The following is a 230,686-nucleotide window of genomic DNA, read 5'->3' as shown; positions in this document are numbered from 1 at the left end:
GAAGAAGCATTGGGTTATAACGCCATCGCGGCCGGTTTCCAGGGGCAGCGCCACTGGACGGATCAATACCCGAACGGTGATACCGCCGAAGCACTGTTGAACAGTTCATTTGACTGGAACGGGGTGCGTAAACCTATGGTTATCGCCACCGAAAATGACAGCCTAAATGGAGTGGCGATGCTGTTTGGTCATACCCTCACCGGCACCGCACAAATCTTTGCCGATGTGCGTACCTATTGGTCACCGGAAGCAGTATTGCGGGTAACAGGGCATCAACTTGAAGGAGCAGCCGAACACGGCATTATCCACTTGATTAACTCGGGTTCAGCCGCATTGGATGGCACTTGTTGCCAAAACGATACGCACGGTAAACCCACCATCAAACCGCACTGGCAAGTCAGCCAGCAAGAAGCCGATGCATGTTTGGCGGCGACTGAATGGTGCCCGGCTATCCATGAATACTTCCGTGGCGGTGGCTTCTCTTCACGCTTCCTGACTCGGGGTGGTGTGCCATTTACCATGAGCCGTATCAACCTGATTAAGGGAGTCGGGCCAGTATTGCAAATTGCTGAAGGCTGGAGTGTTGAGCTGCCAAAATCGGTGCATGACACTCTGGATAAACGCACCGATTCAAGCTGGCCAACAACCTGGTTTGCCCCACGCCTGACGGGCAAAGGGCCATTCAGTGATGTGTATTCGGTAATGGCGAACTGGGGGGCTAACCACGGCGTACTGACTATCGGCCATGTGGGTGCCGACTTGATTACATTAGCATCGATGCTGCGTATTCCGGTTTGCATGCATAACGTGGAAGAAGAAAGTGTTTACCGGCCAACGGCTTGGGGTGCACACGGTATGGATATTGAAGGACAGGATTACCGTGCTTGCCAGAATTACGGCCCATTATATAAAAAATAATACGGTGTTTGAGCAAGGCCGCAGGGAAGCGGCTCTTATCAGACGGCTAATAACATCAAACCAAGAGGAAAGCCCCTTGGTGCGAGTGACAGGAGCCTTTATGAAGCGCGATGTGGTCATCGTTTTAGATTGCGGCGCAACCAACATCCGGGCGATTGCAGTCAATCCTCAAGGTGTCGTGGTGGCCAAAGCCGTTCAGCCAAACCACAGCCAGCCCGATCCGGCTAATCCGCAATGGCAATTGTGGCCGCTGGATGACATTTTGCAGAGTTTTGCCCAGTGCTGTCGCCAACTATTGCCGCAGATCTCTCAATGCAAGATCCACGCGGTGACCGTAACCACCTTTGGCGTGGACGGCGCTTTAGTCGACGCTAGTGGCAACATGCTGTACCCGATTATCAGTTGGAAGTGCCCGCGCACAGTGGCGGTCATGGACGATATTACCCGCTATATGTCTGCCGAAAAACTACAGCAGATATCCGGCATTGGTCAGTTCAGCTTTAACACCTTATACAAGCTAATTTGGCTGCAAGAGAATCGGCCAGATTTAGTCAAGCAGGCCCACGCCTGGCTATTTATTTCATCATTGATTAACCAGCGCCTCACCGGGGAATTTACCACGGATCGCACGATGGCTGGCACCAGCCAGTTGTTAGATGTGAAACAAGAACAATTCAGTAGCGCTATTTTACAAAAGATAGGTATTCAGGCCGATTTATTCCCACCAATGGTCGCCGCAGGGGAAATTATCGGTCAGTTGTTACCGGGCATCGCCTCCGACCTGGGGTTACCGGCTGGTTTACCGGTGATTTCAGCCGGTCACGATACTCAATTCGCTTTATTTGGTTCAGGTGCAGATCTAGACCAACCGGTGCTGTCATCCGGCACTTGGGAAATTTTGATGGTGCGCACACCGAATGTGAATACCACCCTGCTGCCACAATTTGCCGGTTCGACCTGTGAGTTGGATAGTTGCCCGCGGTTATTTAACCCCGGTTTACAGTGGCTAGCCTCTGGCGTGTTGGAGTGGGTCCGCCAACTCTATTGGCACGACGATGCCTGTGCCAACGTTTACCAGCAGATGATTGCCGAAGCGGCCGCTATTGCACCAGGTGCTGAGGGCATGCGCATGGATTGTAACTTGCTGGGAAACTCGCATCATAACTTGTCCGGCGGCTGGCAAGGCGTTTCGCTGTCGAGCCGACGTGGGCACTTTTACCGATCTGCATTAGAAAGTCTTGCCTGGCAATTGAAAGATAACCTGGCAGTGCTGGAGAGGATTGGTGAATTTCGTACTCGGGAATTGCTGTTGGTCGGTGGTGGCAGCCGCAATGCACTGTGGAACCAGATCAAAGCCGACGTGCTAAATCTGCCCGTCAAAGTCATTGATGAGTCTGAAACAACCGTGCTGGGGGCTGCGCTATTTGCCTGGTACGCAACAGGTTATTACGCCAGTGCTGAAGAGGCTCGCGCACAGATCAATTATCACTATCAGTATTATCAGCCGGGGGAACAGCAGCCGCTTTATCAATCACTTACTGCGATCCCTGCCCCGATGGCTGCGACTATATCGCTAAAAGGAGAGTGTCATGCTTAAAACCATCTCGCCACTGTTGTCACCACAATTGCTAAAAACATTGGCAGAAATGGGCCACGGCGATGAAATAATTTTCTCTGATGCCCATTTCCCCGCCCATGCCATTGGTAAAAATGGTGGGCCGCAAGTGATTCATGCCGATGGGCTATCGGTCAGTGCCTTGCTGGAGGCCACCATCCCTTTATTCGAATTAGACAGTTACGCCCCACCGTTGGTGATGATGGCAGAAGTCGATGGCGATACGCTGGATGCTTCAGTTGAGAAACGCTATTTACACGCCCTCTTCGGTACAGAAAAAGCCCTGCCGGTAGAGCGCATTGACCGCTATGCCTTTTACCAACGCGCCGAACAAGCATTTGCGATCGTCATCACAGGAGAGACCGCCAAGTATGGCAATATTCTATTAAAGAAGGGGGTGACGCCTGTTTTTTAAATCGATGATCACGTAACCTCACGCCTTTAGCCATGTATTTAGTGCTGGTATTAATCTGGCATAAGATACATGGCATCGCTGATGGAGAAGATCATGAAAGCGTCCCGTCACCAGGAAATCCTGCAACATATCAAACAGCATGAAACGCTGACGACGGCAGACCTGGCTAACTTACTTGCGGTCAGTCAGGAAACTATTCGCCGCGACCTGAATGAACTCCAGGCGCAAGGATTGATCATCCGCCAGCACGGGCGAGCCAAAAGTATTAAACGCGCCACTAAAGACAGTGGTGACCCTTTCACCACCCGCCTGAAAAGTCATCTCTCCAGCAAAGCCAGCATTGCTGCACATGCTTTATCTCTGATTGATAGCGGAATGGTGATAGCACTGGATGCCAGTTCCACCTGCTGGTATTTAGCCAAAAAACTTCCGGATATTGATATCACGGTGTTTACCAACAGTGTGCGAATTTGTCAGGAATTGGCGAAACACCAAAATATCGAATTGATCAGTGCCGGGGGGCAGTTACAACGCAAATATGCCTGTTATGTGAATCCGGCTCTTTTTTCGTTACTGAAAACTATCGAAATTGACCTGTTTATCTTCTCATGTGAGGGCATTGATACTGACGGCATTATGTGGGATTCCAACCCATTTAATGCCGAATTCAAGACCATGCTCCTTAAGCGCGCTACACAATCCATTTTGCTGATCGATAAAAGTAAGATGTGCAGAACCGGCGAAGTGAAAATCGGCACACTTGATGATGTTGAACAGGTTATTTCCAATATAGATGCTGAATAACGCCCCAGTGGCGTAGCTGTTATTTACCACTGGGGGATGATTACTGGCCGTAATACGCTTTAGCGCCATGTTTACGCAGGTAATGCTTATCTAACAAGGTTTGCTGCATATCAACCACCGCCGGTTCAAGCTGGTGAGTGAAAAGATTCATATATGCAATTTCCTCCAACACTACTGCATTATGTACCGCGTTATCAGCATTGCTGCCCCAGGCAAACGGGCCATGACCATTAACCAACACAGCCGGTACCTGTGCTGAGCTCAGCGCCTGCTGGGCAAAGGTTTCGACAATGACATTGCCGGTTTCGTGCTCATAATCACCAGCAATCTCGGTATCCGTCATCAGACGAGTGCAAGGAATGGGGCCATAGAAATAGTCGGCATGGGTGGTACCTAATGCCGAAAGCGGCTTGCCGGCCTGCGCCCATATAGTGGCATGACGCGAATGGGTGTGAACAATGCCGCCAATCTCCGCAAACGCACGGTACAGCACCAGATGAGTATCAGTATCGGAAGACGGTTTTTTATTTCCCTCCACCACTTCACCGGTCACCAAATCCACCACCACCATGTCATTAACACTCATCACATCATATTCAACACCGGAAGGTTTAATTACCACCAGTCCGCGCTCGCGATCAATGCCACTGACATTCCCCCAGGTAAATGTCACGAGCTTATATTTTGGTAATGCTAAATTAGCTGCAAAAACCTGCTGCTTTAACTGCTCTAACATAATGCCACCTCATGAAATAGTATTCAGTACGGTAATTAACAATCAGAAGTGATATGCATAATGCCGTCAGATTAATTAATAACCGTTAATTAAAAATAGTGTTAATTCAACATCGGCGTTCAAAAGTCATTATTTACCGTAGGGTTTATAACGCCAAACAGAATACCCGGCGGCAAACTAACCTAACCCTATTTATGGCCAAATTAAAGAATGTAGGATATTGCATAATCATCAAACAGACGAAATCAATCACATTCGGGCATGTTCGGTCATTTATTTAATGCCCGAGTGTGTGCTTTCATTACCAACAATGACCATTCACAAAGCAAATAAGCCTTTTATATGAGATGTAAATCACACAATTCCATGTAATAAAAGCAATTACATAATTAAAAATATGACATTAGCCACACAAATTCAGGGAAAAATACGACTTAAAGCAATACATGAATTCAATCACTGTATAAACAGCAGATAAATACCAATATAACAGCATGAATGTGATGGGTGCTTTCGGGTATTAAGCGCTAAGACAACAGTTGAGGTAAACATGTTACAAGCCGAACGCTATAAAATCATTTGTAGCCATGTGCAGCAACAAGGCTCGGCGTTGGTAACTGAGTTATCTGTCTTATGCCAAGTCTCGCAAGAAACCATTCGTCGTGACCTGACTGTGTTGGAAAAAAAGCAAAAACTAATCCGTAGTTTTGGCGGTGCAGTGGCACTGGATGGTCCTGACCTGTCGGTCATTGATATTAAAGAGACCCACTACAGCCTTAATGCTATTGATAGAGCGGAGTCTTTCCGTAAGCGTACGGAAGAACACCCTGATATTAAAATGAAAATTGCTAAAGCGGCATTACAATTTATTCACCCAGGCGACTGTATTTTGTTGGATAACAGTAGCTCTTGCTGGTTTTTGGCGCGGCAGATACCGGATATTGAAATTACTGTTGTGACCAACTCAGTGAAGATTATCCAGGCACTGGCCTGCCGTGACAAAGTGCGCATTATTGGTATTGGTGGTGAATACTCAGCCCGCCACGATGATTTTCACGGCCCGGTGGCAGAAAATGCCATACGTAATTTCCAGATCAATACCTTTTTCTTCTCTTGCCAAGGAATTAATCAGGAAAGTGGTGTGCGCGACGGCAATGACATTAACGCGAAATTAAAACAAGTTATGTTACAAGTTTCGGGGCAAAAAATATTATTAGCGGACTCCAGTAAGTTTGATCAGTACGCATTTTGTAAAATATGTATGTTGGATGAAGTCGACATACTTATTACTAACAGATTAAGTTCACAAAATTATCGTAGCGACAATCCTAAATTAAATATTATTGAATCAGATAAGTAACAAAATTATTCATCGAATAATAGCGTCAACACCAGTGAAATAGTCACACAATAAGAATAAGCCAAGCTGCCTTATATCAATATAAGGTCGGATGTCTTGATGCTTACTAATGGTTCTTTCAGAGGATTTAATAATGAAAAAGTTAATCTTACCCTGCTTAATCACGACATTAATGGCTTCCCATGCAGCTTGGGCTGATGACAGTAAAACCCCACAAAAAGCCAATAAGCCGTTCACTATGGGCGTGGTGGTAAAAGTGGGGGGTATTCCTTGGTTCAATGTGATGGAACAAGGTATTAAAGAAGAAGGCCAGGCGCTGGGGGTTAATGCCTGGCAAGTGGGGCCAACCACTGCGGATCCTGCCGAGCAAGTCCGGGCAATTGAAGACTTAATTGCCAAGAAAGTCGATGTCATTGGTGTGGTACCTAATGATGCCAAGGTGCTGGAGCCGGTACTGAAACGGGCACAGGAAGCGGGCATTAAAGTCATTACCCATGAATCTCCGGGCCAAATCAATGCTGACTGGGATTTCGAATTGCTTGATACCCAAAGCATGGGTGCTAACCATATGAAAGATATGGCGCAATGCATGGGTGAAGAAGGTAAGTATGCCATGTTCGTCGGTAGTCTGACGGTGCCACTGGTCAATGAGTGGGCCGATGCTGCGATTGCTTATCAAAAAACACATTACCCAAAAATGGTTCTGGTTGAAGACCGTTTTGGCGTAGCTGAATCAGTAGATGACTCTATGCGTACCGCCAATGACTTGCTATCAAAACATAAAGATCTAAAAGGCATTATGTCATTCGGTTCACAAGGCCCGATTGGTGCAGGCCGCGCGATTGATAAACGCAAGAAAAACGACACCACCTGTGTCTTCGGAACATTTACACCGGGTCAGGGTATCAAGCTGTTAGAGAAAGGCGCTATTGACGGTGGCTATATTTCTAACCCAATGGTCGCCGGTAAGGTCTTCGTGCAAGTCGCCACTGCCATGATGAATGGCGAGCCAATCAAAGATGGTGTCAAGCTGGGCGATATGGGTGAAATCAAAACCAAGGGCAACACAATTCTCAGTGATAACCCAGAAAAACTGGATATTGAAAACACCAAACGCCTGGTCAAGCTCGGCTTATAAGTCACGTCCAAGTTAAAAAGTATCGCCGGGTATTTACCTGCCCGGCTCTTATTTCGGCCCCAATGTTGAGGCTGTTTTCCGGGGAACTGCACGATGACTTATATTTCTGATGTTGATAACGGAGTGCCGCTCATCACACTGAAAGAGCTATCAAAAAGCTTTGGTGGACATCAGGCACTTAAAAATATCACTCTGACGTTGAATAAAGGCGAAGTGCACTGTTTGGCCGGGGCCAATGGCTGCGGCAAAAGTACGCTGATAAAAACCATCAGTGGTGTATATGCCCCTGATGACGGCAGTGAAATTATTATCGATGATAAATCACACTCGCGTTTAACCCCTGACCGCGCCCGCGATTTAGGTGTACAGGTTATCTATCAGGATTTGTCGCTGTTCCCTAACCTGAGCGTGGCAGAAAATATTGCCTTCGAGTACAACTTGAAAGGCTACTTCGGTTGGTTCAGCAAAGCAAAAATCAAACAGAAAGCCTGCCAAATTTTACAAGAACTGGCCTTTACCATCGACCCGGATGCACTGGTACAGAACTTACCTATCGCACAACGCCAGCAAGTCGCCATTTGCCGCGCACTAGTGGCTGATGCCCGGCTGGTTATCATGGATGAACCGACGGCCTCTCTCACCCGAACTGAAGTCAATCAATTGCTGCGCACAGTAAATTATTTACGCGACAAAAATATCACCGTGGTGTTTGTTAGCCATCGGTTAGATGAAGTGAAAGAGATTTCAGACCGCATTACCGTGATTCGCGATGGTGAAAAAGTAGGAACCTGGCCAGCAAACGATCTTTCCGTTGGTAGGATTACCGAACTAATGACCGGGTTAACCATCACCCACGAACAGAAATTACCGAATGCCGAACAGGGCAAAGTGGTATTGCAACTGGAAAACCTCAGCCGCAAAGGGCAGTTTGAGAATATTTCTTTCCGCCTGCATCGCGGTGAAGTTTTAGGGCTGTGCGGTTTGCTGGGCTCCGGGAGAACAGAGTTGGCATTGAGCCTATTTGGTATCACCCATCCAGATAGCGGCCAGATTACTATTGATGGCAACCCGGTGCGCATCAAAGACAATACCCGCGCCATTGAGCTGGGGATTGGTTATGTCTCTGAAGACCGCCTGACACTGGGAGCGGTGCTACCTCAATCGGTCGCTGACAACATGATGCTGTCGATTTTGCAACGTATTCGCACTCCTATCTACCTGATTGATGAGGCTAAAAAAGCCGCATTGGTACAGGAATGGGTAAAAGATTTAGACATCAAAGTCACCAACCCTGATAACTCACTGTCGACATTATCCGGTGGTAATCAGCAAAAAGTGGTACTGGCGAAATGGATTCTGACCAAACCGAAAGTGTTGATTCTTGACTCCCCCACCGTTGGGGTCGATATCGGGGCGAAAGACAGTATTTACAAGCTAATTCATCGACTTTCCGGTGTCGGCATCTCGGTATTGCTTATCTCCGATGAAGTGCCGGAGGCCTATTACAACTGTGACCGCATCCTGCATATGAAGCAAGGGCGCATCGTCAATGAATTGATCCCGAATCAAATGACTGAACAACAGCTTGCGGAGGCCATCAATGCCTAATATCAGCAGACTTAAACCGCAATCCGTTGAAGGGTGGCTGGCCTGGGTTATCGTCATTATGCTGGCCCTGTTCTCCCTGCTCAGCAGTGAGTTTTTATCCATACAAAACCTGCTAGATCTGACAGAAAGCTATGCAGTAACCGGTGTCTTTGCCCTCGGGCTTTTCGTGGTGCTGGTGACCGGGGGCATTGATATTTCCTTTGCCGCCGTGGCCTCTGTAGTGCAATACGTGGTGGCATCTCTGCTGCTCAATGATGTCATTGCCAGCCCGCTATTATGCCTGGTTATCGCCATCTCCATTGGGGTATTACTCGGTTTCGTCAATGCGGTACTGATTTACTATCTGAATATCGTTTCCATCATTATCACCATCAGTATGCAATCGCTGCTGTTTGGCATGCTGATGTGGATAACCAACGGCCACAGTATTTATGACTTGCCGGACTGGTGGATAACCCAGCGCTCCATTCTGCCCTTTACCTTTAATGGTGAGAGCTATCAGATTGGCTTACCGCTAGTCGTCATGCTCGCCATCGCTCTGCTCACCTGGCTGTTATTGAATAAAACGCATATCGGCCGCCAATTGTATGCCGTTGGGGGCAGCCCTGAATCTGCGCGCCGCATTGGTATCCGCGTGTCGCTGCTTTACCTGTTCGCTTATGGCTATTTAGGGGCAACCGCAGCCATCGGCGGCATGTTGCAGACCTACCGCATGAGTGAAGTGGTGCCGAGTGCGCTAGTGGGCGGCGAATTGGATGTGTTGGCCGCAGCAGTGTTGGGCGGAGCCAGCTTATCCGGCGGGCGCGGCTCGGTGGTCGGCACACTGATGGGCGTCTTCCTGATTGGTATCTTGAAAAATGGCCTCAACCTGATCGGCGTTTCCAGCTACTTCGTCAACATTGTGATTGGCGTGGTGATCGTCGCCGCCATTTGCGTCACCCATTACAAAAAACGCAAAGAAACTGATGTTGGCTTTGTCTGACAGGGGCATTTATGAAAAAGAACACATTTTTCCATATCGACGGCACCATCTCTGGGTTATTGAGTATTTGTGCGCTGGCCACACTGGCTTTCAGTCTGGCGATGCCCGGCCGTTTCTTTACTGAAAATACCTTTTTGAGCATCGCCTTCCAATTGCCGGAGTTAGGGCTGCTGACCTTCGCCATGTTTGTGCCGATGCTCAGCGGCGGGCTGAATCTATCCATCATCGGTACAGCTAACCTCACCGGCCTGTTTATGGCCTGGCTGCTTATCCAATATGTTCCGGCCGATGCCAGCACGACCACACAACTGATGTGGCTGGTGATTGCCCTGCTGGGAGCCGCGGTGATTGCTGTTGTTATCGGAACATTGACCGGGCTGATGATTGCCCGCATCGGTGCGCATCCCATTCTGGTGACCTTAGGCAGCATGACCATAATTAGCGGCATCGGGGTTTATCTGACCAAAGGGGCTGCGCTCAGTGGTATGCCGCCGATTGTGCGCAGTATGGGGTCCGAAGTGGTGATGGGCATCCCTATCCCGATGATTATTTTCGTGGTCGCATCACTGGTGCTGGCACTGATATTAGGCAAAACACGGCTGGGTAAAACCATCTATATGTGTGGCAGCAATATCAACGCGACCTGGTTCAGCGGTATCCGCACTGACCGCGTGATGATTGCCATCTACTCTATATCCAGCCTGTTATGCGTATTAGCGGGCCTGATTATGATGTCGCGTTTTAACTCTGCACGCATGGGATATGGCGACTCTTATCTGTTACTGACCGTGTTGGCGATAGTGCTGGGTGGCACCAATCCATTTGGTGGTGTAGGGAAAGTCAGTCATGTGTTTTGTGCCCTGTTGGTGTTGCAGGTCATCGCCACCGGCCTAAGCCTGCTCGGTGTCAGCCTGCACTTCAATCTGGCAGTTTGGGGGATCACACTTATCTTCGCGTTGGCCTTTAAATTCTTCAAAGAGAAATGGAAAGCGAAGCGTGCCATGAAAAATAACCGATTGAAACATTTGACTGAAATGGCAACAGGGAGAGCTAAGTAATGCGAATTCACCCATTAGGAATATATGAAAAAGCGCTGCCTGCGGGCACCAGTTGGGTTGAAAAGCTGGCTGTAGCGAAATCCTGCGGTTTCGACTTTGTCGAGATGTCAGTTGATGAAAGTGACGAGCGCCTGGCACGGTTGAATTGGAGCCGCGAGGAGCGCATGGCGGTTATCACCGCTATCCAACAAACAGGGGTGAGAATTCCCACACTTTGCCTGTCTGCACATCGCCGCTATCCTTTTGGCAGTCGTGATACGGCTACCCGTGAGCAAGCACGCACTATCATGTTACAGGCCATCCGGTTAGCGCAAGATCTCGGTATCCGCACCATTCAACTGGCCGGTTATGATGTGTATTACGAACCACAAGACAGTGAAACCATTACCCGTTTTGAAGAGGGAATGGCATGGGCAGCGCAGCAGGCAGCAGCGGCACAAGTGATGTGCGCGGTGGAAATCATGGATACCCAGTTTATGAACTCCATCAGCAAGTGGAAAGCGCTCGACAGTAAAATTGGCTCACCGTGGTTTACGGTATATCCGGATATTGGCAACCTCACTGCGTGGGGGAATGAAGTTGATGCTGAACTGGCGAGTGGTATTGACCGCATTGCGGCCATTCACCTGAAAGATACTTTTGCCGTTACCGCAGATTGTCCGGGGCAATTTCGTGATGTGCCTTTCGGCGAAGGCTGTGTCGACTTTGTTAATCTGTTTAAAACCCTGCGGCGGTTGAACTATCGCGGCACTTTCTTGATTGAGATGTGGACAGAGAAATCAGCCGAACCTTTGCTGGAAATCATCCACGCCCGCCACTGGATTGAAGATAAAATGCGTTTGGCGGGTTGGAGTAACGATGCCTTACAGGGCGCGCGCTAAGGAGCCATCATGAGCCACTATTTTCTCGGCATTGACCTTGGCGGCACGGTGACCAAAGCCGGGGTTTACACCGCCGAAGGTCGCGAGATTGCTGTTACAGAGCAGGCTCTACCGGTGCTTAGCCCACAAGCGGGTTTTTGTGAGCGCGATATGGAGGCGCTGTGGGCGGCGACTTGTCAGGTCATCCACCAAACACTTAATGCGGCGCATGCCGCCGCTGGTGTCTCGCCTGAACACATTCGCGGCATCAGTTTCTCGGCTCACGGTAAAGGGTTATATCTGGTGGATAAACAGGGTCAGCCGGTGCGCCACGGCATTGTTTCCTCCGACTCTCGTGCGCAAGCCCTTGTTAGCCGCTGGCAAAAAGAAGGCAAAGCCCATCAGGCGTATGAACTTAGCCTGCAACAACTGTGGCCATCCCACCCGGCGGCTCTGCTGCGCTGGCTCAAAGAGAACGAAGCGGAAAATTACCACCGCAGCGGCTATGTGCTAATGGCGCATGACTGTATCCGTTATCGCCTGACAGGCGAGTTCACTACCGAAGAAACTAATATCTCTGGCAGCAATCTTTATAATCAGTACAGCGGTAACTTTGACCCACAACTGATGAAGATATTCGGTATTGAAGAAGTCGCTGAGAAAACGGCCCCTATTATTGGTTCAGCAGAATTAGCCGGTTATATCAGTCAACAAGCAGCACAGGCCAGCGGTTTAAAACGTGGCACGCCGGTATTCGGCGGCATGTTTGATGTGGTCGGCGCGGCCTTAACCTCCGGTTTGCATGACAGCCACCAGCTCAGTGCCGTGGCCGGAACCTGGTCAATTGCCACCCGAGTGTTCGAGGGTGTACAGCCCTCAGACTACCCCTATGTGTGGGGAAAATATTGCATCCCAGGCACCTATTTTGTTCACGAAGGCAGCCCTACCTCCGCCAGTAATCTGGCCTGGTTTGTGCAACAATTCTTGCCGAATTTACCCGATAGCTATCAAACACTTAATCAGTGGGCGGCACTCGGTTATGAAAAGTCGGAAGATATTCTCTTCTTCCCATGGCTATACGGCTCCAATCACAGTGCCAATCTCAGCGGCGGCCTGTTAGGACTCAGCGGACACCACACGACTCAGGATATTGTTTACGCGATTTATCAGGGAATTGTCTTTTCGCATCTGTTACATCAGGACAAAATTCTGGCGCTGGGCGATAACACTGACTGCATTCGTTTCACTGGCGGTCCAACGCATTCTGCCATCTGGATGCAAATATTTTGTGATGCCAGTAATTTGCCATTGGAAATTGTCGATATTCAGCAATCTGGCTGTCGGGCTGCGGCTCTGTGTGCTGCGGTAGGAAGTGGCTATTACAGCGGCTTTGAGCAAGCGATAGCCGCCAGCCCGCCCCCCATCACCCGCCTGCTGCCCAATGCGGAAAAGTACTCAATGTTAAGAGCGCGCTTTGAGAAGTTTAAGCACATCGCTGAGGCGCTGAGTAGCGTCATGTGATGGCGCGACGTGCAGAATTTAGCGATAAAAAGCCTGGTTATTGCAGTGTTATATACTGGCGGTCGGCCAGTGTCCCACCATCATCCTGCCGGTACCATCGATAAGTGCGGAAAATGAGATCCACCCTTTATAAAGAGGGTGGAGCCATCGCCTCGCACCGACAATCTATAGTAAAATTCTTGTTAAAGTCATACTAAAAAATATCGGCTTGGTTCTTCTATCGATTGCTAACGATTGTTTCTGTTATCGAACATTTTCGCTAACTGATGTTGAATGTGAGAAAAATATGTCAAACAAACCGTTCCACTATCAGGATCCCTTCCCGTTAAAGGAAGACGATACTGAGTATTACCTTGTCAGTAATAATCATGTTTCGGTCGCACAGTTTGAAGGTCACGACATTCTAAAAGTCGAACCTGAAGCCCTGACCCTCCTTGCCCAACATGCTTTCCACGATGCCTCATTCCTGCTCCGCCCCGCTCACCAAAAACAAGTTGCTGCCATTTTGGATGACCCGGAAGCCAGCGAAAATGATAAGTATGTTGCCCTGCAATTCCTACGCAATTCTGAAATCTCAGCCAAAGGGATTTTACCGACCTGTCAGGATACCGGCACCGCTATTATCGTGGGTAAAAAAGGCCAGCGTGTCTGGACTGGCGGCAATGATGCCGAAGCCCTGTCACGCGGTGTGTATAACACTTTCATTGAAGACAATCTGCGCTACTCACAAAACGCGGCGCTGGATATGTACCAAGAAGTGAATACCGGCACTAACCTGCCAGCGCAAATCGACCTGTACAGCACTGAGGGTGAAGATTATAAATTCTTATTCGTCACCAAAGGTGGCGGCTCAGCCAACAAAACCTATCTGTATCAAGAAACCAAGGCTCTGCTCTCTCCGGGTAAGCTGAAAGACTATCTGGTTGAGAAAATGCGTACCTTGGGGACAGCGGCCTGCCCGCCGTATCATATCGCCTTTGTTATTGGCGGCACCTCGGCTGAAAGCACGCTCAAAACCGTTAAGCTGGCCTCCACCAAGTATTACGATGGTCTGCCAACCGAAGGCAATGAGCACGGGCAAGCTTTCCGTGATATCCAACTGGAGCAAGAACTGCTGGAAGCTGCACAGGATTTAGGTCTGGGCGCGCAATTTGGCGGTAAATACTTTGCTCATGATGTGCGGGTGGTGCGTTTGCCGCGTCACGGAGCCTCCTGTCCTGTTGGCATGGGGGTTTCCTGCTCTGCTGACCGGAATATCAAAGGTAAAATTAACCGCAAAGGTATCTGGCTGGAGAAATTGGAGCAAAACCCAGGAAAATATATCCCTGAGCACCTGCGCCATAGCACCGAAGGCAAAGTGGTTAAAATCGATCTTAACCGCCCGATGGCCGATATCTTAAAAGAGCTGTCGCAGTATCCGGTATCAACCCGCCTGTCGCTGACCGGCACTATTATTGTTGGCCGTGATATTGCTCATGCCAAATTGAAAGAGCGGCTGGATAACGGCGAAGGTTTACCGCAGTACATTAAAGATCATCCGATCTACTACGCGGGGCCAGCGAAAACCCCGGAAGGTTATGCTTCTGGTTCACTTGGCCCCACCACCGCAGGGCGCATGGATTCCTATGTTGATCTGCTGCAATCCCACGGCGGCAGCATGATCATGTTGGCAAAAGGCAACCGCAGCCAGCAAGTCACCGATGCTTGCCACAAGCACGGCGGTTTCTATCTGGGCAGCATTGGCGGCCCCGCAGCCGTCCTGGCGCAAAACAGTATCAAGAGTTTGGAATGTGTGGAGTACCCTGAGCTGGGTATGGAAGCCATCTGGAAAATTGAAGTCGAAGATTTCCCAGCCTTTATTCTGGTAGATGATAAAGGCAACGATTTCTTCCAACAGATCCAAGCATCAAAATGTAACCGCTGCGGCTAATATCGCAATCCGACCTCGGTAATTTTGCCGAGGTCGGATCGATTACAGGTAACAGGTAAAAAGCAGATAAATATTTGAATATTTTTTAAGCACTCCACTGGTGCAATTTATTAACCTCCCCCCCTATTCCACACCCCCATCCTTGATAATTTCACCGCATTACGCTTCTTCACCCGCAGTTAGCGCTTGCGGATGAATGGGCCATTTTCGTGCAACCGAAAGCCCTGATTTAGTGCAACGAGTTTCAATTCTACTATTTGATTTTTATTGAAAATTCTTCGTTGACAATAACTCTAAATGCTTTTTATAGTGACCCTGACTTCTCCGCAAGAACGCCAACGTTGTCGGCTTGTGGTTATGGCAATAGAGCCCTCGCAATGTCATCTGACTTTGCCGGGCTTTTTTTTTGGCTTTTTTTCAGACTCACTTTTTTAACCAATGCCAGGGGTACTTATGTCAGGAATAAAATGGTCCAAAATTAAATGTCATCACACCACTCTCTCCATCGCGCTGGCCGCGGCATTTGCCATGACCTACTCAGGAATGACGATGGCGGCAGAAAAACCGGTAAAAATAGGTTTGTTGGAAGATGCATCCGGTAACTTTGCCTTACCGGTGATCCCCAAAATTCATGCCACAGAACTTGCTGTAGAAGAGATTAATGCCAAAGGCGGCATACTCGGACGCCCAATCGAGTTGGTCAAATACGATACGCAATCCGACAACACCCGCTTCCAACAAATGGCTCGTCGCTTAATTAAAAATGACAAAGTGGATGTGATCTTCGGGGCATTTTCCAGTGCCTCACGCGAAGCTATCCGCCCGATAATGGATCGCGAAAAACAGCTCTATTGGTATAACAATCAGTATGAAGGCGGCGTGTGTGACTCCAATGTTTTCGTCACCGGTGCAGTGCCTGAACAGCAGTTCTCAACCTTGATCCCGTGGATGATGGAGAAGTACGGCAAAAAAGTTTATACCATTGCCGCTGACTATAATTTCGGTCAAATCTCAGCCGAGTGGGTACGCAAAATTGTGGAAGAAAATGGCGGCACTATGGTCGGTGAGGAATTTATCCCGCTAAGTGTCTCGCAATTTGGCCAAACCATTCAAAATATCCAGAAAGCCAAACCTGATTTCGTCATGACTTTGTTGGTCGGAGCCAACCAATCCTCCTATTACGAGCAGCAAGCTGCGGCAAAACTGAATTTGCCAATGGGTAGCTCCGTTAACGTCGGCCAGGCTTATGAGCACAAGCGCTTTAAAGCTCCGGCGCTGAAAGATATGTATATCACCGCTAACTACATTGAAGAAGTAGATAGCCCTGCCAGTAATGATTTCAAACAGCGTTTCCACGCCAAATTCCCGAATGAGCCTTACATCAATCAGGAAGCGGCCAATGCCTATGACGCGGTTTATCTGTACAAAGCCGCGGTAGAAAAAGCGGGCAGCACCGATATGGATGCTGTGCGTAAATCACTGGAAAGCGGCGATATCTGCACTGACGGCCCTTCAGGGAAAGTCTGTATCGATCCGAAAAGCCATCATTTGAGTCATACCATCTATCTGGCTCATGTGAAGGACGACCACTCGATCGAGATCCCGAAAGTGTGGGCCGATATCAAACCGTATTGGTTGGGTGAAGCCGGTTGTAACTTACCGGTAAAACCGGACAACAGCCAATACACGCCATCATCTCCGCCGAAAAAGGCCTAAACCTAGCTAATGACAAAGCTAGATAGCTTGATGAGTGAAGGGTTGACCGCACCTCGGGGCGCTCCGGTGGCTTACGCCACTACGACCCCAACGGCACGTTTCCCCTTCATTTGACTTTGTCAGCAGTTTGAACGGGCTATTTTATAGGGAAGTCACCGCTTGAGCGGGCTTCCCTGTGTTATCCATTTTCAATTGTGTCAATCAGGACACCAGGGATTGCCAAACGATGTTAACGCTATCCTTTCTCTATTCGGTGATTTATCAGTTTGGCGATAACTTCGCCTATCTGGTGCTGGCAGCACTAGGGCTGGCGGTTATTTTTGGCATGATGGGGGTTATCAATCTGGCGCACGGCGAATTCATTATGTGTGGCGCTTATGTCACCATTTTAATGAATAAAGCTGGCCTGCCACTCCCCTTCGCCATGCTGGCCGGTAGCCTGGCGGCGGCATTCTTCGGCGGCGTCGTCGAGCGACTGATCGTCCGCCATCTCTATGGTCGCTTATATGATTCGGTGGTTGCGACCTGGGCTATCAGCTTGATTGTGCAACAAAGTATGTTGCTGATCGCTGGCCCGTCACTGGAAGGGCTGTCCACGCCCTTCGGCTCTTTCACCCTCGGCGAATACTCTTTTGCCACCTATCGTGCATTACTGCCCTTCTTCGCCATTGCCATCTTGATGGTGCTCTATTGGCTGTTTTTCCACACCAATTACGGCGTCTGCGCCAGAGCTACCATTCAAAATGCCCGCATGGCCTCCTGTTTGGGCTTGGAAACTGATCGTATTTATACCCTGACATTCGCGTTGGGTGCAGGACTGGCGGGATTAGCCGGGGCCATTTATGCCCCGACCCTAACCGCCGTTCCTACCATGGGCAGCAGTTTTATTGTTCAGGCTTTTGTTTCGGTGGTCGTTGGTGGCGCAAATGTCCTTGTTGGCACCATTCCTGCAGCGATTGCATTAGGCGCAATACAAACCGGGCTGAATTCCTGGTATGGGCAGTTGGCCGGGCAAATTGGCTTACTGGTCACCGCCGTATTGGTTATCCGTCTATTGCCAAACGGTGTTGGCAGTCTGTTTACCCGTAACCGCTAGGAGCTGCATGTGACAACGACTTCTCTTAATTTATCGGCGGCAAAACAGCGCACGCCATCGACGACTCGGCTGGCCGCATTGCTCATTCTGGTGGGCGCACTCGCGCTGCCATTGGTGGTCGATAGCGCGATGATCGGCGACTTTTCCTACTTCCTGCTGTGGACCTTCTGTGCCATCGGATTAGCAGCAATGTGGGGGCATGGTGGCATTTTATCTTTCGGGCAGACCGCGTTCTTTGGCCTTGCCGGTTATACCTACGGCGTGATGACGCTGAATTTCGGCGACGGGGTACTCTCCACCTGGTCGGGCTTGATTATGGCACTGCTGGTGGCGGCAGCTGTCGCGGCTGCGCTGGGTTATCTGATGTTTTACGGCGGAGTGACCGGCATTTTTATCGGCATTGTTACCTTGTCTTTCACTCTGGTATTGGAAACCTTTATGTCGCAGACCGCTGGCCCACAATGGGCAATCGGCAGCGCGCGACTGAATGGGTTTAATGGCATGTCAGGTATGCCACCGCTCTCCTTACCATGGTTCGGCGGCGAATTACTGACTCTGGAAGGTAATGCCTTTTATTACCTGATTATCCTGTTACTCGCGGGAGTTTACTGGGCTGTGCGGCGGCTATTGCGCTCAAATTTTGGCCTGACGCTGGCCTCTATTCGTGAGAATCCGCGTCGGGCAGAGATGCTCGGTATTGATATTCGCCGCTACCAATTGCTGGTGTTCGTGCTCGGCGGTGTGCTCTCCGGTTTGTCCGGTGCGCTGTATACCTTGTGGGGTTCATATATCACGCCGTCCTCCATGGGACTGACCGCCGCCGCCATGCCGGTTATCTGGGTGGCGACTGCCGGGCGTAAAAATATCTTTGGTACCCTGGTCATCACCGCCCTGCTGGTGTGGTTATCACAATGGTTGGCTATCTATGGCAGCGAATACGCCATGATCCTGCTCGGCGCTATTTTGTTGTTCGTGGTACTAGCCGCCCCGAATGGCTTATTGCCTTGGCTGGCAGAAAGAATCACTCGCTGGTCGAAAAAAGGGGAATCGCTATGAATCAGACAGCTCAAGATCTGATCCTCGAAACCCGTGGGCTGAGCAAGCGCTTTGGCGGTATTCAGGTTATCAATCAAGTTGATTTGCAAATCCGTCGCGGTGAAGTGCGTTGCGTCATTGGCCCGAACGGTGCGGGTAAAAGTACCTTTTTCAAATTACTGACTGGCGAACATACGCCAAGCGAGGGGGATATCCGCTTCTTCAATCGGCGGCTGAATACTTTAGCCCCCTTCCAACGTATCCGCATGGGCATGAGTATTAAGTTTCAGATTCCCGGCATTTTCCCTGAACTGACCGTCGAGCAGCATTTGCAGTTGTCACTCAGTCATTTACGCCCAGAGGTTAGCTCGCAAGCCGTCAGCGTCGATGAACTATTAGAGCGTTTTAAGCTCAGCGCCGAATATCACCAGTTGGCAGGAAACTTATCCCACGGCAAGAAACAGTGGCTGGAAATTGCTATGGCAGTGTCGCTACAACCCACGCTGTTAATGCTCGATGAACCGGTAGCAGGTTTATCTATCGATGAAACTTATCTCACCGGTGAGCTTATCAAGCAGATGCAAGCTGATGGTCTGACATTGATGGTGGTGGAACACGACATGACATTCGTGCGGCAAATTGCCTCGCAGGTCACTGTCCTCCACGGCGGGCAAGTTTTTGCCGACGGTAATGCCGCCGAGGTGCTGGCGCGTGAGGATGTAGCAGATATCTATTTGGGGAAAGCAGTATGAATAACGTGGTTTTACAAATAGCAGGGCTAACCGGGGGATATGGCGGTGGACAAGTGCTTAATGGCGTCACTCTGCAACTGCACGCGGCAGAAGTATTGGGGTTGATTGGCCGCAATGGGGTGGGGAAAACCACCTTAATGCGTACCTTGATTGGCGCAGTTCCGGCGAAACAAGGCCATATTTTGTTGGGCGAAATTGATATCACCCAAGCCTCCCCGCAGCGCCGCGCACGACTGGGGATTGGTTACGTCCCACAAGGACGAGAGGTATTCGCTGGCTTGACAGTGGCGGAGAACCTGCAAGTTGGGATGCAATTTGTTCGCGAACACCGGGAGTTTGCCAAAGACTTACTTGAACGGGTACTGGATTACTTCCCGATCTTGCGCCAAAGACTCAAACAAAAAGCCGGCACCATGAGTGGCGGCGAACAGCAACAGTTGGCTATCGCCAGAGCCTTGGTTGGCTCGCCAAAAGTATTACTACTGGATGAACCTTCTGAAGGTGTTCAACCCTCTATCGTCAATATTATTGCCGATACCTTGGTGCGTATTGCTCGCGAACTTCATGTCGCGGTGATTCTGGTTGAACAGGATATCGCCATGATCCAGCGGGCCGCACAACGTTGTGCGGTGATGGATAAAGGCCAGGTAGTGGAAACTCTTTCACAACAACAACTTTCTGATGATCTTTTAATGCGTCGCCATCTGGCTTTGTAACCGGGTGCCCTTATTACGTGGAGAATTGCTAATGAAATGGCTGGAAGAATCAATCATGGTCAAGCGTGGTGTCGGTGCAGGACGTAAACCGGTGACCCATCATTTGACAGAAGAGATGCAAAAAGAGTTTCACTACACCATTGGCCCCTACTCGACGCCAGTATTGACCATTGAACCGGGCGACCGGGTGATTGTGGATACACGAGATGCTTTTGAAGGCGCGATCAGCTCGGAGCAAGATATTCCGAGCCAACTGCTCAAAATGCCTTTTCTCAATCCACAGAATGGCCCGATCATGGTCAATGGTGCCGAGAAAGGCGATGTGATTGCGGTCTATATCGAGTCCATGTTGCCGCGTGGTGTGAATCCGCACGGTATTTGCGCCATGATCCCGCATTTTGGTGGGCTGACCGGCACAGATTTGACCGCCATGCTCAATGATCCGCTGCCAGAAAAAGTGCGCATGATTAAGCTCGATAGTGAAAAGGTCTACTGGAGCGAGCGCCATACCCTGCCCTATAAGCCACATATCGGCACCCTGAGTGTGTCGCCTGAAATTGACTCAATCAATTCTCTGACGCCGGATAATCACGGCGGGAATATGGATGTACCGGATATCGGGCCAGGCAGCATTACCTATCTGCCAGTTCGTGCCCCCGGCGGCCGGCTGTTTATTGGTGATGCTCATGCCTGCCAGGGGGATGGCGAGATTTGCGGTACCGCAGTGGAGTTTGCCTCAATCACCACCATCAAAGTGGATCTGATTAAAAACTGGCAACTCTCTTGGCCGCGCATGGAAAACGCAGAAACCATCATGAGTATCGGCAGTGCCCGCCCATTAGAAGATGCGACGCGTATTGCTTATCGTGACTTAATTTACTGGTTGGTGGCCGATTTTGGCTTTGAACAATGGGATGCCTACATGCTGCTGAGTCAATGCGGCAAAGTGCGGCTGGGTAATATGGTTGACCCAAAATACACCGTCGGCGCGATGCTGAATAAAGAACTGTTAGCGCAATAATCCCTTCCCCCGGTATACGCCTGGGGTTATGAGCATTCGCACAATCATCCTTTTAATAGTGTAAGCAGGTGCATATGGGTTCAGATACCCCGGTCAATATTGGCTTACTGTACTCCTTCAGCGGTGTAACAGCAGCTCAAGAACTGTCGCAATGGCGCGGGGCGACGCAAGCCATTGCTGAAATTAACCAAAACGGCGGCATCAACGGCAGGTTGTTGAATGCTATACATTTTGATCCACAATCTGATGATGCATTGTTCCGAACGCTGGCCGAGAAATTGATCGTCGAGCATGAGGTTAATGTGATTTTTGGCGGCTACACCTCCAGTAGTCGCAAAGCCATGTCACCGGTGGTAGAAAAATATCGGCGGTTGCTGTTCTATTCACAACTGTATGAAGGTTTTGAGTTTTCTGACAATATTTTCTATGGCGGAGCCGCTCCTAATCAGAACTGCGTGCAATTGGCAGACTATCTGACCGGCCAGTTTGGCGCGCGAGTCTATTTGATTGGTTCGCGCTATATCTATCCCTACGAATGTAACCGCAATATGCAGGAGTTGATTCTGCAACGCCATGATGGTGCAGTGATTGGCGAGCGCTATCTTGATCTGAATGCACCTTATGAGGCTTTCCTGCCCATTATTGAAGAGATAACCAAAAAACAGCCGGATTTCATCTTCAGTACCGTGGTCGGGCAGACTGTCCCTTTCTTGTATCAAGCTTATCAGGCCGCAGGGCTGGATCCGGGCCGTATGCCTATTGGCAGCCTGAATACATCAGAAACTGAGATTGCCATTATGGGGGCAGAAATGGCACAAGGTCATTTCAGCTCAGCCCCCTACTTCCAAAGCATCGACACCAAAGCCAATCAAGCGGCACTCAAACAATTTCATCAACAATTCGGGCGGGAACTCACCACCGACATGAATTGGGAAGCCACTTACAGCCAGGTACATCTGTTTGCCAAAGCGATGGCCGAGTGTGGCAGTGACCATATTTACCCGCTTTCTGCGGCACTGCGCGGCAGCCAATTCGATGCACCGCAAGGCCGCATTCGTATTGATCCACTGAATCAACATACCGGGCTGTATCCGCGAATTGGTATGGCAAATGAAAGTGGGCAATTTACTATCGTGCAGGAATCTCGCCGCATCGTCGAACCCGACCCCTATATGACTAACCAGATTCAGGGCGATTGGGTCACGAAGCTCACGACAGTGGGGTACCCACATGCGACCTAGTGACAACAGAATCAGTGCAACAGCCCTATTACTTAGCCGCGGGATCCGCTGTGTGGTGCTACATCCCGATGACGAAGATGGCGAAACACTCACCAATCATCTGCGCCGAATGGGGTTTAAGGTGCAGGCCTTCTGGCCGATCCCCGAGCAACTACCTGCCGATACTGACCTGATTTTCTATGCATTACAGTCAGATAAACCAGAGCCAGATGTGTCGTGGCTCGACCCTGGCAAACACGCTCTGATTGCGGTTATCGCCTATGAAAACCCGACGTTTATTGATCAAGCTCTCAACATGGGTGCTGGCACCACGATAACCACCCCGATTCGCGCCTCTGGTTTACTCTCGGCCATGGTATTTGCTTTACACCATGCTCAGCAGCAGCGGCAGATGAGTGATCGTATCGAGCGGCTGGAAAAAAAAGTGCTGGGCATCCGCCAGGTGAGTGAAGCCAAAGCTATCCTGATGCGAATGCACAGCATTGGTGAAGAACAGGCTTACGAGATCCTGCGCCATCAAGCTATGGACAAGCGCATCACTGTCGAAGAGATCTCATGTGCGCTGATTCAGGCTAATGATATTTTCTCCTGGACCACCCCAGGGGTAGCCAATAGCCGCAAGAACTGAGTATTAATCACCTGGAGTTCCCCGAACATAGTATTCATTATTTATGAGGATAATCATGTCGATAGCCCCTTATCTTGCCGCCGCTATTCAGTTTGAGCCCTTAATGTTTGCTAAAGAAGCGAATCTACGTCAGTTACTGGTATTGGTAGAACAAGCGGCACAGAAAGGTGCGCGTCTGATTACCACGCCAGAAATGGCAACCACTGGCTACTGTTGGTTTGACAGACAAGAAATTGCACCGATGGTCGAAACGGTTCCTGGTGAGAGCACCGCTCGCTTCACTGAATTAGCTCAGCGTTATCAGTGTTATATCGTATTAGGTATGCCCGAAGTGGACCCGCAAACAGCGCTGTATTACAACAGTGCGGTATTAATCGGGCCGCAGGGGGTAATTGGCTGTCATCGTAAAAGTCACCCTTATATTTCAGAACCCAAGTGGGCTGCGGCAGGGGATGTTGGGCATCAAGTATTTGATACCCCACTGGGGCGTATTGGCATGCTGGTGTGTATGGATATTCATTTCCCTGAGACCGCCCGTTTGTTAGCGCTGGATGGCGTTGACGTAATTTGTCATATCAGTAACTGGCTGGCGGAGCGCACTCCGGCCCCATACTGGATCAGCCGGGCAATGGAAAATGGCTGTTATTTACTGGAGAGCAACCGTTGGGGATTAGAGCGCGGTGTCCAATTTAGCGGTGGTAGTTGCATCATTGAGCCCGATGGCAACATCGCCGCGGTGCTCGATAACGGCGACGGGATTGCTTATGCCGAAATTGATATCAACCGCAGCCGTCAGCGCCGGGTGTTGGGCGAATTAGTGTTTGATCAACGCCGCCCTGACTATTATCACTCGCTATTAAGCGACAGTTTTTTGTGGAACCCACAGGATTTCTTTGGTCTTTATGGGCAACAACCTTTACCACCAGGTAAACAGAGCCGCATCACAGTGGCGCAGTTCTGCTCAACTGCACAGGTGGAGGATAATCTGGCGACGATAATCGCCATGACAGAGGAAGCTGTTTTACAACAAGGCAGTGAGCTTATTGTGTTCCCAGAGTTAGCCCTGACGGGTTATCTCGCAGGTGCGGCTCATGCTCAAACCAAAGATAGCCCCGCCGTGCAGGCTCTGGTCCGCCTCGCCATGACATTGCGGGTCTATCTGGTAGTGGGAATGGCGGAAAAACAACAGGATAAATATTACAACACGCAGATGCTATTTGGCCCGGAGGGGGTCATCGGCACTTACCGGCAAATACATCTTTCTCAGGCACAGCAACAATGGGCCAGCGCGGGAGAGCACTGGCGTGTATTTGATACGGTGCTCGGTAGAATCGGATTGTTGCTAGGTCATGATGCATTATTGCCCGAATCAGCACGCATTTTAGCCCTAATGGGATGCGATATTATCGCCTGTTCCGCCGCCCTGCCTGCCGGTTTTACCGCCGCGCATCAGGGCAGCACTGTGGTACAAAGTTACCCGATTCCGACCGGAGCCGACCCGTTGCACTGGCACTTATTCAGAACCCGCGCCGGGGAAAATAACCTTTATCTGGCCTTTGCCAATGCTATAGATGACAGCAACGAGCACGGAGGATATAGCGGCATATTCGGGCCGGAAACTTTTACTTTCCCACGCTATGAGCGGCTACTTTGGCAAGAAACACAAACAGTCACACAAACCATTGATACCCGCTCTCTCGCGGGCAGCCCTTATCCAACCAATGTGGTACGCCGTAAAGATTTGGTCGCCATGCGCCAACCCCATCACTACAAACCACTGCTGAAGTAAGCCCCTTCCCCTGACAACTCTCGGCTAAATATGGCCGGGAGTTGTTCAGTTGCACCGCCATTTTGCACATATGTGCAAAAGCCATCATGTCACGCAAAATAAAAATGTGATCAGAATCCAAAATTTGTCCGGAATAAAGTAGTCTAACACAAAAATCACTTTTCTATTTAATATATATAAATCAAACAATTAAAGATATTTGCACACTTGTGCGATATCAGAAATTAATTTCATCGATTGTATTAGGGAATTATTGTGCAATTTCAGAGAGGGGCGTTATTTTGTGCTTTTGACTTAAAAAATAGAAAGTGATTATATCAGGTCATAGATAACTTAATGACATTTGCACAAATGTGCAAGAGGCTGAAATGGAAAAGAGCGATGATCTACGCCTGATGGTGAAAATTGCACAAATGTATTACGAGCAAAATTTCACGCAAGCTGAGATAGCGCGGGCGCTGGGAATCTATCGCACCAGCATCAGCCGCATGCTTAAGAGAGTGCGCGAACAAGGCATTGTCACTATTTCAATCAACTACAACTATAACGAAAATTTGTTGTTGGAACAGCAGTTGAAATCGCGCTTTAAATTACGCGAGGCAATTGTCGTTTCGTCCGAGCAAGACCAATCACCAGAACAACAACTGATCCTGATGGCAAAACAGTGTAGCGCACTGCTAAACCGAATTATTGAAAATGGCGATATTCTGGGCTTCTCCTGGGGCAGTGCTATTGCCACACTGGTTGAGCAAATGGATACCTCGCCGGTATCGCGCCAATTAACTTGTATTCCAATGGTCGGTGGCCCTTCCGGTAAATTGGAAAGCCGCTTTCATGTGAATACGCTGGTCTACAGCGCCGCGATGAAATTAAAAGGTGAGTCATTGCTGATCGATTTTCCGGCGATTCTGGAAGAGAGTGTTATTCGCGATGGAATCGTGCAGTCTCAGCATTATCAGGCTATTGCAGATTATTGGCAGCGGCTGGATATCGCTATATTTGGTATTGGTTCACCTAATATTTCTGGCAATTCTACCTGGCGCGCCTTTTATGGCAGCGATGTAATTGATCACTTTAATGACCGACAGGTTGCCGGTGATATCTGCTCACGCTTTTATGATTTACAAGGTAATCCGGTAGAAACTTATATTTCGGATAAAACCATTACCATTCAATTAGACAAAATTAAAAAAGCGCGTTATTCCATTGGGATTGCGCACTCCCATGAAAAAATCAGCGGGATCATCGGCGCTATTAAAGGAAAATATATTAATAGTTTGGTAACCACCAAAGAAACTGCCGAGGAGATCCTGGCACTCACAGTATAAATTATAAATATGGGGAAGCATTTCCCCAAATAGCTCACCACAACATTATAAATGACGCGATTGCGTGTGTGGCTGAGTATTGTCCAAATTCAGGCTAACAGGAGGCATAATGGTTAACGTCATTTTTTGTGCTCACGGTGACTTAGCGGTTTCAATGCTCAATTCCGTCAATATGGTATATGGCGAAACACAGAATATTACCCCGCTGCTGTTTAACCGAGGTGAGAATGCCGAAAATTTAGTAAATAAAATGCAGGATGTCATGGCAAAGAATCAACATGACTCCTGGCTAATTGCCGTCGATTTGCAAGGTGGCAGCCCTTATAACGCCGCCGCGCGCCTGGCATTCAGTGATAGTCGTATTCAGGTCATCAGTGGATTATCTCTACCATTAGCACTAGAGATTGCCGATAACCAGCAAGTGATGGCGGCTGAAGAGCTGACAGACTATTTACTCGACATTGGCACACAGTGCGTGCAGTCATTCCGTCACCAACAAAATAACGAAGAAGAAGAGGCTGACTTTATATGAAAATCAATCTGGCAAGAATTGACGACCGGCTGATTCATGGTCAGGTCACCACGGTTTGGGCCAAAGAAGCTAAAGCTGGACGTATTATTATTTGTAGTGACGACGTTTATAACGATGAAATTCGGAAAACATTATTAAAACAGGCAGCACCGCCGGGAATAAAGGTGAATGTCGTTAATATTGAAAAGGCGGTAGCGGTTTATCACAACCCAAATTATATCAATGACACTGTATTTTATTTATTTACCAATCCAACAGATGTTTTACGATTGGTGGATCAGGGCGTAAAAATTGATGTTATTAACATTGGCGGCATGGCATTTAAACATGGGAAAACACAATTAACCAAAGCGGTATCAGTTGATCAAAATGACATTAACGCTTTTTATGCATTAGCAGAGCGCGGTGTTCATTTAGATTTACGGGTAGTCACTTCCGATCCTGATGTGGATGTGATTAAAAAATTACGCGAGCTGGAGTCTAAATAACGACGCTTCACTTGAAATATAAGTAATAACCCAGGTTTTATTAAACATTTAAATCCGATTACTTAACCTGGTCAATACAACTATTTAGTTATAACCCACGGCTATGTAGCCATGGGAGTGTATTGTCCAAAGGGGTCCACCATGGAAATAAGCTTACTACAAATAATCTTAATTTTTATTTTCTCATGCATTGCCGGTATCGGTAGCGTGTTGGATGAATTCCAAACTCACCGACCATTAATTGCCTGCACCATTACCGGACTGATTCTGGGTGATATGACCACCGGCGTTATCCTCGGCGGGACACTGGAGTTAATTGCCCTTGGTTGGATGAACGTCGGTGCTGCGCAATCCCCAGACTCCGCGCTCGCCAGTATTATCTCAACCATTCTGGTCATTGTCGGCCATCAGAATATTGCCACCGGGATCGCTATTGCCCTGCCGGTAGCCGCAGCAGGTCAGGTACTGACTGTCTTTGCCCGGACCATCACCGTGGCGTTCCAACACGCCGCCGATCGGGCTGCTGAAAAAGCCAATTTCGCTATGATTGATTTTATGCATGTGTCGGCATTGCTGGTTCAGGCCATGCGGGTCGCCATTCCGGTCTTAATCGTCTCTATCTTTGTGAGTGCCGATACCGTTAGCCATATGCTTAATGCAATTCCAACTGTAGTGACTCATGGGTTGCAAATTGCCGGCGGGTTTATCGTCGTCGTCGGTTACGCCATGGTGCTCAACATGATGGGTGTGAAATACCTTATGCCCTTCTTCTTCCTCGGTTTTATTGTCGGCGGTTACCTCGGATTCAGCCTGCTCGCGTTCGGCGGTATCGGTCTGATCATTGCCTTGCTGTATATCCAGTTAAACCCGCTTTATCAGAAACCGGCAGCGCCTGTAGCGCAAGCCAGCCAAGCCAAACTTGATGAATTAGAAGATTAGGAGACGCCGACATGACCACATTAAACAAACGATTAACCCGGTCTGATCTGTTTAAAATGTTTTTACGCAGCAACTTGCAACAGGCCTCTTTTAACTATGAACGTATTCATGGCTTGGGTTTCTGCTATGACATGGTACCCGCAATCAAGCGTTTGTATCCGCTAAAAGAAGACCAAATTGCCGCATTGAAACGCCACTTAGTGTTCTTCAACACCACACCGGCGGTCTGCGGGCCAGTGATCGGCGTCACCGCCGCCATGGAAGAAGCACGAGCCAATGGCGCTGACATTGATGAGGGTGCGATCAATAGCTTGAAAGTTGGGCTGATGGGGCCGCTGGCCGGGGTCGGTGACCCACTGATTTGGGGCACTTTACGCCCCATCACTGCCGCCTTGGGAGCCTCGCTGGCACTGAACGGCAATGTGCTAGGGCCAATTCTCTTCTTCTTGTCCTTCAACTCAGTGCGCCTGGCCCTGAAATGGTTCGGCCTGCAATACGGTTTTACCAAGGGTATCAACATTGTCAAAGACCTTGGCGGAAATGTACTGCAAAAACTGACCGAAGGTGCCTCGATTCTGGGCTTGTTTATTATGGGGGTATTGGTCACCAAATGGACCAGTATCAATGTGCCGCTGGTGATATCGAAAACACCGGGCCACGACGGCACAACAGTCACCATGACCGTACAAAATATTCTCGATCAGCTGTGCCCAGGTTTATTGGCACTGGGTCTTACTCTATTAATGATGCGTTTGCTCAAACGCAAAATTAACCCTATCTGGCTCATCTTCTCCCTGTTTGGCCTCGGAATTGTAGGCTCATGGCTTGGCATTCTTTCCTAATTAATGCCGGGGAGTTTTTTTATTCGACTTAAAGTTTTTTATTCGACTTGAAGTTTTATATTCGAAAAATAATTGAGGTGGTTCCACATGAAAACTAAAGCACTGCGTTTATATGGTAAAAATGACCTACGTCTGGAAAGCTTTGATTTACCAGAAATAGGCGACGATGAAATTCTGGCAACAGTGGTAACCGACAGTATTTGCCTCTCTTCGTGGAAAGAAGCCAATTTGGGCGCTGACCATAAAAAAGTACCGGATAATGTGGCAGAAAATCCCATTATTATTGGTCATGAATTTTGCGGTGATATTCTGCAAGTCGGTAAGAAATGGCAGCATAAATTCAAACCCGGCAGCCGTTATGTGATTCAGGCTAATTTGCAATTACCCGACCGCCCAGATTGCCCCGGATATTCTTTCCCCTATGTTGGAGGTGAGGCCACCCATGTGGTTATTCCCAATGAAGTGATGGAACAAGATTGCTTGCTGCCATATGAAGGTGAAAGTTATTTTGAGGGTTCATTGGTCGAGCCGCTTTCTTGTGTTATCGGTGCATTTAATGCCAATTACCATCTGGTTCCCGGCACTTATCAGCATAAAATGGGAATCAAGCCTGGTGGTAATGTGTTGATTCTTGGCGGTACCGGCCCGATGGGATTATTAGCCATTGATTACGCACTGCATGGGCCAATTAATCCGCAATTATTGGTTGTTACCGATCGCCACCAGCAAAAGCTGGATTATGCCGCCCGCTTGTATCCGAGTGAACCACAGACGCAAGTGCATTATCTCAATACTAAACAAACTGATGATCAGTTTGAACGTTTAATGGCCCTGACCGAGGGTAAAGGTTATGACGATATCTTTGTGTTCGTCCCTTCAGCTGAATTGGTCACATTAGCTTCAAGCCTATTAGCACCCGATGGCTGCTTTAATTTCTTTGCCGGCCCACAGGATAAGAATTTTATGGCATCGGTTAATTTCTACGACATCCATTATTCCTTTACCCATTATGTTGGTACCTCGGGTGGCAATACCGACGACATGAGAGAAGCAGTAAAGTTAATTGAAGCGAAGAAAGTGAATGCAGGGAAAGTGGTATCTCATATTCTTGGGCTAAATGACGCAGCAGAAACCACATTGAATTTACCGCAAATTATCGGAGGCAAGAAGTTGGTTTACACCGGCAAAAATATGCCGCTGACATCATTGAGTGAACTGATGAGCCACCAGCAAGATTCGCCGTTATTACAAGAACTACAGGCTATTTTGCGTAAAACTGACGGGTTGTGGTCAAAAGCAGCTGAAGATTTTGTTTTAGCTCACGCCCAAGAGATTTAACCTTCTGAGTGAGGGCGGGAAATATATCGCCGCCCTCAACTCACTCCCCCGGCAGATGTTTTGCCGTTGACTCATCCGTGGTCGCATCATTCTCGACTGCACTTAGTAGCACATCCAACAAGCCGGGGAATCGGGCATCAATATCATCACGTCGCAGTGATAACAAACTTTCACGCCCGCATGGTCGTTGCCATATAACACCACTTTCACGCAGTACTCGCCAATGATGGGTTAAGGTCGATTTAGATAGCCCGTGCACCAAAGTGCCACATGCATGTTCGCCCCCTGCTGCCAGTCTGCGTACCACAGCCAACCGCAGCGGATTACCTAAAGCCGTCAGCACATTTTCCAAACGTATCTGCTCACGCTCAGGGTGATTTGCAATCATAGTGTTCCTATTAATAAGTGACAGTCAGCAGGGAAATTCCCCACCAAACTACCGGGTTCGGCCAAATCAAACGGCCCTTAGCGGGCGGCAATATAGCCTATACTCCATTTTGACCCTACTAATAATTCTAGCGCAATGATGGAAGCATCCTCAGTCATCGCTCCTCGCTATTATTGCATATTTTCAGAACAAATAATTAAATTGTACGTGTATATTCGAACAATGGAACTATACTAGTGGCGATCACATGATCATTAGCAGCAATGCTGAACTTAAACCAACAACTTCCCGGTAGGGCATCAAACCGCCCACCCCGAAATTGCCATTATCATTTAAGGACTTAATATGGCACGTAAAACTCCTATCGAGCGCTATCGCAACATCGGTATCTCCGCCCACATCGACGCTGGTAAAACGACCACTACCGAGCGCATTTTGTTCTACACCGGCGTCAGTCATAAGCTGGGTGAAGTGCATGATGGTGGCGCGACAACTGACTGGATGGCGCAGGAGCAGGAACGTGGCATTACCATTACATCGGCTGCCGTGACCTGCTTTTGGAAAGGTATGGACAGAACCTTACCCGAGCACCGTATCAATATTATCGACACCCCTGGGCACGTGGATTTCACCATTGAGGTGGAACGTTCTATGCGGGTACTTGATGGTGCGGTCATGGTGTATGACGCGGTCGGTGGTGTGCAGCCACAATCCGAAACCGTCTGGCGGCAGGCCAATAAATACCGGGTTCCACGTCTGGCATTCGTTAATAAAATGGACCGCCCCGGCGCTGATTTTTTCCGCGTACGCCAGATGATGATTGATCGTCTGAAAGCTAATCCAGTGCCCATTGTGATTCCGATCGGCAGTGAAGAACACTTTACTGGTGTGGTGGATTTACGACTTATGCGCGCCATTATCTGGGATGAAGAGTCTCAAGGCATGACATTTAGCTATGAGCCAATTCCGGAAAACTTGCTGGCGACAGCCAATGAGTGGCGCGAGAGAATGGTCTCCGAGGCGGCTGAAGCCTCTGAAGCGCTGATGACAGAATATCTGGAAACCGGTGACCTTACGGTGGATGAAATCACCCAAGGTCTGCGTATTCGGACCATTGCCGGTGAAATCCAGCCCATGTTGTGCGGCAGCGCCTTTAAGAACAAAGGTGTGCAGCGCATGTTGGATGCGGTGGTTGAATTGATGCCATCACCCGTGGATATTCCGCCGGTCAGCGGCACCGATGAAGACGGAAATGAAGTCAGCCGTAAAGCCGATGATAACGAAAAATTCTCGGCGCTGGCGTTCAAATTAATGACTGACCCGTATGTCGGTCAGCTGACTTTCGTGCGCGTCTATTCCGGCGTGCTGAGCAAAGGTGACAGTGTTTACAACCCAATTCGCGGTAAGAAAGAGCGTATTGGCCGTATTGTTCAGATGCATGCCAATAATCGGATTGAAGTGGATGAAATCCGTGCTGGTGATATCGCGGCTTGTGTGGGGTTGAAGGATGTGACCACTGGGGAAACCCTGTGCGACCCGGATGCAGTGATTACGCTGGTGCGCATGGAATTCCCTGAACCGGTTATTTCACAAGCCATTGAGCCGAAGACCAAGGCGGATCAGGAGAAAATGGGTATCGCACTGCAACGGCTGGCATCAGAGGATCCGTCATTCCGTATCCGTACTGATGAAGAGTCTGGCCAGACTATTATCTCCGGTATGGGTGAGCTGCATCTGGAAATCATTGTTGACCGCATGAAACGTGAGTTCGGTGTGGAAGCCAATATCGGCAAACCGCAGGTGACTTACCGCGAAACAGTACGTAAGACAGTGACCGATGTAGACGGTAAATTTGTCCGTCAGTCTGGTGGTAAAGGGCAATATGGCCACGTGGTCTTTACCCTCGAACCCCAGGAGCCGGGTAGCGGTGTTGCTTTTGTCGATGCCACTAAAGGCGGTGTGGTGCCGCGTGAGTTTATCGGAGCGGTCGAAAAAGGTGTGATCGAAGCCACCAATACCGGGGTTTTGGCCGGTTATCCGGTGGTGGATGTGAAGGTCACTCTGACGTTCGGTTCCTATCACGAAGTCGATTCATCAGAATTGGCGTTTAAAATGGCCGCCATCTTCGGTTTCAAAGAAGCCGCCAAACTCGCCTCACCGGTAATTCTGGAGCCAGTGATGAGTGTCGAGGTCGAAACACCGGAAGAGTATGCCGGTAATGTAATGGGCGACCTTTCCTCTCGTCGTGGCCTGGTGCAAGGGATGGAAGAGATGATCGGTGGCGGGAAAATTATCCGTGCCGAAGTGCCGTTATCCGAAATGTTCGGCTACTCCACAGTATTGCGTTCCATGTCACAAGGTCGTGCGACTTATACCATGGAATTCAAGCATTACGCTGAAGCACCACGTAATGTTGCCGACGCAATTATTGCGGCGCGGGGTAATAGAAGCTAACTCACTGTAATAACAAAATGCCGCTGGTTAATATTAAGTGGCGGCGTTTTTATTATTCGACTTCTCTTATATAACGTTGCGCATAAAGTGATAACAACTGCGTTCCGTTCTTATCTTTGACAGCCATAAATTTTTCCGTTTCAGACGCTGATAAATGTTTCATTAATTCAACAGACGCAGCGAACGTGTTCATATTTCCATGCTTTAATATTAGAAAAAAATAGTGCTGCTCTGTCACACTATCTATATCCAACAGTTCTGCACGGTCATCATCAGTTATCAAATCGAGTAACTTGCCATATGCTGCTATGCTACGGACATTCCCCTCCTTAAGGGCGATAAACAGACCTGGAGCACCTTGGCTATTTGTTGTGTCTAATAGTGCCTTGCGCTGCTCCTCAGGCAATAATTTGATTAACTTTCCTAAAACAGCCACCATCAAAAACTGATCCTGTGTTAATGCAAAAAAAAGCGGAGGACCAAATAACGGATCACAGTATTTCAATAGATGATAAATATCGTCTGACGACATTAGAGGTTGAGATATCATTTCATTAATTCTCTTTTCTACCTCTATAAAATATCTATTCTGTAATAGCTTACATAACAGATAAGAAGAAAGGGATGGGGGCTCAGTCCCCTTTAACGGTGTCAACTTTCTTTCGTTATTTATTGTTCTTTCAGAAAGAATGCCAGGGTTTTCACACACATAGAGTTGCATTATTTTATAATCATCATTGTTATTATAATATATGTAATAATAACCTATATTAATATAACTTTCTAATGTATGGCTTTTTAATAAGGCTAAATCATCCACCTTACAACGTAAGGTATGGTCAGTGACATTGGGATCATAGAAATTTATTACATAGTACCTCTTGGAGGTCTCTTTAATATTCAGGCGCACAGCCATAACATGGTGATGAGTTGAAAGAAGTAATGCGCGGTGAGTCTCTCCATTACGTTCCATGACTTGAAAATTATCAATTAATGCAGAACCAAAATCATTATTATTAATTAGATAAACTGTTTGAGATTTAGAAAAAACATCATGAAAGTACCGTTCCGTATCCTTTGACACATGGCCACATATACTCTCTTCATTAGAGTAGTCTTTCATTTTGACTTTACCGCGCTCCTCATTACTAAGTACATCGAGAGCATATTGTGCTGCCAGGTGACGGCAAACAATCTTTGATGATTCAGAGTCTGGAAAGTCTAATTCACCATTATAATTCTCAATTAAATCATCAGGATGGCCAGTAATATAGGGTTCACTTTTAACCATCTGATTAACTTTATCCGCTGAATCAGTCTTTTGATAAACAGGAAACCCAAAGTCACCAATTTTCATTTTTCATCCATAACATTATTTAAAATAGCAGCATTAGACTCCACTTAATGCCAACATTAATAAATAAGGTAAAACACTGGGTTTAAAATAGATAAAATATCATAAATATAAAAACAGCCAGAAGGAAATGATCTGCTGACAGATTTTATATCAGCCAGATAGCAACCCAACATCTCCCTCGGCATAAAATCAGAAGGTCACCGGGGTATTCACCCACAGCACCTTCGCGACTGATTCACCAATATTGCGATAACCATGGGGCACATTACTGGGAAAATAAAAGGAATCACCCACGCTGAGGGTATAGGTTTCTTCACCCAAATACAGGGCAATTTCCCCTTCCAGCACGTATCCCATCTCCTCACCGTGGTGTTCTATCTGCCCATCACTGGCGACACCCGGCTCAATGATATGAATGTTTCCCTGCAACAACCCACCTTTGTGGTGATGCGTCAGATTTTCCAGCGCAATGCCACCTTTCTTATTACGGTGCACAAACCGTTTACGGATCCGCTGCTCCGGTTTCAACACCGGTGAGTCTGCCACCCAACTTTCGGCCATCAAATCCGAAATATTAGTTTCCAAAGCGCTGGCGAGCCGGTGCAACATAGCCAGCGAGGGCGACGCTACCTCATTTTCCAGTTTCGACAATAAACTCTCTGAGCATCCCACCTTGAGCGCTAGCTGCTTTAACGTGATGTCCTGCGCCACACGGGCATGACGTAAACGCATCCCTAAATCAGATAAAACAAAACCGCCGTTATCGCCGTTTTTTTTCATAAGTTGATGTCTGCTGCTCAAAGAAACTCAAACACCCGGCGTATCCTTGCCGGGCAACGTTATCAATACAGAACGCAATGCACCCTTATTCAGCGACGCTAAAATGCACATCCTGTGGGTTACAGCCATTGATTGGCACAATGTCTTGCGGGCAAGCAGACATCACAACAATGCATTCCAGCTCGGCACGAATCTCAACATAATCACCCGCTTTGCTCACCGTCGGTAACCAGGAAATGGTGTAATCCGGATTGACGGGCGTATTCATCCACAGGTTCAAGGGTTGTGGCACTTCGCGCGCGCGCAGCCCGATCGCATTCAACGCTAAACGCATATTATCGGCACAACTGTCGTGGTATTCAGTGATCCCCATGTTGCTATAGCGATAAAGGTCACAAGCCGCAATCAACGTGTCATGCACACCGGGTGAAGTATCAGTTAGCAATGTGCCGATGATACGGCGCTGATTGGTGACCAGTGCATCTCCCGGCTGAGGAATGATTTTATCAATAAATGCACGAGTGTGTTCCATTGATGAGAACTCACTCAGATCGGCGCTATTAAATAACCAGGTGTCACACACCTGACTGCCGGGAGTGTTGATAATGCGGATAACCTGCCCTTTTTTTAAGCGCACCGCCCGGCCACAGCGGGCAGGAACGGTATACACTTCGCCAATCACCGGCGTCCCATCAATAGAAATGGGCGAGGATAACGTGGCATTAGTGCCCAGCGCGCTACCGTTGTCTTTTTCACAGCAAGCAGGATAAGTGTGGGTGCTCATGGGTAACTCCTATGGGTTGATTTGCCAGTTCTGTCAGGCAACAGGCTAAAGCCTTCGCGCCGAGGTACAGATACTGAGGGTCTGTATATTCAGCCGGGTTATGACTGATGCCGTTATGGCTGGGAACGAAAAACATACTGGTCGGGCAATGACTGGCCAGATGCATCGCATCGTGAAATGCACCGGAAGTCAGCGTCGCGGTTTCTATCTCTAATGCCAGGGTGCAAGCATATTGTTGTGCCAATAGCTGTGTATTGAAGGCCACCGGTGCATGACTGAATACGCACTCGACTACCACGTTATCCGCAGCTATCTGCTGCATCCAATCATCGAACTGCGCTAATACCATAGGACTGGCATGGCGGAAATCGAGGGTGAAGGTGGCACGACCGGCAATGGTATTAATGGCATTTGGCTCAATCTCCCAGCGGCCAAAAGTCAGGCGTAATTCATCTGCTGGCAGTGCGGTGGCTCGTTGTTCCAACTGCTGAACTGTCTGGCGGGCCAGTGACATCGCATCCTGGCGATCCGCCATCGGCGTGGTGCCCGCATGGGCCGATTGCCCCAGACAGGTGACCTGATACCAACGCACGCCCTGGATACCTTGCACTAGTGCTAACGGCTGATTGGCTTGTTCCAGTACCGGCCCCTGCTCGATATGCAATTCGACAAAAGCCGCCAAGGGCAAGGTGGCACGACGTGGTAAATGTGGAAAACGCTGATGGCAGCGTGTCAGCGCCTGCACTAAGGTCTCGCCCTGTACATCCTGATTATTCAGATAATTGGTCAAACGCTGCGGTTGCACAAAGACACTCGACCCCATAGCTCCGGGAGAGAATCGGCTGCCCTCTTCGTTCATCCAAACCGCCACTTCAATCGGGCGCAAAGTAGTGACTCCGGCCTGCGCCAGAGCGCTCAAACACTCCATACCGGCAATGACGCCATAGCAACCATCAAGATTGCCGCCGCAAGGTTGAGTATCAATATGGCTGCCCGTCACTACCGGCGGTAAATCTTCACGGCCGGCGCGGCGAATAAACAGGTTTGCGCAGTCATCAGTCATCACTTCGCAGCCTAATGTATAGGCCCAGTCAATGAGCCATGCTCTGGCTTCTAATTCTTCAGCGGATAAAGCTTGTCGATTAACACCGCCGTTCTCCAACGCACCAAAGCGGGCCAGTTGCGCCAATTTACCCATTAAGCGCTGTTGGCTAATATGACCGGCAACCTGAACACCTGCGCGATTAAGCATGCCCGACCTCCGGTTCATCTAGTTGCAGTGGCCGTTTAAACCACGGTGCAAGAAATGATTTCAACCGGTCAGTCTGCGGTTGGCGGAATAAAGTCGCGGGCGCACCACTTTCAACAATTGAGCCGTCAGCCATAAACACCACGCGGGACGAAATTTTCGCAGCGAACGACATTTCATGTGTCACCATCACCATGGTCATGCCGTTGTTTGCCAGTGCCTTAATCACATCCAGCACCTCCTCCACCCGCTCTGGGTCAAGGGCGGAAGTCGGCTCATCAAGTAACAATAACTCCGGCTCCAGAGCCAATGCTCTGGCAATGCCCACCCGCTGCTGCTGCCCGCCGGATAATCGCGATGGGCGGGCTTGCGCCTTATCCGACATCCCGACCTGAGCCAATGCCGCGGCCGCTTTTTTGCGTGCTTCATCGCGTGACAGTTTTTTCCCCAGAATCAAGGGTGCACAAACATTTTCCAGCACCGTCATGTGCGGCCACAAATTGAATTGCTGGAATACCATTGCCAGTGGGCGGCGCACTTCAGCAATTAACGCCGCGCTATCACGGTGTTTTGCTTCACGCCCTGCACTGCTATAACCCAGTAATTGCCCTTTGATCAGGACTTCACCCTCGTCATAGGCTTCGAGGAAATTCATGCAACGTAACGCGGTGGTTTTCCCTGAACCAGAGGGGCCAATTAAGGTGACAATTTCACCGGCATTGACCGTCAAGTTAATTCCTGCCAACACCCGATTAGCCGCAAAGGATTTGCCTAGCTGGCGTAATTCAATAATGGGTTCGTGACTCGTCATATTATCCCTCTATGGCCTGACGACTGAGTAAGCGCACACCAACACTGACACCTTGTGCCAGCAGCCAATAACTGAGGATCAACAAGGTATAAGGCACAATATAGGTGTAGGTATTGGCGACTATCTGCCCAGTGGTCATGGTCAACTCCGGCACCGTGATAATCGATGCCACGGCGCTCTCTTTAATGGTCAAAATGAACTGATTACCCAGTAGCGGTAAACTAAAGCGCAAAGCTTGCGGCGTTTGGATATACCAAAAACTTTTCCACGCTGAAATATCATGTACTTGCGCAGCTTCCAGCTGCCCGTGTCCGATGCTTTTCCACGCGGTGCGGAAGATTTCGCCAAAATAAGCAGAGCTGTAAATGGCCAGCGATATCACCGTGGCCTCAACCGCACTTAGCGTCACGCCGATAGCGGGTAAACCGAAATAAAACACCGCTAGCTGCGCCAGATAAGGTGTGCCGCGAATCAGCCACACATAGGTGCGCCAGGGCCAGAACAACCAACGGCTATTACGGCACACCGCCTGCAAGATAAACCCGGCAAAAGCTCCAATGATCGCCGCACTCATGCTAATACCCAGCGTGACACCCAATGCGCGAGCAAAGTCCGGCAGATAAAGGAAGAAATCGTTCATCGGCTCTCCTTATGCCAGCGCCGTTCAACATAATTGCCTAACAGTGCCAGCAAGCTGGTCAGCACCAGATAAGACAACGCAATCGCGATATACACCTCTAATGGGCGGTAGGTCGCCGATGCCAACTGCTGCCCCACCCGCATCAAATCGGTGATGGCGATGACCGATACCACTGCCGAGGCCTTAATCACATCAATTAGCTCTGAAATCAGTGATGGCAAGGTCAGGCGCAACACTTGTGGAATTTGGATATGCCACAAGGTCTGGCGCGGGCTTAATCCGCACATTGCCGCGGCTTCTAACTGCCCCGGCGGGATAGCATTAAAACCACTGCGTAAGATTTGTGATTGATAGGCTGCGGTATTGAGTGTGAGTGCCAACACCGCAGCCAGATAACCGGGAACTGACAATCCCAACTCTCCCGGCAGGTAAAAACACAATAGAACCTGAGCCAGAACCGGCGTGCCGCGAAACAAACTGATATAGATACGGGCGAACCCTCTTCCCAATCGTGAGTGGCCGCTTTCCATCAGGTAAATCACCACACCGATAAAGAAACCGGCAACAATAGCCACGATGCACAGCGAGGCGGTGGTCACCGCGCCGTCTATCAACATCGGCAGCCACGACCTCAGTAATTGGAAAAATTCCCCCATCATCAGTCCTCTTACAAACTTGGTGCTGGCATCTGATCAGCCGGAACATCCATCACGAAGCCGAACCATTTCTGCTGTAATGCTTTCATGGTACCGTCGCGGTTAGCTTCACTAATGCCATCGCTGAACAGCTTCACCAAGGTTGCACTGTCATCACCTTTACGCCCAACCCAGCCAAAATAGGTGGTTGGCCCTAACATGGGTTTCAGGGTGGTAAAGACGCCCGGACGGGTTTTGATCAATGGGCCAAGGTTGGCGAGTGATTGAGCGACACCATCCAAGCGCTGGTTCGCAAGATCTGCATAGGCTTCGTCGAAAGAGACATACTGTTTAATTTCTTTGATGCCCGGCTTACCGCTGGCTTTCAGTTTTTTATCAAACTCTTGCAACACCTGGAGCTGACCCGAACCGGCTTGAGAGCCGACCACTTTGCCACTCAAGTCATCTAACGAATTGATAGAGCTATCGTTGTCACGCTTGAGTAGCGCTACAGTCGATTCGGCAATCGGCACAGTAAACGCGAAGTGATCCATGCGCTGTTTGTTCACCGTCACGGCGGTGACGACAAAATCGAATTTCTTGGCATCAAGGCCGGGCAAGATGCCCTGGAAAGGTAAATCAAGTTGCTTAACTTCGACACCCGGTAGGCTTTTCTGCAAAATATGGTTCATTAAATCAACGTCATACCCCACAATCTTGCCATTCTCTACCGACTCAAAAGGTGCATAACGCGCTTCAGTTGCAATGGTTATCGTCTTATCGGCTTTAATTTTGTCCAGCAAATCTGCGCTGTGAACCGCGCCAGAAAATACGCTGGCAGCACACAGCATTGCCCAGCACAGAGGTATCGCCTGTTTACGTCGTGTCATGATTGCCGCCCCATTTAAAGTAGTGTGAAGTGTATTCAAGTAACTTGAATGTAATGACATAAGCATGAACTGTGCCAGCGAGGGCCGAGGGAGAAAATAAGTGAAAGGATTTTTAGTAACTGACTGTAGTTAAATATCTATTTTTATTTAGTGCTGAATAACCAGCATGAGCAGGATAATGAAAGGATAGGAAAGTGATTGAGTCAGTGCAGGCTAAACGCACAGAAAAAGTGCAAATTTGCGCTTTTTCTGTGCAGGGTAAATATCAAATTTTGGCGGTTGCGAGGTATTTCTCCATCTCTTCAACCGGCACCATACCACCTCCTGTCGCCCAAACCAGATGGGTCGCATTACGCATTTTCTCGGCGCTAAAATGATGCTGATCTAAATAATCCGAACTGCTGCTAACCCGCGCCGGGCCTGGCATCCCCGCTAATGCCGACGGCTCCAGTCGAATACCTTCATACTGATTGAGCAAACCAAGCAGGTCATACATTTCAGCATCACTTAAGGTATAGAACCCATCCAGTAAATGCTCCATAGCCCGACCAACAAAGCCGGATGCCCGTCCGACGGCCAAACCATCTGCGGCAGTAATGTTATCAATACCGATGTCTTGCACAGCAATGCCATCATGCAAACCGGTATAAACCCCCAATAACATGCACGGCGAATGAGTTGGCTCGGCAAAAATACAATGCACATGGTCACCGAAGGCCAGTTTCAATCCGAACGCCACCCCACCAGGGCCTCCGCCCACACCACAGGGGAGATAAACGAATAACGGATGATTTTCATCTACCACTATCTGTTGCTCGGCGAACTGCTGTTTCAACCGGCCGCCCGCCACCGAATACCCTAAGAATAAGGTGGGTGAATTTTCATCATCGATAAAGAAGCAATTTGGATCAGACTCCGCCTGCTTGCGCCCCTGCGCCACCGCCACGCCGTAGTCCTGTGCATACTCAACCACATTGACGCCATGTTCGCGTAGTTTACGTTTTTTCCATTCACGGGCATCAGCGGACATATGCACACTGACACTGAACCCCAACTTGGCACTCATGATGCCAATTGACATTCCCAGATTGCCAGTTGACCCTACCGCAATGCGGTATTGACTGAAGAACTGGCGAAAATCATCGGAAAACAACTTGCTGTAATCATCGGTTTCTTGCAATAAACCGGCCTGTAGCGCCAGTTTTTCCGCATGGGTTAGTACTTCATAAATACCACCACGGGCTTTAATGGAGCCGGAAATAGGCAAGTGACTGTCTTTCTTTAACAATAAGCGACCCGTTATCTCCACCCCATAGCGCTGTTGCAAGGCATTCTGCATGGCAGGGATAGCCACAATGTCCGACTCGATAATACCCTTTGTTTTTTGTGTTTCAGGAAATGCCTGGCACAAATAAGGGGCAAAACGTTGCAACCGGGCCTCGGCATCGGCAACATCCTGCTGCGACAACCCGACATAAGGCAGCCCCTTTTCAAGGGTGGTCGCCTGCGGATTAAACCACGTCACCTCTTCCAGATTGATAAGATTTTTGACCAATGGATAGTCGGTAATTAATTTATCAATTTTAGTGCTGTTCATAGAATGTCTCTTTTCGATCATATGATGTAAGAAAGCAGGAAAGTGGTACCCAATGCAATCACCGACGCGATAAAGGTCGCGGTGGTGTAATATTTAAATGTCTCGCTTAGCGTCGCGCCGCAATATTGTTTTACTAACCAGAATAGCGAGTCAGTGACGATGGTGAAACCAATTGCGCCGGAGCCGATAGCCAGAGTAATAATCTCTGGGCTGACATTGGGGTACATCGGTAAAATTGGTGAAACAATGGCAGTTGCCCCCATCATCGCAACCGTCGCAGAACCCACCGCAGCATGCAGAATCAGTGCGACCAACCATGCCAATAGAATGGGGTGCATATCCAGATTTGATAAAATTACCGCCAACGAATCTGCCAACCCGCTGGCTTTTAATATTCCGTTAAATGCCCCACCAGCACCGATGATTAATAGAATATTGGCGATAGAAGAAAAGCTCTCTTCCGTTTTTGCCAACAGGGTACTCATACCCATATTTTGCCGAATGCCTAATGTGTAATAGGCAACAAACGCCGCAATAAACATGGCAGTAATTGGGTTGCCGATGAACTCTAATATTAAATAGAGCGTGGTGCCCTTTTCCATATTCAGCTCGGCAGCCGTTTTTGCTAACATCAAAATAATCGGCAGTAATACAGTAAATAAAGTAGCCCCCAAGGACGGTAATTCATCCTCATTACGGATTTTCACTTCGGAAAATGCTTGCGGCACTGCTTTAAATGGCAAGCGTTGACCCACAATGCGCAGGAACAGCGGCCCACCGATTAATGACGCGGCCAGCCCGACGACCAAGCCGTAAACAATTACTGTACCAATATCAGCCCCTAGGGCATTGGTAACATACATAGCTGCCGGATGTGGTGGCACGACACAATGCACCGCCATCAGCGCCGTACACAGCGGGATAGCCAACTTCAACAATGAGGTATTGGTTTTTTTGGCAATAGAAAATGCCAATGGAATCAATAAGACAACCCCAACTTCAACAAACAGGGTAATACCGCAGATTAACCCAACCAGCACCATAGTGACATCCGGTGATAGCCATCGACAGCGCTGCAAGGTGATACCGATGCGCTCAGCTGCACCGGATATTTCCATCATTTTCCCTAAGATGGTTCCCAGCCCAATCACTGCTGCCAGGAAACCCAATGTTCCGCCAATCCCTCCTTCAATGGAGTTCACCATCTCCAGTGGATTCATACCCATCAATAGCCCGACATAAAAACTGGCTAATAACAGGGCGAGGAAAGGATGTATTTTCAGTTTTACAATGGTGAAAATAATAATAATGATGCTCGTTAATAACGTCCCCACTACCCATATTTGTGAGTCCATAGCCAACCTCTTCTAATAATAAGTTCTGCCTCCATTGAATAAGAATTGGCCGGTACTGACAAATGATAAAAAACGCCTTTCAGATGAGCCAGATTGAATCAAAAATGCAATATCGGTCAAAGTTTCTCTATTAACCCTGGTTTGAATCATATTAGATAATCTTAAACATCTACTTTGTCGGTCATTGCGGTATGCTATCTGGATACAATAGATTGTCTGAGAGGCCGCTATGTACCCGGAAAAAAGCTATATCACCCGTAATAAGTTATTGAATGGCTATCAGCTATCTAAGCTCTATACGTTTGAAATTGCCGCGCGACATTGCTCGTTTGCGCTGGCCGCCGATGAGTTATCGATAAGCCCGAGCGCCGTCAGCCACCGGATTAATAGCCTTGAAGAGGAATTAGGTTTCAAGCTATTCCAGCGTTTTCACCGCAAAGTGGAACTGACCAGTGAGGGAGAAAGAGTATTTTGGGTACTAAAATCTTCTCTGGAATATCTGAATCAAGAAATTCTGGAAATAAAGAATCAGGAACTGTCTGGCACACTTACCGTTTATTCTCGCCCCTCCATTGCCCAATGCTGGCTGGTACCCAAACTGGCTGATTTCGCCCATCACTATCCCGCCATTAGTTTGAATATTTTGACCGGCAATGAAAATGTCAACTTTCAGGGCGGCGGCATTGATTTGGCTATTTATTTTGACGACAAAATACCGGAGAAATTGTCCTACCAACACTTGATGGATGAATCAATGGTGCCAGTATGCAGCCCGGAATATGCACAAAAACATCAGCTTAAGGGTAATCTGAACAATCTTAGGCAATGTACTTTGCTGCATGACCGACAAGCCTGGAGTTATGATTCCGATAGCAGTGAGTGGAACAGCTGGGGTCAACAAGCTGGTTTTGAGATAGATCCCATGCAGCGCAGTATGGGTTTTGACCGCTCAGACTTGGCAATTATTGCCGCCATGAATCATGTTGGTGTTGCCATGGGACGTAAAAAATTGGTGACTAAACGGCTGGAAAATGAAGAGCTAATTATGCCGTTCCCCGGCATGGAGGTGAAGTGTGAGCAACGCTATTACATCTCGACACTGTCCGACCGACAATGGCCGAAAATTAATGCCTTTGTTCGGTGGTTAAAAAAAATGGCAGAAGAGTCGTGATAATTGGGCGCGCCATAATAAACGCGCCTAGTCGCTTGATAAAACTCAACCGTCACTCAGCACAGCCCAGAGACAACCCCATTCAATGAATGGGGTATTGGCTGGATAAAAACCATAAATGTCAAAGCAACCTACCGCTTTAAAACACCGGGTCTGCGTAATATTGCTCTGACAGCCCCTTATTTCCACGATGCTCAAGCTGAGAATTTGAATCAGGCAGTTGAAATGATGTTGAAATATCAGGTGGGTACTAACCTGCTACCACAGGATATTAATTATATCGTCGCTTTCCTTGAAAGCCTGACCGGGGAATATATTCCACACCAATAACAAGAAGTTATATCTCAATATCCGCATAACTCACTCTCTGCGGATATTTTCCCTCACCAGCAGCTAAAATATTGCTTAGACGGTATGATTTTCGGAATATCCCCCTCTGCCTCCCGAATATTGATCTGGATCACTTTCACGCCTTTATGGGAAATTTCCCACAGAGATTGGGCTATGTCCTCATACTTTGCCATTCGTTAGTTTGTTACCATCCCTTCTCTGATTTAGGCCATATAAATTTATTAATTTGAATTAATCAATCAGTTCAAATAATCATAACCATATCAGTTATGAACTTCATTTATTAAATCAATAAGCACCTTAAACAATAACGTATCAAATGAGAATACGTAAATACCAATAAATTAATAAAACAACCAGGAAGCTTGTCGTAATGAATACCCATATAAAAAGAACCTATTTAAGCATTGCTATTTCATCTATTATTTATGCCTCAAGTTCTATGACTGTAAATGCAGCCCCCTGTGGCGATTATGTAGTCAGTGATATTTGCGAACAAACTAAATTCGGTGCGGGCGAATTTCACAGTATTTCGCTGGGAGACGGTGTAACAGCCGGCACTGCAGATAATCATTTTGTCTTTAATGGTGAAGGATATAAGTTATATTATCCTCACAATTATTTCGCTTCATCCGTTGCCTTGGGCACTATCCGTTATACCGAAGTCAATAACAGTACTTTTACTATCACTGGCACTCATTATCAAGGTGGCCCCACTTATGAAGGTCGGGCAGAAAATACCACATTGAATAATAGCCTGATGTGGGTCATGACATCGGCTGATCAGACAATAGCCAAAGGTAACTCAGCGGTGATTGTCTCTACTCAGTTTGCTATGGATGGCTCAACTTATACTGAGACTAAGGAAGATGGCAGTATCGAATTCAACCCTTATATTACTAATAGCCGCTATCAAGATACCTCCTATGAAATGCTATGGGGTATAAAGAGAGAAGATCGGAACTGGGATACCAAAGCCACATCATATGATTCTGAATTTGTGGATTCTAGCCGTCAAATTGTAGCTGCAAATGGTCATAGTGTTGGTGCGAAATTTTATGATAACGCCTACCAACGCATTGATGATTCTGGGCTTGCTAGCACTACAATACTTAACGGAACCTCATACCAAAATATATATGCGGGTGGTGAATCACAAGATACCACCTTATTTGATAGTGCTTATTCTTGGGTTCGGGCCGGAGGAAAATTAACCGGGCTGACACAAGTTAATAATGCTGCTGCTATTTATCTTGATACTAATGAGACTAATGGGGCATATGCTCAAAATGTAGTTCTTAACGGTGAAAATACCCGTTTAGTCGTACGATATAATGCCGCAAATAATGCCTCAGCAACTGTTGATGAATTGATTTTAAATGGAGGCGAGGTAGCCTTTCAGTCAGGTACTGGCAGTCATTATACCTCATTAAATATTGGTACACTTTCCGGTGCAGGTTCTTTCCTGTTCAACACCTCGATTGCCGAAGGCAAAGGCAACTTTGTCACTATCGCGAATGCCAGTGGTTCGCACAAAGTGATGGTAAATGACTCTGGCGCCGAAATAACCGCTCCGGGCGAGACGACCTTAGACCTTATCCACGATCTCAGTGGTCAAGCACAATTCTCACTGGCTTCATTCTCGGGAGCCAATATCACTGAAATTGACGGTGGTACATACGTTTACGGCTTGAAAAAGTGGGATAACTCGACACGAGCTGGGGGGAACTTGTGGTATTTGGGTAGTACTCTGGATGCAGGTCTTGCCCCTGGTCCAACCCCAGAAATAGAAATGAAAACAACACCATCTACAGATGCTGTATTAAGTATGGCCTCAGCTAACCAGTTTATTTTTGATGGTGAATTGCAAAATCTGCGTTTGCGCAAAGGTGATTTAAATAGCAGTAAAGGTGAAAACGCCAGTGTTTGGGGCCGCTATTTAACCAATAATACGCGTGTCAATGCTGCCCATGGTGCTGCATATCGTTTACAGCAAGATGGTTTTGAAATAGGCACAGATAAGGTATTTGGTTTATCTTCAGGCAAGTTAGTCTTGGGTGGTTTTACTTCTTATAGCAATAACAGTTTGAAGCATGCTCGTGGCGGGCACAGTAAGGTTGATAGTTATAGCCTGGGCGCTTACGGCAGTTATTTCGATAACAGCGGCTATTATATTGACACTGTCCTGAAGGCTAACCGCTTTAACAACTCACTGAATGCAAATATGACAAACGGCGGTTCAGCACAAAGCGATTACAATCAACATGCTGCAGGTGGTTCACTTGAGATAGGTTATCATTACAAACTGTCTGATAATTGGTTTGTTGAACCTTATGCTCGTGCCAGTTATTACACCGCACAAGCTAAAGATATTGCACTCAATAATGGTATGAAAGCGAGTATTGATGATAATCGTTCAGCAAAAAGCGAATTAGGGACTCACGTTGGAACGAAATTTGACCTGAAAAATGGTGCAATCATTCGTCCTTACGCCAAGGTCGCAATAGAACAAGAGTTTATGACATCCAACACGGTGACCATCAACCAAGAAAATGATTTTAATAATGATTTCTCTGGCAATACGGCTAAATACGGGCTGGGCATGGATGTTAGCCTGACTAAACAAACTTCGGTTTATGCTGAAGCCAATTATCGTAAAGGCACGCATATTGAGTCACCGGTGATGGCCAACATTGGTTTCCGGATTAATTTCTAAGTAGCAACTGTTGATTGCCAGCTTATCTGGGCTGGCAATCACGTATGGTTTTAATGGCATTACCATCCTTGGCAATTTTTATAACGGTATCACGCCGTCAACCCGCCATCTAACACCAAAGTCTGCCCGGTCATATAACGGCTGTCGTTACCTATCATAAAGGCACTAACGCGAGCGACTTCTTGCGCATTCCCTAAGCGGCGTAATGGTATCTGCTTACGTAATCCTTTTAAGGCATCAGCAGGCATGTCGCGGGTCATATCGCTGTCGATAACGCCAGGCAGCAGGCAGTTAACGCGAATATTAAAACGCCCCATCTCAAGCGCCAGCGAACGCCCCAGACCAATCAGCGCCGCTTTACTGGCACCATAGGCGCTCTGGCCGATATTGCCTTTAATCGCACTCACTGAAGACATCAGCAAGACTGCCCCCTCGCCCTGCATCATCATTTGCGGCAAGACATGCTTATTCCAGTAGAAAACCGCATTCAGATTGGTATCCAGCACACTGCGCCAGTTATCACCATTTTGCTGAATATGTAAACTATCGCCAGTAATGCCTGCATTATGAATTACCGCGCCGGGTGGGCCGTATTTTTCCAGCAATTGCGGTGCCAGCGTATCAACATCCGCTTCATTGCTACCATCACAGCGATAGCAGGTCACTTGACCGGGCAGCCCTTCACAGCTTGCAATGACATCGCGGCTCTGCTGTTCACCGTTGCGCCAGGTAAAAACAACATTCCACTCTTTGGCAAGCTCTTCGACCAATGCGCGGCCAATGCCACGGCTACCACCGGTAATTAACACCCATTGCCTGTTCATATTATTATTTCTTCTGCTCGGCCAACTTCTGGCAAAGCTCTCCTAACGTCATGTCCGGATTTTCCATAAACATCTCTGCGTTCAGCGTGGCACTGAATTCGCGCTTTGCCAGCACCATCAGTTCGACATAATCCAGACTGTCGAGTTTTAACTGGTACAGTGGCATCTCTGGTGACAGTGCTGACATTTCCAGGTCTTTGGCGTCACACAACATTTCACATACGGTGTCATAAACTTGTTGATACTTTTCCATGGTCTTATCCTTTTTAATGCGCGGCTAACGGCCACGTTTTCAATGTTACTGCTGTGGTAATTAATGGCCCTAAGTCGGAACGGGCCGCAATAGACGCGCGCAATACCCAGCCATCGGTAGGGTTTCCGACAATCAGTGTCGGTTCGATGGCGTAGTGCAGTGCACTGCGGACAAATACATTTGGATGATTGATGCGCAGCAAATCTGTACTGAAATGCACATCGTGGTGAGTCTGGATAACCGGCACCGACTTAAAAATATCAATCAAAGTTTCAGCTTCAATCCCCGGTAACACTTGTTTAGCCGTAGCCAGTGTTTGCGGCGCAACGACCAATAGCTTGAACAATAAGGCATCGAAAAAACTCCAACATTCAGCCGGTTGTGATGCATCACCCAGGAATTGCTGGCTGAACTGGAAAACGTCATCCGCAGATAAAGAAACCCATTCAGTGCCCGTTTGCACCAGTGCCGGCGCACTGCGCAGTTTGCCGGTAAAACAACTTTCACCGCTGCCAATATCCATCAGATTACCGCTCACCTGCCCTGCCACTTCGCTGAGTTGCAGTTGATACGAGGTATGACACTGTACCGGCTGACGTAAGCGGGCGTTAAAACGCAGGAATTCAACCTCCGGCAAAAGCGGTAATAACGCCGTACTGAGTTGATATTTGATATCCAGCATGGCGCGCATACCGTGAACAGTCAGTTGCTCCTGACCAAGATGACGTGCGTGTTGCAGGTCAAAATGGATGGGGTTGTAATCACCGGAAAATTCAGCCCAACGCTCGGCGTCGTTGAGGCTGTAGTGGTAGTTAAATGTCGAGTTCATACTTAATCCAACCCGATAACCAATGCGGCATTCGCACCACCAAAACCGAAGCTCAGGTTCAGCGTATTGCGCAAGGTTTTTGGCCGATGCCCTTCACTGATGTAATCAAGGTCACATTGCGGGTCAGCATTTTTCAGATTACAGGTCGCGGGCATCATCTGATGTTCCAGCGCTTGCAGGCAGATAATGGATTCAAAGCTACCCGCCGCGGCAATCAAATGCCCAGAATAGGATTTGGTACTCGACAGTGGTGTGGTATAGGCCGCTGCACCAAAGGCTTGCTTAATAGCTTGGGTTTCATTCAGATCGTTAAGCTGAGTCGAGGTGCCGTGTAAGTTGACATAATCAATCTCATCGGCGCTCAAACCCGCTTGTTGCAAGGCGTGCTTAATGGTTTTCACCCGCGCCACTTTGTCTTCTGCCGGGGCAGTGAAATCAAACGCATCAGAATAGTTACCGTAGCCTTTAATTTCGCCGAGAATGTTAGCACCACGGGCAATCGCGCCGTCACGCTCTTCCAGACACAGCACCGCCGCGCCTTCGGATAACACAAAACCGTTTCGGTCCAAACTGAATGGGCAACTGGCTTTGCTGGCATCTTCCTGTTCGCGCGCCAAAGCACCCAAAATATCGATATTCCATACTGCCGCATTACTGCGCAGAGACTCACCCGCCCCTGCCAGCATCATGACGGCTCGCCCGCTGCGGATAATCTCAAATGCATCACCAATGGCTATGGTGCCGGTGGCGCAGGCGGCAATCGGAGAGTTCTGATAACCGCGCAATCCCCAATACAAGCTACATGCTGCGGTACCCGCATTCGGCATCGATAAGAAACAGCCAAACGGGGTACCCAACCCGGTTTCCAGATAACCTTCATAGTTATCATGGGTTTCATCCTGCCCTGCCCAGCCGCTACCGATGATAGTGCCGCAATCGAGTAAATCGTAATAATCCGCGACAGATTTCTCAGCGAATGCCATCGTCATGGCCTCTCGTGCGGCGGCCAATGCCAGTCGGGCATAACGCGGCAGGCGACGACGTATTGCGGCAGGGACTGATTTCATATTAGGTTCGGCCTCCAGCAGACCAAAAAAGCGCGACTTGATCCCCTGCGCGGATTTATCGTAATAACGATAGCCCAATTTATAATCCATAATAGCTTCCCAGCTTTGCTGCGCAGTCATGCCCATCGGGGTCACACTACCGTACCCAGTGACAACCACCCGGCGCTGTTTAACTGTATTTGTCATGATTTAATTCCTTTACTGTCCCTGCTGTTATCAACACCACCACCTAACGCCAACCACAATTTCATGGTGGCATTCAGATAGTTATATTGAAGTTCGAGCAAACTGGTTTCACTGGTTAGCAGGGCATCCTGCGCATCCAGTAAGGTCTGAAATGAAACGGCACCTGCCTGGTATTGGCTATTAGTCAGCGTTAACCGCCGCTGACTCAGTTGTAGGTTCTGCCACTGATTCTGTTTTTGCTGCTGATAGCTCAGCCGTGCCGTCATGGCGTCATCGACATCTTTAAGAGCGCTATAAACCTTGCTGCGAAAATCCACAGCGGCCAATTTCACATCTAATTTTGACTGGTCAATGGTGAGTTGCACGGTGTTCCACTGTAAGAAAGGCAACGCACTGTTGGCACTGAGTGTCCGGCTCGGGTTGCTAAACCATTGTGAAAACACCGCACTACCGGCATCCAATGTCGCTCCCAGTGAAAGTGTCGGGTAGAAATTCAGTTGCGCTACATCGGAGCCAGCCAATGCCGCACGCAAGCGCCACTCGGCCGCCTGCACATCTGGCCGCTGAGCAATAACCTGTAGTGGCACACTGTTTGCTATCGCGACTTGTTGTTTTAAATCCAATGATTGGCGTTCGGCCTGGCGATAATCCGGGGCGCGGTTAAACAGTAGTGCCATGGCATTACGCGCAGCTTCCCGTTGTTGCTCAAGGCTTTGATATTGATTTTGCCTATCCAGCAGAGTTTGTTGCGCCTGCAATAACTCAATTTCACTGGCATCACCCGCCGCCAGCCGTGAACGCACAATGTTGAGCGTATCTTGCGAAATAGCTAACGCCGCCTGTTGGTAGCCCAACTGCTGATTGAACTTAGCAATCTGCCAATAGAGATCCGCGGTGGTGCCAATCAGTGACAGCGCCGTTTCCTGTCGGTCCTGCTCGGTGGCATTCGCCAGCCACGCAGATTGTTCACGGGCGCGGGCCAGTTTTCCCCACAAGTCCAGCTCGTAACTCAGCCCAAGCGAGGTGCTGTAGCTCTCGCGCGGCTGAGTATTTTCATTAAGCGATCGAGTGTTGCTGCCCGCGCCGGTCAAGGTGACGTTCGGTGTCATGTTGGTATTGGTCAGCCCTGCCGTCAGGCGTGCCTGTTGCAACTTAAGACCTGCGGCGGCCAAATCATTATTACTGACCAACATGCGACTGATGCTGTCCGACAGTTGAGGATCGTCAAAATTCTCCCACCAATGCACACTATGATGTAGGTAACCGCCCCCGGAATCTTTCACTCGCCACTCAGCGGGAACTGACAACATCGGTCGCTGATATTCGCTTTTCAGTAATGCGCCACAGCCCATAAGCAGTAGGCTTATCAGTAATATTGAAAGTTTAATCATCAATCTGGTCATTCTCGTGCCAATGCCTCAGTCGGATGCAAACGAGCGGCATTGCGCGCCGGGAAAAAGCCAAATCCCAACCCGATAAGCGCGGAGAAACTGCAAGCCAACACCAACGGCGGCCAGGTGAAAATCATAGTGAACTCTTGGGTAACCCACGAGAAGACCACCCCGGCCAGCGCCGAACCGACGATCCCAATCAGGCCGCCGAGGGTACAAATCACCACAGCTTCAATCAGGAACTGGGTCATGATGTCACTTGGACGAGCACCGACCGACAGACGAATACCGATCTCATGGGTGCGTTCAGTCACCGACACCAACATGATATTCATCACACCAACTCCGCCCACCAGCAGCGAAATAGCGGCAATCGAGGTGATCAGTAGTGTCATCGAGTCAGAGGTTTTTTGAATGGCCTTACTCATCTGGTCATTGCTCAGAATGAAAAAATCGCGCTGACCGTGGGCACTTTCCAGTAACTTCTCAACATCGCGCTGCACATTATTCAGGTTGTAACCTTCGCGCACCCGCACAGCTATTGACTCCAGCGGAATGTCACCTGAAATACGCTCGGTGAGTGAGGTATAAGGCATCCACGCGGCCAGTAACCCGCCAAAAGATGAGCCACCGCGCTTGGCGACACCGATCACGCGCAAGGGAATACCATCGAGCTGAACAATCTCGCCTAGTGGATTTTGCCCGGCAGCAAACAGCGTATCGCTAAGTTCGGGTTGCAGGATGACGACCGGCTCACGCGCATTGACGTGGCTATGGGTAAAACTATCACCCACAGAAAAATTCAGCCCTTTCACCTGAAAGAATCCGTTGCTAACGCCAGAAAGCGACACCATCACTTGTTTGTCGCCCCGCACCGCGGCGACCATTTTGCTCACCACTGGGGACAGGCTATCGACATAAGGTTGCTGGCTCAGTAGCTCAATATCGGCCTGCGAGAGCGCGCGCTCAAAATCCGGGCGCGGTTTATCCCAACCAAGCCCTGGGCGAATGTCCAGATTGCTGGTTCCCAATTGGCTAATTTCATTGAGAATTTCCTGACGAGCACCTTCGCCCACCGCCATAGAGGACACCACCGAGGAAATGCCGATAATGATGCCAAGCATTGATAAAAAGGCGCGAATTCGATGCCCTAACAGGGCGCGCCAGGCCATTTTTATCGCTTCTCTAACACTCAACCACCAGTGCGGCCGGCCGGTGGCAACCGGAGCAGGTAATGCAGCCTGAATCGCGCTGCTCTCTATTGCCTCATTAGTTCGATCGGCAATAATTTCTCCGTCGCTAATTTCGATAATGCGCTGCGCCTGATTGGCAATATTGCGGTCGTGGGTCACGATAATAATGGTGTGGCCGGACTGATGCAGACCATGCAAAATGCCCATCAGTTCCTGACCACTGCTGCGGTCGAGCGCACCAGTAGGTTCATCGGCCAAAATAATACCGGCACCATTCATCAAGGCCCGGGCAATGCTCACTCGCTGCTGCTGCCCACCTGACAATTGTGCCGGTTTGTGCAACAAATGCTGCCCCAGACCCAGACGACGCAACAGATACACCGCACGCTCATGGCGTTCAGTGGCGGTCATTGCGGTATAAAGCGCCGGGATAACTACATTCTCAGTCGCAGTTAAATACGTCATCAGGTGATAGCGCTGAAAAATAAAACCGATGTACTGGCTGCGTAATTGCGCCAATTGTTCACTGCTGGCCTGCCGTGTCGGGATATGATGAATCGACATCTCGCCCTGTGTGGGCTTATCCAAACAGCCGATGATATTCATTAGTGTCGATTTACCGGAGCCAGAAGCACCAATAATTGCCACCATTTCACCGCTGTGAATCGACAATGAAATATTCTTGAGCACCGCTACGGATTCTGCGCCAGAAGCAAAATGGCGATAGATCCCCTTGAGTTGAATCAATGGATTATCGTGTGCGCCAGTGGGGTGAACGGCATTAATGTTCATTGCTGGCTCCCGCTGGCGTTCCCAGCAACAGCACTTGGTCGCCCTGCGCCAGCCCTGCTTTCACCTCGGCATACTGCGCATTACGCAGGCCAACAGAAACCCAGCGCACTGACGTCTGTTTGCCATTGATAATCTGCACCCGATAGCGCTTATCGGGTTGTTGCTCACCCAACGCAGACAGTGGCACTCGCAACACATTTTTTGCCTGCGCGGTGATAATGAATACCTGCGCAGTCATTGATGTGCGTAATAGCCGCTCTTGGTTGGCAATGTTGAATATGCCGTTGTAATAAACCGCAGAAGGTTGCTGGCTGTTCGCTGAGCCAGAACTGTCTTCGCGCAAACTTTCAGCCGACGCTTCCTGAATAGCATCCATCCGGCTGTCATAGCGACGCTCGGGGTCAGCGACCACATAGAACCACAAGGGTTGTCCTACACTGACTTTGAGAATGTCGGTTTCTGAAATACGGGTGTGTACCGTCATGGTATCGACATTCGCCAGCACCAAAATGGTCGGTGCAGTTTGAGAGGAAACAATGGTTTGCCCCTCTTTAGTAACAATGCCCAGCACTTCACCGTCAATCGGCGCCATGATGCGGGTAAAGCCCAGATTGGCTTTTGCTGTTTCCATCGCCATTTGGCTTTGCACAATTTGCGCTTCATTTACATGTAATTGCGCTAGCTGGCTGTCATATTGCGCTTGTGCTTTTTCCAGCGCACTTTTCACGCCAGAACCTTCTTTTGCCAAGGTCTGTTGGCGGCGGAACTCGAGCAGATACTGGCGTAACAAGGCCTGACTGGCCTGCTTCTGCGCCTGCGCGCTCTGTAATTCAGCTTCCGATTTACGTAATTCGTTTTGCTGCAAAGTCGGATCTATCTCAGCCAACAATTGACCACGGGTCACGCGATCTCCCTGTTTGACATACAGTTTGGTTAGCTGCCCGTTCACCTGCGCGCCCACATTGACCTGCAATGAAGGTTTTAAACTGCCGGTTGCCATGACATTCCGTTCGATATCACCGCGCCCAATGGTTTCAGTTAACTGCGGCACATCCTGCTGACTATCCGAGATCGACAACGCAGTGACGCTGCTGATAATCAGCAACGAAACAATAAACAGCACCAGCATGAGCTGATGTTTCTTATTTTTCAGGTTGATACGCATCAGCTAACCGCCACTGGCGTCAGGCGACTTGAGGACACCGGTTGAGCATGGCGCACCAATTGGCCGTCGTTTAAGCGGAAAACACAGTCAAACATCGGTAACACACTTTCGCTGTGGGTCACGGTTATCAATGTTTTCTGATAGTCACGGCAGTGAGTGAGCAGAGTCTGCATCACCTGCTGAGCGGTTTCTTCGTCCAGGTTGGCCGTGGGTTCATCCAGGACCAATACCGGACAATCGCTGTACATAGCGCGAGCCAGTAATAACCGCTGACGTTGCCCCAATGAAAGCGCGGCGTGACTTTCGCGCACCAGCGCGTTGAGGCCACCGGGTAATTTTTCGATGACTTGCGTTAATTGCAGCCCTTGCAATGAGCGTTCGATACGTTGGTGCTTATCAGTATCCAAATGCCCATCAAACAAAGTGATGTTTTGTAATACCGACGCATTAAACAGAATGTCTTCCTGACTTTGCAGAAAGAACAGAGCATGTGCTTGTTGGAAATCAACAGTTTCGCCATCGACCAATACCTGCCCTTGCTGTGGTGGCATCAATCCTGCCATCACTTTTAGCAAAGTACTTTTCCCGGCACCGGACTCGCCGATAATTGCCACACTTTGCCCGCGCGTCAGGGACAGCGATAAATCACACAATACCGGCTGGCTGGCATCGTAGGCGAAGCGAATGTTCTGATAGACCAATTTCTGCGTAAATGTCGGTGGTGCGGTCGGAATGGATGAACGCTTTTCCGGAGGTGTAGACTGCCCGGCCGGAAACAGGTCGCGCGCGCGGATATCAATAACGTGCAACTGGTTTTTCTGCAAAATCGCATAGAAAATCTTGGTGATATAGGAGGTGAAAATCTCGCGCACAAAGCTATAGGCGAAGAACTCACCCAGACTCAGTGTTCCCTGCTTCAACAGCGGCAAAGCCAGCAGCATAAAGAACACCATTTCCAGGCTGCCAATCAGCTGATACAGGCTATTTTTAACCTGATCGTAGATTTTCTTCTGCTGCAACGTCGTGAATAACGATAGCGCCAGTCCAGCAAATACCCCCTGGCGCTGGCTGGATAAACCGGCCGATTTAATCGTGGAAAAACCCTGAATGGTTTCCAGAATAAAATCACTTTGCTCGGCACTTTTGACCTGCAACTGCTGGGTGTAGTAGCGGTCACGGTAGATAGCCCAAATACTGATAAGGCCCATCAACATGACACCAATCGCAGAGACCATCGCCAGTAGTGGACTCATGTAGCACATCACAGCCAGCGCGATGGCACCGATTATCCAATCGGTACGCAGACCGTTATCCAGCTCGATTTTTTGCGTTGCAGCCATCTGCCAGTTAGAGAACCGGCTAAAGATGTCACCCGGCGCTCGCTTATCAAAGAAGTTCAGCGAGTGACTGAGCAAGCGAGAGAAACCCGCGACACTGTTAAGCACCACAAAGTGTTTAATATAACGCTCGGTGATATATCGCACGCAAAAAGCGAGTGATGTAGAGACCACAAAAGCCAGCAGAAAATAGAAATAGGGAAAATCTTTATCGCCCGCAGAAGAGAACACATCATTGATGGCGCTGCTGACCATGGTCGGCATAATAAACAGTGTCAGCGAGATCAAAAACGCCAACGTCATCAGCCAATAGATACCGCGGACACTGGCGGTTTCTTTCAAACTCATGCAATCGAGCGCACTGAGTCGCTTGCTGTGTTCAATATTTTTCAGCGCGTCAGGTGAAGCGGGCGTTTCCGGGTCCAGTACCAGCGCATAACCACTGATTTCTGCTTTCAGTGCATCCAGCGGCAGTAACTGCTGCCCGATAGCCGGGTTCATGACACAGACATAGTTACCTTTACGATACGCCAGCAGCACATAATGGCTGGCACCATAATGCAAGATGGCTGGCAGCGGTAAGGCCGACAGCTCCTGATGCTCAAACACCACCGGATAAGCCGGTATTGCCAACTCAGATAAAATAGTACAAAGCGTGGCCAGTGATGTGCCATGCCCAGAGGCAGGATAACGCTCACGCAAGCTTTCCAGCGGCGCATTGATGCCTTGCGTCTGTGCCAGCATCGCAATACAGGCCAAACCACATTCATTGGTTTCGCTTTGAAATACTAGCGTTGGGATTATCTTTTCCATTTTCTACTATTCTTCGTCAGTGACATTATTCGTTTATAAAAAATAACGAATGTGAGTGCCATAACAGCCAATCTTGTGGATGCTGCGTCAAGGATGTTTCAATCAATTCAGGCAATTTATTTTTCACTTCCCGCGCGCTAAGCGCAGGATAGATATGTATTTTTATTTCGTTGTCGTAATACAGATAATAAAAAACCACCTGCGCTGACAATGCTCTGGCAAGGCGAACGATGCCGCTGTGTAAATTGGCTGGGCGGTTAAACAGTTGGCAGGCCATTTTTGCTGTTTCTGCTGGCTGATTATTAACGGTGTAGTCCGGCGTAATATCCGGAAAAATCATAATATTTCGCTTATGATCAGCCGCTTCCATGATGGCATCCATCAGGTTACCGGCAATGGCACGGCTATCAGCATGAATGGAACAATAGGAAATATTTACACCACCCATTTGCCGCGCCTGCTCTTCATAAGCCTCAGCGCTGGCAGAAACGACTACGGTCGCCTGACCCGGATAAACATTCGCACCCACCATGCCAGCCAGCACATCTGACACCATATGCAATGGTGCCAAAATAACCGGAGAACCGGCGTCATGCAGCGCACTAACCTGACCATCTAACTGTTGGGTACAGGCGGCTAACTGGGCTAAAACTTGCCGGTTTTGACCATAAGTTGCCGCCAATTCCAACACCTGACGGCGCTGTGCAGTACCCATAAAATCCTGTGCTGATGGGCTAGTTTGACCATTGAGCAAACAGTGGCTGTTGGCCGCCGCCACTCGCGCCAGATTCTTCTGACGCCGCGAAGCCAAACCGAAAGCCCGGCGCAAAGCACCGAGCATCAGCAAGAAACGATAATCACCGTGCCGTAACAGCCAGATAGCTACCTTGACCTGCCCGCGAGCAAATAAGCGCCCACTAAAAGCCAACTTATCGAGCTGATTTCGCCAGGCAAAATAACCCCATACGGCTAGCAGTCTCATTATTTCTCCAGCGCCTTATCGTGCTCGAGTAATGACAAGAGGTGATCCGAGAACGCTGGGAATTCCCTGTCCTGCAACGCTATCCATTTTTTGCCAACAATAAAGGTTGGAGTTGCATCTATCTTGTAATGCGCAGTCACTGCCGTCATATAGGAAATTAACGCTTTAACTTCAGCGGACTGGCTCACTTGCTGATATTTAGCCACATCAATGTCATTGGCTTTTAGCCAGGTTTCGAGTTGGCTGTTATCACTCAAGTCGATGTTGTCGTCGAGTACCGCTTTGTAAGCACTTTGACGATGTTGCGGCTCAATACCCATCACCGATAAGGAGGCAAAAATAGGCGCAAAACGCCCCAAGCCAGTGGTTTTATCACTGCTGATATGCAAGCGGATAAAACGAGTCCCTGCTGGCATGCGGTTTTCTAATTGGCTGACATTCTCTTCATTGATGGCGCAGTAGTGGCAGCCATAAGAGAAGATCTCAATAATGCTGTTATCGTCTTTGATTGGGCTGTTTTCAATGTCACTGCTGCTGACAGAGAATAAACTTTCTTGTGCATCCTGATTGAGGACGAAATAGTGGAAATAGGCCGTTGTTATCAATGAAGAAATAAGGATAACCAACAGTGTGTAGCCTATAAAGAATCCCTTACTCCTAAACATATTTTTTTCAGTAGACATCGTCAGTTTTATTCACAATCAGAGTTAAGGTAAGACATAAAAAATCAAACGATATTTATGCCCGTGAAATAATTTTATAATATTCAATTAATGCGAAAATTCTTGAATTTAAGCATCAGTGACACTTTTAAAAAATAAATCAGGCAAGTATAGAAATCCCTCCCGCACTTGCCTGGGATACGATTAAATATCGATAGAAATTAACGAATATTTAATTAACGACAGTTAGCAAGATTGCTAGGTGTAGAAGTTGAGCTTAATACTTTACCGTGTTTATCAGTACAAGTAGTGACTGCCATGCAAGTTGCAGTTGTACCGCTAGTCTGCCACTGGAAAGTATCTTTACACGTTTTACCTGTACCGCCAACGATTGTATTGGCAACTGCCATGCTCATTTTTTTCATGAGAAAATTCCTTAAAATAAAAATTTATAATCTATTTATTTAATAGACCATTGAAGTGCGCGTTTCACTTTCAGGCGAAAACCAAATACCCAATCAATCTAACGCAATAGCTTTATACTATATCAGTGCAATGTATTACAACCAAAAAAATAACATTTATTTTATTTTAAATAATATAGAAATAAATGTCATAGGAGCTCACTGCCATATATATGACAGTAAAACAACCCACTCATGAATATAAAAATAACGAATTATAAATGCTATTTCATACTCATAATAATCATGCACTCAGATAATGAATGCATGTAATTCTGCATTTAGAAATAGGACATAATAATAACTCCACTACCACTAAATGTTCCTGCGTCCGGCAAGGCGGGCGCATGAAGTGTTGACTCAATCGGGAAAGAAGTATTACCGATGTTTGCCGTTACCGTGACGCCATTGGCTAAGTCTTGCCCTGATACTTTTAATGTGGACGTCAGATTGCCATTTTGCCCCAGGTTAATACTTTTAGCCCCTACCAGGGTTAATTTCACAGATGTTCTGACAGTACAATTGAGCGTCAGCGGTTCACTTTTTATTGCACCATCAACACTTTGCTGATTAAGCGAACCGTAGTTGATATAAACATCACCGGTAATATCACAAGTTTCCGGGGTCGGAGGAACTGCACCACAATAGGAACCAGGTATCAGATTGCCGCTAAAGTTTAAATCGCCCGCCCCTTGCCAATATAGAATGCCAAAACAGGTATTTGACGAACTCAAGACCGGGGTCGTGGTGCTCCAACTTCCAGAAGCACCATTGCGACTAACAAACGCATCTCGCATGGTTTTCGCTGTTGCTCCTTGAGAAACAACCACTCGCGTTGATGCCGCACTCGGGTTAAGGCACCGCTCAGCTTCAAGACTGGAGTAGTGACAGATAGCCACAGAGCAAGATGAGGAGGTACAAAGTACGTTGGTCAGTTCCTCACTTGGCCAGGAGAATGTTCCGGTATATTGACCACCTATTCGCGTTTGGGTCGAAACCCAGGCACTGGCTTGGCTATAAAGCGGAAATAAGAACAGCACGCAAGCGATTAGCCAGCAATATTTATAACGAAATTGCATATTAGGCTGTGTCATTCGTTTAGGTTCCATTGTCTCTATCTGCATATCTGCACTTAAGCGGATGATAATAAGTTTCAGCGTTAACATATTTGTATTGAAATAAAATTAGTAAGATGTTCTCATTAATAATATTGCAGGTTAAATGTTGCGACTGCACTGAACTCACCGCGTTTAATGGTACGTTGAGTTATCGCATCCGGCTCCCCCCGAACATAAGCTTTCAAGGTAATAATATTATTACCTGTATCAAGTGCGATATCGTCACTCGATTGATTTAGATACAACGGTTTTCCTGCCAATGTTTCAAGACCAATAGCGATTCCCATATCACTACTGTCAACTGCCAACAATCCGGGTAAATTAACACTATCATTACCCGTAAAAATAATATTGGCAGTTGTACCTAAGCTGACATCACAATCGACCAAATGTATTTGAAACTGTTTTCCTAACGTTCGTTGATTCGAATATAAGTATTTATCAACGACAGTGCCAAAATTTAAACTAATAGCATCATCACCCGGACGAATCGTACAAGGCTCAGCAACTAATGCGCCATGAAAACGCATATTATCAGCGGCCAATACCGGCACAGCCCCAAAAACATTCAGAATAAGAATACTTAAAATAGTTTTTACGGCGCGCATCAGCAGATTTAAATTAGTCATCATTTGATCCTATTGATAATCCACTAATAATGTAGCAGTAGCCTCAAAGCTTCCTTCGCTTAATGTTGATCCAGTAGCCTTAACCGGCACAGCTTTAAGTTCCGGTGGGTTATTTTTGTCATAGGCCACACGGGTATTAAGCGCAAAAGGAATACCATTTTTCAATATGCGAATTCCCAGATGCTGAACATCGGTTTGTATCGCTGCGGGATCAAATGTTGTCACGGAAGCACTGACAATCGTGATACCTAATTCCAAGCTGCTACTGACTGTTTCGCATGTCACGCTATAAGGCACAGTCTGGGTATAATTGATGCCATCAATCTTGTTCACACCCAAATTTTCCCCGAAAGGTACATCTATCGTGCTGCCACCATTAATCACGCAGGGTGGAGGATTAATTAATGTGCCGGAGAACAGCATGTTGTCAGCATAGGCAAACGAGCTACCGAGAGCTAGCACCACCGCAACGACCCCACCGGATATCAATGCGTTAATTTTCATTACTGGTACTCCACAACCAGAGTCGCTGTGCCGGAAAAATAGCCCGTACTCAACGTTGCATTGGTTTGTTTGACCGGTACCGCCTGCAAGACAGGAACATTCGGATAGGTAAAATTGGATGCAGTATTCAGTGGAAATTCCTGCCCATTACGTATCAACTTGATCCCCAGAGCTGCATTACTCGTTTTCAGAACACGGGTATCAAAATTGGCTCCATTGCCCATGATGCTTAATTTCAATGCATTAGAGGCAGCCGAAGTACAGTTCAACGTATAATTCACCGGCTTCATATATTGAACACCATCAATATTTGAGGTCAGAACAGTATCGCCAAAATCAACATTGATCGTGTTGTTACTATTAATCACACAAGGTGGCGCGGCAAAAATAGTGACCGAGACATTGACCGTCGCAGTCTTATTCAATGCCCATGCCGGGCTACTTAATAATGTTACGATGGCTGTCACCCCAATCATGGCCAGCCGGGTCACTACTCCCCTACAATTAACAGCCATCGCATCTTCCTTTTTCGTCATTCAGCCAGACATCCGCCCAGTCTTATTCTTATGCGTCGTAGCGGAATACGCTGTTACTTGATACTTTCCACCACAGAACACGTGCTACCCGTACAGCCAAAGATCAGTTTTGGGCGACCACCGAAATCGTTGACATAAGTCAGCACTGGCTTGCTACCTAATGCCGCCGCACTCACATCCAACATGCCCTGCGCTTTTGGTGCAATCATCAGCGGCTTGAAACCTGCTGCCGTTTTGCCGGTTTTGCTCTCACTGGCATCGACCAGCGTGATGTAATACGGCGTCGGGTTATTAACCTGATAGCGATCACCCTGACGAGTCAGCTGTAACTTCTCCTGCCAAGGTGTCGACATATCAGCCTTTTGTGGCACGATGCCCGCAGGGCGGTAGAAAAGTTTGATGCGCGTTTGCAAAGCAATCTGCAAAGTATTGGGCTTGTCCGACCGTGGTGGGATTTCGCGCAGGTTAAAATAGAACAAGGTTTCCCGGTCTTGCGCCAACTGATTCACCGCAGGCAAACTTTGTATTTTTAACTGGCTCATCGCGCCCGGCTCTACCCGCTGAACCGGAGGAACGACCGTCAACGGTGAATTGATTTTGTTACCCTGCTCATCTTCAATCCATCCCTGCGCCAAATAAGGTAATTCCTTATTCTGGTTGCTGATGTTCAAGCTGATCGACTTATCGCCCCCATTAAGAATGGCCCGGGTTCTGTCCAGTGCAATCGCTGCTGTTGCTTGCTGAGTCATCAGTGCCGTCACCAAAATGGTGGTGATACGCAATTTGTTATTCAATTTCATTACTTTTTCTCTCAAATTAATGTTGTCAGAACCTGGCGGTAACTCACTTTTTCGCTTATCTGAACGGGCACTGACCCGCAGGTTTATGACAAAGTACCCGTCACGGTGAAAACAGGCAGATCGTAAAGACGCCGTCAACCCATCCCTAGGGGCTCGAGCCGCGCCGTCCCTGGCGCGGACGCTTTACTCTTCTACCTGTCCTTACCTTGCAAGATCGAGTCGTTGGGGTTTGTCAGCAGCCTGAGGTTCATTACTAAACCTTTCTACTGTGATATCTGAGGTTTATCCCCCGTGGCTATTGGCTGGCAAGGCAACAGTAGATTCGCCAGTATTGCTGGAGAAAGAGCCTTCGGTAAGGTGATGCTGCATTGCGCCTCACCATTCCAACGCACTGACATGGTTTCACCCGCTTTGATCCCACTGAGATAAGTGGAACCATCGTCGTTAACAATACCGGTCTCTTGCTGATTTTCATTTAATACGGTGGCCCCAAATGGCGGTGATGTGCCATCTGCCATACGTATCATCGCCATCGCCTTTTCGCCGGAAATCACATTAAAGCGGCGATAACCAATAGCACCTTCGGTCAGTGTGACCTGTGCTACGGTACCTCTGGCTTCAACATCGTCAGCCAGGTTATCGATATCAATACTGGCCCGATTGCGGTAATAGCTATTCACATCACCGACTACCGCTTTACCAAACTGATTGGTGCGTATTGATGAGCCATATCCCTGAACCGGAACGCCAGATACACCTTGGGTATCCAGTAACAATCGGGTGCCGCCGAGGGTATTCACCCGATGTAGAGCACCGCCTTCAGCTGTAATAGTTGCGCCGCCCTGAATACCTAAACCAACGGAAGAGTATTGCCCCTCCTGATAACTGGCATTGGCGTTAATATCCGCACTATTCCCGATGTGGTTGTAGTTACCACTAACTAACACGCCGCTACGTGCTACCCCGGTATTGATCTGGTAGTTGTTGTGAGCATCCAGACGATCGGTATAGCCCACTCGCTGACTATGTTCACTGCCACTTACCGTCGCGCTATAACTGATGGTTGCGCTGTTACCAAATGGCATCGACATGGACAAATACACGCCATCGTCATTACTTTCGTTATAGCGGTTACGGTAAGCAGAGAAGGTCAAACTGACATTTTTCACTTTACCGATATCAAAATAACGCGAGAGTGCCAGGTTATAGCGGTCATTCGCCGAGCGATCCCAATAGGTCTGATGGCTATAGTTCAGATACGCGCTCAGCCCCAAATCCTGAAATTGTTGGTTAAAGCTGATGGTGTACATCTCTTTATTGCCACCCACGTCATTGTTGCGATAACGCGCGTCGAGATATTCACTCATACTCATAAAATTACGTTCAGAGAAGCGATAGCCAGCAAACGTTACCTGACTGCCTGTTTCCTGAAAATTTTTCGAATAGTTGACTCGATAAGAGCCACCGCTCAAAGAGCCTTGCTCGGGTAAAGTTGCCCATGATTGGGTCATATCAACCGACACCGCACCAAATTCCATCAAGTCACGGCCAATCCCCATAGATGCCGCTTGATATTCGTTTTCACCACTCATCGCGCCACCAAACAGTGACCAACCACTGTTGATCCCCCAGGAGAATTCCCCGGTGCCAAACATTGGCCCTTCCGCCCGATGCCCGATATCCGAAGGCTTACCGGCAGCGATACGGTAACGCACCATTCCGGGGCGGGTCAGGTAAGGAATACTGGCGGTATTCACTTGAAATTGTTGAACTTGCCCGTCAAGTTCCTCTACCCGCACATCCAGCGTCCCAGAGACAAAACTGTTCAAGTTCTGAATACGAAAAGGGCCGGCAGCAACCAGCGTTTCACTCAACACACGCCCTTGCTGACTGACAACTACCCGCGCATTGGTACGAGCAACACCCGTAATTTCAGGGGCATAGCCACGTAAATTTGGCGGTAACATATTGTCATCCGTCGCCAGGCTAGCGCCGTTAAAGCGGAAGCTGTCAAAGATGGATGAATTCAGAAAATCTTCCCCTAACGTCAACTTTGCTCCCAGACTCGGGATAGCTCGATAAGCGTAATAACGGCTCCAATCCCATTGGCGCTCAGTCGATGAACCCGATGATTGGTCAACACGCATCTGCCAGTCAGCACGAAATCTCCAGGCACCCAGGTTAGCGCCGGTGGTCCCGTTGCCGCTTAACGTATTGTTATTGGTATTATTCGTTTCCTGGCGGTTCAATTGCCCTAACAAGTTGTAATCGAACAACACACCAGGAATACCCTCCTCCCAGCGAGAAGGCGGATCCCAATCCGGTTCGCTATATTCCAGCCAGGCTTGCGGCACACTCAAGTACAGCGATGACTTCGCCAAATCACCTTCCACGGTCAAGCCGGGTAAACTGCTAATATCCAGACACTCCCCATCACGCGACCAGGTCAGCTTTTTGAAGCTATCCTCTTTCAATGCCAACAACTCGATTAACTGGGGTGTTAAACACGCCTCGCTTTTTTTTGCATCTTTTTCTGAGACGTAAAACACAATCGGCTGTTCGCTAAGCTCCTGTTTGTTCATGCTAACCAACAAGTTATAATTCCCAGGCATGATGTAGCCGCGTTGGGAGAACTGGCTCAGGTCAAAATTAGCGCGATCCTTGGTATCCAATACATCGGTATTAAACTGAATGTCATCGCTGGCCAACACACCATAAGCATTGCCACTTAATGCAACTGCAATCAAAATTCGCAATAAATCACGACGGGCAAAACCGGAGGTGATGGAACGAGCGGATACCATGAGATATGTCACCTTACTCATTGAAATCAGTAATAATCCAATTTGAAACGAACGCTAGAATGATAAGTTCCAGCACGCAACGTCTTGCCATTGCCCACTAACCGCAGGGCATAATTGAGTTTCATCTCAGCAGGGATAATATTGATCTCCGGTGATACCACCCCGGGATTCGAAACATTGCCTTTATCATCAATGATTTGCATTGCCACTCCCTCGGCGTCACCATTAACCGCAAAATTATTACCGTCCGCAGCACCATCAAATGTCACAACAAAATGCTGCTGGTTCGACTTGTCTGGATCTGGGTGAACTATCGTGCAATCGAGCAAGCGGATCGCAAACGGGTGCTCATCCCCGACACCGTTCTGAACTAACTGACCGATAGGGAAAATCGCCATATCAATCGTCTGTTCCAGACTGCCGGGATCTATCGCACAAGCAGTATCAGTAATACTTCCTTCCATACTCACGCGGCCCCAATCTGTCTTCATGGGGTCTGCCATTACCGACAAACTCAGCAATGACGCCATCAGTAAGGAAGGAGGCACTATTAAAAAAAATGACCTGGACATAAATCACCTAGCTCATCCAATACGTCTCTTTTTCAAGAGAAAAAGACATGCGGATTTTCCGCATGTCCAATTAGAAAAGAGTGACTTATTGGTAAGCCAGGGTGAAGTCAGCAACACTTGAGAAGCTGCCTGGTTTGATAGCGTCAGATGCAGTGCTGCCCTGCAGGTAAGCAGAGAATGCCAAGGTGTTGTTACCAGTAACCAGAGTCTGCTGCTCAGTCGCAGTACCCAGAGTAATAACAGAACCAGTACCATCGACGATCGCAATACCAGCACCTTCAGCTACACCAGTGATACCCAGCAGGCCAGGTACTGCTGCTGATTCTGCACCGCCAAAGGTGGTGGTTACAGTTTTCAAAGTTGTGGTGTCACAGTTTTCCAATTTGATTTTGAAATCATGTGCCGATGATTTGCCGCCATTTTGCAGTGCCACGTTAGAGATCTGGCCCATTTCAACAGTCTGCGCATCTGAACCTGCTGCGATTGAGCAAGGTGCATCAATGATTGAACCATTAAAAGTCACAGTACCTTGGCCTTGATCAGCCGCGTTAGCCATAGAAGCAAAACCTAATACCAGACCAGCAGCCAAGATAGTTTTATTCAGTTTCATTACGTGATTCCTTTATACACAATTAAAATTTGCCCGCTGAATTACCTTAATAAAATCAAAGTAAATGCCGCATCGAAGTAGTTTTAAAAATATAAATCCATACGGTTTTTTATCGATTAAATACGAGAAAATAAACCGCCAACAGCCTAGAGCCATAAAGTTGAAATGGAGGAATTGAGAAATTCCTACATCTTAAGAAAGAATTTAAATAACGATAGAGCCCTTTTGTTCGATGCAGATAATACAAATATAACGTCATGGTTCATAGTCATTTAATTCAAAGCGTCAAAATTCAGAGTGTTTAACTTAATTGGCTAATTTAAAACAATAATATCGATAACTTTGATCGATAAACATTGCACCTTCGACATATAGCTCTAAAAAAAAGAACAAATCGACAGATTAGATCGCTAAAAGTCTATTTTTCAAAATTAATTATTGATTATTCCATAAGTCAAATTATAATCGAGATTAAATCCTTATAAGTCTAACGGTAAAAGCAGGAAAAGCTTAGCTATATTACATACAAACCTTGTCGCTTCTTTATTTAATTCAAATGTACGTGATATCTTATCACACAAAAATACAACATAACGTGCTGAATTTAATGAGTATTTATACTCTTGATAAAGTTGTCATTTGAAATATAAAGAAATGTCTTTATAAAGTTAAATAAAATAATTATTAGCCTAAGTATTTTCTTCTAATTGTTAAATTTATTCGCACTAATTTTGACGATGAGAATAAGAATTATAAAAGCCATATGAAATAAATAAGAAGATAGAATATCACTTGTATGAATAGTCTTTTTATTTGTAGGAAATTTCCAATTAATATGTAGGAAATATAAACACAGCAATAAGAATATTAGAAATTAAAAATAAGATACTCTTAAAACTTAAATCACATGAGGAATTAATCAATGAAACCTAAGGACCAACGTAAAGAAGAAGTTATGGGTATATTGGAAGAATACTGTCATGCTCTTAAAGAACAGTTCAGCGAATCTCCACCTCCTGTAATCAATTGGCCAAAAACAAGAGAACTTGCTGATAAAGCACAGCTGGATATTTACACTGCAAGGTTAGTATTAATGAAGTTGGTCGATGAAAATCGAGTAAAAATGTCAGAAACTAAAGTGATGAATTCATTACGCTGGTTTATTGCTTATCCAACTGAAAAATAAAGATAATCGCTCTTATTGAGTATTTATGACTCACGATACCGAATAGCCCGCTAACGATCGAGCCGGTATTGCCATGTCTAAAAAACAGCAACCAATTGAAAATAATGAAATTACTATCTTTACCATCCATAAAACCGACACTTTCAGTGCGCAAAGTTAACCTCATTGTTTTGCTGCTCATGGCCGTTACATTTATCTCCATGCTGCACTATGAGGTAAATCGAGGCGGCTCCGGACTACATCTTCCTCATAACATCATCATCTGGGCCATGATTGCGTTGCTGGTGATGACACTCTATTGGCTACAAAGTGAAGAACCCCATGTGGTGACCTCTCCGGGCAAGCTATGGCTACTGATTGGCGCACTGATGATAACGCTTCCTGGATTGTGGCCTGCATCATTACAACATGTCGGAGCCTGGTTGCCACGTGTACTCGGTTTGTGGGGCGGAATAATTCTGCTACTGGGGTTGTTTCGGCTGAAATTAAGCTCTACTACGCGGCAGGGCTGGCTGTTACTGATACTGTTGTCTGCTTGGGTGCAGGCCACGTTAGCATTACTGCAATGGTTTGTTTTTACGGCGGATAACTGGATGGAGTTTGATCCTGCCCAACGCCCTTATGGCATATTCCAGCAAGTCAATGTTCTGGCTAGCTATTTGGCAACCGGTTATGCCATCGCAGCCTATCTGTTTATGGTTTCAAGCTACCGTGTCATAAGAATCATAAGCACCCTTACGCTACTGGTTTTCCCCGGCATGTTATTGCTATTGCAATCAAGGATTGGCTGGGTCGGAGGAGTAACAACCTTATTATTGCTTTCTCTCTATTACTGGCGTCAGCGGAAAATGGCCTGGTTATGGCTATGCAGCCTGATCAGTCTCTTGGTCGCTGCTTATCTGCTGGAGCAGATGATCGGCGGCTCGCTGGTATCCAAAGAGGGGAGTAATAAAGAGCGCTGGTTAATACTCGAATACACCTGGCTCATGATACGACAACAGCCGTGGCAAGGCTGGGGTTATGGTAGCTTTGAGTCTGCTTTTGCCCAAAAGCTGATACAAAACATAGGCGTGCCTACCCCCTTTTCTTTTCCTTCTCATCCCCATAATGAAGTGCTTTATGGCTGGGCCGAGGGCGGCATTGTGGCACTGGTGGGGATGCTGGTATTAGCTATCGGATATATAAAACCGCTTTTGATTCAGCCCAAGGTTGTTTTCCCTCTCTGGGTGCTAACTTTACCGATAGCGTTGCATCTGATGACCGAACTCCCTCTTTATCAATCTGCCGCGCATTGGTTGGTGCTGATTTTATTGGGCCGATTGATGGTTCCAGAACATATATTGATATCAAGGCCGCTTCCCCCATCTCATTGGCGGCGCTGGCTGCATGGCATTGTTGTGCTATTAGCCTGTTGCACCTTGCTATTTATGATTACGGGCTTTAAAACTGGCCGAGTACTGACACTGAGTGAAAGAAGTGGTTTGGTTAACATGCAGCCATTAGACAACCTGGTAAATCCTTATATACAGTGGGAAAGATACCAATATATTCGACATATCAATCTGTTGCTGCAATTTAACCACAATCCCGATCCGGCATTACTGAGCCAGTTCAGAGTATGGGCTGAGCAATACATTCAATTGCACAATGATCCTAATGTTTATCAAAGCCTTATCATGATTACCCAGTATCAGAATGACCTGATACAAGCCAATCACCTGCGCCAGATAGCTCATACACTGTTCCCCGAAAACCTTGCATTCAGGTAGAACCAACCCCATCCGTAGAGAGATAGCTGTATGGCCCCTTTGTTCTGGGGCTAATCTGCCTTGTTTGCGAGTCGTCTCGAGTTTTAGCTATGTCAGTTTTCGGGCTGCTGGGCTAGTATATCGGCTGGAAAAAGGACTTAACTAGAAAACATAACCGCATGAATAATACTGATAAGCTAGATTCCCACACCCCAATGATGCAGCAGTATTGAAAAATATAACATATCCAACTGATTATATTGAAAATTAAAAATAGTCATATAAACATAGGTTACATATGGGCTACTTTTTGAGATATCAGGCAAGAAATTAAAAATTTATTATCACCATCATATTATTCACTTCTTAATAATTAGCATTGAAAGGTAATGTTTTTGGTTCTTTGTGCATGTCAATGGCTTGTCTTTGTGGCAGAATCATAAAGCTATGCAATCATTGCATTGTTATTAACACAGCATATTTTTATAAACTTTTAACACCTTACCTCAAAAAGGATAACAAAGTGGACAGAAGTGCAGTTGATACAATTCGTGGGTATTGTTATCAGGTTGATAAAACGATTATTGAGATTTTTTCGTTACCACAAATGGATGACTCGATTGATATAGAGTGCATTGAAGATATTGATGTCTACAACGATGGACATTTAACTGCAATACAATGCAAATATTATGAAAGTACAGATTATAACCACTCCGTTATATCTAAGCCCATAAGATTAATGTTGTCACATTTTAAGGACAATAAAGAAACAGGGGCGAATTATTATCTTTTTGGGCATTATAAATCCGGTCAAGAAAAGTTGACACTCCCATTAAAAGTCGAATTTTTCAAATCTAATTTCCTCACCTACACTGAAAAAAAAATCAAACATGAGTACCATACAGAAAATGGGCTTACCGAAGAGGATCTACAAGCCTTTTTGGATCGGTTAATTATAAATATCAATGCAAAATCATTTGCTGATCAAAAAAAACAAACCATACAAATAATAAAAAACCATTTTCAATGTGAAGATTATGAGGCAGAACATTATCTTTATTCTAATGCTTTCAGAAAAACATATGATATCTCTTGTAATAAAAAAGAAAGACGGATAAAAAAATCTGATTTTGTTGAAAGCATCAATAAATCAAAAGTCTTATTTAACATATGGTTTTACCAATATGAAGGAAGAAAAGAATATTTAAGAAAACTAAAAGAATCTTTCATACGCAGAAGTGTAAACACCTCTCCTTATGCTCGTTTTTTCATCTTGGAATTTCAAGACAAGACTGATATAAAAACAGTTAAAGACTGTATATATAAAATACAATTAAATTGGTCTAATTTATCTAAAAGAGCAGATCGACCATATTCTCCTTTTTTACTTGTTCATGGCATCAGCGAAGATAAGTTATACGAATTGAAGAATCAATTATTCAATGAAGATCTAATTTTCGCTGATGGATACCCTTTTAAAGGAAGTGTATTTACTCCAAAAATGTTAGTCGAAGGTTTTTCAAATAAAGAAATCCACTTCCAATTTATCAACGACATAGATGACTTCAATGAAATACTGAACAGTATTCATATAAGAAAAGAAGTTTACCAGTTCTATACGGAAAACTGCCTTGATATCCCATCCCACCTACCCCAGGTAAACATACAAGTTAAAGACTTTGCCGACATAAAGGAGATAGTGTAATGAGCAGGAATAATGATATTAATGCAGAAGTAGTATCAGTATCGCCAAATAAATTAAAAATTTCCGTAGACGATCTTGAAGAGTTTAAGATAGCAGAAGAAAAATTAGGTGTAGGATCTTATTTAAGGGTTTCAGATAATCAAGACGTTGCTCTTCTGGCGATCATAGATAATTTTTCTATTGAAGTTAAAGAAAGCCAAAAGCAGAAATACATGATAGAAGCAAGCCCAATAGGTCTTGTTAAAAATGGAAAATTCTATCGCGGTGGAGATTCACTTGCACTTCCTCCTAAAAGAGTGGAACCAGCGAAATTAGACGAAATAATATCCATATACTCAGATAGTATCGATATAAATGATCGCTTCACTTTTTCAAGCTTATCGCTTAACACCAAAGTATCCGTACCTGTGAATGGAAATAGATTTTTCAATAAACATATCGCTATCGTAGGTTCAACGGGTTCAGGTAAATCCCACACTGTTGCCAAAATACTTCAAAAAGCCGTAGATGAAAAGCAAGAAGGTTATAAAGGATTAAACAATTCTCATATAATTATTTTTGATATACATTCTGAATATGAAAATGCATTCCCTAATTCAAATGTATTAAATGTGGATACATTAACTCTTCCATATTGGCTATTAAATGGCGACGAGTTAGAAGAACTTTTTCTTGATACAGAAGCAAATGATCACAATCAGAGAAATGTGTTCCGTCAGGCAATAACATTAAATAAAAAGAGACATTTTCAAGGAGATCCAGCCACAAAGGAAATAATAAGCTTTCACTCGCCATATTATTTCGATATTAATGAAGTCATCAATTACATTAACAATAGAAATAATGAAAGAAAAAATAAAGATAATGAACATATTTGGTCAGATGAGGAAGGGGATTTTAAGTTTGACAATAAAAATGCGCATAGGTTATTCAAAGAGAATTTAACTCCTGATGGAAGTTCAGCCGGTGCATTAAATGGAAAACTTCTCAATTTTGTTGATCGATTACAAAGTAAAATATTCGATAAGAGATTAGATTTTATTCTGGGTGAAGGTAGCAAATCCGTAACATTTAAAGAAACATTAGAAACTTTAATAAGCTATGGAAAAGATAAATCAAACATTACAATACTTGATGTAAGCGGTGTTCCTTTTGAAGTACTTAGCATATGTGTATCATTGATATCTCGGTTAATTTTTGAATTTGGTTATCACTCAAAAAAAATCAAAAGAAAATTAAATGAGAACCAAGATATCCCAATTTTGATTGTTTACGAAGAAGCACATAAATATGCTCCTAAAAGTGATCTGAGCAAATACAGAACATCCAAAGAGGCAATTGAGAGGATTGCCAAAGAGGGAAGAAAATACGGTGTAACCCTTCTCCTTGCAAGTCAAAGACCTTCTGAAATCTCAGAAACAATATTTTCTCAGTGTAATACTTTTATTTCAATGCGGTTAACGAACCCAGACGATCAAAATTATGTTAAACGTTTACTGCCGGATACAGTAGGTGATATTACAAACCTCCTACCATCGCTTAAAGAAGGTGAGGCCTTAATCATGGGGGATTCAATATCAATACCTTCCATTGTAAAAATAGAAAAATGCACAATGCCGCCATCCTCAATTGACATCAAATACCTTGATGAATGGAGAAAAGAGTGGGTAGATTCAGAGTTTGATAAGATAATTGAACAATGGAGTAAAAGTTAATCTCATAAATGGATTCACTCTTATTCAAGAGTGAATCCATTGATATCATTTATATTAATGTTTCTTTATATAATTTAGTCTGTCATCAGTAATCAACGAACCGATAGATTCTCTTATATCGCCAATAGTTTTAAGAACCTCTTTTAAAATATCATCATACGAAATTATTATTTCCGGATTTGTTTTTACTATATATATTCCATCTATCATAAACTCGGAAAAATTAACACTACGGTTGTGTTTCATAAATTCAAAACCGAATATATTCGTTTCATTAAATAAAGGGATATCTTTATATGCAATGTTTTTGTTTTCTTTCATAAGAGATTCTGAATCTTTAAACACGGCAAGTTCTAATTGTAATATTTTCTTGAGTAGGCCATCGTTTAGATAGGGAACACTATCGAGTGTTAAATTAATATATAAACCTTCAAAGGGTCTTGGCGATATTATATCAGGAATGAAATTGTGTTTAATTAAATTATTTAATTCTTTTAATATAGCAGAACTATATGCTTGGTGGACCATCGCTGGATGGAGTCGTTGAGTATAACCCAAAAGAATATCGCAAATTGCATCAATATCGTCTTTTCTTTTTGATAGAATTGTATAATGTTTATCTTTGAAGTATGCTAAAAAAATCTCCCTCATCAGCTCAAGATTATATGGCATACCTTTTGGATTATCTTTATGCTCCTCTCTATACTTCTCTATTTTTACATTTAATTCATCCAATCTAAGCTCTTCAAATGTTTTGCTTTTCTTTCCATCCCCAGTTATTTTTTCTAAAAACGACATAGCCGATCTATCATATATTAGGCTAAATGTCTGACCATTTAGTTCATCTTGTCTAAAACCAACTTTTGTTAGTAATAAATTGAAGAAATAGTCTAAAACACTTGCATGAGCATTTAATATTGAACCAAGATTGTATTTAAGATACCGCGATACATTATCATTCGCATCTGATGAAAGATGCTTCCTACCTTTTGTTTTTTGACTTTCATCTACTATCAATTCATTTGCATATTCCTTTAAGTTATAAATCTGACTTTCAACACCCTGACAATAGCTATAAATACTTTCAATGTATTGTTCTTCAATCTTCATGTTTAATTTCCTTTTAAATAAATTTTACCGAAGAATAATCATTCTAATTAAATTTCAAGTGGTTATGCAAGTAGTTATGCAAGGTATGACTAAGAGAAGCTCCGCTTCTCTTGTCCCTTGTTTTTTCGCCCTTCGGTTGAAAAAAAGGAAGTCAAAGTCTCAACCATAATATTGACATAAACTGAATTTCTAATATAACTGTATTATAAGTGTCGCAAGGATTGCTCACTATGTAGCGAATACATACACATATGAAAAGGAGTTTCTATGAGTAATACAATAATCTTATCCTATACAAATAATTCCCAACTTATTTGTAATAATCAAACATTAAAGTCATCTAATGAATCATTACGAATACACTGTATGTCGTTCCTGCTATAAATGTTGAAGCCTGGAAATCATTGTCTGACATATCCCAGAAGCTAAACCGCCTTATAAGCCATCTTGATGCCAAAAGCAGTAATAGTGAGCTAACGAAAACAGAGATCTTCGCAGTAAAGAGACAGATTAATGAGCTTCGTTCGTGCCTGACAGCTTCTGAACCATCCGTCAGGTAAAATTCTCGCATGAAAGGGATGCAACGGATTAAAAGACACAAAAACTTTATCAATGTCGTGAAGTATGTGTTGAAGCCTGGTTCTCACCATAGTGAAGCTCCCATTGTGATAGGGGGCAACATGACAGGTGATTGTGTAAAGGAACTGATCTCAGAGTTCGACACAGTAAGTATGCTCAGAACCGACATAGAAAAACCCGCATGGCATAACTCCCTTAGACTTCCTAAAAATGACGAACTCACAAATGATCAATGGATAAAGATAGCCGACGATTACATGACTCAGTTAGGTTTTAGTGACACTCACCTTCGTTGTTATGTTCTTCATGATGATCCTGTTGGTCAACACATACATATAATTGCTAACCGAATAGACTCTGTCTCTGGGAAGATTAATTTAGGAAGACATGAAAGTTTGGTCAGTGGCCGGATCATTCAGAGACTTGAAATCAAATATGGGCTCACGATAACAAAGGCGGCAGATCCGAAAAAACCAGCAAGTTCTGTTAAAGGGAAGAAGCTCTCGCGGAACGAAACTATGTATGAGAAAAGAACTGGTGAAGTTTGCAATAAAAAAGAATTGCAAAATATTATTGATAAAAGTCTAACTGGAAAGCCTGAATTGAATACTTTTATCAAACGGCTCGAAGATAACCAAGTAGCCTGCAAAGCTAACAGAGCTTCGTCAGGAAAAATGAATGGATTCTCGTTTGAATACCAAAGCGTTGCATTCAAAGCCTCACAACTTGGGAAAAAGTATTCCTGGTCAAACTTGCAGAAGCTCCTCAACTACGAGCCTGAACGCGCAGAAGCTTTGCGAACTGACATATCTCCAATTTCACCAGCGAAGCAACAAGGAGAATCGCTAACTATTGCTGAGAAAATAGCTTCGCTTACTTCTGCTATTGCCCTAACTCCTATAGCTAAGGCTTCTCTTGCTCTCCCTGTTGCTCCTACACCTGCTTCGAAGACGGTAGTTAAAGAAGATAAGCGGCAGCAGATACTCAATGCCGTTTTCGATTTACAAAATAGCAAGAAAATCAGACAAGTAAGACCTCGTCGCTTCATGGTTTGGATAAAATCCATTAATGCATTGAAATTATTAGGTTTTTGTTTGTTGTATGCATTCCGAAAATTCAAAAGAGTGATGAACATCCAAGCCTTGCCACCCTTTTTACAAACCCAATCCCAGGCAAGCTTTAACCAACTGAAATAACGAAGAATTGCCATGCTTTAAAAGTAAGCATACTCGCTGGAAGGGATAATGCGTTGATTTCATGTGAAATTATCGATCGGTTTTACAGATCAATAAACATATCTTGATAGACTATACCTATTATAAGTGTGACATCGATCGGTACAAACGTTTTTACTTCAGGCCGGTAAACATCGAAGATTCATCGAGATACGCCTAAACGCAGTTAAAAATTGTCCATCTGGAAAATAAAATGAAAAAATATACATTTGTTGCAATCATACTTTCTACTTTCTTACTTGCTGGTTGTGATAGCGAGCCTTCAGAAAATGATATTTCGAATGCATTAAATAAATCGATAGAAAGTGGGAATTCTGCAATTCGAGCTATTAATCCAAATGCATCACAAGAAATGCTTAGGAAACTTAATTCTGTTAAGAAAATTGATTGTATAAAAAAATCTGACAAAACTTACAAGTGTAATGCAGAAGTAGCTATTAATAATGAAAATAGAACAACTTCAGTTACATTATTGAAAACCGAAGATGGCTGGAAAGCAATCGGCAACTAAATCGATGTTAGCCAAAAAGCTCCCTTCTGGGAGCTTTTTTTTCTAAATCATCACAACCTAACTCTCTTCCGTGTATCACTTTTATTTTTAATTCTATTAGTTATTTCACGCTTCTCATACTGAGCTTTTAACTCAACATAGACTTGATCTAATTTAATTTGATTACTTTCTATATAATCTACAAGTGCGCTAAATTGAACAAAAATCAACTCTTTGTTTTGTAAATTATTTATAAAGTTGCTTTTCATATATTTGAATGCGCTGCAAAACATTTGCATGATATTGTCAACGTTATTAGTTGAACAACAATATTTTGGGATTGGGCTAAAATATTTTATATGGTAGCCCACAAAGAGCAGGTATAGCTTGTATGTATATATTTCATCTTCTGGACTGTATGTATTAGTAATATATTTATCAATAAGTATGATAAATTGCTCTTCTTTCGATAGAGACTTTCTTCTGTTTTCTTTTTTCATATGGTTGCATCCTTGCAATCTATAATCGTCTTCCTGACGAACATATATATAGTTTTATCATATTATATAAATTAATCAAGCATTCCGTAAACATTTATTTACATCGTAATGTATTAATTCCATATTTAAGTTAGTTTTCGGTCAGTTCTTCTTCTATCTATTAGTGGTAACGGCTCATCTAAAATATGCTTAGTTATATTGTGTTTAAATGCATTATATTGCCACAATACAAATTGTTGTTTTAAGTTTCGATTTTCCACTTCAAGAAGTTGAAGCCTGGATTCCAGATGAAAAATTCTTTGAGAAGCAATAGACAGTGAAGAAGGCTTTTTGAAATTATTATGATTATCCTTAATACCATTCTTCTTACTTTTAAATGCCTCTTTTATCTCGCTATGATAAGACAAAGTTTGTCTACTCGGCCTATTACTAAGAAAGGTGGCACATTCTTCGCAAAGCTCTTCCCAGGTAATTTTCGGCTTACTCCAACCCAGCAACCTATTCATAATAAGAGTTTTTTCATTTTTAGTTAATTTTTTTGACATGAATAATTTCCTTTTTATTATTTAATAATTTTTCCGCATTATAGGTTCTTGATAAGTGTGAGTAACTTTTATTGGATAATCGAACGAATGATCCTTCAGGAACCTCCTTACTTTCTAATATACTAATTAACTCTTGCAATCGTTCCTTTATTTTTAAATGGAAGCTTAACCACCGATCTTTATCGATTTGACGATCATTTTCATTTGTATCTTTTCTTGTCGTTTCAATTAACTCATTAGTTTCTGACAATCGTTCTTTGAGTCTGGTTAAACTATCAAGCGAACCTTTAATGCAGATTTGCTCTGAACAATTTAAGCAATCTCTGAACTTTTCACATGGAGATATAGCGTAGTCATGAATGCAATATCCAAACTCTGTCTTATGAACAGCCCCATGACTAACAGATAAAAAGCTTTCTCTTGAAACAGGGTCACGGACTTTTATATTTTCACTAACTGTATAGTTAGTTGAGGAGCGCTTTAAAGATTCATATTTTTCGATTATCTCCTCTTCACTAACATGATTGTAAACCCTGTTTTGTTTTATGCTGGCTCTTCCTGACCATTTAGCTACTTCGTATTCAGTCATGCCCTTACGTTGAGCTATAGTATTTAATAGATGTCTTATTTGATGGGAGTGAAAGTGAAAGTTCTGTTTGTTCCCATTTTGATATTCGTGTCTTTCGAAAATATTTTTTCTTTTTTCTTGGTAATAAGTATCACTATAAAAAGAACTTGTATGAGGTGTATATAATTCTATTATGTTATCAGACTTATTTAAATGAAGGCTATCTTTAAAAAACAAAAAAAGTAAATCACTAAATCTGATATTTTTATTTTTGTTATACCATGGAAATCCCTCAGGAAGACGGCTTTGCAATTCCTGCCATAAAGTTCTCAATGAATATGTATTATCATGAGATTTGATAGATAAACGTTTTAGAAGCTTTATTCCTTCTTTTTCTGAAATTGATTCATTTAACAAAACCTCACAAACCTGAACAGTTGTTAGTAATTTACTCTCGGAATAGCGGCTAAATCTTGTCTGTTTATGGAACGCTTCAAAATTTAACTCCATAAGCTTTGCAAACATTCTGGGTTTATTAGTTAACCTTCTTACTCTATCAATTGCTTTTTGAGTGACAGGAGCCATGACACTCGGAATCCATTTTATATCTCCTCCGTAGCCTTTTCCTGCCCAAAAACGTAAGCCCCATTTTTCATTACCTTTCTGTGTTGTATTCGTGAATACACAGTCAATTGATAAAGATAGAACTTCTGAAATACGTGACGGTGCTGACATTAATAAAGCAACAACAGATGTTGTAAAAATATCTCGTTTATCTGTTAACTCCTGGCTGAAAATATCTGCGAAGATATATATAATTTCTTCATTTGGTATTTTTTTATTATGTTTTTCTTTATCTTCTAAAAAATAATCTTGCTTAAATCTGATAGGATTTTTCCATCCAGCTATATTTTTATAGGTTAGTTTATTTTTAAATAAAAATGAACATATACCTTTTAATTCCCGACCAATAACATAAGCATAATTATTACTATACCTATTTTTAATGAATGAAATAATTTCTTCAAGGATGCTATAATTGACAAAGCATATATTAGCACACCCATGTGTTTTAAGAAGTATATATTCAACGCACCTTAGAGTGGCGATTACTACCCCTAATCTATTTGATTCAAAAGAATATTCATGGGTAATATATGCTTTTGCAAAATCGATAAAATCCGAATTCATTTTTTCGTTATGAAAGTGTTCTTCACTTAATTTAGTAAATTTTATTTTTTGTTTTTTTATAACCCACACATCCGAACCCCAGGAATTATGCATATCATTTGTCGCCTTATCCTGCATATTACTAATGAATAAACTCATAGAGTTGGTAACGTTTCGGATCTGTATGTCTTTTATATTAATTACACTCATTACCACCTCCTGATTTTATTACATTGCACTTTTTAATAACTTCGTTTACAGCTACGATTGTTCGATCTAGCGCCGTTGTAACTTTTATATCCTCTGTAATATCCGAAATTCTTTTCCTTTCTTTTATAAGAAAGTCATATAGCTCATTATGAGGAGCCTCTATCCAAGGTTTGAAATATGGACATGTGTAGCAAGGAATTGGGACGGGAGCATTGCAATCGTTACAATTGGAGCAGTTACCTGAATCCTTACCTTTATGGTTTTTTATTTTAATACTCCCAGTATCCGAATTAACTAATTCCCCTTTGAAGGCTTTAGCATAGTTCAATATACTTCCAGCAACCATGTCGTCTATTTTGTCTGCATGTTCTGGTATATTTTTCACATAACAAGCTACAAACTTTGTCGAACGATGGTCTAATAATTCCGCTATAATACTCTCTCCATAGCCCTCTTGTGCAGCCCTTGTCCCTAACGAATATCTAAATCTTCTTGCATTGATAACTTTTGCGTATTCCAATGAGTCAATATTATTTGCGATTTTTTGTATTTTGCATGTAATCAAATTAGATTTGATATGAAAATAGTCAGTTTCTAATAATCTTGAAAAATCATTGTTATTTGTAATTACATTTAAAGCTTCAAGATCAATAAATAATGGTAGTTCTGCCAACTCATCATTAGTTAAATCTCGGCCCACTAAATTTTCTACAACATTAATATTCTCCTCACACAAAATAATGATCAAGTCATTAAGCTCTTCCGTTATTTTTAATTTTTTAAATTCAGATCGAAAGGCACCACTATGTTTTGCTCTTGGATATTTTAATGCTATTTCATTAGAATGAATATCGGAAAGGCTCAATATGTCTTTCAATTTTAAATGCGAGGTTTGTATTGGTCTACGCCCTGTGTATGAGGTTATCAATGCCATAACTAATTCGGAAATTTTAATAATTCCTTTTTCATATAATAAAATAGCGCCTTCGTTAAAATTTATTATGTCATTTTCTATCAATGGACCTTTTCTTAAATCCATCGTATTTACCATTTCCCCTATACGTCTTTTTTTTGTTTTACCCTCACACAAAACTTTAACCTGATAATCAGTTACGCCTGGATATTCTAAATAAAGCCATTTTTTAAAAAAAACTCTCATACTTTCAAGGTGATCTGATTTATTGTTTATTGCTTGCTTATGATAGTTTATTACAGAAAGATCTGTTATTAGACCATCTTTTGAGCTTTTCAAAAAATCATTAAAAGCCCAGAACATTTTCTTTGTATAAGAAGTAGACCTTGTTGTAGCAAAAAAACTTAATGTATTCAAAAAATAGTCATGGTGCGATGAATGTAATTTTTCAAGAATTAGACTTATATTCAATTTTACATTTTTATCTAAAACCCATGCAGGATCTGCTAATGAGAACTTATATCTGCTATTTGCTGTGATCAATTCATAATCTCTTCCTCTGCACTTTGTATTATTTATCATTTTCCACTCCTCTATTTCTACGACTTAATCTTTCTTGCAATCTTACTGAAGCATCATTAGCTTTCTCTTTTACAAATCTTTTATTATATTTTTCGGCTGTTCCAGAATTCGGTCTCCACCCCATTACTTTTTCCCTGATGACTCCCTGTTCTTTTTCACTCACATTAAGTGAATCCATTAAGCAAGAAAAGTTGTAATTCCAAGTGTGACGAAATTTATGACCTGTTAGACCTTTTAGTAAAAGATCACACTTACTGATTGTAGATAAAATTTTAAAATAACCAGATTTACTCAATGGCTCTCCCTGAAAGGGTCCAGATTTATATGTTATAAATAAGAAGTCAGATTTACCTTTTGCAAAGAGCTTTCTATCATAAATGATATAATCCATCAATTTAGATGATAATTCATTACTTAATGCTAATGCTCTGCCAAGGGTTTTAACCAGTGGCTGATTTAATCTCGGATCATTTACCTCGTCTGCTCGCCTTCGAATGTAAAGCATTTGTTCTTGAAAATTAATATCTTCAATTTTTATATTTAATAATTCACCACCTCTAATCCCCAATTCAGTTAGAACCATTATAATTATTGCATTTCTATTTCTTACAATAGATTCGAATGGATTATCGGGTGAATGAGGATCGATACTTTTCATTATTATATCTACTGCACTATCACTCAATGCTTTATCTCCATCTCCAGCGCACTCACTATCGTTATAGTAATTACAAATTGGCTTCCTTGCTTTTATAGTTTTAAGCATTTTAGACAGATGAGTTTTATACTTTGGAAAATCATATTGTAGAAGTTCTTCTGTTAACCATGAAAGATAAGCAGTAATATTATCTAACCTATTGCATAAAGTTCTTTTTGACACATAATCAGATTTATGTCGCATACCTTTTTTCAAATCAGAAGTCTTGGAAAGAAAAATAATCAAATGATCGATATCCCTTCCTGACAAATATTTTCCACTTAAAATATATTCTTCTATATCGATATTTTTCTTCTCCATGAATCTATAAAACAGAGAAAGATTAACTGCTTTTGATTCTATTGTAGCAATAGCATGTCCACTATTTCTAACTTGTGTCGTTAAGTATAAATTAGGATGAAAAAGTGGTATTCCTGTTTCTTTATTTATTATGACGCAATATCTTTCCCCTGAATCAAGAGGGAATTTATTGACTTTTATTTTACTCATATAGTCTCCTTTTTTGCATTTTTATTAGGTGTAACACTTATAATTATTTTGGCAATATTAATCTTGCACTTTTAGGATTTTTTATTGCATAACGACATGTTTAGGAAGGATATTTTTTGAGAATCTTGCGATTCCCCTGCAGGGGAATATATAATCCTTTCTGTTTACCTGAGAATAACTAACGCCTTCTTCATATCATATAACAAGCCAATGTGCGTAAAAAACGTAAAAAATCATGCAAAAAAAAGTTACTAAACTTCTTTATTTTTTGCATTTTGCCAAAGTAATTACTTTATATATATTCTATGTTTTTTCATAATTCAAATTTATTTTTAATGAGAGATACTTATTTTAAATGTTTATTTTTTTGATTGCTTTATTGCTATAAATTAAAACATGATACAATACATTGTTGCTTATAAATGTATTTGCTAAGGAAGGTTTATCATGAGGAAGATATTGAAATCATTTTTAATTGGATTATCAATTATCATCGGATCTGCTGGTTCTCTTTTCGGAATATATTCATATTTCTTTCCTAACCCACCGGATATGCACAGAAAAGACGATATAATTGGAACCTGGACAACAAATTATTCATATTCGTATGATAACAAAGGAATTGTTGTCTCTGTAAAGGACAAGACCTCTTATTTCTCAAATGGAAAATACAATGTTAGCGGAAAAATATCTTATAAAGCAGATAAAATCAACAACTCTGATATTTATGTTTCTTATTTAGTCAATGGCGCGGGGGAGTGGGAGATAAATAATAAAGAATTAGTTATCTCTTTAAACAATTTGAAATCAACTCCTGAGAAAATTATTTATAATGGAGAAAATATTGATCTTAAAAACCTCTCTCTATTAGAAAATATCACACATAAGAAATTCCCGGTAGTTGAAGACATGATGGCTAACGGTGCAAGTCAATCATATAGATTAATAATTGATGAGCATAATTACAAAACACTTGATGTGGTAAATCCATTTGGAAAAGATTTCAATATAGAGATGTATAGAGAAAAGTAAAAAATACATTTCTGATATACACGGCCAATGCAGAATTGGCCACGTTTATCTATTCATCAAAGACATCATTCAACGTATATCTTTCCTGTTCTGATTCCGAAGCACGAGCTATATTATCTAATGTTGACGTAAAGATTTCGTTCCAAATATTTCTTTCTTCTTTAATTTTCCACTTCTGAAACAGAGCATTTTCAATTGAAATCCATACCACGTCTGCGTTTGGCTCTAATAGGATTTTCTTGAAGTCATCATCAGAAATAATAAGAGCATGAGATATAATTAAGTTTATATCTTTTGAATTATTGGCAATCTTCCAGAAAGGTTGAGGTTCGCAGAAATCGATCAATGATTTGAAAGCTAACCCACGCACCTGAGCCGCGTGCATTGTGTTACTTACTTTGTGGTTATCTCGCCAGGAACGAAGATCCTTTAAAAGATAATTTACTCGCTGGTTCCTCGCTTTGCTGTCTTCCGATTGATATTGGATGTAAGACGGGCCATCACCATTCTGCCGATAACGGGCCAGAGTTTTAACACTGACACCGAGATAGAGAGCAGCTAAGTCAGCACTCAATGTTGAATCGTCAGGCATATCGCCGAATAGTTTCCAGACTTCTGAAAGGCTTCTCAGGGTTTCAACTGTTGACATACTTCCTCCACTCATTGAATTAGTTTTGAGTTACTTCCTCAATTACTAACAATTCATTCAAACACTCGTTTAATCTTTTAATACTTAGAAAATGTCCTGATACAAAGTTAGAAGCAAGCCAAAAGATTACATTCAAAAACTTAGGATTTGATGTGAATTCACATAGAATAAAAGCTAAAAATCTTGCTAAGTTTTCCTCACATGTTAATCCATTTTTTATTTTAATTATAGCACTACAACAAATATAAAATACTCTATCTATTTTTGCACCATATGAATTTTTAAAAGAAAAATCTATATCGCTAAATTTTGCATTGAATATTTGATTTATTGTATAGTTTTTTTGTAGATAACTTATAAATAACTGACTAATAAATGCATACAGATTAATTTTCTCATTGAATCGCCCTGAATATTGTTTAATTAACTCCCCTAAAAAAAATCCTGATTCGTCATTCTTAGAATATGCCAGATTATAAAAATCTTCTATTGATAGAGGGTAAGGATACATTCCTAAACTATGTAAAAATACTCCCTTTTCTCGGTCACGATAAGAAGTATGTTGGGCTGCTTCATTGATGTATTTATGAAAATCGATAACCTTCATATTTAAAGTTTTATTGAAAAAAATGCACGCTATCAAATCGGCAGTGAAATATTGTGTTTGGTTGGTAAAACTTGCATAAATATTTTTCAAATAATTATCGCCAACTATTCCACGCAACATATTTAGTTCATAAGGTAAATCCCCTATCTTGGGATAAATTATTCTTATTTGCTTTTGAATTTCATCAAGATTTTCAATAAACTCTCTGTGATAACTTTTAATAGTATCAGATGTATTGATATTAATATTACCTTTTTCATTAATGCCTATTGTTTTGTATTCATCCTCTTTTATCACTTCCAGCCACTGCTTGATTGCTTTTACATCCTCTTCTATTAATAAAAATTTAATATCTTTCTCAATGAAAAAACTCGCAAGTGAATTCATGCAAATGTAGCATATTGTAAATATATCCGTTGATACATTAGCTTCAATGTCTTCGCCTCCAGGTTCAAAATCTTTTATCTTAATTTTCATATCCGTAAGGCCGATCATTGCTGCTTTAACTGGTTCATTTTTAGCTATCATTTCCAGTTTAAAGTTTACAGGAAACTTCTCATTTATAAATATATCATTATTTTGTTCGACTTTAGGTAATATATCTTTTATGACATTTATCATTTCTTGTGGGTCTTCAGATAAAATTATAGACTGAAAAACATCCGACCCATCATTTGATTCATTTCTAATTTTGTGAGCTAACCGTAATACAGCCACATATGCAGGCATTCTCTCTTTTAAAATAAGCTTTTTCATCCCCAATTTATTTACTTCATCATATTTGCTATTTAACAATACTTTTGCGACAGGTGAATCACTACTTATAAAATAATTGCTATTTAGTGAAACACCAGTAACAATAAGCTTTGTTAACTCTTTGCCAGTATCATTATAGCGAACTCCACAAACCACACCATCTACATCTTCAGAAGGAACAAACTCTCGATTATGTTTTTTTGACATCATTATCTGTAAACAGATATGCGATACAAACATATAATTTTTTTCAGGGGATTCCAAAAAAAATTTGATAGCTAAATCATGTCCGAACCTTGTATATCCCAAAGATATCATTGTGTCGCTTAATCTAAGCAAACTATTTGTTGGCTCTGTGAAGTCTTTATAATTAATTTTGTTTACAACATTCCCTATTGCTTGAAAATTTTTCATTTTATTATAAACATTAAGTTTCAATCTAATGAAATCAAGATCTTTGCTATTGTTATTTTCCTCAACTATCAACATTGCCTTTTCCATATCATTGTGGGAAAAGTAAGTAAACAATGCCATTGTCTGTATTGATATAGGTTTATCTTTGTTATCAACAACATAATTAAGAGAACTAAATGCTTTATACAAGCCCGCTTCGAATAATCCCAAAAGGTATTGTTGAACAATCGGAGAACACCAATAGCTTTCCTTTCCGTCAATATACATTTTCAATATATTACATAACTGATTATTCCGCTCAACCTCTCTCAAATCCTCTGAAATATTGTATATGAAAGCTGAATTTATTGATTTGAAATCGATGCTGTCACAATCAATTATTTCTTCAACGATATCATCAATTATTTTGCTTTTTTTTCTGCTTATATCGTTCTGTTCGATATATAAATATAATTTTAACTTGCAGAAAAGCTCACTCAATCTTCCCGTATCGGTTTGTATTGAGCCACCTTTGTCGATCCATTCAATTAAAATGGTATCTTCTATTAATTCTCTTGCAAGGATAAAGTCTGATAAAGAAATTACATTATTAGATAGAATCCTTTTGGCTATATTATCCTTATAATCATTATCATTTCGACATTTTCTAATAATATTAACAGGATGACTTTCTTGCTCTTGATCATCAAGATACAGAACACGAAAATTATTTGCTATTTCATGATCTATCCTAACAACGGATTCTATATTTTTTATACAAATATCTCTCAGACGTACATCTGATTCTTTCGTGAACAAGTAGCAAGGAACAATTACATTAAAAAGTCTAAGATCAGTTCCTTCGCTATCATTATATAATTGGAGGGTTTCTTCTATTAATATGCAAATTTGATCTTTTTCTACTTGTGATATAAGCCAATAATCTTTACCAATTACACTCTCATTGATTAACATTCCTTTCGCAAATAAATGTATTACACTGGAATTATAACTTGGGAAATAGTCTACCAAAAATTTTGCGACCTCTAATGCAACCTCAAAGCATTTTACTCTGAACAAACCTGATATTAAACCAATCAATTCTTCTTCGGTAAAACTATGCTTACCTGCTGAGGCTCTTTCCAGCAATACATCCTTACTTAGTGTTAACTCAAGCAACAAAGCCCTGCTAAAAGGGCCTTTAACCTCCGTTGCATCATACCTCTTCATCATCCTGTCTTCACCAAACTTGTTAAATTCAAGCCTTAACAATAGAGATAGTGACAGATCTTTTATCATTTCGTTATTTGATGATAAAACTATATTATGAAGAATAGAAAAATCTGAATATGAATTCGGTTCTTCAACTAAATCGGCTTTTATTTTTAGCAATAAAAAAAGATCGTCAATTTCTTTAGTTTGGTTTTTGATAGATGAAATTAAATCAATTTTCTTTTTTGCATCAATTATTTTTCTATTTGAAATGTCACTTAATATTTCTTTAACAGGTTGTCTAAGATCTTCTGGCACTGTTGAATTAATGAAGTTATTATAATTCTCAATGAATAAATTTTTATCACGGGCGACATTGTCACCTTGTCCATTGTGTGTTTGGTTCAAACTTTTCATTATTCACTTTTTCCATTAATGATCTTATCTCTTCCAATATTATCGCCTGCTCCATTATGTGTCTGTTGTATTGAGACTATTGAGGTTTTAGGAATATTTGCAAGTGCATTCATCACTTCTGGGCTGGCTTTTAAATGCTTTTCAATAGCCTTTTCACTCATTTCATCATTTACTTTTAACTTCTCGATTTTTTCTGCCAAAAGTTCAGCATGTCCATCACTTGTGATGAATTCTGTTAGTCTCTTTTTAATATTATCTTTTGTGAAGGATATTCCAACCAACAGTAAGTCATAGATAGCTCTTGAAACTATTGCTGTGGTAATAGGTTCCATAAATTGGTCCTCGCTTTATTTGATTTATTCACTCGTTTAAGGGCGGATACTTACCCGAAGCAAGTAACGCATTGTATAATTTAGGAGCAGTCATCAGCATATGCAACTCAATCCTTTGTAATGCTTCAAAAATCCGCTCTTTGTCGGGTTCTGCATAGCGTTCAGTTGGATCGGTGCTATTTCGGTGATTTAGCAATCTTTTAACAACAGCGTATGAAGTGAGTTCCTCTGCAACTCGGCCAAAGGTTCTCCGCAGATCGTGCATTCCCAGCTTCATAATCCCCGCCTCTTGGCAGAGATTTTCCCGCAAACTTTTACTGTCTGAATAGTGTCCGACCTTACTCCTTGGTGAACGTGCAGGAAACACCCATTTTCGCTTGTCCAAGCGAGTTTCAGTATCAGCGACAATATCAAACCTATCTTCAAGGATACGCTTCACCCCATCACATATAGGAAGCTCGTGGTCGTTACGGTTTTTCGTGTCGTAATATCGAATTATTCTATTTTTCAGATCCACATAGCTGGTCGTTCTGGCTTCTTCATCTGTAAGAGCCTCTCTCCAACATAGTGAAGCCGTTTCTTCTTTTCTGGTTCCTGTCAGAACGGTCAACAGCAAATAATCACAACCGAGGCGGTTGAAACTTCGCTTGTTGTTTAATGCAATTAAAAACCGCCCAAGGGTATCTTTTGGTGACAAGGGGTTTCGAACACCTTTCGCACGATAGCTATCTTCCAGTTCAGATCGTGTCCTGAACTTCTTCTGCACCTTTAAAATCGAGAATGGATTGTATGATAACGAAGGTTGTCGTTGTTGTGTCTGTGCATTACCCGCTTCGATCTCGATTGCATGTTTAACCGCGACATTAGCCCAACGGAAAGTTTGTTCAGCGGCGGTTCTTGCTCTGCTGGCGATCTCGTCAAACTTACGAAGAATTTCATTACCTGTAAGATCTTTTATCCGAAGGTTTTGCCACTCATTCAAACGATTTTCAGCTTTGTCCAGGACATTGAGCGTGTTGGGTTTAGCTGGTTTCGTTCTGCCAAGTAAATGGTTCCGATATTGGGCAAAAGCTTCACTCATGGTAAGTTCAGCCAAATCGAGTTCCCGCTTAATCTTGTTGGGATTTCTCTTTGTTGCGATCATTGTCTGAACTAATTGTCGAGCTGCTTCCCTTGCCTCATCAATACTTGGAAAATCCGACACATTTCCAACCTTTACCTTCAAGACAGAACTTGGCTTCTTACCCGAACTGACGTTACGATCTGACGAAGATACTCTTCGCTGGATTAGATACGTTTTTTTAGTCACACTGATCTTCACTCCGAAACCGACTGGTGAATCACGGTGATCATCAAAAACTATGTAAGGTTTCTGCTGTGGGTTGGGTTCGAAAACAACTTTACCAGAGCTACTTAGCTCTGGCTTAACATTGACATTTAACTTGTTGATTATAAATGACTGACTGAGAGTTGTTTTCAAAGCATCACCACCATTTGTAGCCCAAGAATGATTAGAAGGTAACTTACCACGCCTGAGCTACAAGTGAGCTACAAATTAATGGGTTTACGTGAGTTTAAAGGGGTTTCACTTGGGGCCACATGAGCACTTGATCGAATATAAAAATGAGTAAAATCAAAATGAAAGAGTCTGCAAGCAAGGATCTATCAGACCACACGCCGATGATGCAGCAGTATCTTCGGCTCAAAGCCCAACATCCTGAAATACTCCTGTTTTATCGGATGGGAGATTTTTATGAGCTGTTCTACAGTGATGCCAAACGCGCGTCCCAGTTATTGGATATCTCACTGACAAAACGGGGGGCTTCCGCCGGTGAACCTATTCCTATGGCGGGTGTTCCCTATCATTCGATAGAAAACTATCTGGCAAAGCTGGTTCAATTGGGTGAGTCAGCGGCTATCTGTGAGCAAATCGGTGATCCGGCGACCAGCAAAGGGCCGGTTGAACGTAAAGTCGTGCGAATAGTCACCCCTGGTACCGTGAGTGACGAGGCCTTACTGCAAGAGCGCCAGGATAATCTTCTGGCCGCCATCTGGCAGGATGCGCGCGGATTTGGTTATGCGACGCTGGATATCAGTTCAGGCCGCTTTAGAGTTGCAGAACCCGCAGACCTTGAAACTATGGCTGCCGAGTTACAACGTACCCATCCCGCAGAGTTACTTTATCCAGAAAACTTCGAGCAAATGTCGTTGATCGAACATCGACATGGCTTACGCCGCCGCCCATTATGGGAGTTTGAGCTGGAAACAGCTAAACAGCAGTTAAACCTGCAATTTGGCACCCGCGATTTAATCGGTTTTGGTGTCGAACAAGCCCATCAGGCACTGCGGGCTGCGGGCTGCCTGCTGCAATATGTCAAAGATACCCAGCGCACCTCCCTGCCCCATATCCGTGGCTTGACCATGGAGCGTCAGCAAGATGGCATTGTTATGGATGCTGCGACCCGTCGTAATCTTGAACTGACGCAGAATTTATCGGGTGGAACGGAAAACACGCTGGCCGCGATCCTGGATTGCACGGTAACCGCTATGGGCAGCCGCATGTTGAAACGCTGGCTGCATATGCCAATCCGTGATACCAAAGTGTTGACTGATCGCCAGCAAGCTATTGGTGGTCTGCAAGATATTACCGCTGAACTGCAAACTCCACTGCGTCAGGTCGGGGATTTAGAACGTATTTTGGCACGACTGGCACTGCGAACTGCTCGCCCGAGAGATTTGGCAAGAATGCGGCATGCATTTCAGCAACTGCCTGAGATTCATCGTTTATTGCAGCCGGTGAATGTTCCCCATATCCAAAATTTACTGTCGCAAGTCGGCCAGTTTGATGAATTACAAGATTTACTGGAACGCGCAATTGTTGAAGCGCCGCCAGTATTGGTACGAGATGGTGGTGTCATCGCCCCTGGCTACAATGCCGAGTTAGACGAATGGCGGGCGCTGGCTGATGGTGCAACCGATTATCTTGACCGGTTGGAAATCCGTGAACGCGAAAAGCTGGGTCTGGATACCCTAAAAGTCGGTTTTAATGGTGTTCATGGCTATTACATTCAGGTTAGCCGTGGTCAGAGCCATCTGGTACCGATTCATTATGTTCGCAGACAAACGTTGAAGAATGCCGAGCGCTACATCATTCCAGAGCTGAAAGAGTATGAAGACAAAGTTCTGACCTCGAAAGGCAAGGCTTTGGCGATTGAAAAAGGCTTGTACGAAGAAATATTCGATCTGCTGTTGCCGCATCTACCTGAGTTACAAACCAGCGCCAATGCACTAGCCGAACTTGATGTTTTGGCGAATCTGGCCGAAAGAGCCGAAACACTCAACTACAACTGCCCTGTACTGAGTGATAAACCGGGGATCAAAATTACTGGCGGTCGTCATCCGGTAGTGGAGCAGGTGCTCAGTGAGCCTTTTATTTCTAACCCGCTGACACTCTCACCTCAACGGCGAATGCTGATCATTACTGGCCCGAATATGGGCGGTAAAAGTACCTATATGCGCCAAACCGCATTGATAGTCTTACTGGCACATATGGGCAGCTACGTTCCTGCGGACCAAGCCACTATTGGGCCAGTTGACCGCATCTTTACTCGAGTCGGTGCTGCTGACGACCTGGCATCCGGCCGCTCAACCTTTATGGTCGAAATGACAGAAACGGCCAATATTCTGCATAATGCCACCGAACAAAGTTTGGTATTAATGGATGAAATTGGTCGCGGCACATCAACCTATGATGGCTTGTCATTAGCTTGGGCCTGTGCTGAAAATCTGGCTAGCCGTATCAAAGCCATGACGCTATTTGCTACTCATTACTTTGAGCTAACGACCCTGCCGGAAAAAATGGAGGGGGTGGTCAATGTTCATCTTGATGCATTGGAACATGGCGAAACCATCGCCTTTATGCACAGTGTACAAGATGGTGCGGCGAGTAAAAGTTATGGTTTAGCTGTTGCAGCCTTGGCCGGTGTGCCACGGGATGTGATTAAACGCGCGCGGCAAAAACTGAAAGAGCTGGAATCGTTGTCGAACAATGCCGCGGCAAGCAAAATTGATGGTTCGCAACTCACGTTGCTAAATGAAGAAGTATCGCCAGCAGTGGAAGCCTTAGAGGCATTGGATCCCGACTCCCTATCACCACGTCAGGCGCTTGAGTGGATTTATCGCCTGAAAAACATGGTGTAACCCAGTTAACGGTTAATTGTCGCCATAAAAAAACGGTGAACATCAGTTCACCGTTTTCGTGTTTTCCAGACTGTTTGCGATAGTATCGCTATTCGCGGAACAATGCTTCGATGCTCAGGCCCTGCGCTTGTAGAATTTCCCGCAAACGACGTAACCCTTCAACCTGAATCTGGCGCACACGTTCACGTGTCAAACCAATTTCACGGCCAACATCTTCCAGTGTTGCAGCTTCATATCCTAACAGACCAAAACGACGGGCCAGAACTTCGCGCTGTTTTGCATTCAATTCGAACAGCCATTTAACGATACTTTGTTTCATATCGTCATCTTGCGTGGTGTCTTCTGGGCCATTTTCATTTTCGTCAGACAGAATATCTAACAAGGCTTTCTCTGAATCGCCGCCTAAAGGTGTATCAACAGAAGTGATACGTTCGTTAAGGCGCAACATACGACTCACATCATCAACTGGCTTGTCGAGTTGCTCTGCAATCTCTTCTGCGCTCGGTTCATGATCTAATTTATGAGAAAGTTCTCGCGCTGTACGCAAATAAACGTTTAATTCTTTAACGATATGGATAGGCAGACGGATGGTACGGGTTTGGTTCATTATTGCCCGTTCAATTGTCTGGCGTATCCACCATGTGGCATAAGTGGAGAAACGGAAACCGCGTTCTGGGTCAAACTTTTCCACTGCACGGATAAGACCGAGGTTACCCTCTTCAATCAAATCCAGCAGCGCTAAACCGCGATTACTGTAACGGCGAGCAATCTTCACTACCAACCGCAAGTTACTTTCGATCATACGCCGACGTGAAGGCACATCTCCGCGCAATGCACGCCGGGCAAAATAAACCTCTTCTTCTGCGGTCAACAACGGCGAATAACCAATCTCACCAAGATAGAGCTGTGTCGCATCCAGCACTCGCTGGGTAACACCTTGCGCCAACAGCTCATCTTCTGCTAACTCGCTTTCAGTAGGTTCATCTTCTACTAATGCTTTTTCATCGAAAATTTCAGTTTCCGTACTGTTTTCATCAAAATCAGCATCTTCATGCAACTCGTTAACTTTCAGCGTATTTTGGCTCATATGCTGCTCCTACCCGTGAATCCGGCGAGCAGAATACAGCGTATTCTGCCCAATCTATCGCTGCGGAAGGTAACGCAGCGGGTTTACGGATTTCCCCTTGTAACGAATTTCAAAGTGCAATCTTACTGAACTGGTTCCGGTGCTACCCATGGTTGCTATTTTTTGACCCGCCTTCACTTCTTCTTGTTCCCGGACCAGCATTGTATCGTTATGAGCGTAGGCGCTCAGGTAATCATCATTGTGTTTGATGATGATTAGATTACCGTAACCACGCAGTGCATTCCCGGCATACACAACTCGCCCATTTGCTGTAGCGAAAATTGGTTGCCCACGAGAACCGGCGATATCAATCCCTTTATTGCCCCCTTCGGAAGCAGAGAAACTATCGATCGTTTTACCTTCAGTTGGCCATTTCCAGTTACTGACTGGACCACCATTACTGGTAGGGTCACTGATAGGGCTGCCTGGTGCGGTAACAGGTGCGGTTGTAGCGACAACTGCTCCTGACGATGGCAACATTTTGCCAACATTCTGTTTACCCGAGTTTTCAGAATACGCGCTAGTTGATTGAGAATCAACCGTTGTAGTTGTGTTCTGAATATTTGCCGGCGGTTTCGTTAGTCCACCTGATGTGGCATCTGTCGCGGCTAACATTCCACCGCCAGAACCATTACCCAACTGGATAGATTGCCCCACATTGAGACTATAAGGTTCAGCAATATTGTTTTTTGCCGCCAGATCACGGAAGTCATTCCCCGTTATCCAGGCAATATAAAACAGTGTGTCACCACGTTTAACGGTATAGGTATTACCGCTGTAGCTTCCTTTGGGAATATTATCGTAACTACGGTTATAAACGATGCGTTCACCCGAGCTATTAGTGTCCGAGCCACTTAGCATGGTACCGGAACGATCACCACCGACACTGCTGATTGGCGCAGATGTTGTATTATCATTACTACAACCAACCAACCATAAACTCATAACCGTACATGCCGCTACCCGGCGTAATGTAATCATTGGGCTTCCCGTGCTCATGCTTCCCCCATGACAGCAATATTAAGCGATATATCCAATATAGATGCGCGCATGCTATCAATAGCGCCCCTGCCATACCATATAATTTATGTTACTGATTTTTGTCCAATCTTTAGCACAAAAAAACCACACTTCGACTTTAGTCGAAAATTAAGACTGAAATAATGGTTTTTTTTCAGGCCAACTCCCCTTTAACTAAAGGCACAAAACGCACCGCTTCTACTGTCTCGACCTTGAATTCATTGTTACGGCGCTGCACACACTTCAATGTTTGAGCCTGTTCTCCCACAGGCAGAACCAATATCCCGCCCTCATCCAATTGCTCTAATAAAGCATTAGGTATTTCTGGTGGGGCGGCGGTCACAATGATCGCATCAAATGGCCCGCGTGATGCCCAACCTAACCAGCCATCACCATGACGGGTAGAGACATTATGCAGATCCAGCTGTTTCAGACGACGTTTTGCCTGCCACTGTAACCCTTTGATTCGTTCAACTGAGCACACATGTTCGACTAAATGCGCCAAAATAGCGGTCTGATAACCCGATCCGGTGCCTATCTCTAATACGCGCGAAGTGGGTGTCAATTGCAACAACTCCGTCATGCGCGCCACCATATAAGGCTGAGAAATAGTTTGCCCAGAGCCTATAGGCAAGGCTGTGTTCTCATACGCTTTATGGGATAACGCCTCATCAACAAAACGCTCACGCGGCACCGCTTCGAGAGCTTGTAACAAGCGCTCGTCCTGAATACCTTGCTGACGTAACTGCATCAACAATGTTTGCATGCGTTTATTTACCATTCCCCGTCGACCTCATATTGGTTAATCAGCCATGCTGGCTAACCAGTTTTCAACCACGTCTTGAGCCCCATAGGCCGTTAAATCAACCTGCAACGGCGTGATAGACACATAACCCTGCTCAACAGCTGCAAAATCAGTATCCTCCGCAACATCAAACTTCTCCCCAGGAGGGCCAATCCAATAGAGATCTTGCCCACGCGGGTCTTGCTGACAAAATACCTGCTCTGCCGGATGACGGCTACCACAACGAGTCACCCGCATTCCTTTAATTTCAGATAAGGGCAAGTCAGGTACATTAATATTCAGTATCTTGCCAGTGCGCAACGGTTTATGTTGTAACGCACGCAATATACGGCAAGTGACCGCTGCCGCCGTCGCATAATGCTGATGCCCATTGAGTGAAACCGCTAAAGCAGGAAAACCCAAATGCCGCCCTTCCATCGCTGCGGCTACCGTACCTGAGTAGATAACATCGTCCCCCAGATTAGGACCAGCATTAATGCCAGAAACCACGATATCTGGCCGCGGGCGCATTAACGCATTGACCCCCAGATAGACGCAATCTGTTGGCGTACCTTGCTGTACTGCAATATCGCCATTCGATAAAGTGGTAATGCGCAAGGCGCTATCTAGCGTCAATGCATTGGAGGAGCCGCTGCGATTACGATCGGGTGCTACGATTTGTACCTGCGCGAACTCTCGCAATGCGGCAGCCAGCGTCTGTATGCCCGGCGCAGTAATACCATCATCGTTACTCAGCAATATCCGCAGCATCGGCATTATCCTGATTCATGATTTCGCGCACTACACTGGTAGCAAAACTACCGGCGGGTAACCAGAAGCTGAGTTCCAACGTAACTTCATCCCACCAGTTCCATGCCATATTCTGCGGTTTCAGCAAAATGGCCCGGCGTGCCCCTTCGACACGTTCGCGTTTAATCAGCGCCAGTAACTCGGTTTGATCCGCTAAACATGTCTGCTCGAAAGTTAATGCTGCGCCTTGAGTACCCAACTCACCATCACCGGGCAATGGCGCAGTAATATTCAGTTCGCCCGCATCGACTCGCTGCTGTAACAAGGCCAACTCATCAGCTGCGGCCACAAACCAACTGCCGCGCCCCGAGAGCTGTAATGCATCCCCTTCCAGCACCGTCGTCGCCTGCTGTTGAGCCAAACGCTCACTGCTAATCAGGTTGAACATGGCGCTACGGCTGGCGGATAAGTAAAAGCTGCGTTTACTGCGCTCTTTCACCCGAATTTCATTATTCGCCCACAAGCGAGCCTGCACCAGATTATTGCCACCACGGCCAAATCTCTGGCTACCAAAATAGTTAGGTACGCCATGCGCGGCTATCTGTTGCAAGCGTTGTTCTACGTCCTGATTATCTGTTATGTGGCGCAATACCAAGGTAAAAGCATTGCCCTTCAATGAACCAATACGTAACTTTCTTTTCTGCCGTACAGACTCCAGCACTTCACAACCTTCCAGCTCGAAAGTCGACAGGTCCGGCGCTTCTTTACCCGGCAAGTGCAGACAAAACCACTGCTCGGTAACAGCGTGACGATCTTTCAAGCCCGCATAGCTCACCAGCCGTGGGTGAATTTTGGCGAAACGCGCCAAATAATCAGCAACAAATTGGGTGTTACAGCCATTTTTGCGGATACGAACCAATAAATGCTCGCCTTCACCGTCCGGCTCAAAACCCAGATCTTCCACTACCACAAAATCTTCCGGGTCGGCTTTTAAAACGCCACTTGCCTTGGGCTTGCCGTGCAACCAGGTTAGATTGTCCATATCCATCAGTTATGCCTTAAGCCTGTTCAACTTTAATTAATAGCGCTACCGCTTCACACGCAATGCCTTCACCACGGCCGGTAAAACCGAGCTGTTCAGTGGTGGTCGCTTTTACGTTGATGTCATCCATATGACATTGTAGATCTTCTGCCAAGTGAACGCGCATTTGCGGGATATGCGGGGCCATTTTCGGTGCCTGCGCGATAATCGTAATATCCAGATTACCCAACCGGTAGCCTTTCGCCAGAATGCGGCGATATGCTTCACGTAATAAAGCGCGGCTATCGGCCCCTTTAAATGCAGGGTCAGTGTCAGGGAATAACTTACCGATATCACCTAGCGCCGCTGCACCCAATAATGCGTCGGTGGCGGCATGCAAGGCGACATCACCATCAGAATGTGCCAACAAGCCCTTTTCGTAAGGAATGCGCACCCCACCAATAATCAGCGGGCCACTGCCATTTTCGCCAAATTTATGAACATCGAAACCATGACCAATTCGCATTAATTGCACTCCAATCACTTTGGATATTGCCGTTGGGTTAAATAAAACTCTGCCAGCGCCAGATCCTCTGGGCGCGTCACCTTAATATTATCCGAACGCCCGGTAACCAATAGCGGATGATAGCCGCAATGTTCTAAAGCTGAAGCCTCATCGGTGACCACTGCGCCATCTTTTAAGGCGCGGGATAAGCACATTTTTAATAACTCAAGCGGGAAAAGTTGCGGTGTAAGGGCATGCCACAGCGCTTGACGATCAACAGTATGGGCAATGGCTTGAACCCCAGCCTCGCTCCGCTTCATGGTGTCACGAACCGGTGCTGCCAGAATGCCGCCGACCTTGCTGTGTTGTGTAATCGCTAATAGCTTTTCAAGATCGCCTTGATGCAAACAAGGGCGAGCCGCATCATGGACTAATACCCATTCTGCTTGCCCAGCCTGCTGCAAACCAGCCATGACAGAATCAGCTCGCGCATCACCGCCGTGAACCATGCTGATACGGGGATCATCGGCGATAGATAACTGAGAGAATTGCGTGTCCTGCGGGTGTATCACCACAATAATCCGCTGAATTCGTGGGTGGCCAAGCAAAGAACAAATAGCATGTTCAATGATGGTCTTGCCCCCCGCGATTAAATACTGTTTAGGGCAATCAGCCTGCATGCGGCTGCCAATGCCGGCCGCCGGTACTATCGCTATAATTTCAGGCGCTATAATTTCAGGCGCAATAACTTCGGGCGCAATAACTTCAGATGCGACAACTTCAGGAAGGGAAACTGCGAAATTACTCATTATTTATTGTTGTGCGTTATTTTGTGTCGAAGGGATACTCGCATTGCGTCTGGATTGGTCAGGAACCAGACGATAGAAACTTTCGCCGGGTTTAATCATACCCAGTTCGTTACGTGCGCGTTCTTCGATCGCCTCTTGACCACCATTTAAATCATCGATTTCAGCAAATAGCTGATCGTTTCGGGCTTTAAGTTTGCCGTTATTGACCTCTTGGAGCGCCACGTCATCCTTAACCCGAACAAAATCATGAACACCATTCTTGCCCAGCCACAATGAATACTGTAACCAGCCAAGTAAAATCAGCAATAGTAACGTAAGTTTTCCCATTCCCGCCCCCCGAAAAACGGCCTAATCATCCCACAACTTTTCATCGGACTCCACTGTGTGACAGAAATAGGCCACAAAGCGCAGATTAAAAGCCTAATCAAATAGGCTCAAAGGACGATTTTCGGCAAAAATACCACGTAAATCGACAAAATGTCATTAAATGCTAATTTTCAGTACACTTTCTCGCCGCTATTATCGATTAAGAAACTAGCAACGTCATCCAGAGATAAACACTGTAAAAATTGAATTTACCATTAGCTTGTGCCAGCCAATAGATTAAATATTCATATTTAATATCGCCATAAATAAATAACTCCTATCACAGTTGAGTTTACGTTTATAAAAGCTTATTTTTATGCACTCAAATTGCATAAATAAAAAATCAAGCTTTTACTTATTTCTAGCTTTTAACCGGGAGATTCACATGCTTAAACGTTTAATGTTAGTCGGGACTTGTCTGGCTGCCGTATTGTCTGCGGGCGCTGCGATTGCCGCCGAACCGACTTATGTGGTCGGTTCCGGTGGCACCTATCGCCCATTCGAGTATGAAAATAGCCAAAAACAACTGGAAGGTTTTGATATCGATATCATTAAAGCTATCGGCAAAGCAGAAGGTTTTCAGGTCAAATTGGTGAATACGCCGTGGGAAGGTATTTTTGCCACTTTAGGCTCAGGTGATCGCGATATCATTATTTCCGGTATTACCATTACCGACAAACGTAAGCAAATGGTTGATTTCTCTGACCCTTACTTCCCAGCAGAACAAACTATTGTTGTTCCTAAAGGCTCCAAAGTTGATTCTATTGCCGCATTGAAAAACCTGAATGTTGGCGTCGTGAATTCCAGCACCGGGGATATCGTGGTATCCGATGCTTTGGGAAAAAACAGCACAGCAATCAAGCGCTTTGATAATACTCCGCTGATGCTGCAAGAGTTATATGAAGACGGTATCGCCGCCGCAGTAGGTGATGTAGGCGTTGCCAAATTCTATCTGAAAACCCATCCGGAAAAAGCCTTTGAGCTGGTGGCTGATGATAAGTTTGAGCGCCAATATTTCGGCATCGCAGTGGCGAAAGGTAACGAAGAATTACGCAGCAAAATCAACAGTGGTCTGCAAAAAATCGTCGCTGACGGCACTTACGCCAAAATTTACGAAAAATGGTTTGATGCTCAGGTTCCAACCCTGCCAACAAAATAAATATCGTCTTATTTTAGCCACCGAGTAGCTGCGGTGGCACTTGTTTTACTTCATTGACCAGGTTGTTTGTCTTATGTCGGGATTTCGTTGGGAAATCATTCAGGAATACGCCCCACTGTTTATGGACGGCGCCTGGATGACAATAAAGTGCACCATTATTTGTGTCATTCTGGGAACCACCTGGGGGTTAACTCTTGGTCTGGGGCGGTTAGCACAGGCACCTCATGGTATCTGGAAGCCCATCCTGTATTACTTTGTTCAATGGCCAGTGCGTATCTATATCAGTGCCATTCGAGGAACCCCGCTCTTTGTGCAGATAATGGTGGTGCACTTTGCTCTGGTGCCACTGTTTATCAATCCACGGGATGGCATTCTGGTCACTAATGGCATTATGTCCTCTGATTTTGCCCGAATGCTGCGTTCTGATTACGGCGCATTTCTATCTTGTATCGTCGCTATCACATTAAATGCCGGAGCTTATGTTTCCGAGATTTTCCGTGCGGGGATTCAATCCATTGATCGCGGTCAAATGGAAGCTTCCCGCTCACTGGGGATGAGTTATGGCAAAACCATGCGCAAGGTTATCCTGCCGCAGGCTTTTCGCCGCATGTTACCGCCGCTCGGTAACAATGCTATCGCTATTGTAAAAGATTCATCGCTGGCATCCGCCATTGGACTGGCTGACTTAGCCTATGCCGCGCGTACCGTCTCCGGTGCCTATGCGACTTATTGGGAACCCTACCTGGTCATTTCCGTGGTGTATTGGGTTATCACATTCTTACTTTCGCTGTTAGTTCGGCATATGGAAACGAGGTTCGGTAAAAGTGATTCACGTACATAACCTGCAAAAACAATTTGGCGAAACCCATGTGCTGCGCGGTATTTCATGTGAAATCCAGCCAAAAGAAGTGGTTTGTATCATCGGCCCCTCTGGCTCAGGTAAAAGCACCTTTTTGCGCTGCATTAATGCACTGGAAACCTTATCGGGTGGCGAGATAACGGTGAATGGCTTTGAGATTCATAACCCAAAAACCGATCTCAACCGTATGCGCGAAAGTGTCGGCATGGTGTTCCAACGTTTCAATCTGTTCCCTCATATGACGGTGTTGGAAAACCTGATTATGGCACCCATGGATGTCAAAAAACTGCCACGCGTGCAGGCCATCGAACGGGCTGAATTGCTACTGCGTAAAGTGGGTTTGCTGGACAAAATTGATGCCTATCCCAGCAGCCTTTCAGGTGGGCAACAGCAACGCGTCGCTATCGCCAGAGCCTTGGCGATGGAACCTGAAATCATGCTATTTGATGAGCCAACCTCGGCACTCGATCCGGAACTGGTGGGCGAAGTGCTGGCAGTGATGAAAGCATTGGCTCTGGAGGGAATGACCATGGTGGTAGTCACGCATGAAATGGGCTTTGCCCGTGATGTCGCTGACCGGGTACTGTTTATTGATCAGGGCGTAATTCAGGAAGAAGGCAAACCAGAAGAGATCTTTACTGCACCAAGCAACCCGCGTACGCAGGCGTTTCTTAGCAAGGTGCTGTCGGCGCAAGGATAAACACTACCCGAACAAACTTGTCACAAATTGAAGCGGGCTGTCATAAAATCAAACCGGACAACCCGCCCCCCTCACCAGCCGGTGAGAAATGAAAACAGCATCCAGAATAAGCACACCACCGCAATACCAGCGCCACCTACAGTAATGAGCACATTACCGCGCGATAGCATACTCAGCGTAATCCCGATCAACACTGACACCGGCATCAAAGCTAAAAAGAACGGCCAAGTGTAGAGCAAAAAGAAGACGGTATTGGGGCCATAGACAAAGAAGGGGATCGCGAACGCCAGCCAATAGAAGACAAAGCCTGTAACGCCACCGAGAAAGGAGTAAGACGGCTCCTCCCGTTCCCGTTGTTCGTCGATAGTAATCTGGGTGATATTGAGCATAGAAATCCTGTGGGTACAGTTTACCGGCACGCTCTGAGGGCGTTTTGCCTATACATAAAATACCCAAGGTCATTGGCTCAAGAACGAAGGGTATATATCAGGATTTGATAATAGCTCGACCACGCAGCACGTCTAACAATTGTTCAATCAAATTTGTTACTAATTGTTCACCCTGCAAATGAATATCGGGATGCTCAGGAAATTCGTAAATAGAGTCAATGCCAGTGAAGTTTTTCAGCTCACCGGCACGGGCTTTTTTATACAATCCTTTCGGGTCACGGGCTTCGCAAATTGCCAACGGCGTATCCACAAACACTTCAATAAACTGGCCTGATGCCAGCATATCCCGCACCATATTTCGCTCTGCCCGATGCGGAGAGATAAACGCCGTTAACACCACCAGACCGGCATCCACCATCAATTTAGCCACTTCTCCAACCCGACGAATATTCTCGCGTCGGTCAGCATCAGAAAAGCCCAAATCACGGCATAAACCGTGGCGCACGTTGTCGCCATCAAGTAAGTAAGTACTGACACCGCGAGCAAACAGTGCCTGCTCCAGCGCACCGGCTACAGTAGATTTACCGGAGCCAGACAAGCCGGTAAACCACAGCACCACCCCCTGATGCCCATGCTGTTGCTCACGATCTTCTCGGGTCACCGCATGCGGATGCCAGACGACATTTTCGTCGGCTGGCGCGCCTTCCCGCTCATTGACACCCACATAATTAGTCTGATCGGCGTGCACGTTATTTCCCCCCTAACAGGTCACGCGCGCCCCAATGTGGGAAGTGGCGGCGGACCAGCGCGTTCAGCTCCAGTTCAAAGGCACTGAACTCAGTATTTTCCTGATAAACCGACTCTAGCGTTTCACGGATCAACCCAGCTCCCACCGTGACATTACTCAACCTGTCGATGAAGATCATACCGCCGGTATCGCGATTACGTTGATAGCTGTCCAACACCAGCGGCTCATCAAACGCCAGTTCAACCAAACCAATACCATTGAGTGGCAGGCTTTCAACTACCCGCTGGGTCAGCGAGTTGATTTCAACCTGATACTGAATATTTTCGACTCGTGCACGGGTCTTTTTCCCGGCGATTTTGATGTCATAACTTTGCCCGGCCACCAATGGCTGTTCCGCCATCCATACCACATCCACCAGCGCATTTTGCGCCGCTTTCAGGGTTTCACTGGCATCAACCAATAAATCACCACGGCTGATATCCACTTCATCGGTCAGCACCAGTGTGATAGCTTCACCGGGGCCAGCCTGAGTTAAGTCGCCATCAAAAGTGACAATGCGCGCAACAGTGGATTCCACTCCTGAGGGCAGTACTTTGATTTTTTGCCCAACCCGTACGATACCGGCAGATAAGGTGCCAGCATAACCGCGAAAATCCAGATTTGGCCGGTTAACATATTGCACCGGGAAGCGCAGCGGCTGCTGACGGCTGGCATTAACCACATCAACACTTTCCAGTACTTCAAGCAGTGTCGGGCCAGAATACCAATTCATCTTCTCACTGGGAGAGGCCACATTGTCGCCATCCAGCGCGGATAGCGGGACAAATTTAATATCCAGATCAGTGGGAAGTTGCTGGGCAAAACTCAGATAATCTTGTTTAAATTGCTCGAAAACACTTTCCTGATAATCGACCAAATCCATCTTATTCACGGCCACCACCAAGTGGCGGATACCCAGCAACGTGGCGATAAAGCTGTGACGGCGAGTTTGATCCAAAACCCCTTTGCGGGCATCGATCAGCAAAATGGCCAAATCACAGGTTGAAGCACCGGTCGCCATATTGCGCGTGTATTGCTCATGCCCTGGGGTATCGGCAATGATAAATTTGCGCTGTTCAGTCGAGAAGTAACGATAAGCGACATCAATAGTAATGCCCTGCTCACGCTCTGCCTGCAAACCATCCACCAGCAATGCCAGATCCAGTTTTTCGCCTTGAGTACCCATGCGCTTACTGTCTGTGTGCAGCGTAGTGAGCTGATCTTCGTAGATCTGGCGAGTATCATGCAATAAACGGCCAATTAGCGTACTTTTGCCATCATCCACACTGCCGCAGGTCAGAAAACGCAGCATGGTTTTATGTTGTTGCGCATGCAGATAGGCTTCCACCCCGCCTTCGTTAGCGATTTGCTGGGCGATGGAAGTGTTTTGTAAAATCATTGATTTACTTTCTATAATCGGCTGTTCTTCTGCCACTGATTGGCCTTGAAATTTGCTGTTCATTGGGCGCTCCTCAGAAATATCCCTGACGCTTTTTAAGCTCCATGGAGCCGGATTGATCGCGGTCGATCATACGACCCTGACGTTCGCTGGTGGTCGAGATAAGCATCTCTTCGATAATGGCAGGCAAGGTTTGCGCCTCGGACTCCACCGCACCGGTCAGTGGCCAGCAACCTAAAGTGCGGAAACGCACCATCTTCTGAGTAATCACTTCGCCCGGCTGCAAATCAATACGATCGTCGTCCACCATCAGCAACATCCCGTCGCGCTCCACCACTGGCCGTGGTTTCGCCAAATACAACGGCACAATGTCGATTTTTTCCAGGAAGATATATTGCCAGATATCCAGCTCAGTCCAGTTAGACAGCGGGAAAACGCGGATACTTTCACCTTTGTTAATCTGGCCGTTGTAGTTATGCCACAGCTCCGGGCGCTGGTTTTTCGGGTCCCAGCGATGGAAACGGTCACGGAACGAATAGATACGTTCTTTGGCACGAGATTTCTCTTCATCTCGCCGCGCTCCACCAAAAGCAGCATCAAAACCATATTTGTTCAGCGCTTGTTTAAGGCCTTCAGTTTTCATGATATCGGTGTGTTTGGCACTGCCGTGAACAAATGGGTTAATCCCCATCGCCACCCCTTCCGGATTGCGGTGCACCAGCAGCTCACAGCCAAACGCTTTGGCTGTGCGGTCGCGGAATTCATACATTTCACGGAATTTCCAGCCGGTGTCCACATGTAACAATGGGAATGGCAAGTTACCGGGGAAGAATGCCTTGCGCGCCAAATGCAGCATCACAGAAGAGTCTTTACCGATGGAATAGAGCATCACCGGGTTACCGAATTCGGCGGCCACTTCACGGATGATATGGATACTCTCCGCCTCCAATTGCCGCAAATGAGTGAGTCGTTTTTCGTCCATAACAGATCCTTTATGCCAAATTCACGACTGACGGGCTGATGGCCTGTTCAGTCTGAGGTTGTTGCCCAAACCAGGCAATTTGGTGATGTAAATCCACCACTTCGCCGATAACCAACAGTGCTGGTGTCGAGGCCTGATGTGCTAATAATTCCAACTCTGCCAATGTGCCCGTCAGGACTTGTTGATCAGCACGCGTGCCCCGACCAATCACCGCCACTGGTGTGGTGCTGGCCCGGCCGTGGGCGATTAATTGCTGGCTGATTTCAGCCGCTTTCACTGTGCCCATGTAAATCGCCAACGTCTGGCGGCCACGGGCGAGCGCCTGCCAATCCACATCATCACCATCAGCGCGGCAATGCCCGGTAATAAATGTCACGCTTTGTGCGTAGTCACGATGAGTCAGAGGAATACCCGCATAGGCTGTCGCCCCGCTAGCGGCTGTCACCCCGGGCACGATATGAAAGGGTATGCCCGCACGTGCCACAACTTGCAGCTCTTCACCACCACGACCAAAGATAAAAGGATCGCCCCCTTTTAGCCGAACCACTCGTTTGCCGCGCTGCGCTAAGGTGACTAATAATTGATTGGTTTCTTCTTGGGCAACCGAGTGCGCCCCCGCTCGCTTACCTACACAAATGCGTTGTGCATCACGGCGAACTAAATCCAGCACTTCTGGGCTAACTAAATGGTCATACAGCACCACATCAGCCTGCTGAATAACTTGCAGACCGCGTAAGGTCAGCAAACCGGGGTCACCGGGGCCAGCCCCCACCAAAGCGACTTCCCCCTGATTGCGGTTCTGCCCCTCCAATGATAATTGCAACTCTTCTTCAGCCTGCGCTAACTGACCACGGCTGATCAAGCTGGCAAAACGACCACTGAACGCATTCTCCCAGAAGCGGCGGCGCTCGCCCATTGAAGCTACGTGCTGTTTAACCCGACCACGCCAACGCCCGGCGACAGCGGCCATATCTCCCAAGCTGCTGGGTAACAAGGTTTCCAACTTCTCACGCAATATACGCGCCAGTACCGGCGCCTGGCCGGCAGAGGAAATCGCCACCACCAGCGGAGAACGATCGACAATCGACGGGAAGATAAATGAGCAACGGGGTTGATCATCAACCACGTTCGCCAGAAGATGCCGTTTATCTGCTGCCGCGAAAACTGCTGCATTCAGCGCAGTATCATTGGTAGCGGCAATCACCAAAAATACCTCATCCAACTGCTCGGGCAAGAAGTCTAATGCCAGCCAGTGAATGCGGCCGTCCTGATGAAGTTGCTCGAGTTCGGATGAGAGAGTCTGTGCCACTACCCGCACCTGTGCGCCCGTGCGGTGGAGTAAGTCAATTTTTCGCGCAGCAACTTCACCTCCACCAACGACCAGTACCGGGCGTTGTTTCAAGTCGGCAAAAAGAGGTAGATAGTCCACAGCATCCTTCAATTACATAATAAGCATATACGTAGGGTGACTATAGGGGGGGGTTATGGCCTTATGAAATGACTAAAAGTAATTACAAGTTCCATAATGATATATAGGCGTAATAGTAAGGTTCCCAGCGATATTACTCAGATTATCACTGCGAACAATTTTCTTATCTTCTGACATAAATATCTGCACTTTAGGAGCCATACGGATTGTCTATTACACACGACACTCCCATACTAATGACGTTATCTATGCCAACAGGTATAGCGCAGACTATAAACAAGGATATTTCGGTATGCTTTCCCGTCGTTGCCTAAAGTGGGCACTCTTTACGCTGAGTTTAACGACCGTCCTGCCACTTCAGGCAGCGACATCTCCCGCCACCGGTCAAATAGCTGAACAACAAGTTCGCCATATCAGTACCTACTTTCCTGGCCGCATGGCAGGCAGCCCTGCTGAATTACTGGCAGCTGAGTATATTAATCATCGTTTTCAGCAGATGGGCTATCAGAGTAATTTACGTGGCTTCAATACCCGTTATCTTTATACCAGTAAAAATGGCAAGCAAAGCTGGCGCAACGTCAGTGCCACCTCGGTCATTGCTGCCCGCAACGCATCAACCAATAAAGAAGATGATCAAAAGCAGATAGTCATCATGGCGCACTTTGATACTTACACCCCGCAAAGTGATAAAGATTTAGATAAAAATCTGGGCGGTCTGACCTTACAAGGTGTTGATGACAATGCCGCGGGGGTCGGAGTGATGCTGGAACTGGCGGAGCGCCTCAAAAAAGCGCCGTTGCGCTATGATGTGCGTTTTGTCGCGCTCAGTGCCGAGGAAATTGGCGCGCAAGGCACTGAAAATTATCTACAACGAATGAGTCCAGCAGAGAAAGCCAACACGTTGCTGGTGATCAATTTAGATAACCTGATCACTGGCGACCGCCTCTATTTTAATGCCAGTAACCAACCCTCGGCTCAGGCTGCCAGGGATCAGGCACTGACACTGGCGCGCCGCTATGGCATTACAGCTTCCACCGTAAAAGATAAAGTGACTTCGCCATGTCGGGTAGAGAAGGATGCTTTTGATTCTACAGGGATACCGGTGTTATTCGTCGAGGCCAGCAACTACACATTGGGCAATAAAGATGGCTGCCAACAACGAGCTATCAGTAAGCATTTCCCACAGGGAACCACTCGTCATCAAAGCCAACTGGATAACTTAAATTATCTGGATAAATTCTTACCGGGGCGAATCACCAAACGTACACACGATACCGTACAGATATTGCTGCCACTGATACAAGAGTTAGCTGCCGCTAAAAAATAGTTTCCACTATGCGAAACATCACGCAAAACAAGTAAAAAAACCAATTAATTCAAATCAAAGGCGATCAGTACGGTCGCCCTTTTCCGTGTTTTCAGCGTATAACTTTTGGTAGGTATGATACCTATAAATAATTGACTCAATCTTGTTGGTGGGTATGATACCCACCAGCGCTCACCAGGAGGTCACATGGAGAGTGGCGAATTAATAAAGCGATTGCAGGATGCGGGCTGGCAAATCAGAGGAGGTAAAAAAACCAATGGTGGGAGCCATATCACTCTGTGTAAATCAGGTATCCGTAAAATTATTACGCTCCCTCATCCACGCCAAGAGTTATCCAAAGGCATGCTGCGGCAAGCCCAGCAGATTTCCGAGATTAAATTGATTTAAGCAACGCGGTATACCCTAAATAGTTCAAGTTGCAACTCCCCAAGAGCTTACACAAGTAAGTAGCTGGGGCAGCCAACACAGATGCAGCTTGCTGTATAACGGGTATAAACAGCTTGGGGAGTTAACCATGATCTACCCTATTTTCATCTTCAGTACTGTAGAAGGATTCGACGGCTATTTTCCCGATATTGACGGCTGCTTCTTTGCGGGTAATACCTTTGCGGAGATTAGTCAGAATGCTGAAGAAGCCTTTGCCACTCATATTGAGGCGCTAATGAATGAAGGTTTTCCATTACCAACGCCCGCCAAAGATCCACAACGGTATATCAATGATCCGCGTTTAAAAGAGGATGGCGGCATTTTGGGGTTTGTCGAGATCGACCCGGCCAAGTATGAAAGTAAGGCAATAAAATTTAATCTGACGATGTCACAGAATCTACTCACTGCGATTGATAAGTTTATCGCCACCCACCGTGGTTATAAGAATCGTAGCCAGTTTCTGGCTGAGTTGGCACGTGAGCGAATAGCTCGTTAGTGGCCACTAAAAGAAAGGGCGCGATTAGCTCTCTCAGACTGCTGACAAACCCCAAAAACTCGATCTTGCAAGGTGAAGGCAGGTAGAAGAGTAAAGCGTCCGCGCCAAGGATGGCGCGGCTCGAGCCTCCAGGGATGGATTGACGGCGTCTTTACGATCTGCCTGTTTCACCGACACGGGCACTTTGTCATTAACCTCAAGGCGCAATTAGCGCCCTATTCTCAATCTGTCGCGATCAGCCTTCATGCAAACCGCATTCACGTTTTAGGCCGAAGAAACGCGTCTCTTCTTCACTCATACCCGGTTCCCATTTACGGGTGGTATGGGTATCACCGACCGAGAGATAACCCTGCTCCCACAGTGGATGGTAGCTCAAGCCATGTTGCGTCAAATACTGATAAACCTGACGGTTATCCCAATCAATGATAGGAAGCAACTTGAAGACCCCGCGTGCAATTGCCAAAACAGGTAGCTTTGCACGACTCCCCGATTGTTCACGACGCAGCCCCGCAAACCAGGTTTGAGCACCTAAGGTTTCCAGTGCGCGATTCATTGGCTCAACTTTATTCAAATCATTGTAGCGCTCAATCCCCTCAACACCCTGCTCCCACAGTTTGCCATAGCGGGCTTCTTGCCAGGCAGGGCTTTGCTGCGCGCGAAACACCTGCAAATTGAGCTGAAGTTTTTCGGTGAGAGAGTCAATAAACTGATAGGTCTCTGGGAATAGATAACCGGTATCAGTGAGAATCACCGGGATATCAGGCTGCTGGCGTGTCACCAGATGCAAGCAAACTGCGGCCTGAATACCAAAGCTGGAAGAGAGCACAAACTCACCGGGTAGATTTTCCAACGCCCAGCTGACGCGCTCCTGTGCGGTTAGATGCTCCAATTGTCCATTAACCAGCGCCAATGCCGCCGCTTGTTCCGCTTTCGGCAGCGCATTAAGTTCATTGAGATTAAATTGGCTCACACCGCCTCCTGAACATCATAAAAGTCGCGGGCTGAATCTATCACCGGAGCAATAACACCGACGCGAATAACAAAATCACCGAAACCTTCATCAGTATGACGTTCCTTCGCCCAGCGCCCGACCAATTGATCGGTAATGGCCAGAATTTCATCTTCGGTAATGTTTTCACGGTACATCCGCGGTATTCGTGTACCTTCGCGATTGCCGCCCAGATGCAGGTTATATCGGCCAACCGCTTTCCCCACCAGCCCCATTTCCGCCAATAAAGCACGGCCACAACCATTCGGGCAACCGGTGACTCGCATCACAATATGCTCATCAGGCAGACCATGCTGTTGCAAAATACCTTCAATACGGGTGACAAACTCCGGCAGGAAGCGTTCAGCCTCCGCCATCGCCAATGGGCAAGTTGGGAACGAAACACAAGCCATTGAATTTTCACGCTGCGGGCTGACACTGTCATCCATCAGACCATGTTCACGGGCCAATGCTTCAATGCGCGCTTTGTCTTTTTCCGGCACGCCAGCCACAATCAGGTTCTGGTTAGCGGTTAAACGGAAATCGCCCTGATGGATTTTGGCAATTTCCGCCACGCCGGTTTTCAGACTGCGGCCTGGGTAATCCAGCAAACGGCCATTTTCGATAAATAAGGTCAGATGCCACTTTTTATCAATGCCTTTCACCCAACCAATACGATCGCCACGACCAGTAAATTGATAAGGTTTGATGGCTCCGAAACTCACACCGGCGCGCTTTTCAACTTCGGCTTTAAACACATCAACACCGACGCGCTCTAGCGTATATTTGGTTTTAGCATTCTTACGGTCAGTACGGTTACCCCAATCGCGTTGGGTCGTCACCACCGCTTCAGCGATAGCTAAAGTGTGTTGTAGCGGGATATAGCCAAATTCACTGGCTTTACGTGGGTAAGTATTCTTATCACCGTGGGCAATAGATAACCCACCGCCTACCAGCACGTTAAAGCCGACTAACTTGCCTTTGTCCGCCACAGCGACAAAATTAAGGTCATTGGCATGGAGATCCACATCATTTTGCGGCGGAATAACTACCGTCGTTTTAAATTTGCGTGGCAAATAAGTAGCACCGAGGATCGGTTCTTCATCCGTGGTCGCGACTTTTTCTGCATCCAGCCAGATTTCAGCGTAAGCACGGGTGCGCGGCAGTAAATGTTCAGAAATCTTCTTCGCCCATTCATAAGCTTCCTGATGGAGCACTGATTCCACCGGATTCGAGGTGCAAAGCACGTTACGGTTAACATCGTTTGCCGTCGCCAATGCATCCAAACCTAATTGATTGAGCAACTGGTGAGCTGGTTTCACATTCCCTTTCAAAATGCCATGAAACTGGAATGTCTGGCGGTTAGTGATACGGATACTGCCGTATAAGGTGTTATCCGCAGCAAACTTATCAATACCCAACCACTGTTGCGGGGTGATGATTCCGCCGGGTAAACGGCAGCGCAACATCATGGCATGACGTGGTTCCAGCTTCTGTTCTGCGCGCTCGGCACGGATATCACGGTCATCTTGTTGATACATGCCGTGAAAGCGGATCAGCAAGAAGTTATCGCCGTTGAACCCACCGGTCAGCCCGTCATTCAAATCTTCTGCAATCGTCCCGCGTAGGAAGTTGCTTTGCGACTTCATGCGCTCGCCGTCAGAAAGTTTTCCCGTCACGACCAACGGCCCAGGGTGTTTTTCACTCATCAGTACACATCCCGCTGATAACGGCGCGCCAGGCGCAGCTCACTTAAATATTCATCAGCCTGCTCAGCATCCATCGCGCCGTGCAGAGCTACCACGTCCAGTAAAACCTGCTCAACGTCTTTCGCCATGCGATTAGCATCGCCACAGACGTAAATATGGGCACCTTGTTGGATCCAGTTCCACAGTTCTGCACCTTGTTCGCGCAGTTTGTCTTGTACATATATTTTATGGGCTTGATCGCGCGACCATGCCAGATCAATACGAGTCAGCAAGCCATCTTTGACATAGCGTTGCCATTCGACCTGATAGAGAAAATCTTCAGTAAAATGCGGATTGCCGAAAAGTAACCAGTTCTTGCCCGTAGCACCATCGGCTTCGCGCTGCTGCATAAACGCACGGAAGGGGGCAATACCGGTTCCTGGCCCGATCATTATGACTGGCGTTTCTGGGTTAGTGGGTAAACGGAAGTTATCGTTATGTTCGATAAAGATGCGAATATCACCATCCACTTCCAGCCGATCCGCCAGATAACCCGATGCACCACCTGTACGTGGCCGGCCATCAATGTCATAGCGCACCACACCGACGGTAATATGCACTTCACTCTCGGTTTCAGCCTGTGAGGAGGCGATAGAATAGAGGCGGGGTGTTAGTGGCCGTAACAGCGCAACAAGTTGATCGGCATTCAGGTCTGAAGGTGCCTGACGAACCATATCAACAATTGGGGTATTCTTCGCATAATGTTGCAGCGCTGGTTTATCCGCCAGCAAAGCAATCAATTTTTCATCACGGGAAAGTGCTGCATATTTATCGACGATCAGGGTGGTATTTTGTGTCAGTTCAAGCTGGCTACGCAGTGCTTGCGACAGCGATATATTCTGCCCATCAATACTGACCTGCTCATCGCCTTTAAGCCACAATAGCGCCAACAACTCTTCGACCAATGCCGGGTCATTATCAAACCAAATACCCAGAGCATCGCCCGGCTGATAGCGCAGCCCGGAGTCCCCTAAATCAATTTCAATATGGCGTACATCTTTCTCCGAGTTACGGCCCGTCACTTTTTGCTGCACAGATAACTGTGCGGTCAGTGGCGCAGCCTTGCTGTATGGGCTGGAGGTAATTTCATCAACCGCACCGCTTGGTGTTACTGCTACCGCAGCCGCTGATTGCGCGGGGACTCTTGCCTGCAATGCCGCTACAATCTGTTGACGCCACTGCTGTGCGGATTCTTGATATTCCACATCAGCATCGACTCTCTCCAATAACCGCTGTGCACCCAACTCAGCCAATTTGTTGTCGAAGTCTTTGCCTGCCTGACAAAAATGCTCGTATGAGGTATCGCCTAAACCAAATACCGCAAAGGCCATTTCTGGCAATTTCGGCGCTTTTTTAGAGAATAGGAACTTATGCAAGGCAACAGCCTCTTCGGCCGGCTCACCTTCACCTTGAGTGGAAGCCACAATCACCAGCAAGCGCTCTTGCGCGATCTGCTTAAACTTATAATCACCGGCGTTAACCAGATTGACGTTAAGTTTGGCAGCCAAAAGGTCATCGCGTAACTGTTCGGCCAAGCGGCGTGCATTACCGGTTTGAGAGGCAGAAATCAGGGTAATAGTTACCGCCGCAGGGGCCGCTACAGCAGGAGCAACAACCGCACCGGGTTGCTGATTAACCATGCCCCAAAAGTAGCCAGATAACCATGCCATTTGGGTTGGGGAAAACTCACCCACCGCCGCCTGCAAGCGGGCTAACTGCTCCGGCGATAGCGGAAGTAAAGAACTAGGAGGAACCTGAGTCGTCATTGCAGTACTAATTCCCTTAAGCTATAGCCAGTGTCAGCTGATATATTCAGCAAATAAATCTTGATGTTTGTAAGGTTAACCATCCCGATAATAACAATTAAAGAAGCAATAGAAATAATAAATAACCAAAACGACTAAGCGGTTTTTCAGGTAATAGATATGAGTTAAAGTGTTCAACTTATTAGGAAATTTGCGCCCACTGATATTGCGCCACAGATTGAGTTCGTCTGTATATAAATCAGTAGGCTACGCTATAGATAAGCACAACGCGTCAGGCTCGGGAGGCCACACCGCTAGCGCATTCATAGCCAGCATCGATGCTTTCCGGTACTATGCGGCGGTTTTTTGAGTCAATAAGGTCAGAATGATGAGCACCACCCTATTTAAAGATTTTCAGTTTGAAGCTGCCCACTTGTTGCCCCATGTACCAGAGGGCCACAAATGCGGTCGTTTGCACGGCCATTCATTTATGATCCGTATCGAGGTCACCGGTGAAGTTGATGCTCACTCCGGCTGGGTGATGGATTTTGCTGAACTCAAAGCTGCGTTTAAACCGATTTGGGAACGTTTGGATCATCACTATCTGAATGACATTCCCGGTCTGGAAAATCCGACCAGTGAAGTGCTGGCCAGCTGGATTTGGCAACAGCTTAAACCGCAATTACCAGAACTGAGCGCCGTCATGGTAAAAGAGACTTGTTCTGCGGGTTGTGTTTTTCGCGGCTAATAAATCGCGGCAAGTACAATTGATTCATCAGGGCGCTACCACGCCCTGCCTATCAAGCGATATTTAAATACTTATGTGTCTGCATCGACAGCCGCCAGTTCCTGGCAATACAGGTTTCGATACAAAGCTTGGTAGCCTCGTCTTTCTGGCTGATGGGCTGTAACGCAATAATCCGCTTTTTATCATCCGTCAGTGTTTCCAGCAGTTGCTCAAGTGCTTCGATATCCCGTAAACGCCCCACCGGATGCTTAATTTCATCTGCGCGCTGTAATGCCTGAGGCAACACTTTCAGTCCACCACGCATATTCACTTTTGGCGAAACTGTGACCCAAGTGGCGGCGGAACACTGCACTTCATGAGTGCCGCTGGTTTCAATCTGGCAACTGTAACCGGCCTGTTCCAACTGAGACGTTAAAGGGAACAAGTCGTAAATAGCGGGTTCACCGCCGGTTATGACCACATGGCGAGCGGTATATCCCTGCTGAGAGAAAATATCCAATAATTGCTGTGCACTGGCGGTTGCCCAGGCATCACTTTCCGCAGTTTTTACCATGATACGCTGCATATCGACTTCCCGATCGGCCTCTTTTTCCCAGGTATGTTTGGTATCGCACCAGCTACAACCGACTGGGCAGCCCTGCAAACGCACGAAAATCGCCGGTACGCCGGTGAAGTAACCCTCGCCCTGCAAGGTCTGGAACATTTCATTAATCGGGTACTGCATCAGTATCTCTATCGTCATTCAAACCAATGGGTGATTATCGCAGATTCCATAGCTGTGACCAAACGGGTAACACCGTCGCTACCCGTTTGTTTGTATCAGACAGTTACTCAATCACTCCACAAGCCATTCGTGCACCGCCACCGCCCAGAGGCATTGGATGGTCGGCATAATTATCCCCACCAGCATGGATCATCAAAGCATGCTGCTTCAGTTCAGAGAGTGATTTCAGCCGTGGAGCCAATACCTGATAAGTGGCAGTCCCATCGGCATTCACCACCAGTCCAGGTAGGTCGCCTAAATGCCCTTTATCATTGTACGGCCCGAGATGAGCAGCAGTTTTTTGTGGGTCAAAATGTCCGCCAGCAGTAAGTGCGGGCACGGCTTTACCGTCTTTCTGCCCCGGTGTACAACTTGGATTTTCATGCAGATGGAAACCATGAATACCCGCTACCAGCCCAGTCAGGTTCGGTGTGAACAATAAACCATAAGGTGTTTCGCTTACTGTCACGGTACCCAAAGCTTTACCATTGCCTTCCGGTAGCGCTTCATTCATGGTCACAGTAATATCCGCAGCCAGCGCGCTACCAGTCAAAAAGATCGCGGGTAAAAGTAGGTATTTCAGTTTCATCAGTTATCTTCCTTTATGCATTATTGTCGAGTCATTCGGGTACTCATTAATGATAACCGGTGATGAATTATCTGCACGGGTGTGGTACTTGGGATGTGAGTCAGATGAGGTCGCTCCTACGAGATTCAGATTAATCTCGCAGGAAACAAACAGTAATAATAGGTTAATTGGCGAAGAGTCAAACGGGCTTACGGGTATGCTACGGTATTTAAGTCTAGCTCACGGCTAACATATTACCGAGGCTTTCCAATGAATTAGAATACGGTGATGAGAAATTAGTGGTGACTAGCTCACGATTATCAAGAGTTGCGGAGATATTATCAGTTAAAGAATTGATGTCCGATTCACTGGTGTGTGAATTACGAGTGATAGCTTCCTTTAATAAAGGCTGACCAATATCCCCTCCCTGTTTATTGTCATCCATTTCATGATCACCTAGGGAGTCATATAACATATCAGTAAATTCATAAATACATATTTCCTCGTCATACAACATACTGAATAATTCCAATGTCTTTTTCTGCCCACCTTCATAATTTAGTGCAACGTAAATCTGTGCATAATTGATATTTTCGTTATAAGAAAAACCTAATAACTTTTTAGATGCGCCATTATCTTTCAAAACCATAAGCTTTGCTAAATTATAATCTAGTAAGTGGCTATAACTATAGTGACGATAAGACAAACAGAGTGAATCTATATATTCCGGTGCGTTTTTTTTTAAAAAATGAGTGTAAATCAGAGAATCGGCTTTCATCTGATATCTCAATACCAGAGATGTAATTAAGCCTTTCATGCACTTTATTTTCGAAATCACTTAAAAGATATTCTATTTTAAAGCTTTTACTTGTAAATAAAGTGCTAAAGAACCCTTCCATGGAACTATTATTATTTTTAGCGAATTTATTTATTTCAGAAAAACTGACCCCTTCGCGTTGTAAAATGACCAGTTTTGCCACAGTAGTAAAATCACCAACATCATGATTTAGCATTATATTTGCGATATTTTGGCTAACACCATATGCCTCTGCGACACTCTTGGCATTAACTTCTGACATTCCTTCCTCCACACTAAATTTTTCACTGATTTTTTTCTCCATCTCTTTTATCCTGATTAAAACCTCATCTGAAGCAGACTGTTTTACATATACTTGAGTAGGTGAGTTTTCCATATATATCCTTATAAGAGAAAAATAGATTAAATAGCCAGAATATTATTTACGCTAAATAATTATACATACTTTACATAATATCCCGTCTCAAATCATCTTTATAAATATTATTATTCTTCAAAGCCAAAATAAATCCGATTAAGGTGGTTTTTTCAATCAACTTTTACAGAAGAGTTTGTATCAGACAGTGACTCAATGACACCACAGGCCATTTGGATACCACTACCGCCAAATGGATCTGCCAAAGATGAGAGGATCTTGTTTATCAATACGCGATTAACTGGCAATCTCATTGGCCTGTATTGGCAACATCTAATGCCTGAATTAAATCGTTTAATAAATCATCCACATCCTCTAATCCAACCGATAGTCGAATCAACCCATCGCTAATTAAATGATGATGTCGCTCTTCAGGAGTATAAGAGGAATGGGTCATGCTGGCAGGATGCTGCGCTAATGTTTCACAGTCGCCCAAGCTGACTGCACGGTAAATGAGTTGCAACGCATTAAGAAAAGCGATCCCCGACGTCATACCGCCACGGAGTTCAAAAGCAATCATTCCACCAGGCCCCGTCATTTGCCGTTCAACCAGTTCGCGTTGGGAGAAGTCGGGTAGTCCGGGATAATAAATCTTCTCGATCTGTGGGTGCTGAGATAACTTTTCGGCGATAATCTGGGCACTGGCACAATGTCTTTCCATACGAACAGCCAATGTTTTCATGCCACGTAAAATCAGTGTCGCATCCTGCGCGGACAGCACCGCGCCATTCATATCTTTTAGCCCTACCAGCCGAATTTGGTCGGCCAGATTCTGGCGTGTCACGACCAAACCTGCCAATAAATCACCGTGTCCGCCAAGATATTTGGTGGCAGAGTGCACGACAATATCAGCCCCTAGTGCTAACGGCGTTTGCAGATAAGGTGTGCAGTAAGTGTTATCCACGATAAAGAGTGAGCCATTGGCACGGGTAATTTGGCTAAGTGCTGCAATATCGACAATACGCATATTCGGGTTAGCAGGAGTTTCGCAATACACCAATCTTGTCTGCTCTGAAATAGCCGCAGCCAGCTTACGTGAATCGGTTAAATCGACATGAGTAATTTTCACCCCAAATCGAGCCAGTCCATGATGAAAATAAGCATAAGTACAACCATAGATGGTTTGGTCGACAATAATTTCATCGCCCGGTTTCAGAAAGGTCCAACAACAGGCAGTAATTGCCCCCATACCGGATGAAAAGGCTACAGCGCCTTCTCCCCCTTCCAGAATGGCAATGCGACGCTCCAGTAAGTCTAGTGTTGGGTTACTGATTCTGGAGTAAAAATAACCTTTCTCCGTTCCGGCAAAACAAGCTCCACCGTATTCAGCGCTAGGGAACGTAAAAGTGGAACTCATATAAACCGGTGGAGATAATGCGCCTAAATGCTCTTGAGGGTCATAACCATAATGTATGGCTCGGGTAGAAAAAGACTTTGCTGATTGCATCGACATCAATATGCCCTCATTGGAATAGTTTTATAAACTCAAGATGGTGATATTTTTGTGGCATTAATTCTTTGGCCGATTATCTGTAACGTCCGTAATAACAAGGTAATTCCAACTAACGTATCGCGATCACGGAATAATGAGTATAAAGAACGGTAATTAACGCTCTCTTGATTAAGTCTTAGTTCAGTATTAGCTATTCTTAATGCATTACCACTTTCCCAACCAACAGCAACAACCCCTTCAAATACACCAGCAAGTTTCTCAACCAAAGCATTATCTGCAATATCAAACACATCAGATAATAATGACAACATATCTACCGCATTATTTAATCGTCCTCCGGCTAATAATGGCTGTAATTTATTGAGTAATTCAGTGAAATCAACTTCAGGAGTTATTGTTTTCTCAACGTGATTTTCATCAGATTGTTGTTCGCTCATTATTTACCCTTATTAAATCAAGCCACGAACAGTGGCCCAATATAAGCCGCGGTTAAAACCATTACGTAACATTCCTCCCACCTTAGTCGGTGGTGTTGGCATAACATCATTGCGGTAGTCGTACCACAATGGCATACCCGCATTCAGCCCCATTTGGGCCAGTGCTTGTACTTTTCCATCGTAATAACTGGTTGGATAGCCGATACGCAGTTCAGAGACGATATTGTCTGCAATAACAGGTGCTTGATTATGGCAAGAACCCCCTGCTTTGCTGATAGGTAAATCAACGGTATCACCAATGACATAGACCCCTGGCTGCCCATAGACTTGCAGAGTTTGATGGTCTGTCGGCAACCAGCCTTCTCCGTTATCCCACTCACTCAAACCGGTATTGCGCACAGCATCAACAGCTGTAATAGGAGGAGTGCTCATTAAGATATCAAAAGGTTGCGCATCTCCCTCAGCAGAATAGGCAATCTTTTTATCGGGATCGACTTTTTGTAGCGTAAAACCGCGTTGGTGCTTTATATCTTTAGCTGCGAAAATATTGGGTAAAACCTCACCTGTAGGCCGCTGTAAGAAAAGACAATTACGCAAAAGCTGAGAAACCGTAGGATAGGTATAGACTATCTCAATGGCATTACGCACCCCACGTCGGCGAAGATAGTCATCCAGCATCAGGGTAGTTTCAATTGGGGCAATACCACACTGATGGGGCACGTTGGGAGTTTGTGGGAAAGATACGGTGATAAAAATGCGACCTTTCTCTATTTTAGCTAATTTATCGGCCAATTGACGAGAAGCCGCATATTGATAAAAATGATCGCCAGCCTCCGCAAGACCTTCAATTCTATCAGGCCGAGGGACGCACCCTGTCGCAAACACTAAAAAATCATAGTTATATTTTTTCCCGCTGCGGCATGATATTTCTCTTTTAGAGAAATCGAAACCCTCTGCTTTATCAACAATGAAAGTGACTTCTGGCCGTAATAAACTCTGCTGTGCACGTTCCAACTCTTGCCTATAAAATAAGTTAAAAGCAATATACATAAAAGCAGGTTTATAATAGTGAACTGGTGAATCAGAAATAAGAATTAACTCCACTTTTCTTTCAAGAATATCTCGATGTAATTTTGAGGCTAATAAATTAGCGAGAATAGTTCCACCAGTACCGCCACCTAGAATCACAATTCTATTGAGCATGTAGTTTTCACCTCATTAGATGAAGATAAAAGCCTTCCATATTTATGGCGCCAGAATAAATTATAAAAAGCAATTAGATATATCAGAATAGATAAGGAGTTTTAATTTATAAAACCTATGAATTATTAATTGTAGTAATAAAAAATTAGACAGCAAACAATATTTCGTGATAACCATCACACCATTAAAATTAACACACAAGAAATATTTATATAACATGGCGAGATTATATAAATTTAAACTAGTTATAATTAATATGATGCTACTTTTCTGAACTTCTGATGTAAAAAAACCCGCCGAAGCGGGTTTTTCAATCAACTTTTACAGAAGATAAGGCGCAGTAATTACTGACCTTTGACTTCTTTCAGACCGTTGAATGGTGCGCGGTCGCCCAGCGCTTCCTCAATCCGAATAAGCTGGTTGTATTTAGCAACACGGTCAGAGCGGCTCATAGAACCGGTTTTGATCTGGCCTGCTGCAGTACCTACTGCCAGGTCGGCAATGGTAGCATCTTCGGTTTCGCCTGAACGGTGAGAGATAACCGCGGTGTAACCTGCATCTTTCGCCATCTTGATAGCAGCCAGAGTTTCGGTCAGAGAACCGATCTGGTTGAATTTAATCAGGATAGAGTTAGCAACACCTTTCTCGATACCTTCTTTCAGGATCTTGGTGTTGGTTACAAACAGGTCGTCACCAACCAACTGGATTTTGTCACCCAGAACTTCGGTCTGGTATTTGAAGCCAGCCCAGTCAGATTCGTCCAGACCGTCTTCGATAGAAACGATTGGGTACTGTTTGGTCAGGTCTTCCAGGAAGTGAGTGAACTCTTCAGAAGTGAAAGCTTTGTTGCCTTCGCCAGCCAGAACATATTTGCCATCTTTATAGAATTCAGATGCAGCACAGTCCATCGCCAGAGTCACGTCTTTGCCCAACTCGTAACCAGCCTGTTTTACCGCTTCAGCGATAACAGCCAGTGCTTCGGCGTTAGAACCCAGGTTTGGCGCGTAGCCACCTTCGTCGCCTACTGCAGTGCTCATACCTTTAGCTTTCAGAACTTTAGCCAAAGTATGGAACACTTCAGAACCGATGCGAACCGCTTCTTTCAGAGTTTTAGCGCCGACTGGCTGAATCATAAACTCTTGAATATCAACGTTGTTATCAGCATGCTCGCCGCCGTTGATGATGTTCATCATAGGCAGTGGCATAGAGAATTTGCCTGGGGTGCCATTCAGTTCAGCAATGTGCTCATACAAAGGCATGCCTTTAGATGCTGCTGCTGCTTTCGCTGCTGCCAGAGAAACAGCCAGGATGGCGTTAGCACCAAACTGGGATTTGTTCTCAGTACCGTCCAGATCGATCATGATTTTATCGATATTAGCCTGATCTTTGGCATCTTTACCGATAACTGCCTGAGCAATTGGGCCATTTACTGCTGCAACGGCTTTCAGAACGCCTTTGCCCAGGAAACGGGATTTGTCACCGTCACGCAGTTCCAGTGCTTCACGGGAACCAGTAGAAGCACCTGATGGTGCCGCAGCCAAACCAACAAAACCGCCTTCCAGATGAACTTCGGCTTCTACAGTTGGGTTACCACGGGAGTCGATGATTTCGCGACCGATGACTTTAACGATTTTGGACATTAGATTTTCCTCAGTACAAGTTAAACTAAAACTCCAGACAGAGGGGGCGACATCGCTGCCGCCCCTTCTACCAAATATTTTATTTCACCTGGCGCTTCTGATACTCACCAGCCGCTTTCACAAAGCCGGCAAACAACGGGTGACCATCACGTGGCGTCGAAGTAAATTCTGGATGGAACTGACAAGCTACAAACCACGGATGATTTGGCAACTCGATAATCTCCACCAGTTTGTTATCCGCAGAACGCCCTGCTACACGTAACCCGGCGGCTTCAATCTGCTTCAACAACATGTTGTTTACTTCATAGCGATGACGATGGCGCTCAACGATGGTCGGCTCGCCATACATCTGACGAACCAGGCTACCTTCAGTCAGGTGACATTGCTGCCCACCCACACGCATGGTACCGCCCAAATCGCTCTCTTCCGTGCGTACTTCAACGTTGCCGTCTTCATCACGCCATTCGGTGATTAATGCAACCACCGGATACTTACAGTCTGGCACAAATTCTGTGGAGTTCGCGTTTTCCATTCCCGCTACATTGCGGGCAAACTCCATCAGTGCAACCTGCATACCCAAGCAAATGCCCAGATAAGGAATATTGTGTTCACGGGCATAACGTGCCGCCAGAACTTTGCCTTCCACACCACGGTAGCCGAAGCCGCCTGGAATGAGGATAGCATCTAATCCTTTCAGCATTTCTTCGCCGCGCGTCTCAACATCCTGTGAATCAATCAGCTTGATATTCACCGTCAGGCGATTTTTCAGCCCACCGTGCTTCAAGGCTTCAATCACAGATTTATAGGCATCCGGCAATTCTACGTATTTGCCGATCATCCCAATGGTCACTTCGCCACCTGGATTCGACTCTTCGTATAATACCTGTTCCCATTCTGCGAGATTTGCTTCAGGACAAGTTAAGCTGAATCGTTTACAAATATAATCGTCAAGGCCCTGTGATTTCAATAGCCCTGGGATTTTATAAATAGAATCAACATCTTTTAGGGAGATAACTGCTTTTTCTGGCACATTGCAGAACAAGGCAATTTTAGCTCGTTCATTAGCAGGAACTGCGCGATCAGAACGGCAAATCAGCACATCTGGCTGAATACCGATAGAAAGCAGCTCTTTTACCGAATGTTGCGTTGGCTTAGTTTTCACTTCACCAGCCGCTGCCAGATAAGGAACCAATGTCAGGTGCATGTAAAGAGTATGCTCGCGGCCAACATCAACCGCCATCTGACGAATAGCTTCCAAGAATGGCAGGGATTCGATATCACCTACGGTGCCACCAATTTCAACCAATACCACATCGTGGCCTTCGCCGCCTTCGATGATACGTTCTTTGATTGCATTGGTGATATGAGGAATAACCTGGATAGTCGCACCCAGATAGTCGCCGCGACGCTCTTTGCGCAGAACTTCAGAATAGATACGGCCAGTAGTGAAGTTGTTACGGCGGGTCATTTTAGTGCGAATGAAGCGCTCGTAATGCCCTAAATCCAGATCGGTTTCAGCACCATCTTCGGTGACAAAAACTTCCCCGTGCTGTGTCGGGCTCATGGTGCCCGGATCCACGTTGATATACGGGTCCAGTTTCATGATGGTAACGTTGAGGCCACGGGCTTCAAGTATAGCCGCCAGAGAGGCTGCGGCAATGCCTTTACCCAGAGAGGATACGACCCCGCCGGTCACAAAAATATAATTAGTTGTCATGCTGAACCTGAGAGTTTAGGTTTAAAGACGATGGAAGAACCAAGACGGGAAAGTAGTATACCCGAACCTTGGTTTCGCTACAAACTATCTCCGCACCAGTGGCCGTTTTCGCCGTTTTTTCTGTGCGGAACATCGTCTTGCTATCCGTTATAATTCAATATATTAACGTAATTAAAATTCAACAACCATCCATCAAATGAATTAAAACACCTTACATTTCAGTTTCTTGCTTTTTAACTTGCTGCCAGGCAGATTCCATTTCATCCAGTGTCGCGCTCTCCATAGTCTTACCTGACGCCGTAACTATTTGTTCTACCTGACGAAAACGACGTTCAAACTTACGATTTGCCGCCTGTAAGGCATTTTCAGCTTTATGGCCTAAATGGCGAGATAAGTTGACGGTGGCAAACAGTAAATCGCCAATTTCCTCACCCAACTTCTCTTCATCCACCACTACCTGGCGAGCTTCAAACATCACTTCATCGATTTCTTCGTAGACTTTATCCAGCACCGGTCCCAGAGTGTCCCAATCAAAACCGACTGATGCGCAACGTTTCTGGATTTTATGCGCTTTCATCAGCGCGGGCAGCGCGTCAGGGATATCATCTAATGCCGAATATAAGGCCTTCTCCGCCCTTTCCTCGGCTTTACGCGACTCCCACCCTGCCAATGCAGTGTCACTGCTAATTATAGCGTCTGAAACGTTTTGCGGCGCATCAGGGAACACATGTGGATGCCGGCGTACCAACTTATCGCTGATGGCATGACAAACATCATCGAACGCAAATAGCCCTTGCTCCTGCCCCATCTGTGCATAAAACACCACCTGAAACAGCAAATCCCCCAATTCATCACGAAGATCGTCGAAATCCTTACGCTGAATCGCGTCAAGCACCTCATAGGTTTCTTCTAATGTATAAGGCGCAATAGTGTCGAAGGTCTGTTTACGATCCCACGGGCAACCATGCTCCGGATCACGCAAAGTACGCATAATATCCAGTAGACGTTGTAGTGCTAAAGCGGTGGTACCAGGGGAAGTCACTGATTGGGTCATCTGAATTTATTCACTTTTTTTAAAAAAATTTGAGGCGTAGCGAGCGCAGGCAGATTGATTGCGGCCAGCGCACAGCCCCCGGAATGTACACCTGATCTTATAAAAATCGGTACATGAGGAGGGCAAGCACTGCCCAATATCAATATGCCAAAGCGCAGTAGCCGTTTAGAGATAACTAATTGCCGTGTAGCCGACGGGCGTCAATAACATCCGGCAACTGATTCAGCTTGGCCAACACCCGGCCCAGCACCTGTAGATTGTAGATCTCGATATCCATATCGATGGTCGCCATCATCTTTTTGGTATCACTACGGCTGGCAACCCCCAGTACATTGACCTTTTCGTTCGCCAGAATGGTGGTGATATCGCGCAGTAAGCCGCTACGATCATTGGCGGTAACCCGCACCACCAGCGAATAGCCACTGGAATAGCTTTCGCCCCAGACCGCATCAACAATCCGCTCAGGTGCATGGGATTGCAATTCAGCTAGCTGCTCGCAATCAGCGCGGTGAATGGATATCCCCCGCCCTTGAGTGATAAAGCCAATAATTTCATCACCCGGAATAGGCTGGCAGCAGCGCGCAATATGGTGCATCAGGTTGCCAACACCTTCGACGACAATACGCCCACTGTCTTTGCTGGCATTACGTGGCGGTGCCTGATGTTTATTATTCAGATGGCGTAACGCCTCTAAATCCGCCTCTTCCGCCGTTGGCTTATTCAGTTTCCCTTGCAGGAAGTTGACCATCTGATTCAGCCGGATATCACCACCGCCAATAGCCGCCAACACTTCATCCATAGAATTCATGTTATAGCGTGGTACCAGCAGCTTCTCTGCCTCTTTCAGGCTGATATCCAGATGCTCCAGCTCGTCATCCAACATCTGCCGGCCAGCAAGAATATTCTTGTCTCTATCTTGTTTTCTAAACCAGTTATGAATCTTGGAACGACCACGGCTGGTGGTCACATAGCCGAGGTTCGGATTCAGCCAGTCACGACTCGGGTTAGGCTGTTTCTGGGTGATAATCTCAATCTGATCACCCATCTGTAACTGGTAAGTAAACGGCACAATTCGGCCACTGATTTTAGCCCCAATACAACGGTGGCCCACATCGCTATGAATATGGTAAGCGAAGTCCAGCGGTGTCGAACCTGCTGGCAAATCAATGACATCACCTTTCGGCGTAAACACATATACCCGATCGTCAAATACCTGACTACGCACTTCATCCAGCATTTCACCGGAATCCGCCATCTCTTCCTGCCACGCGATCAATTTACGCAACCAGGCAATGCGCCCTTCGTAACCGGAGCGACCGGCAGCCACCGCACCTTCTTTATACTTCCAGTGCGCAGCAACCCCCAGTTCAGCATCTTCATGCATCTGACGAGTACGGATTTGAATTTCGAGTGTTTTGCCGCGTGGCCCAAGCACTACCGTGTGGATCGACTGATAACCATTGGGTTTAGGGTTAGCAACGTAATCATCAAATTCATCAGGCAAATGGCGGAAATGGGTATGGACAATACCGAGTGCGGCATAGCAATCCTGTAAGCGCTCCACTACCACCCGTACGGCTCGCACATCAAACAGTTCATCGAAGGCCAGCGACTTCTTCTGCATTTTGCGCCAGATACTGTAGATATGCTTGGGGCGGCCATAAATGTCGGCTTTGATCCCTTCATCTGCCATAGCTTTGTGCAATGTGGCTACAAAATCATCAATGAATTGCTCACGATCGATACGACGCTCGTGGAGTAATTTGGCGATTTGCTTATATTCATCTGGATGCAAATAGCGGAAGCAGAAGTCTTCCAACTCCCACTTGATCTGGCCGATACCCAAACGGTTAGCCAGTGGTGCATAGATATTGGAACACTCTTTGGCCGCCAGCACGCGTTCGTCTTCCGGTGCATCCTTCACTTCGCGCAAATGAGCAATACGCTCTGCCAGTTTGATGACCACACAGCGGAAATCTTCCACCATCGCCAATAACATACGGCGCACGTTATCCACTTGCTCAGAGCTCATGGAGTCATTATGGGTCGCTTTCAACTGACGGATGGCATCCATATCGCGCACACCATGCACCAGATAAGTAATACCTTTACCGAATTGTTCGGTCAGCGTAGCTTCATCCACCACGTTGGCATCCACCAGCGGAAACAGTAGCGCCGCGCGCATACTGTCATTATCCATGCTAAGGGTGGAAAGAATTTCAACCATTTCAAGGCCGCGCCACAGCAACAATGAGGCATCGGGATGGTTTTGCGTCTGCTGCTCACAATACCGCCAGGTTTCGGCCAGGCGCTCACCTGACTGCGGATTAGGAAGCCCCAAACTGGCGATCCAATCGTCGAGAGCAAACTCGCCCGCTGGATTCAAATGTGCACTTCGTACCGCAACCATAACTTCTCCCTACTTTGCGACCCCTGGCTCCTGCATAAACAGCGCCATAGATTCAAGATGCCCGGTGTGGGGAAACATATCCAACATTCGCACCTGAGCAAGACGGTAACCGGCGGCTAACAACACCTGACTATCTCGTGCCAGCGTAGTGGGATTACACGAAACATACACCACCCGCTTTGGCGCCAGTTTAACTATATGTGACATGACCCCGGCAGCACCTGCGCGGGCGGGATCTAACAATACTTTATCGAACCCTTGTGTTGCCCACGGCTGACAACTTATGTCAGATTCCAGATTTTCATGGAAAAAAGATACATTGGGCAACGCGTTATTCAGAGCATTATACTGCCCATTCGCCACCAACGCCGCAACTCCTTCCACGCCAACCACTTCGCGAGCCAACTTTGCCAGCGGCAAGGTGAAATTGCCCATACCGCAGAATAGATCCAGCACCCGCTCATCAGGCTGCACATCCAGCCATGCTATAGCCTGAGCCACCATTTGCTGGTTGACCATATCATTGACTTGAATAAAATCGCGCGGATGAAACGCTAAGCGTAGACCCTCAATCTGGTAATAGGGTTCCTCACCAATGAGTTTTTCCACATTATCACTATCACCAGCCAGATAGACGGCGACCTGCTCTCGTTTGGCAAAGTCAATTAACGCCGCACGGTCTACCTCTTTAAGGGTATCAAGGTGGCGTAAAACCATCAACGGACCATTAGCGGCTAATACCAGCTCCACATGCCCAAGGCGGCGAACAGCCTGTAAGCCCGATAAACATTGATAAAGTGGTAATAACAAGCACTCCAACTCAGGTCGTAAAACCGGGCAGTGCTTGATGCAAACTAAATCATGAGACTCGGTTTGGCGAAACCCCATTTGCAATCGATGCTGCTTGGGATGATAGAGCAGCCCTAACCTCGCCCGCCGCCGATAGCCGTATTCCGGCCCGCAAATAACCGGGTCTAATTCAGGGCAAGCGCCAGCCTCTCGTATAATCAAACGCTGGAGTGAATCTGCTTTGCTCATTTGCTGTAGCTGACTATTGGCGTGTTGCTGCTGACAGCCTCCACAAATTCCGAAGTGAGGGCAAGCAGGAACGACCCTTTCGTTGCATCGGTTCAACAAACGTTTAAGCTTACCGCGACTATATTGGCGCTTTTGCTCGGTAAGCTCTATTTCAGCTTGCTCTCCTGGTAGAGCTCCAAGAATAAAGATAGCTTTGCCTTGGTGGTGCGCTACCCCTTGCCCAAAAGGGTCAAGCGAGTTTACGGTCACAGTTAGCGTTTGTTTGGTCGTCACACGTCGGTTTGGAGAGTAGAATTGCGCCATATTGATTGATCAAGCATCGGTTTCGTAAGCTGCTAATTCTCCCACATTGGAATACCATGACCAAATACAGTCTTCGCGCGCGCATGATGATTTTAATCCTGGCCCCCACGCTGCTTCTTGGGCTGTTACTCAGTACGACCTTTATGGTCAATCGTTACAATGAACTGCAAAAACAATTAGTTAACGCAGGTACAAATATTATAGAACCGCTGGCGGTTGCCAGTGAATACGGAATGACCTTTCGCAACCGCGATACTGTCCGTCAGTTAATTAATCTTCTTCACCGCCGCCATTCGAATATTGTTCGGTCAATATCTGTTTTTGACGCAGATAATAATCTTTTTGTCACATCTAACTATAATTACAATTCCTCACAATTAAGATTGCCGAAAGACGACGCTATTCCCAGTTCACTGATGCTTTCCTATCGTGGCGACTCTTTAATTCTGCGCATGCCTATTGTTTCAGAATCCAACCTATCCAGTGATCGGTCTTCTGATTCAGATATAACCAATCGGCCATTGGGCTATATCGCCATGGACTTGGATTTACAATCCGTACGCTTGCAGCAATATAAAGAAATCTTTATTTCGACTCTACTGCTGCTGTTCTGTATGTGTGTGGCTATCTTATTTGCTTATCGGCTGATGCGTGATGTCACTGGCCCCATCCGTAACATGGTGAACGCTGTTGACCGCATTCGCCGCGGGCAATTAGACAGCCGGGTGGAAGGGCATATGCTTGGCGAGTTGAATATTTTGAAAAACGGCATCAACTCGATGGCAATGTCACTGGCGGCCTATCACGAAGAGATGCAACAGAATATCGATCAAGCCACGTCAGACTTGCGTGAAACACTGGAGCAGATGGAAATCCAGAACGTGGAATTGGGGCTGGCGAAAAAACGTGCGCAAGAAGCCGCGCGAATTAAATCTGAATTTCTGGCTAATATGTCCCATGAGTTACGTACGCCACTCAATGGGGTGATTGGCTTTACCCGCCAGACACTGAAAACGTCACTGACCCCAACGCAAACTGACTATCTGCAAACTATCCAGCGATCAGCAAACAACCTGTTATGCATCATTAATGACGTGCTGGATTTCTCCAAGTTAGAAGCTGAAAAACTGATTCTCGAGCATATCCCGTTCTCACTACGCGGCGCGCTGGATGAGGTCATTATTCTGCTGGCACACACCGCTCATGAAAAAGGCCTGGAACTGACCCTGCATGTTAATAAAGATGTGCCGGAACAAGTGATTGGCGATGCCATGCGTTTGCAGCAAATAGTCACAAACTTGCTGGGTAATGCGATTAAATTCACCGAACAGGGCAATATCGATATTCTGGTGGCAGTACGAGCAATAGCCAGCCAGCAGGTGACGTTGGTGGTAGAAATTCACGATACCGGCATTGGTATTTCCGAATCTCAGCAAGCCCAACTGTTCCAGGCATTCCGTCAGGCCGATGCCAGTATTTCACGTCGGCACGGGGGTACCGGCCTTGGGCTAGTTATCACCGAAAGATTGGTGAAGGAAATGGGTGGTGATATCAGCTTCCACAGCCAGGTTGATCGGGGTTCGACTTTCAGGTTCCACCTGACATTGGATCTCAATGAAGCCATTCCCTCCCGCCGCCCAGATATGTCGCATCTGGAAGGGAAAACGCTGGCCTATATTGAACGTAATGCCGCGGCGGCAAGAGCAACATTAGATATTCTCAGCATCACTCCTTTACAGGTGACTCATAGCCTGACGTTGGCCCAGTTGCCGATACAACATTATGATTTCCTGCTCGTCGGGGTGCCTATCCCGTACCGCAATAATATGGCTGTTCATCAAGACAAGCTGATCGCAGCAATGAAAATTTCCGAACAAGTTATTTTGGCATTGCCGAGTCAATCACAGGTAGAAGCGGAGCAACTTAAACAGATCGGCGCTAAAGCATGCCTGGTTAAGCCTATATCCTCTAACCGGTTAATTCCTCTACTGTCTTATGAAAAGGCGCATAGTGAATTACCGGTGGTAGAGCAAGCACACAAGCAGCCCAAGCTGCCTTTCAAAGTAATGGCGGTTGATGACAACCCAGCTAACTTGAAATTAATGGGGACTTTGCTGGAAGAACAGGTGGAAGAAACGGTGTTATGTGACAGCGGAGCAAAAGCCATAGCTTATGCCCGTGAAAATACGCTAGATATCATTTTAATGGATATTCAAATGCCGGAAATTGACGGTATCCGCGCCAGTGAAGTGATCCATCAGATGTCACATCATCAGGACACTCCGATCATCGCAGTCACGGCTCACGCCGTTAGAGGGCAGCAGGAACAATTACTAAAATTGGGTATGGCGGATTATCTTGCGAAACCTATTGATGAAGCTCGGCTGATACAAGCACTTTCGCGCTATCTACCCGATGGTGTTCCACAGCCCCATGATGAACAGCCTCACGCTTTACAACAATCTCATGTTTTACAGCAATCCCACACCTTACAACAACCCCACTCCTTACAACTGGGCGAGAGTGAGGCTCATATTCAGTCAGTTCCGCAATCTGAATGTAAAGAGTCAATAGACTGGCCACTTGCGGTGAGGCAAGCAGCAAATAAAGAAGCGCTGGCTAAAGACCTTTTAACTATGTTGTTAGAGTTTACGCCACAAGTGGCACAGCGCGTGCAAGCGATTCTAGCCGGTAGCCATGACGATGATATTCTGAATCTGATTCACAAGTTTCATGGCAGTTGCGCATGTAGCGGTGTGCCGCGACTGCGGCAATTGTGCATGACGATTGAACAACAATTGCGCCAACAAACTGACGTACAAGACTTGCAACCTGAGTGGCTTGAGTTGTTAGATGAGATAGACAATGTCCGCTTTGCTGCACGGAATTATCTCGGCGCAGCCTAATACCGGCCGCCACAAAATCTAAATAGAAAGGGCACAACGATAAGCGGTTGTGCCCTTTGTAGCGGTAACTATACTTTTACTACATAAATACTTGTCACTGCATCAGTGGTGATTACTGCATCAGCAGATAGAGTGAAGTATCACCACGCTGAATGCTCAATGCCAATACCGATGGTTTGGTATCAAGGATTTTCCGCAGCTCACCCAGATTCTGAACTGGTTGCTGGTTGACACCCATGATGACATCGCCTTTTTTCAGGCCGATACGCGCAGCAGCAGTGCCGGGTTTCACACTATCAACTTTCACGCCTTTCTTACCATTCACATCAGAGTTGCTCAGCTCAGCCCCTTCAATACCAGTGTAGAGATTACCGGAATCAACTTGTGTTTGGCTGCTTTGCTCTAATGTCACTTCCACGTTGACAGGCTTACCGTCGCGCAACAGACCCAAGGTCATTTTGCTGCCCACAGGCAAAGTACCAATCTCTGCACGGAAGCCAGCGAAGCTATTGATGGCTTTGCCATTCATGCTGACAATCACATCACCCGCTTTAATCCCTGCTTTAGCAGCAGCAGATTTTGGCAGTACCTGACTGATGAAGGCCCCTTTCTGCGCATCAACCTTCATGGCTTTCGCCAGCTCAGAGTTCAGCTCTGTACCCATAATGCCCAGTTCACCGCGTTTCACCTGACCAAATTCAACCATCTGTGAGGTCAGGTTTTTCACCATGTTACTTGGGATAGCAAAACCGATACCGATGTTGCCGCCATCCGGTGCCAGGATAGCCGTGTTGATCCCGATCAGTTCACCGTTCAGATTGATCAATGCACCACCGGAGTTACCACGGTTAATTGCCGCGTCAGTCTGGATAAAGTTTTCGTAGTTTTCCACATTCAAACCACTGCGGCCCAACGCCGACACGATACCGGAAGTGACGGTTTCACCCAGGCCGTATGGGTTACCGATAGCTACGGTATAATCCCCAACGCGCAGTTGATCGGAGTCCGCAATTTTAATCGCAGTCAGATTTTTAGCGTCTTTCAGCTGCAATAGTGCAATATCAGTACGCGGATCTTTACCAATCACTTTTGCTTCATAACTACGGCCATCACTGAGCTTAACGTTGATTTTGGTTGCATTATCGACCACGTGGTTATTGGTAACGACATAGCCTTTAGCAGCATCAATAATTACACCAGAACCCAGTGCGCGGAAATCCTGCTTGCTGGGTGCTCCCCCCTTGCTACCTGGCCCACCCTGACACATTGGTGACCCTTGGAACGGAGAACCGTCCTGGCAGAATGGCGAATCATCACCAAAGAATTGCTGGAACTGTGGTGGTATGCCGCCGGCATTACTTACCTGAGCACTTCCCTCCACATTGATACTCACAACCGAAGGCATTACCTTCTCTAGCATTGGCGCCAGGCTAGGGAGCTGCTGGCTGCTGGAAGAGGCCGTTTCTGCCGCAACGACAGAAGAAACCGGCCCCATGGCTAAACCGATGCTCAATGCCAATGCACTTAACACTAAAGTTGTTTTTTTCATGTATTCTGGCTCTCGCTATACAATTAATAATGAGTCAATAAATGGTGTATAACAGACTTATCCCATAATAATTGGCCTTGCCGCAGGTGAAGCTGGTGAACCCGATAATCGAACTCAATTTAGTGAATCGGGTAAATGCAAACAGCCAACACCACGGCAATCTCAAGCAAGAAGGATATAGTCGTCTTGCATAGTAAGATTAAATATGGGGGATGAAGTTCAGAGAACCAATAATGAGAAAAGTAAAAAATATTGTCCGTCTTTACAAATCTATAGTTAATTAAACGGACATTTTAGTTTTCCTGCATACTATTCCGCAGCCATCAAACGCCGATATTCATCATAGGCATAAAGATCGGTCATGCCACTGATATAGTCTTGAATTAAACGCGCTCGGTAATAATATTCATATATCTCATGTTGTTCTGGCGATAAATGACGCAACCGCTCTGTTGACTCTGCATAAGCCAGGCGGTGTTTAGTCGACAACTTATGGAACAATCTCGTCTCAATGGGGTATTCCCGATGGCTGTCTTCAGCGACTAATTGCGTAAATGCCGTTTGCGGCATCGCTAATAGCGGGCTATAAATATCAAGCAAGCCACTAATAACTCTATATCCTTGCAATTCAAGCTGTTCCACTTCTGGATAATTAAATACGTGTTTCACTGCTACCTTTTTAAAAATTTGCAGTAATTTACATGCCGGACTGGAATCTTCTAATAAAGCCTGATTAAACGAACCAGAAAACACCGCGGGCAGATTCTCAATAAAACGCTGAGCAGCATGCGGAACTAATTTCCCGACAGTATTCACCCGTAAATACATAAAGAATTGGTCTTCCGAACTACGCCGACCTTGCCCTCGACCTAATTGACGAAATGCACCGCCAACTACTTTATCAAACAAATCACCATGAGTAGTCTCACCCCACTCTTGCACCATATGATCATAAAGTTGTTCAACACTGAAAATATTTTTTTCGACTGCGTCTTCTAAATCGGCAATGCAATAAGAGATATCATCCGCAGCTTCCATAATATAGGTCAACGGAAAACGATTAAACTCCCCCATATTAAGTTCACGACGTAAATCTTTAACATACTCTTCTTCAGCAAGATAAAAGCCTGGTTTCTTCATCAAATAGTTATGAGAAGTTGGAATATCGCCAGACCAATAAGCCGGTTTGGTATATTTAAGAATACAGCCAACCTGTGCATAAGTGAGGTTAAGCTTTAATAAGCTGTAAACCAAACGAATCGCTTGTGCATTACCTTCAAAATGGCTTAAATCCTGGCGAATTTTACTACGTAGAATATTGAGTTCAGTCTCCCCTTCCCGCAATTTTAATGTATTAACCAGGCATTGATCCTTGCCCCGCGGCTCTGCACCGCCACCATTAGGATCCATTTGTTTAGTAAACCAATTATTAATTGCTGATTCACCAAAATGCCCAAAAGGCGGGTTACCGATGTCATGCATCAGACACGCCATTTCTACAATACTTTCAAAAGGATCCAGCAGTTTATCCAGCCCATAGGCGCTGATTTTTTTATCTTGCTTAAAACGATTGAGGATCTCTTTGGCGATATAACGGCCAACTTGCTGAACTTCCAGCGAATGAGTCAAACGGCTACGGACAGCGGCATTACGCTCCAACGGGAAGACTTGTGTTTTTTGTTGTAAACGCCGGATAGCGGCAGAGTTTACAATTCGGCCGCGATCACTTTCAAATACCCGGGTAATATCATACTCATCTTCAGCCGAACTGGGTTTACCAAATGGCCGCTGAACACTAATTTTCTGTTTAAAGTCGATCCCGGACATATTACCCCCTGATCATTCATCTAAATACAGTGATACTCACTCTCAGCAGAAGATGCAATTGATTACGTGTGAACTTTGGCTGATTGCGTATGAACTGCGGCACATTACGCATTATCTTTGGTGAACTACCCGGCAATCTCACTTACCTGATAAACTGTGTATGGCTTATTACAGATTAATTAATCCTTTAAAATCGGTGGGTATCCATATGAAAGTAGGAATTATTGGCGCAATGGAAGAAGAAGTCACATTGCTACGTGACAAAATTGAAAATCGCCAAACCTTGTCTCGCGCGGGTTGTGAGATTTACACCGGCCAGCTCAATGGCGTTGATGTCGCCTTATTGAAATCCGGTATCGGTAAAGTGTCTGCCGCAATGGGCACCACTCTCTTGTTAGAACATTGCCAACCCGACATTGTTATCAATACCGGTTCTGCTGGTGGCCTGGCCTCTAGCCTGAAAGTCGGTGATATCGTGGTTTCTACCGAAGTTCGCTATCACGATGCTGATGTGACGGCTTTTGGTTACGAACCTGGCCAAATGGCCGGTTGCCCAGCAGCTTTCATTGCTGATCCAAAGTTGATTGAATTAGCTGAAAGTTGCATCAAACAATTGGATTTAAATGCAGTACGCGGCCTGATTTGCAGTGGCGATGCCTTTATCAATGGTGCAGCTCCTTTGACTCGCATTCGCGCCACCTTCCCGAGCGTTGCAGCAGTTGAAATGGAAGCAGCGGCTATCGGTCATGTTTGTTACCTATTCAAGACACCTTTTGTTGTCGTACGAGCTATTTCTGATGTTGCCGATCAAGAATCTCATTTAAGTTTTGATGAATTCCTGGTTGTCGCTGCTAAACAGTCGACGCTGATGATAGAAGCAATGTTAACGTCACTGGCTAAACGCAGTTAATGGTGCGGTTTAACATTATCTCCTTGCTACGAGCAACAATAATCCTGCCCCAAGCAGCGATGTTATTGTTGCTCGGCCTGTTTAACTCACCCGCTCTAGCGGCAGAGCGGATTATCAGTTTATCACCCAGTACTACAGAAATGGCCTATGCCGCTGGGCTTGGGGATAAACTGGTTGCCGTAAGTGCTTACTCTGACTACCCTGCAGCCGCTAAAAAACTAGAACATGTTGCTTCGTGGCAGGGGGTAAATGTCGAACGTATTCTGGCATTAAAGCCTGATTTGATCCTCGCCTGGCGTGGGGGGAACCCGCAACGTCCACTAGATCAATTAGCCTCTTTTGGTATTCCGATCTTCTATTCTGATCCCGTTAATATTGATCAGATAGCGGATGATCTGGATAGATTGGCCCAATACAGCCCATATCCAGAGCAAGCACATCAATCTGCGCAACAGCTACGCCAAGAAGTTCGCGAGTTACGTAGCCATAATACGCGCAGCCAACCATTACGCACGTTCCTGCAATTTGGTTCTCAGCCTCTGTTTACCAGTTCCGGACATACATTGCAGAGTGAGGTTATTTCCCTTTGTGGTGGTGAAAATATTTTTGCTGGCAGTCGCGTTCCCTGGCCACAGGTCAGCCGTGAACAAGTGATGATCCGCCAACCACAGGTGATCGTAGTCAGCGGTGATAAGTCTCAAGCAAATAACATCAGCGCTTTCTGGCAGCCCCAACTTACAGTACCAATAATAACTCTTAATGAGGACTGGTTTAATCGCGCTGGCCCACGTATTCTGCTGGCCGCTAAACAGCTGTGCCAACAAATGGCCAGCCTTCCATCCTCTGTGGCGGAGTCACATTAATGCTGGTTTATTGGCTGGATATTTTAGGTACTGCGGTATTTGCAATCTCTGGTGTATTGCTGGCGGGGAAGTTGCGTATGGACCCGTTTGGTGTACTGGTATTGGGTGTGGTGACAGCCGTTGGTGGTGGCACAATTCGCGATATGGCCTTAGCGAATGGCCCTGTATTTTGGGTGAAAGATCCCACGGATCTAGTTGTTGCGATGGTAACTTGTCTGGCAACTATTTTGCTGGTGCGGCAACCACGACGAACCCCAAAATGGATCCTGCCCGTACTGGATGCTATTGGTCTAGCGGTATTCGTGGGTATCGGGGTCAATAAAGCCTTTGCTGCTGGTGCCAGCCCGCTAGTAGCTATCTGTATGGGGGTGATAACCGGCGTCGGAGGTGGGATCATCCGTGATGTATTAGCCCGCGAGATCCCAATGATCCTGCGTACTGAAATCTATGCCACTGCCTGCATCATTGGTGGCATTGTGCATGCTACTGCGTTTTATACTTTTGGTATGCCACTGCAACAAGCAATGATGCTGGGCATGGTGATAACCCTTGGTATCCGGCTTGCCGCTATCCGCTGGCGCTTAAAACTACCCACATTTGAAATAGAGCAGTAGTCATAATTTTCAGTTTTTGATTGTCAGACGTAGGTTATATTTTATACAATATGCTTACTTGTAGGCTCTTACTGAGCCTACAAGTCCTGTAAATAAAGATGAAATACGTTTTTAGTGTGAGTTAAATCTTCAAGTTTTTAAATAATTAGCCGATATCTAGAGTTATCGCTACCGACTCCGGTAGCTGCAGTTAAAAATGTTGTTATAAATCATGAAATATTTTTTGTTGATGTTTTGGCTGGTCTTTCTTGCCAGTCCGTCGCTAGCCCAGGGGCTAAGCGGCACAATAAATTTACAACTGACTATAGTGCCATCTTGTCAGGTACAATCGCCAAATCAAAGCGAACACATAGTTAATGTCCCAAAAATAAATTATCCAGAAATACAGTGTCATAGAGGAAATGGATTGGTTACAGAACCTAAAATCAGCCATTCTTTTATTGCCTCAAATGGCCCGCATGTTAGCAAAACCCGTGCCGACCAGATGGCGCAATTGATTACTGTAGAATGGTAATATTCAGATATAAAAAAACCGCAGTTGTTAAAGCTGCGGTTTTTTTATCGAAAATCTAGCAGTGGTCTTATACCCTAACTCATTGCTGTTAAGGGTAAATTAGATGCTGAAAGAAGAACCGCATCCACAGGTACTCTTCGCATTCGGGTTAGTCACGATAAAGCGAGAGCCTTCTAAGCCTTCCGTGTAATCCACTGCACCACCAACCAGATATTGTAGGCTCATGGGATCAACGACCAACTCGACACCTTGCTTCTCAATGGTCATATCGCCATCATTGATCTGATCATCAAAAGTAAAGCCATACTGGAACCCGCTGCATCCTCCACCGGTAATGTAAACCCGCAGCTTCAGATTTGGATTTTCCTCATCAGAAATCAGCAGTTTCACTTTTTTTGCCGCTGCCTCGGTAAACTGCAGGGGCAGTACTGTTTCATCGCTCATACTTATCACTCCCAACCGGTGTTCGAGGTGCAGGTTACTACAATGGCAGCCTGATCTGTGTATTGATTATCTAATACCCGAGTAATTCATTCAAGTATTGTGGCTTAATGTTATATATTATCTACCTGTTTGAGTGCTACTTTCAACCGCTGCCTGTCGTTCTGCTGCCTGTGCTGCCTGCTCTTGTCTTTGTAATGTGCGGGCCAAAATAGCTGAATACAAGGGCTGCCCCCCCATAAACTGCGCTATTAAAGTCGCCCCCAGACAAGTCACAATCATTGGTAAAATGAGCTGATAATTATCGGTCATTTCCAGCACCAACACGATCCCAGTCAATGGCGCACGTACCGAGGCAGCAAACAACGCGCCCATACCAGCAATAGCAAAAGTACCGGCATCAATGCTGTACTGTGGGAAAAAGTGCGCGCAGGACAAACCAAAAGCAGTGCCCAGAATGGTTCCCAGAGCTAGCATCGGGGCGAATATCCCACCAGGGGCACCAGAACCAAAACACAGCAAAGTGGTAATCACTCTGGCAACAAAAATAAAGAGCAACATACCAATGCTGAAATTGCCGGCGACAGCAATAGGAATTAATGCAAAACCGCCGCCCACGGCCTCGCCATGAATCAATGCAAGTAAGCCACACATCCCGCCCAGCAGACCACCTATCAGTACCAACTTACGCCAGTCGCCGCCATGAAAACGCATAAACAGATCTTGTGTACGAAATATTAGCGCATTGAACATCACTCCCACTGCGCCAAAAATAATGCCTAGTAATAAATAGAGCCATAAGGTATTCAGAGGAACATCACTGAGTTTACCTACATCAATAATTGCACGCTCACCATTGAAATAGCGGTAAACGATTGTTGAAGTAATAACCCCCACAAAGACAGCTTTAATTGAAACTAAGCTATAGCGGAACTGCGAGCGCATCTCTTCGATAACAAATAAAATCCCAGCTAGCGGGGCATTAAAAGCAGCTGATAGCCCCGCAGCGGCACCGGTTGCTAATAATGAGTGACGCGCTTCAGCGCTGCGTAGGCGGAAGATATCGACAACCATTCGCCCACTGTTGCCCCCCATTTGTACCATTGGCCCCTCTCGGCCTAATACCATGCCAGCACCGAGCGTACCAAGCCCACCAATGAACTTGACCGGGATGACGCGCCACCAGCGAACGGGCCGCATCTCTTCCATTGCACCCTCTATTTCAGGTATTCCCGATCCTCCCGCCTCAGGAGCAAAACGGCGCACCAGAAAATAGCCCACCATAGCCAGCACTGCCGACATAATAAAAGCCAGCGGCCAAACTAAAATCGCACTATCAGCAACTTTAGCCAAGGTTGCCAATCTCTCTTGCTGGATCCAATCAACGCCACGATCGAATGCCACACCCAATAAACCAGTAACTGCTCCAACGACAGCAGCCATGATAAGAATGACCAAAGGTGTTGTGTCACGATTAACCAGTGCGTGAATAAAGCGACCACGCTTAACTTCAGAAATACTTTCAGCAGCTATATTTTGGGTTGAATCAGTCATAGTTTGTATGCTTGTCAGTTAAATAATAAGTAATACAAATCCGCTGTATGAGTCTAGCCTACACGCTGCTAGTGCGCCTGTTTAAACGCCGATGAAATGATCTTGCTCAGAAAAAGCTTTTTTCTTGAGTTTGCGGCACATCGCGCAAGCTATACGTAAAATATGCCCAATCATTTGATAACCGCTGCCAGTCCTTTAGAATAAGCCGCATTGTTATAACCAAGGCTAATACCAAGGTTAATGTCGCCAAATTCAGGAGCCAGTTTATGAGTAAGTCCGAAAGTCTGTATGCCCAGGCTAAACAGTTGATCCCAGGCGGGGTTAACTCTCCAGTGCGTGCATTCACTGGTGTCGGTGGAGTCCCATTATTCATCGAACGTGCCGATGGCGCTTATCTGTTTGATGTAGACGGTAAAGCCTATATTGATTATGTTGGTTCTTGGGGACCAATGGTCTTGGGGCACAATCATCCGGCAATTCGTCAGGCCGTGATTGAAGCCGTGGAGCGCGGCCTGAGCTTTGGTGCACCGACAGAGATGGAAGTGAAAATGGCCGAGTTGGTCACCAATTTAGTCCCAACTATGGACATGGTGCGAATGGTCAACTCAGGAACTGAAGCAACGATGAGTGCCATTCGTCTGGCCCGTGGCTTTACTGGCCGCGATAAAATCATCAAGTTTGAAGGCTGCTATCATGGCCATGCAGACTGTCTGCTGGTTAAAGCCGGCTCAGGTGCTCTGACACTGGGTCAACCTAACTCGCCCGGCGTACCTGCTGATTTTGCCAAACATACCCTGACTTGTACTTATAACGATTTAGCTTCTGTGCGTGAAGCCTTTGAGCAATACCCCCTCGATATCGCCTGTATTATTGTCGAGCCTGTCGCCGGTAACATGAACTGCGTGCCACCATTGCCAGAGTTCCTACCGGGTCTGCGCGCATTGTGTGACGAGTTTGGCGCACTGTTGATTATCGATGAAGTGATGACCGGTTTTCGTGTCGCATTAGCGGGTGCGCAGGATTACTACAATGTGATTCCTGACCTGACCTGTCTGGGTAAAATAATTGGTGGTGGTATGCCAGTGGGTGCCTTTGGTGGCCGTCGCGATGTGATGGATGCACTAGCACCAACTGGCCCGGTCTATCAAGCAGGAACCCTGTCTGGTAACCCAATAGCCATGGCTGCCGGTTTTGCCTGTCTGACTGAAGTTGCGCAGGTGGGTATTCATGAAACGCTGACTGAATTGACCGATTTACTGGCAGATGGTTTGCTACATGCAGCTAAAGAAGAAAATATCCCACTGGTGGTTAACCACGTTGGCGGTATGTTCGGCTTATTCTTTACTGATGCTCCAACAGTGACTTGCTATCAGGATGTGATGAATTGTGACGTAGAACGCTTTAAACGCTTCTTCCATTTGATGCTGGAAGAAGGTGTTTATTTGGCTCCTTCAGCCTTTGAAGCTGGCTTTATGTCAGTGGCGCACAGCAAAGAAGATATCCAGAAAACGGTTGATGCTGCTCGTCGGTGCTTTACACAGCTTTAATATCAATAAATTAGCCATCTCCCTATGCTGGGAGATGGTATTAATAAAATCTAGTTACCGCCCCTGTTTGCGCAATAAATAAACAAAATACGGTGCGCCAATAAATGTCGCCAATAAACCCGCTGGGATCTGATTCGGGAACAACAACATCCGGCCGCACCAATCAGCAAATACCATTAATAAACCACCTAAAATGGCCGCAATAAATAGCTGTGGAATGGCTCGACGAAAGCCCAACATGCGAGCCATATGAGGCGCCATCAGGCCGACAAAACTTAATGGCCCAACAGTTAGTGTGGCTGCCGCTGTCATAATGGCGGCCAATAACAAAATAGCTAACCGGCTAGGTGCCAGCGCTACGCCTAGAGCTCTTGCCGTGACACTCCCCAATGGCAAAATCATTAACCAACGGCGGCACAGCGGTGCTAATGCGATCAGAACCAGAGCAATAGCACCGGTACTGAGTGCTTGTGAACCATCAACAGCATAGGTAGAGCCTGAAATCCATGCCAGCAAGCCGCGCATTCGTGGATCACCACTGGCGAGTAACATGGTGATTACCGTGGTAAAAGCGGTGCTCAGTGCAATCCCGGCCAATAGCATTCTCCCGGTAGAAAAACCGCCCCGCCCTGCAACGATCAGAATCAATAATAAGGTCGCGGCCGCACCTAAACTACCTGCGGGTAGCAGCCATGCCAGTGCATTACCTGGCACGATAAACATCATTATCACCACACCAAAAGATGCGCCAGAGCTTATCCCCAGAACTTCGGGGCTGGCCATCGGATTACCTGTTAGTTTTTGAATTAATGTTCCCGCGACCGCCAGCATCATACCGGCGGCCAATGCCGCTAATACTCGTGGCCAGCGCCAGTGTAATAATGCCTGAATATCATCACCGCTAATCCAATTCCAACCGTAACTATCACGACCAAACATCAGTGCCACGGCTAATCCAGCGAGCAGGATGAGTAAACCACCGCTGATCCATAAACCCAAATGTTGCCGTTCAGCGGGAACGTTATCGCCAAAATCCATGCTGGGGGCCGTCGCGCTATGTAAGCGCGGCAACAGCCATAATAGTAGTGGTGCACCAATCAGCGCAGTCGCCGCCCCTGTGGGAATTTCTTGCCAAATCTGTGCCAACCAGATTAGCCCTTGATCCGTTACCCACAACAATAAAGCCCCCAATACAGGTGCCAAAATCAGGCGTTGCGATAAGCGGCGAGCACCGAGAATTTTTGCCAACAAAGGTGCAAACAGGCCAATAAAACCAATAACCCCAACAGCATTGACCAACATTGCACTAAACAGGATTGCCAATCCCAGCGCACACAGACGTGCTAATGACAACCCTAACCCAAGATTACGAGCGACACCATCATCCAGCCCGAGCAAGGTTAAAGGGCGAATCAATAAAGCAGCCAATACACCGGTTATCAGCAAGCGAGGCAGTAAAAACTGTACCGTGCTCCAATCTTGTTGATTCAGAGCACCGCTACTCCACAGGAACAAGCCTTGCAGTTGGTCATAATTAAATAGCGCCAGCAGATTACTGACCGCGCTACAGTAAAGACCGAGTACCAATCCCGCCAGTATCAGTGTGACGGGTGACATGCGTTTACCCCAAGCCACACCGAACACCAACACACCAATAAGGATGCCACCGGACATTGCTGCCAGTTGGCGGGTTAGTTCACCACCGGGTAGTATCCATAACGTCGCGATAGTCAGGCCAAGCTGGGCTCCCGCAGCCACGCCCAATGTAGCTGGTTCCGCCAGTGGGTTACGTAAGACTTGTTGGAACAAAACCCCTACCAGCCCCAATCCAGCACCAGTTAACAATGCCACCGTCAGCCGAGGCAGTTGGCTGTAATGGAATAACATTTGGCGCACGTCATCGCTGTCAGGCTGCCATAGTGCGGCCCCCCAGAGCGAGGCTGGTAATACCTGACTAAAATTGTATAACGTCAACACCACGGCAAAAATCAGCAGTAAGCTCAGTAAGCTCAGTAAGCCAGCCGGCAGAAACCAGCTTTTACGCAGAGTCTTGGCCATCATGAAGATTTACCCCATGCCGATTCTAATAACCGCACAAATCGCATGGCGGATAATGTCGCGCCATAGAACCATACCGCAGGCAGTATCTGTAATTGATTTTGACGCACAAATGACATGGATTGCCATAATGGTGTACGGGTAACCTGTTGTAGCATTTCACTATTACCATGAACAAAGCACATTGCTCGCCCTGGTTTTACTGTCGCTAAACGTTCGATTCCCACCACTGCACTGCCCCAGATATTAGTCTCACCCTGCCAGGCATTTTTAATATTCAATTCGTTTAATACATCCTGGAACAAGCTACCTTGGCCGATGACCAAGGCATGGCGAGTGTCCAACAGAGAAAACATCAGTAATGATGTGTTACGGCTAGCGGAAAAGCGTTGGCGGGCAGCTTGCATAAATTTATTAAAATCATCGAGATGTTGTTCGGCTGCAGCCTCTAATCCAAGACGCTGGCCTAGTGCGCGCAATGAATTTTTGCCGACAGCAAGGGGAGTACTACCCTGTTGGCTGAAAGCAAAACTCATTGAAGGGGCGATCGGAGCGAGTTTTTCCGGTGAAGGGCCGAAACCTTCAGACATCAGAATCAGTGACGGAGCCATTTGCTGTAGCAATTCCAGATTAGGTTCTGTGCGCTGGCCGACATCAATGACAGTTGCGGGTAATTCAGGTTCCTCAACCCATAAACGGTAATTATGGGTATCTGCCACACCATACGGCGTAACCCCCAAAGCCAGCAACAACTCAACAGGCAACCATTCCAGAGCAACCACCCTGCGGCTATCAATCTTAGGAGAATTTACCGCCCATCCGGGTAATGAATACAATAATGGCGATAAGGCCAGCGCAGTGAGCAATCTACGGCGGGTAAGGTCTGGCGGCGTCAGATGAGTGTGTTTGATGGGTAAATGCATTTTCATTAATACACGAAACTTACCGGCGCACCACCGGCCGGATGGGGCAATATTCCCATAGGAATACCGTAAATCTGTTCCAGAACAGCGCCTTGCATCAGGCTGTCAGCAGGGCCTTGCGCTATCATCTCACCACCACGTAGCGCTACCAAATGGTCGCAATAACGGGCCGCCATATTGATATCGTGTAATACCGCAATAACTGTCAGGCCACGCTCTCGACTAAGGCGCTGAATCAGCCCCAGCACCTCAACCTGATGTGCGATATCGAGTGCCGAGGTCGGCTCATCAAGCAGCAGACATCGGCTATTTTGCGCCACCATCATCGCCAGCCAGGCGCGTTGGCGTTCACCACCGGATAAGCTGTCGACCAACCGATTCGCCAGAGGTTTTAAATCCACCAGTGCAATCGCTTCTTCCACCTGTTCGCGGTCTTCCTGACGAAAACGCCCCAGCGCACCATGCCATGGATAACGGCCAATCGCGACCAACTCGCGCACTGTCATCCCTTCAGCTGCCGGTAATTGCTGCGGCAAATAAGCGACTTCGCGGGCAAAAGCCTTGTTGTCCCATAGCGATAATGGCACATCATTGAGCAACACCTTGCCACTGGAAGGCGGTTGATGGCGACCCAGCATTTTTAAAAGCGTCGATTTACCGGAACCATTATGACCAATCAGCCCGCAAACTTTCCCTTGCGGAAATGTCAGTGACAAAGGTTGCAATAAGGTTCGGCCAGGAACCGAAAAGCTCAGCTCGTGAAGTGAGAATACGCTGGATTGGCTTGCCTGTTGGTCCAAGATGGTGCCCTACAATTGAAAAAGTGAACGGGTATATACCCGTCATACTTCAAGCTGCATGTGCGTTGGCTGCTTTCGTTCATCCGAATCATTGACTGGTGTCAACTCACCGGAATTCACTCTATTGCTGCCTTCCTGCAACTCGAATTATTTAGGATATAATTATTATTGCAACCCGAACGTTATCGATAAATAACGAGAAGGTGAATCGAAACGATAATAATTATCAAAGCGAGTAGTTTATGCGTAACCGACGATGAACTGCAAGCGCAATGCCAGCCGATTGATCCGGATGAAATACAGAAGATAGGTGCGAAGAGTGAAAGTGAAGAGAAATGAACAATTGGCACGATAACAGTAACCGTGCCAATTGTTTGAGCTTTATTGGCCGAACATATCTTTGATCCAACCCGCGACACCATCGCCATCAGGTTTGGCTTGTGCCGCAGGCTGAGCAGCCTGGCACAAACCTTGTGGATTCTCTGTCCAGACTGGGATTGAGCGCATACCGCCGCCATCACCGCAGACAAAATTCCCCGCCGAATCAATATTCATCTGGCTAATCCCTTCCGGTGGCTGCAATACCAGCGGTAATGGAGTTTGATTCTCAAGATAGCGGCGATACAAGGTCAGTGCACCATTAGCACCGGTCAATTTGGCTGGGCCATTATTATCACGCCCCACCCAAGCAATCGCCACCTCTTTGCCATCAATACCCGCAAACCAGCTATCTCGCAGGTCGTTGGTGGTACCGGTTTTGGCCGCCAGATTGTATTTAGAGAATTTCACTGACAATGAACGAGATGTCCCACGGGCTACCCCTTGTTGCATCGCGTACAGAGTCAGATAAGCGGCCTGTGCCGGGACCATGCGTTCCGCTTGCGGGAAGCTCTGATACAACACAGTGCCATCTTCGGCGATGACCGAGCGCACGGCAGATAACGGCGCACGATTCCCGCCACTGGCGATAGTCTGATATTCCTGTGCGACTTCAACCGGCGTCAGGTCAATCGCCCCCAGCAACATCGCCGGAACTGGGTGAATAACGTCTTTCGGAATGCCCAAACGTTGCAGCATGGCACTTATCTGATCCAGCCCGACTGACATCCCCAGATTAACTGTCGGCACGTTTAGCGAGTTAGCTAAGGCATCGACCAACATCACCTGACCACGGAACTGGCGATCATAGTTTTTCGGTTGCCATGATGAACCGTTGGGTAATTTGATCGACAGCGGTTGGTCCGACAGCCAAGTATTCAGGCGATATTTATCCGGTTCACTCAACGCAGTCAGATAGGTCGGTGGCTTGGCGAGTGAACCCACCAAACGGCGGGCTTGCATCGCGCGGTTAAAGCCAGCAAATTGCGGCTGTGCGCCGCCCACCATGGCACGAACTTCACCACTGAAGCGGTCAACAATCACCATCGCCGCTTCCAAATCATCCAAATGACGGGCCGCTTTCAATGCCGGAATCCCATCTTCGATGGCTTTTTCTGCTGCATCCTGTGAAACCGGATCCAGCGTGGTGAAGATTTTCACACCGGACAAATCGTTGATCTTGTCGCCCAGTTTCTGCTGTAACTCCTGACGCACCATCTGCATAAAGGCCGGTTGAGGGGTAATTACTCCCCCTTTCGGCTGCACACCTAATGGACGGGCGCTAAGCATGGTGTACAACTCGGCATCAATCACCCCCTGGTTCTGTAACAAGCGCAGCACCAGATTACGGCGTTCGAGGGCCAGAGTCGGATTCCGCCACGGGTTATACAGCGATGCTCCTTTTACCATCCCCACCAGCATGGCTTGCTGATCGAGACTTAATTCATTCACTGGCCGACCAAAGTAATATAGGCTCGCCAAGGGGAAACCACGAATCTGATCACTGCCACTTTGGCCGAGATAGACTTCGTTCAGATACAGTTCCAGAATTCGGTCTTTGCTGTAACGGTAATCCACCAGCAATGCCATATAGGCTTCGTTGAGCTTACGCCACAGTGAGCGTTCATTGGTCAGGAACAGGTTTTTGACCAACTGCTGCGTTAACGTACTCCCCCCCTGAACGGCCTTACCAGCAGTCAGATTGGCAACCACCGCACGGCCAATGGAATATGGGCTAATACCATCATGCTCATAGAAATGGCGATCTTCTGTTGCCAGCAAGGTATCGACCAGTAAATCAGGGAAACCGGCACGTGGTACAAACAAGCGCTGCTCACCATTTGGCGATTGCAGCATGGTGATCAATTTAGGATCAAGGCGCAGGAAGCCGAAATCGCGCTGGTTATCCAGATTTTGGATCTGGGCCAATTGATCATTTTTAAACACCAAACGCGCACGAATTTGGCCCTCTTTCGCGTCTGGGAAATCAAACGGGCGGCGTAAGATATCAATACTGTCACCCTGCACGGTAAACTCGCCCGGGCGAGTCATTCGAGTGACCTGACGGTATTGCATCCCTTCCAGCAAATCGATCATCTCTTTTTTGCTGTAGGACATCCCTGGTTCAAGGCTCACCATGCGGCCATAGACGGCAGCAGGTAATTGCCAAACCTTGCCATCAATTCGACTGCGGATTTGCGAATCCAGGTAAACCCCATAGATTGCCAATACCACGGCACCTACCAGGAACAATTTGATAAATAACCCAAGCCAACGGCGTTTTTTGCGGGGTGGACGTGATGCTACCTTTCTTGGCATCGGTTCTTCCTCGTCATCATAGTCATCATCGTCGTGGTCTTCGTCATCCAGATACTCTTCTTCTTCGTATTCATCTTCATCACGCCGCCGGCGCAATGGCCGTTTCGGTGTGGCTTTGGGTTGGGCTTTCTTGCCCTTGCGCCCTATCGGCTCGCGGTCATCCCCAGACATGTCTTTCTCTCCACGCGCATTGGCGATTATTGCGGCTTAATGTGTTCCCCAATTCATCAGATAGAAAGGGGAAACATCTGAAATTATTAGCTCCAGGCCGAGTGTTCTCAGTTATCCTGATACTTCTTGGTTCTGCGTGTTGGCCGGGTATTCGCGGGATCATCCGGCCAGACATGTTTGGGATAGCGCCCTTTCATCTCTTTTTGTACCTCGCGATACGCTCCCTGCCAGAAAGCGGCCAGATCGCCAGTAATCTGTAATGGGCGATGCGCGGGTGAAAGTAACTCAAGCACTACGGCTACCCGCCCATTGGCAAGCATCGGGCTGTGCTGTTCACCAAAAACTTCCTGTAAACGCACTGCCAGTATCGGTGGCCGATCGACATAATAACGGATTGGCAGACGGCTACCGGTCGGCACAGTGTAATGAGTTGGCAGCTCAGTATCCAGCCGTTGACGTAACTGCCAGCTCAACAAACGAGTCAATGCTTCTGCGATATTCACCTGCCGCAGCCCGCGTAAATCCCGCACACCGGACAACGACGGCTGTAGCCACAGTTCAAGTTTGCCCAGTAAATTGTCATCATCTACCACCGGCCATTGCTCTTCGGGTAGCCAACGGCTGGCGCATTGTAAGCGGGTGCGTAGCTGTTCGGCATTTTCATCCCAATTGAGGATCTGTAACCCTTGCTCACGAACCCAGTTTAACAACGCGAATTGCAATGCTTCATCACTCGGCTTTGCTAAGGGTTGTGCTCGTAGGGTCAAGCGCCCAATTTGCCAGCGTCGCCAGGTGCGTAATGTCCCCTTATCTTCATCCCATTCGACCGCGGTTTGCTCTTCAACCAAATGAGGTAACTGTTTCGCCAGTTGTTCAACCTCAATGGGCAGCGCCAATAAAATGCGCGCATCCGGCCCGCTGTTGCTTTGCAATAAGCTGGCAGCCACCAACCAAGGCGCACGTGATAACGCCTCGTCTTGCGCCATAGCAGCGCCCATACCGTTAGCCAATAGATAGCGGCCATCTTGCCCACGTTGTTGCGCGATGCGATCCGGATAAGCCAGCGCCAACAACTGACCAGCCAGATCACTATCCACAACGCCTACCCGAGCATTAATTCTTTGTACCAATTGCTTCGCCCGCCGCTGCCAATACGGCTGTGGGCGGCTAAGCCAATCATGTAAATCAATTTGTCCGGAACGCGGAGGTTCTTCCAGAATAGCGGCCAACAGTGCCGCCGTGGCCAAGGCGTTTGGACTTTGCCCCGCGGCAAAACATAACATGGCGGCCAGCCGTGGTTCACACCCCAAGTTTGCCATACTGCGCCCGGTACCGGTAAGCTGCCCCTGAGAGTCGATAGCCCCCAAACGGCGCAGTAAATCTCGAGCAACGCCCAGTGCCGTTTGTGGGGGCAGATCCAGCCAACTGAGCTGTGCCGCGTCCTGGCATCCCCAATTCAGCAATTCCAGCCACAAACTGCATAAATCACTGTTAAGAATTTCTGGTTCGCTATATTCGGCCGCCCGCTCGCTCTGTTCTTTAGCAAACAGATGCCAACAAATCCCCGGTTCCAGTCGCCCGGCTCGCCCGGCGCGCTGTACCATTGAGGCCTGACTAACACGCTGAGTCACTAATCGGGTCAGGCCGTTTTTGACATCAAAGCGCGCAACCCGTTCCAACCCACTATCGACCACCAGCCGAATACCTTCAATCGTCAGGCTGGTTTCAGCAATATTGGTCGCCAGCACCACTTTTCGCCGCCCCACAGGAGCTGGTTGAATGGCTTTCTGCTGCTCAGTGAGTGGCAAAGCACCATACAGTGGGCAAAGGTCGGTGTCTGTGGCGACATCGCCTTGCAACCGTTCCATAACACGATGAATTTCGCCAACACCGGGTAAAAATAGCAGCAAAGAGCCAGATTGCTCGTTCAATAATCGTTTAACACGATTGGCAACCCCATCCTCCAGCCGTTCGTGGCTAGACAAGGGCTGATAGCTGCGCTCGACAGGAAAGCTGCGCCCCGCTGAAACAATCGCAGGGGCTGATGGCAGCAGTGTAGAAAGGCGTTGGTTATCCAGCGTTGCGGACATAATCAGCAGTTTGAGATCATCACGCAGCCCTTGCTGCACATCAAGCAATAGTGCCAGTGCCAGATCAGCCTGCAAACTGCGCTCATGAAACTCATCGAGGATAACCAAAGACACGCCGATCAACTCGGCGTCTTGCTGGAGCATGCGGGTCAAAATACCCTCGGTTACCACCTCAAGGCGGGTATTCGGCCCGCTTTTGCTTTCGGCTCGCATCCGATAGCCCACGGTCTGCCCCGGCTGTTCACCCAATTGCTGAGCCAAACGGTAAGCCACATTTTTCGCCGCCAGCCGTCGGGGCTCCAACATAATAATCCGACCTGGCAATCCGCTATATTTTAGAATTTGCAGCGGTAGCCACGTCGATTTACCGGCTCCGGTAGGAGCGTGGAGCAAAACTTGCGGTGAGGTTCGCAACGCAGACAAAATCTCACTGAGCACTTCACCTACCGGTAAAGCGCCCATCTGCGCATTATTTTCTCTCTGACTCACCACATTCTTCCCCATACTCTCTACTTTCATCGTCAGCCATTGTAACATCATGACCGTATAGCGTATTTAGCCGAGTGATTATGCCAACCTAATGATTAATGCTGTTGATAAAACTATCGTTAACAAACGTCTGTTCTTTGCCCTGGCACTGCCTGATGCCCTGCAACAGCGCATTGTACAATGGCGAGCAGATAACTTTCCGCCAGAAGCTGGCCGCCCTATTGCTGCAGCAAACCTCCACCTGACGCTGGCGTTTCTCGGCGAGGTCAGTCACGCCAAAGCACAGGTCTTACAGCAACAAGCCGGGCGCATAAATCAGTCAGGTTTTAATGTGACACTGGATGATATCGGCCATTGGCCCGGCTCCGGAGTGGTATGGCTCGGGTGTAAGAATCCACCACGTGGGTTGTTACAGTTGGCTCAATTGCTGCGCTCCCAAGCGGCACGCAGCGGTTGTTACCAAACACCGCTGCCATTTCATCCTCATGTCTCCTTATTCCGCGGCGCTATTCGACCCGTCGCCATACCGGCTAAAACCACCAACGAAAGCTTTCAGGCGGACCATTTTTCGTTATATGAGTCGGTATATGCGCGTGGCCGCACGCGTTATAACATGGTGCAAAGCTGGCCGCTGGCTGACAGTGAATAAAAGGAAATTGAATGCCACTTGACACAAAATTGTTATCTTTTAACCCACGGTTACAGCCCGCCACACTTATTAGGCGGTATAAACGCTTTTTAGCTGATATTGTGACGCCCGCTGGAGAAGTGCTGACCATTCATTGCGCTAATACTGGGGCAATGACGGGTTGTGCCACGCCAGGGGATACGGTCTGGTATTCGACTTCGGATAACCCAAAACGAAAGTATCCCCATAGTTGGGAATTAACCCAGACCCAAACCGGTGACTGGATTTGCGTAAATACATTACGTGCCAATGAGTTAGCAAGCTTAGCGATAGATAATAATCAGATAGTTGAATTATCTGGTTACACTTCTGTCAAAAGGGAGATTAAATATGGGGATGAGAACAGCCGTATAGACTTGTTATTGCAGGCAGAAAATAGGTCTAACTGCTATATTGAAGTCAAGTCGGTTACCTTATTACAGCAACAGTGTGGGTATTTTCCGGATGCCGTCACCCTGCGGGGTCAGAAGCATCTTAGGGAGTTACAAAGCATGGTTGCCAACGGTCACCGGGCGGTACTTTTTTTTGCCGTATTGCATACGGGTATCAGGCAAGTTGCCGCTGCCCGACACATTGACAATCGCTATGCAGAATTGCTGGCCCAGGCTCAGCAAGCAGGAGTGGAGGTTATTTGCTACGGTTTTCAACTATCGCCTGACGGTATTGCGCTGGATGCTCGCCTACCGTTATTACTGGACGAAACACCAAATTCATAACGCTGAATAAAGAAGCGATTATTGGATAAAGTTGCTCGCCAAATACGCCTTCCTTCACACCATTGTCAAGCAGGCGACAGGAATAATTGCCAACCTACCTTCCTTCTGTTATTTATAGCGGCCTGATTTTTCCCCGTATTGGGGATTTCGATAGTGCGTATGAATGTAGGAGAAGCATCATGCAAGAAGGGCAAAAACGTAAAACCTCGTCCTTGAGCATTCTCGCCATCGCTGGGGTAGAACCATACCAAGAGAAGCCAGGCGAAGAGTATATGAATGCCGCCCAATTGGCGCATTTCAAGCTTATTCTTGAAGCATGGCGCAACCAGCTCAGGGATGAAGTGGACCGTACTGTATCGCATATGCAAGACGAAGCTGCTAATTTCCCGGACCCGGTTGACCGCGCCGCGCAGGAAGAAGAGTTTAGTCTTGAGCTTCGTAACCGCGACCGCGAGCGTAAACTGATCAAAAAGATCGAGAAGACGCTGAAAAAAGTCGAGGATGACGATTTCGGTTTCTGCGAGTCTTGTGGCGTAGAAATCGGCATTCGCCGTCTGGAAGCACGGCCAACTGCAGATTTATGCATTGACTGTAAAACTCTGGCCGAAATCCGCGAAAAGCAGATGGCAGGCTAACACAGCAATAATATGTATATCCAAAGAAGTTGGTGCTGTAGGTAGCTAACAATCCTACAGCTTCAAGTACAAAGGATGTGACACGGTGCCAGAGCCACCTCCGGCACCGCATTTATCACGCTGGATCTCCCTTTCCCTTTTATGTCCGAAAATATCAATACTCGACAATCAGGCTATGTAGGGCGTTTTGCGCCGTCTCCCTCTGGTGATTTGCATTTCGGTTCGCTGATTGCAGCATTGGGCAGCTATCTGCAAGCTCGCGCTGAAGGTGGACGCTGGCTGGTTCGCATTGAAGATATTGATCCCCCCCGTGAAATCCCTGGTGCTGCAGCCCGTATTTTAGCGTCTCTTGACCACTACGGCCTGCATTGGGATGGCCCGGTTATCTACCAATCCCAGCGCCACGAAGCCTATCGCGCCACCTTAGACTGGCTAAAACAACAAGGGTTAAGTTATAACTGCACCTGTACCCGCAGCCGAATTCAGCAGATCGGTGGCTTATACGACGGCCATTGTCGCGATCGCCATTTACCCTCCGTGGGGGCGGCCATTCGTCTACGCCAGACTCATCCGGTTTATACCTTTTGTGATAAATTACTTGGCGAGCTACATGCTGTGCCCGCGCTAGCCGAAGAAGATTTTATTATTCGTCGTCGAGATGGCTTGTTTGCCTATAATCTGGCAGTAGTGGTTGATGATGCCTTTCAAGGTGTGACCGAAATTGTACGCGGAGCCGATTTAATCGAGCCAACCGTGCGCCAAATAGCGCTCTATCAGCAGTTACAACAGCCGGTACCCAGCTATTTGCACTTGCCACTGGCACTAAACCATGATGGTAATAAGCTCTCTAAGCAAAATCATGCGCCGCCACTGCCGAATGGCGATCCGCGCCCGATTTTGGTGGAAGCGCTGAAGTTTTTGCATCAACCACTACCTGAATGCTGGCAAGATCTTGATTTGCCGTTATTATTACGTTTTGCAGTCGAAAATTGGACATTGGCAGCTATCCCACTTCAAGGGGCGATAACCACCACTGAAAACACAACGGCATTCTCAAAGGAACCACGGTGAGCTATGATTAGCCGCTGTTTTTCTGTTGTTCTGTAATTTATTAGCCACTATCGAGGTGTACCATTTTTACCCGAGTAGCCAATTTCTGCCGTAAGGTACTGATTCGCGATGATAAATCAGCTCGCGATGACAAAGCTGTCCGTGAAGACACGGCCCGTGATAGCAGTGCCCGTAAAGATAAAGTGCCCGGTGAAGATAACGTGGCCCGCAAAGAGAAAAGGCCTGCCAGAACGAATACTGGCCGCAAGAATCATGCGGTGCCTGCTTCACAACAGCTTTCTTCACAACAGCGTTCTTCACAACAAAGTGCGATGACGATTATTCCACGAGATCAGCACAATATTTCCCGTAGAGATATCAGCGATAATGCGCTGAAGGTTCTCTATCGCCTGAATAAGTCAGGGTATGAAGCCTATTTGGTCGGCGGCGGTGTCCGTGACCTGTTACTGGGTAAAAAACCGAAAGATTTTGATATCACCACCAGTGCCACCCCAGAACAAGTCCGAAAGTTGTTCCGTAACTGCCGCCTGGTGGGTCGCCGCTTCCGTCTGGCCCATGTAATGTTCGGCCCGGAAATCATTGAAGTTGCGACTTTCCGTGGTCACCACGAACAGCAACAAACAGAAGACAGTGACAAAAATTCTTCTCAGCAGGCACAAAATGGCATGCTACTGCGTGACAACATATTTGGCACGATTGAAGATGATGCCCAACGCCGCGATTTCACCATTAATAGCCTCTATTACGGTATTTCTGATTTTGCACTGCGCGACTACACCGGCGGTTTGCGTGATCTGAAAGAGGGTATTATCCGTCTGATTGGTGATCCTGAAACCCGCTATCGTGAAGATCCGGTGCGGATGCTGCGCGCAGTTCGTTTTGCCGCCAAGCTGGATATGACGATCAGCCCGGAAACAGCAGAGCCAATCCCGCGTCTGGCCTCGCTACTGCATGAGATCCCACCCGCTCGTTTGTTTGAAGAATCACTCAAACTGCTGCAATCGGGCTACGGCTATAAAACCTATTTAAAACTGTGTGAATATCAGCTTTTCCAGCCGTTATTCCCGCTGATTGCCCGTAATTTTACCGAACATCATGATTCAGCGATGGAACGTATTTTGGTTCAAGTGCTGAAAAATACCGACCATCGTTTGCATAACGATAAGCGCGTCAATCCGGCATTCTTATTTGCCGCTATGCTTTGGTATCCGCTTATCGAACATGCGCAGAAGCTGACACAAGAAAGCGGCTTGGCCTATTACGATGCTTTCGCACTGGCAATGAATGATGTGCTGGATGAAGAGTGCCGTTCGCTGGCCATTCCAAAGCGTATTACTTCATTGGTGCGTGATATCTGGCTGCTGCAATTGCGGCTGTCGCGCCGTCAGGGTAAACGTGCGCACAAGCTGATGGAGCATCCAAAGTTCCGTGCGGCTTACGATTTACTCGTATTGCGGGCAGAAGTGGAAAACAACCATGAACTACTGCGCCTGGCGCAGTGGTGGGGAGAATTCCAGGAAGCAACGCCGCTGCAACAGAAGAATATGCTAAATACTTTAGGGGCTGATCCGGCACCGCGACGCTCTCGTCCTCGCCGCCCACGTAAGCCCGCACCACGTAAAGAAGGGGCATAATACGCACTATGATCCGGGTCTATATTGCGCTAGGCAGTAATCAGTCCATGCCACTGCAACAGGTCAAAACCGCACTGGAAGCGCTGGAGCATCTGCCGCGCACCCGGTTGGTGGCCTGTTCGCCGTTTTATCGCACTAAGCCGTTAGGGCCACAGGATCAGCCGGATTTCCTTAATGCGGTCGTGGCGTTAGATACCGCCCTTCCACCAGAACAACTGTTGGATAGCACCCAAGCCATTGAGCGCAATCAGGGGCGAGTAAGGAAAGAACAGCGTTGGGGGCCACGTACTCTGGATCTCGATATTATGCTGTATGGTAATCAGGTGATAAAAACCGATCGTCTGATCGTGCCACATTATGGCCTGAAAGAGCGGGAGTTCATGCTCTACCCCCTGGCTGATATCGCCCCTGACCTTATTTTCCCCGATGGCGAACCCCTGTCAGACCGCCTTAAACTCGTGGATAAAAATGGCCTGGTGCCTTGGTAACTGACCCAATCCAACACGCTATATACCTATCTGATATCCCACCATTTTAACCTACCGTCTCAGGAGAAAGAGTGATGAAAGCCACCACCATGAGCCACTTGCGCCAATGGAAACTCGAAAAGCGTAAGTTCGCCACACTGACTGCCTATGATGCCAGCTTTGCTCAGCTATTTGCCGAACAGGGAATTGAGGTTCTGCTGGTGGGTGATTCGCTCGGTATGACATTACAAGGCTTCGACTCTACCCTGCCGGTCACAACTGCAGATGTGGCTTATCATACCCGTGCCGTACGCCGTGGTGCGCCTCATTGCCTGTTATTGGCAGATATGCCGTTTATGAGTTACGCCACACCTGAGCAAACATTTGCCAATGCTGCCGAGTTGATGCGTGCCGGGGCCAATATGGTCAAATTGGAAGGGGGTAGCTGGTTGTGCGATACCGTTCGCATGCTGGCAGAACGCGCTGTTCCGGTATGTGGGCATTTGGGGTTAACACCACAATCAGTCAATATTTTCGGCGGTTACAAAGTACAGGGCCGCGAAGAAGTGGCGGCTAACCAGCTATTGAAAGATGCTCAAGCGCTTGAAAATGCTGGCGCACAATTATTGGTACTGGAATGTGTTCCGGTGGAACTGGCACAGCGCGTAACGGAAGCACTGGCTATCCCGGTGATTGGTATTGGCGCGGGGAATGTTACCGATGGGCAGATTCTGGTTATGCATGATGTGCTGGGTATTACCGGTGGTCATACACCTAAATTCAGCAAAAACTTCCTGGCGCAAAGTGCGGGCGATATTCGTGCTGCCATTAAGTTGTATATTCAAGAAGTTGAGAGCGGTGCTTATCCCGCTGAAGAGCATACTTTTCAATAAGTTTTTGTTGATAAATATTCAGGGGAATTAGGATGCTGATTATTGAAACTTTGCCACTGTTACGCCAGCAAATCCGCCGTTGGCGTCAAGAGGGTAAGCGAGTCGCACTGGTGCCTACTATGGGCAACCTGCACGAAGGGCATATGACATTGGTGGAAGATGCCAAAACTCGTGCCGATGTTGTTGTCGTGAGTATTTTTGTCAATCCGCTGCAATTCGAACGCCCAGATGATTTGGCCCGCTACCCACGTACTTTACAAGAAGATTGCGAGAAGCTAACCCGCCACGGCGTTGATTTAGTTTTTGCACCCGCAGCCGCTGATGTCTACCCGGCGGGTCTGGAAGCTCAGACTTATGTTGACGTCCCGGCCCTCTCGACCATTTTGGAAGGCGCCAGCCGCCCCGGCCATTTCCGTGGCGTATCGACTATCGTTAGCAAGTTGTTCAATCTGGTTCAGCCGGATGTAGCCTGTTTTGGTGAAAAAGATTACCAACAACTGGCGCTGATCCGCAAAATGGTGGCGGATATGGGCTATGACATCAATATTGTCGGTGTGCCCATTGTGCGAGCCAAAGATGGCCTGGCACTCAGCTCTCGTAATGGCTATTTGAGCGCTGAAGAACGTAAAATCGCGCCACAGCTTTATAAGATAATGCAGATGTTGGCTGAGAAACTCGCCTTGGGCGAACGGCAGATTGATGATTTACTGGCTGATACCGCAGAACAATTGCGTGATGCTGGCTTTACCCCAGATGAACTGTTTATCCGCGATGCTCAAACCTTGCAGCCACTGACGGTTGACAGCAAACAAGCGGTAATACTCATGGCCGCCTGGCTAGGTAAAGCACGCCTAATTGATAATCAACAGGTTGATTTGCATAGTTAATTTTAAAAAGCAGATTATGGCAAAACGAGCATATAAAGTCAGCCATAGACAAGCGATATAAAATCAGCAAAACTGAGCACTTCTCCCTAAATCGGTCGATTATGGGATAGGGTGCCAGACTTATTCTGGGCAATAACCGGGGTCAAAGGTAAGAGTTATGATACGCACTATGTTGCAAGGCAAACTGCACCGGGTGAAAGTCACTCAAGCTGATTTGCACTATGAAGGTTCCTGCGCTATTGATCAGGATTTTCTGGAAGCCGCTGGGATTTTGGAATACGAAGCCATTGATATTTATAACGTTGATAATGGTCAGCGTTTTTCGACTTATGCCATTGCCGCCGAACGCGGTTCGCGGATTATCTCTGTGAATGGTGCGGCCGCACGCTGTGCCTGTGTGGGTGATAAATTGATCATCTGTTCTTATGTCCAGATGTCTGATGCTGATGCCCGCCTGCACCACCCTAAAGTGGCGTATTTTGAAGGTGAAAATCAGTTGCAGCGCAAGGCTAAAGCCGTCCCCGTTCAGGTCGCTTAATTACCCTTTGTACTTGAAGCCGCACAATAAAAAAGGCGCTTAACCACAGCGCCTAAAACTGCTGACAAACCTTGATAACTCGATCTTGTAAGGTGAAGACAGGTAGAAGAGTAAAGCGTCCGCGCCAAGGATGGCGCGGCTCGAGCCATCAGGGACGCTTGTTTTAACAAAAGAAGTACGGCGTCTTTACGATCTACCTGTTTTCACCGCTGCGAGCACTTTGTCATTAAGCCCGCCTTTTTCATATCTTAACGTCACACTATGAAATAACTAATCCGACTCCATCACCGCAGGTGCGGGGGCAACCGGCTGGCCAGGTTCATTGGCAATACGCTCTGCCATAGTCGGAATTGAATCTGTACGCAAAATATAAAGCCGTTTGAGGGTATACGGATTATCACCGGGTTTAACCTTGCCCTGCATCGTCGTTACCGCCAAATGGAAACCGGCATTTTTAGCAGCATCAATCGCAGTTTGATTAAAGCCACCGAACGGATATGACAGGAAAACCACGTGCGGATTAAACTGCGATAATGCACGGCGAGAGTGCTCAAAATCAAAAACAATATTGTGATAAGAACGACTCAATAAGATTGGATTACGTTTAGTGTCCGTCCGGTGCAAAAAGTGTGTATGAGATTGAATATCAAATACATCCTGAATCTCTTTCAATTCAGAAATACTCATAAACTGTAATGAGTCAGGATTCCATTTCTGTGGGTGACGTTTTATACGTGATGAAATAATAAAAGCGGTAGCCCGGAAACCATTTTCTTTTAGAATCGGGTAAGCATAGCGATGGACTGATTTAAGGCCATCATCAAATGTCAGTACTACAACTTTCCCCGGCAGATTAATCTTGTTATTGAGATAACCTTCAAGCTGATAAAGAGAAATCGTGTCGTAGCCCGTCTGCTTGAGATAGGTCATCTGGTTACTAAACGCGGCATCAGAGGTTGTCGTCGAGGTATTGAGAAAACGTTTATTTTCCTCATTCTTCAACATATGGTGATAAGTCAGGATAGGAATGCCATTATCTATTTCAGCATCACTACTACTGACATAGCCCAAACGATCGCCAATATTAACCTGATACCAAGTATTACTTAGCTTGTCTTTTAACTTACCCACAATCGGGTAGCGCAAATTTTCTGCTAAGGTTGCAAATTGTTCGCTGTCTACATCTGCGACCAAATAAACTGGGGTCTCGCGTTTAATAATAATGTTTTGGTTTGGCAGAGGTTTATTCAAATCCCCCAATATATCGTTGTTTTTTCGCGCTTTATTGATATCACGTAAATCGTCTTTATCAATAAAGCCGATACCGTTACCAAATTTAAACTCATAGTATTCTGCCGCTGCGGGCAAAACCTGAATAAGTTGATCTTCTTTAACCTCACCGACAGGAATGACCTGTTCACCCACCAGCGAATATATTTCGCTGTCACGGTCTGTCACCATATATTTAGGGGTAAGCACTGCTTCGTCTGGCAGAAGATCTGCATGGGTTGCCGGCATCATTACCGACATGACAATACCGAGTAGCATCCCAATAGCTATTCTGTTTTTATGCCACATTATCGTTCTACTTATGCGCATTTGGCGCTGAATTAAAAAAGGGAAAATCTGGTGCGCCAGCATAGCACGAGACACTTGAAGTTGAGAAAGACGATATTAGACGGGAACATTATTTATTACGATTAAATTCCAGCATTAACAACAATTAACTAACTAATGATTTACGAGTGAACCTTAGAATGCGATCCAAAGTCACTGACGTTGCAGAGATACGCATAGCCAACACCGCTGCAACGTCTAGCCCGAAGAACATCCCCAAAATCATTGGTGTTACAGCAAGGCGGCAAGTCAACGCATCCCGATGAGCTTACATTAGTAAGTGATTCGGGTAAGTGGACGTAGCCAACACCGCTGTAGCGCCAAGGCCGCAGGGGATTAGGTGCGTAGGCCGCGACCACGCTCTATCAAATACCAAGCCCAAGCATAAAATACCGCGATAAACACCACTAATACACCGATGGTAAATACCAGTGGTACATCGGTAATTCCGAGGAATCCGTAACGGAAACCACTGATCATATACACGATAGGATTAAGTTTTGATACCGCTTGCCAGAACGGTGGCAGCAAGGCTAACGAGTAAAAGACCCCGCCCAGATACGTCAGAGGTGTTAACACAAAGGTCGGCACCAAACTGATATCATCAAATGTTTTGGCGAACACGGCATTCAACAACCCGCCAAGCGAAAACAGAATCGCCGTCAGCATTAATGTCAGTGCAATCATTGACCAGGAGTGGACATGCAGCGGCACAAAGAACAGCGAAACAATGGTCACCAGAATGCCGACACAGATCCCACGCGCGACCCCACCGCCAACATAACCCACAATCACGATATGGGTGGGAACCGGTGCGACCAGCAATTCTTCAATGCTGCGCTGGAATTTTGCGCCAAAAAATGAGGCTGCGACGTTAGCATAGGAGTTTGTTATCACCGCCATCATTATCAGGCCAGGAACAATAAACTGCATATAATCAAAGCCACCCATATCACCAATTCGGGAACCGATCAGGTTGCCGAAAATAACGAAATAGAGCGACATAGTAATCACCGGTGGCACCAGAGTTTGAATCCAGATGCGAGCAAAACGGGTGATCTCTTTGATCCAAATACTCTGTAGTGCTACCCAATACAGGCGGGTCATGCTTTTTCTCCCCCGTTGCCGTTAACCAAGGTGACAAATAGCTCTTCCAGACGGTTAGCCTTGTTACGCATACTTTGTACCTGTATTCCCTGAGCATTCAGTTGGCTGAACAGACCATTCAGGCCTTGTTCACGCTTAACATCAACTTCCAACGTTGAGGTATCTGTTAGACGATAACCATACCCTTCCAGCTTCGGCAGCGGGCTTTTAATCGCCAAATCAAAAATAAAAGTTTCTGATTCAAGTTTGCCAAGCAGCTGTTTCATAGTGGTATTTTCCACCAGCTCGCCATTCTGAATAATGCCGATATTACGGCACAGCATTTCAGCCTCTTCCAGATAGTGGGTCGTCAGAATGATGGTGGTTCCCTGCGCATTTAGCTCTTTGAGGAACCCCCACATGGAGCGACGCAACTCGATGTCTACCCCTGCGGTCGGTTCATCCAGAATCAGTAATTTTGGTTCATGCATCAGCGCACGAGCAATCATCAAACGGCGCTTCATCCCACCGGATAGACGAATAGCGCGCTCATCACGTTTACTCCATAAATCTAATTGGCTGAGATATTTTTCAGCTCGCTGCATGGCCTCTCGCCGCGTGACGCCGTAATAACCCGCCTGAGTAATCACAATCTGTAATACTGTTTCAAACGGGTTAAAGTTGAACTCTTGTGGTACCAGCCCGAGTTGGCGTTTGGCATTCACGATATCTTGGTCGATGTCGTAACCAAAGACCTTCACCTTGCCAGAGGTTTTATTCACCAATGAGCTGATAATGCCAATAGTGGTGGATTTACCCGCCCCATTAGGCCCAAGTAGTGCATAAAAATCGCCTGCCTCTACGTGCAGATCAATGCCACGCAGAGCCTGAACGCCACCTGCATAGGTTTTGGTCAGCTGCGTTATTTCCAGTGCATATGTCATAAGTAAAAAAGAACCTTATTCTATGAGTTCCCAGCGGTCACTGCATGTCCGTGACTTGCTTAACCCTCCCTGTCAGGGCAAGTTACGGGGGCAAAGGGAAGCAGTTAGATACAGAGAAGATGTTGCGTAGACAAAATTGTACCAACAACAAAGTCACTGTTCCGATTTTAAAATCGTGATCCTTGTCGTATATTATCCTATCGCAATCCGTTCATTACAGGCTATTTACATTAATGAAAGAAATAGAGAAGCTCCTCGCGAACAATGACGTCTGGTCTAAAGCCATTAGTAAAGACGATCCCGGTTTCTTTGAACACCTGGCAGAAGCCCAGAAACCTCGGTTTTTGTGGATTGGTTGTTCAGACAGCCGCGTTCCCGCAGAACAGTTAACCGGCCTGAAAGCTGGGGAATTGTTTGTTCACCGCAATGTTGCCAATTTGGTTATCCATACTGATCTGAACTGCCTATCAGTGGTGCAATATGCTATCGACGTTCTACAGGTCGAGCATATCATTATCTGTGGTCACCTTGGCTGTGGTGGTGTTGAAGCCGCAATGAAAAAAGATCTTGAATTAGGGCTTATCGACAACTGGTTACTGCACATTCGCGATCTTTGGTTTAAACACAGCACGCTGCTGGGTGAACTTCCTGCCGAAGAACGTAGTAATATGTTATGTAAAATCAATGTAGTAGAGCAAGTGTATAACTTGGGACATTCTACTATTGTTCGTTCCGCCTGGAAGCGTGGGCAGAAAGCCATGATTCACGGCTGGGTCTATGGTATTGAAGACGGCAAACTGACGGATTTAAATATCTCTAGCACCAGCCTCAGCGAACTGGAAATCAAGTACCGCGAAGCAATGGCTAAAATACTGCAACCAAACAGACAAAACTAATGAGTCGCTATGGGAGGGTGTTCAAATGCACCCTCTCCCATTAACTACGCGGCTCAATCAGCCTAAAATGCCCGCACGCAGTCGCCGATCACTCGTCAAACATGACAACTTTACCGACATAGGGTAAATGCCGATAGCGCTGAGCATAATCAATACCGTAACCCACCACGAACTCATCAGGAATAGTGAAGCCGACCCACTCAACAGGCACCTGTACTTCGCGGCGCTCGGGTTTATCCAGCAACGTACAGATAGCCAATGATTTCGGGCCACGCAGTTGCAGAATTTCACGCACTTTACTTAATGTGTTACCTGAGTCGATGATATCTTCAACAATCAGCACATCTTTACCGCGGATATCTTCATCTAAATCTTTGAGGATTTTCACATCGCGGGTGGTGCTCATGCCATTGCCATAGCTAGAAGCGGTCATAAAATCGACTTCATGGGAAACATCAATGGCGCGGCACAAATCAGCCATAAACATAAATGAGCCACGGAGCAACCCGACCAGCACCATTTCACTGCCACTGTCGCGGTAATGTTCGGATATTTGGCGGCCTAGTTCGGCAATTCGGGTTTTGACTTCCTGCTCGGAAATCATGACTTCTACAGTGTGTTTCACAGCCAACATACCTATTTAAATTTATTGATTTGATATCAATGAGTCACCGGTGCAGATAGCTTCACTGATACAGATTGATGCCCCTAGTTTAACACAATTCACAGGACATCCTGCCACTCTCCCCGCGGAGTGGCGGGGCGAAAGTATAACAAAGATAAACAGCTGGCGTATTGAGAGATATACTAGCGCCATAAATTTGGCTCAGGTATTTTCTCTGGATAGCCCCTCTACAAGGAATGTTTGAATGAATTATCAATCAACCAGCATCTGGCTTTATTCCGTCACTTTTACGGTAATCGCCGCCATCAGCTTGTTTGTCGCCTTTTTTGGCCTGAGCGCCCCGATCTTTTACTACCTTATTGTCGGTTTGGTCTTCAGTGTTTGGGTTTCATTACATTTGCACCGAATGGCAGAGAAAGGGGTGGTTTATCTGATGACAGAAAAGACACAATGGATGGTTTATGTCCGGGGGATCCCGGTGCAAGAAACGCGTACCTCCTTAAAAAACCCCTGTTTTCTCAGCATCGTGCATCTCATATCCTTCTTCCGCCGTTTTCTGGTCATCAAACTGTTGCTTCAAGCTGTAACCCTTTATTTAGCTCTAACACAAACCCTTGAACTGGCCCCCTCTGATACCCCGTATATGCTCTGGGTGATAGTGGGGTTAGCGATAGTGATTATCTGTTTTCTTATCAGCAAGATGTGGCTGACCGCCAAAAGTCTACTCGCTCTCCAACGTTCAGAATGGCTGATAGAAGAAATTCAGAGAGATAGCTTTAGCTATTATCAGGGATTTATCATTAAGAAAGATAAAAGCGGTCATCAGATACTCCAACCCGCCTTAACTGAACTGCTAGAAGTATAAAAGAGAGAATATCCCCGGCCAACTCACCGGGGAGTGACTTAAGCACTGACAGTAAAGCCCAGCATCATGCCGGTATCTTCATGTTCCAGCAGGTGACAGTGAGCCATATAAGGGTTGCTGGTTGGGGCCTGGTGATTAAAACGCACCAATATTTCACTGCGAGCGCCTTCCACTCGTACGGTGTCTTTCCAGCCACGGCGATGCTCCGCAGGTGGGTTGCCGTTTTCGCTCAGAATACGGAACTGCGTACCGTGGACATGGAATGGATGCAGCATCATGTCGCCTTCACCAGAAACCGTCCATTTCTCATATTTGCCCTGTTTGGCATCAAACGCCGCTTCGGTCATGGAAAAAGCTTTGCCATTGATCATATTGGCATGGCTGAAATCAAAAGCTGGAGCCGCGGTCATCGCTCCATGATTCATACCTTTCATATTGCCGTGGTCCATACCTGCCATCGCACCACTATCCATCCCCCCCATATTGCCGTGATCCATACTCATCCCTGCCATAGCTTGCATACCATAACGGCTCATCAACGCCTGCATGCCCAGCATATCCAGTTTAGGGTCCATCATCAGTTGGAACCAACGCTCTTGCAGCCCCGTGGCATCAGCAAGTGGCGGCACCACGACCAATGAATCCGGCAGCACTTTACTGCCTGCAACTAATGAAGGTTGGAGCCGTAATACCGGCAGTGGCTTATCAAATGGCGCTAATGTCATGCCCATCTGTTTTACCGGCAAAGTGACCAAATCAAGTGCCTTGCCATCTGAGGTATCCACCAACACCTCGAAACGCTCGCCCATCAGTATCGGCAATTCGCGCACCGCAACGGGTTCGGCCAAGAGACCACCGTCACTGCCAATCACATACATTGGGCGGCCATCGCTAAGAGCCAGATTCAGAGACCGCGCATTACATCCATTCAGCAGCCGTAAGCGCACCCAGCCGCGCGGGGTAATTTGCTGCGGATACTCGGCACCATTGGTGAACATTCGATCACCGAACCACCCCACCGCAGCCGTCATCACATCCAATTGATAGTCAATTTGACCATCTTTACCGAGTAATTTGTCCTGCAAAATAACCGGGATATCATCCACGCCCCACTGTTTCGGGAGCGGCAGTTTTTCGCTGTCACTATCATCTATCAGCACTAATCCCCCTAGCCCCATCGCGACCTGACGGCCGGTAATACCGTGAGTATGGGGATGGAACCAGCAGGTGGCGGCGGGTTGTTCTACTGTAAATGCCACCTGGCGTTTAGCCCCCGGCTGAATCAGAGCCTGTGGCCCACCATCGACGTCGCCGGGAATTTCCAGTCCGTGCCAGTGCACAGTTGTGGCTTCCGGTAAGGAGTTTGTGACATTAATCATGACTGGCTTACCGCGCTGCAAACGAATCGCTGGCCCTAATAAGTTGCCGTTATAGCCCCAGGTTTGAGTGGCGGCGGAGGGTAACCAGGCCATAGAGCCCGTTTGGATGTTCAGATTAATGTTGCCGCTGGCATCTGGTTGAAGTAATGGCGGGATGGGTAAAGGTGAAAAATCTGCGGCCAAAGCCGCGCGGCTCCATAAAGGCAGTGAAGTGGCGGCTCCAAGAGCTGCCGTTAACTTAATAAAATCACGGCGATGCATGGTCGTCTCCATTCTTGATTGTGGGTAAGTGATGGTGGGTAAGTGCCTACAGGGCACAAAAACAGCATTGTACGCCAGCATAAACCTTCCCCTTGAGGGAAGGTCAAGGAGTAATCAATCACTTTGTGAATCAATCCCCGTATATACCCACACGGGGAGCATAATAAAATTTACTCTGAACCATCACAGTGTGATAACGTCTGCTAACAATGAATAAGCCAGTCTCCGCTATGAAAAGAACAACATTAGTTATGCTGCTGCTCACTCTGTGCGGATTCTCATCTGCCAGTTCTGCATTAAGTGAATCTGAAGCAGAAGATCTTGCAGATCTGACTGCGGTATTCGTTTATCTGAAAAATGATTGTGGCTATAACGAATTACCCAATAATGAAATCAAACGGGCAATTGTCTATTTTGCTCAACAAAATCGCTGGGATCTGCGTAACTACAATAGCTTTAATATGAAAGCCTTGGGTGAAGAGAGCTATCGCGACCTGCGGGGCATTGCGATCCCGGTTCCTACCAAATGCAAATCTCTGGCTCGTGACTCTTTAAGTTTATTGGCCTACGCTAACTAGCGATCCCGCATTTACCCTTTCAGCCTAAAATTCAACCGTGCAACCTCAGCCAGAGTTGGCTATGATGTTGCCCCCATTTTTCATGGCTGTTACTGCGAAGGAGAAGCCCCGAACATGTCACAGAAAGAACTATGGTATGAAACATTACATGCCAACTTCGGCCAGTATTTTTCAGTAGAAAATGTACTGTACCGCGAGAAAACCGAGCACCAGGATTTGGTGATTTTTGAGAACCCTGTGCTGGGTCGGGTAATGGCGTTGGATGGCGTGGTGCAGACCACCGAACGCGATGAATTTATCTATCACGAAATGATGACGCACGTCCCTTTGTTGGCCCACGGTCAGGCAAAGAAAGTGCTTATCATCGGTGGCGGTGATGGCGCGATGCTACGCGAAGTTAGCCGTCACAAAAATATCGAACAGATTACCATGGTAGAAATTGACGCCGGTGTCGTCGAGTTCTGTCGCCAGTATCTGCCCAATCATAGCGCGGGAGCCTATGATGACCCCCGTTTCAAGCTGGTTATTGATGATGGCGTCAACTTTGTTAATCAAACCACTGAAAAGTTCGATGTCATTATCTCTGACTGTACTGACCCCATTGGGCCAGGGGAAAGCCTGTTCACATCGGCTTTCTATGAAGGATGTGCCCGTAGCTTGAATGAAGGCGGCATCTTTGTTGCACAAAACGGCGTGTGCTTCCTGCAACAAGATGAAGCGGTTGATAGCCATAATAAGCTTAGCCACTATTTTAAAGATGTCAGTTTTTATCAGGCAGCCATTCCGACATATTACGGCGGTATCATGACCTTCGCCTGGGCGACGCAAAATCCACAATTGCGCCAGTTGGATATCACCACGCTACAACAGCGTTTTGTCGAAGCGGGTCTGACCTGCCGCTACTATAACCCAGCCATTCATGTCGGCAGCTTTGCTTTGCCGCAGTATCTGCTGGATGCCTTAACGACCAAACGTTGATAATCCGTAAGGAGGTGAACTAAATTGTCCAAGCTTAAACTGCACGGCTTCAACAACCTGACTAAAAGCCTGAGTTTTTGTATTTACGATATTTGTTATGCCAAGACCGCAGACGACCGCGATGGCTATATCGCCTACATTGACGAACAGTATAATGCCAACCGCCTGACCGAGATCTTGACTGAAACCTGCTCGATCATTGGCGCGAATATTTTGAATATCGCCCGCCAGGATTATGATCCTCAGGGGGCAAGTGTCACGATTTTGGTCAGCGAAGAGCCGGTTGATCCACGCGATGTTGATACATCAGAGCACCCAGGCCCGCTGCCAAGTGCCGTTGTCGCCCATCTGGACAAGAGCCATATCTGCGTCCATACCTATCCGGAAAGCCACCCTGAAGGTGGATTATGTACTTTCCGTGCAGATATCGAAGTCTCGACCTGTGGCGTCATTTCACCGCTGAAAGCACTGAATTACCTTATCCACCAGTTGGAATCCGATATTGTCACCATGGATTATCGGGTGCGTGGTTTTACCCGTGATATCAACGGGGTAAAACATTTCATCGATCATAAAATCAACTCGATTCAGAACTTCATGTCTGACGATATGAAATCTCTGTATCACATGATGGATGTGAATGTTTATCAAGAAAATATCTTCCATACCAAGATGATGCTGAAAGATTTCGATTTGAAGCATTATCTGTTTAACGCCAAGCCAGAAGAGCTAAGCGCGGAAGAGAGAGAGCGTATTACCCACCTGCTGTATAAAGAAATGCAGGAAATCTACTATGGCCGCAATGTGCCAGAAGTGTGATGTTGTTTGGGTAATAACAAGTCAAAAATCCCGGTTTTCGCCGGGATTTTTGATTAAGGTAGTTGGGTAAGTAAGGCTTTAACTATCAGCCTTTGCAGCAGCTTCGTATCAATCTACCAATACCTGAACGGGTTTACCAATACGACTGAGCATATTAACTAGTGCATCGATGGTGAATTTGCTGGTTTTTTTGTTCACTACATCGGAAACTCGTGGCCGAGAAATATGCAACATAGTGGCTACATCTGCCTGCTTCATTTTTTGCTCAGTAATCCATACGGTAATCTCATCCATCAGCTTTTCCTTTATCGCTAATGTGTTTTCTATTTCACGCATGGAATCAGCATAAAGCACCGAGGCTTCTTTCTCGTCAAAGCCAAGGTCAGCAAAAATATTTGCTCCAGCCGGAGTGATATGGCGAGTTTTAGTATCAATTTGGGCGGTCATTTACTGTGCCTCCTTTGTTCAACTAGCACGCTATAGCGCACTTTAGCGATATCTTTATCGAGTTTACTCGTTTGCCGGGTCTTTTTCTGGAAGCTATGTAGAACATAGATAGCTTCATCGAACTTTGCCACGTACATCACGCGGTAGATTCCATTAGTATCACGCACCCGGATTTCATTTACGCCGGAACCTACATCAGAAAATGGTTTCCAGTCTTCTGGTTCAATACCATGTTGTATCTTATGAAGCTGATAACCGACATCTTTGCGCGCATCAGTAGGAAAGACCATCAAATCTTCAAACGAGGAACCCATCCAGATAATTCCCTTTTCCTCTCTTGCTGCTTTGTTTTGCATAGCACTTCCTTTTGCATAACACCTCCATTGCGTACAAAATTTTATACATAAAGCATGCGCAGTACAAGAAAGAATAGTGGATGAAGTTCTCAACCCGCGGTCAGTTTTTCTTGATCACTACGGTAAACACCGCACCAGCCACACCACCGAAAAATCGGATAATCTGAGCCTGATGTTCAGCTTTCTCCTGCCACGGCTGTGACCCGATGATATTCTCACCCATCACCATACCGGCCAGCTCACTGGGTTCAGGTGTTCACTTTTTAATGTGGGCAATATCAGACTAAAAAACCCGGTTTTTGACCGGGACTTTTGATTAAGGTTGTTGGTAAATAAGAGAGAAATATCAGCCTTTACAGCGACTAAGGGCTAATCGAAATGCAGCACCGATTTCACTTGGAGGGCTATTAACAGGTAGAATAACTTTATCTCTTCCGCCGCGCCCCGTTCCACCCCACGCCTCCAATTTTTCATGGCGCATGGGCGAGATAGTGATCACATCATTAAGACAATGAATAGAGCAGTTTTTCATATCCTTAAATAGTGCCCGCTTGGTTTTATAACCGTACCTCTCCATTAGCATCGCTATCCAGGCAGCATATTGCTCTTTGCCTTTCTCAAGATCAAAAAAATCAGCGGACTCTTCAAGTGATAATGTCCGGCTGTTTGATAACGCAATAAGCACAGCTTCACCGATAGTTTGATCATCTGCATCTGGTGGTAATAGATGGGGAGGGAAGAGTGGATCGCTCCCCACCATACCAAGGCCAGAATCAGTCTCAATACTCAAAAACTCATTGGTGCAATAGCAACTGACCCAATAATCCTGATTTTGGTTAAATTTCATCATTTCACCTGCGTTACCCTAACGTTTACCCGCTGACTTTTCCCATACTCGATTGCCCGATTTATCTCAGCCCACTGTACTTTGGTAGTATTGGCAGGCACGGCCAACTGGATTTCTTTGCTGGAAATCATTGAAGAATCGAGTTTCCGCTTTGAAAGACTATATTCCTGAAACTTCGCAACCGTATCTATATTCCCTTTCAGCGAATTGTAGATTTGCCTTGGGTTTGCCACTCTGGCGGCAGTGGTGGTATCCAGAGTTTTTACACTAATGGCCGTTCGGGAGATGCGATTATAGTAATCAAAGGTTTTAAAGTTTACCGGTAACCGTGAATTTTGCGGCAATTGAGTCCCGACATAATTTTCCCACGGCATTCCTTGCTGGCTAATACCTTGCCCCCATTTGATACCGGTTGTCGACTGATTTACCGTCGCAATCCTTGGCACCGCAAACTTCTCAACCTGCCTTGCTGCAAAGCGTGTGCTGCCTTTCACCAAGACGCCAGCACCTGTGACATAACCGCCATACTCAACCAGCAGCTTACCCGCTTCAACACCTGAATCATAGGCACCGCTGCGACCCGCTTGCTGGTAGTGTGCTTCCATTCTGTCAATACGGGCCAGCCAGTCTCGTTTGACACTTTGCGCCACCTTGCCCAATACATTATCGCCGTTTACCAGCTCTTTTAACGCCATAAAGGTTTGCTTAGGTTCTTTCAGCACGCCAAGCAGCCCTATCGCACTGTCATGCAAACCCTCCGGTACACCCGCAACAATACCTGCTGCAAAGGCTCCATCCTGAGTCGCACTGGTTAATCCCCAATGAACAAAAACGCTACCTTTATCTGCCAGCGTTTTGGCAGCAGCCATCTCTGTTTCCATTAACTTTTGTTGATGATGGCTGAGGTAATTATAACGAAATGCCGTTTCAGCAGCGCTGGCTCCGCTGTACGCGCCTTCTGCTTTGCCGGTAAATACCGCACCGGCCACACCACCGAAAAATCGGATAATCTGAGCCTGACGTTCAGCTTTCTCCTGCCATTGCTGTGACCCGATGATATTCTCACCCATCACCACACCGGCCAGCTCGGCGGCCAGTGCTCCGGCGGCGGCGCCTTTCGCAGTACCGCCACCAATTTCAGCCGCAACCCCAGCAACCAGCGCATGGCTTAAGGCTTTGCCCGACACGCCTAATACATCGCCATTATTGCCGATTAAATGAGCGCCCTCAGCATGCAACTGAGACCCCACACTGGTTAGTAATGCCGTGGCCAGATTATCTTTAAAGCTGCCACCATTGATGGCGGTGTTCAGGCTGGAACTGATAATCGACTGACCGGCCACCCGTTGGGCGACCTTGCTCCAGTCGCCATGACTAAGCTGCGGTAATCTGGCACTGGTCGTGCTCGCTGTTTTAGCACCTTTAGCCGCGCTATCGCCCCCGATCGCAGCATCGAACCCAGATAAAGCGCCCCCAATAGCCATGGAGGTCACCAGAGATTTGACCGACGATTTACTCCCCATGTCTTTGAAAGTTTTGGAGATATCGCCCTTGTTATTCATCAAAGACACCGCGGCCTGCGATGCCAGTGCCGACATTCCAGCAGAAACCGCACCACCAGCCACCCCACCACCGGCAGCCGCTCCGGCAGCGACCACCAGCCCCGACCCCGCCGTAGCAGCTGCTATTGCAATCGCTATCACGGCCGCCACTACAGGGTTCAGGTGCTCATTTTTGTGATCCCAATGGTGGTAGGCATCCATGACTTTTTGCCACTGCACATCATCGCGCAGATTTAAATCATTAAGCCATTCATTACCGGGGGTCTTGCTCAATGCAGTAATAGCACTGCGCAATGACTCACCATTCTTCACTTTTACATCAGCACGGATACCCTGCGCGGCATCAACAGTTAATTCACCGCCGGTGTGGATTGTGGGTAACACCCACTTTTCATCCAGATACCCCTTATCGGTATATTTGATATAGAAGCCTTTCGATAGCTCGGTTTTTTGTTGAAAAGTGATGTCTTTGACCGCTTCAAATATCACTTTGCCGTGGGTACTGGTCAGTTTGGCGTTCTGGCCGGCGGCAATTTTGCTGGCCTGATAGGTGCTGTCATCACGGCTGAGTAAACTGATATCACCCTCAGCGGTAAATTCAGTGACTTTGTTGGTGGCCACATGCTGCACATTGTGGTGTGATTTTTTGCGCCCCCACCACTTGCGGGTCTGCCAGTGCTGCTCCGAATGGCTGGTTTCCTCCATTGCTTGCGCGAACAGGTAGCCGCCTTTGGCGGCGATATCCATCACTTTTTTAACCATCAACTGGGTGGCCTGAAACAACATGCTGCCGTTTGAAATTAACGTCAGCGCACCGCCGCTGTTGAGTTGAGTGGATTGCTGGAGTTTTCTGTAGCTGGAATTATCGCCACCGCCGTAATGACTCTCATTCAATACCGATTCAAAGCGCATATCGCCGCCGGAAGTCAGTGTCATATCACCGCCAGCAGCGAGTTCTGCACCCTGGGTGATAAGCTGGTGATTGGCCACCGCATTCAGAGTGTTGCCGGCTTTGAGGCGAGTAGCGGCATGGCGGGTGTAGCGTGAGCGATCAGTCCAATCAGTACCAGTGTATGGCAGCGCCGCTAGCTGAATATGTTGCCCGGCTAATAAGGTAAGATTATTGTCCACATTAATATTACTGCCCCGGGTCAGAATATCGCGGCCCGCATTAATTAAGGCATTGCCTTTGGCATTTATCTGAACTGTATAATCAGGAGTTTCGGAGCGGGGAAATATATTAAAAAATACAGAACCTTGATGGTTGTTATTATAACGCCCCATAAGATCTGACCAGACAGTTCTATTATAAGGTTCCAGTTGAATATCACGGGCAGCGTGCAAGTTAATTTCTTGCCCAGCGTTTAGCTTAATCCCCTGTAACATCAGATTATTACCGGCATTCAGTGTGATATCGCCACTACTGGTTAATCGATTGGATAACGATAATAGTTGGTTAATCTGTTTCAGATACTTTTCTGGTTCTAAAAATCCATCGGTAATTAGGATTTCTTCGGGCTTGAGCACATGTGAAATATTAATATCATGTCCGGCGGACAAGCTAATGTTAGCTGCCGGATGGATAAGGGTATCGGTTAATTGAATATCTTTAGCGGCAATGGCAGTAAAATCGTGGCTGGCTTTAATGCGATTAAATACCTGCGCATCATCTGGCTGACGCGAAGACCTGTCAGGTGAATTTGTTTTAATATCCCCCTCTCGGCTCAGTAATAAAATGTTCCTCCCCAAAAACTCACTTGATGATGAGTTAATATCATTCAGTGCCGTCAGTGAAATATCCTGACCACGCAAACTGCTGTTGGCTAATGCAATGCGGTCTTCTGCAATAAAGGTAATATCGCCACTGGCCTGTATTAAATCACTGCTGGAAATAGTCTTACCATGCAGTAAAATATTATGCCCTTTTAATACCGGCGGTGTGAATTCGGATAATGATATAGGAGCAGTTTTATCTATCTCCGGCACCGGGCGCTGTAACTGAATCTTGTTGTTAAAGTCCAGTACGGCATTTCCGCCTGCCACGACTGTCGCTCTGTATTTTTCAGCCTCAGTTAACTGGTAATATAATCGTTCGTCATGAAAAACATAATAATCCGGCCACTGATAATCCACTCTATAATAACGAAATTCATCTTTCACCCATTTACTGGCGCTGCTGTTTAAAAAATCATTACCGGTCAGGAAAATATCTTTTGCTGCTCCTATATGACTACTTTTATTCTCTAACTGGCTGGCATTAATATACAGATTACTCCCTGAATGCAGGGTGGCAGCCGGTGATGGTGCATTCAGTTGCCAGATATTTTTTTCAGTGTTGACCCGCCAGACACCGCTTTGCCATTCACCGGTTTCGATAGCACCAAACCATTTTTCGGGCAGTGCTCGGGTGGGCCAATCGTATTCTAATGTGATAATAACTTTGCCCGGAGAATCGCTATCGTCATCGTAATCATTAAGCTGGCGCGAATCTGGCGTTAGTTTCTGCCACCCGGCAGTTACCATCGGGCGACTATTTTCCAGTTTTTCGGTACGAATAATTAAGTCACCACTTTTTGTTTTAATGGTGCCAGACTTATTTTCAACCAGAGTATTTTTATTCCCATCAGCATCTTTTTGTATCCACATATTATTAGCAATAATCTGTGCTTGCTGACCGCTATTACGCACTTGATCACTAAAAATACGCAGGTCACCCTCTGCTGTTACCTGCCCTAAGTTATTAAATTCAGTGTTTACCAATGTAATATCACGCCCGCTGAGCAATTTGTCGCCCTGGGCAAGGCTGGTCTTCTTGCTGGTAATATTCAGATTATTTTTCGCCGTAATATTACCTAAATTAAGATCACCGGCGACATCAAACCTAATATCACCTTGATGGCTGACGATATTTTTAGCATTAACAGTGTTCGCTTTTTCCGTTGATATTAATCGAATACTGTTAGCATACATACCGCCCAACTCTTTGGTATCTAATACTATTAAAGGTTTTGTCTCTTTTGATAATAGTGACTGAATATCACCGCTTTGATAGTTAACCTGATTGGTACCCAGTATCACGTCAAGCTGATTAGCACGGATTTCACCGTGAAGTTTTAACCCACCAGTGATGATTGCCGTATTATTCTGATTGAGGGCATTAACCCCCTTGCTCCCCACAACAATAGCGGTGTTTTTGGTAATATTTAGGCTATCCAGTTCACCCTGAGAATTGAATACCGGCCTACCGGTGGTTAAAGTGATGCCACTGGCATTACTAAAATTGCAGCCATTGCAGTACAAACCATTTGGGTTAGCAATAATCACATCTGCTTTCGGGCCGAAAACTTCCAGCGTGCCGGTCAGCTCGGAGTAATCGCGACCTATCACCTCATTAATGATTAATTTTGCACTATTACCTTCATAAAAATTACGGTTGGCAGCCAATTGCCCGACTAACGATGACTGGCCCGCCTCGGTGGAATTATTCAGCACCATACCGGGTGCGTCGACATTAAAACTTTTGAAGTGGTTATGGGAAATACCGGCTGGATTAGGTGCAAGGATATTAACGATCGGCGTTTGCCCACGGGCGGTAATCTGTAACATATTGATATTCAGTTTACCGTCAATTAACGTGTGCTTATTGGTGTTAATAAAACTACAGCCGTTACATTGCAACCCATTAGGATTGACAATAATCACTTCAGCTTTCTTACCAAAAACCTCCAGTTTCCCTGCCAATGTTGTGGAATCACTACTCTGAACCTCGTTAATGATTAATTTTGCACTGTTGCCATTTAAATTAGGATTGGCAGCTAACTGGCCCGCTAATACTGACTGCCCTGCCTCTGTTGCATTATTGAGCACTGCTCCAGTTGAATCGATATTGAAAGATTTATAGTAGTTATGAGAGATCCCAGATGGGTCCGGTGTAGCAATATTAACCACTGGCAGCTGTCTCTGCTGGGCAGCAATAGCCGGATGTAGAGGTTGTACTGCGGTAAGATAAATCAGAAGCCAACTGGCGATTCGCGTCCGTGTATTACTGAATTCTGCCATAACATCACCGTCCTGGTATGTGCACTGAAGAAGTCGCAGAGTGCTATCACCTCTGCCGGTTATCTTTTATTCCGTCAATCAAAGATACAACTCAGGAATAGCTCGTATTTTAACCAATTAAGGCGCGGATTTTTATCGTTGTTTGGCTGAGTTTATTTATTAATTTATTGTTTATTAAACTAAAACTTATTAGTAGATCATCAGAAAGCACTGATCTCGATGAAATAAAACAGTTCAGGATATATGGCGTAATTAAGCAATAATTGATCTTCCGCTATTCCCATCGCCCTGACCGGCAATGTATAAGAAGATCCTATTTTCTCCGTCTGATATCGCACAAGGATGATGCCCCTGTTATGAATCGCCTCCCGACCCTGTATGGCATTATTGCGATCCTGCTCTGGAGCATGAGTGTCGCCTTGACGCGTGGGTTATCTGAAACGTTAGGGCCATTTGGCGCGGGTGCAGCCATTTACACCGTCAGTGGTATCTTGGTGTGGCTGGTGGCGGGTAAACCGACCGTACGCGGTCAACATCCGGCTTATCTATACGGTTGTGGTTTGCTGTTTGTGGTGTATATGGTGGCTTTTGCCTTAGCCATCGGAATGGCGAATGATCGCCAGCAGACACTGGAGATAGGTCTGATCAATTACCTGTGGCCGAGCTTGACGCTGCTATTGGCGGTACCGTTACTTAAACTCTGTGCACGATGGTGGCTCTGGCCGGGCGCGGCTCTGGCCCTGTTTGGCGTGATTTGGGTGGTCAGTGGTGGGAATGGGCTGGATATCAAAGTGCTCAGTGCCAATGTTAGCAGTAACCCATTGGCTTATAGTCTGGCGCTAATTGCGGCCTTTACCTGGGCCGGTTACTCCAATCTGGTGCGGGTATACAGCCGAGAACCTGGGGCATTACCACTGTTTTTGCTCGCCTGTGCGCTATGCCTGTGGGTGATGTTCTTTATGCTGACACCCGGTAAGTTGCATTTCACCCAACGCGCCACTTTTGAACTGCTACTGATGGGGGCCAATACCGCGCTGGCCTATCTGTGCTGGGATATCGCCATGAAAAAAGGCAACGCCACACTGGTCGCTGCCCTCTCTTACTTCACACCGTTGTTATCAATACTGATTGCCAGTTTATGGCTCAATACTCCCCCCTCAGCCGCATTCTGGCCGGGTGTTGCTATGGTAGTGCTCGGCTCGTTGTTATGTTGGTCTGCCAGCCGCACACCCCTTCGAACTTGAAGCCGCAGGGTTGTTAGCTACGCTTGCTTACCCGAATTACTTACTTATGTAAGCTCATCGGGATGCGCTCACTTGCTGCCTACCTGCAACTCCACGTTCTTTGGGTCGGTATTTTATTTAGTCATGATGAAGTTACGGTAGCCTTGCAATACCAGCAGAAAGTCCTCTAAACCACACAGGCAGAGGCTTTCTTCGTCATAGTAATTCATGCCTTCTTCCATCTCATCGCCTTCAATATCTAATTGATTGGCGCGCACCATCACTTCTTCACCATCCAGCCACAAGGTATATTCATGACCATCCAGCTGCCACTGCCGTTCACTGCCTTTGACTTCAGCCGCTGCGGCTTCAATTTGATCGAGTTTGGCTAAATCGCCTTTAATTTCTTCATTGAGCCAGTGGCCGATCACTTCATGTCCCATGGAGAATCTGACCAGTACTTGCCCGGTTAAATCACGCAAGAATTCATAGTCCATAGCACGTCCTCCTGATGCCCTTCTAATTATTGTAACCGTATTTAGTTATCTCACTTGGCGCAAGCTCGCAAAGCCAGTAAATAGCGGCAATATTTCACTTCGATGCGATGTTTAAAATAGAAACGGGAGGCCATAGGCCTCCCGTGAGTGCTGGAATATAGCGGTTTACACGGCGGTTTGGAAGATCACACCATCTGCTTTATCCGTATATTGGCTCAACTGATCAAAATTCAGATAGCGGTAAGTATCTGCTGCGGTCTTATCAACCTGAGCCATATAAGTTTGATATTCATCAGGAGTTGGCAGACGTCCAAGCAGTGATGCAATCGCTGCCAGTTCAGCCGAAGCCAGATAAACATTCGCCCCATTCCCCAAGCGGTTCGGGAAGTTACGAGTCGAAGTAGAAACAACCGTCGCCCCATCTGCTACACGTGCCTGGTTACCCATACACAGCGAGCAGCCTGGGATCTCAACACGGGCACCACTCTTACCAAAGACACTGTAGTAGCCCTCTTCGGTCAGTTGCGCGGCATCCATTTTGGTCGGCGGCGCGACCCACAGGCGGGTTGGCAACTGACCTTTGTGTTGATCCAGTAGTTTACCGGCCGCACGGAAGTGGCCGATGTTGGTCATGCAGGAACCGATAAATACTTCATCGATTTTGCTATTAGCAACATCAGACAGCAAACGCGCATCATCCGGATCGTTAGGCGCACAGAGAATCGGCTGGGTTATTTCCGCCAGATCGATTTCGATCACCGCAGCGTATTCCGCATCCGCATCACCTTCCAGCAGATTCGGGTTAGCCAACCAGCTTTCCATACCATTGACACGGCGCTCCAGTGTACGACGGTCACCGTAACCTTCGGCTATCATCCACTTCAACAACACAATGTTGGATTGCAGATATTCAATGATCGGCGCTTTATCCAGTTTGATGGTACAACCGGCAGCAGAACGTTCTGCGGAGGCATCGGCCAGCTCAAATGCCTGTTCAACTTTCAGCTCTGGTAAGCCTTCAATTTCCAGAATTCGACCAGAGAAGATGTTCTTCTTGCCTTGTTTCTCAACTGTCAGCAGACCTTCCTGAATCGCGTAGTAAGGGATAGCATGCACCAGATCACGCAGGGTGATACCCGGCTGCATTTTACCTTTAAAGCGCACCAACACCGATTCAGGCATGTCCAGAGGCATTACGCCTGTTGCTGCCGCAAAGGCCACCAGACCAGAACCCGCAGGGAAGGAAATGCCGATAGGGAAACGGGTGTGAGAGTCACCACCAGTACCGACAGTGTCCGGTAACAACATACGGTTGAGCCATGAGTGGATGATGCCATCACCTGGGCGCAGTGACACACCGCCACGGTTCATAATAAAGTCAGGTAATGTGTGATGAGTGGTCACGTCTACAGGCTTCGGATAGGCCGCAGTATGACAGAATGACTGCATCACCAGATCAGCTGAGAAACCCAGACACGCCAAGTCTTTCAGCTCATCACGGGTCATTGGACCGGTGGTATCTTGTGAACCGACCGAGGTCATTTTAGGTTCGCAATATTCACCCGGACGCACACCTGCAACGCCACAGGCACGACCCACCATTTTCTGCGCTAGCGAGAAACCTTTGTTACTCTTAGCAACCGGCTTCGCCACACGGAAGACTTCGCTAACTGGCAGGCCCAGAGATTCGCGCGCTTTGGTGGTCAAACCGCGGCCGACGATCAATGGGATACGGCCACCGGCGCGCACTTCATCCAACAACACGTCAGTTTTCAGTTCGAAAGTGGCTAAAATCGCGCCAGTATCATGGTGACGCACTTCGCCCAGATACGGGAAGATATCAATTACATCGCCCATATTCAGGTTGCTGACATCTACTTCGATTGGCAATGCACCCGCATCTTCCATAGTGTTAAAGAAGATTGGCGCAATTTTGCTGCCCAGCACCACACCACCGCCGCGCTTATTCGGCACGTAAGGGATGTCGTCACCCATAAACCACAGCACCGAGTTGGTGGCTGATTTACGAGAAGAACCGGTTCCGACCACATCGCCAACGTAGGCCAATGGGAAACCTTTTTTATTCAGCTCTTCAATCTGTTTGATTGGGCCAACACTGCCCGGTTGATCCGGATGAATGCCTTCACGGGCATTTTTCAGCATCGCCAGCGCATGCAGTGGGATATCAGGGCGCGACCAGGCATCTTGAGCCGGAGACAAGTCATCGGTATTGGTTTCACCGGTGACTTTGAATACGGTTACCGTGATTTTCTCAGCCAAAGGTGGGCGGGAGAGATACCATTCGGCATCAGCCCAGGATTGCATAATTTTCTTGGCGTGAGGATTACCTGCTTTGGCTTTTTCTTCTACATCGTAGAAGTTATCAAACATCAGCAAGGTGTGAGATAAAGCTTTGCCCGCAATCGGAGCCAGCTTTTCATTATCTAACGCATCAATCAACGGATGAATATTATAGCCGCCCTGCATGGTACCAAGCAGTTCAATTGCTTTCTCAGGGGTAATCAGTGGGGAGTGGGCTTCACCTTTGGCTATGGCCGCCAGAAAACCGGCTTTAACATAAGCTGCTTCATCAACACCGGGGGGAACACGGTTAATCAGCAGATCTAACAGGAATTCATCTTCGCCCGCAGGCGGATTTTTTAATGATTCAACCAGCGCTGCCATTTGTGATGCATCTAATGGCTTGGGGACGATACCCTCAGCGGCACGCTCGGCCACGTGCTTACGGTATTCTTCTAGCACGACTCTCTCCTCGCTTTAATTATCATTTATACCCAACATCTTTCAAACCGCAGATGTGTTGGCTGCTCTCACTCACCCGAATCACTTACCCATGTAAGCTCATCGGGACTCTCTCGTTTGCCGCCTTCCTGCACTTTGAAATCTATTGGATATATTTTCTTGGCTTATCTGTAGTCACCAGCCATCATCAATGATGCACCAGGTGTAAGGTAAGATGCCCAGTTTCGCTCAGCCAGCATACCAGTATTTGAACTCAGTGTTAATTCGTTCACATAAAAGCAACATTAAATTTTTGCTGAATCGTTGAGCGCAGTGTAATCACCTAAACTATTGATAACCGCTCTCAGTTAGCCCCTTGCAAGAGGGCTAATATCCGCAAAACCTCCCCGCATAATAACCATACATTAGGAATGGATACCATCTCTCGGTGAAAATCTCGTGCTGTTGATGGGGCTTTTAGAACGCGGAATGAGGAGGGGAAAATATTGTGGCGATAAATGCAGCAGAAACAGCCGATAATGACTGTTTCTGCTGTAACAAAATAATTTTAGAATTGAGTATTCAAGCTAACAAAATATGTCCGCCCCGGCTCATTATAGGTTGCTGCACCGGCACCGGCGATATTCGCTACGTTCTGGGCATTCCCTTCACGGAACTGGCGTTTATCGAACAAGTTTTCAATACCGGTGGTCACACTGACATTTTTTGTCACTGTGTAGCTGGCGCTCAGACCAAAGATGGCATATGGACTAACTTCATTGCGCGCCGTACCGGTGACTGGCAGACCCTGATAGTCATATTTCTTCGGTTTCTGACGCCCATACCATGTCACGGTAGACAGTAAGGACAAATCATCCGTAGCCTGCCAATTCACTGAGCTGTTCAGGGTAAACTCCGGTGTGATAGATAAGTAATCGCCGGTAGATTTGTTCTTCGACTCCAGCATGTAGGTCAGGTTGCTGCTCCATTGCACCGTGTCAGTGAATGGTACCGTCAGGTTACCTTCCAGCCCTTCAACCAAGGCTTTCGGCACATTTTCCCACTTGAAAATATCGGAATTAGCATAAGTTCCGGTGCCACCACTGGCGGTCCCCAGAGAGACTAAACCTGGCTCAATCTTATTACGGTAATCGTTACGGAAATAAGTGATACCCGCAATAATGCCATCATCATGGAATTCGAAACCAATCTCTTTGTTAACGCTGGTTTCTGCTGATAAATCGTCATTACCCATCAAGTAACAGCTACCGCCGCCGCCATAGCAACCCTGACCACGGCTATACAGCAGATAATTGGGGTTGGTTTGATAGAGGTTTGGCGCTTTATAGGCGCGGGCAATCCCCATTTTCATGGTGAAGTAATCGCCCAGTTCCTGTGACAGGTTTAACCCCGGACTCCAGTTGCTCCCTGCGGTGCTGTGATGGTCAAAACGCAGCGCTGGGGTCAGCATTGTGGTATCTGTCAGCTCGATATTATCTTCAACAAACACCGACGCTATCTGTGCTGAAGTGCGCGTATTTCGGCCTGTTCCCGTTAAACCACTGACACTGCCACCCTCAGTTGTCGTCTGGGTGTTGGAAGTCGGGTCATTCATTTTCTGGTCATTCCATTCCGCACCAACAGTGAGCACTTGATTAACCCCTAACTCAAATGGCAGGTTAACCTCGGAATGGGCCAGATAGTTGTCCAGCTTGATTGTACTGAAATAATTATTTGAGAAGATACCCTCAGTCCCCCCTGCCAGCCCCTCATTAATACGTGAGTTGCGGGTATTTTCATACTGTACATAGGAGGTGGTACTGACGCCGTTATCCCAAAAACCACGGTGCGTTAATGAGAAATTATCGCGATACATCACGTTGGTTTCGGCGCCATATAGGCTGCGCACAATGGCATTGCTGTTGGTGTTTTGTGTATCACCAGCATAAATATTCCCCTGACGGCTATAGCCCGCCTCGAACTCCAGGGATTGGCCCTGCGCAAACTCCCAACGCAGTAACCCGTTGATATCTTTATTACGAACCCCTTCACGCCCAGCAGGCAATGTGCCAGCCTGATTACCGGTTCGGGCAGATTCATGGCCTTGGTTAATATCCCAATCATCAGCATCAGTTTTATTGTATCCACCGTATAAGCGGAAACTGACGGTATCACTGAGTGGCCCCAACAGGCTGAAGTCAGTACGACGGGTCGCGCCTTCTTCGCTATGCTGCGGCAGATTCATGTAAGCATTCCAACTGCCATGCAGTTCTTTGTCCGGCTGTTTGGTGATGATATTCACCACGCCACCTGCAGCACCATTACCGTAGCGCGCTGCGGCAGGCCCGCGTAACACTTCGATTTTCTCAACCATATTCGCCGGTACCCAGTTGGTATCACCACGGGTATCGCGCTCACCACGCCAGCCATAACGCACGGCATTACGGCTCGACACCGGAATACCATCAATCATAATCAATGTGTTTTCAGGCCCCATGCCGCGAATATCAATCTGACGGTTATTCCCGCGCTGACCGCTGGCTGAGTTACCGGACAAGTTAACGCCTGGCATGGTACGGATAATTTCAGACAAATCATTAGCTGGAGGTCGTTTGCGGATATCTTCCGCCGTGATAGTCGATGCACCAAGTGCTTGACGGACTTGCTGCTGGGCCGTGACCACCAAGGTATCGCCAGTGGTTGCTTTGTTGTCAGTCGCCGTTGTTTCTTTTTGTTGTGTTGCGGCTGTATCAGACCCTGCCTGAGTGGTATCTTGTGTCTGCGCCCAAAGCGGAGTCGAAATACAGATACCAATCAAGCTCGCTAAGGTCGTCAGAGAGCGCCGCTGCCATTTTACTTTCATTACACTTTCCCCGATGCAAACGCCCACAGCAAATGTCAGCAGAGGAAAGTCTCTGCCAATCTATTCATAGGGCAACAAAAACGAACAAGATTGATAATTATTTTCATTATCAATTCATCTAGCTAATTGTTACATTTGCAATCAGAAAAATGGTTTGTGCAAACAGCAAAACCCTTTGTTATAAAGTCAATGTTGTCAAAACATGAATATCTTTAGAGAGGCCATCATGTCGGCGGTGAAGAAAAACAAGTTGCGCAATATTTCCCCGTCATCCAAACCGATTTATCGCGACCAAATTGTGCAACAGTCAAATCTGGTCGCCAGCGACTATCAACTGAGTGGCGCGAAGTCATTGTCCACTGATCCGGTTTTGTATGGCGATTTTCAGGTATTGCGTCTGAATCCGCATCTGATCCTGCATACCGCGAATGTGACTAACCTCTACGATATCAAAACCCAGAATCAGCTCAATCCGGCGCTGAAACTAGCCATTGTGGTCAGTGGCAGCGCACATATCTCATTTGGCGGTAAAGAACTGCATTTGCAGGAAAAGGGCGATGCCTCACTGGTTTCCCTGACTGAAAACACCCTATTTACTCGCCACGGTAAGAACAATAGCCATGAGCGCACTCTGACCCTCACCTTTGACCGTGAATGGCTGTATGGCGATCTATTACCGCAAGCCGGTTCTTGGGATGCGTTATACAACTTTACTCAGCAACATCTGGCGATTCATTTATGGCGGCCATCAGTTCACGCCCAAGCCATCGCCCAGAAAATAGCGAGTGCTCCGCCCTTTTCAACGCCACTGGAACGTTTGCATTGTGAAACACAATGTATTGGCTTAATTATCGAAGCATTCAGTTCGCTGGAGCAGCAGGCGTTACAGCAAAATAAAGTCTCTTTACGTGGCATGAATCGAATCCAGCAAGTACGTGATTGGCTGGAAAGTGGCGAGGCAGACCATCTGTCGATGGGTGAATTGGCGCGTTTGGTCAATATGAGTCAAAGCACTTTGCAGCGGCGTTTTCGTGAAAGCTACAACATTACGGTATTTGAGTATTTACGCCATTGCCGTTTAAAGCGCGCCATGCTGGCTATCCAGAAAGAAGGGATCACTATCGATCAAGCGGCAACTATTGCGGGTTATACCAGCCCGGCGAATTTCGCTACGGCGTTGCGCCGCACTTTCGATATTTCGCCCAGCCAATTACGTAATGGGATCTATCCCTAAATAAAGAACATCACTCAGGCTCTATATTAATATTACTATAAATTCCGTTATATTTTATCATCCATAGATTATTCCTTTCGTTTTAAAAAATAAAATTTATTTACATAAGAAAGAAATATAACGTCGTCACGCCAGAAACATTTAAAGCAAAAGTTATTGTATCTATGCAAAAGGACACTGCATGAATAAAACAGCAATGATATCCTTGTCATTAATAATACTATTTATTAATGACACACACGCCAGACCAATAGAACCTAAACGTAGAGTGGGGCAAGATTGGAAAGAATTTCAGCACCAACACTGTAAATGGCGTATGGGGCATACGTGTAAAGAGGTGCACGAAGATGAGGGAAAATTACCCACAAGAACAGATGAAGAAACTGCTTTGGAGGTTGGCCTCGGTCTTCTATTAGGAGGGCCCACACCACAACCTAGAGGATTTAAATTTTCCATAGGAAAGCTACCGATTAAACCGACCACAAAAGCGCCATCCCCCACCAGAATCTCCACAGCACCCAAACTCAGTGCTAATACAGAAAAAACGGCCTTATTATCCGTGAGCTCAAAACCGAAAGCCAAAGGGATATTAAAAAGAATTAATGGCAGCATTGGCTATCTTTTAGGTGATCCAAACACACCGAGTTTTAGTGGAGAACCACAGATTAAGCGTCTAAATATAGACACCTCAGAATCAAATGTAGACTCGGATTCAGGTTCTTACTATGAATATGACATATCAAGTATGAAAGAATCTGATATCGAGGATGTTAATTATCAGCAATTTGAAAAAAGTAAACTCACTGTCATACATAGGAGAAGCCCTATTCAGGAAAGTGAAATAGAAGTCGTCATTAAAGAAATGGAAAGTATTTATAGCGAGGAATTTTGGCATGAAACCAATTTGGATATACATGATGAGATTGAAAAATATAATATATTAAGCACTAATAAAAAAATCAGTTTCCAAGATTACTTTGCCTTCAGAGACTATACTGAAGCTGGCTATGTCAGAGTCAATAATGCCATACGAAGCAACAATATCACGCCAGAAATAAAAATTGAAATAGAGCAATTAACTAATGCACTAAAATCTCATTCAGATATGAATACCTCATTAAAAAATAGATCATTAAAAAATTTAAGTTACGATGATATAGACATTGTTTATCGAGGTGAAGTCAGAAACAGGGCAGAATTTGAAGCCGAAATAGTCGAAGAAAAAACCTACAGCAATGATGCTTTTTTTAGTACAACGTCAGACGAAGAATATATCACAAACTTTAATACTGAAGATCTCAATGACGGAGAAGTCAATGTAAGATACACCATTCAATATCCCAAAGGGTTAACATATAGTACTAATGTCTCATCCCTGCTAGATAATACCGAAGGTACCAGAATATTTATTCCTCATAGCGTCTTTTTAGTTACTGAAATAAATACTATTGATAACGCAACAATTGAAGTAGAAATGCGAGCTCTCAGGGGGTTAGGATCAAAATTCACTCCCCCGCCGATCCAAATTAATTAAAATTATTGTTTCCATAAAAAACGGCCCCTATCACGGGACCGTTTCAACATTGACTTCAGCAAATACTGCGTCAGCGAAAACTTATTTCTTTTTCGCTTTCGGGTTAGGCAAATCAGTAATGCTACCTTCGTAGATTTCTGCTGCCAGGCCGACAGATTCATGCAACGTTGGGTGAGCATGGATAGTCAATGCGATATCTTCAGCATCACAACCCATCTCGATCGCCAGACCGATTTCACCTAACAGTTCACCACCGTTAGTCCCGACAATTGCACCACCGATGATACGGTGTGTTTCTTTGTCGAAAATCAGTTTGGTCATACCGTCTGCACAATCAGACGCGATAGCACGACCTGATGCCGCCCACGGGAAGGTGGAGGTTTCGTAGCTGATGCCTTTTTCTTTAGCTTCTTTCTCGGTCAAACCAACCCATGCGACTTCTGGTTCAGTGTACGCAATGGATGGAATAACTTTCGGATCGAAGTAATGCTTCATGCCGGAGATAACTTCAGCAGCAACATGGCCTTCGTGAACACCTTTATGTGCCAGCATTGGCTGACCCACGATGTCACCGATAGCAAAGATGTGCGGTACGTTGGTACGCAGTTGTTTATCAACGTGGATAAAGCCACGTTCGTCAACTTCAACGCCAGCCTGACCTGCATCCAGCAATTTACCGTTAGGTACACGGCCGATAGCCACCAGCACTGCATCATAACGCTGTGGTTCTGCTGGCGCTTTTTTGCCTTCCATCGTGACATAGATACCGTCTTCTTTGGCTTCTACCGCAGTCACTTTGGTTTCCAGCATCAGGTTGAATTGCTTACTGATACGTTTGGTAAAGACCTTCACTACGTCTTTGTCAGCGGCCGGAATAACTTGATCAGCCATTTCGACTACATCAATCTTCGAGCCCAACGCATGGTAAACAGTACCCATTTCCAGACCGATGATCCCGCCGCCCATGACCAGCAAACGCTCAGGAACGGTTTTCAGTGCCAGCGCATCAGTGGAGTCCCAAACACGTGGGTCTTCATGAGGAATGAATGGCAGTTGGATTGGACGAGAGCCAGCGGCGATAATCGCGTTATCGAAAGTAATAGTCGTCGGGCCGTTTTCACCCTCAACCACTAAGGTGTTCGCACCAGTAAATTTACCCAAACCGTTAACTACTTTGACTTTACGGCCTTTAGCCATACCTGCCAAACCACCGGTTAACTGATTGATAACTTTCTCTTTCCAAACACGTACTTTATCAATATCAGTTTTAGGCTCGCCAAACACGATACCGTGTTCAGCTAATGCTTTAGCTTCTTCGATAACTTTAGCGACGTGCAACAACGCTTTGGATGGGATACAACCGACATTCAGGCAAACACCACCCAGAGTGGCGTAACGCTCAACCAGAATGGTTTCTAAACCTAAATCCGCGCAACGAAAAGCAGCAGAGTACCCTGCTGGGCCTGCCCCAAGTACCACGACCTGAGTTTTAATTTCAGTACTCATCATGACCTCTTAATTGTTTGTCCGGCGGGTCAGACATCATTTTTAGGCTAATTAATTGCATAACGCCTTGATCCACCGTGACGCTTGCACCGCGTGCAGTTTACAGAATTGTTAATAAACTGAAAAGCCGCATCGCGTGACGAGTGTCTCAACAACCTTGTCGACTTATGTAACGAGCCGACAAAGCCGGTTCATAACTGTCTTTTGTCTGTCTGTAATAGTAACAAGGCCGGCGCTAAGCCGGCCTTGACGATTACATCACCAGACGGCGAATGTCGGCCAGCATATTGTTGATGATAGTGATAAAGCGCGCACCATCAGCACCGTCAATCACACGGTGGTCGAAGGAGAGCGACATCGGCATCATCAGGCGCGGCTGGAACTCTTTACCGTTCCAGACTGGCTCTATCGCAGACTTGGAGACACCCAGGATAGCCACTTCCGGCGCGTTAACAATCGGCGCGAAGTGAGTTGTCCCGATACCGCCCAGGCTGGAGATGGTGAAGCAACCGCCCTGCATTTCGCCAGCGGTCAGCTTGCCATCACGAGCTTTCTTGGAGATAGCCATCAGTTCACGGGACAGTTCAGTGATGCTTTTCTTGTTCACATCCTTGAATACCGGAACGACCAAACCATTTGGCGTATCTACCGCGACACCGATATTGATGTACTTTTTCAGCGTCAGCTTCTGACCATCTTCGGACAGTGAGCTGTTGAAACGTGGCATCTGCTCGAGAGCAGCAGCAACAGCTTTCATGATGAACACCACTGGGGTGAACTTCACGTCCAGCTTACGCTTGGCAGCTTCGTCGTTCTGCTGCTTACGGAACGCTTCCAGATCGGTGATATCGGTTTTGTCGAAGTGAGTGACATGTGGGATCATGACCCAGTTACGGCTCAGGTTAGCACCAGAGATTTTCTGGATACGACCCAATTCCACTTCTTCGATTTCGCCGAACTTGCTGAAATCAACTTTCGGCCAAGGCAGCATGCCTGGCAGACCACCACCGGTGGCAGCCGCTGGAGCCGCTTCAGCACGTTTGACAGCATCTTTCACATAAGCCTGAACGTCTTCGCGCAGGATACGGCCTTTACGACCCGTACCTTTCACTTTCGCCAGATTCACGCCAAATTCACGGGCCAAACGACGGATAACCGGCGTTGCATGCACGTAAGCATCATTCTCAGCGAATTCACCTTTGCTGACAGCAGGTGCCGATGCAGCAGCGGCTTTGGCCGGCGCAGCAGCAGGTGCGGCTTGCTGGGCTGGTGCAGCAGCAGGTGCCGCGCCTTCAACTTCAAACACCATGATCAGAGAACCGGTTTTCACTTTGTCGCCGGTGTTAATTTTGATCTCTTTCACGATGCCCGCGAAGGGTGCCGGGACTTCCATCGAAGCTTTATCACCTTCAACGGTAATCAGTGATTGTTCAGCGGCAACTTTATCGCCCACTTTCACCATCACTTCTGTGACTTCAACTTCATCACCACCGATGTCTGGTACTTCAACATTTTTGGCAGCAGAGGCAGCCGGTGCAGCAGGAGCCGCCGGTGCTGACTCAGTTGCCGCAGCTGGTGCCGCAGCACCTGCCACTTCAAATACCATAATCAGAGAACCAGTGCTGACTTTATCGCCAGTGCTGATTTTGATCTCTTTAACCGTACCCGCGAATGGTGCAGGCACTTCCATAGAAGCTTTATCGCCCTCTACCGTGATAAGAGATTGTTCAGCGGCAACAGTGTCGCCCACTTTGACCATCACTTCAGTGACTTCAACTTCATCACCGCCGATATCTGGTACTTCAACATTTTTAACAGCCGATGCTGCAGGAGCCGCTGCCGGAGCAGGGGCCGCTGATTTCTCTTCCGCTTTAGCAGGTGCCGCAGCGGCACCTGTTGCTTCGAAGATCATCATCAGTTTGCCGGTTGCAACAGTATCGCCAACCGCAATTTTGATTTCTTTAACGACACCTGCCTGTGGTGAAGGGACTTCCATAGAAGCTTTATCACCTTCAACAGTGATAAGTGATTGCTCAGCTTCAACGGTATCACCCACTTTCACCATAATTTCGGTGACTTCAACTTCATCTGCACCGATGTCCGGTACTTTGATTTCGATAGACATTATTCAGTACCTCTTAAGCCAGACGCGGGTTAACTTTTTCTGGGTTGATGTTGAATTTCTTAATCGCATCAGCGACCACAGAAGCTTCAATTTCACCGCGTTTAGCCAGTTCACCCAGAGCAGCAACCACCACGTAAGAAGCATCAACTTCAAAGTGGTGACGCAGGTTTTCGCGGCTGTCTGAACGACCGAAGCCGTCAGTACCCAGTACGCGATAATCGCTGGCTGGTACGAAAGTACGAACCTGCTCGGCAAACAGTTTCATGTAGTCGGTAGACGCTACCGCTGGTGCTTCATTCATCACCTGAGCGATGTATGGCACACGTGGGGTTTCAGTTGGGTGCAACATGTTCCAACGCTCACAGTCCTGACCATCACGCGCCAGTTCGGTGAAGGAAGTTACGCTGTAGGTGTCAGAACCTACACCGTAGTCGTTAGCCAGAATCTGAGCGGCTTCACGCACATGACGCAGGATCGAACCAGAACCCAGCAACTGTACTTTACCGTTCTTACCTTCCAGGGTTTCCAGCTTGTAGATACCTTTACGGATACCTTCTTCTGCGCCCTGTGGCATGGCTGGCATATGGTAGTTTTCGTTCAGCGTGGTCAGGTAGTAGTAGATATTTTCTTGCGCGTCACCGTACATACGCACCAGGCCATCATGCATGATGACAGCAACTTCATACGCATAAGCCGGATCGTAAGAGATACAGTTCGGGATAGTCAGTGACTGAATGTGGCTGTGACCATCTTCATGTTGCAGACCTTCACCGTTCAGCGTCGTACGACCTGAAGTACCACCGATCAAGAAGCCGCGTGCCTGTTGGTCACCCGCTGCCCAGCACAGATCGCCAATACGTTGGAAACCGAACATGGAGTAGTAGATATAGAACGGGATCATTGGCAGGTCGTTGGTGCTGTATGAAGTCGCAGCAGCCAGCCAGGAAGAAGCCGCACCCAGTTCGTTGATCCCTTCTTGCAGGATCTGACCTTTTTCGTCTTCTTTGTAGTAAGCAACCTGTTCACGGTCTTGCGGGGTGTACTGCTGACCATTCGGGCTGTAAATACCAATCTGACGGAACAGACCTTCCATACCGAAGGTACGCGCTTCATCAGCGATGATTGGAACAATGCGGTCTTTGATAGACTTGTTCTTCAGCATCACGTTCAACGCACGTACAAAGGCGATAGTGGTAGAAATTTCTTTATTCTGCTCTTCCAGCAAGGAGCTGAAATCTGACAACGCTGGCATTTCCAGCTTTTCAGTGAACTTAGGCATACGGGTTGGCACATAGCCTTCCAGCGCCTGACGACGTTCGTGCAGATACTTGTACTCTTCGGAATCTTTTTCGAAGGTAATGTATGGCAGTTTTTCGATATCAGCATCAGCAACAGGTACGTTGAAACGATCGCGGAAGTGGTGAACCCCTTCCATGTTCATTTTCTTCACCTGGTGGGCGATGTTTTTACCTTCAGCTGTTTCGCCCATGCCGTAACCTTTAATGGTGTGGGCCAGGATAACAGTTGGTTTGCCAGTGGTTTCTTGTGCTTTTTTCAGTGCAGCAAAGACTTTCTTCGGATCATGACCGCCACGGTTCAGAGACCAGATCTCGTCGTCGCTCATGTCTTTCACTAATGCAGCTGTTTCTGGGAAACGACCAAAGAAGTGTTCGCGCACATAAGCGCCGTCTTTGGATTTGAAGGTTTGGTAGTCGCCATCCAGCGTTTCGTTCATCAGTTGGATCAGTTTACCGCTGGTATCTTTACGCAGCAGCTCATCCCAACGACCACCCCAAATCACTTTCAGAACCTGCCAGCCAGCACCACTGAAGATACCTTCCAGCTCATTAATAATTTTGCCGTTACCGGTAACCGGGCCATCAAGGCGCTGCAAGTTACAGTTGATAACGAAAACCAGGTTATCCAGTTTTTCACGGGTCGCGATGGTGATCGCACCTTTGGATTCTGGCTCATCCATCTCGCCGTCGCCCAGGAAGGCGTATACGGTCTGTGCTGAAGTGTCTTTCAGACCACGGTGAGACAGGTATTTCAGGAACTTGGCCTGATAGATTGCACTGATTGGGCCAAGGCCCATAGAGACAGTCGGGAACTGCCAGAATTCAGGCATCAGTTTCGGGTGCGGGTAAGAAGACAAACCTTTACCGTCAACTTCCTGACGGAAGTTATCCATCTGTTCTTGAGTCAAGCGGCCTTCAAGGAAGGCACGTGCGTAAACGCCCGGAGAGATGTGACCCTGGAAGTAAACCAGATCGCCGCCGTCTTTTTGGTTACGAGCACGGAAGAAGTGGTTGAAGCAAACCTCGTAGAAGGTAGCAGAAGATTGGAAGGATGCCATGTGGCCGCCCAAATCCAGATCTTTCTTCGATGCACGCAACACGGTCATCACAGCATTCCAACGGATCGCGGAACGAATACGACGCTCCAGCTCCAGGTTGCCAGGGTAAGCCGGTTCGTCTTCTACCGGGATAGTATTGATGTAATCACGGCTGGCTGAACCAGCTGCAACACTCACACCACCTTTACGGGCTTCGCCCAAAACCTGATCAATCAGATACTGAGCACGCTCAACACCCTCTTCACGGATGACCGATTCGATCGCCTGTAGCCAGTCGCGGGTTTCGATCGGATCCACGTCATTATTTAAACGTTCTGACATGGTGGTATTCCTTATCTGTTTCTAATGGTTTATTTGGAGCCTATCTTCCTGTGCTTTAACCCCAGGCTAAAGCACGTGCCCTGGTGAAAACACCGGAAGATAGGCCCATCAGTTTAGTTGCCGCGTTTCGTGCTCAAAATAAGCATATAGAACCGACCCAAATGCAGGATAAGCTCTTAGTCCTTGCGCTGCTGGAGCCGACGCAAAGATCGCTCACGGCGACTGTGCTCCCGACTGAGGTCCAACAGAATTTCCTCGATAAACGCCAAGTGACGGTGTGAGGCTTCGCGAGCTTTCTCTGGCTCACGTGCCACAATCGCCTCAAAAATCCCGGCGCGGTGACTGCTCACCGTTGCCAGCATTTCGCGGCGCGAGTAAAGCAATTCAAAGTTTTGTTTAACGTTTTGTTCCAGCATCGGCCCCATGCAACGCAGTAAATGCAGTAACACTACATTATGTGCTGCCTCGGTGACCGCCACTTGATACTGCATAACAGCATCAGCCTCGGCATCCAAATCGCCGCTATCCTGTGCTTGCTGAATAACAGTATGGCATTCACGAATACGTTGTAGATCTTCATCAGTACCGCGCAGTGCAGCATAATAGGCAGCGACACCTTCGAGAGCATGACGGGTTTCTAACAAGTCGAATTGTGATTCTGGATGGTCGGCCAGCAATTCAGCCAGCGGATCGCTAAAGCTTTGCCACAGATTGGTTTGCACGAAAGTGCCACCACCCTGACGGCGCAATAACAGTCCTTTGGCTTCCAGGCGCTGGATTGCTTCTCGCAGAGAAGGTCGGGAAACATCAAATTGCTTCGCCAACTCGCGCTCAGGCAGCAATTTCTCACCTGGGCGTAGCGTCCCTTCCAAAATCAGGTATTCAAGCTGCTGCTCGATAACATCTGATAATTTGGGCTGACGTATTTTGTTGTAGGCCATAATTTGTTGTAAGCCGTATTGAGTGAATCGTCTCTGCGAGTAGTGCGGAGTCAATTGGTAATACCAATTTCAAAAACGTGACGATAAAGTAACAAAGTATTCACTACCTGTCCATACGGACCTTGACCAAAATCATGAAACCCAGCACATTTTAACAACTTTACTGACAGCGTGATGCAAAGTGATAACGTCGCGTTGGTATTACCATTACCTGACACCTGAGAGTTTTAACTTTTATGAAACGGGTATTTAGGCAAGCTGAAGCGATATAGTTATTTTATTTGTGAATTTAAATGCTATTTAAATGAATTTAAATTTACGCAAGAACAAGAAAATCCTGTCTATTCCCTCTCTTTCTCCTGAACACTGGTTTGACCATTATAAAAACGGCTAACTGGTGACATTTTGCGCAATAAACGCGTGTTACTGCTTTTTCTGAAAACAACAGCTTGATCACGCATCAACATTTTTATTGGCATTTTGACGAAAAATTAGCCGGATAAAATAAAAAGCAGATGCAATAATTCTCGCCTACCACTATTCTCTTTTAAACGGTAGCCAATGGAACAAATTCCACAAAAAGCAACCGTAAACAAAATAATACAAATAATGTAATCAAAATCTTACGCATAGTACGCGGCAACCATTTTGCCGGTGAATAGTGACAACGACAGAGGATGCAATAATGAGTATTCAACAGGAAGGTGCGGAGCTAAAGCGGGGGCTTAAAAACCGTCACATTCAGCTTATTGCCTTAGGTGGCGCTATTGGTACCGGGCTATTTCTAGGTATCGCGCAGACCATTCAAATGGCGGGGCCTTCAGTGTTACTGGGGTACGCGATTGGCGGTTTTATCGCGTTTCTGATTATGCGCCAGTTAGGGGAAATGGTGGTTGAGGAGCCGGTGGCAGGTTCGTTTAGTCACTTTGCTTATAAATACTGGGGCAATTTTGCAGGTTTTGCTTCCGGCTGGAACTACTGGGTACTGTACGTGTTAGTCGCGATGGCAGAACTCACCGCTGTCGGTATCTACGTACAATATTGGTGGCCGGAGATCCCAACATGGGTCTCTGCCGCGGTGTTCTTCCTCGCGATTAATGCCATCAATCTGGCAAACGTGAAAGTATATGGCGAGATGGAGTTCTGGTTTGCCATCATTAAAGTGGTCGCCATTATTGCCATGATCCTATTTGGTGGCTGGTTATTGCTGAGCGGCCAAGGTGGCCCGGAAGCCACTGTCACCAACTTATGGGCACAGGGCGGCTTCTTCCCCAATGGCATCATGGGGTTAGTGATGGCAATGGCGGTGATTATGTTCTCCTTCGGTGGGCTTGAGTTAGTCGGCATCACCGCAGCAGAAGCAGAAGATCCAGCCAAGAGCATCCCGAAAGCGACTAATCAGGTTATCTATCGCATCTTGTTGTTCTATATCGGTTCTCTGGCAATTTTATTGTCACTTTACCCGTGGGGCAAAGTGGTCGAAGGCGGCAGCCCGTTTGTACTGATCTTCCATGCATTGAACAGTAATGTAGTAGCAACAGTGTTGAACGTCGTGGTATTGACCGCAGCATTATCGGTCTACAACAGCTGTGTGTACTGTAACAGCCGTATGCTGTTCGGTTTAGCCAAGCAAGGTAATGGCCCGAAAATGCTGTTGAAAGTCGATGGTCGCGGCGTACCGGTTATTGCCATCGCGGTTTCTGCCTTTGCCACTGCTTTCTGCGTGCTAATTAACTATTTAATTCCGGGCCGCGCTTTTGAATTGCTGATGGCATTAGTGGTATCCGCACTGGTGATCAACTGGGCCATGATTAGCCTGGCACACCTTAAATTCCGTGCGGCTAAAAACCGTCAGGGCGTTATCCCGCAATTCAAAGCATTCTGGTATCCGTTTAGTAACTACCTGTGTTTACTGTTCCTGACCGGCATTCTGGTCATCATGTATCTAACACCTGGTATCCAGATTTCAGTACTGTTGATTCCTGCCTGGTTAGTGCTATTGGCAGTCGGTTATATCCTGAAAAATCGCAACCAGAGAGCCAAATCCTGATAGCAGGAAGCATCTTGTTATTGTGAGAAACATGACGATATCGTCGTAAACGGGCCTGCTATTACTGCTGGCCCGTTTATTTTACTGAATTGAATTGAATTGAATTGAAATAGTCCAGAGCGGAAGCAAACTCCTCAGCCTGAGTTATAAATCAATTACCTATACCAGCGCACCATAAATAGTCAGTAAAGCAACAACCACAATGACGGCCACAGTGACTTTTCGCGCTAAGGACACAGCAGATCTGGGTGTCTGCACCGGATCTAAATGAGGCTCTCTCGCCAGCGAATATTGCGCCAGTTGGGTTAACACTTGGTACTGCGAGGAACGAAAGTCACCCAATGAAGCAAACCAGGCGGGTAAGGCTCTTTCCCCATGCCCCAATAATGCATAGGCAACCCCGACTAACCGCACCGGTATCCAGTCAAGCCAATGCAAAATACGATCAATGCCGGATTGTGAGCGCTGTAAAGGAGTATGATGACGCGCCAACCAAGTTTGATACCCACGTAACATCGCATACCCTGCTAATGCCACTGGGCCATAGCTAACACAAACGACAAACCAGAAGATTGGCGCTAAATAGTAACGGAAGTTTATCCATAACAAGGCATTTTGCAGAGATTCCAGCCGAGCTTTTTCACCACTATCCATCGGTAAGCCATGAATAAGTGCCAACTCCTCAGCCATTTTATCCGTAGCATGAGCATCGCCCTGACGTGCAGCTTTCAAATAAGCTCGGTAATGTTTACGTATTCCACCAGCACCAATGCACAGCAGGCAAATTAGTATCCAGATAAGTAAAAGGGGTAAACCAAACATAATGTTTTGCACTAGCCGCAAAACCAGCCCTACCAGCACCATCCACACAGCGGTCAGTAAAATTGTTTGTACCAACGAAAAGTGGCGTAAACGCGTAAATACCACTTCAAGGCGATGATCTAGTTGCCAATGTTCGCCCAGTTTAAACAAGCGCTCCCATGCCAGCACCAGCAACAGCGTAAACAGTGTCATTAGCTCTTACTCTCCCTTTGTACTTAACCCGCCCACAAACAGGGCATATGCCTCCCGGCATGTATAAACGACAATATCAGACAAGGTGACAAGCTATACGTGCTCGACCATGAACCTCTGGTTAATACTGCATGACTTCTGTATTACGATGGTAAAGATGACTTCGCTAAATTCTGTTGATACAACGCCCAGTCAAAAGCAGGGCCTGGGTCAGTCTTGCGCCCCGGCGCAATATCGCTATGGCCTACAACCTGCTCTGCGGTTATCGGATAATGGGCAAATAACAGAGTACTTACCTCAGACAGGCTGCGATATTGTGCGGCGGTAAACGGTAACACATCCGTCCCTTCCAACTCGATTCCAATGGAAAAATCGTTACACCGCTCACGTCCGGCAAAAACAGATACTCCGGCATGCCAGGCACGTTTATCAAATGGAACATATTGAATAATTTCACCATCCCGTCGGATAAGGCAATGAGCTGACACTCGCAGGTGAACAATATCGGCAAAATAAGGATGTTCATCAGGATTGAGGGTGCCAGTAAACAGTTGATCTATATACGGTCCGCCAAACTCAGCAGGAGGCAAACTAATATTATGAATCACCAGCAGAGAAGGAGCTTCACCTTCTGGCCGCTGGTCGCAATGAGGGGAAACGACCCGTTTGACCCCAGAAATCCAGCCATTATCTAACTGCCAGTTATTTTCTAACTGCATAGTTTACCTCAGCCCCCTAACCTAAATAGTACACTGCAACCGGCTCTTTTATGGCACTTCTGCCAGCAACAGAGTAGCATGTTTGGACAACTATCTATCCGCCATTTCGGAGTTTTCTATGCCGACCCGCAGCTATAATGCCGACAGCCGCCGCGCCGAGCTATTGGAACGAATTCAACGCGATATCCCTTCAACTGTTGCTCAAGCTTTGAGTGAAGACCTTGGCGGTGAAGTCAACGCTGACCGCGATCTCACCGCACAATTACTGCCAGCAAGTAAGCAGGCAGAGGCAACTGTCATTACCCGTGAAGCTGGTGTTTTTTGTGGTCAGCGCTGGTTGAATGAAGTGTTTATTCAACTTGGTGCCCAAGTATCAGTAAAATGGGAAGTTAAAGATGGCGACGAGCTGGTTGCTGATCAGGTTCTTTGCCATCTGACTGGCCCCGCACGCATTTTGCTGACAGGTGAACGTACTGCACTTAACTTCCTGCAAACTTTATCAGGCGTAGCAACTGAAGTGAGCCGCTATGTGACCGCACTCTCCGGATTGCATACCCAATTACTTGATACCCGGAAAACAGTGCCGGGGTTGCGTACAGCGTTGAAATACGCAGTCCTCTGTGGTGGTGGTAATAACCATCGGCTTGGCTTGTCTGATGCTTTCCTTATTAAGGAAAATCACATTATTGCTGCCGGTTCGATTAAAGAAGCGGTTGCCAAAGCATTTTGGATACATGCCGATGTCCCTGTGGAAGTTGAAGTTGAATCCCTTGATGAACTACAGCAAGCACTGGAAGCGGGTGCTGACATCATCATGCTGGATAACTTCACCATTCCAATGATGCGTGAAGCGGTAAACATGCGCGATGAACTTGCCAAGACACAGAGCAGCGCACAACTGGAGGTTTCGGGCAACGTCACACTGGAAACACTTCGCAGCTATGCTGAAACAGGTATTGATTTCATTTCGGTCGGCGCGCTGACCAAACATATTACTGCCCTGGATCTTTCCATGCGCTTTAAATAATCCTACCAAAAAATGATCGGCAGATGGCTCGCAATAACAGGCCCTTATTCTGTTTTGCGAGCATCGCCGAAATTATCTGTGATTCAGTTGCAATAAACAAAATATCCGACAGCACGCTTCGCAAATCACTCTGATCCCTCTTGTTAGCTCCCATTTAAAAAGCGCACTCTGCCCACGTTTTCTCACACACATGGAGAGTGTCAAATGACTAATCAACGAGGTTTTACATTAATTGAATTGATGGTTGCGATCGCCATCATTGCGGTTCTCAGTGGTATAGGTATTCCGTCCTATCAACGTTACATCCAAAAAGCAGCCCTCACCGACATGTTGCAAGCTATGGTTCCCTACAAAATGGCTGTAGAACTTTGCGCACTGGAACATGCCAGCCTTGATAACTGTGATGGAGGAAAGCAAGGCATCCCCACAGGGGGATCATCCCGCTATGTCAGTGCGACCACCATAGATAAAGGCGTCATTACATTGACAGGCCAGCAAACTCTCGCCAATTTGACTCTGGCGATGTCACCAACAATAGATAACGGCGGGAATGTTGTCTGGACCAGAACCTGCACCGCAGCAGACAGTAGCATCACTGACAACTGTAAAGCCGTGTTCCGCTTCAATGATAAGGTCTAATCAAATGACCGAACTCATGGAATGTCCACACGAGACAATAAATGATGAATTACACACCATTTGCCGCCGTTATAGATCAATAGCCTTAAAACTCGATAGCAAGAACCTAACCATAGCTTCACCTCACCCAGTCAATGAGGCGCTGCTAACTGCGCTGCGTTTTGCGTGTGGCCGTAAAATCAAGGTGGAATACTGGCCGGAGGCCAGAATTGAGCAATCACTCAATTTAAGCCCATCAACGCAAGAGCACTTAGAAACTAACGTACCTATAAAGGGAGCTGATGACACATTACTTGATAATGAAAGCGATACACCTGTTATTCAATTTATAACGCAGACACTCAGGTTGGCGATTCAGAAACGTGCATCAGATATCCATTTTGAACCTTATCAATATCACTACCGCATTCGTCTAAGAATTGATGGAGTATTACACGAATCCCCATCGCCTACAGTTGAGTTATCTCGTCGTATTAGCAGTTGCCTGAAGGTTATGTCTCAACTGAATATTGCGGAAAAACGGTTAGCGCAAGATGGTCAGTTAGCTCTGATATTAGACGGTATCCGCTACTCAATGAGAATAGCGACCCTCCCCGTGCAATATGGTGAAAAAGTCGTGCTGCGAATTCTCAATATGAAGCAGCAGCCTACTCTGGAAAAACTGGGGCTTACAACAGTGGCCTACCAACAATTAACTCAAGCGCTATCAGCGCCTCAGGGGTTGGTTCTGGTTACTGGGCCAACAGGAAGTGGTAAGACAGTAACTCTCTATTGCAGCCTGGAGCAGCTCAATCAGGGACAAATAAACATCTGTAGTGTTGAAGATCCTATTGAGATCCAGGTTGACGGTATAAATCAAACACAAACCAACAGTAAGATTGGACTGGATTTTTCTAATGTATTGCGTGCCATGCTGCGTCAGGATCCTGATGTCATTATGCTCGGTGAGATTCGTGATAATGAAACCGCAGAAATAGCAGTTAAAGCAGCACTAACGGGGCATCTGGTTCTCTCAACCTTGCATACCAACTCCACAGCAGAAACACTGATACGCCTGACACACATGGGCGTAGATCGTCACTTAATTGCTTCCAGCCTAATATTAGTTATCGCCCAACGATTAGTCCGAAAATTGTGCCTGCATTGTCGTCAGGCATCATCAGTCCCTTTCCTGACATCACCAGATATATGGGCAAGTCCACTGCAACATTATCTTGCCGTTGGTTGTGAACATTGCTGTGCCGGATATTATGGTCGAACGGGAATTTATGAAATGTTAAATGTCACTCCGCCAATCCAACAAGCTTTACTTAATAATGTCAGCCCAGCAGAACTCACCAGGATTGCGCAAGAACAAAAACAAGTCACATTACTTTCGGCGGGTCTGGCATTGGTCGAAAACGGTATGACCACTCTCAGCGAAATTAATCGTGTTGTGGGGCTGCAAATACAAGTTGAGGCAATACCGTGAGCTATCAGCGCTTATTTTATTGGAGAGCAATTAATACTGAAGGGCAATTACAGACAGGTGCATTACTGACGACGGAGAGAAATACTGTCTATGAATATATGCTCCATAATGGGTTACAACCACTGAGGGTTAAGGGTGGGAAAAGATTATCGATTAGCTATTGGCGCGGTGAACGTCTGATTGCTATCACTCGCCAATTAGCAACATTATTACAAGCGGGCCTGCCTTTAGTGAATTGTTTGCAATTGCTGGCACAAGAAATAGATGCCTTACCCTGGCAGTGCTTATTACAGGAAATAAGTCAGCAAGTATCACAGGGGCAGTCATTATCAGAGGCAATGGCCCATTACCCTCATACTTTCCCTCAATTATATCCCCCCGTGATTGCAATGGGGGAGTTGACGGGTAATCTTGAGCAGTGCTGCATGCAGTTGGTACAACATCAAGAGCGGCAGCAAAAATTGCAAAAAAAAGTCATTAAAGCACTTAAATATCCAGTAGTTGTCTGTATTGTTGCGCTGGTTGTCAGTACTGTCATGTTGGTTTTGGTTCTGCCCGAATTTGCACAAATATACCAATCGTTCGATACACCATTACCAGTACTGACTGCCACACTTCTATTTATATCCGCATTTCTTACTGCATATGGGCCATACTTAATCGCATTATTAACCTTATTTTGTATTAGTTATATATATGTACGGCGACATCAGACTCACTGCCAACAATGGGAACAGAAACTTCTATTACGTATTCCATTAGTATCAGCATTGATTCGTGGCAGTTGCCTTAGTCAAATTTTTCAAACTCTGGCGATCACTCAGCACGCAGGTTTACCACTGACCGCGGGCTTAGATGCTGCACTCCGTTCCATCAATAATGACGCTTATCAGCAAGCATTGAAGAGTATTCAAAAACAAATCAATCAAGGGATTCCACTGCATGTCGCCATCACCCAGCACCCTCTATTCCCCCCGTTATGCCAACAAATGGTTCGTGTGGGCGAGGAGTCTGGTGCGCTGGATGTGCTACTCGGGAAACTGGCAGGTTGGCAGCAACAGCAAACACAGGATTTGGCCGACAATCTCACACAAATGCTGGAGCCACTTTTGATGTTAATTATTGGCAGTATTGTTGGGGTACTGGTAATCGCGATGTATTTACCGATATTCCAGCTAGGGGATGTTATCGGGTAAATAATGTTATTAGAGGAGGGATATCCGGTGGGATTTTATTGAAAAGAGGCGTTGAACTACGCCTCTTTTCATCTCAATCACAGGCTCGTGATTGCTAACTTTATCAGAGCACAACTTACTCTCGAAAACCCAATATCAGTTACTACCAAACACACGGTTTTCTTGCTCTGCTACGCGAATAAAAGTGGTGCGTTTAGTCAGTTCTTTTAAATGCGATGCACCCACATAGGTACAAGCGGAACGCAAACCGCCCATAATGTCGCGAACGGTGCTATCAACGGATCCACGTAATGGCAATTTAACCGTCTTACCTTCCGCCGCTCGGTACTCAGCAACACCACCAACATGGCGTTTCATGGCTGACTCTGAACTCATACCGTAGAACAGCATAAACTTCTCGCCATTCTCTTCAACAACCCGGCCTTCGCACTCATCATGCCCAGCTAGCATGCCGCCCAACATGACAAAGTCAGCACCACCACCGAAAGCTTTCGCAACATCACCCGGCACGGAACAACCGCCATCACTAACAATCTGTCCACCCAAACCGTGGGCTGCATCAGCGCACTCGATAACCGCCGACAACTGCGGATAACCAACGCCTGTTTTCACGCGAGTGGTGCAAACCGAACCTGGGCCAATCCCAACTTTAACAATATCAGCGCCCGACAGAATAAGTTCTTCTACCATCTCACCAGTCACCACATTGCCCGCACAAATAACTTTATCTGGGCATGCTTCGCGAGCTTTTTGTAAGAAGGAAACAAAATGCTCAGAATAACCGTTAGCCACATCAATACAGATAAATTTCAATGCAGGTGATAACGCCAAAATTTGTTTCATCTTGTCGAAATCAGCAGAAGATGTCCCGGTAGAGACCATGACATGACGTAAGACTGATTCAGGAACTCGTTTCACAAATTCGCCCCACTGCTCAACAGTGTAGTGTTTATGAACTGCGGTCAAAACATCGAATGAGGCCAGAACTTCTGCCATGCGGAAGGTGCCAACAGTATCCATATTAGCAGCGATGATAGGTACACCAGACCAATTCCAACCTGAATGTTTGAAGGTAAACTGGCGTTCCAGTTCGACTTCAGAGCGACTTTTCAGTGTTGAACGTTTAGGGCGGATTAACACATCTTTAAAGCCTAGTTTCAAACCTTCTTCAATACGCATGGCTAATTATTCCTGGTTATTGGCGATAGATCGCAAAATGTGATCGGGCGTAAATCACGCCATCCCAGTGAAGCTATCATACGCATGAATAATTCTACGGCAAGACTGCGAATCCACCTTTATTTGCGCTACAATCCCACAAATTACCTGAAGAGTCTCAATCCCGTAGTTATCCTCGTACTCACTTCACTTATTTTTCCACGTAGCGCAAACAGAATGCACACCTTGCTATGCCTTAGCACCTGCTTTCAGATACAATTCGGCCACTCACTAACTGTATGCAAGGCTAGGCAATGACCTATATTGTGGCTCTCACTGGTGGAATTGGCAGTGGTAAAAGCACAGTCGCAAATGCGTTCGCCAATCTCGGTGTTCCTCTGGTTGATGCTGATATTATTGCTCGCCAGGTAGTTGAACCCGGCATGCCGGCATTAATGGAAATCGCCTCCCGCTATGGGGAAACTATCTTGCACACAGATGGCACATTGAATCGTGCAGCATTGCGCAAGAAAATTTTCAGTGAGCCGCAGGAAAAAGCGTGGTTAAATTCATTGTTGCATCCACTGATCCAACAGGAAACCCAGAGCCAACTCGCCAATATTGATGAGCCGTATGTACTTTGGGTTGTCCCCTTGTTGGTTGAAAATGGTTTACATCACCGTGCTAATCGTGTGTTAGTGGTAGATGTGGCACCTGAAATACAACTCGCTCGAACAATGGCGAGAGATGGTATTACCCGCCAACAGGCAGAAGATATTTTAGCTTCACAGGTTTCGCGGCAACAGCGGCTAACCTGTGCTGATGACATTATTGACAATAGCGGCGATCCCATAGTTATCGCCCCGCAAGTTACTTTATTACACCAGCAGTATTTAAAATTGGCAGCTGCGGCCCAACAGGATCTACATAGATGAGTGACCTCACCTCAACAATACTTTTTGAACACCCGCTCAATGAAAAAATGCGTACCTGGCTAAGAATGGAGTTTTTACTACAACAATTAGAAAGCCAGCGTACGTTAGATAATATTGCCAGTGCATTAACGTTTTTCCGCACAGCATCTGATTTAATTGATGTTCTTGAGCGCGGTGAAGTTCGTACTGATTTGCTTAAAGAATTAGAGCGCCAACAACAGAAGTTACAACTATGGGCAGATATGCCCGGTGTTGATATGTCGCTGGTGGATTCCTTGCGTAGTCAGTTAAAAAGCCGGGCTTCAGTATTGATGTCAGCACCGCGCATCGGGCAGTCGCTAAAAGAAGATCGCTTAATCAGCGTTGTTCGCCAGCGCCTGAGTATCCCAGGTGGCTGCTGTAGCTTCGACTTACCCACTTTGCACACCTGGTTGCATCAGCCTCAGGAACAACGCAATCAGCACATCGATAAGTTGCTCACAAGTCTGACCCCGCTCAATCAGTCGCTAACTATTATTTTAAATTTAATTCGCCAATCCGGCCCTCTGCGGGCACAAATCAGCTTAAATGGTTTCTTCCAGGACAATGCCGAAGGGGCTGATTTACTGAGATTACGCCTGCCGCTAGACCCGCAGTTATATCCACAAATTTCCGGTCATAAAACACGATATGCAATTCGCTTCTTACCACTCGACAGTGAAAATGGTACCGTGCCGGCACGTTTATCGTTTGAATTAGCCTGCTGCTGAGTTTGTGATTAGTCGCTGGCATTGGATAGATTTTAGGAGAAAACATGGAAACCGAAGTCATCGAGGTCAACTGTCCGACCTGCGGCAAAATTGTTATCTGGGGTGAACAAAGCCCTTATCGCCCATTCTGCTGCAAGCGTTGCCAGTTGATTGATTTAGGTGAGTGGGCCGACGAAGAAAAACGTATTTCCAGTAATGGTGAGCTATCTGACAGTGATGAATGGAGTGAGGAAGACCCTCTTCAACACTAACAGTCGCAGCCTAGCCAGATGGAGCAAACGGATGTTTTGCTCCATTTAACTTATCTTAACGCCCCATCGGCCTATGCTGTAAGTAATTCAATAATGGCTGCATTGGCGGATGGGAACTCTTCAGCCAACAAGTCAGACTGCTTCACCCAGCGCATCGGCTGGCCTTCGCGGCCAAAGGGCTCACCATCCCATGCTTCAACCATATAAAAACTTAATGTTACGATGCGATCGGTAAATGTGTGCTCTAACACTTTAAGCAAAACCGCCTCTTTCACCGCAATTCCTGTTTCTTCCAATAGCTCACGTTTTAATGCAACTTCGGGTGTTTCACCCTGCTCAATTTTGCCGCCGGGGAATTCCCAAAATCCGGCCATATGAGAATCAGCAGCACGCTGGGTAATAAAAATTTCTTGCTGGGAATTACGGATAATCCCAACTGCAATTTGTAAGTGTTTCAATTATTTTCTCCTGTCAGGGCATCAATGCTGGCTTGAGCACTCTTCCAGTTCACTCGTACTAAAAAGATAAGCAAAATAAAGGGCGGTGTTTAAGCCGCCCTCGTTATCAATGCATCAACTTATGCCTAAAATATTACTGTAGGCGGCCGTGGCACTGCTTGTATTTCTTACCTGAACCACATGGGCACGGATCATTACGCCCGACTTTGCGCTCAAGGCTGGCAGCCACATTGGCTTCTTCCTGTGACATCAGTGCGCTGTTATCAGATTCGTGGCTAAGTTGTTGCTGTTTAGCCAAACGCTCAGCTTCTTCGCGACGTTGTACTTCCAATGCCTCTACTTCTTCCGGCATCCGCACCTGTACTTTGCTCAGAACGCTGATCACTTCATATTTCAGTGATTCCAACATTGCAGCAAACATCGCGAAAGATTCACGTTTATATTCTTGTTTAGGATCTTTTTGTGCGTAGCCACGGAGATGGATGCCCTGACGCAGGTAATCCATTGCCGCTAAATGCTCTTTCCACAACGAATCAAGTGTTTGCAACATCACACCTTTTTCGAAGTTACGCATCATGTCAAAACCAACCACTTCTTCTTTACGCTGATAATCAGCAATCGCCAGTTGCAGAATGCGTTCACGTAAAGTTTCTTCGTGCAGTTGTGGTTCGTCTTCCAGCCATTGAGCAATTGGCATGTCCAGGTCGAAATCATTTTTCAGACGCTGTTCCAGACCTTCGACATCCCACATTTCTTCCAGAGACTGGGTTGGAATGTAGCTATCGATAACCGTTTTGAATACATCTTCACGGATACTGTTAATGGTTTCACTCACATCAGCCACATCCAACAGCTCATTACGCTGGCTGTAGATAGCCCGACGTTGGTCGCTAGCTACATCATCATATTCCAGTAATTGCTTACGAATATCGAAGTTACGACTTTCAACTTTACGTTGCGCGTTGGCGATAGCTTTAGTCACCCACGGGTGTTCAATAGCTTCACCTGGTTTCATACCTAATTTACGCATCATGCCAGACACTCGGTCAGAGGCAAAAATACGCATCAGGGCATCTTCCATTGACAGGTAGAAGCGGGAAGAACCAGCATCACCCTGACGGCCCGCACGACCACGCAACTGATTATCGATACGGCGAGACTCATGACGCTCAGTACCAATAATGTGCAAGCCACCGGAGGCCAGTACTGCATCATGGCGAATCTGCCACGCTGCTTTAATGGCTGCAATTTGGTCTTCTGTTGGGTTTTCCAGTAAGGCAATTTCACTCTGCCAGCTGCCTCCCAATACGATATCAGTACCACGACCCGCCATGTTAGTCGCGATAGTTACCGCGCCCGGTTGGCCCGCTTGGGAAACAATTTCAGCTTCCATGGCGTGGAACTTGGCGTTCAGAACTTTGTGTTCAATACCAGCTTTCGTTAATTCAGCAGATACCACTTCTGATTTCTCAATCGAAATAGTCCCCACCAATACCGGCTGGCCGTTAGCAGTACGCTCACGGATATCTTCGATAATCGCACCAATTTTTTCCTGTTCGGTCATGTAGACCAAATCAGCCAAATCCTTACGGATCATTGGGCGGTTGGTTGGAACAACAATGGTATCCAACTTGTAAATGGAGCTAAATTCGAATGCTTCGGTATCTGCTGTACCGGTCATACCGGCCAGTTTTTCATAGAGGCGGAAGTAATTCTGGAAAGTGATTGAAGCCAGCGTCTGGTTTTCGTTCTGAATTTCTACGCCTTCTTTTGCTTCAACCGCTTGATGCAAGCCATCTGACCAACGACGACCTTGCATGGTACGCCCGGTATGTTCGTCAACAATGATAACTTCACCGTCTTTCACAATGTAGTCAACATCACGGGTGAACAATACATGAGCACGCAGAGCCGCCGTTACATGGTGCATCAACATGATGTTAGCTGGAGAATACAGAGACTCCCCCTCTTCCATAATGCCCGCTTCTACCAGCATTTCCTCAATTTTGATCAAACCGCGTTCGGTCAAATGCACCTGACGTGATTTCTCATCCACAGAGAAGTGACCTTCGCCCTGGAAAGTATCGGAGTCTTCTTTTTCCTGACGAATCAGTTTTGGAATCAGCTTGTTAACCCGAATATACATCTCTGAACTATCTTCGGCCGGGCCGGAGATAATCAGCGGAGTACGTGCTTCATCGATCAAGATGGAGTCAACCTCATCCACCAACGCGTAATGCAGTTTGCGCTGCACACGTTCTTCAGGACTGAACGCCATGTTATCGCGCAGGTAGTCAAAGCCGAATTCGTTGTTAGTACCATAGGTGATATCCGCAGCATAAGCAGCACGCTTAGCTGGAGCTGGCATATTAGGTAAGTTGATACCCACACTCAGGCCCAGGAACTCAAACAATGGACGGTTATTTTCGGCGTCACGTTGAGCCAAATAGTCGTTGACGGTAACCACGTGGACACCACGGCCGCTCAACGCATTCAGGTAAGCTGGCAGAGTTGCAGTCAGCGTTTTACCTTCACCTGTACGCATTTCTGCGATGCAGCGTTCGTTCAGTACCATACCGCCAAGCAGCTGCACATCGAAGTGACGCATGCCAAACACACGCTTACTGGCCTCACGCACGACAGCAAAAGCCTCAGGGATCAACGTTTCCAGCACAGCACCGTTCGCCAGACGCTCACGGAATTCGTCAGTTTTGGCACGTAATTCCTCATTTGTCAGCTTTTCGACTTCAGGTTCCATACGGTTGATAAGATCAACTACCTTGCGCATACGGCGCAGTGTACGATCGTTACGACTGCCAAAAACTTTGGTTAATAATTTAATTAGCATGATTCTTAATATCTCTTACAAAACCACCAAACCGGTGGCCAAAAGTTGTATAAAATTGGGGAAGCCAAGAAAATAATCAGATGAAATTGGCAGGCCCGGCACGGATACCTTGCACTTGTGCAAGCCAAAGTCCCGGTTTATGCAACGAAAGAACAGGCCGTTTAATCTGCTCGGTATAGCGAATAATAGTGGGTGGTTTGAACTCGTGGGTCAGTAACGCATTCAGCGTATTCAACAATGCAAGCTGCTGAATTTGTGATGGTTGTACTTGTTCTGCCTCTGCCACTTCTTGCACCCGGGCATAAACCACTTGGGGTGCCAGTGCAAATGACAGGTGACGAATAACCGTGCGCAGTGCATGCTGTTGCCAGTAGTCTACGCTGAATGAAGGGCGACGATGCATATCATGCAGCAATGCCAAACTACTAAAGTTTGTCGCACCGTAATTCTGACGGCTTTGGCTTGATGATGTGTTCGGTATTGCAGCTTGATCAGGAACGCCAGACAGGTTTGATGGCACGCCAAGACTCGCCGCTACCATCCCCAACAGAAGATGCGGCCAGAAATAACGTCTGCCAAATTGTCGCCAACGATTTAGAATACCGATCACGAGTTTAAAATCCGCCGGAGCCTTGTCAATGCGTGAAAGCCGCCCACAATTATTAGATGTTCTGTTCGATGATGCCATTGCAGCAGAAAACGGACCGCTGCATAACGTACAACAACGCGCTACTGCACTGTTAAAACTTAACCGTGCGGTAAAAGGATTGCTCCCTTCACAATTGCAGCCGTGGTGCCGTGTCGCTAACTATCGCCAGAGTGTTTTAGTGCTAGAGACCGCGAACGCCAGTTGGTTAATGCGCTTGCGCTATGAACAACCGGCATTACTCTCTGCACTACGAGCGCAAATTCTACCATCATTGTCTTCAATCGACATCAGGATTAATCCGTCGTTAATGGCCAGCGGTCATAATCATGTGCAGAATGCCGCAAAATCTTCACAAGATCCTGAGAAATCGCCGCCATTACGTCAGTTAAGTTTGGAAAGCGCTAAGGAATTAAGAGGATTAGCGAGCCGTAGCCCTGAAAAACTGAGGACGATATTGGAACGATTGGCTGCGCTGGCCGGAGAGAGTGCCAGCACAACCAAAAGTGATAAATAAGCTTAGTAAGCTAATACTGTAGACGGAGCTTTGAAGGCCAATGGCATTTCGGCTTCGTCTTGGAACGTCACAAATTCCCAAGCTTCTTGCTTAGCTAAAACAGCCTGCAATAGCTTGTTGTTTAATGCATGACCTGATTTGTACGCAGTAAATGCGCCAATAATATTATGGCCACACATAAACAGGTCGCCAATGGCGTCCAGCATTTTATGACGAACAAATTCATCTTCGAAGCGCAGGCCATCTTCGTTTAATACTCGGTAATCATCTACCACGATGGCACAATCGAAACTACCGCCCAGGCACAAACCGCGGGACTGTAAATATTCGATATCACGCATGAAACCAAAAGTACGCGCACGGCTGATTTGACGGACGAATGAATCGGCCGAGAAATCTAAACGATAGCGCTGCGTACTGGAGTCAATCGCCGGGTGATTAAAATCAATGGTGAAATCTAAACGGAATCCATTGAATGGAGACAATTCAGCCCATTTATCACCGTCTTCAACCCGCACAGTCTCTTTCAGACGCAGGAATTTCTTCGCAGAGTTTAACTCTTCGATACCCGCATCCAGCAGCAAGTACACGAATGGACTGGCACTACCATCCATTATCGGTACTTCGGGAGCGTTAACTTCAATAATAATGTTATCAATCCCTAACCCTGCCAGAGCAGCGTTGAGATGCTCAACAGTAGAAATACGCACGTCATGCTCATTGACCAGGCAAGTACAGAGCATGGTATCACGCACGGATTTTGCATCTGCCGGAAAATCAACCGGTGGATTCAAGTCAGTGCGACGATAGATGACCCCGGTGTTAGCCGGCGCGGGTCGCATTGTCAGTGTGACTTTCTTACCGGTGTGCAAACCGACGCCAGTCGCCTGAACAATACGTTTTAAAGTCCTTTGTTTGATCATCGTTTTATCTCGCAATGTTATCCATCCTACCGACCAAGCTTATAACAAGATCGGCGGGACAGTTTAGCACAAAGAGCGGAGATTCCAATTTTTTCAGAAATTAGTCGGCTTGCTTACGCAAAAATGCCGGAATATCCAAATAATCGGGCTCTTTATTGGTTTGAGCAGTTGGATCATTGACCACTTTAGCTGCAGGCTTAACTTCCTGAGGTAAAGGGGACATGCCATGCTGCTGGTAACGGTGATCCATAACAGGCTGTGTCTGCTTGTTAGTAACCAGCGTGATTTCAGGGCGTTTATCCATGCCGATACCGGTTGCAACCACAGTTACGCGCAGTTCGTCGTTCATTTCCGGGTCTAACGATGTACCGATAACGACGGTCGCATTGTCGGATGCAAATGCACGAATGGTGTTACCCACAGTTTCGAATTCATCCAAACGCAAATCGAAACCAGCAGTGATGTTGACCAACACGCCGCGAGCGCCAGACAGGTCGATATCTTCCAGCAACGGGCTGGAAATCGCCATTTCTGCTGCTTCTTCAGCACGATCTTCACCGCAAGCCACACCTGAGCCCATCATGGCATAACCCATTTCGGACATTACAGTGCGCACGTCAGCAAAGTCGACGTTCATCAGGCCTGGGCGGGTAATCAACTCGGCGATACCCTGAACAGCGCCTTTTAATACGTCGTTAGCTGCACCGAATGCATCCAGTAAAGAGATGCCACGACCCAGAACTTTTAACAACTTATCGTTCGGAATAGTGATCAGTGAGTCCACATGTTTGGACAATTCAGCAATACCCTGCTCAGCGAATGCCATGCGTTTCTTGCCTTCAAAATTGAAAGGCTTGGTAACCACAGCAACTGTCAGAATACCCAGTTCTTTTGCCACTTCAGCAACAACAGGAGCAGCACCAGTACCGGTACCACCGCCCATGCCTGCGGCGATAAAGACCATGTCTGCGCCTTCAAGGGCTGCACGCAGAGCTTCACGGTCTTCTTCTGCTGAATTGCGACCCACTTCCGGGTTCGCGCCAGCACCCAGACCTTTGGTAATACCGCTACCAATCTGGATGGTTTGGCCAACAGCCGTCTTACGTAGCGCCTGAGCGTCTGTATTAACGGCGAAGAATTCAACACCTTCGATGCGCTCGCGCACCATGTGTTCGACGGCATTACCACCGCCACCACCGACGCCGATGACTTTAATCACCGCGTCATTGGTTAGTTCCATAGGTTCAAACATAGTTTCTCTCCGTTTTGTGCCTGTCGCTTCGAGATCAAAAAATATGTTCAGCATGATCTCTTTGTTGAAACATTAAAACTCTTTTCTCAGCCAGCTATTGATGCGTTTAAACCAATTGCCCACTGAGGCACGTTTTTCTACTTCTGACTCACCACTGAGATGAGATTCTTTACCATAGTGCAACAACCCAACAGCAGTGGAGTAATAAGGTTCCTGTGCATAATCCGTCAGCCCGGTGATATTGAGCGGTTGGCCGATACGAACCTGGGCATGAAATACCCGTTGAGCACATTCAGCCAAACCATCAATTTGTGCCGCTCCGCCTGTCAGCACGATACCGGCTGCCAGATGATGCTTCACGCCTTGCTGACGTAATTGCTCCTGCAATTGTAAAATTTCGTCATTAACCAAATTCAGCAGTTCGGTGTAGCGTGGTTCTATAACCTCAGCGAGCGTCTGTCTTTGCAGACTACGGGGAGGGCGTCCGCCAACACTTGGCACTTCTACACTTTCGTCCTTGCTGACTATCGACCCGAGCGCACAGCCGTGTCGAACTTTAATCGCTTCCGCATCTGTAGGCGGTGTCCCGAAGGCATACGCAATATCGCTAGTCACCACGTTCCCGGCGTAAGGGATAACTTTGGTGTGGCGCAACGCCCCACCGGTATAAACCGCCATATCCATGGTACCGCCGCCGATGTCGACCACACAGACACCCAGCTCACGCTCATCTTCGGTCAATACTGCATAACTTGCCGCTAAACCGGCGAAAATCAGTTGGTCCACTTTCAGACCACAACGCTCCACCGCTTTAACAATATTCTTCGCCATATCGTTATGGCAGGTAATCAGGTGCACTTTAGCCTGCATCCGCACGCCAGAAAGGCCCACCGGATTTTTGATGCCTTCTTGGTAATCGATGGCATATTCCTGCGGAATAACGTGCAGAATACGATGCTCATCACGCACACGTACCGACTTCGCGGTATGCACTACGTTCTCTACATCTTCCTGAGTTACTTCCTCTTCTGAAATAGGAACCATCCCTATTTCATTCTGACAACTGATATGTTTACCCGATAATGCCAGATATACAGATGAAATTTGGCAATCCGCCATTAACTCTGCCTGATCGATAGCGCGCTGAACGCATTTCACTACCGATTCAAGGTCGTTAACCCCACCCTTATCCATGCCACGGGATGGGCAACTGCCAACCCCAATAATATTGACCATGCCATCGGGCAGAACTTCCCCTACCAATGCGGAGACCTTTGCCGTTCCGATCTCAAGACCTACTACCAGTTTTCTGTCCGTCGACTTGATCATTGTTGTTTTGCCTGTGCCTGATTCTGTTGCTGATTACTGTTCTGCTGGCCATTTACTGGTGGCTCACCACCCTGACTGCCGATAAATACCGGAGCCCAACCTATTGCAGCCCCTGTTTCATATCGCAAATCAACATAACTGACCCGTTTATCTGGCTGCTGTTGCAACATCGGATACAACTCGATGAAACGTTGCAAACGCCCCATCCGGTCATCCCGTCCCAGCTCCAGCCGAACATCATTATCTAAGGCCAACTGCCAAGAATGTCTGGCACTCATCGCCACCATTTTTAGCTGATACTTATTGGCCGCTAACACTTTGTTTATTGCCCGGTAGCCTTCCAGAACATCCTGTTCACTGCCCTCCGGGCCATACAGTAATGGCAATTTCTGTTTGCCGATTCGCTCAGACGGCACACTGAATGACCGCCCCTGCTCATCAACCATATGCAAATCATTCCAGCGGGCAAAAGGCACATACTCCACCAGATGGATCTTCAGCTCATCCGGCCACTGTTTCCGCACACTGGCCTGCTGAATCCAAGGTAACCGTTCAATCTGCTGCTGGATGATATTGACATCCTGCGTCATAAAGGTACCCGGTGCGCCCAATGACAGAATCGCCTGGCGAATATCGTCATTGGTGGTGTAATGGCGCTCACCGGTCACCACCAGTTTCGACAGTGGCAATCGACTGGCATCTTTCATCCAACCTACTACCACCCAGCCCCCCCAGAGGATGGTACCCAGCACCATCAGCAGGAAAATCAGCCCTGCTAATTGGCCTCCGTTACTGCGCCGGGCTGCGCTGTTTTCAGCCGCACGTTCACGCGCATTTAGGGCAGCTTGCGACATATCAGTCAGCCAACGTCAGAATTCGGGCCACCAACTGGGAAAAACTCAACCCATATTGGCGGGCAGCCATCGGCACTAAACTGTGGCTGGTCATACCCGGTGAAGTATTCACTTCAAGCAGGTAGAAACGGCCATCGCTATCTTGCATAACATCAACTCGGCCCCAGCCGCTGCAACCCAATGCCTGATAGGCCTGTAATGACAATGCAGCCAACTGTTGTTCTAACTCAGCACTCAAGCCACTTGGGCAGAAGTACTGGGTCTCATCAGACAGATATTTAGCTTCATAATCATAAAACACACCGGGAGCCTGAATGCGAATCGACGGTAAAACATCATTACCAAGGATCGCGACGGTAAATTCTGGCCCACTCAACCATTTCTCAATCAGCACATCAGTGTCGTGACGGAAAGCTTCAACCAGAGCAGAATGCAATTGATTCGCCTGATCAACCTTACTCATTCCTACGCTAGAGCCTTCATGACTTGGCTTAACGATTAATGGCAGGCCAAGCTTAGCGACACACGCCGCCAATTCCTCTGACGAAAGTGTTTCAAACTGTTGACGATTTAGCGCGACATAAGGCGAAATTGGCAAACCTGAAGCTTGCCACACCAATTTGGTACGCAATTTGTCCATTGTCAGCGCTGAAGCCATCACACCACTGCCGGTATAAGGCAGTTGCAGAAACTCCAACACTCCTTGCAGCGTACCGTCTTCACCACCGCGCCCATGCAAAGCGATAAAAACCTTATCAAAGCCTTGCTCTTTAAGCTGTGTCACCGGGAAGTCTTTAGTATCAATACCATGAGCATCGATACCCGCCTCTCTCAAGCCCGCTAATACCGCCTCGCCTGATAACAATGACACTTCACGTTCAGCAGAGGTCCCACCCAGCAGTACCGCAACTTTCTCAGCCATGATGTTCCTCGTCTTTTGTCTGTGGCTGCAATTTAAGCTCAGCCAATTTACGGGCAATCTTACCAATGTTGCCTGCGCCCTGAACCAGAATCAGGTCATCGCCATTCAGCACTTGCGCTAACACCTCGGGCACCGTATCGCTGTCTGACACCAAAATAGGGTCCAATTTGCCACGATTACGGATGGTACGGCACAACGAGCGGCTATCCGCGCCAGGGATTGGCGGTTCTCCGGCGGCATACACATCTAACATAAGTAAAACATCAACTTGCGACAGAACATTAGCAAAGTCGTCATACAAATCGCGTGTTCGGGTATAACGGTGCGGCTGGAACACCATCACAATACGTTTATCCGGCCAGCCAGCACGTGCGGCTTTAATCGTGGCATCCACTTCTGTCGGGTGATGACCATAGTCATCCACCAGCATGGCACTGCCTTCTTTTCCGTTGACCGCTGCCAGCGGGAAGTTGCCAAGAAAATCAAAGCGGCGGCCAGTCCCCTGGAACCCTGCCAGCGCACGCAGGATGTCATCGTCTTCAATACCTTCTTCGGTCGCGACAGCCACTGCCGCAGCCGCATTTAGCGCGTTATGACGGCCCGGTGCATTCAAGGTCACTGTCATCAGCGGCTTATCCAGTCGTTTCAGTGTGAAGTGCCCCTGTGGGCCTTCTTGCCGGTAGCTGGCGATCTGTACATCGGCGTCATCGCTGAAACCGTAGGTGGTGATATGACGACCTACCCGTGGCAACAACTCACGCACCACTGGATCGTCGATACACATCACCGCACGGCCATAGAATGGCAAGTTGTGCAAAAAGTTAATAAATGTCTGTTTTAAATTCTCAAAGTCGCCCTGATAAGTATCCATATGGTCGGCTTCGATGTTGGTGACAATCGCCACCATCGGCTGCAAATGCAGGAATGACGCATCACTCTCATCAGCTTCGGCTATCAAATAACGGCTGGAACCTAACCGGGCATGAGTGCCCGCCGCTTTAACTAAACCGCCATTCACAAATGTTGGGTCCAAACCGGCTTCGGCATAAATGCTGGAAACCATCGCTGTGGTGGTAGTTTTGCCGTGCGTACCAGCCACCGCAATCCCATGACGGAAACGCATCAATTCAGCCAGCATCTCAGCACGACGAATCACCGGAATACGCGCCTCGCGAGCTGCAACAATCTCCGGGTTATCCGCAGAAATTGCTGTTGAAACCACCACCACACTGGCATCCAGCACATTCTCTGGACGGTGATGGAAATAAATCTGTGCGCCTAATGAAGTCAAATGCTGAGTGACCGGATTGGGTGCCAAATCTGAACCGCTAATCTGATAACCTTCGTTTGCCAACACTTCAGCGATACCACCCATGCCGGCACCACCGATGCCAACAAAGTGAATGTGCCGGACGCGACGCATCTCGGGCACGATAGTACGTAGTTTCGCCAGTTGTTGTGTATTCACGTTTTTCTTCACTTTTTTGTCTGTTACATATTCATAGCCCGCATAAGTGCGAGCGATAACTATCTTTTTTTTCAGTAACTATCTTTTCTGTATCACTTACTGGCAGCGACCACTTCGGCGGCCACTCGCTCAGTTGCGTCAGGAATAGCCACCAGTCTTGCTTGCTCGGCCATCGCTAATAAGGTGGGACGATCCCACTCGGCTAACAGGTTGCTCACCGCTTGTGCTGTAAATTGTGGCTGTTCGATAATTTTGGCGGCACCGGCTTTTTCCAGCGGCAATGCATTCCAATATTGCTGCCGGTCTTTATGTTGGAACGGCACAAAAATCGCCGGTAACCCTGCTGCGGCAACTTCGCTGACCGTCAACGCACCGGAACGGCAAACCACCACATCAGCCCAGGCATAAGCCGCAGCCATGTCATCAATAAACTCAACTACCTGATGCTTATCACCCTGCCCTGCTTGCTGGTAGGCTTGCAGCACATCGGGTAATGCGCCTTTACCCACCTGATGCCAAATAGTTATCTGTTCACCCAATGTTGCTGCAACCTGTGGCAAGGTTTGATTCAGTACTCGCGCACCCTGGCTACCGCCAATAACTAACACCCGAATCGGCCCTTCGCGGCCAGCTAAGCGATCAGCAGGTAATGGTAGCGCCAATACATCAGTACGAACCGGGTTACCCACCACTTCGGCGTGCGGGAATGCCCCTGGAAATGCTTGTAAAACTTTTTTCGCGATTCTGGCCAGCCAGCGGTTAGTCAAACCCGCAATCCCGTTTTGCTCATGTAATACCACCGGGATACCGCACAACCATGCTGCCAAACCACCGGGGCCGGAAACATAACCGCCCATCCCCAGCACCACATCCGGTTGGTAATCACGCATGATTTTCTTCGCCTGACGAACCGCGCGATAAATACGCACAGGAGCGGTCAGTTGGGCCATCAAGCCCTTACCGCGTAAACCAGAAATCTCAATAAAATCAATTTCAATACCGTTTTTGGGTACCAATGACGCTTCCATTCTGTCGGCGGTGCCTAACCAACGCACCTGCCAGCCTTGCGCCATCAGATGATGAGCTACGGCCAAACCGGGGAAGACATGCCCCCCAGTGCCACCCGCCATCACCATTAAACGCTTGGTCTTGCCACTCATCGGGCACTCCTTACAAACGCCTGGGCTTTTGCCAGACGTGTTTCAAAATCAATGCGTAACAACAGCACTATGGCCGTTGACATAATAATCAGGCTCGAACCACCGTAACTTATCAGCGGCAGTGTCAAACCTTTGGTTGGCAACATTCCAGCAGCAGCCCCAACGTTAACCAGCGCCTGAAAGCTAAACCAGACACCAATCGAACAGGCCAAAAAGCCAGAAAATCGCTGATCTATCTCTAATGCGCGACGCCCAATGGACATAGCACGAAAAGCGACGAAGAATACCATTAACAATGCAAGAACCACACCGAAATACCCGAGTTCCTCGCCTAAAATCGAGAAAATAAAGTCAGTATGTGCTTCCGGTAAATACTCCAGTTTCTGCACTGAATTCCCTAAGCCCTGCCCCCAGAATTCACCGCGACCAAAGGCCATCAGCGATTGGGTCAACTGGTAACCACTGCCGAAGGGATCCGCCCACGGGTTCCAGAATGATGTCACTCGGCGCATACGGTAAGGTTCGGCAACAATTAGCAGGCAAACGGCAAACACACCAGAACCGATAATGGCTAAAAACTGCCACATTTTGGCACCAGCCAGAAACAACATCGCCAGCGTAGTGATAAACAGCACCACCACGGTACCTAAATCGGGTTGCGCGAGCAGTAATACGGCCAAAATAACCATTACGCCCATGGGTTTACAAAAACCCCAAAAGTTACTGCGAACCTCTTCAACCTTGCGTACCAGATAGCTGGCCAGGTAGCAAAACAGCGATAACTTAGATAGCTCAGCCGGCTGAATACGCAACGGCCCGAGAGAGATCCAGCGGGATGCCCCGTTGACCGAGCTACCCACAACCAGCACTACCAGCAACATCACAATTGAAATCAGCAACATAATATTGCTATAGCGCTGCCAGACATCCATTGGAATACGTAAAGTCACCAGCGACAAACCGAATGCCAGTGCCAAATACAGCGCATCACGTTTGGCAAACAGGAAAGGGTCACCTGCCAGACGCTGACCAATTGGCATCGATGCCGATGTCACCATCACAAAACCAATAATTGCCAAACCGAAGGTCAGCCACAGCAAGGTTCTGTCGTAAAGCACCATGCTGGTGGTGTCGCTTTCGCGCGACCCCATCACAAAATGTTTTACGGTATTAAACAGCCCCAGCCCCGGCATACGCATCAGCCCAACTCCTCTGCCAGACGAGCAAACTCATCACCACGTTGCTCGAAACTGCGGAACTGATCCAAGCTGGCGCAAGCGGGTGACAATAACACCATATCGCCCGGTGCCAGTGATTTCGCCAGTAGCACCATGGCTTGTTCCATTGTTTCAGTCAGTTGCGACACTTCCGGACGCAGCTCAGCCAGTTGCTCACCATCACGCCCAAAACAGTAAATCTTGATATGGTCGCCTTGCAAAAAGCGGGTTAACCCGGAGAAATCTGCCGATTTCCCGTCGCCGCCCAGTAACAAATGCAAAGTGCCATCAACCTGTAAACCATCCAGAGCCGCTTCTGTGCTGCCCACGTTGGTGGCTTTGGAGTCGTTAATCCAACGCACGCCGTTGTGTTCAAACACCAATTGGAAACGATGCGGCAAACCAGTGAACGTGGTCAACGCTTTCAAACTTGATGAGCGCGGAATACCCACTGCATCAGCCAATGCCAGTGCGGCTAGCGCATTGGTATAGTTATGCCGTCCGGTTAATTTCATTTCCCGAGTATTCAGCACCTTCTCACCACGAACCCGCAGCCAGATCTCTCCCTGCTGCTTATTCAAATGGTAATCACCGACATCCACCCCAAAGCTGATACAGCGGTTATCAGCACCACGAACTGGCATAGTGAGCGCGTCATCGGCATTCACGACACAAACTTTAGCGTTTTCATATACCCGCAGCTTAGCTGCGCGATATTGCTGCAAGCCGAACGGATAACGGTCAGTGTGATCTTCCGTCACGTTCAGTATGGTGGCCGCACTGGCACGCAGGCTTGAGGTGGTTTCCAACTGGAAGCTGGATAATTCCAACACCACCAATTGGTTTTCGTGTTTTTGCAAGGTCAGCTGCTTCAGTAAGTTCAGAGCAGGAACACCAATATTGCCCCCTACGCCAACCTGCCAGCCAGCCGCTTTCGCCATCTCGCCGACCAGAGTGGTGACGGTACTTTTACCGTTAGAGCCGGTAATCGCTACCACCGGTGCCTGATTTTCACGACAGAACAGCTCGATATCGCCGACAATCTCAACACCGGCTTCCGCGGCTTCACTCAAAGCAGGATGTGCCAACGCAATACCGGGGCTGGCAACAATCAAATCAGCATCCAATAACCACTGCTGATTCAAGTCACCAACATGACGCTCGACATTTTCGGGTAATTTGTCCAGGCCCGGTGGATTGATACGGGTATCCATCACTCGCGGTGTTACGCCACGCGCGATGAAGAAATCAACGCAGGAAAGGCCGGTTAGCCCCAGCCCGATAATGACGACTTTCTTACCCTGATAATCAACCATAATTACCGCACCTTCAGCGTCGCCAGGCCAATCAGCACCAGCATCAGCGAAATAATCCAGAAGCGCACGATCACCCGCGGTTCTGGCCAGCCTTTAAGTTCATAATGATGATGAATCGGGGCCATACGGAAAATGCGCTGCCCACGTAACTTAAAGGAACCGACTTGCAAGATGACCGACAGAGTTTCAACCACGAACACCCCGCCCATAATCACTAATAAGAACTCTTGGCGCAGCAATACCGCGATGGTACCCAGCGCCCCGCCCAATGCCAACGAGCCAACATCACCCATAAACACTTGTGCCGGGTAGGTGTTGAACCATAAAAAGCCTAGCCCAGCCCCGACAATCGCGGTGCAAACAATCACCAGCTCGCCAGCGTGACGCAGATAAGGAATATGCAGGTATGCAGCAAAGTTCACGTTACCGGTCGCCCAGGCCACCAGTGCGAAACCGCCAGCAACAAATACCGTTGGCATAATCGCCAAACCATCCAACCCATCGGTCAAATTAACCGCGTTGCTGGTGCCCACAATGACGAAATAAGCCAGCAGGATATAGAGCAAGCCAAGCTGCGGCATGATGTCCTTGAAGAAAGGCACCACCAGCTCAGTAGCTGGGGTATCTTTACCGATGCTGTACATCGCAAAAGCGGCAGCCAGTGCAATGATCGACTGCCAGAAGTATTTCCAGCGAGCAATCAGGCCCTTGGTGTTTTTACGTACCACTTTGCGGTAATCATCGATAAAACCGACAATCCCATAACCAATAAGAATAAACAGCACACACCACACATACGGGTTAGATGGGTAGGCCCACATCAGAACCGAAATAGTGATGGAGAACAAAATCATCAGGCCGCCCATAGTTGGGGTGCCGCGTTTACTGAAATGTGACTCTGGCCCGTCATTACGGACGACTTGACCAATCTGTAATTTCTGCAAATAGGCGATCAGATGCGGCCCCATCCACAACGAGATAATTAATGCCGTCAACAGACTGACAATGGCGCGGAACGTCAAATAGGAAAAGACGTTAAAACCCGAATAAAATTTTACTAAGTATTCAGCCAACCAAACTAACATGATGCCTTCTCCTGTAACGCACGCACGACATTTTCCATGGCGGCGCTACGTGAACCTTTAATTAAGACGGTGATAACCGGATGTTCGAGCAGCAACTCACTGACACGGGCTGCCAAAGTGTTCTTATCCTGAAAATGTTCGCCGCACCCGCTTGCATCGCTAAGTGTCTGGCTTAATGACCCTACGCTAAGGACTTTATCGATGCCCGCCTGTTTCGCGGCTTCGCCCACCTGGCGGTGACAATCGACTGCGGTTTCACCCAACTCGCCCATATCACCCACCACCATCACTCGGTAGCCCGGCATTTCAGCCAGTACTTGCGCGGCGGCGGTCATGGAGCCGACATTGGCGTTGTAGCTGTCATCGAGCAGCAACTTGCCAGCAGCAAGTTCAATCGGGAATAAGCGACCCGGTACGGCCTGTAATTGCGTCAGCCCCTCACGAACGGCAGCTAAACTAGCGCCGACCGACATGGCTAACGCCGCGGCGGCTAATGCATTGGCAATGTTATGCCGCCCCGGCAGTGGCAATTCTATAGCCACCGTGCCGAAGGGAGAATGCAGAGTGAAATGAGTGATTTTTGGTGTAATACGCACGTCACTGGCAAAGAAATCGATATCTTCTGCACCGAGAGGTGCAAAACGCCATACGCGCTTGTTATGCAATGTTTCCTGCCAGTGCGGCCAGTCATTGCTATCAGCATTAATAATCGCAGTACCATTCGCGGGTAAGCCGGCGAAAATCTCGCCTTTGGCTTGAGCCACTCCGGCCAGTGAGCCAAAACCTTCCAAATGTGCGGCAGCTAAATTATTCACCAAAGCACTTTCAGGGCGGCTTAAATCCGTGGTGTAGGCAATTTCACCGATATGGTTTGCACCTAGCTCAATGACAGCAAAATCATACTCGGGCGTCAGCCGCAGCAAGGTCAGCGGCACGCCGATATCATTATTAAAGTTACCGGCGGTATACAGCACCTTGCCACATTGGCGCAAAATCGCCGCAACCATTTCTTTTACTGAGGTTTTACCGGAGGAACCGGTCAAGGCTACCACTCGGGCAGGCACTTGCTGGCGCACCCATGCAGCCAATTGCCCCAATGCCAGGCGGGTGTCTTTAACCACTAATTGTGGTGCCTCCACCAGTAAGTGTTTACTTACCAGCAAAGCACCAGCGCCAGCGGCAACAGCATCTTCTGCAAAGTCATGTCCATCAAAACGCTCGCCTTTCAGCGCAACGAATAAACAACCAGGAGTGACCTTACGGGTATCAATGGTCACTTCGGTAATATCGGCACTATCGCGACCAATATATTCAGCGTTCAGCAGCGTGGACAGAAAATGCAGTGAGACCTTAATCATGCCACCACCCCCAACAAACGCGCGACGGTGACTCGGTCGGAGTAATCCAAGCGGCGATTGCCAACCAGTTGATAATCTTCATGCCCTTTGCCGGCAATCAACACCACATCATCGGCTTTAGCTTGCATGATGGCGCTGGTCACCGCTTCTGCGCGCCCATGGATGGCTTGCGCATGTCCGGCATCCAGCAATCCACTGAGGATATCGGCGACAATCGCCTGCGGCTCTTCGCTACGTGGATTATCATCAGTGACAACCACCCGATCAGCCAGTTGTTCCGCGATACCGCCCATAAGTGGGCGCTTACCTTTGTCACGATCACCACCGCAACCAAACACACACCACAGCTGGCCTTTACAATGTAAACGCGCCGCTGCCAGTGCTTTTTCCAATGCATCCGGTGTGTGGGCATAATCCACCACTACCGTCGGTTTGCCCGGTGCATTAAATACTTCCATCCGCCCACACACTGGTTGTAGATGAGGTGCGGCAGCTAATAATTGTGTTAGTGGGTAACCCAGTGAAAGCAGTGTTGCCAGTGCCACCAGCAAGTTACTGACGTTGAATGCCCCCATCAGGCGGCTTTCTAACTGGCCTTCGCCCCAGCTTGAATCAAAAGCAATGCTGGCACCATTATCGTGATAGTGAACCTGAGTGGCAGATAGCCATGGGCCATTCCAACCCACAGGAATATTGCCTTCCATACTAACGGCGACAGCTTGCGGCAACGGCCCTAACCAGCGACGACCGACTTCGTCATCAGCATTAATGATTTTGTGTTCGGAGTGATGGGTGGAGAACAACAGCCATTTTGCTGCTTCGTAACTCGCCATATTGCCGTGATAATCCAGATGATCACGACTTAAGTTAGTGAACACTGCAGCAGCAAACGGCAATGCGGCTACGCGGTTCTGAATCAAACCGTGAGAGGAGACTTCCATCGCGGCAAAAGTCGCCCCTTGGTCAGCCAGATTGCGGAGCAAATGCTGGATATCAACCGCTGAGCCGGTGGTGTTCTCAGTCGGGATAACCTGGCCTAGCAGACCATTGCCAACCGTCCCCATCACTGCACTGGTTTCGCCCAACATTTGAGCCCATTGCGCCAGCAATTGAGTGGTGGTGGTTTTACCATTGGTTCCGGTCACACCGACTAAACGTAATGCGGCACCCGGCTGATGGTAAAATTGTCCCGCCAGCTTGGATAAGTGCTGATTCAAATTACGCAGATATATAACAGGAACACCATGCATCTCGACCATACTGGCATCCGGTGCCACACCATCAGCTTCAGCAACCACGGCCGCCACACCTTGAGCGATGGCTTGCGGGATATAGCGACGCCCGTCCGTCTGGTGGCCGACAATAGCGACAAATAAATCCCCGGCAGCGGCAACACGGCTGTCTAATGTCATTTCCCGTAGCGCACGCTCCGGGACGTCTAGCCCCCAAGGAGCGAGTAAGTCGCGCAAATTACGATCTGCCACCTGAACCCTCTTTTGTATTAGTCACTAATTCGCTTTTATCACCAGTGGGTAATGCATCTGGCTCAATGTTCATGGTGCGTAGTACACCGCCCATGATGGCACCGAACACCGGTGCAGAAACCGCACCACCGTAATATTTCCCTGCCTGCGGGTCATTGATGACCACAACCAGAGCAAATCTAGGGTTACTCGCGGGCGCGACGCCAGCGGTGTAAGCGAGATATCGGTCCATATATTTGCCATCTGGGCCGACTTTCTTGGCGGTACCGGTTTTAATGGCAATTCGGTAGCCTTTGATTGCCGCTTTGGTGCCCCCGCCGCCAGGTAATGCCACGCTTTCCATCATATGAACCACGGTACGCACCAGCGGTTCAGGGAAGACGCGTTCACCGGCCACAGGCGGGTCAACTTTAGTAATCGACAGCGGGCGATAAATCCCCATGCTGCCAATGGTTGCATAGACTCGCGCTAGCTGTAACGGTGTTACCATTAGCCCGTAGCCGAAAGAGAAGGTGGCCCTCTCTATGTCAGACCACCGTTGTTTTTTAGGATATAAGCCACTGCTTTCTCCGACCAACCCCAAATTGGTCGCTTTCCCAAACCCAAACTTTGAGTAAGTTTCTACTAAAGCTGAGGATGGCATCGCTAACGCCAGTTTAGAAACACCGACGTTACTCGACTTCTGCAAGATCCCGGTCACGGATAGCTCGGCATAACGGGCCACGTCTTTAATCTGGTGACCGTTAACAAAGTACGGCAAGGTATTCAGCACGCTGTTCTCTTTCACAACGCCATGCTGCAATGCCGTCATCACTACCATTGGCTTTACTGTCGAGCCGGGTTCAAAAATATCGGTAATTGCCCGGTTACGCATTGCATCTTTCGGCGTACCGGTGAGGTTATTCGGGTTATAGGATGGGCTGTTCGCCATCGCCAACACTTCGCCGGTATTCACATCCACCAGCACTGCGGTCCCCGACTCTGCTTTGTTGAATGCCACTGCATTGTTCAGCTCGCGGTATACCAACGCCTGCAAGCGCTCATCAACACTCAACACCAGATTGTGTGCCGCTTGACTGTCCACGGAGGAAATATCCTCGATAACGCGGCCATAACGGTCTTTACGTACAGTGCGTTCGCCCGGCTGCCCGGTAAGCCAGCGGTCAAAACTTTTTTCTACACCTTCAATACCTTGGCTATCGATGTTAGTTACACCGATGATATGTGCCATCACTTGTCCAGCCGGATAGTAACGGCGGGATTCTTGACGCAAATAGATTCCGGGTAATTTCAGCTTATGGATGTAGTCGCCAATTGCCGGATTGACCTGGCGAGCCAGATAAACAAAGCGCCCTTTCGGGTTAGCATTAATGCGCGTCGCCAGTTGATCTAATGGGATTTCCAAAGCATCAGACAGGGCTTTCCAGCGGGTATCGAGAGTAATGCCACCGCGTTCAGTCAACTCTTTGGGGTCGGCCCAAACAGCGTTAACAGGCACACTGACCGCCAGTGGTCGGCCAGAGCGATCACTTATCATGCCACGCGCAGTAGGGACTTCCTGTACTCGCAATGAGCGCATATCACCCTCGCGCACCAGCTTATCGGGATTAATCACTTGCAGATAAGCAGTACGCAACATCAAGCCGACCAATGCCAGCAAAATACAGCCGCACAGCAACGCAAAACGCCAGCTTATAAAGCTGGCTTGTTCTTCCTGGCGCTTTAACTTCCCGGGGCGCGCTGCTTTCATGCGTTACCTTGGCTACTCAGAGTCATGGTGGCGACAAATTCCTTTATTTATTGGAAAAACCTATTGCTGAACCACAATATTTTCTTGCGATGGATCAACATGTTGCATTCTTAGCTTATCGGTTGCGATACTTTCAACACGGCTGTGGTCACCCAATGCATTTTCTTCCAGAATCAAGTTGCGCCATTCAATATCCAGCGCATCCCGTTCCAGTACCAACTGTTCGCGCTCTGCGGTCAGCAAACGCGTGCGGTGGGCGGTGGTCACAACAAAAATGGCAGACACCAACACCGCAATCAGTAGGATTAACGGGATCTTCGCATTGCGGAGTAAATCCCCGCCGATGACTCCAACTAAACCGTGGCGTTCGTTGCCTATCACTCTTTAATCCTCTCGGCAAAACGTAATACCGAGCTACGCGCCCGTGGGTTCTCAGCCACTTCAGCATCTGGCGGCATCATTTTGCCGACAGACTTCAAGGTGCGGCCACCCATGCTGCGTAACTGTGCTTCCGTCAATGGCAAACCCGCTGGAACCTGTGGGCCGCGGCTATGATGACGGATAAAGTTTTTCACAATACGGTCTTCAAGGGAGTGGAAGCTAATGACAGATAAACGACCTTCTGGTGCCAAAACTTCAAGAGCACCGTCGAGTGCGCGCTCTATCTCTTCCAATTCGCTGTTGATATAGATGCGGATAGCCTGGAAGCTGCGCGTCGCAGGATGTTTATGTTTTTCGCGGAATGGGCTGGCATTGGCAATCAAATCCGCCAGCTCTTTGGTGCGTGTCATCGGTTGAGTGAGGTTACGCTCAACAATGGCCTTGGCTAAACGTTTGGCAAAACGCTCTTCACCGAAGGTTTTCAGCACCCAAGCGATATCGTCAGCACTGGCTTTCATTAACCACTCGGCTGCCGATATGCCACGAGTAGGGTCCATGCGCATATCCAACGGCCCATCGCGCATGAAGGAAAAGCCGCGCTCAGGATCATCTAATTGGGGAGAGGAGACGCCCAGATCCAGCAATACACCGTTAATACGGCCGACTAAATCCAATTCCCGCACATAATGCGCTAAATCAGAAAATGGGCCGTGTACGATAGAAAAACGTGGGTCTGTAATGGATTTCGCTGCTTCAATCGCTTGTGGGTCACGATCTATTGCTATCAGGCGCCCTTCTGGCCCAAGTTGGGACAAAATCAGACGCGAGTGGCCACCACGGCCAAAAGTTCCGTCAATATAGATGCCGTTATCACGGATGTTCAGGCCATTAACCGCCTCATCCAGCAATACGCTTGTGTGCTTGTAGTTGTTATCTACAATGTGATTGTTATCTACCATGCTTATAGCGATAAGTCCTGTAGCCGCTCAGATAGAGGTTCCTGAGTGGACTGTTCTGCGTCGATGTCATCCTTGACTTGTTGATACCAGGTCTGTTCATCCCACAGTTCAAACTTGTTGAACTGCCCAACCAGCATCACTTCTTTATTCAGCCCGGCGTGCTGACGCAATGTTCCTGCAATCAGTAAACGCCCAGCGCCGTCCATCTGACATTCACTGGCATGACCTAACAGCAAACGCTGAACTCGGCGTTCAGCTGGGTTCATGCTCGACAGCCGGGATAATTTTTGTTCAATGACTTCCCATGCAGGGAGTGTATAAAGCAACAGGCATGGTTGGTGAAGGTCTATGGTACAGACCATCTGGCCTTGCGATTCCTCATTCAGCAAATCCCGGTAACGGGTAGGTACGGCAAGCCGCCCTTTGCTGTCGAGGTTAACCATCGTTGCCCCACGAAACATGACTGAGTTACCCCTTCATGACCCAATTCGCCACTTTATCCCACAAATCCCCACATTAAAGAGTTTACGGATGGTATGAAAACCTTGTCAAGCCAGAGCAGATGCGCTTTGACAATATTTATGGGCCGTTTTTGAGATATATCTCGTATAAGGGGCTATTTTCGCGGTTGGAATAGAAATTAACGTCATGATAAACGGGCTATTTTTCCGCCAGTAATTCCGGCAACTTAAATAAATAATAAATTGTCAATTAATTGACGCATTATTTCCTTCTGCAAGGAATGTCTCATTTTTAGTATAAAAATTGTACGGTTTGAAATTGCACACTTTGAGTACAAAACCCGCGGCGGCTGGCGTTTCCTAAGAAAAAGCAGTGCAACCAGCAGCAAAATCGACGGTAATACAATAATACCCTTGATAACAACGAGTGTTACCCGGCAGACATTTTACTTCAATTAACCGATAAGGATTAATCTATTTTGAAATAAATTATTAGCGCCTATTTTTAGGTATTGATGAAATATGAATACCTTCAGACAGATAAATCTTAAATTAGGAAAAGACTGTAAATTAATGTTCTCTCTTTCGTTTATTTTAAATTTTCCGCCTGATACGCAGTGTTTCTCCGCCAACCACTAAAATTATTAACCATATGTTTTTAAACATAAAACACATGTAACACCATTTAAAAAACCACGAAAAGCCCAATTCCTCGCAGTACGAAGTATAAAAACCAGACAAATGTTAAAAATAAAAATTTTAAGCTGGTTATATTACCAGCAACAGCACTGTAAACTACACAAAAAGCAAAATAACAATACAATCACCTGTAATTTAAATAATGAGCAATACATAAAACCTACCATTAACTTCAGAGATGGAGGTTTCGACAGATTTTTCCCCCAATTAGGGAGTTAATGACAATGTTTTCAACTGGGTCCCGTCTGCGTAGTGCCGCAGCCGATACTTTTGCACTTGTGGTGTATTGTTTTGTCATCGGCATGATGATTGAAATAGTGATCTCTGGAATGACATTCCAGCAGTCGCTCTCTTCCCGACTGGTCTCAATTCCTGTCAACATTCTGATTGCCTGGCCCTACGGCGTGTATCGTGATGCGTTCATTCGTTTTGCACGTCGCCATGCAGGCGAACATATGTGGGCGAGAAACCTTGCCGACTTACTGGCTTATGTCAGCTTCCAGTCGCCAGTCTATGCCTTAATTCTGTGGTCTGTTGGTGCAGATTTAGAACAGATAACCACGGCGGTCGCGAGTAACGCCTTGGTCTCAATGGCTATGGGTGTGGCTTATGGCTATTTTTTGGAGTACTGCCGCAAGCTGTTTCGCGTCGCAGGGTATGTTTGATTGTTATGACTTGCAATCAGGGCCTCGAATGAGCCCTGATTGGCTAAAGCGTAGACTATTTGCGACTTAAGCTACCGCGGCGGAACAAATTGCGGCGAATACGTGTTAACCCCGGTTTTGGCTTATGCGGCTCATCCAGACTGGCTAATACTAACTCCAGCACACGTTCAGCGACATCGCGGTGACGTTGTGCTACTGCCAATACTGGGCATTCGAGGAAATCCAACAGCTCATTATCGCCAAAAGTGGCAATAGTAAGATTACTGGGTAGACGTCCACTTTGTTTTAAAGTGACATCCATAACGCCCTGCAATAGCTGGAATGAGGTGGTAAACAGCGCTTGCGGCATGGGATGGGTCTTCAGCCACTGCGCAAACAGCGTGCCAGCAGCTTCGCGCTCATAACTGTTGGCATACAGGTAATCAACCTTACGCGGATCGTCTTTCCATGCCTCACGGAACCCCATCTCCCGCAGGAAACTGACCGACAGTTCTGGCAACGCGCCCAGATACAATACTGATTCTGCCGGGAATGAACGCAGTTCTTGTGCCAACATCTGCGCATCTTCTTGATCTGCACCGACAACACTAATGAAATGCTCCCGATCAAGCGCACGATCGAGTGCGATTATCGGTAATGGATCATTTGCCCAGCGCTGATAAAAAGGGTGCTCAGGTGGCAGAGCGGTAGAAACGATAATGGCGTCAACCTGGCGCTGTAACAAGTGCTCGATGCAGCGCATTTCATTATCAGGCTGGTCCTCAGAACAAGCGATCAGGAGCTGATAACCCCGCTGGCGAGCCTGACGTTCCAAATAATTCGCGATACGGGTATAGCTGGTATTCTCCAGATCCGGGATAACCAAACCAATTGAACGAGTTCTGCCCGCGCGCAACCCTGCTGCAACAGCATTTGGGTGATAGTTATGTTCCCTGACAACCGCCATAACTTTGTCGACTGTTTTATCGCTGACCCGATACTGTTTCGCTTTGCCATTAATGACATAACTGGCCGTAGTGCGCGAAACACCTGCAAGGCGCGCGATTTCATCCAGTTTCACATAGACCCCTTATAAACCCTGTAAAGTAATATTGTAGGCTAGACTAAGAAGTCTATAGACATAGTTTAACCATGGATATGATCTAACAGCAGAACTCACTATTGAGCAACCGCTTTAACCGCCATATAACGCTATTCCGATTAAAAAATAAGAAAAAAAAAGCCCAGCCTACTGGCTGAGCCTGATAATTGGAGATTAGTCAGTATTAATCACCATAATTAAATTAACGCATGATCTTGTCACCGCGAGAAACACCGACAATACCGGAGCGAGCAACTTCAACAATTTCTGCCACTTCCCGCACCGCATTTAAAAATGCGTCCAATTTGTCGCTGGTACCAGCAAGCTGCACGGTGTAGAGCGTTGCGGTAACATCCACAATCTGCCCTCGGAAGATTTCAGCACAGCGCTTCACTTCTTCACGCCCGTAACCGCTAGCCTGCAATTTCACCAGCATGATTTCGCGCTCAACATGTGAGCCAGAAACCAACTCACTCACACGCAACACATCGACCAATTTATGCAGCTGTTTTTCAATCTGCTCCAAAACCTTGGCATCACCCACTGTTTGGATGGTCATTCTCGACAGCGTTGGATCATCGGTCGGTGCAACCGTCAAACTTTCAATGTTATAACCGCGCTGAGAAAACAGGCCCACCACTCTTGATAAGGCACCTGACTCGTTTTCCAGCAAAACTGATAAAATCCGGCGGCGCATAATTATGTCCTCTCCGTTTTACTAAGCCACATTTCGTCCATGCCACCGCCGCGAATCTGCATCGGATAAACATGTTCTGTTTCATCGACAGTTACATCCACAAATACCAGACGATTAGTCTCGGATAATTGTGTCAAAGCATCGGCCAGTTTACTTTCCAACTCATCAGGAGTGCGGATAGAAACACCAATATGACCATATGCTTCGGCCAATTTGACGAAATCAGGTAGAGAATCCATGTAAGACTGTGAATGTCGACCAGAATAGATCATATCCTGCCACTGCTTCACCATGCCAAGATAACGGTTGTTCAGGTTCAAGACCAATACCGGCAAGTTGTATTGCAGAGCGGTAGATAATTCCTGAATATTCATTTGGATACTGCCATCACCGGTAACACATACCACAGTTTCATCCGGTAGAGCCAGTTTCACCCCAAGGGCCGCTGGCAGACCAAAGCCCATAGTACCCAGGCCACCTGAGTTGATCCAATGGCGTGGTTTATCAAATGGATAGTAGAGTGCGGCAAACATTTGGTGCTGGCCGACATCAGAGGTGACATAGGCATCACCTTTGGTCAGGCGGTGTAGTGTTTCAATCACCGCCTGCGGCTTGATTTTTCCACTGTCTTTGGCGTAACTCAGGCAATCACGGGCACGCCACTGTTCAATGGATTGCCACCAATCACGCAAACTATCAAAATCTTGGGCGCAATCAATTTGAGGCAACAAGTCCAGCATTTGTGTCAGAACTTGTTTGGCATCGCCAACAATCGGAATATCAGCTTCCACGGTTTTTGATATGGACGTCGGGTCAATATCAATGTGTACCACAGCCGCATTCGGGCAATATTTCGCCAGATTATTGGTGGTACGGTCATCAAAGCGCACGCCAACGGCAAAAATCAGATCCGTATTGTGCATCGCCATGTTGGCCTCAAACGTCCCGTGCATCCCCAACATACCTACACTTTGGCGATGTGTGCCAGGGAAGCTCCCTAATCCCATCAGAGAGCTGGTGACCGGCAAATTAAGCTTTTCAGCCAAAGTCAGTAACTCTTCATGGCAAGCTGAGTTAATGGCCCCGCCGCCGACATACATGATAGGTCTTTTAGCCGCTAAAATAGTTTGCAGTGCGCGTTTAATCTGCCCGCGATGGCCTTGCACCGTCGGATTATAAGAGCGCAAACTGACTTGTTCAGGGTAGGCATAAGGCATTTTCACCGCTGGGCCGACGATATCTTTTGGTAGATCAATAACTACCGGGCCAGGGCGGCCTGTCGATGCCAGATAAAACGCTTTTTTCAATACGGTTGGAATATCTTCAGTACGTTTAACCAGGAAGCTGTGTTTGACGACGGGCCGGGAGATCCCCACCATGTCACATTCCTGGAAAGCATCAAAGCCAATCAATGAGCTAGGTACCTGGCCAGAAAGCACCACCATCGGCACTGAATCCATATACGCCGTTGCAATGCCGGTTATGGCATTGGTCGCACCGGGGCCAGATGTGACTAGCACTACCCCGACCTCACCTGTGGCACGCGCATAACCATCGGCCATATGAACCGCACCTTGTTCGTGGCGCACCAGCACGTGATCAATGCCTCCGACCGTGTGCAGGGCATCGTAGATATCAAGTACGGCCCCGCCGGGATAACCGAATACATGCTTAACGCCCTGATCGATTAACGATCGGACAACCATCTCGGCTCCTGACAACATCTCCATGGGTTTTGCCTCCAGGCTTAGTTTGCTCATTGGATAACGGGAAATCATTTCCACGAAATCCGGTAGGAAAGGCACAACGCCCTGTATTCCTATCTTTGTTTGTTATAGTTCTAATGTTTATTAACATAACTAACTTATTAACATAACGTCAGAATTTCTGGCAGGCAAACAGCAATTATCTGTGTTAAAGGCAATTGTGTTGGTCACAAACTGGATTTTTCTTCATCAGGAAAATAAAACACTGCCTGAGCTCCCACAAACTTGTTTTTCGCGCCGACTTACTCATTAATCAAAGAACTAAATCAGGCTGAGAATTTTTGCACATCAGGTGCAGCAAAATAGTCACTACGCGCAAAGAGAGAGGAGAAGAGAGACGTGTGGTCAGAAAGTCAGCAACGGCCGCTATCATCAGACAGATATCGGCCGTTACAGTGAAAATGATGCTGGATCAGTCGCGGTACATGGAGTCAATTTCATTCTGATAACGCTGAAGAATGATTTTACGCCGTAATTT

General features: G+C 46.9%; 198 protein-coding genes and 1 pseudogene (2 of these 199 cut by a window edge). 78 read left to right on the top strand and 121 right to left on the bottom strand.

Features of this window, described 5'->3' with window-relative positions; genetic code table 11:
• The 4 genes from QSV56_RS05620 to fucR form a co-directional block, all read left to right on the top strand.
• Positions 1–918, top strand: partial view of an L-fucose isomerase gene (locus QSV56_RS05620; RefSeq protein ID WP_050131968.1) — the 3' portion only. Its footprint begins 861 nt before the window's first position; the window shows 918 of its 1,779 coding nt (coding positions 862–1,779); its start codon lies beyond the left edge, outside the window; its stop codon occupies positions 916–918.
• Between the two features lie 100 nt (positions 919–1,018).
• Positions 1,019–2,515, top strand: a complete 1,497-nt coding sequence (fucK, locus tag QSV56_RS05615; protein ID WP_301211271.1) for an L-fuculokinase — start codon at positions 1,019–1,021, stop codon at positions 2,513–2,515.
• The gene (gene fucU, locus QSV56_RS05610; protein ID WP_301211269.1) at positions 2,508–2,948 is read left to right on the top strand and encodes an L-fucose mutarotase; all 441 of its coding nucleotides are present in this window, start codon (positions 2,508–2,510) and stop codon (positions 2,946–2,948) included. Before fucK ends, fucU begins: the two co-directional genes overlap by 8 nt.
• A 69-nt stretch (positions 2,949–3,017) precedes the next feature.
• A complete protein-coding gene (gene fucR / locus QSV56_RS05605) occupies positions 3,018–3,752 on the top strand; it encodes an L-fucose operon activator (RefSeq protein WP_172654145.1) in 735 nt (244 codons plus the stop codon).
• Positions 3,753–3,792: 40 nt separating this feature from the next.
• Here fucR and QSV56_RS05600 read toward each other — a convergent pair whose 3' ends face one another.
• Positions 3,793–4,488 (bottom strand): L-ribulose-5-phosphate 4-epimerase, encoded by a 696-nt coding sequence (locus QSV56_RS05600; RefSeq protein WP_050298468.1) that lies wholly within the window; start codon positions 4,486–4,488, stop codon positions 3,793–3,795.
• Positions 4,489–5,038: 550 nt separating this feature from the next.
• Between QSV56_RS05600 and QSV56_RS05595 the strand changes: the two genes are divergently transcribed.
• The 23 genes from QSV56_RS05595 to QSV56_RS05485 all read left to right on the top strand — a co-directional run bounded on the left by QSV56_RS05595 (position 5,039) and on the right by QSV56_RS05485 (position 30,406).
• Complete coding sequence (locus tag QSV56_RS05595; RefSeq protein WP_019080385.1) at positions 5,039–5,848, top strand: DeoR/GlpR family DNA-binding transcription regulator; 810 nt, start codon at positions 5,039–5,041, stop codon at positions 5,846–5,848.
• Positions 5,849–5,981: 133 nt separating this feature from the next.
• On the top strand, positions 5,982–6,986 hold the full coding sequence (locus QSV56_RS05590; RefSeq protein WP_301211260.1) for a substrate-binding domain-containing protein: 1,005 nt from the start codon (positions 5,982–5,984) through the stop codon (positions 6,984–6,986).
• 93 nt (positions 6,987–7,079) lie between these two features.
• Positions 7,080–8,594, top strand: a complete 1,515-nt coding sequence (locus QSV56_RS05585) for a sugar ABC transporter ATP-binding protein (RefSeq protein ID WP_050131963.1) — start codon at positions 7,080–7,082, stop codon at positions 8,592–8,594.
• A complete protein-coding gene (locus QSV56_RS05580) occupies positions 8,587–9,576 on the top strand; it encodes an ABC transporter permease (protein WP_019080388.1) in 990 nt (329 codons plus the stop codon). The genes QSV56_RS05585 and QSV56_RS05580 overlap by 8 nt, the downstream gene beginning before the upstream one ends.
• 11 nt (positions 9,577–9,587) lie before the next feature.
• Complete coding sequence (locus QSV56_RS05575) at positions 9,588–10,634, top strand: ABC transporter permease (protein WP_046051523.1); 1,047 nt, start codon at positions 9,588–9,590, stop codon at positions 10,632–10,634.
• Positions 10,634–11,515 carry an L-ribulose-5-phosphate 3-epimerase gene (locus tag QSV56_RS05570; protein WP_019083891.1) on the top strand — a complete coding sequence of 294 codons (882 nt, stop codon included), beginning with the start codon at positions 10,634–10,636 and terminating at the stop codon, positions 11,513–11,515. Before QSV56_RS05575 ends, QSV56_RS05570 begins: the two co-directional genes overlap by 1 nt.
• A gap of 9 nt (positions 11,516–11,524) precedes the next feature.
• Complete coding sequence (locus QSV56_RS05565) at positions 11,525–13,015, top strand: FGGY-family carbohydrate kinase (RefSeq protein ID WP_301211252.1); 1,491 nt, start codon at positions 11,525–11,527, stop codon at positions 13,013–13,015.
• Between the two features lie 286 nt (positions 13,016–13,301).
• A complete protein-coding gene (gene fumA, locus QSV56_RS05560) occupies positions 13,302–14,945 on the top strand; it encodes a class I fumarate hydratase FumA (protein ID WP_046051525.1) in 1,644 nt (547 codons plus the stop codon).
• 549 nt (positions 14,946–15,494) lie between these two features.
• Positions 15,495–16,661, top strand: a complete 1,167-nt coding sequence (locus tag QSV56_RS05555) for an urea ABC transporter substrate-binding protein (RefSeq protein ID WP_019080392.1) — start codon at positions 15,495–15,497, stop codon at positions 16,659–16,661.
• A 226-nt stretch (positions 16,662–16,887) separates the two neighbouring features.
• Positions 16,888–17,757 carry a branched-chain amino acid ABC transporter permease gene (locus QSV56_RS05550; RefSeq protein ID WP_050158657.1) on the top strand — a complete coding sequence of 290 codons (870 nt, stop codon included), beginning with the start codon at positions 16,888–16,890 and terminating at the stop codon, positions 17,755–17,757.
• A gap of 9 nt (positions 17,758–17,766) precedes the next feature.
• Positions 17,767–18,813 (top strand): ABC transporter permease, encoded by a 1,047-nt coding sequence (locus tag QSV56_RS05545; RefSeq protein WP_046051526.1) that lies wholly within the window; start codon positions 17,767–17,769, stop codon positions 18,811–18,813.
• Positions 18,810–19,544 (top strand): ABC transporter ATP-binding protein, encoded by a 735-nt coding sequence (locus tag QSV56_RS05540; protein ID WP_019083894.1) that lies wholly within the window; start codon positions 18,810–18,812, stop codon positions 19,542–19,544. The genes QSV56_RS05545 and QSV56_RS05540 overlap by 4 nt, the downstream gene beginning before the upstream one ends.
• Positions 19,541–20,260 carry an ABC transporter ATP-binding protein gene (locus tag QSV56_RS05535; RefSeq protein WP_019083895.1) on the top strand — a complete coding sequence of 240 codons (720 nt, stop codon included), beginning with the start codon at positions 19,541–19,543 and terminating at the stop codon, positions 20,258–20,260. The genes QSV56_RS05540 and QSV56_RS05535 overlap by 4 nt, the downstream gene beginning before the upstream one ends.
• 31 nt (positions 20,261–20,291) lie before the next feature.
• Positions 20,292–21,281 (top strand): acetamidase/formamidase family protein, encoded by a 990-nt coding sequence (locus QSV56_RS05530; protein ID WP_004389165.1) that lies wholly within the window; start codon positions 20,292–20,294, stop codon positions 21,279–21,281.
• A gap of 74 nt (positions 21,282–21,355) precedes the next feature.
• Complete coding sequence (locus QSV56_RS05525) at positions 21,356–22,522, top strand: transporter substrate-binding domain-containing protein (RefSeq protein WP_046051528.1); 1,167 nt, start codon at positions 21,356–21,358, stop codon at positions 22,520–22,522.
• Positions 22,512–23,150: an ANTAR domain-containing response regulator gene (locus QSV56_RS05520; protein WP_046051529.1), complete on the top strand. Its 639-nt coding sequence runs from the start codon at positions 22,512–22,514 to the stop codon at positions 23,148–23,150. Before QSV56_RS05525 ends, QSV56_RS05520 begins: the two co-directional genes overlap by 11 nt.
• A 55-nt stretch (positions 23,151–23,205) precedes the next feature.
• The gene (locus tag QSV56_RS05515) at positions 23,206–24,939 is read left to right on the top strand and encodes a nitrilase-related carbon-nitrogen hydrolase (RefSeq protein ID WP_050161870.1); all 1,734 of its coding nucleotides are present in this window, start codon (positions 23,206–23,208) and stop codon (positions 24,937–24,939) included.
• Between the two features lie 368 nt (positions 24,940–25,307).
• Positions 25,308–26,267 carry a sugar-binding transcriptional regulator gene (locus QSV56_RS05510; protein WP_011815637.1) on the top strand — a complete coding sequence of 320 codons (960 nt, stop codon included), beginning with the start codon at positions 25,308–25,310 and terminating at the stop codon, positions 26,265–26,267.
• 109 nt (positions 26,268–26,376) lie between these two features.
• On the top strand, positions 26,377–26,799 hold the full coding sequence (locus QSV56_RS05505) for a PTS sugar transporter subunit IIA (RefSeq protein WP_019083899.1): 423 nt from the start codon (positions 26,377–26,379) through the stop codon (positions 26,797–26,799).
• Positions 26,796–27,287 (top strand): mannose/fructose/sorbose PTS transporter subunit IIB, encoded by a 492-nt coding sequence (locus QSV56_RS05500; protein ID WP_019080401.1) that lies wholly within the window; start codon positions 26,796–26,798, stop codon positions 27,285–27,287. The genes QSV56_RS05505 and QSV56_RS05500 overlap by 4 nt, the downstream gene beginning before the upstream one ends.
• A 141-nt stretch (positions 27,288–27,428) precedes the next feature.
• Positions 27,429–28,226: a PTS mannose/fructose/sorbose transporter subunit IIC gene (locus tag QSV56_RS05495; RefSeq protein WP_005165149.1), complete on the top strand. Its 798-nt coding sequence runs from the start codon at positions 27,429–27,431 to the stop codon at positions 28,224–28,226.
• A gap of 11 nt (positions 28,227–28,237) precedes the next feature.
• Positions 28,238–29,068 carry a PTS system mannose/fructose/sorbose family transporter subunit IID gene (locus QSV56_RS05490; protein ID WP_011815634.1) on the top strand — a complete coding sequence of 277 codons (831 nt, stop codon included), beginning with the start codon at positions 28,238–28,240 and terminating at the stop codon, positions 29,066–29,068.
• Positions 29,069–29,155: 87 nt separating this feature from the next.
• Positions 29,156–30,406 (top strand): zinc-binding dehydrogenase, encoded by a 1,251-nt coding sequence (locus tag QSV56_RS05485; protein ID WP_019080402.1) that lies wholly within the window; start codon positions 29,156–29,158, stop codon positions 30,404–30,406.
• 40 nt (positions 30,407–30,446) lie between these two features.
• Here the strand turns inward: QSV56_RS05485 and QSV56_RS05480 are convergent, their stop codons facing one another.
• Positions 30,447–30,794: a helix-turn-helix transcriptional regulator gene (locus QSV56_RS05480; protein WP_005167372.1), complete on the bottom strand. Its 348-nt coding sequence runs from the start codon at positions 30,792–30,794 to the stop codon at positions 30,447–30,449.
• 345 nt (positions 30,795–31,139) lie between these two features.
• Here QSV56_RS05480 and fusA point away from each other — a divergent pair, with 345 nt between their 5' ends.
• Positions 31,140–33,248: an elongation factor G gene (gene fusA, locus QSV56_RS05475; protein WP_046051534.1), complete on the top strand. Its 2,109-nt coding sequence runs from the start codon at positions 31,140–31,142 to the stop codon at positions 33,246–33,248.
• 52 nt (positions 33,249–33,300) lie between these two features.
• On the opposite strand, the gene QSV56_RS05470 is transcribed toward fusA, so the two are convergent.
• The 10 genes from QSV56_RS05470 to dsdX all read right to left on the bottom strand — a co-directional run bounded on the left by QSV56_RS05470 (position 33,301) and on the right by dsdX (position 43,346).
• The gene (locus QSV56_RS05470) at positions 33,301–34,605 is read right to left on the bottom strand and encodes a ShET2/EspL2 family type III secretion system effector toxin (protein WP_301211228.1); all 1,305 of its coding nucleotides are present in this window, start codon (positions 34,603–34,605) and stop codon (positions 33,301–33,303) included.
• 189 nt (positions 34,606–34,794) lie between these two features.
• The gene (locus tag QSV56_RS05465) at positions 34,795–35,385 is read right to left on the bottom strand and encodes a cupin domain-containing protein (RefSeq protein WP_019080405.1); all 591 of its coding nucleotides are present in this window, start codon (positions 35,383–35,385) and stop codon (positions 34,795–34,797) included.
• Between the two features lie 85 nt (positions 35,386–35,470).
• Complete coding sequence (locus QSV56_RS05460; protein ID WP_019080406.1) at positions 35,471–36,169, bottom strand: DUF1989 domain-containing protein; 699 nt, start codon at positions 36,167–36,169, stop codon at positions 35,471–35,473.
• The gene (locus QSV56_RS05455; protein ID WP_301211224.1) at positions 36,138–37,421 is read right to left on the bottom strand and encodes a M20 family metallo-hydrolase; all 1,284 of its coding nucleotides are present in this window, start codon (positions 37,419–37,421) and stop codon (positions 36,138–36,140) included. Before QSV56_RS05455 ends, QSV56_RS05460 begins: the two co-directional genes overlap by 32 nt.
• Positions 37,414–38,229 (bottom strand): amino acid ABC transporter ATP-binding protein, encoded by an 816-nt coding sequence (locus QSV56_RS05450; RefSeq protein WP_019080408.1) that lies wholly within the window; start codon positions 38,227–38,229, stop codon positions 37,414–37,416. The genes QSV56_RS05455 and QSV56_RS05450 overlap by 8 nt, the downstream gene beginning before the upstream one ends.
• Before the next feature lies 1 nt (position 38,230).
• Complete coding sequence (locus QSV56_RS05445; RefSeq protein ID WP_046051537.1) at positions 38,231–38,869, bottom strand: amino acid ABC transporter permease; 639 nt, start codon at positions 38,867–38,869, stop codon at positions 38,231–38,233.
• Positions 38,866–39,528, bottom strand: coding sequence for an amino acid ABC transporter permease (locus QSV56_RS05440; RefSeq protein WP_020424099.1), 663 nt, complete (start codon positions 39,526–39,528; stop codon positions 38,866–38,868). The genes QSV56_RS05445 and QSV56_RS05440 overlap by 4 nt, the downstream gene beginning before the upstream one ends.
• An 8-nt stretch (positions 39,529–39,536) precedes the next feature.
• The gene (locus tag QSV56_RS05435; RefSeq protein ID WP_019080411.1) at positions 39,537–40,394 is read right to left on the bottom strand and encodes a transporter substrate-binding domain-containing protein; all 858 of its coding nucleotides are present in this window, start codon (positions 40,392–40,394) and stop codon (positions 39,537–39,539) included.
• A 265-nt stretch (positions 40,395–40,659) separates the two neighbouring features.
• The gene (locus QSV56_RS05430; RefSeq protein WP_046051540.1) at positions 40,660–41,991 is read right to left on the bottom strand and encodes a D-serine ammonia-lyase; all 1,332 of its coding nucleotides are present in this window, start codon (positions 41,989–41,991) and stop codon (positions 40,660–40,662) included.
• A gap of 17 nt (positions 41,992–42,008) precedes the next feature.
• Positions 42,009–43,346 (bottom strand): D-serine transporter DsdX, encoded by a 1,338-nt coding sequence (dsdX, locus tag QSV56_RS05425; RefSeq protein WP_019080413.1) that lies wholly within the window; start codon positions 43,344–43,346, stop codon positions 42,009–42,011.
• 229 nt (positions 43,347–43,575) lie between these two features.
• Here dsdX and dsdC point away from each other — a divergent pair, with 229 nt between their 5' ends.
• From dsdC to QSV56_RS05410, 3 genes and pseudogenes are all read left to right on the top strand, one after another.
• On the top strand, positions 43,576–44,517 hold the full coding sequence (gene dsdC / locus QSV56_RS05420) for a DNA-binding transcriptional regulator DsdC (protein ID WP_046695403.1): 942 nt from the start codon (positions 43,576–43,578) through the stop codon (positions 44,515–44,517).
• 132 nt (positions 44,518–44,649) lie between these two features.
• Positions 44,650–44,847, top strand: a pseudogene (locus QSV56_RS05415) (cytochrome-c peroxidase); the annotation flags it as partial.
• Positions 44,848–45,241: 394 nt separating this feature from the next.
• Entirely contained in the window at positions 45,242–47,584 is a 2,343-nt protein-coding gene (locus QSV56_RS05410) for an autotransporter outer membrane beta-barrel domain-containing protein (RefSeq protein ID WP_046051541.1), read from the top strand.
• 89 nt (positions 47,585–47,673) lie between these two features.
• On the opposite strand, the gene QSV56_RS05405 is transcribed toward QSV56_RS05410, so the two are convergent.
• From QSV56_RS05405 to QSV56_RS05315, 19 genes are all read right to left on the bottom strand, one after another.
• Positions 47,674–48,408 carry an SDR family NAD(P)-dependent oxidoreductase gene (locus QSV56_RS05405; RefSeq protein WP_046051542.1) on the bottom strand — a complete coding sequence of 245 codons (735 nt, stop codon included), beginning with the start codon at positions 48,406–48,408 and terminating at the stop codon, positions 47,674–47,676.
• Between the two features lie 4 nt (positions 48,409–48,412).
• The gene (locus tag QSV56_RS05400; protein ID WP_019080420.1) at positions 48,413–48,661 is read right to left on the bottom strand and encodes an acyl carrier protein; all 249 of its coding nucleotides are present in this window, start codon (positions 48,659–48,661) and stop codon (positions 48,413–48,415) included.
• A 13-nt stretch (positions 48,662–48,674) separates the two neighbouring features.
• Positions 48,675–49,490: a MaoC/PaaZ C-terminal domain-containing protein gene (locus tag QSV56_RS05395; protein ID WP_019083912.1), complete on the bottom strand. Its 816-nt coding sequence runs from the start codon at positions 49,488–49,490 to the stop codon at positions 48,675–48,677.
• Positions 49,491–49,492: 2 nt separating this feature from the next.
• The gene (locus tag QSV56_RS05390) at positions 49,493–50,743 is read right to left on the bottom strand and encodes a beta-ketoacyl-[acyl-carrier-protein] synthase family protein (protein WP_046051543.1); all 1,251 of its coding nucleotides are present in this window, start codon (positions 50,741–50,743) and stop codon (positions 49,493–49,495) included.
• A complete protein-coding gene (locus QSV56_RS05385; protein ID WP_050158646.1) occupies positions 50,740–52,146 on the bottom strand; it encodes an efflux transporter outer membrane subunit in 1,407 nt (468 codons plus the stop codon). Before QSV56_RS05385 ends, QSV56_RS05390 begins: the two co-directional genes overlap by 4 nt.
• Entirely contained in the window at positions 52,143–54,119 is a 1,977-nt protein-coding gene (locus QSV56_RS05380; RefSeq protein WP_301211201.1) for an ABC transporter permease, read from the bottom strand. Before QSV56_RS05380 ends, QSV56_RS05385 begins: the two co-directional genes overlap by 4 nt.
• A complete protein-coding gene (locus tag QSV56_RS05375) occupies positions 54,109–55,284 on the bottom strand; it encodes an efflux RND transporter periplasmic adaptor subunit (RefSeq protein WP_050131939.1) in 1,176 nt (391 codons plus the stop codon). The genes QSV56_RS05380 and QSV56_RS05375 overlap by 11 nt, the downstream gene beginning before the upstream one ends.
• A complete protein-coding gene (locus QSV56_RS05370) occupies positions 55,284–57,434 on the bottom strand; it encodes a peptidase domain-containing ABC transporter (protein ID WP_050131938.1) in 2,151 nt (716 codons plus the stop codon). The genes QSV56_RS05375 and QSV56_RS05370 overlap by 1 nt, the downstream gene beginning before the upstream one ends.
• A 25-nt stretch (positions 57,435–57,459) precedes the next feature.
• The gene (locus QSV56_RS05365) at positions 57,460–58,416 is read right to left on the bottom strand and encodes an ABC transporter (RefSeq protein WP_046051548.1); all 957 of its coding nucleotides are present in this window, start codon (positions 58,414–58,416) and stop codon (positions 57,460–57,462) included.
• Positions 58,416–59,042, bottom strand: coding sequence for a DsbA family protein (locus QSV56_RS05360; protein WP_219643760.1), 627 nt, complete (start codon positions 59,040–59,042; stop codon positions 58,416–58,418). The genes QSV56_RS05365 and QSV56_RS05360 overlap by 1 nt, the downstream gene beginning before the upstream one ends.
• 272 nt (positions 59,043–59,314) lie before the next feature.
• Complete coding sequence (locus QSV56_RS05355) at positions 59,315–59,503, bottom strand: DUF4762 family protein (protein ID WP_032901952.1); 189 nt, start codon at positions 59,501–59,503, stop codon at positions 59,315–59,317.
• A gap of 320 nt (positions 59,504–59,823) precedes the next feature.
• Entirely contained in the window at positions 59,824–60,651 is an 828-nt protein-coding gene (locus QSV56_RS05350) for a hypothetical protein (RefSeq protein WP_046695721.1), read from the bottom strand.
• Positions 60,652–60,743: 92 nt separating this feature from the next.
• Positions 60,744–61,289, bottom strand: a complete 546-nt coding sequence (locus QSV56_RS05345; RefSeq protein WP_050157228.1) for a fimbrial protein — start codon at positions 61,287–61,289, stop codon at positions 60,744–60,746.
• A 9-nt stretch (positions 61,290–61,298) separates the two neighbouring features.
• The gene (locus QSV56_RS05340; RefSeq protein WP_046051550.1) at positions 61,299–61,793 is read right to left on the bottom strand and encodes a fimbrial protein; all 495 of its coding nucleotides are present in this window, start codon (positions 61,791–61,793) and stop codon (positions 61,299–61,301) included.
• Positions 61,793–62,308 carry a fimbrial protein gene (locus tag QSV56_RS05335; RefSeq protein WP_046051551.1) on the bottom strand — a complete coding sequence of 172 codons (516 nt, stop codon included), beginning with the start codon at positions 62,306–62,308 and terminating at the stop codon, positions 61,793–61,795. Before QSV56_RS05335 ends, QSV56_RS05340 begins: the two co-directional genes overlap by 1 nt.
• Before the next feature lie 74 nt (positions 62,309–62,382).
• Positions 62,383–63,129, bottom strand: coding sequence for a fimbria/pilus periplasmic chaperone (locus QSV56_RS05330; RefSeq protein ID WP_026018304.1), 747 nt, complete (start codon positions 63,127–63,129; stop codon positions 62,383–62,385).
• Positions 63,130–63,392: 263 nt separating this feature from the next.
• On the bottom strand, positions 63,393–65,933 hold the full coding sequence (locus QSV56_RS05325) for an outer membrane usher protein (protein ID WP_046051552.1): 2,541 nt from the start codon (positions 65,931–65,933) through the stop codon (positions 63,393–63,395).
• A gap of 26 nt (positions 65,934–65,959) precedes the next feature.
• Positions 65,960–66,463 carry a fimbrial protein gene (locus tag QSV56_RS05320; protein WP_046051553.1) on the bottom strand — a complete coding sequence of 168 codons (504 nt, stop codon included), beginning with the start codon at positions 66,461–66,463 and terminating at the stop codon, positions 65,960–65,962.
• Positions 66,464–66,590: 127 nt separating this feature from the next.
• Complete coding sequence (locus QSV56_RS05315; RefSeq protein WP_005163272.1) at positions 66,591–67,115, bottom strand: fimbrial protein; 525 nt, start codon at positions 67,113–67,115, stop codon at positions 66,591–66,593.
• Between the two features lie 922 nt (positions 67,116–68,037).
• Between QSV56_RS05315 and QSV56_RS05310 the strand changes: the two genes are divergently transcribed.
• From QSV56_RS05310 to herA, 4 genes are all read left to right on the top strand, one after another.
• A complete protein-coding gene (locus QSV56_RS05310; protein ID WP_019080437.1) occupies positions 68,038–68,301 on the top strand; it encodes a FaeA/PapI family transcriptional regulator in 264 nt (87 codons plus the stop codon).
• A gap of 104 nt (positions 68,302–68,405) precedes the next feature.
• Positions 68,406–70,070, top strand: coding sequence for an O-antigen ligase-like protein WaaL-xs (gene waaL-xs / locus QSV56_RS05305; protein ID WP_301211179.1), 1,665 nt, complete (start codon positions 68,406–68,408; stop codon positions 70,068–70,070).
• 502 nt (positions 70,071–70,572) lie between these two features.
• On the top strand, positions 70,573–71,757 hold the full coding sequence (locus QSV56_RS05300; RefSeq protein WP_301211176.1) for a DUF4297 family anti-phage-associated protein: 1,185 nt from the start codon (positions 70,573–70,575) through the stop codon (positions 71,755–71,757).
• On the top strand, positions 71,757–73,472 hold the full coding sequence (gene herA, locus QSV56_RS05295; RefSeq protein WP_301211174.1) for an anti-phage-associated helicase HerA: 1,716 nt from the start codon (positions 71,757–71,759) through the stop codon (positions 73,470–73,472). Before QSV56_RS05300 ends, herA begins: the two co-directional genes overlap by 1 nt.
• 54 nt (positions 73,473–73,526) lie before the next feature.
• Here the strand turns inward: herA and QSV56_RS05290 are convergent, their stop codons facing one another.
• Positions 73,527–74,582, bottom strand: a complete 1,056-nt coding sequence (locus QSV56_RS05290; protein WP_301211171.1) for a hypothetical protein — start codon at positions 74,580–74,582, stop codon at positions 73,527–73,529.
• A gap of 569 nt (positions 74,583–75,151) precedes the next feature.
• Here QSV56_RS05290 and QSV56_RS05285 point away from each other — a divergent pair.
• Together QSV56_RS05285 and QSV56_RS05280 are read left to right on the top strand one after the other, a co-directional pair.
• Entirely contained in the window at positions 75,152–76,357 is a 1,206-nt protein-coding gene (locus tag QSV56_RS05285; RefSeq protein WP_301211168.1) for a relaxase/mobilization nuclease domain-containing protein, read from the top strand.
• A 232-nt stretch (positions 76,358–76,589) separates the two neighbouring features.
• Positions 76,590–76,907, top strand: coding sequence for a cell wall-binding protein (locus QSV56_RS05280; protein WP_301211165.1), 318 nt, complete (start codon positions 76,590–76,592; stop codon positions 76,905–76,907).
• A 50-nt stretch (positions 76,908–76,957) separates the two neighbouring features.
• Here the strand turns inward: QSV56_RS05280 and QSV56_RS05275 are convergent, their stop codons facing one another.
• The 5 genes from QSV56_RS05275 to QSV56_RS05255 all read right to left on the bottom strand — a co-directional run bounded on the left by QSV56_RS05275 (position 76,958) and on the right by QSV56_RS05255 (position 82,581).
• Positions 76,958–77,386: a hypothetical protein gene (locus tag QSV56_RS05275; protein WP_301211162.1), complete on the bottom strand. Its 429-nt coding sequence runs from the start codon at positions 77,384–77,386 to the stop codon at positions 76,958–76,960.
• Positions 77,387–77,511: 125 nt separating this feature from the next.
• Complete coding sequence (locus QSV56_RS05270; protein ID WP_301211160.1) at positions 77,512–77,931, bottom strand: hypothetical protein; 420 nt, start codon at positions 77,929–77,931, stop codon at positions 77,512–77,514.
• Positions 77,912–79,879: a hypothetical protein gene (locus QSV56_RS05265; protein ID WP_301211158.1), complete on the bottom strand. Its 1,968-nt coding sequence runs from the start codon at positions 79,877–79,879 to the stop codon at positions 77,912–77,914. Before QSV56_RS05265 ends, QSV56_RS05270 begins: the two co-directional genes overlap by 20 nt.
• A complete protein-coding gene (locus QSV56_RS05260) occupies positions 79,866–81,374 on the bottom strand; it encodes a site-specific integrase (protein ID WP_301211155.1) in 1,509 nt (502 codons plus the stop codon). The genes QSV56_RS05265 and QSV56_RS05260 overlap by 14 nt, the downstream gene beginning before the upstream one ends.
• Positions 81,364–82,581, bottom strand: a complete 1,218-nt coding sequence (locus QSV56_RS05255; protein WP_301211153.1) for a site-specific integrase — start codon at positions 82,579–82,581, stop codon at positions 81,364–81,366. The genes QSV56_RS05260 and QSV56_RS05255 overlap by 11 nt, the downstream gene beginning before the upstream one ends.
• 447 nt (positions 82,582–83,028) lie before the next feature.
• Between QSV56_RS05255 and QSV56_RS05250 the strand changes: the two genes are divergently transcribed.
• Positions 83,029–83,613 (top strand): hypothetical protein, encoded by a 585-nt coding sequence (locus QSV56_RS05250; RefSeq protein WP_229893703.1) that lies wholly within the window; start codon positions 83,029–83,031, stop codon positions 83,611–83,613.
• A 49-nt stretch (positions 83,614–83,662) separates the two neighbouring features.
• Here the strand turns inward: QSV56_RS05250 and QSV56_RS05245 are convergent, their stop codons facing one another.
• From QSV56_RS05245 to QSV56_RS05230, 4 genes are read right to left on the bottom strand one after another with little or no spacing between them, the layout of a single operon-like run.
• Positions 83,663–84,262 (bottom strand): hypothetical protein, encoded by a 600-nt coding sequence (locus QSV56_RS05245; protein WP_301211147.1) that lies wholly within the window; start codon positions 84,260–84,262, stop codon positions 83,663–83,665.
• A 19-nt stretch (positions 84,263–84,281) separates the two neighbouring features.
• Entirely contained in the window at positions 84,282–87,647 is a 3,366-nt protein-coding gene (locus tag QSV56_RS05240; protein ID WP_301211145.1) for a hypothetical protein, read from the bottom strand.
• Complete coding sequence (locus QSV56_RS05235) at positions 87,647–87,979, bottom strand: hypothetical protein (protein ID WP_301211142.1); 333 nt, start codon at positions 87,977–87,979, stop codon at positions 87,647–87,649. Before QSV56_RS05235 ends, QSV56_RS05240 begins: the two co-directional genes overlap by 1 nt.
• Before the next feature lie 28 nt (positions 87,980–88,007).
• Positions 88,008–89,459 carry a tyrosine-type recombinase/integrase gene (locus tag QSV56_RS05230; protein WP_301211139.1) on the bottom strand — a complete coding sequence of 484 codons (1,452 nt, stop codon included), beginning with the start codon at positions 89,457–89,459 and terminating at the stop codon, positions 88,008–88,010.
• Positions 89,460–89,617: 158 nt separating this feature from the next.
• Between QSV56_RS05230 and mutS the strand changes: the two genes are divergently transcribed.
• Positions 89,618–92,179, top strand: a complete 2,562-nt coding sequence (mutS, locus tag QSV56_RS05225) for a DNA mismatch repair protein MutS (RefSeq protein ID WP_301211326.1) — start codon at positions 89,618–89,620, stop codon at positions 92,177–92,179.
• 88 nt (positions 92,180–92,267) lie between these two features.
• Here the strand turns inward: mutS and rpoS are convergent, their stop codons facing one another.
• The 8 genes from rpoS to ftsB form a co-directional block, all read right to left on the bottom strand.
• Positions 92,268–93,266, bottom strand: a complete 999-nt coding sequence (rpoS, locus tag QSV56_RS05220) for an RNA polymerase sigma factor RpoS (RefSeq protein WP_005167303.1) — start codon at positions 93,264–93,266, stop codon at positions 92,268–92,270.
• 54 nt (positions 93,267–93,320) lie between these two features.
• Positions 93,321–94,286 (bottom strand): murein hydrolase activator NlpD, encoded by a 966-nt coding sequence (gene nlpD / locus QSV56_RS05215; protein ID WP_050131928.1) that lies wholly within the window; start codon positions 94,284–94,286, stop codon positions 93,321–93,323.
• A gap of 193 nt (positions 94,287–94,479) precedes the next feature.
• Positions 94,480–95,106 carry a protein-L-isoaspartate(D-aspartate) O-methyltransferase gene (locus QSV56_RS05210; protein WP_005167299.1) on the bottom strand — a complete coding sequence of 209 codons (627 nt, stop codon included), beginning with the start codon at positions 95,104–95,106 and terminating at the stop codon, positions 94,480–94,482.
• A gap of 21 nt (positions 95,107–95,127) precedes the next feature.
• Positions 95,128–95,880, bottom strand: coding sequence for a 5'/3'-nucleotidase SurE (surE, locus tag QSV56_RS05205; protein WP_019083927.1), 753 nt, complete (start codon positions 95,878–95,880; stop codon positions 95,128–95,130).
• Entirely contained in the window at positions 95,858–96,907 is a 1,050-nt protein-coding gene (truD, locus tag QSV56_RS05200) for a tRNA pseudouridine(13) synthase TruD (RefSeq protein ID WP_050869869.1), read from the bottom strand. The genes surE and truD overlap by 23 nt, the downstream gene beginning before the upstream one ends.
• A 10-nt stretch (positions 96,908–96,917) precedes the next feature.
• On the bottom strand, positions 96,918–97,406 hold the full coding sequence (ispF, locus tag QSV56_RS05195; RefSeq protein ID WP_005167293.1) for a 2-C-methyl-D-erythritol 2,4-cyclodiphosphate synthase: 489 nt from the start codon (positions 97,404–97,406) through the stop codon (positions 96,918–96,920).
• Positions 97,407–97,420: 14 nt separating this feature from the next.
• Positions 97,421–98,194: a 2-C-methyl-D-erythritol 4-phosphate cytidylyltransferase gene (gene ispD, locus QSV56_RS05190; RefSeq protein WP_019080443.1), complete on the bottom strand. Its 774-nt coding sequence runs from the start codon at positions 98,192–98,194 to the stop codon at positions 97,421–97,423.
• Between the two features lie 3 nt (positions 98,195–98,197).
• Positions 98,198–98,521 carry a cell division protein FtsB gene (ftsB, locus tag QSV56_RS05185; RefSeq protein WP_005167289.1) on the bottom strand — a complete coding sequence of 108 codons (324 nt, stop codon included), beginning with the start codon at positions 98,519–98,521 and terminating at the stop codon, positions 98,198–98,200.
• Between the two features lie 424 nt (positions 98,522–98,945).
• Here ftsB and QSV56_RS05180 point away from each other — a divergent pair, with 424 nt between their 5' ends.
• The 3 genes from QSV56_RS05180 to QSV56_RS05170 all read left to right on the top strand — a co-directional run bounded on the left by QSV56_RS05180 (position 98,946) and on the right by QSV56_RS05170 (position 101,278).
• The gene (locus QSV56_RS05180; RefSeq protein WP_019083930.1) at positions 98,946–99,719 is read left to right on the top strand and encodes a basic amino acid ABC transporter substrate-binding protein; all 774 of its coding nucleotides are present in this window, start codon (positions 98,946–98,948) and stop codon (positions 99,717–99,719) included.
• Between the two features lie 73 nt (positions 99,720–99,792).
• Positions 99,793–100,560, top strand: coding sequence for an amino acid ABC transporter permease (locus QSV56_RS05175; protein WP_019080445.1), 768 nt, complete (start codon positions 99,793–99,795; stop codon positions 100,558–100,560).
• Positions 100,544–101,278, top strand: a complete 735-nt coding sequence (locus QSV56_RS05170) for an amino acid ABC transporter ATP-binding protein (RefSeq protein ID WP_019080446.1) — start codon at positions 100,544–100,546, stop codon at positions 101,276–101,278. The genes QSV56_RS05175 and QSV56_RS05170 overlap by 17 nt, the downstream gene beginning before the upstream one ends.
• A gap of 71 nt (positions 101,279–101,349) precedes the next feature.
• Here QSV56_RS05170 and QSV56_RS05165 read toward each other — a convergent pair whose 3' ends face one another.
• The 5 genes from QSV56_RS05165 to cysG all read right to left on the bottom strand — a co-directional run bounded on the left by QSV56_RS05165 (position 101,350) and on the right by cysG (position 106,264).
• Positions 101,350–101,667, bottom strand: coding sequence for a DUF3561 family protein (locus QSV56_RS05165; RefSeq protein ID WP_005167287.1), 318 nt, complete (start codon positions 101,665–101,667; stop codon positions 101,350–101,352).
• Positions 101,668–101,764: 97 nt separating this feature from the next.
• A complete protein-coding gene (cysC, locus tag QSV56_RS05160) occupies positions 101,765–102,415 on the bottom strand; it encodes an adenylyl-sulfate kinase (protein WP_050131923.1) in 651 nt (216 codons plus the stop codon).
• A gap of 1 nt (position 102,416) precedes the next feature.
• Positions 102,417–103,916, bottom strand: coding sequence for a sulfate adenylyltransferase subunit CysN (gene cysN / locus QSV56_RS05155; RefSeq protein ID WP_172666017.1), 1,500 nt, complete (start codon positions 103,914–103,916; stop codon positions 102,417–102,419).
• A 10-nt stretch (positions 103,917–103,926) separates the two neighbouring features.
• Entirely contained in the window at positions 103,927–104,835 is a 909-nt protein-coding gene (cysD, locus tag QSV56_RS05150; RefSeq protein ID WP_019083933.1) for a sulfate adenylyltransferase subunit CysD, read from the bottom strand.
• 10 nt (positions 104,836–104,845) lie between these two features.
• A complete protein-coding gene (gene cysG / locus QSV56_RS05145; RefSeq protein ID WP_301211119.1) occupies positions 104,846–106,264 on the bottom strand; it encodes a siroheme synthase CysG in 1,419 nt (472 codons plus the stop codon).
• A 292-nt stretch (positions 106,265–106,556) separates the two neighbouring features.
• Here cysG and QSV56_RS05140 point away from each other — a divergent pair, with 292 nt between their 5' ends.
• The 3 genes from QSV56_RS05140 (at position 106,557) to QSV56_RS05130 (ending at position 108,513) form a co-directional block, all read left to right on the top strand.
• The gene (locus QSV56_RS05140; protein WP_046051559.1) at positions 106,557–107,591 is read left to right on the top strand and encodes an aminopeptidase; all 1,035 of its coding nucleotides are present in this window, start codon (positions 106,557–106,559) and stop codon (positions 107,589–107,591) included.
• A gap of 186 nt (positions 107,592–107,777) precedes the next feature.
• Positions 107,778–107,978 (top strand): type II toxin-antitoxin system HicA family toxin, encoded by a 201-nt coding sequence (locus QSV56_RS05135; RefSeq protein ID WP_046695419.1) that lies wholly within the window; start codon positions 107,778–107,780, stop codon positions 107,976–107,978.
• A gap of 127 nt (positions 107,979–108,105) precedes the next feature.
• Positions 108,106–108,513: a type II toxin-antitoxin system HicB family antitoxin gene (locus tag QSV56_RS05130; protein ID WP_301211113.1), complete on the top strand. Its 408-nt coding sequence runs from the start codon at positions 108,106–108,108 to the stop codon at positions 108,511–108,513.
• 235 nt (positions 108,514–108,748) lie between these two features.
• Here the strand turns inward: QSV56_RS05130 and QSV56_RS05125 are convergent, their stop codons facing one another.
• Genes QSV56_RS05125 through cysJ form a run of 3 tightly spaced genes read right to left on the bottom strand, consistent with a single transcriptional unit; the run spans position 108,749 to position 113,015 of the window.
• A complete protein-coding gene (locus tag QSV56_RS05125) occupies positions 108,749–109,483 on the bottom strand; it encodes a phosphoadenylyl-sulfate reductase (RefSeq protein WP_019080453.1) in 735 nt (244 codons plus the stop codon).
• The gene (cysI, locus tag QSV56_RS05120; protein ID WP_046051561.1) at positions 109,480–111,210 is read right to left on the bottom strand and encodes an assimilatory sulfite reductase (NADPH) hemoprotein subunit; all 1,731 of its coding nucleotides are present in this window, start codon (positions 111,208–111,210) and stop codon (positions 109,480–109,482) included. Before cysI ends, QSV56_RS05125 begins: the two co-directional genes overlap by 4 nt.
• Positions 111,210–113,015, bottom strand: a complete 1,806-nt coding sequence (gene cysJ / locus QSV56_RS05115; protein WP_301211107.1) for an NADPH-dependent assimilatory sulfite reductase flavoprotein subunit — start codon at positions 113,013–113,015, stop codon at positions 111,210–111,212. Before cysJ ends, cysI begins: the two co-directional genes overlap by 1 nt.
• A gap of 367 nt (positions 113,016–113,382) precedes the next feature.
• On the opposite strand from cysJ, the gene queD reads away from it, so the two are divergent.
• The gene (gene queD / locus QSV56_RS05110; protein ID WP_019080455.1) at positions 113,383–113,742 is read left to right on the top strand and encodes a 6-carboxytetrahydropterin synthase QueD; all 360 of its coding nucleotides are present in this window, start codon (positions 113,383–113,385) and stop codon (positions 113,740–113,742) included.
• A 52-nt stretch (positions 113,743–113,794) separates the two neighbouring features.
• On the opposite strand, the gene queE is transcribed toward queD, so the two are convergent.
• The 12 genes from queE to rlmD all read right to left on the bottom strand — a co-directional run bounded on the left by queE (position 113,795) and on the right by rlmD (position 127,560).
• Positions 113,795–114,466: a 7-carboxy-7-deazaguanine synthase QueE gene (gene queE, locus QSV56_RS05105; protein WP_019080456.1), complete on the bottom strand. Its 672-nt coding sequence runs from the start codon at positions 114,464–114,466 to the stop codon at positions 113,795–113,797.
• 103 nt (positions 114,467–114,569) lie between these two features.
• A complete protein-coding gene (gene sodC / locus QSV56_RS05100) occupies positions 114,570–115,094 on the bottom strand; it encodes a superoxide dismutase family protein (RefSeq protein ID WP_046051564.1) in 525 nt (174 codons plus the stop codon).
• Positions 115,095–115,308: 214 nt separating this feature from the next.
• Positions 115,309–115,851: a hypothetical protein gene (locus tag QSV56_RS05095; protein WP_221875894.1), complete on the bottom strand. Its 543-nt coding sequence runs from the start codon at positions 115,849–115,851 to the stop codon at positions 115,309–115,311.
• The gene (locus QSV56_RS05090; protein ID WP_195765167.1) at positions 115,760–116,266 is read right to left on the bottom strand and encodes a hypothetical protein; all 507 of its coding nucleotides are present in this window, start codon (positions 116,264–116,266) and stop codon (positions 115,760–115,762) included. Before QSV56_RS05090 ends, QSV56_RS05095 begins: the two co-directional genes overlap by 92 nt.
• Before the next feature lie 289 nt (positions 116,267–116,555).
• A complete protein-coding gene (locus QSV56_RS05085) occupies positions 116,556–117,758 on the bottom strand; it encodes a methionine gamma-lyase (RefSeq protein WP_046051566.1) in 1,203 nt (400 codons plus the stop codon).
• Positions 117,759–117,790: 32 nt separating this feature from the next.
• On the bottom strand, positions 117,791–118,195 hold the full coding sequence (locus QSV56_RS05080; RefSeq protein ID WP_301211095.1) for a hypothetical protein: 405 nt from the start codon (positions 118,193–118,195) through the stop codon (positions 117,791–117,793).
• 12 nt (positions 118,196–118,207) lie between these two features.
• Positions 118,208–119,398, bottom strand: a complete 1,191-nt coding sequence (locus QSV56_RS05075) for an FAD/NAD(P)-binding oxidoreductase (protein ID WP_046695422.1) — start codon at positions 119,396–119,398, stop codon at positions 118,208–118,210.
• A gap of 344 nt (positions 119,399–119,742) precedes the next feature.
• Positions 119,743–121,038, bottom strand: coding sequence for a phosphopyruvate hydratase (gene eno / locus QSV56_RS05070; protein WP_005164105.1), 1,296 nt, complete (start codon positions 121,036–121,038; stop codon positions 119,743–119,745).
• A 79-nt stretch (positions 121,039–121,117) separates the two neighbouring features.
• The gene (gene pyrG / locus QSV56_RS05065; protein ID WP_005167247.1) at positions 121,118–122,755 is read right to left on the bottom strand and encodes a glutamine hydrolyzing CTP synthase; all 1,638 of its coding nucleotides are present in this window, start codon (positions 122,753–122,755) and stop codon (positions 121,118–121,120) included.
• A gap of 211 nt (positions 122,756–122,966) precedes the next feature.
• Positions 122,967–123,809 carry a nucleoside triphosphate pyrophosphohydrolase gene (gene mazG, locus QSV56_RS05060; RefSeq protein WP_019080461.1) on the bottom strand — a complete coding sequence of 281 codons (843 nt, stop codon included), beginning with the start codon at positions 123,807–123,809 and terminating at the stop codon, positions 122,967–122,969.
• A gap of 175 nt (positions 123,810–123,984) precedes the next feature.
• Entirely contained in the window at positions 123,985–126,219 is a 2,235-nt protein-coding gene (gene relA, locus QSV56_RS05055) for a GTP diphosphokinase (RefSeq protein ID WP_019080462.1), read from the bottom strand.
• A 9-nt stretch (positions 126,220–126,228) separates the two neighbouring features.
• Positions 126,229–127,560, bottom strand: a complete 1,332-nt coding sequence (rlmD, locus tag QSV56_RS05050) for a 23S rRNA (uracil(1939)-C(5))-methyltransferase RlmD (protein ID WP_046695424.1) — start codon at positions 127,558–127,560, stop codon at positions 126,229–126,231.
• A 56-nt stretch (positions 127,561–127,616) separates the two neighbouring features.
• Between rlmD and barA the strand changes: the two genes are divergently transcribed.
• Positions 127,617–130,466 (top strand): two-component sensor histidine kinase BarA, encoded by a 2,850-nt coding sequence (gene barA / locus QSV56_RS05045; RefSeq protein WP_046695425.1) that lies wholly within the window; start codon positions 127,617–127,619, stop codon positions 130,464–130,466.
• 112 nt (positions 130,467–130,578) lie between these two features.
• Here the strand turns inward: barA and degP are convergent, their stop codons facing one another.
• Both degP and dgt read right to left on the bottom strand, forming a co-directional pair.
• Positions 130,579–132,015, bottom strand: a complete 1,437-nt coding sequence (gene degP / locus QSV56_RS05040; protein ID WP_019080465.1) for a serine endoprotease DegP — start codon at positions 132,013–132,015, stop codon at positions 130,579–130,581.
• A 309-nt stretch (positions 132,016–132,324) separates the two neighbouring features.
• Entirely contained in the window at positions 132,325–133,842 is a 1,518-nt protein-coding gene (gene dgt / locus QSV56_RS05035; RefSeq protein WP_050131911.1) for a dGTPase, read from the bottom strand.
• A gap of 208 nt (positions 133,843–134,050) precedes the next feature.
• On the opposite strand from dgt, the gene mtnN reads away from it, so the two are divergent.
• From mtnN to QSV56_RS05020, 3 genes are read left to right on the top strand one after another with little or no spacing between them, the layout of a single operon-like run.
• Entirely contained in the window at positions 134,051–134,752 is a 702-nt protein-coding gene (gene mtnN / locus QSV56_RS05030) for a 5'-methylthioadenosine/S-adenosylhomocysteine nucleosidase (protein ID WP_019080467.1), read from the top strand.
• Positions 134,752–135,615 (top strand): vitamin B12 ABC transporter substrate-binding protein BtuF, encoded by an 864-nt coding sequence (gene btuF, locus QSV56_RS05025; protein WP_046051570.1) that lies wholly within the window; start codon positions 134,752–134,754, stop codon positions 135,613–135,615. Before mtnN ends, btuF begins: the two co-directional genes overlap by 1 nt.
• The gene (locus tag QSV56_RS05020; protein WP_005164092.1) at positions 135,615–136,229 is read left to right on the top strand and encodes a TRIC cation channel family protein; all 615 of its coding nucleotides are present in this window, start codon (positions 135,615–135,617) and stop codon (positions 136,227–136,229) included. Before btuF ends, QSV56_RS05020 begins: the two co-directional genes overlap by 1 nt.
• A gap of 613 nt (positions 136,230–136,842) precedes the next feature.
• Here the strand turns inward: QSV56_RS05020 and erpA are convergent.
• Both erpA and clcA read right to left on the bottom strand, forming a co-directional pair.
• Positions 136,843–137,187 (bottom strand): iron-sulfur cluster insertion protein ErpA, encoded by a 345-nt coding sequence (gene erpA, locus QSV56_RS05015; protein ID WP_004706254.1) that lies wholly within the window; start codon positions 137,185–137,187, stop codon positions 136,843–136,845.
• A gap of 117 nt (positions 137,188–137,304) precedes the next feature.
• Entirely contained in the window at positions 137,305–138,738 is a 1,434-nt protein-coding gene (gene clcA / locus QSV56_RS05010) for a H(+)/Cl(-) exchange transporter ClcA (RefSeq protein WP_301211076.1), read from the bottom strand.
• A 266-nt stretch (positions 138,739–139,004) separates the two neighbouring features.
• On the opposite strand from clcA, the gene hemL reads away from it, so the two are divergent.
• Entirely contained in the window at positions 139,005–140,285 is a 1,281-nt protein-coding gene (gene hemL / locus QSV56_RS05005) for a glutamate-1-semialdehyde 2,1-aminomutase (RefSeq protein ID WP_019080470.1), read from the top strand.
• A 54-nt stretch (positions 140,286–140,339) separates the two neighbouring features.
• Here hemL and fhuB read toward each other — a convergent pair whose 3' ends face one another.
• From fhuB to hrpB, 5 genes are all read right to left on the bottom strand, one after another.
• Positions 140,340–142,346 (bottom strand): Fe(3+)-hydroxamate ABC transporter permease FhuB, encoded by a 2,007-nt coding sequence (gene fhuB, locus QSV56_RS05000; protein WP_301211073.1) that lies wholly within the window; start codon positions 142,344–142,346, stop codon positions 140,340–140,342.
• The gene (gene fhuD, locus QSV56_RS04995) at positions 142,343–143,272 is read right to left on the bottom strand and encodes a Fe(3+)-hydroxamate ABC transporter substrate-binding protein FhuD (RefSeq protein ID WP_050875293.1); all 930 of its coding nucleotides are present in this window, start codon (positions 143,270–143,272) and stop codon (positions 142,343–142,345) included. Before fhuD ends, fhuB begins: the two co-directional genes overlap by 4 nt.
• Positions 143,272–144,066, bottom strand: a complete 795-nt coding sequence (gene fhuC, locus QSV56_RS04990) for a Fe3+-hydroxamate ABC transporter ATP-binding protein FhuC (RefSeq protein WP_301211069.1) — start codon at positions 144,064–144,066, stop codon at positions 143,272–143,274. The genes fhuD and fhuC overlap by 1 nt, the downstream gene beginning before the upstream one ends.
• A gap of 381 nt (positions 144,067–144,447) precedes the next feature.
• Positions 144,448–146,934, bottom strand: coding sequence for a bifunctional glycosyl transferase/transpeptidase (gene mrcB / locus QSV56_RS04985; protein WP_046051573.1), 2,487 nt, complete (start codon positions 146,932–146,934; stop codon positions 144,448–144,450).
• Between the two features lie 107 nt (positions 146,935–147,041).
• Positions 147,042–149,561 carry an ATP-dependent helicase HrpB gene (hrpB, locus tag QSV56_RS04980; protein ID WP_050131975.1) on the bottom strand — a complete coding sequence of 840 codons (2,520 nt, stop codon included), beginning with the start codon at positions 149,559–149,561 and terminating at the stop codon, positions 147,042–147,044.
• Between the two features lie 43 nt (positions 149,562–149,604).
• Between hrpB and thpR the strand changes: the two genes are divergently transcribed.
• From thpR to panD, 9 genes are all read left to right on the top strand, one after another.
• Positions 149,605–150,162: an RNA 2',3'-cyclic phosphodiesterase gene (gene thpR, locus QSV56_RS04975; protein ID WP_057626154.1), complete on the top strand. Its 558-nt coding sequence runs from the start codon at positions 149,605–149,607 to the stop codon at positions 150,160–150,162.
• A gap of 11 nt (positions 150,163–150,173) precedes the next feature.
• Positions 150,174–150,917, top strand: a complete 744-nt coding sequence (gene sfsA / locus QSV56_RS04970) for a DNA/RNA nuclease SfsA (RefSeq protein WP_019080477.1) — start codon at positions 150,174–150,176, stop codon at positions 150,915–150,917.
• A gap of 179 nt (positions 150,918–151,096) precedes the next feature.
• Positions 151,097–151,552, top strand: a complete 456-nt coding sequence (gene dksA, locus QSV56_RS04965) for an RNA polymerase-binding protein DksA (RefSeq protein WP_005156764.1) — start codon at positions 151,097–151,099, stop codon at positions 151,550–151,552.
• A 141-nt stretch (positions 151,553–151,693) separates the two neighbouring features.
• Positions 151,694–152,623: a tRNA glutamyl-Q(34) synthetase GluQRS gene (gluQRS, locus tag QSV56_RS04960; RefSeq protein WP_019080478.1), complete on the top strand. Its 930-nt coding sequence runs from the start codon at positions 151,694–151,696 to the stop codon at positions 152,621–152,623.
• 257 nt (positions 152,624–152,880) lie between these two features.
• The gene (pcnB, locus tag QSV56_RS04955; protein ID WP_263696707.1) at positions 152,881–154,257 is read left to right on the top strand and encodes a polynucleotide adenylyltransferase PcnB; all 1,377 of its coding nucleotides are present in this window, start codon (positions 152,881–152,883) and stop codon (positions 154,255–154,257) included.
• Positions 154,258–154,265: 8 nt separating this feature from the next.
• Positions 154,266–154,745 carry a 2-amino-4-hydroxy-6-hydroxymethyldihydropteridine diphosphokinase gene (folK, locus tag QSV56_RS04950; RefSeq protein ID WP_005156774.1) on the top strand — a complete coding sequence of 160 codons (480 nt, stop codon included), beginning with the start codon at positions 154,266–154,268 and terminating at the stop codon, positions 154,743–154,745.
• A 74-nt stretch (positions 154,746–154,819) separates the two neighbouring features.
• Positions 154,820–155,617 carry a 3-methyl-2-oxobutanoate hydroxymethyltransferase gene (gene panB, locus QSV56_RS04945; RefSeq protein ID WP_301211059.1) on the top strand — a complete coding sequence of 266 codons (798 nt, stop codon included), beginning with the start codon at positions 154,820–154,822 and terminating at the stop codon, positions 155,615–155,617.
• Between the two features lie 32 nt (positions 155,618–155,649).
• On the top strand, positions 155,650–156,504 hold the full coding sequence (gene panC, locus QSV56_RS04940; RefSeq protein ID WP_046051578.1) for a pantoate--beta-alanine ligase: 855 nt from the start codon (positions 155,650–155,652) through the stop codon (positions 156,502–156,504).
• Between the two features lie 157 nt (positions 156,505–156,661).
• Positions 156,662–157,042, top strand: a complete 381-nt coding sequence (panD, locus tag QSV56_RS04935; RefSeq protein ID WP_005156780.1) for an aspartate 1-decarboxylase — start codon at positions 156,662–156,664, stop codon at positions 157,040–157,042.
• Between the two features lie 270 nt (positions 157,043–157,312).
• Here the strand turns inward: panD and QSV56_RS04930 are convergent, their stop codons facing one another.
• From QSV56_RS04930 to QSV56_RS04920, 3 genes are all read right to left on the bottom strand, one after another.
• Positions 157,313–158,620: a polysaccharide deacetylase family protein gene (locus QSV56_RS04930; RefSeq protein ID WP_301211055.1), complete on the bottom strand. Its 1,308-nt coding sequence runs from the start codon at positions 158,618–158,620 to the stop codon at positions 157,313–157,315.
• Between the two features lie 375 nt (positions 158,621–158,995).
• On the bottom strand, positions 158,996–159,766 hold the full coding sequence (locus tag QSV56_RS04925) for an ABC transporter permease (RefSeq protein WP_005156782.1): 771 nt from the start codon (positions 159,764–159,766) through the stop codon (positions 158,996–158,998).
• Positions 159,763–160,689 carry an ABC transporter ATP-binding protein gene (locus QSV56_RS04920; protein ID WP_019080482.1) on the bottom strand — a complete coding sequence of 309 codons (927 nt, stop codon included), beginning with the start codon at positions 160,687–160,689 and terminating at the stop codon, positions 159,763–159,765. The genes QSV56_RS04925 and QSV56_RS04920 overlap by 4 nt, the downstream gene beginning before the upstream one ends.
• Before the next feature lie 233 nt (positions 160,690–160,922).
• Here QSV56_RS04920 and can point away from each other — a divergent pair, with 233 nt between their 5' ends.
• Positions 160,923–161,585 (top strand): carbonate dehydratase, encoded by a 663-nt coding sequence (gene can, locus QSV56_RS04915; RefSeq protein WP_005156784.1) that lies wholly within the window; start codon positions 160,923–160,925, stop codon positions 161,583–161,585.
• 88 nt (positions 161,586–161,673) lie between these two features.
• Here the strand turns inward: can and hpt are convergent, their stop codons facing one another.
• The gene (hpt, locus tag QSV56_RS04910) at positions 161,674–162,219 is read right to left on the bottom strand and encodes a hypoxanthine phosphoribosyltransferase (protein ID WP_004389053.1); all 546 of its coding nucleotides are present in this window, start codon (positions 162,217–162,219) and stop codon (positions 161,674–161,676) included.
• A gap of 235 nt (positions 162,220–162,454) precedes the next feature.
• On the opposite strand from hpt, the gene QSV56_RS04905 reads away from it, so the two are divergent.
• Positions 162,455–163,075: a hypothetical protein gene (locus QSV56_RS04905; RefSeq protein ID WP_046051579.1), complete on the top strand. Its 621-nt coding sequence runs from the start codon at positions 162,455–162,457 to the stop codon at positions 163,073–163,075.
• A 38-nt stretch (positions 163,076–163,113) separates the two neighbouring features.
• Here the strand turns inward: QSV56_RS04905 and cueO are convergent, their stop codons facing one another.
• Positions 163,114–164,715 (bottom strand): multicopper oxidase CueO, encoded by a 1,602-nt coding sequence (gene cueO, locus QSV56_RS04900; RefSeq protein ID WP_046051580.1) that lies wholly within the window; start codon positions 164,713–164,715, stop codon positions 163,114–163,116.
• Positions 164,716–164,945: 230 nt separating this feature from the next.
• Between cueO and QSV56_RS04895 the strand changes: the two genes are divergently transcribed.
• From QSV56_RS04895 to speD, 3 genes are all read left to right on the top strand, one after another.
• Positions 164,946–165,293 carry a YacC family pilotin-like protein gene (locus QSV56_RS04895; protein WP_016266377.1) on the top strand — a complete coding sequence of 116 codons (348 nt, stop codon included), beginning with the start codon at positions 164,946–164,948 and terminating at the stop codon, positions 165,291–165,293.
• A gap of 114 nt (positions 165,294–165,407) precedes the next feature.
• Positions 165,408–166,271, top strand: coding sequence for a polyamine aminopropyltransferase (speE, locus tag QSV56_RS04890; RefSeq protein ID WP_019080484.1), 864 nt, complete (start codon positions 165,408–165,410; stop codon positions 166,269–166,271).
• 24 nt (positions 166,272–166,295) lie between these two features.
• Entirely contained in the window at positions 166,296–167,090 is a 795-nt protein-coding gene (gene speD / locus QSV56_RS04885) for an adenosylmethionine decarboxylase (protein ID WP_005156788.1), read from the top strand.
• Positions 167,091–167,198: 108 nt separating this feature from the next.
• Here speD and QSV56_RS04880 read toward each other — a convergent pair whose 3' ends face one another.
• The 5 genes from QSV56_RS04880 to QSV56_RS04860 form a co-directional block, all read right to left on the bottom strand.
• Complete coding sequence (locus QSV56_RS04880; RefSeq protein ID WP_046051581.1) at positions 167,199–167,537, bottom strand: helix-turn-helix domain-containing protein; 339 nt, start codon at positions 167,535–167,537, stop codon at positions 167,199–167,201.
• The gene (locus tag QSV56_RS04875) at positions 167,534–167,851 is read right to left on the bottom strand and encodes a type II toxin-antitoxin system RelE/ParE family toxin (RefSeq protein ID WP_080342210.1); all 318 of its coding nucleotides are present in this window, start codon (positions 167,849–167,851) and stop codon (positions 167,534–167,536) included. Before QSV56_RS04875 ends, QSV56_RS04880 begins: the two co-directional genes overlap by 4 nt.
• A gap of 142 nt (positions 167,852–167,993) precedes the next feature.
• Positions 167,994–168,116 carry a hypothetical protein gene (locus QSV56_RS04870; protein ID WP_258018767.1) on the bottom strand — a complete coding sequence of 41 codons (123 nt, stop codon included), beginning with the start codon at positions 168,114–168,116 and terminating at the stop codon, positions 167,994–167,996.
• A 123-nt stretch (positions 168,117–168,239) separates the two neighbouring features.
• Positions 168,240–168,740 carry a contact-dependent growth inhibition system immunity protein gene (locus tag QSV56_RS04865; RefSeq protein ID WP_046051583.1) on the bottom strand — a complete coding sequence of 167 codons (501 nt, stop codon included), beginning with the start codon at positions 168,738–168,740 and terminating at the stop codon, positions 168,240–168,242.
• Positions 168,740–174,361: a DUF637 domain-containing protein gene (locus QSV56_RS04860; RefSeq protein WP_301211040.1), complete on the bottom strand. Its 5,622-nt coding sequence runs from the start codon at positions 174,359–174,361 to the stop codon at positions 168,740–168,742. Before QSV56_RS04860 ends, QSV56_RS04865 begins: the two co-directional genes overlap by 1 nt.
• Positions 174,362–174,717: 356 nt before the next feature.
• Here QSV56_RS04860 and yddG point away from each other — a divergent pair, with 356 nt between their 5' ends.
• Positions 174,718–175,605 (top strand): aromatic amino acid DMT transporter YddG, encoded by an 888-nt coding sequence (gene yddG / locus QSV56_RS04855; protein WP_301211037.1) that lies wholly within the window; start codon positions 174,718–174,720, stop codon positions 175,603–175,605.
• A 113-nt stretch (positions 175,606–175,718) separates the two neighbouring features.
• Here yddG and yacL read toward each other — a convergent pair whose 3' ends face one another.
• The 3 genes from yacL to QSV56_RS04840 form a co-directional block, all read right to left on the bottom strand.
• Complete coding sequence (gene yacL / locus QSV56_RS04850; RefSeq protein WP_019080488.1) at positions 175,719–176,081, bottom strand: protein YacL; 363 nt, start codon at positions 176,079–176,081, stop codon at positions 175,719–175,721.
• A 165-nt stretch (positions 176,082–176,246) separates the two neighbouring features.
• Positions 176,247–178,844 carry a bifunctional aconitate hydratase 2/2-methylisocitrate dehydratase gene (gene acnB / locus QSV56_RS04845; RefSeq protein ID WP_046695434.1) on the bottom strand — a complete coding sequence of 866 codons (2,598 nt, stop codon included), beginning with the start codon at positions 178,842–178,844 and terminating at the stop codon, positions 176,247–176,249.
• A 547-nt stretch (positions 178,845–179,391) separates the two neighbouring features.
• Entirely contained in the window at positions 179,392–181,686 is a 2,295-nt protein-coding gene (locus QSV56_RS04840) for a TonB-dependent siderophore receptor (protein WP_050161901.1), read from the bottom strand.
• 226 nt (positions 181,687–181,912) lie between these two features.
• Here QSV56_RS04840 and QSV56_RS04835 point away from each other — a divergent pair, with 226 nt between their 5' ends.
• Positions 181,913–182,920, top strand: a complete 1,008-nt coding sequence (locus QSV56_RS04835; RefSeq protein WP_019083966.1) for an AraC family transcriptional regulator — start codon at positions 181,913–181,915, stop codon at positions 182,918–182,920.
• Positions 182,921–183,101: 181 nt separating this feature from the next.
• On the top strand, positions 183,102–184,454 hold the full coding sequence (locus QSV56_RS04830; RefSeq protein ID WP_301211030.1) for an ADP-ribosyltransferase: 1,353 nt from the start codon (positions 183,102–183,104) through the stop codon (positions 184,452–184,454).
• A gap of 81 nt (positions 184,455–184,535) precedes the next feature.
• Here QSV56_RS04830 and lpdA read toward each other — a convergent pair whose 3' ends face one another.
• The 4 genes from lpdA to pdhR form a co-directional block, all read right to left on the bottom strand.
• A complete protein-coding gene (gene lpdA / locus QSV56_RS04825) occupies positions 184,536–185,960 on the bottom strand; it encodes a dihydrolipoyl dehydrogenase (protein ID WP_005156808.1) in 1,425 nt (474 codons plus the stop codon).
• 253 nt (positions 185,961–186,213) lie between these two features.
• Complete coding sequence (gene aceF / locus QSV56_RS04820) at positions 186,214–188,085, bottom strand: pyruvate dehydrogenase complex dihydrolipoyllysine-residue acetyltransferase (protein WP_046695437.1); 1,872 nt, start codon at positions 188,083–188,085, stop codon at positions 186,214–186,216.
• A 13-nt stretch (positions 188,086–188,098) separates the two neighbouring features.
• Positions 188,099–190,762, bottom strand: coding sequence for a pyruvate dehydrogenase (acetyl-transferring), homodimeric type (aceE, locus tag QSV56_RS04815; protein WP_019080494.1), 2,664 nt, complete (start codon positions 190,760–190,762; stop codon positions 188,099–188,101).
• Between the two features lie 176 nt (positions 190,763–190,938).
• Positions 190,939–191,703: a pyruvate dehydrogenase complex transcriptional repressor PdhR gene (gene pdhR, locus QSV56_RS04810; RefSeq protein ID WP_004389026.1), complete on the bottom strand. Its 765-nt coding sequence runs from the start codon at positions 191,701–191,703 to the stop codon at positions 190,939–190,941.
• 685 nt (positions 191,704–192,388) lie between these two features.
• Between pdhR and QSV56_RS04805 the strand changes: the two genes are divergently transcribed.
• Complete coding sequence (locus tag QSV56_RS04805) at positions 192,389–193,753, top strand: amino acid permease (protein WP_005156818.1); 1,365 nt, start codon at positions 192,389–192,391, stop codon at positions 193,751–193,753.
• A 159-nt stretch (positions 193,754–193,912) separates the two neighbouring features.
• Here QSV56_RS04805 and ampE read toward each other — a convergent pair whose 3' ends face one another.
• Both ampE and ampD read right to left on the bottom strand, forming a co-directional pair.
• Positions 193,913–194,767, bottom strand: a complete 855-nt coding sequence (gene ampE, locus QSV56_RS04800; protein ID WP_005156820.1) for a beta-lactamase regulator AmpE — start codon at positions 194,765–194,767, stop codon at positions 193,913–193,915.
• 143 nt (positions 194,768–194,910) lie between these two features.
• Positions 194,911–195,486: a 1,6-anhydro-N-acetylmuramyl-L-alanine amidase AmpD gene (gene ampD, locus QSV56_RS04795; RefSeq protein WP_301211022.1), complete on the bottom strand. Its 576-nt coding sequence runs from the start codon at positions 195,484–195,486 to the stop codon at positions 194,911–194,913.
• 118 nt (positions 195,487–195,604) lie between these two features.
• On the opposite strand from ampD, the gene nadC reads away from it, so the two are divergent.
• The 4 genes from nadC (at position 195,605) to hofC (ending at position 199,819) form a co-directional block, all read left to right on the top strand.
• Positions 195,605–196,513, top strand: a complete 909-nt coding sequence (gene nadC, locus QSV56_RS04790; protein ID WP_050132067.1) for a carboxylating nicotinate-nucleotide diphosphorylase — start codon at positions 195,605–195,607, stop codon at positions 196,511–196,513.
• 204 nt (positions 196,514–196,717) lie between these two features.
• Positions 196,718–197,152: a prepilin peptidase-dependent pilin gene (gene ppdD / locus QSV56_RS04785; protein WP_050879974.1), complete on the top strand. Its 435-nt coding sequence runs from the start codon at positions 196,718–196,720 to the stop codon at positions 197,150–197,152.
• Between the two features lie 4 nt (positions 197,153–197,156).
• Entirely contained in the window at positions 197,157–198,623 is a 1,467-nt protein-coding gene (gene gspE, locus QSV56_RS04780) for a type II secretion system protein GspE (RefSeq protein WP_050879973.1), read from the top strand.
• The gene (gene hofC / locus QSV56_RS04775) at positions 198,620–199,819 is read left to right on the top strand and encodes a protein transport protein HofC (RefSeq protein ID WP_050121620.1); all 1,200 of its coding nucleotides are present in this window, start codon (positions 198,620–198,622) and stop codon (positions 199,817–199,819) included. Before gspE ends, hofC begins: the two co-directional genes overlap by 4 nt.
• Before the next feature lie 135 nt (positions 199,820–199,954).
• On the opposite strand, the gene QSV56_RS04770 is transcribed toward hofC, so the two are convergent.
• On the bottom strand, positions 199,955–200,998 hold the full coding sequence (locus tag QSV56_RS04770) for a GMP reductase (RefSeq protein WP_046051593.1): 1,044 nt from the start codon (positions 200,996–200,998) through the stop codon (positions 199,955–199,957).
• 293 nt (positions 200,999–201,291) lie between these two features.
• Between QSV56_RS04770 and coaE the strand changes: the two genes are divergently transcribed.
• The 3 genes from coaE to yacG are packed head-to-tail and all read left to right on the top strand — an operon-like array spanning position 201,292 to position 202,912.
• On the top strand, positions 201,292–201,912 hold the full coding sequence (gene coaE / locus QSV56_RS04765; protein ID WP_046051594.1) for a dephospho-CoA kinase: 621 nt from the start codon (positions 201,292–201,294) through the stop codon (positions 201,910–201,912).
• Entirely contained in the window at positions 201,909–202,661 is a 753-nt protein-coding gene (gene zapD / locus QSV56_RS04760; RefSeq protein ID WP_005167091.1) for a cell division protein ZapD, read from the top strand. The genes coaE and zapD overlap by 4 nt, the downstream gene beginning before the upstream one ends.
• Positions 202,662–202,705: 44 nt before the next feature.
• Positions 202,706–202,912, top strand: a complete 207-nt coding sequence (yacG, locus tag QSV56_RS04755; protein ID WP_005167089.1) for a DNA gyrase inhibitor YacG — start codon at positions 202,706–202,708, stop codon at positions 202,910–202,912.
• A gap of 71 nt (positions 202,913–202,983) precedes the next feature.
• On the opposite strand, the gene mutT is transcribed toward yacG, so the two are convergent.
• From mutT to secM, 3 genes are all read right to left on the bottom strand, one after another.
• Positions 202,984–203,370 (bottom strand): 8-oxo-dGTP diphosphatase MutT, encoded by a 387-nt coding sequence (gene mutT, locus QSV56_RS04750; RefSeq protein WP_046051595.1) that lies wholly within the window; start codon positions 203,368–203,370, stop codon positions 202,984–202,986.
• Between the two features lie 133 nt (positions 203,371–203,503).
• Entirely contained in the window at positions 203,504–206,218 is a 2,715-nt protein-coding gene (gene secA / locus QSV56_RS04745; RefSeq protein WP_005167086.1) for a preprotein translocase subunit SecA, read from the bottom strand.
• Positions 206,219–206,294: 76 nt separating this feature from the next.
• Positions 206,295–206,828 (bottom strand): secA translation cis-regulator SecM, encoded by a 534-nt coding sequence (secM, locus tag QSV56_RS04740; RefSeq protein ID WP_019083972.1) that lies wholly within the window; start codon positions 206,826–206,828, stop codon positions 206,295–206,297.
• Between the two features lie 28 nt (positions 206,829–206,856).
• On the opposite strand from secM, the gene QSV56_RS04735 reads away from it, so the two are divergent.
• On the top strand, positions 206,857–207,381 hold the full coding sequence (locus QSV56_RS04735; RefSeq protein WP_019080505.1) for a DUF721 domain-containing protein: 525 nt from the start codon (positions 206,857–206,859) through the stop codon (positions 207,379–207,381).
• Positions 207,382–207,383: 2 nt separating this feature from the next.
• Here the strand turns inward: QSV56_RS04735 and lpxC are convergent, their stop codons facing one another.
• From lpxC to mraZ, 16 genes are all read right to left on the bottom strand, one after another.
• Positions 207,384–208,304: a UDP-3-O-acyl-N-acetylglucosamine deacetylase gene (lpxC, locus tag QSV56_RS04730; protein WP_004389005.1), complete on the bottom strand. Its 921-nt coding sequence runs from the start codon at positions 208,302–208,304 to the stop codon at positions 207,384–207,386.
• Positions 208,305–208,404: 100 nt separating this feature from the next.
• Complete coding sequence (gene ftsZ, locus QSV56_RS04725) at positions 208,405–209,556, bottom strand: cell division protein FtsZ (protein WP_004389003.1); 1,152 nt, start codon at positions 209,554–209,556, stop codon at positions 208,405–208,407.
• A gap of 72 nt (positions 209,557–209,628) precedes the next feature.
• Positions 209,629–210,885, bottom strand: a complete 1,257-nt coding sequence (gene ftsA / locus QSV56_RS04720) for a cell division protein FtsA (RefSeq protein WP_002210431.1) — start codon at positions 210,883–210,885, stop codon at positions 209,629–209,631.
• Positions 210,882–211,739: a cell division protein FtsQ gene (gene ftsQ, locus QSV56_RS04715; protein ID WP_019080506.1), complete on the bottom strand. Its 858-nt coding sequence runs from the start codon at positions 211,737–211,739 to the stop codon at positions 210,882–210,884. The genes ftsA and ftsQ overlap by 4 nt, the downstream gene beginning before the upstream one ends.
• Position 211,740: 1 nt before the next feature.
• The gene (locus QSV56_RS04710) at positions 211,741–212,661 is read right to left on the bottom strand and encodes a D-alanine--D-alanine ligase (RefSeq protein ID WP_019080507.1); all 921 of its coding nucleotides are present in this window, start codon (positions 212,659–212,661) and stop codon (positions 211,741–211,743) included.
• Positions 212,654–214,129 carry a UDP-N-acetylmuramate--L-alanine ligase gene (gene murC / locus QSV56_RS04705; protein WP_019080508.1) on the bottom strand — a complete coding sequence of 492 codons (1,476 nt, stop codon included), beginning with the start codon at positions 214,127–214,129 and terminating at the stop codon, positions 212,654–212,656. Before murC ends, QSV56_RS04710 begins: the two co-directional genes overlap by 8 nt.
• 92 nt (positions 214,130–214,221) lie before the next feature.
• The gene (gene murG / locus QSV56_RS04700) at positions 214,222–215,289 is read right to left on the bottom strand and encodes an undecaprenyldiphospho-muramoylpentapeptide beta-N-acetylglucosaminyltransferase (protein ID WP_046051596.1); all 1,068 of its coding nucleotides are present in this window, start codon (positions 215,287–215,289) and stop codon (positions 214,222–214,224) included.
• The gene (gene ftsW / locus QSV56_RS04695) at positions 215,286–216,488 is read right to left on the bottom strand and encodes a cell division protein FtsW (protein WP_005156865.1); all 1,203 of its coding nucleotides are present in this window, start codon (positions 216,486–216,488) and stop codon (positions 215,286–215,288) included. Before ftsW ends, murG begins: the two co-directional genes overlap by 4 nt.
• Entirely contained in the window at positions 216,488–217,822 is a 1,335-nt protein-coding gene (murD, locus tag QSV56_RS04690; protein WP_050159135.1) for a UDP-N-acetylmuramoyl-L-alanine--D-glutamate ligase, read from the bottom strand. The genes ftsW and murD overlap by 1 nt, the downstream gene beginning before the upstream one ends.
• 2 nt (positions 217,823–217,824) lie before the next feature.
• Complete coding sequence (gene mraY / locus QSV56_RS04685) at positions 217,825–218,907, bottom strand: phospho-N-acetylmuramoyl-pentapeptide-transferase (protein ID WP_005156870.1); 1,083 nt, start codon at positions 218,905–218,907, stop codon at positions 217,825–217,827.
• Entirely contained in the window at positions 218,901–220,265 is a 1,365-nt protein-coding gene (murF, locus tag QSV56_RS04680; protein WP_046051598.1) for a UDP-N-acetylmuramoyl-tripeptide--D-alanyl-D-alanine ligase, read from the bottom strand. The genes mraY and murF overlap by 7 nt, the downstream gene beginning before the upstream one ends.
• Positions 220,262–221,749, bottom strand: a complete 1,488-nt coding sequence (gene murE / locus QSV56_RS04675) for a UDP-N-acetylmuramoyl-L-alanyl-D-glutamate--2,6-diaminopimelate ligase (RefSeq protein ID WP_046051599.1) — start codon at positions 221,747–221,749, stop codon at positions 220,262–220,264. The genes murF and murE overlap by 4 nt, the downstream gene beginning before the upstream one ends.
• A complete protein-coding gene (locus QSV56_RS04670) occupies positions 221,736–223,499 on the bottom strand; it encodes a peptidoglycan glycosyltransferase FtsI (protein WP_005156878.1) in 1,764 nt (587 codons plus the stop codon). The genes murE and QSV56_RS04670 overlap by 14 nt, the downstream gene beginning before the upstream one ends.
• Before the next feature lie 60 nt (positions 223,500–223,559).
• Positions 223,560–223,880 carry a cell division protein FtsL gene (gene ftsL, locus QSV56_RS04665; RefSeq protein WP_005156880.1) on the bottom strand — a complete coding sequence of 107 codons (321 nt, stop codon included), beginning with the start codon at positions 223,878–223,880 and terminating at the stop codon, positions 223,560–223,562.
• Entirely contained in the window at positions 223,877–224,839 is a 963-nt protein-coding gene (rsmH, locus tag QSV56_RS04660; protein ID WP_019080514.1) for a 16S rRNA (cytosine(1402)-N(4))-methyltransferase RsmH, read from the bottom strand. The genes ftsL and rsmH overlap by 4 nt, the downstream gene beginning before the upstream one ends.
• Positions 224,840–224,841: 2 nt before the next feature.
• On the bottom strand, positions 224,842–225,300 hold the full coding sequence (gene mraZ / locus QSV56_RS04655) for a division/cell wall cluster transcriptional repressor MraZ (protein WP_005167064.1): 459 nt from the start codon (positions 225,298–225,300) through the stop codon (positions 224,842–224,844).
• A 923-nt stretch (positions 225,301–226,223) separates the two neighbouring features.
• Here mraZ and QSV56_RS04650 point away from each other — a divergent pair.
• Positions 226,224–226,664, top strand: coding sequence for an L-alanine exporter AlaE (locus QSV56_RS04650; protein WP_026017956.1), 441 nt, complete (start codon positions 226,224–226,226; stop codon positions 226,662–226,664).
• A gap of 55 nt (positions 226,665–226,719) precedes the next feature.
• Here the strand turns inward: QSV56_RS04650 and cra are convergent, their stop codons facing one another.
• The 4 genes from cra to QSV56_RS04630 form a co-directional block, all read right to left on the bottom strand.
• Positions 226,720–227,724: a catabolite repressor/activator gene (cra, locus tag QSV56_RS04645; protein ID WP_005156888.1), complete on the bottom strand. Its 1,005-nt coding sequence runs from the start codon at positions 227,722–227,724 to the stop codon at positions 226,720–226,722.
• Between the two features lie 223 nt (positions 227,725–227,947).
• Positions 227,948–228,442, bottom strand: a complete 495-nt coding sequence (ilvN, locus tag QSV56_RS04640) for an acetolactate synthase small subunit (RefSeq protein ID WP_004388986.1) — start codon at positions 228,440–228,442, stop codon at positions 227,948–227,950.
• Positions 228,443–228,444: 2 nt separating this feature from the next.
• Positions 228,445–230,172: an acetolactate synthase 3 large subunit gene (ilvI, locus tag QSV56_RS04635; protein ID WP_011815562.1), complete on the bottom strand. Its 1,728-nt coding sequence runs from the start codon at positions 230,170–230,172 to the stop codon at positions 228,445–228,447.
• Between the two features lie 448 nt (positions 230,173–230,620).
• Positions 230,621–230,686: the 3' portion of a long-chain fatty acid--CoA ligase gene (locus tag QSV56_RS04630; protein WP_046051600.1), read on the bottom strand. 1,734 nt of this gene lie beyond the right edge of the window; only the last 66 of its 1,800 coding nucleotides appear in the window; the start codon falls outside the window, past its right edge — the gene reads right to left on this strand; its stop codon occupies positions 230,621–230,623.

It is taken from the genome of Yersinia sp. 22-579, assembly GCF_030433455.1.
Lineage (GTDB): Bacteria > Pseudomonadota > Gammaproteobacteria > Enterobacterales > Enterobacteriaceae > Yersinia > Yersinia enterocolitica.
The sequence above is the reverse complement of the archived record's forward strand: the minus strand, read 5'-3'. Positions and strand labels throughout refer to the sequence as shown.

Excerpts from the sequence above, each read along its gene's own strand:
- QSV56_RS05375 (WP_050131939.1), bottom strand. The coding sequence starts at position 55,284 with ATGCGTATCAACCTGAAAAATAAGAAACATCAGCTCATGCTGGTGCTG.
- QSV56_RS05500 (WP_019080401.1), top strand. The coding sequence starts at position 26,796 with ATGAAAATCAATCTGGCAAGAATTGACGACCGGCTGATTCATGGTCAG.
- QSV56_RS05280 (WP_301211165.1), top strand. The coding sequence starts at position 76,590 with ATGAAAAAATATACATTTGTTGCAATCATACTTTCTACTTTCTTACTT.
- QSV56_RS05310 (WP_019080437.1), top strand. The coding sequence starts at position 68,038 with ATGAAACCTAAGGACCAACGTAAAGAAGAAGTTATGGGTATATTGGAA.
- QSV56_RS05140 (WP_046051559.1), top strand. The coding sequence starts at position 106,557 with ATGCTTTCCCGTCGTTGCCTAAAGTGGGCACTCTTTACGCTGAGTTTA.
- QSV56_RS05435 (WP_019080411.1), bottom strand. The coding sequence starts at position 40,394 with ATGACACGACGTAAACAGGCGATACCTCTGTGCTGGGCAATGCTGTGT.
- can (WP_005156784.1), top strand. The coding sequence starts at position 160,923 with ATGAAAGAAATAGAGAAGCTCCTCGCGAACAATGACGTCTGGTCTAAA.
- QSV56_RS05405 (WP_046051542.1), bottom strand. The coding sequence starts at position 48,408 with ATGAACAGGCAATGGGTGTTAATTACCGGTGGTAGCCGTGGCATTGGC.
- QSV56_RS05470 (WP_301211228.1), bottom strand. The coding sequence starts at position 34,605 with ATGAAAATTGGTGACTTTGGGTTTCCTGTTTATCAAAAGACTGATTCA.
- fucU (WP_301211269.1), top strand. The coding sequence starts at position 2,508 with ATGCTTAAAACCATCTCGCCACTGTTGTCACCACAATTGCTAAAAACA.
- murD (WP_050159135.1), bottom strand. The coding sequence starts at position 217,822 with ATGGTTGATTATCAGGGTAAGAAAGTCGTCATTATCGGGCTGGGGCTA.
- pyrG (WP_005167247.1), bottom strand. The coding sequence starts at position 122,755 with ATGACAACTAATTATATTTTTGTGACCGGCGGGGTCGTATCCTCTCTG.
- lpdA (WP_005156808.1), bottom strand. The coding sequence starts at position 185,960 with ATGAGTACTGAAATTAAAACTCAGGTCGTGGTACTTGGGGCAGGCCCA.
- ftsW (WP_005156865.1), bottom strand. The coding sequence starts at position 216,488 with ATGCGTATGCCGGGGCTGGGGCTGTTTAATACCGTAAAACATTTTGTG.
- QSV56_RS05320 (WP_046051553.1), bottom strand. The coding sequence starts at position 66,463 with ATGGCGTCATTGCTGAGTTTGTCGGTAATGGCAGACCCCATGAAGACA.
- QSV56_RS05430 (WP_046051540.1), bottom strand. The coding sequence starts at position 41,991 with ATGAACAGCACTAAAATTGATAAATTAATTACCGACTATCCATTGGTC.
- dsdX (WP_019080413.1), bottom strand. The coding sequence starts at position 43,346 with ATGGACTCACAAATATGGGTAGTGGGGACGTTATTAACGAGCATCATT.
- QSV56_RS04670 (WP_005156878.1), bottom strand. The coding sequence starts at position 223,499 with ATGAAAGCAGCGCGCCCCGGGAAGTTAAAGCGCCAGGAAGAACAAGCC.
- QSV56_RS05370 (WP_050131938.1), bottom strand. The coding sequence starts at position 57,434 with ATGGAAAAGATAATCCCAACGCTAGTATTTCAAAGCGAAACCAATGAA.
- QSV56_RS05590 (WP_301211260.1), top strand. The coding sequence starts at position 5,982 with ATGAAAAAGTTAATCTTACCCTGCTTAATCACGACATTAATGGCTTCC.
- ampD (WP_301211022.1), bottom strand. The coding sequence starts at position 195,486 with ATGCAGTTAGAAAATAACTGGCAGTTAGATAATGGCTGGATTTCTGGG.
- QSV56_RS04805 (WP_005156818.1), top strand. The coding sequence starts at position 192,389 with ATGAGTATTCAACAGGAAGGTGCGGAGCTAAAGCGGGGGCTTAAAAAC.
- QSV56_RS05580 (WP_019080388.1), top strand. The coding sequence starts at position 8,587 with ATGCCTAATATCAGCAGACTTAAACCGCAATCCGTTGAAGGGTGGCTG.
- aceE (WP_019080494.1), bottom strand. The coding sequence starts at position 190,762 with ATGTCAGAACGTTTAAATAATGACGTGGATCCGATCGAAACCCGCGAC.
- barA (WP_046695425.1), top strand. The coding sequence starts at position 127,617 with ATGACCAAATACAGTCTTCGCGCGCGCATGATGATTTTAATCCTGGCC.
- cueO (WP_046051580.1), bottom strand. The coding sequence starts at position 164,715 with ATGCATCGCCGTGATTTTATTAAGTTAACGGCAGCTCTTGGAGCCGCC.
- QSV56_RS05520 (WP_046051529.1), top strand. The coding sequence starts at position 22,512 with ATGCGACCTAGTGACAACAGAATCAGTGCAACAGCCCTATTACTTAGC.
- QSV56_RS05595 (WP_019080385.1), top strand. The coding sequence starts at position 5,039 with ATGTTACAAGCCGAACGCTATAAAATCATTTGTAGCCATGTGCAGCAA.
- QSV56_RS05080 (WP_301211095.1), bottom strand. The coding sequence starts at position 118,195 with ATGAGCGAACAACAATCTGATGAAAATCACGTTGAGAAAACAATAACT.
- fhuB (WP_301211073.1), bottom strand. The coding sequence starts at position 142,346 with ATGATGGCCAAGACTCTGCGTAAAAGCTGGTTTCTGCCGGCTGGCTTA.
- yacL (WP_019080488.1), bottom strand. The coding sequence starts at position 176,081 with ATGGACTATGAATTCTTGCGTGATTTAACCGGGCAAGTACTGGTCAGA.
- QSV56_RS05555 (WP_019080392.1), top strand. The coding sequence starts at position 15,495 with ATGGCGGCAGAAAAACCGGTAAAAATAGGTTTGTTGGAAGATGCATCC.
- gluQRS (WP_019080478.1), top strand. The coding sequence starts at position 151,694 with ATGTCCGAAAATATCAATACTCGACAATCAGGCTATGTAGGGCGTTTT.
- QSV56_RS05330 (WP_026018304.1), bottom strand. The coding sequence starts at position 63,129 with ATGAAATTGAATAACAAATTGCGTATCACCACCATTTTGGTGACGGCA.
- folK (WP_005156774.1), top strand. The coding sequence starts at position 154,266 with ATGATCCGGGTCTATATTGCGCTAGGCAGTAATCAGTCCATGCCACTG.
- waaL-xs (WP_301211179.1), top strand. The coding sequence starts at position 68,406 with ATGAAATTACTATCTTTACCATCCATAAAACCGACACTTTCAGTGCGC.
- erpA (WP_004706254.1), bottom strand. The coding sequence starts at position 137,187 with ATGAGCGATGAAACAGTACTGCCCCTGCAGTTTACCGAGGCAGCGGCA.
- hrpB (WP_050131975.1), bottom strand. The coding sequence starts at position 149,561 with ATGTTACAATGGCTGACGATGAAAGTAGAGAGTATGGGGAAGAATGTG.
- panB (WP_301211059.1), top strand. The coding sequence starts at position 154,820 with ATGAAAGCCACCACCATGAGCCACTTGCGCCAATGGAAACTCGAAAAG.
- QSV56_RS04840 (WP_050161901.1), bottom strand. The coding sequence starts at position 181,686 with ATGAAAGTAAAATGGCAGCGGCGCTCTCTGACGACCTTAGCGAGCTTG.
- gspE (WP_050879973.1), top strand. The coding sequence starts at position 197,157 with ATGACCGAACTCATGGAATGTCCACACGAGACAATAAATGATGAATTA.
- btuF (WP_046051570.1), top strand. The coding sequence starts at position 134,752 with ATGGTGCGGTTTAACATTATCTCCTTGCTACGAGCAACAATAATCCTG.
- QSV56_RS05550 (WP_050158657.1), top strand. The coding sequence starts at position 16,888 with ATGTTAACGCTATCCTTTCTCTATTCGGTGATTTATCAGTTTGGCGAT.
- QSV56_RS04865 (WP_046051583.1), bottom strand. The coding sequence starts at position 168,740 with ATGAAATTTAACCAAAATCAGGATTATTGGGTCAGTTGCTATTGCACC.
- QSV56_RS05440 (WP_020424099.1), bottom strand. The coding sequence starts at position 39,528 with ATGATGGGGGAATTTTTCCAATTACTGAGGTCGTGGCTGCCGATGTTG.
- QSV56_RS05490 (WP_011815634.1), top strand. The coding sequence starts at position 28,238 with ATGACCACATTAAACAAACGATTAACCCGGTCTGATCTGTTTAAAATG.
- QSV56_RS05130 (WP_301211113.1), top strand. The coding sequence starts at position 108,106 with ATGATCTACCCTATTTTCATCTTCAGTACTGTAGAAGGATTCGACGGC.
- mutS (WP_301211326.1), top strand. The coding sequence starts at position 89,618 with ATGAAAGAGTCTGCAAGCAAGGATCTATCAGACCACACGCCGATGATG.
- QSV56_RS04920 (WP_019080482.1), bottom strand. The coding sequence starts at position 160,689 with ATGACATATGCACTGGAAATAACGCAGCTGACCAAAACCTATGCAGGT.
- aceF (WP_046695437.1), bottom strand. The coding sequence starts at position 188,085 with ATGTCTATCGAAATCAAAGTACCGGACATCGGTGCAGATGAAGTTGAA.
- QSV56_RS04870 (WP_258018767.1), bottom strand. The coding sequence starts at position 168,116 with ATGGGTGAGAATATCATCGGGTCACAGCCGTGGCAGGAGAAAGCTGAA.
- QSV56_RS04830 (WP_301211030.1), top strand. The coding sequence starts at position 183,102 with ATGAATAAAACAGCAATGATATCCTTGTCATTAATAATACTATTTATT.
- ampE (WP_005156820.1), bottom strand. The coding sequence starts at position 194,767 with ATGACACTGTTTACGCTGTTGCTGGTGCTGGCATGGGAGCGCTTGTTT.
- QSV56_RS05240 (WP_301211145.1), bottom strand. The coding sequence starts at position 87,647 with ATGAAAAGTTTGAACCAAACACACAATGGACAAGGTGACAATGTCGCC.
- herA (WP_301211174.1), top strand. The coding sequence starts at position 71,757 with ATGAGCAGGAATAATGATATTAATGCAGAAGTAGTATCAGTATCGCCA.
- degP (WP_019080465.1), bottom strand. The coding sequence starts at position 132,015 with ATGAAAAAAACAACTTTAGTGTTAAGTGCATTGGCATTGAGCATCGGT.
- QSV56_RS05175 (WP_019080445.1), top strand. The coding sequence starts at position 99,793 with ATGTCGGGATTTCGTTGGGAAATCATTCAGGAATACGCCCCACTGTTT.
- ilvI (WP_011815562.1), bottom strand. The coding sequence starts at position 230,172 with ATGGAGATGTTGTCAGGAGCCGAGATGGTTGTCCGATCGTTAATCGAT.
- ftsZ (WP_004389003.1), bottom strand. The coding sequence starts at position 209,556 with ATGTTTGAACCTATGGAACTAACCAATGACGCGGTGATTAAAGTCATC.
- QSV56_RS04835 (WP_019083966.1), top strand. The coding sequence starts at position 181,913 with ATGTCGGCGGTGAAGAAAAACAAGTTGCGCAATATTTCCCCGTCATCC.
- QSV56_RS05315 (WP_005163272.1), bottom strand. The coding sequence starts at position 67,115 with ATGAAACTGAATAAAACTATCTTGGCTGCTGGTCTGGTATTAGGTTTT.
- QSV56_RS05460 (WP_019080406.1), bottom strand. The coding sequence starts at position 36,169 with ATGAGCACCCACACTTATCCTGCTTGCTGTGAAAAAGACAACGGTAGC.
- QSV56_RS05385 (WP_050158646.1), bottom strand. The coding sequence starts at position 52,146 with ATGACCAGATTGATGATTAAACTTTCAATATTACTGATAAGCCTACTG.
- QSV56_RS05495 (WP_005165149.1), top strand. The coding sequence starts at position 27,429 with ATGGAAATAAGCTTACTACAAATAATCTTAATTTTTATTTTCTCATGC.
- secA (WP_005167086.1), bottom strand. The coding sequence starts at position 206,218 with ATGCTAATTAAATTATTAACCAAAGTTTTTGGCAGTCGTAACGATCGT.
- panC (WP_046051578.1), top strand. The coding sequence starts at position 155,650 with ATGCTGATTATTGAAACTTTGCCACTGTTACGCCAGCAAATCCGCCGT.
- cysD (WP_019083933.1), bottom strand. The coding sequence starts at position 104,835 with ATGGACGAAAAACGACTCACTCATTTGCGGCAATTGGAGGCGGAGAGT.
- QSV56_RS05480 (WP_005167372.1), bottom strand. The coding sequence starts at position 30,794 with ATGATTGCAAATCACCCTGAGCGTGAGCAGATACGTTTGGAAAATGTG.
- eno (WP_005164105.1), bottom strand. The coding sequence starts at position 121,038 with ATGTCCAAAATCGTTAAAGTCATCGGTCGCGAAATCATCGACTCCCGT.
- QSV56_RS05235 (WP_301211142.1), bottom strand. The coding sequence starts at position 87,979 with ATGGAACCTATTACCACAGCAATAGTTTCAAGAGCTATCTATGACTTA.
- QSV56_RS05245 (WP_301211147.1), bottom strand. The coding sequence starts at position 84,262 with ATGTCAACAGTTGAAACCCTGAGAAGCCTTTCAGAAGTCTGGAAACTA.
- surE (WP_019083927.1), bottom strand. The coding sequence starts at position 95,880 with ATGCTGCGGATATTGCTGAGTAACGATGATGGTATTACTGCGCCGGGC.
- QSV56_RS05180 (WP_019083930.1), top strand. The coding sequence starts at position 98,946 with ATGCTTAAACGTTTAATGTTAGTCGGGACTTGTCTGGCTGCCGTATTG.
- QSV56_RS05335 (WP_046051551.1), bottom strand. The coding sequence starts at position 62,308 with ATGGCTGTTAATTGTAGGGGAGTAGTGACCCGGCTGGCCATGATTGGG.
- ppdD (WP_050879974.1), top strand. The coding sequence starts at position 196,718 with ATGACTAATCAACGAGGTTTTACATTAATTGAATTGATGGTTGCGATC.
- mraZ (WP_005167064.1), bottom strand. The coding sequence starts at position 225,300 with ATGTTTCGTGGGGCAACGATGGTTAACCTCGACAGCAAAGGGCGGCTT.
- nlpD (WP_050131928.1), bottom strand. The coding sequence starts at position 94,286 with ATGATTACATTACGCCGGGTAGCGGCATGTACGGTTATGAGTTTATGG.
- ftsQ (WP_019080506.1), bottom strand. The coding sequence starts at position 211,739 with ATGTCGCAAGCTGCCCTAAATGCGCGTGAACGTGCGGCTGAAAACAGC.
- queD (WP_019080455.1), top strand. The coding sequence starts at position 113,383 with ATGAGCACCACCCTATTTAAAGATTTTCAGTTTGAAGCTGCCCACTTG.
- QSV56_RS05290 (WP_301211171.1), bottom strand. The coding sequence starts at position 74,582 with ATGAAGATTGAAGAACAATACATTGAAAGTATTTATAGCTATTGTCAG.
- QSV56_RS05325 (WP_046051552.1), bottom strand. The coding sequence starts at position 65,933 with ATGGTATCCGCTCGTTCCATCACCTCCGGTTTTGCCCGTCGTGATTTA.
- QSV56_RS05570 (WP_019083891.1), top strand. The coding sequence starts at position 10,634 with ATGCGAATTCACCCATTAGGAATATATGAAAAAGCGCTGCCTGCGGGC.
- QSV56_RS04735 (WP_019080505.1), top strand. The coding sequence starts at position 206,857 with ATGCGTGAAAGCCGCCCACAATTATTAGATGTTCTGTTCGATGATGCC.
- fucK (WP_301211271.1), top strand. The coding sequence starts at position 1,019 with ATGAAGCGCGATGTGGTCATCGTTTTAGATTGCGGCGCAACCAACATC.
- QSV56_RS05090 (WP_195765167.1), bottom strand. The coding sequence starts at position 116,266 with ATGGAAAACTCACCTACTCAAGTATATGTAAAACAGTCTGCTTCAGAT.
- QSV56_RS05390 (WP_046051543.1), bottom strand. The coding sequence starts at position 50,743 with ATGACAAATACAGTTAAACAGCGCCGGGTGGTTGTCACTGGGTACGGT.
- sfsA (WP_019080477.1), top strand. The coding sequence starts at position 150,174 with ATGCCACTTGACACAAAATTGTTATCTTTTAACCCACGGTTACAGCCC.
- QSV56_RS05600 (WP_050298468.1), bottom strand. The coding sequence starts at position 4,488 with ATGTTAGAGCAGTTAAAGCAGCAGGTTTTTGCAGCTAATTTAGCATTA.
- QSV56_RS05530 (WP_004389165.1), top strand. The coding sequence starts at position 20,292 with ATGAAATGGCTGGAAGAATCAATCATGGTCAAGCGTGGTGTCGGTGCA.
- QSV56_RS05535 (WP_019083895.1), top strand. The coding sequence starts at position 19,541 with ATGAATAACGTGGTTTTACAAATAGCAGGGCTAACCGGGGGATATGGC.
- QSV56_RS04930 (WP_301211055.1), bottom strand. The coding sequence starts at position 158,620 with ATGTGGCATAAAAACAGAATAGCTATTGGGATGCTACTCGGTATTGTC.
- fucR (WP_172654145.1), top strand. The coding sequence starts at position 3,018 with ATGGCATCGCTGATGGAGAAGATCATGAAAGCGTCCCGTCACCAGGAA.
- hpt (WP_004389053.1), bottom strand. The coding sequence starts at position 162,219 with ATGTTGGCTGTGAAACACACTGTAGAAGTCATGATTTCCGAGCAGGAA.
- QSV56_RS05075 (WP_046695422.1), bottom strand. The coding sequence starts at position 119,398 with ATGCTCAATAGAATTGTGATTCTAGGTGGCGGTACTGGTGGAACTATT.
- fhuD (WP_050875293.1), bottom strand. The coding sequence starts at position 143,272 with ATGAAAATGCATTTACCCATCAAACACACTCATCTGACGCCGCCAGAC.
- queE (WP_019080456.1), bottom strand. The coding sequence starts at position 114,466 with ATGCAGTACCCGATTAATGAAATGTTCCAGACCTTGCAGGGCGAGGGT.
- ispD (WP_019080443.1), bottom strand. The coding sequence starts at position 98,194 with ATGAGTAATTTCGCAGTTTCCCTTCCTGAAGTTGTCGCATCTGAAGTT.
- yddG (WP_301211037.1), top strand. The coding sequence starts at position 174,718 with ATGAATCGCCTCCCGACCCTGTATGGCATTATTGCGATCCTGCTCTGG.
- nadC (WP_050132067.1), top strand. The coding sequence starts at position 195,605 with ATGCCGACCCGCAGCTATAATGCCGACAGCCGCCGCGCCGAGCTATTG.
- QSV56_RS05095 (WP_221875894.1), bottom strand. The coding sequence starts at position 115,851 with ATGAAAGCCGATTCTCTGATTTACACTCATTTTTTAAAAAAAAACGCA.
- QSV56_RS05575 (WP_046051523.1), top strand. The coding sequence starts at position 9,588 with ATGAAAAAGAACACATTTTTCCATATCGACGGCACCATCTCTGGGTTA.
- QSV56_RS05395 (WP_019083912.1), bottom strand. The coding sequence starts at position 49,490 with ATGAACTCGACATTTAACTACCACTACAGCCTCAACGACGCCGAGCGT.
- ftsA (WP_002210431.1), bottom strand. The coding sequence starts at position 210,885 with ATGATCAAGTCGACGGACAGAAAACTGGTAGTAGGTCTTGAGATCGGA.
- cysJ (WP_301211107.1), bottom strand. The coding sequence starts at position 113,015 with ATGACGACTCAGGTTCCTCCTAGTTCTTTACTTCCGCTATCGCCGGAG.
- QSV56_RS05485 (WP_019080402.1), top strand. The coding sequence starts at position 29,156 with ATGAAAACTAAAGCACTGCGTTTATATGGTAAAAATGACCTACGTCTG.
- QSV56_RS05365 (WP_046051548.1), bottom strand. The coding sequence starts at position 58,416 with ATGAGACTGCTAGCCGTATGGGGTTATTTTGCCTGGCGAAATCAGCTC.
- QSV56_RS05085 (WP_046051566.1), bottom strand. The coding sequence starts at position 117,758 with ATGTCGATGCAATCAGCAAAGTCTTTTTCTACCCGAGCCATACATTAT.
- QSV56_RS05505 (WP_019083899.1), top strand. The coding sequence starts at position 26,377 with ATGGTTAACGTCATTTTTTGTGCTCACGGTGACTTAGCGGTTTCAATG.
- ftsB (WP_005167289.1), bottom strand. The coding sequence starts at position 98,521 with ATGGGAAAACTTACGTTACTATTGCTGATTTTACTTGGCTGGTTACAG.
- QSV56_RS04875 (WP_080342210.1), bottom strand. The coding sequence starts at position 167,851 with ATGGGTTCCTCGTTTGAAGATTTGATGGTCTTTCCTACTGATGCGCGC.
- QSV56_RS05250 (WP_229893703.1), top strand. The coding sequence starts at position 83,029 with ATGAGGAAGATATTGAAATCATTTTTAATTGGATTATCAATTATCATC.
- dgt (WP_050131911.1), bottom strand. The coding sequence starts at position 133,842 with ATGTCCGGGATCGACTTTAAACAGAAAATTAGTGTTCAGCGGCCATTT.
- QSV56_RS04650 (WP_026017956.1), top strand. The coding sequence starts at position 226,224 with ATGTTTTCAACTGGGTCCCGTCTGCGTAGTGCCGCAGCCGATACTTTT.
- QSV56_RS05165 (WP_005167287.1), bottom strand. The coding sequence starts at position 101,667 with ATGCTCAATATCACCCAGATTACTATCGACGAACAACGGGAACGGGAG.
- rpoS (WP_005167303.1), bottom strand. The coding sequence starts at position 93,266 with ATGAGCCAAAATACGCTGAAAGTTAACGAGTTGCATGAAGATGCTGAT.
- ispF (WP_005167293.1), bottom strand. The coding sequence starts at position 97,406 with ATGCGAATTGGTCATGGTTTCGATGTTCATAAATTTGGCGAAAATGGC.
- QSV56_RS04925 (WP_005156782.1), bottom strand. The coding sequence starts at position 159,766 with ATGACCCGCCTGTATTGGGTAGCACTACAGAGTATTTGGATCAAAGAG.
- QSV56_RS05510 (WP_011815637.1), top strand. The coding sequence starts at position 25,308 with ATGGAAAAGAGCGATGATCTACGCCTGATGGTGAAAATTGCACAAATG.
- QSV56_RS05410 (WP_046051541.1), top strand. The coding sequence starts at position 45,242 with ATGAATACCCATATAAAAAGAACCTATTTAAGCATTGCTATTTCATCT.
- sodC (WP_046051564.1), bottom strand. The coding sequence starts at position 115,094 with ATGAAACTGAAATACCTACTTTTACCCGCGATCTTTTTGACTGGTAGC.
- QSV56_RS04860 (WP_301211040.1), bottom strand. The coding sequence starts at position 174,361 with ATGGCAGAATTCAGTAATACACGGACGCGAATCGCCAGTTGGCTTCTG.
- hemL (WP_019080470.1), top strand. The coding sequence starts at position 139,005 with ATGAGTAAGTCCGAAAGTCTGTATGCCCAGGCTAAACAGTTGATCCCA.
- QSV56_RS05450 (WP_019080408.1), bottom strand. The coding sequence starts at position 38,229 with ATGACGAGTCACGAACCCATTATTGAATTACGCCAGCTAGGCAAATCC.
- QSV56_RS05540 (WP_019083894.1), top strand. The coding sequence starts at position 18,810 with ATGAATCAGACAGCTCAAGATCTGATCCTCGAAACCCGTGGGCTGAGC.
- mazG (WP_019080461.1), bottom strand. The coding sequence starts at position 123,809 with ATGACCCAATCAGTGACTTCCCCTGGTACCACCGCTTTAGCACTACAA.
- QSV56_RS05020 (WP_005164092.1), top strand. The coding sequence starts at position 135,615 with ATGCTGGTTTATTGGCTGGATATTTTAGGTACTGCGGTATTTGCAATC.
- speE (WP_019080484.1), top strand. The coding sequence starts at position 165,408 with ATGTCACAGAAAGAACTATGGTATGAAACATTACATGCCAACTTCGGC.
- panD (WP_005156780.1), top strand. The coding sequence starts at position 156,662 with ATGATACGCACTATGTTGCAAGGCAAACTGCACCGGGTGAAAGTCACT.
- QSV56_RS05515 (WP_050161870.1), top strand. The coding sequence starts at position 23,206 with ATGTCGATAGCCCCTTATCTTGCCGCCGCTATTCAGTTTGAGCCCTTA.
- QSV56_RS05210 (WP_005167299.1), bottom strand. The coding sequence starts at position 95,106 with ATGGTAAATAAACGCATGCAAACATTGTTGATGCAGTTACGTCAGCAA.
- mrcB (WP_046051573.1), bottom strand. The coding sequence starts at position 146,934 with ATGTCTGGGGATGACCGCGAGCCGATAGGGCGCAAGGGCAAGAAAGCC.
- QSV56_RS05445 (WP_046051537.1), bottom strand. The coding sequence starts at position 38,869 with ATGAACGATTTCTTCCTTTATCTGCCGGACTTTGCTCGCGCATTGGGT.
- QSV56_RS05255 (WP_301211153.1), bottom strand. The coding sequence starts at position 82,581 with ATGAGTAAAATAAAAGTCAATAAATTCCCTCTTGATTCAGGGGAAAGA.
- cysN (WP_172666017.1), bottom strand. The coding sequence starts at position 103,916 with ATGAACAGCAAATTTCAAGGCCAATCAGTGGCAGAAGAACAGCCGATT.
- QSV56_RS05400 (WP_019080420.1), bottom strand. The coding sequence starts at position 48,661 with ATGGAAAAGTATCAACAAGTTTATGACACCGTATGTGAAATGTTGTGT.
- QSV56_RS04770 (WP_046051593.1), bottom strand. The coding sequence starts at position 200,998 with ATGCGTATTGAAGAAGGTTTGAAACTAGGCTTTAAAGATGTGTTAATC.
- murF (WP_046051598.1), bottom strand. The coding sequence starts at position 220,265 with ATGATTAAGGTCTCACTGCATTTTCTGTCCACGCTGCTGAACGCTGAA.
- fumA (WP_046051525.1), top strand. The coding sequence starts at position 13,302 with ATGTCAAACAAACCGTTCCACTATCAGGATCCCTTCCCGTTAAAGGAA.
- QSV56_RS05260 (WP_301211155.1), bottom strand. The coding sequence starts at position 81,374 with ATGATAAATAATACAAAGTGCAGAGGAAGAGATTATGAATTGATCACA.
- QSV56_RS05455 (WP_301211224.1), bottom strand. The coding sequence starts at position 37,421 with ATGCTTAATCGCGCAGGTGTTCAGGTTGCCGGTCATATTAGCCAACAG.
- QSV56_RS05525 (WP_046051528.1), top strand. The coding sequence starts at position 21,356 with ATGGGTTCAGATACCCCGGTCAATATTGGCTTACTGTACTCCTTCAGC.
- QSV56_RS04905 (WP_046051579.1), top strand. The coding sequence starts at position 162,455 with ATGAATTATCAATCAACCAGCATCTGGCTTTATTCCGTCACTTTTACG.
- QSV56_RS05465 (WP_019080405.1), bottom strand. The coding sequence starts at position 35,385 with ATGAAAAAAAACGGCGATAACGGCGGTTTTGTTTTATCTGATTTAGGG.
- rsmH (WP_019080514.1), bottom strand. The coding sequence starts at position 224,839 with ATGGTAGATAACAATCACATTGTAGATAACAACTACAAGCACACAAGC.
- QSV56_RS05340 (WP_046051550.1), bottom strand. The coding sequence starts at position 61,793 with ATGAAAATTAACGCATTGATATCCGGTGGGGTCGTTGCGGTGGTGCTA.
- QSV56_RS05135 (WP_046695419.1), top strand. The coding sequence starts at position 107,778 with ATGGAGAGTGGCGAATTAATAAAGCGATTGCAGGATGCGGGCTGGCAA.
- mraY (WP_005156870.1), bottom strand. The coding sequence starts at position 218,907 with ATGTTAGTTTGGTTGGCTGAATACTTAGTAAAATTTTATTCGGGTTTT.
- QSV56_RS05265 (WP_301211158.1), bottom strand. The coding sequence starts at position 79,879 with ATGAGTGTAATTAATATAAAAGACATACAGATCCGAAACGTTACCAAC.
- zapD (WP_005167091.1), top strand. The coding sequence starts at position 201,909 with ATGAGTGACCTCACCTCAACAATACTTTTTGAACACCCGCTCAATGAA.
- cysI (WP_046051561.1), bottom strand. The coding sequence starts at position 111,210 with ATGAGTGAAAAACACCCTGGGCCGTTGGTCGTGACGGGAAAACTTTCT.
- ilvN (WP_004388986.1), bottom strand. The coding sequence starts at position 228,442 with ATGCGCCGCCGGATTTTATCAGTTTTGCTGGAAAACGAGTCAGGTGCC.
- murG (WP_046051596.1), bottom strand. The coding sequence starts at position 215,289 with ATGAGTGGCAAGACCAAGCGTTTAATGGTGATGGCGGGTGGCACTGGG.
- QSV56_RS05355 (WP_032901952.1), bottom strand. The coding sequence starts at position 59,503 with ATGAAAAAAATGAGCATGGCAGTTGCCAATACAATCGTTGGCGGTACA.
- rlmD (WP_046695424.1), bottom strand. The coding sequence starts at position 127,560 with ATGGCGCAATTCTACTCTCCAAACCGACGTGTGACGACCAAACAAACG.
- mtnN (WP_019080467.1), top strand. The coding sequence starts at position 134,051 with ATGAAAGTAGGAATTATTGGCGCAATGGAAGAAGAAGTCACATTGCTA.
- coaE (WP_046051594.1), top strand. The coding sequence starts at position 201,292 with ATGACCTATATTGTGGCTCTCACTGGTGGAATTGGCAGTGGTAAAAGC.
- QSV56_RS05285 (WP_301211168.1), top strand. The coding sequence starts at position 75,152 with ATGAAAGGGATGCAACGGATTAAAAGACACAAAAACTTTATCAATGTC.
- dksA (WP_005156764.1), top strand. The coding sequence starts at position 151,097 with ATGCAAGAAGGGCAAAAACGTAAAACCTCGTCCTTGAGCATTCTCGCC.
- QSV56_RS05350 (WP_046695721.1), bottom strand. The coding sequence starts at position 60,651 with ATGGAACCTAAACGAATGACACAGCCTAATATGCAATTTCGTTATAAA.
- lpxC (WP_004389005.1), bottom strand. The coding sequence starts at position 208,304 with ATGATCAAACAAAGGACTTTAAAACGTATTGTTCAGGCGACTGGCGTC.
- QSV56_RS04880 (WP_046051581.1), bottom strand. The coding sequence starts at position 167,537 with ATGACCGCCCAAATTGATACTAAAACTCGCCATATCACTCCGGCTGGA.
- QSV56_RS04895 (WP_016266377.1), top strand. The coding sequence starts at position 164,946 with ATGAAAAGAACAACATTAGTTATGCTGCTGCTCACTCTGTGCGGATTC.
- QSV56_RS05380 (WP_301211201.1), bottom strand. The coding sequence starts at position 54,119 with ATGAACATTAATGCCGTTCACCCCACTGGCGCACACGATAATCCATTG.
- QSV56_RS05275 (WP_301211162.1), bottom strand. The coding sequence starts at position 77,386 with ATGAAAAAAGAAAACAGAAGAAAGTCTCTATCGAAAGAAGAGCAATTT.
- yacG (WP_005167089.1), top strand. The coding sequence starts at position 202,706 with ATGGAAACCGAAGTCATCGAGGTCAACTGTCCGACCTGCGGCAAAATT.
- QSV56_RS05270 (WP_301211160.1), bottom strand. The coding sequence starts at position 77,931 with ATGTCAAAAAAATTAACTAAAAATGAAAAAACTCTTATTATGAATAGG.
- QSV56_RS05585 (WP_050131963.1), top strand. The coding sequence starts at position 7,080 with ATGACTTATATTTCTGATGTTGATAACGGAGTGCCGCTCATCACACTG.
- QSV56_RS05565 (WP_301211252.1), top strand. The coding sequence starts at position 11,525 with ATGAGCCACTATTTTCTCGGCATTGACCTTGGCGGCACGGTGACCAAA.
- thpR (WP_057626154.1), top strand. The coding sequence starts at position 149,605 with ATGATTAATGCTGTTGATAAAACTATCGTTAACAAACGTCTGTTCTTT.
- pdhR (WP_004389026.1), bottom strand. The coding sequence starts at position 191,703 with ATGGCCTACAACAAAATACGTCAGCCCAAATTATCAGATGTTATCGAG.
- QSV56_RS04710 (WP_019080507.1), bottom strand. The coding sequence starts at position 212,661 with ATGGCTGAGAAAGTTGCGGTACTGCTGGGTGGGACCTCTGCTGAACGT.
- dsdC (WP_046695403.1), top strand. The coding sequence starts at position 43,576 with ATGTACCCGGAAAAAAGCTATATCACCCGTAATAAGTTATTGAATGGC.
- relA (WP_019080462.1), bottom strand. The coding sequence starts at position 126,219 with ATGGTTGCGGTACGAAGTGCACATTTGAATCCAGCGGGCGAGTTTGCT.
- QSV56_RS05345 (WP_050157228.1), bottom strand. The coding sequence starts at position 61,289 with ATGACTAATTTAAATCTGCTGATGCGCGCCGTAAAAACTATTTTAAGT.
- truD (WP_050869869.1), bottom strand. The coding sequence starts at position 96,907 with ATGGATATGGACAATCTAACCTGGTTGCACGGCAAGCCCAAGGCAAGT.
- fusA (WP_046051534.1), top strand. The coding sequence starts at position 31,140 with ATGGCACGTAAAACTCCTATCGAGCGCTATCGCAACATCGGTATCTCC.
- clcA (WP_301211076.1), bottom strand. The coding sequence starts at position 138,738 with ATGACTGATTCAACCCAAAATATAGCTGCTGAAAGTATTTCTGAAGTT.